This window comes from Maribacter litoralis (assembly GCF_003075045.1).
GTDB lineage: Bacteria > Bacteroidota > Bacteroidia > Flavobacteriales > Flavobacteriaceae > Maribacter > Maribacter litoralis.
This window is the reverse complement of record NZ_QCZD01000001.1, coordinates 1,453,381-1,631,545: the sequence shown is the minus strand read 5'-3', so window position 1 is coordinate 1,631,545 and position 178,165 is coordinate 1,453,381. Positions and strand designations below refer to the sequence as shown.

General features: G+C 36.4%; 154 protein-coding genes and 1 tRNA gene (1 of these 155 cut by a window edge). 75 read left to right on the top strand and 80 right to left on the bottom strand.

Annotated features, from left to right (window positions below; genetic code table 11):
- Positions 1-218: 218 nt before the first annotated feature.
- Positions 219-1,337, bottom strand: a complete 1,119-nt coding sequence (locus DCS95_RS07305) for an FRG domain-containing protein (RefSeq protein ID WP_116770091.1) — start codon at positions 1,335-1,337, stop codon at positions 219-221.
- A gap of 195 nt (positions 1,338-1,532) precedes the next feature.
- Between DCS95_RS07305 and DCS95_RS07300 the strand changes: the two genes are divergently transcribed.
- A complete protein-coding gene (locus tag DCS95_RS07300; protein WP_116770090.1) occupies positions 1,533-1,910 on the top strand; it encodes a GTPase in 378 nt (125 codons plus the stop codon).
- 697 nt (positions 1,911-2,607) lie between these two features.
- Here DCS95_RS07300 and yihA read toward each other — a convergent pair.
- Entirely contained in the window at positions 2,608-3,228 is a 621-nt protein-coding gene (yihA, locus tag DCS95_RS07295; RefSeq protein WP_116770089.1) for a ribosome biogenesis GTP-binding protein YihA/YsxC, read from the bottom strand.
- A gap of 11 nt (positions 3,229-3,239) precedes the next feature.
- On the bottom strand, positions 3,240-4,004 hold the full coding sequence (locus DCS95_RS07290; RefSeq protein WP_116770088.1) for an alpha/beta fold hydrolase: 765 nt from the start codon (positions 4,002-4,004) through the stop codon (positions 3,240-3,242).
- 262 nt (positions 4,005-4,266) lie between these two features.
- Here DCS95_RS07290 and DCS95_RS07285 point away from each other — a divergent pair, with 262 nt between their 5' ends.
- The 15 genes from DCS95_RS07285 to DCS95_RS07215 all read left to right on the top strand — a co-directional run bounded on the left by DCS95_RS07285 (position 4,267) and on the right by DCS95_RS07215 (position 20,310).
- Entirely contained in the window at positions 4,267-4,740 is a 474-nt protein-coding gene (locus DCS95_RS07285; protein WP_116770087.1) for a division/cell wall cluster transcriptional repressor MraZ, read from the top strand.
- Positions 4,730-5,632, top strand: a complete 903-nt coding sequence (gene rsmH / locus DCS95_RS07280; RefSeq protein WP_116770086.1) for a 16S rRNA (cytosine(1402)-N(4))-methyltransferase RsmH — start codon at positions 4,730-4,732, stop codon at positions 5,630-5,632. The genes DCS95_RS07285 and rsmH overlap by 11 nt, the downstream gene beginning before the upstream one ends.
- Positions 5,619-5,960: an FtsL-like putative cell division protein gene (locus tag DCS95_RS07275; RefSeq protein ID WP_407658169.1), complete on the top strand. Its 342-nt coding sequence runs from the start codon at positions 5,619-5,621 to the stop codon at positions 5,958-5,960. The genes rsmH and DCS95_RS07275 overlap by 14 nt, the downstream gene beginning before the upstream one ends.
- A complete protein-coding gene (locus DCS95_RS07270; RefSeq protein ID WP_116770085.1) occupies positions 5,960-7,966 on the top strand; it encodes a penicillin-binding protein in 2,007 nt (668 codons plus the stop codon). Before DCS95_RS07275 ends, DCS95_RS07270 begins: the two co-directional genes overlap by 1 nt.
- Positions 7,963-9,426 carry a UDP-N-acetylmuramoyl-L-alanyl-D-glutamate--2,6-diaminopimelate ligase gene (locus tag DCS95_RS07265; protein ID WP_116770084.1) on the top strand — a complete coding sequence of 488 codons (1,464 nt, stop codon included), beginning with the start codon at positions 7,963-7,965 and terminating at the stop codon, positions 9,424-9,426. The genes DCS95_RS07270 and DCS95_RS07265 overlap by 4 nt, the downstream gene beginning before the upstream one ends.
- A gap of 30 nt (positions 9,427-9,456) precedes the next feature.
- Positions 9,457-10,677, top strand: a complete 1,221-nt coding sequence (gene mraY, locus DCS95_RS07260) for a phospho-N-acetylmuramoyl-pentapeptide-transferase (protein WP_116770083.1) — start codon at positions 9,457-9,459, stop codon at positions 10,675-10,677.
- On the top strand, positions 10,677-12,011 hold the full coding sequence (murD, locus tag DCS95_RS07255) for a UDP-N-acetylmuramoyl-L-alanine--D-glutamate ligase (protein WP_116770082.1): 1,335 nt from the start codon (positions 10,677-10,679) through the stop codon (positions 12,009-12,011). The genes mraY and murD overlap by 1 nt, the downstream gene beginning before the upstream one ends.
- A gap of 1 nt (position 12,012) precedes the next feature.
- Positions 12,013-13,221, top strand: coding sequence for an FtsW/RodA/SpoVE family cell cycle protein (locus tag DCS95_RS07250; protein ID WP_116770081.1), 1,209 nt, complete (start codon positions 12,013-12,015; stop codon positions 13,219-13,221).
- Positions 13,208-14,296: an undecaprenyldiphospho-muramoylpentapeptide beta-N-acetylglucosaminyltransferase gene (gene murG, locus DCS95_RS07245; protein ID WP_116770080.1), complete on the top strand. Its 1,089-nt coding sequence runs from the start codon at positions 13,208-13,210 to the stop codon at positions 14,294-14,296. Before DCS95_RS07250 ends, murG begins: the two co-directional genes overlap by 14 nt.
- 1 nt (position 14,297) lies before the next feature.
- Positions 14,298-15,653: a UDP-N-acetylmuramate--L-alanine ligase gene (gene murC / locus DCS95_RS07240; RefSeq protein WP_116770079.1), complete on the top strand. Its 1,356-nt coding sequence runs from the start codon at positions 14,298-14,300 to the stop codon at positions 15,651-15,653.
- A 1-nt stretch (position 15,654) separates the two neighbouring features.
- The gene (locus DCS95_RS07235) at positions 15,655-16,362 is read left to right on the top strand and encodes a cell division protein FtsQ/DivIB (protein WP_317164566.1); all 708 of its coding nucleotides are present in this window, start codon (positions 15,655-15,657) and stop codon (positions 16,360-16,362) included.
- Positions 16,363-16,367: 5 nt separating this feature from the next.
- Positions 16,368-17,699 (top strand): cell division protein FtsA, encoded by a 1,332-nt coding sequence (gene ftsA / locus DCS95_RS07230; protein ID WP_116770077.1) that lies wholly within the window; start codon positions 16,368-16,370, stop codon positions 17,697-17,699.
- Between the two features lie 43 nt (positions 17,700-17,742).
- Positions 17,743-19,656, top strand: coding sequence for a cell division protein FtsZ (gene ftsZ / locus DCS95_RS07225; RefSeq protein WP_116770076.1), 1,914 nt, complete (start codon positions 17,743-17,745; stop codon positions 19,654-19,656).
- Between the two features lie 89 nt (positions 19,657-19,745).
- Positions 19,746-20,189, top strand: coding sequence for a GatB/YqeY domain-containing protein (locus DCS95_RS07220; protein ID WP_058106033.1), 444 nt, complete (start codon positions 19,746-19,748; stop codon positions 20,187-20,189).
- A 47-nt stretch (positions 20,190-20,236) separates the two neighbouring features.
- Positions 20,237-20,310 (top strand) — tRNA-Arg (locus DCS95_RS07215).
- Between the two features lie 478 nt (positions 20,311-20,788).
- On the opposite strand, the gene DCS95_RS20410 is transcribed toward DCS95_RS07215, so the two are convergent.
- Positions 20,789-21,223 (bottom strand): hypothetical protein, encoded by a 435-nt coding sequence (locus DCS95_RS20410; protein WP_208630737.1) that lies wholly within the window; start codon positions 21,221-21,223, stop codon positions 20,789-20,791.
- A 481-nt stretch (positions 21,224-21,704) separates the two neighbouring features.
- On the opposite strand from DCS95_RS20410, the gene DCS95_RS07205 reads away from it, so the two are divergent.
- The 17 genes from DCS95_RS07205 (at position 21,705) to DCS95_RS20685 (ending at position 34,708) form a co-directional block, all read left to right on the top strand.
- Complete coding sequence (locus DCS95_RS07205; RefSeq protein WP_116770075.1) at positions 21,705-22,265, top strand: TetR/AcrR family transcriptional regulator; 561 nt, start codon at positions 21,705-21,707, stop codon at positions 22,263-22,265.
- Between the two features lie 38 nt (positions 22,266-22,303).
- A complete protein-coding gene (locus tag DCS95_RS07200; RefSeq protein ID WP_116770074.1) occupies positions 22,304-22,717 on the top strand; it encodes a nuclear transport factor 2 family protein in 414 nt (137 codons plus the stop codon).
- Positions 22,718-22,943: 226 nt separating this feature from the next.
- A complete protein-coding gene (locus DCS95_RS07195; protein ID WP_116770073.1) occupies positions 22,944-23,498 on the top strand; it encodes a carboxymuconolactone decarboxylase family protein in 555 nt (184 codons plus the stop codon).
- 30 nt (positions 23,499-23,528) lie between these two features.
- Positions 23,529-24,515: an alpha/beta fold hydrolase gene (locus tag DCS95_RS07190; RefSeq protein WP_116770072.1), complete on the top strand. Its 987-nt coding sequence runs from the start codon at positions 23,529-23,531 to the stop codon at positions 24,513-24,515.
- Positions 24,516-24,618: 103 nt separating this feature from the next.
- A complete protein-coding gene (locus tag DCS95_RS07185) occupies positions 24,619-25,047 on the top strand; it encodes a hypothetical protein (RefSeq protein ID WP_116770071.1) in 429 nt (142 codons plus the stop codon).
- 57 nt (positions 25,048-25,104) lie between these two features.
- Positions 25,105-26,604 carry a serine hydrolase domain-containing protein gene (locus DCS95_RS07180; RefSeq protein ID WP_116770070.1) on the top strand — a complete coding sequence of 500 codons (1,500 nt, stop codon included), beginning with the start codon at positions 25,105-25,107 and terminating at the stop codon, positions 26,602-26,604.
- Between the two features lie 47 nt (positions 26,605-26,651).
- A complete protein-coding gene (locus DCS95_RS07175) occupies positions 26,652-27,533 on the top strand; it encodes a PhzF family phenazine biosynthesis protein (protein ID WP_116770069.1) in 882 nt (293 codons plus the stop codon).
- Positions 27,534-27,571: 38 nt separating this feature from the next.
- Complete coding sequence (locus tag DCS95_RS07170; protein WP_116770068.1) at positions 27,572-28,690, top strand: serine hydrolase domain-containing protein; 1,119 nt, start codon at positions 27,572-27,574, stop codon at positions 28,688-28,690.
- A 6-nt stretch (positions 28,691-28,696) separates the two neighbouring features.
- The gene (locus DCS95_RS07165) at positions 28,697-29,299 is read left to right on the top strand and encodes a nitroreductase family protein (protein ID WP_116770067.1); all 603 of its coding nucleotides are present in this window, start codon (positions 28,697-28,699) and stop codon (positions 29,297-29,299) included.
- Positions 29,300-29,315: 16 nt separating this feature from the next.
- Positions 29,316-29,696, top strand: a complete 381-nt coding sequence (locus DCS95_RS07160) for a VOC family protein (RefSeq protein WP_116770066.1) — start codon at positions 29,316-29,318, stop codon at positions 29,694-29,696.
- A 31-nt stretch (positions 29,697-29,727) separates the two neighbouring features.
- Entirely contained in the window at positions 29,728-30,330 is a 603-nt protein-coding gene (locus DCS95_RS07155; RefSeq protein WP_116770065.1) for a pyridoxamine 5'-phosphate oxidase family protein, read from the top strand.
- Positions 30,331-30,334: 4 nt separating this feature from the next.
- Entirely contained in the window at positions 30,335-31,333 is a 999-nt protein-coding gene (gene gap, locus DCS95_RS07150) for a type I glyceraldehyde-3-phosphate dehydrogenase (RefSeq protein ID WP_116770064.1), read from the top strand.
- Between the two features lie 11 nt (positions 31,334-31,344).
- Entirely contained in the window at positions 31,345-32,808 is a 1,464-nt protein-coding gene (locus DCS95_RS07145; protein WP_116770063.1) for an amidohydrolase family protein, read from the top strand.
- 20 nt (positions 32,809-32,828) lie between these two features.
- Positions 32,829-33,545, top strand: a complete 717-nt coding sequence (gene bshB1, locus DCS95_RS07140; protein WP_341865181.1) for a bacillithiol biosynthesis deacetylase BshB1 — start codon at positions 32,829-32,831, stop codon at positions 33,543-33,545.
- A 116-nt stretch (positions 33,546-33,661) separates the two neighbouring features.
- Positions 33,662-34,033, top strand: a complete 372-nt coding sequence (locus tag DCS95_RS07135) for a DUF983 domain-containing protein (protein ID WP_116770062.1) — start codon at positions 33,662-33,664, stop codon at positions 34,031-34,033.
- 106 nt (positions 34,034-34,139) lie between these two features.
- Positions 34,140-34,274 carry a hypothetical protein gene (locus tag DCS95_RS20590; RefSeq protein WP_279629378.1) on the top strand — a complete coding sequence of 45 codons (135 nt, stop codon included), beginning with the start codon at positions 34,140-34,142 and terminating at the stop codon, positions 34,272-34,274.
- Complete coding sequence (locus tag DCS95_RS20685; RefSeq protein WP_116770061.1) at positions 34,265-34,708, top strand: GNAT family N-acetyltransferase; 444 nt, start codon at positions 34,265-34,267, stop codon at positions 34,706-34,708. The genes DCS95_RS20590 and DCS95_RS20685 overlap by 10 nt, the downstream gene beginning before the upstream one ends.
- Positions 34,709-34,756: 48 nt before the next feature.
- On the opposite strand, the gene DCS95_RS07125 is transcribed toward DCS95_RS20685, so the two are convergent.
- The 18 genes from DCS95_RS07125 to tamL form a co-directional block, all read right to left on the bottom strand.
- Entirely contained in the window at positions 34,757-35,458 is a 702-nt protein-coding gene (locus tag DCS95_RS07125; RefSeq protein WP_116770060.1) for a DJ-1/PfpI family protein, read from the bottom strand.
- Between the two features lie 144 nt (positions 35,459-35,602).
- Complete coding sequence (locus tag DCS95_RS07120) at positions 35,603-35,911, bottom strand: hypothetical protein (protein ID WP_164674141.1); 309 nt, start codon at positions 35,909-35,911, stop codon at positions 35,603-35,605.
- A gap of 121 nt (positions 35,912-36,032) precedes the next feature.
- The gene (locus DCS95_RS07115) at positions 36,033-36,710 is read right to left on the bottom strand and encodes a helix-turn-helix transcriptional regulator (RefSeq protein ID WP_116770058.1); all 678 of its coding nucleotides are present in this window, start codon (positions 36,708-36,710) and stop codon (positions 36,033-36,035) included.
- An 8-nt stretch (positions 36,711-36,718) separates the two neighbouring features.
- Positions 36,719-37,018 carry a DUF1905 domain-containing protein gene (locus DCS95_RS07110; RefSeq protein WP_116770057.1) on the bottom strand — a complete coding sequence of 100 codons (300 nt, stop codon included), beginning with the start codon at positions 37,016-37,018 and terminating at the stop codon, positions 36,719-36,721.
- Between the two features lie 922 nt (positions 37,019-37,940).
- On the bottom strand, positions 37,941-38,546 hold the full coding sequence (locus DCS95_RS07105; protein WP_116770056.1) for a hypothetical protein: 606 nt from the start codon (positions 38,544-38,546) through the stop codon (positions 37,941-37,943).
- An 89-nt stretch (positions 38,547-38,635) separates the two neighbouring features.
- Entirely contained in the window at positions 38,636-39,613 is a 978-nt protein-coding gene (locus DCS95_RS07100; protein ID WP_116770055.1) for a YpdA family putative bacillithiol disulfide reductase, read from the bottom strand.
- The gene (rpe, locus tag DCS95_RS07095) at positions 39,610-40,260 is read right to left on the bottom strand and encodes a ribulose-phosphate 3-epimerase (protein WP_116770054.1); all 651 of its coding nucleotides are present in this window, start codon (positions 40,258-40,260) and stop codon (positions 39,610-39,612) included. Before rpe ends, DCS95_RS07100 begins: the two co-directional genes overlap by 4 nt.
- A gap of 80 nt (positions 40,261-40,340) precedes the next feature.
- A complete protein-coding gene (locus DCS95_RS07090; RefSeq protein WP_244178401.1) occupies positions 40,341-43,457 on the bottom strand; it encodes a WD40/YVTN/BNR-like repeat-containing protein in 3,117 nt (1,038 codons plus the stop codon).
- Between the two features lie 266 nt (positions 43,458-43,723).
- Positions 43,724-44,176 carry a tRNA (cytidine(34)-2'-O)-methyltransferase gene (locus tag DCS95_RS07085; RefSeq protein ID WP_116770052.1) on the bottom strand — a complete coding sequence of 151 codons (453 nt, stop codon included), beginning with the start codon at positions 44,174-44,176 and terminating at the stop codon, positions 43,724-43,726.
- Complete coding sequence (locus DCS95_RS07080; RefSeq protein ID WP_068482283.1) at positions 44,176-44,400, bottom strand: VF530 family protein; 225 nt, start codon at positions 44,398-44,400, stop codon at positions 44,176-44,178. Before DCS95_RS07080 ends, DCS95_RS07085 begins: the two co-directional genes overlap by 1 nt.
- Before the next feature lie 29 nt (positions 44,401-44,429).
- The gene (gene pulA, locus DCS95_RS07075; protein ID WP_164674140.1) at positions 44,430-46,415 is read right to left on the bottom strand and encodes a type I pullulanase; all 1,986 of its coding nucleotides are present in this window, start codon (positions 46,413-46,415) and stop codon (positions 44,430-44,432) included.
- Positions 46,416-46,668: 253 nt separating this feature from the next.
- Entirely contained in the window at positions 46,669-47,532 is an 864-nt protein-coding gene (locus DCS95_RS07070) for a sigma-70 family RNA polymerase sigma factor (RefSeq protein ID WP_058106041.1), read from the bottom strand.
- 159 nt (positions 47,533-47,691) lie between these two features.
- Positions 47,692-49,908, bottom strand: coding sequence for a polyribonucleotide nucleotidyltransferase (locus DCS95_RS07065; protein WP_116770050.1), 2,217 nt, complete (start codon positions 49,906-49,908; stop codon positions 47,692-47,694).
- A gap of 210 nt (positions 49,909-50,118) precedes the next feature.
- A complete protein-coding gene (gene rpsO / locus DCS95_RS07060; protein WP_116770049.1) occupies positions 50,119-50,388 on the bottom strand; it encodes a 30S ribosomal protein S15 in 270 nt (89 codons plus the stop codon).
- Between the two features lie 96 nt (positions 50,389-50,484).
- The gene (locus tag DCS95_RS07055) at positions 50,485-50,970 is read right to left on the bottom strand and encodes a hypothetical protein (protein WP_164674139.1); all 486 of its coding nucleotides are present in this window, start codon (positions 50,968-50,970) and stop codon (positions 50,485-50,487) included.
- Complete coding sequence (gene accD, locus DCS95_RS07050; RefSeq protein WP_116770192.1) at positions 50,967-51,842, bottom strand: acetyl-CoA carboxylase, carboxyltransferase subunit beta; 876 nt, start codon at positions 51,840-51,842, stop codon at positions 50,967-50,969. The genes DCS95_RS07055 and accD overlap by 4 nt, the downstream gene beginning before the upstream one ends.
- A 28-nt stretch (positions 51,843-51,870) precedes the next feature.
- Positions 51,871-52,938 (bottom strand): class II fructose-bisphosphate aldolase, encoded by a 1,068-nt coding sequence (gene fbaA, locus DCS95_RS07045; RefSeq protein ID WP_116770047.1) that lies wholly within the window; start codon positions 52,936-52,938, stop codon positions 51,871-51,873.
- Between the two features lie 61 nt (positions 52,939-52,999).
- Positions 53,000-55,564: a translocation and assembly module lipoprotein TamL gene (gene tamL / locus DCS95_RS07040; RefSeq protein ID WP_244178400.1), complete on the bottom strand. Its 2,565-nt coding sequence runs from the start codon at positions 55,562-55,564 to the stop codon at positions 53,000-53,002.
- A 54-nt stretch (positions 55,565-55,618) separates the two neighbouring features.
- On the opposite strand from tamL, the gene DCS95_RS07035 reads away from it, so the two are divergent.
- Positions 55,619-56,338 (top strand): TrmH family RNA methyltransferase, encoded by a 720-nt coding sequence (locus tag DCS95_RS07035; protein ID WP_116770045.1) that lies wholly within the window; start codon positions 55,619-55,621, stop codon positions 56,336-56,338.
- Positions 56,339-56,620: 282 nt separating this feature from the next.
- On the opposite strand, the gene porT is transcribed toward DCS95_RS07035, so the two are convergent.
- Complete coding sequence (porT, locus tag DCS95_RS07030) at positions 56,621-57,313, bottom strand: type IX secretion/gliding motility protein PorT/SprT (protein ID WP_116770191.1); 693 nt, start codon at positions 57,311-57,313, stop codon at positions 56,621-56,623.
- A 55-nt stretch (positions 57,314-57,368) separates the two neighbouring features.
- On the bottom strand, positions 57,369-58,106 hold the full coding sequence (ubiE, locus tag DCS95_RS07025) for a bifunctional demethylmenaquinone methyltransferase/2-methoxy-6-polyprenyl-1,4-benzoquinol methylase UbiE (RefSeq protein WP_116770044.1): 738 nt from the start codon (positions 58,104-58,106) through the stop codon (positions 57,369-57,371).
- 229 nt (positions 58,107-58,335) lie between these two features.
- On the opposite strand from ubiE, the gene trkA reads away from it, so the two are divergent.
- Entirely contained in the window at positions 58,336-59,685 is a 1,350-nt protein-coding gene (gene trkA, locus DCS95_RS07020) for a Trk system potassium transporter TrkA (protein WP_058106049.1), read from the top strand.
- 1 nt (position 59,686) lies between these two features.
- Positions 59,687-61,180 carry a TrkH family potassium uptake protein gene (locus DCS95_RS07015; protein ID WP_116770043.1) on the top strand — a complete coding sequence of 498 codons (1,494 nt, stop codon included), beginning with the start codon at positions 59,687-59,689 and terminating at the stop codon, positions 61,178-61,180.
- A gap of 75 nt (positions 61,181-61,255) precedes the next feature.
- On the opposite strand, the gene egtD is transcribed toward DCS95_RS07015, so the two are convergent.
- The 7 genes from egtD to DCS95_RS06980 all read right to left on the bottom strand — a co-directional run bounded on the left by egtD (position 61,256) and on the right by DCS95_RS06980 (position 68,402).
- Positions 61,256-62,224, bottom strand: coding sequence for an L-histidine N(alpha)-methyltransferase (egtD, locus tag DCS95_RS07010; RefSeq protein ID WP_116770042.1), 969 nt, complete (start codon positions 62,222-62,224; stop codon positions 61,256-61,258).
- Positions 62,225-62,240: 16 nt separating this feature from the next.
- Positions 62,241-63,401 (bottom strand): ergothioneine biosynthesis protein EgtB, encoded by a 1,161-nt coding sequence (gene egtB / locus DCS95_RS07005; RefSeq protein ID WP_116770041.1) that lies wholly within the window; start codon positions 63,399-63,401, stop codon positions 62,241-62,243.
- Between the two features lie 72 nt (positions 63,402-63,473).
- Entirely contained in the window at positions 63,474-64,298 is an 825-nt protein-coding gene (locus DCS95_RS07000; protein WP_116770040.1) for a thymidylate synthase, read from the bottom strand.
- A 165-nt stretch (positions 64,299-64,463) separates the two neighbouring features.
- Entirely contained in the window at positions 64,464-65,780 is a 1,317-nt protein-coding gene (locus DCS95_RS06995; RefSeq protein WP_244178412.1) for a NupC/NupG family nucleoside CNT transporter, read from the bottom strand.
- Positions 65,781-65,941: 161 nt separating this feature from the next.
- A complete protein-coding gene (locus DCS95_RS06990; RefSeq protein ID WP_058105291.1) occupies positions 65,942-66,571 on the bottom strand; it encodes a bifunctional nuclease family protein in 630 nt (209 codons plus the stop codon).
- A gap of 84 nt (positions 66,572-66,655) precedes the next feature.
- Positions 66,656-67,624 (bottom strand): electron transfer flavoprotein subunit alpha/FixB family protein, encoded by a 969-nt coding sequence (locus DCS95_RS06985; protein WP_116770038.1) that lies wholly within the window; start codon positions 67,622-67,624, stop codon positions 66,656-66,658.
- Positions 67,625-67,661: 37 nt separating this feature from the next.
- Complete coding sequence (locus DCS95_RS06980) at positions 67,662-68,402, bottom strand: electron transfer flavoprotein subunit beta/FixA family protein (RefSeq protein WP_116770037.1); 741 nt, start codon at positions 68,400-68,402, stop codon at positions 67,662-67,664.
- Between the two features lie 173 nt (positions 68,403-68,575).
- Here DCS95_RS06980 and DCS95_RS06975 point away from each other — a divergent pair, with 173 nt between their 5' ends.
- The 4 genes from DCS95_RS06975 to DCS95_RS06960 all read left to right on the top strand — a co-directional run bounded on the left by DCS95_RS06975 (position 68,576) and on the right by DCS95_RS06960 (position 75,296).
- Entirely contained in the window at positions 68,576-69,553 is a 978-nt protein-coding gene (locus DCS95_RS06975; RefSeq protein WP_116770036.1) for a pyruvate dehydrogenase complex E1 component subunit beta, read from the top strand.
- A 102-nt stretch (positions 69,554-69,655) separates the two neighbouring features.
- Entirely contained in the window at positions 69,656-72,157 is a 2,502-nt protein-coding gene (locus DCS95_RS06970; protein ID WP_116770035.1) for a DUF5686 family protein, read from the top strand.
- Between the two features lie 74 nt (positions 72,158-72,231).
- Complete coding sequence (locus tag DCS95_RS06965) at positions 72,232-72,759, top strand: inorganic diphosphatase (RefSeq protein ID WP_116770034.1); 528 nt, start codon at positions 72,232-72,234, stop codon at positions 72,757-72,759.
- Positions 72,760-72,872: 113 nt separating this feature from the next.
- Entirely contained in the window at positions 72,873-75,296 is a 2,424-nt protein-coding gene (locus tag DCS95_RS06960; RefSeq protein ID WP_116770033.1) for a sodium-translocating pyrophosphatase, read from the top strand.
- Positions 75,297-75,350: 54 nt separating this feature from the next.
- On the opposite strand, the gene DCS95_RS06955 is transcribed toward DCS95_RS06960, so the two are convergent.
- A complete protein-coding gene (locus DCS95_RS06955; RefSeq protein ID WP_116770032.1) occupies positions 75,351-76,055 on the bottom strand; it encodes an energy transducer TonB in 705 nt (234 codons plus the stop codon).
- A gap of 206 nt (positions 76,056-76,261) precedes the next feature.
- On the opposite strand from DCS95_RS06955, the gene DCS95_RS06950 reads away from it, so the two are divergent.
- Positions 76,262-77,290, top strand: coding sequence for an App1 family protein (locus DCS95_RS06950; RefSeq protein ID WP_341865180.1), 1,029 nt, complete (start codon positions 76,262-76,264; stop codon positions 77,288-77,290).
- Between the two features lie 2 nt (positions 77,291-77,292).
- On the opposite strand, the gene DCS95_RS06945 is transcribed toward DCS95_RS06950, so the two are convergent.
- From DCS95_RS06945 to DCS95_RS06935, 3 genes are read right to left on the bottom strand one after another with little or no spacing between them, the layout of a single operon-like run.
- A complete protein-coding gene (locus DCS95_RS06945; RefSeq protein WP_116770030.1) occupies positions 77,293-77,892 on the bottom strand; it encodes an aminotransferase class IV in 600 nt (199 codons plus the stop codon).
- Positions 77,876-78,850: an aminodeoxychorismate synthase component I gene (locus DCS95_RS06940; protein ID WP_116770029.1), complete on the bottom strand. Its 975-nt coding sequence runs from the start codon at positions 78,848-78,850 to the stop codon at positions 77,876-77,878. Before DCS95_RS06940 ends, DCS95_RS06945 begins: the two co-directional genes overlap by 17 nt.
- Before the next feature lie 26 nt (positions 78,851-78,876).
- Positions 78,877-79,491, bottom strand: coding sequence for a deoxynucleoside kinase (locus DCS95_RS06935; RefSeq protein ID WP_116770028.1), 615 nt, complete (start codon positions 79,489-79,491; stop codon positions 78,877-78,879).
- 193 nt (positions 79,492-79,684) lie between these two features.
- Between DCS95_RS06935 and DCS95_RS06930 the strand changes: the two genes are divergently transcribed.
- The 3 genes from DCS95_RS06930 (at position 79,685) to metK (ending at position 84,775) form a co-directional block, all read left to right on the top strand.
- Entirely contained in the window at positions 79,685-80,539 is an 855-nt protein-coding gene (locus DCS95_RS06930) for a GLPGLI family protein (RefSeq protein WP_116770027.1), read from the top strand.
- A gap of 38 nt (positions 80,540-80,577) precedes the next feature.
- The gene (locus DCS95_RS06925; protein WP_116770026.1) at positions 80,578-83,259 is read left to right on the top strand and encodes a TonB-dependent receptor; all 2,682 of its coding nucleotides are present in this window, start codon (positions 80,578-80,580) and stop codon (positions 83,257-83,259) included.
- Positions 83,260-83,518: 259 nt separating this feature from the next.
- Positions 83,519-84,775, top strand: coding sequence for a methionine adenosyltransferase (metK, locus tag DCS95_RS06920; RefSeq protein WP_116770025.1), 1,257 nt, complete (start codon positions 83,519-83,521; stop codon positions 84,773-84,775).
- A 98-nt stretch (positions 84,776-84,873) separates the two neighbouring features.
- Here metK and DCS95_RS06915 read toward each other — a convergent pair whose 3' ends face one another.
- Positions 84,874-86,064, bottom strand: a complete 1,191-nt coding sequence (locus DCS95_RS06915) for a pyridoxal phosphate-dependent aminotransferase (protein WP_116770024.1) — start codon at positions 86,062-86,064, stop codon at positions 84,874-84,876.
- Positions 86,065-86,079: 15 nt separating this feature from the next.
- On the bottom strand, positions 86,080-87,180 hold the full coding sequence (locus tag DCS95_RS06910) for a fatty acid desaturase family protein (protein WP_116770023.1): 1,101 nt from the start codon (positions 87,178-87,180) through the stop codon (positions 86,080-86,082).
- 120 nt (positions 87,181-87,300) lie between these two features.
- Here DCS95_RS06910 and rsmG point away from each other — a divergent pair, with 120 nt between their 5' ends.
- Positions 87,301-87,936 carry a 16S rRNA (guanine(527)-N(7))-methyltransferase RsmG gene (rsmG, locus tag DCS95_RS06905; RefSeq protein ID WP_116770022.1) on the top strand — a complete coding sequence of 212 codons (636 nt, stop codon included), beginning with the start codon at positions 87,301-87,303 and terminating at the stop codon, positions 87,934-87,936.
- Positions 87,937-88,240: 304 nt separating this feature from the next.
- Here rsmG and DCS95_RS06900 read toward each other — a convergent pair whose 3' ends face one another.
- From DCS95_RS06900 to DCS95_RS06880, 5 genes are all read right to left on the bottom strand, one after another.
- Positions 88,241-88,750 (bottom strand): DinB family protein, encoded by a 510-nt coding sequence (locus DCS95_RS06900; RefSeq protein ID WP_116770021.1) that lies wholly within the window; start codon positions 88,748-88,750, stop codon positions 88,241-88,243.
- Between the two features lie 104 nt (positions 88,751-88,854).
- On the bottom strand, positions 88,855-90,483 hold the full coding sequence (pruA, locus tag DCS95_RS06895; protein ID WP_116770020.1) for an L-glutamate gamma-semialdehyde dehydrogenase: 1,629 nt from the start codon (positions 90,481-90,483) through the stop codon (positions 88,855-88,857).
- A gap of 81 nt (positions 90,484-90,564) precedes the next feature.
- Positions 90,565-90,951: a Co2+/Mg2+ efflux protein ApaG gene (apaG, locus tag DCS95_RS06890; RefSeq protein WP_036158586.1), complete on the bottom strand. Its 387-nt coding sequence runs from the start codon at positions 90,949-90,951 to the stop codon at positions 90,565-90,567.
- Between the two features lie 5 nt (positions 90,952-90,956).
- Positions 90,957-92,084, bottom strand: coding sequence for a DUF3667 domain-containing protein (locus DCS95_RS06885; RefSeq protein ID WP_116770019.1), 1,128 nt, complete (start codon positions 92,082-92,084; stop codon positions 90,957-90,959).
- Between the two features lie 26 nt (positions 92,085-92,110).
- Positions 92,111-93,352 (bottom strand): type IX secretion system plug protein, encoded by a 1,242-nt coding sequence (locus DCS95_RS06880; protein ID WP_116770018.1) that lies wholly within the window; start codon positions 93,350-93,352, stop codon positions 92,111-92,113.
- A 153-nt stretch (positions 93,353-93,505) separates the two neighbouring features.
- On the opposite strand from DCS95_RS06880, the gene DCS95_RS06875 reads away from it, so the two are divergent.
- The 8 genes from DCS95_RS06875 (at position 93,506) to DCS95_RS06840 (ending at position 101,082) form a co-directional block, all read left to right on the top strand.
- Complete coding sequence (locus DCS95_RS06875) at positions 93,506-94,855, top strand: Na(+)-translocating NADH-quinone reductase subunit A (RefSeq protein WP_116770017.1); 1,350 nt, start codon at positions 93,506-93,508, stop codon at positions 94,853-94,855.
- Between the two features lie 3 nt (positions 94,856-94,858).
- Positions 94,859-96,142 carry an NADH:ubiquinone reductase (Na(+)-transporting) subunit B gene (locus tag DCS95_RS06870; RefSeq protein WP_116770016.1) on the top strand — a complete coding sequence of 428 codons (1,284 nt, stop codon included), beginning with the start codon at positions 94,859-94,861 and terminating at the stop codon, positions 96,140-96,142.
- Between the two features lie 2 nt (positions 96,143-96,144).
- Positions 96,145-96,897, top strand: a complete 753-nt coding sequence (locus tag DCS95_RS06865; protein WP_116770015.1) for a Na(+)-translocating NADH-quinone reductase subunit C — start codon at positions 96,145-96,147, stop codon at positions 96,895-96,897.
- 1 nt (position 96,898) lies between these two features.
- The gene (locus DCS95_RS06860; RefSeq protein ID WP_116770014.1) at positions 96,899-97,546 is read left to right on the top strand and encodes an NADH:ubiquinone reductase (Na(+)-transporting) subunit D; all 648 of its coding nucleotides are present in this window, start codon (positions 96,899-96,901) and stop codon (positions 97,544-97,546) included.
- 20 nt (positions 97,547-97,566) lie between these two features.
- A complete protein-coding gene (gene nqrE / locus DCS95_RS06855) occupies positions 97,567-98,331 on the top strand; it encodes an NADH:ubiquinone reductase (Na(+)-transporting) subunit E (protein ID WP_116770013.1) in 765 nt (254 codons plus the stop codon).
- 2 nt (positions 98,332-98,333) lie between these two features.
- Positions 98,334-99,641, top strand: coding sequence for an NADH:ubiquinone reductase (Na(+)-transporting) subunit F (nqrF, locus tag DCS95_RS06850; RefSeq protein ID WP_116770012.1), 1,308 nt, complete (start codon positions 98,334-98,336; stop codon positions 99,639-99,641).
- 74 nt (positions 99,642-99,715) lie between these two features.
- Positions 99,716-100,078 (top strand): Na(+)-translocating NADH-quinone reductase subunit F, encoded by a 363-nt coding sequence (locus DCS95_RS06845; RefSeq protein WP_116770011.1) that lies wholly within the window; start codon positions 99,716-99,718, stop codon positions 100,076-100,078.
- Positions 100,075-101,082: an FAD:protein FMN transferase gene (locus DCS95_RS06840; protein WP_116770010.1), complete on the top strand. Its 1,008-nt coding sequence runs from the start codon at positions 100,075-100,077 to the stop codon at positions 101,080-101,082. The genes DCS95_RS06845 and DCS95_RS06840 overlap by 4 nt, the downstream gene beginning before the upstream one ends.
- Here DCS95_RS06840 and DCS95_RS06835 read toward each other — a convergent pair whose 3' ends face one another.
- The 3 genes from DCS95_RS06835 to gpmI are packed head-to-tail and all read right to left on the bottom strand — an operon-like array spanning position 101,083 to position 104,213.
- Positions 101,083-101,847, bottom strand: coding sequence for a class I SAM-dependent methyltransferase (locus tag DCS95_RS06835; RefSeq protein WP_116770009.1), 765 nt, complete (start codon positions 101,845-101,847; stop codon positions 101,083-101,085).
- A gap of 9 nt (positions 101,848-101,856) precedes the next feature.
- Positions 101,857-102,675: a type I methionyl aminopeptidase gene (gene map / locus DCS95_RS06830; protein WP_116770008.1), complete on the bottom strand. Its 819-nt coding sequence runs from the start codon at positions 102,673-102,675 to the stop codon at positions 101,857-101,859.
- A gap of 20 nt (positions 102,676-102,695) precedes the next feature.
- A complete protein-coding gene (gpmI, locus tag DCS95_RS06825) occupies positions 102,696-104,213 on the bottom strand; it encodes a 2,3-bisphosphoglycerate-independent phosphoglycerate mutase (RefSeq protein WP_116770007.1) in 1,518 nt (505 codons plus the stop codon).
- A 224-nt stretch (positions 104,214-104,437) separates the two neighbouring features.
- On the opposite strand from gpmI, the gene DCS95_RS06820 reads away from it, so the two are divergent.
- Both DCS95_RS06820 and DCS95_RS06815 read left to right on the top strand, forming a co-directional pair.
- Positions 104,438-104,833: an ankyrin repeat domain-containing protein gene (locus DCS95_RS06820; RefSeq protein WP_116770190.1), complete on the top strand. Its 396-nt coding sequence runs from the start codon at positions 104,438-104,440 to the stop codon at positions 104,831-104,833.
- A gap of 183 nt (positions 104,834-105,016) precedes the next feature.
- Positions 105,017-105,403, top strand: a complete 387-nt coding sequence (locus DCS95_RS06815) for an ankyrin repeat domain-containing protein (RefSeq protein ID WP_116770006.1) — start codon at positions 105,017-105,019, stop codon at positions 105,401-105,403.
- 109 nt (positions 105,404-105,512) lie between these two features.
- Here DCS95_RS06815 and DCS95_RS20640 read toward each other — a convergent pair whose 3' ends face one another.
- The 8 genes from DCS95_RS20640 to DCS95_RS06780 form a co-directional block, all read right to left on the bottom strand.
- Entirely contained in the window at positions 105,513-105,680 is a 168-nt protein-coding gene (locus tag DCS95_RS20640) for a DUF6747 family protein (protein WP_164674138.1), read from the bottom strand.
- 136 nt (positions 105,681-105,816) lie between these two features.
- Positions 105,817-106,587, bottom strand: coding sequence for a M48 family metalloprotease (locus tag DCS95_RS06810; RefSeq protein WP_116770005.1), 771 nt, complete (start codon positions 106,585-106,587; stop codon positions 105,817-105,819).
- A gap of 39 nt (positions 106,588-106,626) precedes the next feature.
- Positions 106,627-107,361 carry a M15 family metallopeptidase gene (locus DCS95_RS06805; RefSeq protein WP_116770004.1) on the bottom strand — a complete coding sequence of 245 codons (735 nt, stop codon included), beginning with the start codon at positions 107,359-107,361 and terminating at the stop codon, positions 106,627-106,629.
- A 129-nt stretch (positions 107,362-107,490) separates the two neighbouring features.
- The gene (locus DCS95_RS06800; protein ID WP_116770003.1) at positions 107,491-108,672 is read right to left on the bottom strand and encodes a T9SS type B sorting domain-containing protein; all 1,182 of its coding nucleotides are present in this window, start codon (positions 108,670-108,672) and stop codon (positions 107,491-107,493) included.
- Positions 108,673-108,676: 4 nt separating this feature from the next.
- The gene (locus tag DCS95_RS06795; RefSeq protein WP_116770002.1) at positions 108,677-109,330 is read right to left on the bottom strand and encodes a hypothetical protein; all 654 of its coding nucleotides are present in this window, start codon (positions 109,328-109,330) and stop codon (positions 108,677-108,679) included.
- Between the two features lie 2 nt (positions 109,331-109,332).
- Entirely contained in the window at positions 109,333-115,635 is a 6,303-nt protein-coding gene (locus DCS95_RS06790; RefSeq protein WP_116770001.1) for an autotransporter outer membrane beta-barrel domain-containing protein, read from the bottom strand.
- Positions 115,636-115,871: 236 nt separating this feature from the next.
- Positions 115,872-117,035 carry a T9SS type B sorting domain-containing protein gene (locus DCS95_RS06785; RefSeq protein WP_116770000.1) on the bottom strand — a complete coding sequence of 388 codons (1,164 nt, stop codon included), beginning with the start codon at positions 117,033-117,035 and terminating at the stop codon, positions 115,872-115,874.
- 1 nt (position 117,036) lies between these two features.
- Complete coding sequence (locus tag DCS95_RS06780) at positions 117,037-120,540, bottom strand: beta strand repeat-containing protein (RefSeq protein WP_116769999.1); 3,504 nt, start codon at positions 120,538-120,540, stop codon at positions 117,037-117,039.
- A 280-nt stretch (positions 120,541-120,820) separates the two neighbouring features.
- On the opposite strand from DCS95_RS06780, the gene DCS95_RS06775 reads away from it, so the two are divergent.
- From DCS95_RS06775 to DCS95_RS06750, 6 genes are all read left to right on the top strand, one after another.
- Complete coding sequence (locus tag DCS95_RS06775) at positions 120,821-121,564, top strand: peptidase associated/transthyretin-like domain-containing protein (protein ID WP_116769998.1); 744 nt, start codon at positions 120,821-120,823, stop codon at positions 121,562-121,564.
- Positions 121,554-122,327 carry a peptidase associated/transthyretin-like domain-containing protein gene (locus tag DCS95_RS06770; RefSeq protein WP_164674137.1) on the top strand — a complete coding sequence of 258 codons (774 nt, stop codon included), beginning with the start codon at positions 121,554-121,556 and terminating at the stop codon, positions 122,325-122,327. The genes DCS95_RS06775 and DCS95_RS06770 overlap by 11 nt, the downstream gene beginning before the upstream one ends.
- Positions 122,328-122,378: 51 nt before the next feature.
- Positions 122,379-122,885: a DUF6702 family protein gene (locus tag DCS95_RS06765; RefSeq protein WP_116770188.1), complete on the top strand. Its 507-nt coding sequence runs from the start codon at positions 122,379-122,381 to the stop codon at positions 122,883-122,885.
- A 58-nt stretch (positions 122,886-122,943) separates the two neighbouring features.
- Complete coding sequence (locus DCS95_RS06760) at positions 122,944-125,256, top strand: M1 family metallopeptidase (RefSeq protein ID WP_116769997.1); 2,313 nt, start codon at positions 122,944-122,946, stop codon at positions 125,254-125,256.
- A gap of 92 nt (positions 125,257-125,348) precedes the next feature.
- Positions 125,349-125,678 (top strand): Sec-independent protein translocase subunit TatA/TatB, encoded by a 330-nt coding sequence (locus tag DCS95_RS06755; RefSeq protein ID WP_236564419.1) that lies wholly within the window; start codon positions 125,349-125,351, stop codon positions 125,676-125,678.
- A gap of 6 nt (positions 125,679-125,684) precedes the next feature.
- Positions 125,685-126,260 carry a phosphatase PAP2 family protein gene (locus DCS95_RS06750; protein WP_116769995.1) on the top strand — a complete coding sequence of 192 codons (576 nt, stop codon included), beginning with the start codon at positions 125,685-125,687 and terminating at the stop codon, positions 126,258-126,260.
- Here DCS95_RS06750 and DCS95_RS06745 read toward each other — a convergent pair.
- Positions 126,223-126,864 carry an O-methyltransferase gene (locus tag DCS95_RS06745; RefSeq protein ID WP_116769994.1) on the bottom strand — a complete coding sequence of 214 codons (642 nt, stop codon included), beginning with the start codon at positions 126,862-126,864 and terminating at the stop codon, positions 126,223-126,225. The genes DCS95_RS06750 and DCS95_RS06745 overlap by 38 nt on opposite strands.
- 62 nt (positions 126,865-126,926) lie before the next feature.
- On the opposite strand from DCS95_RS06745, the gene DCS95_RS06740 reads away from it, so the two are divergent.
- The 3 genes from DCS95_RS06740 (at position 126,927) to DCS95_RS06730 (ending at position 129,965) form a co-directional block, all read left to right on the top strand.
- A complete protein-coding gene (locus DCS95_RS06740; RefSeq protein WP_116769993.1) occupies positions 126,927-127,394 on the top strand; it encodes a GNAT family N-acetyltransferase in 468 nt (155 codons plus the stop codon).
- 67 nt (positions 127,395-127,461) lie between these two features.
- Positions 127,462-128,730 (top strand): kynureninase, encoded by a 1,269-nt coding sequence (kynU, locus tag DCS95_RS06735; protein WP_116769992.1) that lies wholly within the window; start codon positions 127,462-127,464, stop codon positions 128,728-128,730.
- Between the two features lie 86 nt (positions 128,731-128,816).
- Positions 128,817-129,965 carry an MFS transporter gene (locus DCS95_RS06730; protein ID WP_116769991.1) on the top strand — a complete coding sequence of 383 codons (1,149 nt, stop codon included), beginning with the start codon at positions 128,817-128,819 and terminating at the stop codon, positions 129,963-129,965.
- A 1-nt stretch (position 129,966) separates the two neighbouring features.
- Here the strand turns inward: DCS95_RS06730 and DCS95_RS06725 are convergent, their stop codons facing one another.
- A complete protein-coding gene (locus DCS95_RS06725) occupies positions 129,967-131,133 on the bottom strand; it encodes a peptidase associated/transthyretin-like domain-containing protein (protein ID WP_116769990.1) in 1,167 nt (388 codons plus the stop codon).
- Between the two features lie 43 nt (positions 131,134-131,176).
- On the bottom strand, positions 131,177-131,857 hold the full coding sequence (locus tag DCS95_RS06720; protein WP_116769989.1) for a hypothetical protein: 681 nt from the start codon (positions 131,855-131,857) through the stop codon (positions 131,177-131,179).
- 80 nt (positions 131,858-131,937) lie between these two features.
- On the opposite strand from DCS95_RS06720, the gene DCS95_RS06715 reads away from it, so the two are divergent.
- From DCS95_RS06715 to DCS95_RS06700, 4 genes are all read left to right on the top strand, one after another.
- On the top strand, positions 131,938-132,564 hold the full coding sequence (locus DCS95_RS06715) for an RNA polymerase sigma factor (RefSeq protein WP_116769988.1): 627 nt from the start codon (positions 131,938-131,940) through the stop codon (positions 132,562-132,564).
- Positions 132,564-132,761: a hypothetical protein gene (locus DCS95_RS06710; protein WP_116769987.1), complete on the top strand. Its 198-nt coding sequence runs from the start codon at positions 132,564-132,566 to the stop codon at positions 132,759-132,761. The genes DCS95_RS06715 and DCS95_RS06710 overlap by 1 nt, the downstream gene beginning before the upstream one ends.
- Positions 132,762-132,777: 16 nt before the next feature.
- Complete coding sequence (locus tag DCS95_RS06705) at positions 132,778-133,629, top strand: mechanosensitive ion channel family protein (RefSeq protein ID WP_116769986.1); 852 nt, start codon at positions 132,778-132,780, stop codon at positions 133,627-133,629.
- 106 nt (positions 133,630-133,735) lie between these two features.
- Complete coding sequence (locus DCS95_RS06700) at positions 133,736-134,284, top strand: ClpP family protease (RefSeq protein WP_058105935.1); 549 nt, start codon at positions 133,736-133,738, stop codon at positions 134,282-134,284.
- Between the two features lie 93 nt (positions 134,285-134,377).
- On the opposite strand, the gene DCS95_RS06695 is transcribed toward DCS95_RS06700, so the two are convergent.
- The 8 genes from DCS95_RS06695 to DCS95_RS06665 all read right to left on the bottom strand — a co-directional run bounded on the left by DCS95_RS06695 (position 134,378) and on the right by DCS95_RS06665 (position 156,017).
- A complete protein-coding gene (locus DCS95_RS06695; RefSeq protein WP_116769985.1) occupies positions 134,378-136,324 on the bottom strand; it encodes an OmpA family protein in 1,947 nt (648 codons plus the stop codon).
- An 18-nt stretch (positions 136,325-136,342) separates the two neighbouring features.
- Entirely contained in the window at positions 136,343-137,245 is a 903-nt protein-coding gene (locus DCS95_RS06690; RefSeq protein ID WP_116769984.1) for a PorP/SprF family type IX secretion system membrane protein, read from the bottom strand.
- A gap of 294 nt (positions 137,246-137,539) precedes the next feature.
- Complete coding sequence (locus DCS95_RS06685; protein WP_116769983.1) at positions 137,540-151,387, bottom strand: Calx-beta domain-containing protein; 13,848 nt, start codon at positions 151,385-151,387, stop codon at positions 137,540-137,542.
- The gene (locus DCS95_RS20220; protein WP_164674136.1) at positions 151,387-151,665 is read right to left on the bottom strand and encodes a hypothetical protein; all 279 of its coding nucleotides are present in this window, start codon (positions 151,663-151,665) and stop codon (positions 151,387-151,389) included. The genes DCS95_RS06685 and DCS95_RS20220 overlap by 1 nt, the downstream gene beginning before the upstream one ends.
- A 713-nt stretch (positions 151,666-152,378) precedes the next feature.
- Entirely contained in the window at positions 152,379-153,926 is a 1,548-nt protein-coding gene (locus tag DCS95_RS06680) for a cryptochrome/photolyase family protein (RefSeq protein WP_116769982.1), read from the bottom strand.
- 12 nt (positions 153,927-153,938) lie between these two features.
- A complete protein-coding gene (locus tag DCS95_RS06675) occupies positions 153,939-155,234 on the bottom strand; it encodes a DASH family cryptochrome (RefSeq protein ID WP_116769981.1) in 1,296 nt (431 codons plus the stop codon).
- Positions 155,227-155,382 (bottom strand): DUF2256 domain-containing protein, encoded by a 156-nt coding sequence (locus tag DCS95_RS06670; RefSeq protein WP_116769980.1) that lies wholly within the window; start codon positions 155,380-155,382, stop codon positions 155,227-155,229. The genes DCS95_RS06675 and DCS95_RS06670 overlap by 8 nt, the downstream gene beginning before the upstream one ends.
- Positions 155,382-156,017, bottom strand: coding sequence for a flavin reductase family protein (locus tag DCS95_RS06665; protein WP_116769979.1), 636 nt, complete (start codon positions 156,015-156,017; stop codon positions 155,382-155,384). Before DCS95_RS06665 ends, DCS95_RS06670 begins: the two co-directional genes overlap by 1 nt.
- Positions 156,018-156,172: 155 nt before the next feature.
- Between DCS95_RS06665 and DCS95_RS06660 the strand changes: the two genes are divergently transcribed.
- Entirely contained in the window at positions 156,173-157,516 is a 1,344-nt protein-coding gene (locus DCS95_RS06660) for an FAD-dependent oxidoreductase (protein WP_116769978.1), read from the top strand.
- Here DCS95_RS06660 and DCS95_RS06655 read toward each other — a convergent pair whose 3' ends face one another.
- From DCS95_RS06655 to DCS95_RS06645, 3 genes are all read right to left on the bottom strand, one after another.
- Entirely contained in the window at positions 157,517-157,930 is a 414-nt protein-coding gene (locus DCS95_RS06655) for a DUF4174 domain-containing protein (RefSeq protein ID WP_164674135.1), read from the bottom strand. It lies immediately after the preceding gene.
- A gap of 65 nt (positions 157,931-157,995) precedes the next feature.
- Positions 157,996-158,775 (bottom strand): zinc ribbon domain-containing protein, encoded by a 780-nt coding sequence (locus tag DCS95_RS06650; protein ID WP_116769976.1) that lies wholly within the window; start codon positions 158,773-158,775, stop codon positions 157,996-157,998.
- A gap of 1 nt (position 158,776) precedes the next feature.
- Complete coding sequence (locus DCS95_RS06645) at positions 158,777-159,871, bottom strand: Nif3-like dinuclear metal center hexameric protein (protein WP_116770187.1); 1,095 nt, start codon at positions 159,869-159,871, stop codon at positions 158,777-158,779.
- A gap of 104 nt (positions 159,872-159,975) precedes the next feature.
- Between DCS95_RS06645 and lpxK the strand changes: the two genes are divergently transcribed.
- The gene (lpxK, locus tag DCS95_RS06640) at positions 159,976-160,923 is read left to right on the top strand and encodes a tetraacyldisaccharide 4'-kinase (protein WP_341865179.1); all 948 of its coding nucleotides are present in this window, start codon (positions 159,976-159,978) and stop codon (positions 160,921-160,923) included.
- Here lpxK and DCS95_RS06635 read toward each other — a convergent pair.
- The 9 genes from DCS95_RS06635 to DCS95_RS06595 all read right to left on the bottom strand — a co-directional run bounded on the left by DCS95_RS06635 (position 160,904) and on the right by DCS95_RS06595 (position 169,817).
- Complete coding sequence (locus DCS95_RS06635; RefSeq protein WP_341865178.1) at positions 160,904-163,123, bottom strand: hybrid sensor histidine kinase/response regulator; 2,220 nt, start codon at positions 163,121-163,123, stop codon at positions 160,904-160,906. The genes lpxK and DCS95_RS06635 overlap by 20 nt on opposite strands.
- On the bottom strand, positions 163,120-164,130 hold the full coding sequence (gene gap / locus DCS95_RS06630) for a type I glyceraldehyde-3-phosphate dehydrogenase (protein WP_116769974.1): 1,011 nt from the start codon (positions 164,128-164,130) through the stop codon (positions 163,120-163,122). Before gap (DCS95_RS06630) ends, DCS95_RS06635 begins: the two co-directional genes overlap by 4 nt.
- A 95-nt stretch (positions 164,131-164,225) precedes the next feature.
- Positions 164,226-165,101 carry a lipoyl synthase gene (lipA, locus tag DCS95_RS06625; protein WP_116769973.1) on the bottom strand — a complete coding sequence of 292 codons (876 nt, stop codon included), beginning with the start codon at positions 165,099-165,101 and terminating at the stop codon, positions 164,226-164,228.
- A 101-nt stretch (positions 165,102-165,202) separates the two neighbouring features.
- Positions 165,203-165,763, bottom strand: a complete 561-nt coding sequence (locus DCS95_RS06620; protein ID WP_116769972.1) for an RNA polymerase sigma factor — start codon at positions 165,761-165,763, stop codon at positions 165,203-165,205.
- Between the two features lie 43 nt (positions 165,764-165,806).
- Positions 165,807-166,010, bottom strand: coding sequence for a membrane or secreted protein (locus DCS95_RS06615; RefSeq protein ID WP_116769971.1), 204 nt, complete (start codon positions 166,008-166,010; stop codon positions 165,807-165,809).
- A gap of 74 nt (positions 166,011-166,084) precedes the next feature.
- Positions 166,085-166,843, bottom strand: coding sequence for an anti-sigma factor (locus DCS95_RS06610; protein WP_116769970.1), 759 nt, complete (start codon positions 166,841-166,843; stop codon positions 166,085-166,087).
- A complete protein-coding gene (locus DCS95_RS06605) occupies positions 166,840-167,403 on the bottom strand; it encodes an RNA polymerase sigma factor (RefSeq protein WP_116769969.1) in 564 nt (187 codons plus the stop codon). Before DCS95_RS06605 ends, DCS95_RS06610 begins: the two co-directional genes overlap by 4 nt.
- A gap of 207 nt (positions 167,404-167,610) precedes the next feature.
- A complete protein-coding gene (gene murB, locus DCS95_RS06600; protein WP_116769968.1) occupies positions 167,611-168,627 on the bottom strand; it encodes a UDP-N-acetylmuramate dehydrogenase in 1,017 nt (338 codons plus the stop codon).
- Positions 168,627-169,817 (bottom strand): pyridoxal phosphate-dependent aminotransferase, encoded by a 1,191-nt coding sequence (locus DCS95_RS06595; RefSeq protein ID WP_116769967.1) that lies wholly within the window; start codon positions 169,815-169,817, stop codon positions 168,627-168,629. Before DCS95_RS06595 ends, murB begins: the two co-directional genes overlap by 1 nt.
- A 279-nt stretch (positions 169,818-170,096) precedes the next feature.
- Here DCS95_RS06595 and DCS95_RS06590 point away from each other — a divergent pair, with 279 nt between their 5' ends.
- Positions 170,097-171,302 carry an aspartyl protease family protein gene (locus DCS95_RS06590; protein WP_244178399.1) on the top strand — a complete coding sequence of 402 codons (1,206 nt, stop codon included), beginning with the start codon at positions 170,097-170,099 and terminating at the stop codon, positions 171,300-171,302.
- 57 nt (positions 171,303-171,359) lie between these two features.
- On the opposite strand, the gene DCS95_RS06585 is transcribed toward DCS95_RS06590, so the two are convergent.
- Complete coding sequence (locus DCS95_RS06585) at positions 171,360-171,752, bottom strand: DUF1573 domain-containing protein (RefSeq protein WP_116769965.1); 393 nt, start codon at positions 171,750-171,752, stop codon at positions 171,360-171,362.
- Between the two features lie 194 nt (positions 171,753-171,946).
- Here DCS95_RS06585 and DCS95_RS06580 point away from each other — a divergent pair, with 194 nt between their 5' ends.
- The 4 genes from DCS95_RS06580 to DCS95_RS06565 all read left to right on the top strand — a co-directional run bounded on the left by DCS95_RS06580 (position 171,947) and on the right by DCS95_RS06565 (position 176,749).
- Complete coding sequence (locus DCS95_RS06580) at positions 171,947-174,577, top strand: valine--tRNA ligase (RefSeq protein ID WP_116769964.1); 2,631 nt, start codon at positions 171,947-171,949, stop codon at positions 174,575-174,577.
- A 127-nt stretch (positions 174,578-174,704) separates the two neighbouring features.
- Positions 174,705-175,589, top strand: a complete 885-nt coding sequence (locus DCS95_RS06575; protein ID WP_116769963.1) for a dienelactone hydrolase family protein — start codon at positions 174,705-174,707, stop codon at positions 175,587-175,589.
- A 138-nt stretch (positions 175,590-175,727) separates the two neighbouring features.
- Entirely contained in the window at positions 175,728-175,895 is a 168-nt protein-coding gene (locus DCS95_RS06570; RefSeq protein ID WP_027067903.1) for a lmo0937 family membrane protein, read from the top strand.
- Between the two features lie 89 nt (positions 175,896-175,984).
- Positions 175,985-176,749: a creatininase family protein gene (locus DCS95_RS06565; protein WP_208630736.1), complete on the top strand. Its 765-nt coding sequence runs from the start codon at positions 175,985-175,987 to the stop codon at positions 176,747-176,749.
- Here the strand turns inward: DCS95_RS06565 and DCS95_RS06560 are convergent.
- The 3 genes from DCS95_RS06560 to DCS95_RS06550 form a co-directional block, all read right to left on the bottom strand.
- Positions 176,743-177,210 (bottom strand): hypothetical protein, encoded by a 468-nt coding sequence (locus tag DCS95_RS06560; protein WP_116769962.1) that lies wholly within the window; start codon positions 177,208-177,210, stop codon positions 176,743-176,745. The two genes, DCS95_RS06565 and DCS95_RS06560, sit on opposite strands and share 7 nt — an antisense overlap.
- 89 nt (positions 177,211-177,299) lie before the next feature.
- Positions 177,300-177,557 (bottom strand): acyl-CoA-binding protein, encoded by a 258-nt coding sequence (locus DCS95_RS06555; RefSeq protein WP_116769961.1) that lies wholly within the window; start codon positions 177,555-177,557, stop codon positions 177,300-177,302.
- Positions 177,532-178,165, bottom strand: the 3' portion of a protein-coding gene (locus tag DCS95_RS06550) for a phosphatidylserine decarboxylase family protein (RefSeq protein ID WP_116769960.1). It continues 50 nt past the right edge of the window; 634 of the gene's 684 nt are visible here — the last part of the coding sequence; its start codon lies off the right edge, out of view; the stop codon is at positions 177,532-177,534. Before DCS95_RS06550 ends, DCS95_RS06555 begins: the two co-directional genes overlap by 26 nt.

The window sequence follows — 178,165 nt, the reverse complement described above, 5'->3', positions numbered from 1 at the left end:
TGATGCTGAATTTGAAATAAAAAAGCAGCAAAAGCATGAAGCCCTTGCTGCGCGGGATAACAGTTTGATAAATCAATCTGTTTCCTAAATTATTAAAGAAAAAACTTGTTTTTTGACACAGTACCTATGAGTAGTTGCGTGGTTTAGCACTTAACTTTGCAAGTACACACCAAACTGAAAATCCGCGAGGATTTTCAGAAGTAGGCGAGAACAAGCAATTACTTATAGCCATTGTTGGCGGTAGTTTTTATTTCTTCATTTAGCCGTTCTAATTCAACTATAAACTCTTGAACCATTCCGGGTTTTACTTTTTTCGGTGTATGTACAAGTTGATTTCTGAATTTACGCAATCTGTCAATTTCATAAAGCAACTCTTTTGTTATTTGTCCTTGGTCATAAAGAAGTCTGATTGCTTCTCTAACTGACATAAATCTATCAGTTCTTCGTTTAACTTTATTAACTACTGTTTCTTCTAATTCAGACCATAGTTTTAAGAATTCTCCTAAATCACCTGCTTTTAGTTCCCTGTCAGCAAGGTCTTTTATTTCTTTTGTTAATTCCCAAATTGGGTCATTATCAGGATACAAACTGTCTTTTGGAATTTGGTCAAATGATTCGCCCCAAAAGTCATCAGAGTTCGGAATCTCAAACTTTGCAATCAGTCTATTATTAAAGTCTAATTCCGATTTTGAGTCGTAAGTAGTTGTTATGTCTTCTGTACCTACTAAATAACCTTCTTGAAAATATGGACGAAGTGCGTGTGGTGGACAAATACTTAAAAGACGAATATTTACTAAATCGTGTTCCGAGTTTACAGAAATTCTATTGGTAATGTATGGTAAGCCAAAAACAAAAATATAAGCATTATCGCTATTATTATCTTGTAAAGCGAAAGAACAAGCTACTCTTAATGAATGAGTAAAGTCAAGAAGTGGCGTTGCACAAACCTCATAATGCTGTAAAACGCTCCATTGAATATATTTTTTTCTTTTCAGTTCTTTATACCCTTCTACTTTTTGATTAACGAATAAGTCAGTCAAACTTTTACAAGCTCCATTAAGAATATCAAATCGGTTATTTACTTCTCTTTGTTGTAAATAGTCTCCTCGGTAAATTGAAGGATAAAAAGTTGAACTTCCTCCACGATTTCTATAATCAGAATTCTGTCCTCTGTAAAAAAGAAGATGGTCTTTATTCAAATATGCTAATTGTGCGGTCTTTTCAACTAATTCACGAAATGTCTTGATTGGAAAAGCATTACTGGAAGCAACCGTTCTTGGGTCTCCACCAATAAAATCTAAAATTTCTTGAGTTAATTTTCCTTCTATGCTTCTCATTTGTTCAAATTACCGCCAACTATTGTATATGTGCACAATTACGCATATTCCCCTATATTCAGAAATATGTGTAATTACACTTCTAATATACCACTAAAGAATAAACTTACAATTTTGAAATGACACTCCTTTACGGGAAACCATAACTGGTCAAAAAAATATGTATGGTTTGGGTATTTTTACGACCAAATGGTCATGCCAAAGAAAATTCTTTTTATCTATAATGCCAATAGCGATACGGGTAGTAAAATGCTAGATTTCGCCCATAAAATCATTAACCCAGCTACCTATAACTGCAATCTCTGCAGTTTAACTTATGGTAGTTTTACCGAGAACAAACAGTGGAAAGGGTTTAGGGAAAGTTTGTTAGCCAAAGGCTACGAGTTAGAATTCTTTCATAAAGATGAATTCCAAGAAAACTATAAAAGCAAATTTGGGCATGCATTTACCTATCCTATTATATTAGAAGAAACGGATCATGACCTAGAGGTGTTGGTGTCTGCCGAGAAGTTGAACGTTATGGAGACGGTGGAGAATCTTATTGGTGAAGTAGGCAGTTTCAGTGTTCAGTAAGCAGTTTCGGTTTTCAATTGTTTTCGTTATAAGACTCCACTGTCAGTTCGAGTGAATTACGAGGAACGAGGAATTTGTATCGAGAACAGGTTCGGTACACGCGAGGGTTCTCGATACAAATTTTTTACTTCCGCTCTGCTACAGTATAAAATCCACTCGAACTGACAATACGTTTTGTCTGTTGTTAAACGTAGTCTTAGAGATACGTGTTCCAAATAAGCAGATAGCTGCGCTTTACTCGCTATGACGATGATTTGCAAACGTCTTTGCGAGGAGCTTTTCGCGTCGTGGCAATCTGTTGAATGTGTGTTATGTATTTGGTTGTCGGTTGGTCGCTGAGCGTAGCCGAAGTGATTCATGTTCCAAAGTTCTCGACTGCGCTCGAAGTGATATTTCGGTTTTAGAAGAGTAAAAAGTACAGCGTATTAAGTCGTAAGTAATTAAAGAGTACAAAGTATTAAGTATTAAGTAGTGGATGTGCAGTGTAAAGCGAATAGCATAAAGCGAACAGCTCTGAGTACGAAGCACGAAGAACTAACACAAACAGCTATGTACTTTGTACTTAATACTTAATACAAAAAACGCGCAGCGTTAAAAAAAAACTGCCAACTGTCACTGCCAACTGAATACTAGAACAAGTACTTAATACAAAAAACGCGCAGCGTTAAAAAAACGAACAATCATTAACGAACAACCATCAACCATTCTTCGTTGCCTCAAAAAACTGCCCGTTTATCTCGTCTATGTATGCTAATACTTCATCGCGGCCGCTGCGGTGGCTAGAGCTGGTGATAAAGTGCGGTGGAGCTTCTTCCCACATGTCCGTGGTGAGTTTGTTCAAGTATTGGTTTACTTGTCGCTCAATGGCTTTTGGCTTTAATTTATCGGCCTTTGTAAAAATTATGGCAAAGGGTACTCCGTTTTCACCCATCCACTGCATGAATTCCATATCTATAGGTTGTGGATCATGGCGAATATCTACGAGCACAAAAGAACAAACCAATTGCTCTCGTTGTAAAAAGTAATTGGTAATATATTTTTGAAAGGTGTTTTTGTCTTTTTTGGAAACACGAGCGTAACCATAACCCGGTAAATCGACCAAAAACCAATTCTCGTTGATCTTAAAGTGGTTGATGAGTTGGGTTTTTCCGGGGCGACCAGAGGTTTTTGCCAAGCTTTTACGCTCGGTCAACATGTTGATCAAAGAAGACTTACCTACGTTAGAACGACCAATAAAGGCATACTCGGGCAATGGCTCCTTTGGGCATTTGGTAACATCGGAATTGCTCATTACAAAGTCGGCCGACTTTATTTTCATCCGTAGGGTATTTAAAAATTATTTTTGGTCAACCATTCATCTAAAATGGTATTGAACTGGTCTGGGTGCTCCATCATAGGTGCGTGTCCACATTTATCCAACCAAAAAAGATCGGAATTGGGTAGCAGCTCGTCAAAAAGCTCTGCAACATCTGGCGGAGTAACCGTATCATCTTTACCCCAAATAATACAAGTAGGGGTTTGCATGCTTGGTAGATCTTGTGCCATATTATGGCGAATGGCACTTTTGGCGATCGCCAAGGTTTTTACCAATTTAACACGATCGTTGACCGTGGCAAAAACTTCATCTACAATTTCTTTGGTAGCAACTTCTGGATCATAGAAAACATCTTGAGCCTTCTTTTTAATGAACTCATAATCACCACGTTTAGGGTAACCGTCGCCCATGGCGCTTTCGTAGAGCCCAGAACTACCGGTAATGACCAATGCCTTAACCTTGGCTGGGTAAAGTTTGGTATGTAAAAGACCAATATGGCCACCTAAAGAGTTGCCTAAAAGAATAACATCTTCAAGCCCTTTATGATCTATAAATTTTTTAAGATATTTTGCAAAATTCTTTACCGTTGTCTTCAACATTGGCATAGAATATAGCGGAAGTTCAGGTATAAGTACTTTGTATCCTTTTGGAGGAAAATAAGAGGTTACCCCTTCAAAATTACTAAGTCCGCCCATAAGTCCGTGAAGAATAATTATGGGTTTTCCTTCACCTTTCTCTATATACTTAAAGCCACCTTCGTTAATCAATTCGTTTTCCATGCGCACTACTCATCATAATTGCCCAAATATAGGTAATTACAGAGAATAGCAAACAACTCTTTTCGATAAGGTGGTTTTATGATTACATCAACTTTCGATTTTCCCCAGAATAAAGGTGAAGTGGTAAAATCTGATCAAAAAAATCCGATGAGTGGCAAAAACGGTTCACAAAAGGGGTAATTTATTAACAAAGTGGTTTTTAGTGGTAAAATGTGGTAATAATATTTATATATTTGAGTTATATAAATAAAACCTATCCATTTTGGACATTTATTTCTTTGGGACATTTAACTGCAAGGCCGATGCCAAGGGGCGTATCATGCTTCCTGTTGCGCTGCGCAATCAAATGACTCCGATCTTAAATGAAGGTTTTTTTATTAAAAAGTCGTACTACAACGAATGCCTAGAATTATATCCTGCTCAAGAATGGTATAAAATCATGGCGGAAATGGACCAGAATAATCGATTTGATGAAGAAAGCCAACTTTTTCAAAGAATTTTTATGGATGGGCTAAGACCTGTAGAGGTAGATGGTACCGGTAGGCTTTTATTGGCAAAAGACGTGATTTCTTTAGCTGGAATTACAAAAGAGGTGAAGATAGTGCCAATGCGCAAGCATTTGGAGATATGGGATGTGAAAGAGTACGAAGCTACCATATCTATATCTAAGGAAGAGAAGAAGAATTTGGTGAAGCGTGTAATGCTGAACAAAAAAGAAGATAAAGATGTATCATAATCCGGTATTGCTGACAGAGACAGTAGATGGGTTGGACATCAAAGAAGACGGTATATATGTAGACGTGACATTTGGTGGTGGCGGTCACTCTAAAGAAATATTGAAAAGATTGGGTAAAGAAGGCAAGTTATATGCCTTTGATCAAGACGAAGATGCGCAGGCAAACGCGTTAGGTGATCCAAGATTTACGCTAATTGCGGAAAATTTTAGATACATCACCCAGTTTTTAAAGTTCTATGGCATTAGAAAAGTAGATGGAATCTTGGCAGATTTTGGAGTTTCATCGCATCAGTTCGATCAAGCGGAACGTGGTTTTTCAACCCGTTTCGATGCGGATCTGGATATGCGAATGAGCAAGCGTAATACGCTGTCTGCTTTTGAGGTGGTCAACAAGTATTCGTATGACGACTTGAGAAAGGTGTTGTTCGAATATGGCGATATCAGAAATGCCAACGCTATGGCAAAGGTGATCGTTGCCAGTAGGGAAGAAGAGCCAATACAGACTACCGATGCCTTAAAGGTGGTGTTGAAGCAGTTTTTGCCAGAGCATAGGCAACATAAAATATTGGCGCAGATATATCAGGCGATTCGCATAGAGGTGAATCAAGAGATCGCGGTGATCAAAGAGTTTTTGGAGCAGGTGCCAGGGTTGTTGAAAGAGAAGGGAAGACTAAGTGTTATAAGTTACCATTCATTAGAAGATAGGTTGGTAAAAAGATTTATAAGGGCCGGTCAATTTGAAGGAGAGCCAGAAAAGGATTTTTACGGGAATATAGATGTACCGTTAAAAAAGGTTGGAGGATTGATAGTTCCGACCAGAGAAGAGATAAAAGTTAATAACAGAGCACGTAGTGCCAAATTGAGAATAGCAGAACGCAATGGCGAAAAGTAAAGTGAAAACAGGTGTATTTGACCTATTGAAGGGAAAATTTTTGGTGAGCGGTGACGCCCCTAAAAATTGGCTGTTCATTATTTTCATTTCTTTTTTGGCAACGGTAATGATCAGTAGCTCACACAGCGCCGATCAAAAAGTACACCGTATTGCATTGTTGAACGAAGAGGTGAAAGAATTGCGTAACGAATTTGTCGATATGCGATCAGATGTGCAGCAATTAAAGCTAGAATCGAACATTACCGGTAAAATATCGGCAAAAGGATTATTTCCTTCAGAAACTCCCCCGCAAAAAATTAAAGTGAAATCTTTAAATGAAGAGGAGTAATGGCGGTAACGGATAAAAGCATATTAAAAAGACTCTACATAGTGGCGGGTTGCATGGTGCTCTTTGCGGGCGCGGTGTTGTTCAAGCTGGTTTCTATTCAAATTGTAGATGGCGAAAAATACCAGGCATTGGCAGATACGCGAACAGAGCGTATGTTCACCATTGAGCCCAACAGGGGTAATTTGTATTCTGACGATGGTAGCCTTTTGGCGACTTCGGTATCTAAATACACCATCCGTTTTGATGCCGTAACGGTTAGTGCCGAAGATTTTAAGGAAAATGTAAAGCCGTTGGCAGATGCCTTGGCAAAGCAGTTTGGGAAAACATCTTCTCATTATCAGCAAATATTAAGAAAGGCAAGAGAGAATAAAAATAGATACGCATTGATCGTGCGTAATTTGGATTATTCAGATTATATGGCGGTTAAAAAGATGCCGCTATTTAATAAAGGTGCCTATAAAGGAGGTTTGATCATTGAGCAGAAAACCAAAAGAGAGCATCCGCTAGGTAAAATAGCCGAGCGTAGTGTTGGTTATGAGCGTGTAGATGAAAACGGTTATTACACCCGTGTGGGAATGGAAGGTGCCTTTGGAGAATATTTAAGGGGAATTTCTGGTAAGCGTTTAAAGCAAAAAATCGCCAAAGGACAGTGGAAGCCAATCGGTAACGATAATATCATTGAGCCAAAAGATGGTTATGATGTGTATTCTACCATTGACATCAATATACAAGATATAGCGCACCATGCACTTTTGGGGCAATTGGAAAAATACCAGGCAGACCACGGTACGGTAATCGTAATGGAGGTGAAGACCGGTGAGGTAAAAGCGATTTCCAATTTAGGGCAGACTTCAGAGGGTAAATATTATGAGCGTTTAAACTATGCCATAGGTGAATCTCACGAGCCTGGGTCAACATTTAAGTTGGTGAACTTGGTAGCTGCTTTAGAAGATAAGATAATAGATACCAGTACTGTAATAGATACCGAAAAAGGGTCATGGAAATTATATAGACATAGAATAAAGGATACCAAGCGTGGTGGTCATGGAAAAATTACCATGTCAAAGGCATTTGAAGTGTCGTCTAACGTTGCATTTGCAAAAATGGTGCATGAAGGCTACAAGAACGATCCCGAGAAATATGTAAACAGGTTAATGGAAATGGGCATTCATAAAGAACTGGGCTTGCCGGTTGTTGGTGAAGGCAAACCGGTTTTACGTTACCCTGGTGATAAAGGTTGGTCTGGGTTGTCATTGGCGCAAATGGCTTATGGGTACGAGGTGTCTATGACTCCGTTACAGACTTTGGCTTTTTATAATGCTATCGCCAATGATGGTGAAATGGTAAAGCCAAGATTATTGAAAGAAGTAAAAGAATGGGATAAGACCATTGAGAAGTTCGATAAAAAAGTATTGAACCCTGCTATTTGTTCGCAGTCCACCGTGAAGAAAGTACAGCAGATACTTAAAAATGTGGTAGAGAAAGAGCATGGTACCGGTCATGGTATGTATTCCAAGAATTTTTCCATGGCAGGAAAAACAGGAACTACCCAGACAAACTATGTGTCTAAGGATAGGTCTAAGTACGAATACATTTCATCTTTTGCGGGTTATTTTCCGGCAGACGATCCAAAGTACTCGTGTATTGTGGTTATCCATAAGCCAGATAAGGGTGTGGGATATTACGGTGCCGATGTTTCAGGGCCGGTATTTAAATCGGTTGCACAGAAAGTATATGCTACATCTCCTTTAACAAGTGAGGTGGATGTAAAAGATGTATTGGTGGCAGATAATGAAGATTCTCATAGTGGCTATTATAAAAAGGCGCAGCAAAAATATGCAGCGGTACCAAATGTAAAAGGTATGTGCGGTATGGATGCCGTAGCAATTTTAGAAAATTTAGGTATTGAGGTAGAAGTAAAAGGGAACGGAAAGGTTAAACGCCAATCGATTTCTACGGGTACGGATTTAAAAGCGGTGAAAAAAATAGTATTGGAGTTGATATGATGCAATTGAAAGACATATTATATGGAGTGCGTATTACTGCTGTTAGCGGTACTACTACTTGTGATATAGCTTCAGTGCAGTTCGATTCTCGTGAAGTACAAAAATTTGATGCCTTTGTTGCAATTAAAGGTACGGTTACAGATGGCCATAAATATATTGATGCGGTTGTAAAAGCTGGTGCAAGGGCGATTGTTTGTGAAGAGCTGCCAAAAGAAATGGTAGATGATGTAACCTATGTACAAGTAGAAAGTGGTAATCAAGCATTGGCATTGATGGCTTCAAACTACTACGATACGCCGTCTAAAAATTTAAAATTGGTGGGTGTTACCGGTACCAATGGTAAAACCACAGTATCTAGTTTGTTGTATCAATTGTTCAAAAAAGCAGGGTATAAAGTAGGGTTGTTGTCCACCATAAAAATAATGGTAGACGATACCGAATTTCCTACCAAACATACCACACCAGATGCATTGGTGATCAATAAGCATTTAAAATTGATGAACGATGCCGGTGTAGAGTTTTGTTTTATGGAGGTAAGCTCTCATGGAATTCATCAAAAAAGAACGGAAGGTTTAGCTTTTGCAGGTGCAATTTTCACCAATCTTTCCCATGATCACCTAGACTATCATAAAACCTTCGCAGAATATCGCGATACCAAAAAGATATTGTTCGATCAATTGCCTAAAACGGCTTTTGCGCTGACCAATATTGACGATAAGAATGGCTTGGTCATGTTGCAGAATACCAAAGCTAAAAAAGCAACGTATGCGCTAAAGAACTATGCTGATTATAGAGCGCAGATTTTAGAGAACCAGTTCGATGGTCAATTGTTGAAAATCAATGACAACGAGTTGTGGTCAAAACTAATAGGTTATTTCAATGCTTATAATATGCTGGCGATTTACGCTACTGCAGATTTATTAGGATTGGATCAATTAGAAACCCTGCGCCTTATAAGCGAGTTGGAAAATGTAGACGGCAGGTTTCAATATTATATATCAAAAAATAGAATTACGGCAATAGTTGATTATGCCCATACGCCGGACGCCCTAAAAAATGTGCTTGAGACAATCAACACGTTGAGAACTGGAAATGAAAACGTCATCACCGTTGTGGGGTGTGGTGGCGATAGAGACAGATCAAAGCGTCCGGTAATGGGTAATATCGCCTCTGAGATGAGTAACAAAGTGATTTTTACATCCGATAACCCTAGAACGGAATCGCCCACGGAAATCATCACCGAAATGGAAGCGGGGGTCGAGCCGCAGAACGTCAAAAAAATGCTGTCCATTGAAAATAGGGAACAGGCGATAAAAACGGCCTGTCAATTGGCAGATGCCAACGATATCATATTGGTAGCCGGTAAAGGTCACGAAACCTATCAAGAGACCAATGGTAAGCGTGTAGATTTCGACGATTTTAAAATAGTAAAAGAGCTGTTGAACAGCCTAGATAAATAACCAAAGCTTAGAAGCAAGAATAAAGAATATATGTTAACCTACCTGTTTGAATATTTAGAAAAACAATACCAGTTGCCCGGTGCTACGCTGTTTCAGTTTAGTACGTTTCGTGCTGCAATGGCTATTCTTTTTTCGTTGATGATTGCAACAGTATACGGTAAGCGTGTTATTCTGTTTTTGCAAAAACAACAGGTGGGCGAGACCATTCGAGATTTAGGTCTTGACGGTCAAAAGCAAAAAGCGGGTACCCCGACAATGGGCGGATTGATCATTATTATGTCTACCCTAATCCCAGTACTGTTATTTGCAAGATTGGAAAATATCTACATAATACTATTGATTTTCACCATGCTTTGGATGGGGGCAATTGGCTTTTTAGATGATTACATCAAAGTATTTAAAAAGAACAAAGAAGGTTTAAAAGGTAGGTTCAAGGTTTTGGGTCAGGTAACATTGGGGCTTATAGTTGGTGCGGTACTATACTTTCATCCAGAAGTGACCATGCGTGATCATGATAAAACAATAATTACGCAAGAATACACGGTAGAGCAAGTTAAGGGAGAGGAAATCAAATCGACCATGACAACAGTACCGTTCTTTAAAAATAACGAGTTTGACTACGGTAGTTTAATTTCTTGGGCAGGCGAAAGTGCAAAGGAGTATGCTTGGTTGTTGTTTATACCGATAATCATATTAATAGTTACGGCAGTATCTAATGGAGCTAATTTAACTGATGGTATAGATGGTCTCGCTGCGGGTACTTCGGCTATTATCGTATTTACGCTGGGTATTTTTGCGCTGGTATCGGGTAATATTATTTTCTCTGATTACTTGGATATCATGTACATACCAAGAGTAGGAGAACTATTGATTTTCATTACTGCTTTTGTTGGTGCATTGATCGGATTTTTATGGTATAACGCCTTTCCGGCACAAGTATTCATGGGCGATACGGGTAGTTTGACCATTGGTGGGGTAATTGCCGTAATCGCGATTATAGTACGTAAAGAATTATTGATTCCCGTGTTGTGCGGAATCTTCTTTGCCGAATCACTTTCCGTGATGATGCAAGTAGGATATTTTAAGTACACAAAAAAGAAACTTGGTGAAGGTAGACGCATTTTTTTAATGTCTCCCTTACATCATCACTATCAGAAAAAAGGATATCACGAGAGTAAGATCGTAACCCGTTTTTGGATCGTGGGCATTTTATTGGCCATTGTGACCATAGTGACCTTAAAAATTAGATAATGGCACTGCTAGTAGTACTTGGAGGAGGAGAAAGTGGAGTAGGTACGGCCATTTTAGGATTAAAGAAAGGATACGATGTATTTGTATCGGATAAAGGAAAAATAAAAGAGAAGTATAAAAACGTTCTTGAACATTTTGAGATTGATTGGGAAGAAGAACAGCATTCTGAAGACCGCATACTAAAAGCCGATTTGGTAATGAAGAGTCCGGGTATTCCGGATAAAGTACCCTTGGTAAAACAGTTGGTGGAGATGGGCGTTCCGGTGATATCAGAGATAGAATTTGCAACAAAGTATACAGATGCAAAAATCATTGGTATAACGGGAAGCAACGGTAAAACAACGACTACCATGCTCACGAACCACATATTGGCTGCAGCCGATTTAAAAGTGGGTATGGCAGGTAATATTGGCGATAGTTATGCGAAAATGGTTGCGGAGAACGATTTTGAGTATTACGTACTTGAAATCAGCAGTTTTCAATTAGACGGCATTAAAGATTTTAAACCACACATTGCCGTGATTACGAATATTACACCAGATCATTTAGATCGGTATGAGTATGAGTTTGAAAACTATATAGCATCAAAGTTCAGAATTGCAGAAAACCAAGACGAAAACGATTATTTGATTTATGACGCAGATGATTCGGTTTTGGTGGATTGGCTGAGCAAGCACCCTGTCAAATCAAAATTAATGCCCTTTTCATTGAATAAAGTATTTGAGCAAGGCGCATTTATAGAACAAAACGAGATAATAATAAAAACAACAACAGACACTATTAGCATGACGAAGAACACTTTGGCCTTAGAAGGTCAGCACAATGTAAAGAACACAATGGCAGCGGCAACAATTGCAAAATTGGTTGGTATACGCAAAGAGACCATAAGAGCCTGTGTTTCTAATTTTCAAGGGGCTCCCCACCGTTTGGAAAAGGTGTTGAAAATACATCATGTGGAGTATATAAACGACTCAAAGGCAACAAATGTAAATGCTGCCTATTACGCATTAGATAGTATGAAATCACCTACTGTGTGGATTGTAGGTGGGGTGGACAAAGGAAATGAGTATATGGAACTAATGCCTTTGGTACGAGAAAAAGTAAAGGCAATTATTTGCTTGGGCGAGAATAATGAAAAGATCAAGCATGTATTTGGTAAAGCCGTAGACTTATTGGTTGAAACGTATGCTATGGAAGAGGCCGTAAAAGTAGCCTATAAAATTGCAGAACGTGGTGATACGGTATTGTTGTCGCCGGCTTGTGCAAGTTTTGATCTGTTTAAAAACTATGAAGATCGCGGAGATCAATTTAAAAACTGTGTAAAAAACCTATAAGTTGTTGAATATATTTCAAAATATAAAAGGAGATAAAGCCATTTGGGCCATTGCGGCACTCTTGGCCCTATTCTCGTTTTTACCTGTATATAGCGCCAGTAGTAATTTGGTGTATGTAGTGGGTAACGGTACGCCTGTGGGTCACTTGGTGAAACATGCCATACTGTTGTTTTTAGGTTTTGGAATTATTTACGGTGTGCATAAAATACCTACGCATTTCTTTAAAGGTCTTTCTATGATCGCCCTACCCATTGTTTTGGTGTTGCTCATATTTGTTTTGGCACAAGGTACTTCTAGTGGTGGTACCAATGATAGTCGTTGGATCCGTTTGCCTTTGGTAGGTTTCGGTTTTCAGCCCTCTAATTTGGCAGCGGTAGTGTTGATGATTTATGTAGCGCGCTATTTTTCAAAAGTTAGGGATATTAAAATAACCTTTAAAGAAAGTATTCTCCCATTATGGTTACCTGTTTTCTTGGTAGTGGCATTAATATTACCAGCTAACTTTTCAACCGCGGCGATAGTTTTCTCCATGGTAATGGTATTATGCTTTTTAGGTGGTTATCCTATGAAATACCTATTGGGGATCGTTGGTACGGGAATACTGTTTTTGTCCATATTCATATTAACGGCAAAAGCTTTTCCAGATTTATTCCCGAATAGGGTAGATACTTGGATGAGCCGTATTGATAGTTTCTCTAATGCTGAAGATACTGAAGGAAACTATCAGATAGAACGTGCAAAAATAGCCATTGCAACAGGAGGTATTGTAGGTAAAGGAGCGGGAAAAAGTGTGCAGAAGAACTTCTTGCCACAGAGTTCATCAGATTTTATCTATGCAATTATTGTAGAAGAATATGGCCTGGTAGGCGGATTCATTTTAATGCTTTTTTACATGTTCTTGTTATTTAGAATAGTAGTGGTTGCCAACGGTTGTGCTACCATATTCAGTAAGTTGTTGGTATTAGGAGTAGGGCTGCCAATAGTATTTCAGGCATTGATAAATATGGCGGTAGCGGTAGAATTGTTTCCGGTAACGGGGCAGAATTTACCACTGATCAGTAGTGGTGGTACCTCAAGTTGGATGACCTGTTTGGCTATAGGGATCATTTTGAGTGCGAGTAATAAAAGTATAGTTCAGGAAAGTGCTTCTGGCAACGATGTAGATATGGACGAGACTAACCCTTTAGAGATATTAAGTGGGCAGTTATAAGTTTATTTTGTCGGGAGGAGGTACTGGCGGACATATTTATCCGGCGATAGCTATAGCGAACGAATTGAAAAGGAGATATCCTGATGCAGAGTTTTTGTTCGTTGGGGCAAAGGATAGAATGGAAATGGAAAAAGTGCCACAAGCAGGGTACAAAATAGAGGGATTGTGGATTACGGGAATTCAGCGCAAACTGACCCTTAAAAATCTGCTTTTTCCAATAAAATTGATAAGTAGTTTAATGAGAGCAAATAGCATCGTATCGAAGTTTAAACCACATGCCGTAATTGGCACGGGTGGTTTTGCTAGTGGTCCGTTGTTAAAAATGGCAACCACAAAAAGGATTCCTTGTGTTTTACAAGAACAGAATTCTTTTGCGGGTATTACAAATAAACTATTGAAGGATAAGGTGGAAAGAATCTGTGTAGCCTATGAAGGTATGGAGAAGTTTTTTCCAAAGGATAAAATAGTATTGACAGGTAACCCTGTTCGGTCAGATTTGGTGGAGTTAAAAGCCTCCAAAGAAGAAGCATTAAGCTATTTTGAATTGAGTGCCGCTAAAAAAGTCTTGTTGGTGTTGGGTGGCAGTTTAGGTGCCAGACGCATTAATCAGCTAATTGCGGATCATTTAGAATATTTTGAAGCATTGGGCTTACAGGTAATATGGCAATGTGGTAAAGGGTATTATGAGACGTATAAAGTCCATCAGTCAGAAAACATAAAGGTACATGCCTTTTTGAATTCTATGGATAAAGCCTATGTAGCGGCAGATTTCATTATTTCAAGGGCAGGTGCAGGTGCGGTGTCAGAACTGTGTTTGGTAGGAAAGCCTACATTTTTTATACCGTCACCGGTGGTGGCAGAAGATCATCAGACCATGAATGCATTGGCATTGGTAAAACAGCATGCGGCAGTAATGATCAGGGAAAAAGAGCTTGATGAGCAATTTAAGTCAGAATTTGAATCGGTCTTTAATTCATCTGAAAAGCAACAAGAACTATCAAAGAATATCAAAGCATTGGCATTACCGAATGCTACGACTGATATTTGTGATGAGATAGAAAAATTAATACAATAAAATGAACGTAGCGCAAATACATAGAGTGTATTTTATTGGCATAGGAGGCATTGGTATGTCTGCTTTGGCCCGTTATTTTGCGTTCATAGATAAAACGGTTGCCGGATACGATAAGACCGAGAGTCCGTTGACCCAAGAACTGGCAGCTTCCGGTATGGATATTCACTATAAGGACAGTGTTGATCTAGTGGCAGAAGTGTATAAGAATGACCCGGAACATACCTTGGTGGTGTATACGCCTGCGGTATCATCAAACCATACGGAATATCAGTTCTTTTTACAGAATGGATTTACCATTAAAAAACGATCAGAAGTATTGGGTCTAATTACCAAAGATTCTTTTTGTTTGGCAGTTGCAGGTACACATGGTAAAACGACCACCTCTAGTATTCTGGCGCATTTGTTAAAAGAAACAGGTGTAAAAATAACCGCTTTCTTAGGTGGCATATCAGAAGATTTCAATAGTAATTTCTTGTTGGAAGGAACGGAATATTCTGTTGTTGAGGCAGATGAATTTGATCGTTCATTTATGCAATTAACACCAAATGTAGCCTGTGTGACCTCTATGGATGCAGATCATTTGGATATTTATGGAGATGCCCAGGAGCTGGAAAAAACATTTAAGGATTTTACCGAGCGGTTGAAGCCGGGCGGCACCTTATTTGTGCGTAACGGGTTGCCTTTAAAAGGGTTGACCTATGGTATAGAAGACGATTCGGATTATTGCATCCGGAACATAAAAATAGAACATGGCACCTACATATTCGATTTGGAGACCCCCGACCTCAAACTAGAAGGGGTTGAATTTAACAAGCCAGGAAGGCATAATCTGCTCAATGGTTTAGTGGCTTTTGCGATGGCGATGCAAGCAGGTCCCCCGGCGCATCGCCTTGCACAGGCACTGTCTACCTTTAAGGGAGTACAAAGAAGATTCTCATATCAGATCAAAAATGATGATTTCATTTATATTGACGATTATGCGCATCATCCTACAGAGATCAATGCGGTTTATGAAGCCGTATCGGAAATGCATCCCAATAAAAAAGTATTGGCCATTTTTCAACCGCACCTGTTTTCAAGAACACGTGATTTTGCGAACGAGTTTGCAAAAAGTTTATCTCGTTTTGAAAATGTGCTGTTGTTAGATATATACCCGGCTAGGGAAGAGCCTATTACGGGAGTAGATTCAGAATGGTTGTTGGGCAAAATGACAAACGGTAATAGAAAATTAATTTCAAAGGAGCAAATACTATCTGAGATTAAAAACCAAAATCCAGAAATATTAATAACAATGGGAGCCGGAGATATAGGCTTGGAAGTAGTGAAAATAAAAAAAGAAATGTCATATGCGGGTTAATTTGAGCATAATAAAATTAGCGGCGTTACTACTGGTAATCACTGGGCTGTATGCTTTTTCTAATGAAAGAAATAGCTCAAAACAGGTGACCGGTATGAGGGTAGAATTCATTGGCGATCAAAATTTGTACCTCACAGAAGGGACGGTTAATAAATTGTTAATACAAAATTGCGGAGGTCTCAAAAATGTGCCTAAAGAAAATATAGTTTTGAATACTGTAGAAAAGGCCCTTGAGGCCAATGAAATGGTGAAAAGTGCACAGGTCTATCTTACAATAGATGGCGAGCTTACGTCGAAAATAGTTCAACGGAAACCAATCGGGCGCATAGAAGGGGATAAAAAGTTCTATTTAGATGATGAAGGAAAGAGAATGCCACTTTCCAAAAATCATTCAGCTAGAGTCCCCATTATAACAGGCAATATCAGTGGTAAAAGCCTTGAGGATGTCTATGTCATATTGGAACACATAAATAAGGACGATTTTTTTCGAAAATCGGTAATAGGTATTCATATTCAAGATGATAGCGAATATCAATTGCGGTTAAGGCTTAATAATTTTGTTGTAAACATAGGCGGTATTGAAGATTTAGAGGCCAAGTTCAGCAATTTCAAGGCATTTTATGCCAAAGCGAACAAGGATGAAACCTTGGAGGATTATGCGGTAGTAAGTTTAGAATTCAATAACCAGGTGGTGTGCACTAAAATATAATTAAAATGGAACAAACTAAATATTCAGTCGGGTTAGACATAGGAACAACGAAAATCGTTGCCATAATCGGTAAGCAAAACGAATATGGTAAAATTGAGATTTTGGGTATAGGTAAGTCCAAAAGTTTAGGTGTACACAGAGGTGTGGTAAATAACATTACCCAGACTATAAAATCTATTCAGCAAGCAGTTGAAGAAGCAGAGGCTAATTCTGGACTTAAAATTGGGTCTGTTGTCGTTGGTATTGCCGGGCAGCACATAAGAAGTTTACAGCACAGCGATTACATTACCAGAAAAGATTCTGAGGAGGTAATCGGCGAAGAAGATGTTGACACACTATGTAATCAAGTGCACAAATTGATTATGCTACCGGGCGAGGAGATTATTCATGTATTGCCACAAGAGTATAAAGTAGATGGACAAGCGGAAATTCGTGAGCCTATTGGTATGTACGGTGGTAGATTAGAGGCTAATTTTCATGTAGTGGTCGGTCAAGTAGTTTCCATCAAAAACGTTGGTCGTTGCATTAAGAGTGCCGGTTTAGATCTAGGAAACATTACGCTAGAGCCATTGGCATCATCTGATGCGGTATTGAGTCAAGAAGAAAAAGAAGCAGGTGTAGCACTGATCGATATAGGTGGCGGTACAACAGATTTGGCAATTTTCAAAGATGGCATTATTAGACATACGGCTGTAATACCATTTGGTGGTGGTGTCATTACCGAAGATATAAAAGAAGGTTGTTCAATTATAGAGAAGCAGGCCGAATTATTGAAAACAAGATTTGGTTCAGCTTGGCCAGGTGAGAACAGGGACAATGAAATTGTTTCTATACCAGGTTTACGTGGTAGAGAGCCAAAGGAAATTTCTTTGAAGAACCTGTCTAAGATCATTCACGCGCGTGTGGTTGAAATTATTGAGCAGGTGTACGTAGAGATCAAAAACTACGGTCACGAAGAGCAAAAGAAAAAATTAATTGCCGGTATAGTGCTTACAGGTGGTGGAAGCCAGTTAAAGCATTTAAAGCAGTTGGTAGAATATATAACAGGTATGGATACTCGTATTGGGTACCCTAACGAACATCTAGCGGGTGATTCTGACGAAGAAGTTGCTAGTCCCCTATACGCAACCGCTGTTGGTCTTTTAATGAATGCCATTAAAAACCAAGAGAAGTTGAAATTAACACAAGAAGAAATCGTACAAGAGCAGGAAGAAGAATTGGTATATGCAGAACGCAATGCCGAAACCGTTGCGCGCCCAAGCATACACAAGGAGCGTAAATCTGTTTTTGATAAGTGGTCTGAAAAGTTGAAAGAATTTTTGGATAACGCAGAGTAATAAGTTTAGCATTAGAGAATACATAACCAGTAATAATTAGAATATGAGTAAGAACAGCGAATTTGATAATATCTCCTTTGATCTACCAAAGAATCAAAGCAACGTTATAAAAGTCATTGGTGTAGGTGGCGGTGGTAGTAATGCCATAAACCATATGTTCCAGGCAGGTATCAACGGAGTTGATTTTGTAATCTGTAATACTGATTCACAGGCCTTGGATAATAGTCCGGTGCCTAACAAAATACAGTTAGGTGTATCATTGACAGAAGGTTTGGGTGCTGGTGCCAACCCTGAAGTAGGTGAACAAGCTGCCATGGAAAGCATGGAAGATATCAAAACTATGTTGGATGCTACAACAAAGATGATTTTCATTACTGCCGGTATGGGCGGGGGAACAGGAACTGGTGCTGCTCCCGTAATTGCCAAGTTTGCAAAGGAAATGGATGTTCTTACTGTAGGTATCGTTACAATGCCGTTTCAATTCGAAGGTAAAATGCGAGTTGAACAGGCACAATTGGGTATTGAAAAATTACGTAAAAATGTAGATTCGCTAATCGTAATTAACAATAACAAATTAAGGGAAGTGTATGGTAACCTAGGTTTTAAGGCCGGGTTCTCAAAAGCTGATGAAGTATTGGCAACTGCAGCTAGAGGTATAGCAGAGGTTATTACACATCACTACACTCAAAACATAGATTTACGTGATGCTAAAACGGTATTGTCCAATAGTGGTACCGCAATCATGGGATCGGCAATTTCATCTGGTTCTGCAAGAGCTAATGAAGCTATTATGAAAGCATTGGATTCACCGTTATTGAACGATAATAAGATCCAAGGAGCTAAGAATGTATTGTTATTGATCGTTTCCGGTGCACAGGAAATTACTATTGATGAGATTGGTGAAATCAACGATCATATTCAAATAGAAGCTGGCTACGGAGCAAACATTATTATGGGTGTAGGTGAAGATGAAAGCTTAGGAGAAGCTATAGCTGTAACCGTAATTGCAACGGGGTTTAACATTGAACAGCAAGATGATATTGTAAATACAGAATCAAAGAAAATTATTCATACGTTAGAAGACGGCCAACGTGCAGAGGCAATGTTGTTATCTAACCAAAAAACAGTTCATACTTTAGAGATGGACGATGAGGAAGAGGAGGTAAAAGAAGTCAAACCCGTAAAAAAGTATGAGTTCGTTGAGGAAGATGATTTTGATTTGATTCCTACAACGAACTACATCAGAAATTTTAATGTTTTTTACGAAGAAGTGTTGGCAGAGAACGTATCTGAAGAAGACTTTGTAATAGTAGACGCTCCAACTTCATTGAGAGATATAGAAGTTGTGGACCCACAGGAATTAAAAGTTGAGGATGAAGATGATAGATTTGCTACCAACTTTCAATATTCTAAGAGAGAGGAAGAGGAGAAGGAAAACGTAATCATGTTTGACCTTCATGATGAAGTTAAGGATATTGATGTCAATGATAGCATTGAAATTGTTCCTGTGTTGGAGTATAATAAGAACGGGGAAAAAAGATATAGTTTAGATGACTATATGAAATTGGAAAGTAAGCTTACCGGGGCAAAATCCAAAGCTGAAGAATTTGAGCCAAAAGTAGTAGAGGACGAGCTAGTCTTTGAAAAAAAGACGGTAGCTCCAAGAAGAGAGGTGCAACCGGAAGAGGAGTTGGATCCTTTAGATACCCCTATTGAAGAATTATTGAGGGAAAGAGCTGATGAACGTAGACGTAAGTTGAAGGATTTCAATTATAAGTTCAAGAACAACGCACCAACAAGTTATGATGAGAAAAAACCTGCTTATCAAAGACAAGGTGTTAATTTAGAGGATAGTCCGCGCGAAAAAAAAATCTCTAGAACCTCGTTAAGTGGAGATAGTAACGATAATATTCAATTAAGATCTAATAACTCTTTTTTACATGATAATGTAGACTAACACTGCATTTGTAGTAATGTATTAAACCCGAAAACTAAGTCAGTTTTCGGGTTTTATTTTTTATCTTCGCAGACCAAAATATAGAAGAAATGGGTTTACAGCAAAGAGTAATGGAGCAGTTGAAATTAGCTATGAAAGCAAAGGATTCAGTAGCGCTAGAATCGCTTAGAGCTATTAAATCTGCGTTATTGGTAGCGAGTACTAGTGGCGGATCAGAAGTAACTGAAGAAGATGAAATACAGATTGTTCAGAAACTGGTAAAACAGAGAAAGGACAGTGCTGCAATTTTTATAGAGCAGGGTAGACAAGACCTTGCGGATCCTGAGTTGGCACAGATTGCTGTAATTGAGCAATTTTTACCAGAACAACTTTCTGAAGAAGAAGTTGAGAAAGTAGTTGTACAGACAATTGATGCTATTGGCGCTTCTGGAATGAAGGATATGGGTAAGGTTATGGGAATTGTTTCAAAAGAACTTGCCGGTCAAGCAGATGGTAAATTAATTTCTACGATTGTAAAGAAGAAATTGGCATAATATAGAATTAGCAGAATTTTAGTTTTGCTAATTATAAATGTATAATGGGCCTCGTGGCGCAACTGAATAGCGCATCAGATTTCGGCTCTGAGGGTTGGGGGTTTGAATCCCTCCGGGGTCACTAAACGGGATTTTTCAAAATTATTTTGAAAAGTCCCGTTTTTATTTGCTCCTAACTTATCTGAAATAGAGGCGATTGCACTGAAAATTGAGTTCACTCTAAAAGTTCGAAGTCGGTCGTTTTTAAAGTCATACCCTATTCCTTCTGGAAACAGCATAAATTGAAGTGAGCGTTTAACTTCAATATTGCCAGATTGCCACAATGACGGTAGATTCAAGGCAAAATTCAAAGCCTTGTCAATCGATTTTTTAAGGTTCGAACTATTAAATGCTGAGTTTGAAACTAACTCCGTTATTTTGTTCTTTTCGGACTCAAGTTTTGATTTGAATTTGTCGTATTGAACCTTCGATATTTCTTCAAATACGAAACGTTCTTCTAGTCTATCTAGTTTAATATCTAGTTCTGCAGCTTTAGTATTCAATACCTTTGCTTCATCTATCTGCTCTTTGTTCAAATCGATAAAAGTCTTCTCGATAATCTATTTAAGAGGTTCTATGTACTTTGCATCATTTAGTGTGTAATTTTCTAAAAGTGTCATAAATGAACTATGAAGCTTTTTTGCGCTTCTGTTTTCTCTACTTCCAGATCTTCTATTCTTGTAATAATACAAACCTTTCTTCTTTACCACATATCCAGTATAAGGTGTTCCACATTCAGTTGATTTGACGAACATTTTTAAGGGTAGATTTTCATCATCAAGATTGTATTTTCTGCCTTCTTCTCTCGAGTTAAGAAGACTGTGAATCTTAGGGAACATTTCACGAGTAATCATTGGTTCGTGGTTCCCTTGAATTACTTCTCCTGGTATTAATTTGTTTACCATTAATCCGCAATAGATTGGAAGTATAAAAGAAAAACTTGGGACTTCTCTGAAAAACCAATTTATTTGGATTTTGGAAATGCTATTTTTCATATTCAAAATAGTTCTACACTTAAAAAAATAACTTACGAGGATTTTATTAATTCAGTAAAGTCTAATTTTGATTAAAAAGAATATTGTATTGTGGTTCACAGTAGCAACCTCCCAAACTATATCCACTTTTTCACGCTTGAAAATATCTGAACTTGTTCTTAGAAGTTGAGTGCTACCTTAGTGATATCGTTTTCAAAACTCACTCTATTACCGTGCAATGGCACTTATGCTTTTTTGTTTAGTGAACATTTTCATAACCTTAGTTTAAAAGGTAAGATCATTTGGAGAGATTTTTTCAATAATTTTATTATAAAAATATTTTTTCCGAATTTGTACCATTTTTCTTGAAACACCAGTGAATAGGATAGGAGTACTTTGTGTATCCAGTTATACTAATTAGTTTAAAACAAAAAAATGCTAATAAAATGTTAAAAACAGACAAGTCTGTATGATTTCTTAATATTAGATATATATTTGTCGTATGAAAAGACAGGGAGTTAGAGAACGAGTTATTGAAACTGCTTCGGAATTATTTTATAATCAAGGTTATAATCAAACAGGGATTAATCAAATTATTGAGGAAGCCGGAGTTGCTAAAGCAAGTTTGTATGCTCATTTTAAATCTAAAGAAGATATAGCTGTGGCCTATTTGACGGAACGACATACGATGTGGATGGGAAAATTGGAGGCTTGTACGTCTAAATCTGAAAACTTAAAGAATAAAATATTAGGCTGTTTCAATTATTTAATTGAATGGCTTACAGAGGTAGATTTTAGGGGATGTGGATGGCAAAATATTATAACGGATTTACCATGTGGTCATGATAAAATAAAAGCACAAGCACTGTATCATAAAAATGAACTTCGATTGTGGGTAAAGCGAAAGCTGAAAGAAACAGGACAATATGATGAAAATAATATTGAGGATTTGGGAGATCAAATATTGATACTTATTGAGGGAGCCATTATTTTATCTCAGATCCAAAAAAATGATTGGCCAATAAAATCGGCTACAAAAGCATGTAATAAATTATTAGAATAATTTTTTTAACTATAAAAGACAGACTTGTCTGTGCAATAATGAAGGAAGTATTATCGCCACCATTCAATATAGAAACGGCAAAACAAAAAGTTCAATTAGCAGAAGATGCTTGGAACAGCAAAAATCCAGAGCGTGTCTCCATGGCATACACCATAGACTCAAAATGGAGAAACAGAGACAAGTTTTTTGTCGGAAGAGCAGCTATTGTAGAATTTCTGACTGACAAGTGGAATAAGGAACTGCATTATAAGCTAAAAAAGTATTTATGGTCATTTACAGAGAATAGGATTTCGGTTCGCTTCGAGTACGAATGGCAAGATGCGACTTCTGGTCAATGGAAACGTACTCATGGTAATGAGCACTGGGAATTTGACAAAGAAGGCCTTATGCAACTAAGAGACATGAGCGCTAACGATATCAATATCAACGAAAACGAACGAAAATTTAAATAACAATTAAAAATCAATTCAAATGAAAACAAATGAATCAAATAGTTCTATATGGAACGGAAAACGACGTTATAGATAGGAAGGACCTGTCGCTACAAAAATTAAATTCATTATCAAGAAAATGAGACTGAACGAAAACACAAAAGTAGCATTAGATGTAATAGGTTTACTCCTTGCGCTACCAATAATAACCGGGATTTTATTATTAATCCTTTTAAATTAAATAATTATGAAAATACTAAAACCGTTAGGCCTAGAAGAGGCAAACGAAAACACGCAAGTAATTTTTACTGCTGTAAAAGGCAAAATAGGCATGGTGCCAAACCTCTATGCCGCTATGGGCGTATCTGACAAATTACTAGGAGGCTTTTTAAGTTTTACAGAAACATTAAAAAGTGGAGAGCTTTCTAGTAAAGAGTATGAAGCTGTTGCTTTAGCAACATCTCAAGTAAATGACTGTGCGTACTGTTTATCAGCACATACTGCTTTAGGAAAAATGAATGGCTTTACTGAAGAAGAAACAATTGAATTAAGAGACAATTCCATTGTCGATTCAAAATTGAATGCCTTAGTAACATTGACAAGTGAGTTGGTGAATATGAAAGGGCATCCAAAAAAAGTGACAATTGAACGTTTTTTTGAAGCAGGCTACAATAGAGCTGCCTTTGCAGAAGTAATTGCCATTACTGCACTAACCATTATTACAAACAATGTGTATCACAATGGAGGTTTTGAAATTGATTTTCCGAAAGCTCAGAATATTAACGAATTACAAGAAATCTAAAATTATTAATAAACTTTAAATAAATATAAAATGAACGCAAGAATTTTAAAATCAGTAGTAGGTATTGCAGCAGTGACTGTATTATCCTTAGGGTTATTTTCTTTTGAAAGCCCTGAAAACGACGAAACACTGGTCAATGTTACAGAAGTAGCTCCGGCGACACTTCATAAAACGGTAAAAGTTAATGGCTTGAACATTTTTTATCGTGAAGCAGGGGACACAAACAAACCAACAATTTTATTATTACATGGTTATCCGACGTCTTCTCATATGTTTCGAAATTTAATAACAGACTTGTCTGTCCGTTATCATGTTTTAGCACCCGATTATCCTGGGTTTGGTAGAAGTGATCAGCCTTTAATGAAAGACTTTGAATATTCTTTCGATAATATGGCTAACATTGTTGAAGGTTTCTTAAAAAAGTTAAAGGTAAAGAAGTACAGTATTTATCTGATGGATTATGGCGCTCCTATTGGGTTTAGAATTGCGTCTAAATATCCAAAAAGAGTAGAATCTTTAATAATTCAAAATGGTAATGCCTATGATGAAGGATTAAAAGATTTCTGGATTCCTATTAAAAAATACTGGAATGATTATACCATTGAAAATGGGAAGCCTCTGGAAGGGTTTCATTCACCAGAAGGATTAAAATGGCAATATACGCATGGCGTTCAAGATGTGTCAAAAATTAGTCCTGATAATTGGAGTATAGATTTGCAACATCTTACCAGACCAGAAAACAATGAAATACAATTAGCTATGTTTTATAGCTATAGAACAAATGTTCCATTATATCCTAAATGGCAACAATATTTTAGAGAGCACCAACCACCAACACTAATTGTTTGGGGGAAAAACGACTATATATTTCCAGCTGATGGCGCTTATCCATATAAAAGAGATCTTAAAAATTTAGACTTCCATTTATTGGATACAGGTCATTTTGCTTTGGAAGAAAAAGGGGATGAAATAGCCAGCCGTATTTTAAGTTTTTTAAAGAAAAATAACATCAAATAATTTGTGATAGTTGTTTGATTAATAGCAGGTCGGTTTGGTTAATCGTTAGTTATAATTGTTGCCAAACCGACTATCACAAATCGTAATTAATATATATATAAATATGAAAACAATAAATTGGAAAAACGCAGTAATAGCAGGTTTCTTAGGAACAGTTCTATTTGACTTAATTGGATTATTATTAACTGGTAATTGGTGGGATATTCCTGGGATATTAGGAGCTAAGACAGGATTAGGCCTAACATATGGAGTGCTTGGTCATTATGGGAACGGAATATTACTCGCCATATTATTTGCAGGGATAGCACCTTCGCTTTGGGGACCAAAATGGTTTACGCCAATCCTATTTGTAGTAGCTGAAACTATTGCCTTGGTATGGCTTTTTATGCTCCCACTATTAGGTGCAGGAGTAGCAGGAATGGAGATGTCACCGATGATGCCGGTAATTACTTTATTACGTCATTTAGTTTATGCTATTCCTTTAATATTATTTATTCAGTATGACTATAAATCCGTTCTCAAAGTTAAATAAGGGTATAAATTAAAGTAAATAGAAAACGAGTTTCTAATAAACACTAAAATTAAAGCTATGTCAAAATCAATTATCAATTATCAAATCAAGATTCTACATGTTTTTGTAGTAGCTTTAATTTTTACTAGTTGTAAGTCGTTTACTGAAGTAAAAAAAGAGTCTAAAGAAAATTTTCAAACTTTTAGTCAAAATTTTGAAAAACAAATCAATAAAGTTTACAAGCATAACAATTTCAAAGGAGACTTTATATTTGCAATAGTAAATGAAGAAGGGTTAGTCTATTCTTATACCAATAACAAAGAAAGTTTATCCCATGAAAATGTAGTCAACAATGACTCTCCATTTTACATAGCATCACATACCAAGTCATTTACTGGTACTTTGCTAAAGATGTTAGAAGAAAGTACTGATTTTGATTTAAATAAGCCAATAGCTTCTTTCATACCAGAACTTGATTTTAATGACGAAATTGATATTAGTGAAATAACTGTAACCAAGCTTTTGACACATACGCATGGTATATCTTGTGATTTACTAAATTGGAAGACCGCATATGTAGGCTATTCAGGCAATAATTCAGAGCTTATAGAAAACTTAAACAATTATGTTGTTTATAATACCTCATCTAATTACAAATACTCAAATATTGGTCCGATAATCGCATCGATGGCCATCGATGAAAAAATGAATACTTCTTGGAAACAAGAATTAAGTGCCAATATATTTCAACCCTTAGAAATGACAAACACAAGTACTAAGGTTTCTGATTATAACACTTCATTAATTATTCCATCATTAATTACTTCTGGAGATGGAGAAATTGTTGAAAGTGGTTTCTATAAAAAAGATATTACAATGCACGCCTCAGGCGGCATAATTTCAACAGTTAATGATTTATCAAAATGGTTAAGTGTAAACATTAGAAGAGATAATAAATTGATGAGTAGTGAATCGTGGGATGCACTTCACAATTTAATAGTAAAACAGGACAAAAAATATTTCACCTATGATAGAGTTGGGTATAGTTTAGGTTGGGATGTAGCTAAATATTACGATAATAAAATATTGACAAGATTTGGTGGATTTGGTGGGACCAGTTTTCATATTTCATTCATGCCTGAGAAGAGAATTGGTGTGATTGCTCTTTCTACTGATAGCAGAGCTTACCTTTTACCACATTTGATGGCAAACTATGCTTATAATAAATTGGTATTATCTTCAGCCCAGACACGTTTCGATTTTGAAAATGAAATTTTTAGAGAGGAATTAGAAAATAATTCAAATATAGTATATCCACAAAGTACGGATTTATTAAAACCGTGTCTAGAAAATGATAGAATGTTGGGAGTCTATAAAACATCTATAGAATTACCATCAATTAGAATTTTTAGGAAAGAACGATTCTATTATATCAAAATAGGGGTGTTAGAAGGTAAGATCTATAAAATAGCTGGAGACAATTATTTTAGTTTTTTGGGTCCTTTGAAAATAGGCTTCAAGACTGATAAGGGGTCTGTATTTATAAACGGACTTACATATAAAAAGAGTGTGAGTTGATTTAGTAATAAAAATCACACTACTTAATAACATTAAATATAAATACCATGAAAGATAAAAATATAAAAGTTCAAATTATAAATGCTTTCGTTGATAATGATAATGGTGGTAATCCTGCTGGCTTAGTTTTAAATTCGGATAAGTTGACAATTGAGGATAAGCTAAAGATTGCTAAAAAAGTTGGATTATCAGAAACAGCATTCGTGTCAAAATCAACTAGTGCAGATTTTAAATTAGATTTTTTTACTCCAATTAAGCAAATCGCTCATTGTGGACATGCTACGGTGGCAACTTTCTCTTATTTAAAGCAAAATGCATATGTTACAGGGTCTACGTCTTCAAAGGAGACTATTGATGGAAGCAGAGCAATAAAATTTGATGGTGAACTTGCATTTATGCAACAAAAATCACCAAAATTTCAAAGCATAAATGATGATCAAGGTTTAATTCTTAAGTCACTAAATTTAGAGAAATCAGACCTGTTACCAAATTCACCAATAGAAATAGTAAATACCGGAAATTCATTCATTATAGTACCAGTTAAGAGTCCTAAAGTTTTAAAGTACATAAAACCGAATTTTGATTTGATTAATGAAATAAGTGAAAAATATGACCTAATTGGATATTATGTATTTACACCAAATATGAAATCATCAACAAGAGATGCTAGTGCGAGAATGTTTGGTCCTAGATACGGGATTACTGAAGAGGCTGGTACTGGTATGGCTGCTGGGCCATTGGCGTGTTACATCTTTGATAAATTGAAAATCAAAAAAAAACGATTTTTGATACAACAAGGCCAATTTATGAATCCACCTTCTCCAAGTTTGATTTATGTTGATATAGAGACTAGGGATAATAATATCATTACAGGCTTAATGGCCGGAGGAAAAGGAATTGTTAAATCTGAAATGAAATTTGAAATTTAGTAGATTTCTAATTTTTAATCAAATAAAAAAAGTAAATAATGAAATACAAAACTTTATTAAGAAAGAAGACAATACAACTGTTATTAATTTTTGGACTTTTCTCAATGTTAGCTAAAGGACAAATAATTAAGCAAATTGATAGTATAGCTATGTTGCATAGAACAGATGGTTTTAATGGAAACATACTCTATTCTTTGAACGATTCTATAGTTTTTACTGGCAACTATGGGTTTAGTGATTTCTCTATTAAAAAGCCACTCAATGATTCTACAGTTTTTGAATTGGCTTCTGTTTCTAAACAGTTTACTGCTCTAGCGATAGTGCAATTGAGAGAAAAGAAGTTATTAGACTATAAGACTAAAGTAAATCAAATAATTAAAAATTTCCCTTACGCTGACATTACTATTGAACATCTTCTGAGACATCAATCGGGACTTCCAGACTACCAGGATATTTTCTATAAGAAAAAACACTGGAATAGACGTAAAATGGCGACGAATCAGGATGTTATTGATGTATTAGAAAGACTCAAATTAGATCTGTTATATAAACCAGGAAGTAAATATGAATATAATAACACAGGCTACGCAATTTTAGCTTCAATAATAGAAAAAGTTAGCGGTCAATCCTATAAAGAATATATTACCGAAAATATATTTATACCATCGGGTATGGTAACATCGAAAGTATATGACATTGGCAAAAAAAATGAATCATATTATAATTTGGCAAACGGATATACTTACAACGATAAGAAAGGTAAATACCAAAAAGTAGAAAACGATAAAAAGCATAAACATATCCACTGGATGAATGGTATTGTTGGAGATAGAGGAATATTTTCTTCAATTCTTGACCTTGAGAAGTGGAAGAGAGCTTTGAGATACAATATATTAATTACCGAAGAAAGTAAACATGAAATGTTCTCAGTAGATGATGTATCAAAAAAATATGGTTTCGGATTTGCCATATACCAAACCAAGGACAAAGGGAGATGGGTGTACCATAATGGAAGTTGGTCAGGATATAAAACCTCGGCTATTTACTTACCAGATAGTAATGAGTATATACTCATATTAAGTAATAACAGGTATAAAAAGACATATAATAAATTGGAAGAAGATATTTACAAACTCATTAAGAATAAATCAAAATAAATTAGCATGAATACAATAGAAACCATTCAAAGAAGAAGATCTATAAGACATTTCGACAAAGATTTTAAAATACCCAAAGAAGATATTGATCAATTAATCAAATTAGCAATGCTTTCACCAACATCATACAATATACAGCATTGGAAATTTGTGGTTGTGGATGACATTGAGAAAAAACAGCAATTACAAGATGCGGCCATTGGGCAAGTTCAAGTAACAGAGGCTTCACATTTAATTTTGGTTACAACGGATATTAAGGCCTGGGAGAAAGATATGTCTGATAAATGGAAAAATGTTCCAAAAGAAGTAGGAGATTTTATGTCTAGTTCTGCACGAGAGTTCTACAAAGAAAAAAATCAATTACAGCGTGATGAGGCCATTCGTTCTGCATCCTTTGCAACACAGACAATATTGTTGGCAGCAACAGCAATGGGTTATCAAACTGGCACAATGATAGGATTTGATTTTGATAAGGCAGCAGAAATAATAAGCTTACCAGAGCATCATATCATTTCTAATTTTGTAGTTGTTGGTAAAGGTTTAAAAGAGGCTATGCCAAGAGGTGGTCAATTACCATTGGAAAAAGTTTTAATAACCGATTCGTTTTAATTAGTCTACTTTAATTATGAACTTAAATCAAGTCACAGTCCAATCTTTAGATTTAAATAAGTCCATTCCATTTTATGAAATGCTTGGATTAAAATTAATCGTAAAGAGTTTGCCTCATTATGCACGTTTTGAGTGCCCAGATGGAGACTCCACCTTTTCTATAAGTAAAGTAGATAAATTGGCATTAAAAAATAATATCTCTATTTATTTTGAGTGTGAAAATTTAGATAAGTATGTAGATGAACTTAAGACTAAAGGTATCATTTTTAGCGAACTTCCAAATAATAAAACTTGGCTTTGGAGAGAGGCACGATTAAATGATTTAGATGGCAATAAACTGATTTTGTATTACGCAGGGAAAAACAGGAAGTCTCCGCCCTGGAGAATTAATGATTAAGTAAAAAAACTTATAAATTATTAAAGACTAAATGAAATATCCAAGCGACATAGTATTCACATCTTCTGTAAAAAAAGTTCAAGAAGAAAATGGATCGCGTAAGAGTTACTCCAGAATGGAACAATATAGAGGTTGGAACACAAAAGTAACCCCAGATCTTGTTGATTTTTTAAGCTCAATTGACTCCTTTTATTTTGGAACTTCTAATATTAAGGGACAGCCATACATTCAACATCGTGGAGGTCAAAAAGGGTTTTTAAAAGTGATTGACGATAAGCACTTGGGTTTTGTAGATTTTTCTGGAAACAGACAATATATTTCAATAGGTAACCTTAATGAAAATAATAAAGCGACCATTTTTTTGATGCATTACCCAAGTCAAACCAGAATAAAACTTTGGGGTACTGCTACAATTTCAAATGACGAAGAATTTATAGAGTCGATTAAAGATGATTCTTATAATGCTAAAATAGAAAGAGCTATTGTTTTCAATGTAAAAGCCTGGGATATTAATTGCAGACAACATATAAAACAACGTTTTACGGCTGAAGAGATTGAAAATATCACTAAACCATTAAAGGAAAAAATAAAAGAATTAGAACTGAAATTACAGAATAATAATCTAAAGAAATAGAACTATGAGAATTGCAATAAATGGAATGGGCCGAATCGGAAGAGCCGCCCTTAAAATAATATTAGACCACCAAGAATTAGAATTGGTAGCTGTAAACGATGTGGTGCCTATAGAAAATACTGCATATTTATTGAAATATGACTCAGTCTATGGTATATATGACAAGAAAGTAACTCATACCGAGACCAACTTGATTGTTGATGAGAGATCAATTAAGTACCATTCAATACGAAATCCAGAAGAACTTCCTTGGAAAGATAGTGATGTAGACTTAGTAATTGAAAGTACAGGCTTGTTTACGACCATGGATGGTGCACAAAAACATATTGCGGCAGGCGCTAACACTGTTGTTATTTCTGCACCGACCAGTAGTGGTGATGTACCGACAGTAGTTCACGGAGTCAATTCAAATGACGGAAGATCTACTATATTCTCCTGTGCTAGTTGTACAACCAATAATATAAGCCCTGTAGTAGAAATATTAGGACGTCGAATTGGAATTAAAAAAGCCATTATGACTACAGTTCATGCCTATACAGCTTCACAGAGTACGGTCGATGGTCCTTCGTCCAAAAACTATAGAATGGGTCGAGCAGGAGCCGCCAACATTGTTCCCACTTCAACTGGTGCTGCAATTGCAACAACTAAGGCGATGCCAGAATATGAAGGAAAGTTTGATGGAGTAGCCTTACGTGTCCCAATTCCAGTTGGATCAATTTCTGATTTGACCTTTGTTACAGAACGCAAGGTAACTCCAGAAGAAATTAATTCAATATTTAAAGAAGAAGCTGAATTAGAGCGCTATGCTAGTATTTTGTCGACCACTAGCGAACCTCTTGTCTCGTCGGACATTGTTAAAAATCCGTACGCCTCTATTGTAGACTTGAGTATGACCAGAGTCGTAGATGGCGACCTACTCAAAGTAATGACTTGGTATGATAACGAATGGGGATTTACAAACCAAATGATAAGACAAATACTTCAAATTAAAAACGCCCATTGAATCTGAAAGATATGAAAAGACTAATTTTTATAATAGCCATTCTGTTTTTTTCAAATGCTTTTGCACAAAATTCTAAAAAAGTAAATAGCTTATTGCTTGAAGAAGTTACCATAATAAGTCCTGAAAAAAACGATGGATATATAGGATATATTCTTATTAATGATAATCGAATAAAAAAAGTAAGTAAAAAGAAACCTCGAATTAAAGAAGGTACAAAAATCATTAACCTTAAGGGAAGATACATTATTCCAGGCCTTATTGATAATCATGTACATTTAAGTGGCATGAATGGTCTCACAGATGACGATATTAAAGATAATCCTGAAATAGTAAAAGCATTTAAGGAGCAACTTCCCAAGAGTTATTTGTATTTCGGTTATACAACACTTATTGACTTAGCAACTCCAAATATAAAAGAGCTCGAAGATTTTAAAAAAGCATCAATAAGGCCTGATTTATATCATGTTGGCTCTGGTGCTGTTATAGGTAAAGGTTATGGTATCACTAATTGGAGTGATACTAAACCAAATTTTATCTACGTAGATGATAATAATCAAGAGATACCTAATAAATACAACCCAGAAGATCATAGTGTTAAGGCTGTGGTTTCTCGAATAAAAGAGTCTGGAGCTATAGGAGTTAAAACATATTACGAGCCAGGTTTTGATCCTAATGTTGCAAGAATGCCAGTGCCAACAACAGAGATAATGATAGAACTTTATAAAGAAAGTCAGAGTAGAGATTTAGTACTTATGGTTCATGCTAATTCTATTGAGAGTCATGGTTTTTTGGCAAAGCATAAAATCGATGTTATATCCCATGGTTTATGGCGTTGGGGAAATATTGTTTTAGAACAGGGTAATGAAGTCCCTAAAGAGATTACAAATATTCTTGATTTAGAAATCAAAAACAAAATAGCATACACACCAACATTACAAGTTATTAATGGACTTAAGGCTATGGCTCAAGCAAATTATCTAGAAAATCCAGAATTAAAAAAAGTGCTGCCTAGTACAGTTTTAGACTGGTATAAAATTAATAAAGACAAAATGTATAAAGAGATATTTGGAGATGCACCAAAAGATATCATTTTAAATAGTTTTGATAGGATAAATAGTCAAGGAAAGGCATCCTTAAAATATATTTCAAGAAATGGAGGGGTAATTGTATTTGGTACCGATACACCATCCTCATTAACATACGGTAATCCACCAGGCTATAATGGTTATTTAGAAATGAAGACTATGTACAAGGCTGGTATTTCTCTCAAGGAAATTTTAAAAAGTGCCACAATAAATAACGCAAGAACTTTTAAGCTAGATTCAGACTACGGTACAATAGAAAATGGTAAAATCGCAAATCTAGTAGTTCTAAAACAGAACCCTTTGAAATCTATTAAAGCATATAACAATATAGAATATGTTATTGTTAGGGGAAAGGTAGTTAAAAGAGAAATTCTCAGTTCAAAACTTTAGATATTTAAAGCATATTACGAATGATGGTAAATAAAGTTGATATTTTAGCGTTTGGAGCTCATCCTGATGATGTTGAATGTGCTGTATCAGGGACATTACTTAAGCATATTGCGATGGGAAAGACAGTAGCTATAATTGATTTAACTGCTGGTGAAAATGGTAGCTTTGGAAACCGAGAAACAAGATTAAAAGAGTCTAAAAAAGCATCAGAGACGTTAGGAGTTTCTTATAGAGAATGTTTAGGAATTAGAGATGGTGCTATAGAAAATAATGAGCTTAACCGGTTATTGGTGATTAATTCTATAAGAAGATATCAACCTGAGATTGTATTAGCAAATGCTTTGGACGATAATCATCCAGATCATGCAGTAGCAGCTAATCTGGTATCTAATTCAGTGTTTTTATCTGGATTAGAAAAAATACAAACATTTCACAATAATGAATTACAAAATAAATGGCGTCCAAGAGTAGTATATCACTATATCCAGGACATGTTAATTAAGCCTGATTTTGTGATTGATATTAGTGAATATATGTCAAAAAAAATGGATGCTATATTAGCATATAAATCACAATTCATTTCTCCCAAGAATAATGCACCTAATTCAATAATTGGTTTATTGGAACAAATCAAAAGTACCAATGCCATTTTTGGACGACCTATAAACTCAAATTATGCAGAAGGGTTTAATGTAAATAGATATATAGGTGTTAAAAATCTTTTCTCTCTTGAATAAAATTAAAACAATTTAACTTATTAGGTGGTTATAAATATTTAGTATTTGACCATTTATCAATATTAGTAAATACCATAAATAATTGAAAATCTAAATTTCTCTATAAATAAATAATCATGAGTATAAGAGATAACAAATTGATAAAAATATTAGCTTACAAATGCCCTAGGTGTGGACTAGAAAGTGCTTTTGAAAAACAAACAGGAATATCAATATTTGCAATACCTAGAATGAAAAAGCAATGCTCAAATTGTCAATTTAGATTTATAAAAGAGCCAGGTTTTTATTATGGTGCTATGTACGTAAGTTATGCTCTTACTATTTCTGAGGCTATTATAACTTTTTTAATCGCTCAACAGTTTTATGAGACAACTTTTGACCCTCGAATAATTGGTGTAATTTCTATAGTAATTGTTATACTCATGTGGTACAATTATAAGCTGTCTAGGATGGTTTGGTTGAATCTATTTAAAAATCATCAATTTTGAGTTAAAATAAAGAGTGTTTATATAATCTCATCATTTGAAATAATTACATTGTTGAGTATATGAAGCATAGCCTGCCGCTGTAAGCCATTAGAAATAACCTGTTAAAATGAAATTAAGTGTTCGAGAATTACAGTCTTCTGATATAGAAAATATTGTTGATTATTTTCTCAATGCTGATGCTGGTTACCTCAAAAGTATGGGTGCTGAAAAAGTAAATTACCTGCAAAGAAAATATGGGTAGAGAAATTAAAATTAGAATATAGAAAGACTTATTTACAAAAAGAATTCTATTATATAATATGGTTACTCGATAATCAACCTATTGGACATTCAAATGTAAACAATATTAAATTCGGAAAATCTGCCACTCTGCATTTACATTTATGGAATAATGACAAACGGAAAAGTGGACTAGGATTGGAGTTTTTAAGACTAACAATCCCATATTTCTTTAAAAATCTATGTCTTAGGAAATTGATTTGTGAACCGTATTCTAAAAACATCGCACCCAACAGGACTTTCAAAAAACTTGGCTTCAAATTAGTCAGAACTTATGAAACCATTCCTGGTTGGATTAATTTCAAACAAATTGTGAATAGATACGAACTGACAAATACAGAATTTGAAAATATAAAAACGGTACACAACAAGGTGTATAGTCAATTCCCTTCGTGATAAGCACCATACACAGACCGATTGACTCTTATTTCATAAAAAGTATTATCAACTTTTTTTAATTTTCATAATCGTTCTACCTGATTTTATCAAGTCTAATAATCTAACTTCTTTTTTTGCATCTTTCTCAAGCTTAATTTCAGCCATTTTTATAACTTCCTTATCCGCATTGGTAAAATTACCAGATTTGTATTTTGGACTTGGGTCATATTCTATAACAAGCTGAATAGCTTTGGTTTCTAATTCACCAACAATTTTATCAGCAAGATATAATGCCATATCAATCCCTGCTGATACTCCTGCAGCTGTGATATATTTTCCTTGTTCTACTATTCTTTCTCTTTTTGGTATAACCTTAAACTCTTTTAATAATTTAATTGGTTTCCAATGTGAAGTTGCTTTTTTTCCTTTAAGAACTCCCGTTGATGCCAATATCAGAGAACCAGAACAAACAGATGTAGTCCATTTTGTTGTTTTGTCAATCATTTTTATCCAGTTAAGGACTCTTTTATTTTTCATTTCCCTTATAAATGTAATTGTCGAACCGGGTATCAATAAAACATCTGCATCTTTAATATCGTCAATATCATATTTAGCGTTAATATGCACGAAATTGGAATCTGCTTTAATCTCACCTTTTTTTTCAGCAACAAAATAAATTTCTGCACCTTCAATGTTTCTTAGAACTTCGTATGGTCCAATTGCATCAAGCATTGTTAATCCATTATATATGTATATTACGACCTTCATCTGTTTTGACTTAGCGATTTAATGTTTAAGTAGTAGCAAATTTAGCGCTACTGCTTTTTCGAAATATAATATACCTTTTTAAAATGAAAAAGCAGTTCAGGAAAACACCTAAACTGCTTTTGCGTAAATATGTATTGTGATTAGTTATTCAAAACTATTGAACATTTCAAAATGAAGAAAAGTCATTTCCTTTTCATCAATTGTGCTGAAAGCAAGTTTGCAATTCTCACTTTCCATAGCCTTTTCAGAAGCTATTTTAGCAGAGGTAATGTCTGTCCAATACACAATGTCTAAAAATCTTCCGTCGTCAGAAATAGCAGTATTTCTTGCTATAAAGCCAGGCTGTTCTTTCACAAAATCATTTAGTTTTGTGATAGCCTTTTTAGCATCTTCCTTGCTTATTCCTTCTTTTGATTTCCATAATACCATTTCGATAATTTTTGCTTGCTCCATTTTACTTTTTTTAGTGCCTGACTGTTTACAACTGAATACAGTTATGACGATTAAACCAATGATTATATTTTTCATATGTCAAAGGTAAAATGAGAAAGTGACAGCCCTATGTCAACTATGTTTATAAATTTTCAATGTATTCTTGAAAATTGAAACTATGCATTTTCTCAAAAGATATCATAGTAGTGTTTAGCTTTAAGATTCTATCTAACCTAAATTCTCTTAATTCATCCCGAAGATGGCAGAAAGCAATAACAATCCAAGTGTTATTGGTATAATATATAGCCTGTGGTTCAATTTTACGTAAGGTCAATTCTTCTTTGTAGAGAGATCTATAATTAATCTCAAGTTGAATTTTATTGGAAATAGATTTTTGAATATCTGAGAGCCAATTACTTTCATTGATTTTGTCTTTAGTAAAGTTTAAAGTTCTGGTAGATAGTAATGCTAAATTTTCCTTTTGAAAGTTTTTAAGTGTTGCTTTTATTTTTATTATCAACGAATCATAGTTTTTTGCTAGTGATTTGTCTCCTTGTTTTTTAATAAATGTTTCTGAAATAATCAAACTGTTTGCTTCCTCTTCTGTTAAGGAAATAGGTGGTAAACGAAAACCGTCAACAATAAAATAGCCAACTCCATTCTCTGAACCAATAGGCACTCCAGAATCTTGTAATGTTTTAATGTCCCGATATACAGTTCGTAGACTTATTTCAAACCGTTCGGCAATTTCTTTTGCTGTTACTATTCTTTTTGATTGAAGTTGAATTAAGACAGCTGTTATTCTTGTAAGCCTTTTCATATTTTTAATTAAATCGAAATATTTACTATAATTTCATCATCCGACTTAAGACAAGCTTTTTTTCTTATTTCAGACTTTACTGGCAGTAGGTAAGTGTTCATTTTAGTATCAAACCAAATTGCTGTATCCCATTTTATTTCTTTGACAGAGGCAGAAGCTTTCATTCTTCCCCAACCTTCTTCCTGCCATTGAAGGTTTTCTCTAATTTCTTTTGAGATGTTTTTAGGGATGGAAATAAAAAACCATCCAGCTGATGATTGGTCTTCCCATAATTTACCTAAAAATTTGTATTTAATTTTGGCTTGCAATTGTAGTTTGATTTTTATTCAGTTTGTAAATTAACTTAAATGAGAAATACAGTCTAGTATAAACGTCAGTTATGGGTTTAAGTAGCGATTATTTTATCCATTGTAATTATTATATAGTTTTTATCTTTTGAAATCTCTACATCAAATATATTATTTATAGAAAGTATAGATGTTTTAACTTTGGATTCACAGCTTACGCAAGTCACAACAGTAAGACGATATTCATGTGTCATAATTATATTTTGTTAATACTAAAAAGGTAGTAGGATTGTTGCAATTTATCTAGCAGATTAATTTTTGAATGTTTGAAAACATAAAGTCGAAATGCAATATTTTAACTTACAATATAAGTTTAGAATTTCTTTATTTTCATCGTAGTTATATAGTTTTTATACCATAAATTATCAAGCCTTCTGCATATCACATGTTATACTTTTTGTATCGGAAAGTGACAGAGAATAAGTTGTAAACAAAATTAGCCGAAGCAAATTTCAAAAAGTAGTATACCAATGATCATATAAATAAAGGAGTATGCAATTTGGTATAAATTGATCCAAGTTAAGGCGTATTTTCAAGCCCCTAATTTTCGATAAGGTTTTTTAGTTATAAAATATCCTTGAAATTTTGATTTTACTTATTTGAGGCAACTACATTTACGATGACCTAGCGGTACTTAATTAAATATTGTTATAACCAGTTTCTTGGGAATTTTTTATGACATTATCGATGATTAGCATCAAGAGCTCTGCTATAAAAAACATAAAACCGCCTAGTATATAAACAGTGGTTAAAAATGAAATGATTTATTGACAATAACTTCAATATCTTCTTTTAAAAAGTTCGAACTTTGTCCCTTCGCGGTCACAAGTAAAAAGCCACATCTGAAAAGATGTGGCTTTTAAATTATATATATTTAATAGATTTAATCTCTATTAATATCGAAAACAATGCCTTCTTTGTGCATTTGAATCATTTCACTTTTAGAGTATCCATAAGTGATTTCAGAATAATTTTCGTCCTTATCAATTTTATAGATTCTGGACTTTTTTGATATTTCAAAATCGTTCAAGGAAAGAAATATACTATCTGTTGTTACTTTTTCAAGTCGCATGGTAGAATAACTACCGTTATTTGCTTTATACTCATAAATATCACCAACAGCGGGCTGAGTTAGGTATAATTGTGTATCCTCTTTATTCTTGCCGCTAGAGTAAATAGTAAATACTATTAACAGTGCAAAAACTAATAGACCCGAGAACTGCCAAATTGGACCTTTAGCCTCTCCTTTAATATTTTTATACTGCATTTTAAGAGTTTCGGGCATCTGTTTAGGACTTAAAGTCTCTTTGCAATGTGTGCAGTAAGAACTACCACTTTTACCCAATGGGAAAACAGGGATCCAAAAAACATGTGCGTGCCTTCTGTAAATATTAATGTAAATAGTATCTTGATTGTTACAATGTTGACAAGTAATGTTTCTTGTTTTTACGGAATCAAGACTAGCTGATCCAGTGCCAAAAAATATCATAATGGAAGGTTTAGTGTTTAGTTCAATACATAACGTCGTTATATATCGTCTATTGCTCTAACAGCTATTACCTTCAATAAATCAATTGATTACGTAGTAACGGAACTTGAAATAATATTCTTTACAATCATTTTGGCATGAACTCTAGAGTTCTCGATAAACCACTTATGGGTTTCCATTCCGCCACAGATAACACCTGCTAAATATAATCCTTCAACGTTGGTTTCCATGGTTTCTGGATTGTATTCGGGGAGTTTTTTATCATCTTCACTAATGTTTACGCCTAATTTTTCTAAGAAACTAAAATTGGGTCTATATCCGGTAAGTGCTAAAACAAAATCATTTTCAATTTCTTCCTCGCCCGTATCAGTGTTCAAAAGGATACTGTCATTGGTAATGGCTTTAACCGTTGTGTTGAAATAGGCCTTAATACTTCCTTCCTCTATACGGTTAATGATATCTGGTCTTACCCAATATTTTACACGTTGACCAACTTCTGGACCTCTAATGATCAGTGTAACTTCTGCACCTTTTCTGTAACATTCCAAGGCAGCATCAATTGCAGAATTGCTTGCTCCTATAACTGCAACTTTTTGCCCGGCATAGTAATGTGGATTATCGTAATAGTGAACAACCTTTTTTAAGTCTTCTCCCGGTACGTTCAGTAAGTTGGGTAAGTCATAGAAACCGGTTGCTACCACAATTTGCTTTGAAGTGTATGTGTTTTTGTTGGATTTGATAGTGAATGTTTCTCCTTTTTTTTGAACGTTCTCTACCTTTTCGAACAAATTTATATGCAATTTATTTGAAGTAACAATTCGCCTGTAATATTCTAATGCCTCGTCTCTTTTAGGTTTGGCTTCTTTACTGATAAATGGTATTTCATCTATCTCCAATTTTTCCGATGAAGAGAAAAATTGCATATTGCTAGGGTAGTGGAAAAGGGAATTTACAATAGGTCCTTTTTCAATGATCAGATAAGAAAGTCCGTTTTTTTTAGCCTCTAATCCGCATGCTATACCAATCGGTCCTCCGCCAACGATGACAATATCAAATTCAGTTTTCATCCCTTTAAATCTTTAATAGTAGTTGTTGGGTCTTCACTTTTAAAAACAAAGCTGCCAGCAACCAATACATCGGCACCGGCATCAATTAATTTTTGAGAATTGGCAGTAGTAACACCACCGTCAACTTCAATTAAGGCCGATGAATTTTTTCTGGTAATCAATTCTTTTGCAGCCTTTATTTTATCATAGGTATTTTCAATAAACGACTGACCTCCAAAACCAGGATTAACGCTCATGATCAAAACAAGGTCTACATCTTGTATAATATCCTCTAAGAGCATTATGTTGGTATGCGGATTAAGGGCAACGCCCGCCTTCATGCCCAAAGCTTTAATGGCCTGTATGGTTCTGTGCAAATGGGTACAGGCTTCATAATGTACGGTTAGAATATGTGCTCCAAGATTTGCGAATTCTTCCAAATACCTATCTGGATCTACAATCATTAAATGCACATCTAAAGGAATGGTGGCATGTTTTTGAATAGCTTTTACTACTGGCATTCCGTACGAGATATTGGGTACAAAAACACCGTCCATGACATCAATATGGTGGTAAGTAGCCTCACTGGCATTTACCATTTCTACATCACGTTGTAAATTACCAAAATCTGCTGCTAACAGCGATGGGGCTATGCTTGCCTTTTTCATACTAAAAACCTTTTAGTTCCTTGCAAAAATACGGATTTGTAATTCGTTCTACGGTTGTTTTAGATTTGCTTTAACTTCATTTAGTCAATTGCTATGCTACCATTTTTAGTTAGGATAGGATTTACTTTTGACTTGTATTCGTCGAGAATTCCGTTCAATTTGTTCAACTCTACAGCTAGTTCGGCAGAAAGTTCATCGTATACTTTGTATGCACCGTTGGTTGGCTTGGCATCGCCAGATTCTACGCTTCTTCTTAATGAAGCCAATCTGTTGTTGAGCTTTATAGGAAAGTTCAATGGGTCTTGCCCACTTTGGTTCTTAACTTGGTAAAGAGCTTCTTCAACCTCCGTCAACTTACCTATGAACGGTGTAACGATTGTTTTATAGTCACTCTCGCTAATATTAGGCTTAATGGTATCTAACGTACTTTTTATTTCACGGATTTTAATGACAGCTTCGTTAGCGGCAGAAGTTTTGCCCATTATCTTATTTGATAATTTGAACTGTTCATCTAAATCTTCTTTGGTTATCCCTTTTAAGTTGGGATCCATTTTAATGTCGAAGGCATACGTTTGTTCGTAATTTCCTGATTTCATCTTGATTTTATAGGTGCCTAAAGGTGCTTTCGGACCTCTGGCGGGGCGAGCACTCCAAATAATCATTCCTTCAAAGGTTGTAGCGCCCGGATAGCGCATATCCCATGTAAAATTGTTAATACCTTTTGCTGTAGTTGGTTTTGATGAGCCTCCTTTTAACCAATAGGGTAGGTTGGGGTCTTCTTTATACTCGGGCTTACTACCGGTAAATGTGTTGATCAGTTTGTCGTTGGCATCATAAATTTCAAACGTAATCGTATCTTTTTCTTCTTTTAGATAGTACTGAATAGAAGCATCGGTTAAACCTCTATAGGCATCAACAGGTTTAAAAAGAATTGCGTCTTGCTTTTCCATTGCTGGAGTATACTGTCGTAATGGTTGTATATCGTCTAAAATCCAAAATCCTCTACCATGCGTACCCAGTACTACATCATTGTCCTTAACGACTAAATCCCTTACCGGTGTATCGGGTAGTTTTAGTTGTAGGCTTTGCCAAAGTTCACCATCGTTCATAGAGAAATATACACCATGTTCAGTTGCTAAGAATAAAAGTCCTTCTCTTACGGGATCCTCGCGAACAGCCCTTGCAAAATGACCGTCTTCAATTCCGTTGATAATTTTTGTCCAAGTTTTACCGTAATCATGGGTTTTGAAAACATAAGGTTGTCTGTCATCTACTTGGTATCTATTGGCGGCTACGTAGAGTGTACCAGGGTTGTGTAGAGATTCATCTATAATACTTACCCTAGAAAATTTGGGCAACTCTTTAGGGGTGATGTCTTCCCAATTTTTACCGCCATCTCTGGTAATATGTATTTTACCATCGTCTGAGCCTGCCCAAATAGTGTTGATATCATGATTAGATGGCGCTAGGGCAAATACGGTAGCGTATATTTCAGGTCCGTTCATGTCCATGGTAATTACACCACCTGTTTTACCTAAGGTAGATGGGTCGGCATAGGTAAGATCCGGACTAATTTTTTCCCAAGATTGACCATCGTCGGTAGTTTTCCATACATGTTGTGAGCATGTGTACATTACATTATCATCTTGTGGGGCGAACATAATGGGGAATGTCCATTGCCAACGTTCTGGCAATGCACTGGCTGGTTCACCCGAGAAAAATCGTGGATATACTTGTATGTCCCTTTTTTGACCGTTACTTCTGTCATAACGGGTTAAAAGGGCGCCTTGACTACCAGCATAAAAAATATCAAGATTGGTTGGGTGCTGTGTAATCCAACCACTTTCTCCACCACCAACAGCATACGCCCAGCCGTCGCCTTGACCGCGAGCTTGCATATGGTCCCATCCGTCACTTGGTACAGCAATAGTGCTGTTATCCTGTTGTGCACCGGCAACATGATACGGTACATCGTTCGTGGTCATTACATGGTAGAGTTGAGTAGTGGTGTAATCTTCTTCTGTCCAAGTTTTACCGCCATTTATACTCACTACACCCCCACCATCGTTAGAGGAAATCATACGTTCGGGGTTATTAGGGTCTATCCATAAATCGTGATTATCACCATGTGGTACTTTTATTTCAGTATCAAAAGTGACCCCGCCATCGGTAGATTTCCAAAAATCAACATTGAGTCCGTAAACGGTTTCTTTATCTATAGGGTCTGCATAAATTCTGGAATAGTAAAAAGCCCGCTGTCTAAGCTTACGCTCATCATTCGTTTTGGTCCATGTTTTACCAGCATCATCTGATCTAAAAACACCACCTTCATTAGCTTCTACAATAGCCCAAACACGATTGGAGTCTGCCGGAGAAACCGTCACTCCAATTTTTCCTAACGGACCTTCAGGCATACCTGGGTTTTTAGATAGATCTGTCCAAGTTTCTCCGGCATCGGTAGATTTCCAGAGTTTGCAATCTGGTCCGCCTCCCCACATTTTCCAAGCTTTTCTTTGCACTTGCCAAGTGCTGGCGTATAAAACATTTGGGTTGTTACGGTCTATAATTAAATCTACTGCACCTGCCTTATCGCTAACATATAATGTTTTTTTCCATGTTGTACCGCCATCAATACTTTTAAAAACTCCCCTTTCTTCATTGTCGCCATAAGGGTGACCTAATGCGGCGACGTATACAATATCAGGATTTGTGGGATGAATTCTTATTCTAGAAACGGCTTGGGTTTCTTCAAGTCCTAAATGCTCCCAGGTTTTACCGGCATCTGTTGATTTGTACACCCCGTCACCTTGGGTAATGCTACCACGTAATTGAACTTCTCCCATACCGATATATACGATGTCGGGATTTGTTTCTGCTACGGCAACGGCACCAACGGAAGAACTGGTTATATGACCATCGGTAACTGGTTTCCATTCATTACCGCCATCGGTGGTTTTCCATAATCCGCCACCCGTTGCTCCAAAATAATATTCATTAGGTCTACTTGGGCTACCTGCAGAACCTAAAGACCTACCACCACGTATAGGACCTATATTTCGCCATTCTAAATTTTCATAGAATGCTTTGTCGATTACTGAATTTGGAGTTTTACTTTTTGATTTTTTTCGTTGCGCAACCATAGTGCCGGTTGAACATAAAAATAGAAAAGCAAAAACGAACGATAATTTCGAGTTCATAGTAGTTGTTGTTTGGTGGATAATTTGAATAATTGGTTGCTTGAAAATAAGAATTTAATCTGCTAATACTAAGGGATAAGAAAATTTTAACGACTTAGGAAGCCTTCAAATATGGTAAGTATTTTAATTGCGGTTTTGCGTTATGTTAATCTTAAAAACAAGTGCTATTTTTGTCAATTATTTATTCGGGATAAATAAACGCATGCCTAAAATTACTCGGATGAAATAAAGCGGAAGTAAATTGAAGTAGTAATATTAAGTGTGATTTACTGAATTTGTCGTAAACCTTCATAAATGGAAATAGCAACAGCATTTGCTAAATTAAGACTTCTAATATGCTCACTGTACAAAGGGATTTTTACAGCGTTTTCCATATTATTTTTTAATAAAGATTTTGGAAGCCCCACAGATTCTTTTCCAAATACCAAAAACATTTCATCTTCGAAGTCGATTTCCCAGTGATTTTTTGTGGCAGCAGCAGAAAAGAAGATCATTTTTTTGTTTTGATGTTCTTTAAAAAAAGCATCCACATTTTCATACATAATTACATTTAGATGTTGCCAATAATCTAAACCAGCTCTTTTTAAACGTTTATCGGTAAGTTCAAAGCCAAAGGGTTTAACCAAGTGTAATGTGGAACCTGTACCAAGTGCCAACCTGCCAATGTTACCGGTGTTATTTGGAATTTCCGGTTCAATAAGTACAATGTTGAAGCCCATTATTTTTTAAAAGATTGTAAGTATAAGTGTTCTACTTTTTCTCTTGCCCAGGGCGTTCTGCGTAAAAACTTTAAACTAGATTTTATTGAAGGGTTGCTTTTAAAACAATTGATATTAACCTGCCCGGCTAAATCTTCCCATGAATATTTTTCGGTAAGCTCTTCTAAAATGGTCACAAGTTTTACACCGTGAAGCGGATTGTTAGGTTGAGAATCTGAACTCATTAGAATTGATTGTTTTTTAAGAACTAGTTTTATTTCTGAAAAGCAATGTACATGGACAGTGCCGGTACTTCAATAGTATCTTTTAATGTTTGTAAGCCTTCAAAGTCAAAGGTACTACCAGAAACCGCTTTATACCAAATACCTTCAATGTTATAATCAATATTTTGGTTCGATGCATTGTAGATTACTAGAATGTTTTTCCAATGATCATTGTTGGCATGATCTTCAATGGTAAAGGAGACAAGGCTATCATTATTTTGTTGAAATTTTAGATGTTTTCTAACTTCATTGGCGCTGCTCATATAAAATGCTGGGTGTTCTTTTCTTAACCGTATGAGGTTTTTGTAATAGTCGAATACCTGTTTATGATTATTTTTCCACTCCCAATTTATTTGGTTAATGCTATCTGGTAAGTTGTATGAATTATGTTCACCGTACTTGGTGCGAAGTAGTTCTGAACCGGCATGTAGAAATGGCGTACCTTGGGAAGTCAATACTATGGCGTTTGCCAATTTATCCATAGCTATCAAGGATTCCATATTCGCATTTGGTCTTGATATTTGTAATTTATCAAAAAGGGTGTGGTTGTCGTGGCAAGACACATAGTTTATAGACTGCCAAGGCTCTAAAGTCCAAGCGGCATCAGAATAATTAACACTATCGTAATGTATTTGTGGATGTTGAATAGCACCAACAATTCCGAATTTAATGGATTCTGTTGTGTTCATAGCTCCACTTACGAAACCTATGCTTTTGTCCTCAAAGACAGAGCCTTTTAAACCGTCTCGCAAATCATCATTAAAAGCCGCAATTTTTGGTAGTTGTTGCATGTGCTTTTTCAAGGCTCTTTTCTTTTCGGGTAACGGAGAATCTTTTGCCGTCCATCCTTCTCCGTATAGCAAAGCATCAGGATTTATGTTTAATACGGCATCTGCAATTTCGTTCATGGTTTCTATGTCATGAATGCCCATGAGGTCGAATCGAAATCCGTCGATATGGTATTCTTTGGTCCAATAGGTAACCGATTCGATTATAAATTTACGCATCATATTACGTTCTGATGCAGTTTCATTACCGCAGGCAGCAGCATCGGAATACGAACCATCTTCCCAATGTCTGTAGTAGTAACCGGGTACTTCAAGATTAAAATTAGAAGTATCTGTTTTCCCTGTATGGTTATAAACAACATCCATAATAACACCAATACCATTATTATGAAACGCTTTGATCATTTGTTTGAATTCTTTAATACGGGCTTCAGCATTAAAAGGATCTGTTGAAAATGAACCTTCAGGAACATTATAATTATTAGGGTCATATCCCCAATTAAATTGTGGGGTATCTAAATTTGTTTCATCAATGGAATAGTGGTCAAAAGTGGGTAAAAGATGCACATGTGTAATACCCAATTGTTTTAAGTGATCAATACCTGTGGATGCATTATTATTTCCAATGGTACCTTTTTCAGTTAAGCCTAAATATTTACCCGGATAGTATGAACCGGATTGAGGGTGAATTGTCATATCACGAACATGCAATTCATAGATAATAGCTTCATTTGGATGATTGAGATGTGGCGACTTATCTTTTTGCCATCCAATAGGGTTAGTGCTATTCATGTCTAAAACCATGGCTCTTTTGCCATTGACCCCAACCGCTTTTGCATAAATTCCTGGTGTTTGATCTAACCATTTATTGGACTCCTTTACTTGAAAGGTGTAATAAATTCCGTTTAAATCTTCATTTATGACAATTTGCCAAACACCGTTATTTTCTTTGGTAAGGGTATAGTTCGCATATGGTTCTGAGTTATTGCCGGTTTTGAAAAGTCTTAAAACAACTTCTTCGGCATTTGGCGACCACAGCTTAAATGATGTAGAGGCTTTGCTGTACTTAAGCCATAGGTTTTCATTTACGGGCGTAGGATAATTATTGTAGTCTGTAATTGACTTATTGTCGGTATTGCATGAATTGAACAACATAAAACCTAGTAGCGTTAGTACTATATTTTTCATAGAAAGCATAGTGATGCTCTAAGATAAGCAAAGAATATTTGGAAGTAGCCAAGGTTTGTTCGTAGCTAAGTAAATAATAATGAAACTATTATAAATGAAAAAACTCCGGTAATCAGCCGGAGTTTATTCATCAATCAAAAAACGAACAGTCATGATAAACTGTTGTTACCGTTAAAATTACAACTAATATGCCAATATTGCCAATTTAAGGAAAAATTAACGTGTAATTTTATTGCTTTATCGCATTTAATTTTTAACCCAAATACGTTTTTAATATTTTACTTCTAGAAGTATGCTTTAATCTTCTGATCGCTTTTTCTTTAATTTGACGAACTCTTTCTCTTGTAAGATCAAAAGTTTCACCAATTTCTTCAAGTGTCATTGAATGTTGACCTGCAAGACCAAAGTATAAACGAATAACATCTGCCTCACGAGGAGTAAGAGTTTCTAAAGCACGCTCAATTTCTGTACGAAGAGACTCATGTAATAGTTCTCTATCTGGATTTGGAGACTCACCACTACGAAGTACATCATAAAGGTTAGAATCTTCACCGTCAATAAGAGGCGCATCCATAGATACGTGTCTACCTGAGTTTTTCAAGGATTGTTTTACATCATCAACGGTCATATCCAACTCTTTTGCAATTTCTTCTGGAGAAGGCATTCTTTCGTGCGCTTGCTCTAAGAAGGCAAAAGTTTTGTTGATCTTGTTTATAGAACCAATTTTGTTCAGTGGCAAACGAACAATACGAGATTGCTCTGCCAAAGCTTGTAATATAGATTGACGGATCCACCATACGGCGTATGATATAAATTTAAAACCTCGCGTTTCGTCAAAACGCTGTGCAGCTTTGATAAGACCAAGGTTTCCCTCGTTAATCAAATCCGGTAAAGTAAGTCCCTGGTTTTGGTACTGCTTGGCAACTGACACCACGAATCTGAGGTTGGCTTTGGTAAGTTTTTCAAGAGCGATCTGGTCGCCTGCCTTGATGCGTTGTGCCAACTCTACTTCTTCATCAGCGGTAATCAAGTCTACTTTTCCAATTTCTTGTAAGTACTTGTCCAAAGATGCGGTCTCTCTATTGGTGACCTGTTTTGTAATCTTAAGCTGTCTCATTAAAATAAATTAAGTTCAATTTGCATAGACTGCATATACTTATACGTAAAAATCTTCCGAATGTTACAATTCAATAGAAAAAAGTTCATTTTTCCGTTGAATAGCATAAAAAAAGCCTCAACTGATTAGTCGAGGCTTTAAGAATATACTTACAAAGAGTTAGTCTCTTCTTGGTTTTCTATCGCGATTACGATCGTTTCCACGACGGTCATCTCTACGTTTGTCATCACGTGGTGGTCTTTCAACAAAACCTTCTGGTTTTGGTAAAAGTGCTTTACGAGAAACTTTTTCTTTACGTGTACGTTTGTCAATACCAAAGTATTTCACATCGAATACATCGCCCATATTAACTACATCAGAAACATTTTCAGTACGTTCCCAAGCCAATTCTGATACGTGAAGTAATACTTCGTTTCCTGGCGCATCCATATATTCTACAACGGCACCGAAATCAAGCATTTTGATAACCTTTACTTCGTAAACGCTACCAACTTCTGGCTTAAACAATAAAGAATCAATTTTTGCCATTACAGCATCAATACCTTTGCTACCAACACCTAGTACTTCAACAATACCTTCTTCGGTAACTGGATCTTCATTAATTACGATAGTCGTCTCGGTTTCTTTTTGCAATTCTTGAATTACTTTTCCACCAGGACCGATCAATGCACCAATAAATTCGTTTGGTATACGTCTCGTAACCATAGTAGGAGCGTGATCTTTAACATCTGTATTAGGAGTAGAAATAGTTTCAGTTATTTTACCTAAGATGTGTAAACGACCTTCGCGAGCTTGTTTTAAAGCATTTACCAAGATTTCATAAGACAAACCTTTTACTTTAATATCCATTTGGCAAGCAGTAATACCATCGGCAGTACCGGTTACTTTAAAGTCCATATCACCTAAGTGATCTTCATCACCTAAGATATCGGAAAGAACAGCATATTTACCTGACTCAGTATCTGTAATCAATCCCATTGCAATACCGGAAACAGGTTTTTTCAATTGAACACCGGCATCCATCATTGCCATAGTACCAGCACAAACAGTAGCCATTGAAGAAGAACCGTTAGATTCTAAAATCTCAGAAACCACACGTACGGTGTAAGGACAATCTTCAGGAACCATTCCTTTCAATGCACGTTGAGCCAAGTTACCGTGACCAACTTCTCTACGAGATGTTCCACGAATAGGTCTTGCTTCACCTGTTGAAAAAGGAGGGAAGTTATAGTGTAAATAGAAACGCTCTTCACCTTCAAAAGATGGCATGTCTATTTGGTTTGCTTCTCTACTTGTACCTAAGGTAACTGTAGCTAAAGCTTGAGTTTCTCCACGAGTAAAGATAGAAGAACCGTGTGTAGATGGTAGGTAGTCAACCTCACACCAAATAGGTCTGATCTCGTCAGTCTTACGACCGTCTAATCTTAAACCTTCATTTAATGTTAAGTCACGTACAGCGGCTTTTTCTGCTTTACTGTAGTATTTAGAAATTAATCCGCCATAATCAGCTTGCTCTTCTTCAGAAAAAGAAGCGATAATTTCTTCCTTGATTTCACCAAATGCAGCACTACGCTCATGTTTTGCAGAACCTGCTTGAGCAACCGCATATACTTTATCATACGCCATGTCGTGAATTTTCTTAGCTAAGTCAGCATCTTCACGTTCTGGCTCGTACTCACGTACTTCTTTTTTACCGAAAGCTTCAGCTAACTTTACTTGAGCAGCACATTGAACCTTAATAGCTTCATGGGCAAACTTAATAGCTTCGGTCATTTCTTCTTCAGAAATCTCATCCATTTCACCTTCAACCATCATTACAGAATCAGCAGAAGCACCGATCATCATATCAATGTCAGATTCTAATAATTGAGCTCTAGTTGGGTTAATAATGAATTCACCGTTTACACGACCAACTCTAGCTTCAGAGATAGCGCATTCAAAAGGGAAATCTGATAATTGAATAGCTGCAGAAGCTGCTAAACCTGCCATAGCATCTGGCATAACGTCTTCGTCATGAGACATTAATTGAATCATCACCTGAGTTTCAGAGTGATAATCTTTTGGGAATAATGGACGTAATACACGATCCACTAAACGCATGGTTAAAACTTCACCGTCACTTGGTCTTGCTTCTCTTTTAAAGAAACCACCAGGGTAACGACCAGCAGCAGCAAATTTTTCACGGTAATCTACCGTTAGTGGAAGAAAGTCCACATCACTTTGTTTGTAATTGGAAACAACTGTACATAATAACATACATTTTCCTGATTGTACAACAACAGAACCGTGTGCCTGTTTTGCCAATTTTCCGGTTTCGATAGAGATTTCTCTACCATCACCAAGGTCAATGACCTCTTTAAATACTTTTGGAATCATAAAATTCGATTAAAACCTGCTCGTGCAGATTTGTTAAACAATGGTCTTTCCGACTGAAATTTTCTCTGGTCGGAGTTGTTGTGTTGTTGTGTTGACCAATGAAAAACCGTGTGTAGCTTTTTGTTCGCCTTTACCAAAATTCATGGCTTCAACTCCTAAGGCATGGAGTACTTAAAAAAAGGGGATAGTTAACTATCCCCTTTTTAAAAATTATTTTCTAATACCTAGTTCTTTAATAAGCTCTCTGTATTTTACAATATCATTTTTAATCATGTAATCTAAAAGACTTCTTCTTTTACCCACCAATTTTACAAGTGAACGCTCAGTGTTGTAATCTTTGTGATTTTTTTTCAAGTGACCGGTCAAGTGGTTGATTCTGTGTGTGAACAAAGCAATTTGTCCTTCTGTAGAGCCAGTGTTTTCTGCACTACCGCCGTATTTTTTAAAAATTTCGGCTTTTACTTCTTTTGTTAAATACATTCCAATATTATTTTAAATGATTTTTATGTATGTGATTGTTTTTCAATCAGGGCGCAAAGGTAGTGATTTTTTTGAAATGTTTATTCTATATTTTATTTAAAAAGTGCACCCAGTAGGTAACGGTTGTTGGTTCTCTAAATCATTGGCAAATGCAGCGCTTAATTCTGCTGCAGAAAATCCTGTTTCAATAGTTCCTTTTTGCACGGCAGATGAATAACCTGTAGTGTTCATGTGAACACGAATATATACCTCGGTACTACTAGCTAGGGTGATTTTGTTACCTGATCTTGTAAAGGGTTGTTCCTCAACATGACTGTGAGTGAGAATTCTTCGGTAAATTAAGTTACCCTCCAAATCTAAAATTTCCCACCAATCGGCATATTGATCACATCCTGTATCAGGGCTCGAAATTGTTGTGCTGATGGTATAGATATTAGGTTCTCCAGAAAAACTGACATCGGTAATCTTTGCTTCAAAATTAAAAATGCTCGCCGAATCTGATTCATCGGCGAGCATTTTTTCCTTATCTGTAGAACAGCATAAAAACCAAAACGAAAGTATGGTAAATACTAATGGTTTCACGCTGTTGCTTTTTCTGCTCTAACGGGGTTGTTCTGAATTAAGTCAATATATAAGTTCACTTTTTTCTTTAGATCCCTTCTATGTGAAATAAAATCTAAAAAGCCGTGTTCCAATAAAAATTCTGAAGACTGAAAACCTTCCGGTAAATCTTTACCAGTGGTGTCTTTTACAATTCTTGGTCCAGCAAAACCTATTAACGCTCCTGGTTCAGCAATATTGATATCGCCTAACATGGCATATGATGCAGTGGTACCACCGGTTGTTGGATCTGTACAAAGCGATATATAAGGTAAACCAGCCTCTGATAATTGAGCTAATTTAGCCGACGTTTTAGCCAATTGCATTAATGAAAGTGCAGCTTCCATCATACGAGCACCACCAGATTTTGAAATCATCATAAATGGAACTTTCTTTTTAATGGCATAATCTATACCGCGAGAAATCTTTTCGCCGACTACACTACCCATTGATCCACCAATGAATTTAAAATCCATACAGCAGATTACTATGTTTTTACCATATGACTTGCCAAAACCAGTTCTAACAGCATCTTTCAATCCTGTTTTTTTCTGTGCGGCTTTTAAACGCTCACCATATTTTTTGGTATCCTCAAATTTTAATGGGTCTTTAGAAGAAAGCTTTTCGTCAAGTTCGGTGAATTTATTGTCATCGAACAAAATTTCAAAGTATTCTTTACTACCAATTCTTACATGGTAATCATCTTCGGGGCTAACATAAAAGTTTTTTGCAAGATCGTCTGACTCAACAATTTTGCCAGTGGGCGATTTGTACCACAAGCCTTTAGGTGTGTCTTTCTTTTCCTCGGTAGAGGTTTGAATACCTTTTTCTTTTCTTTTAAACCAAGCCGTCATTTCATCCATTTTTTGGTTATCCTAAATGTTATAACGTATTAACGTTATTTAAATCTTCAAATGCTTTTTTCAAACGCTCAATAAAAGAGATTTCCCCTTTTCTCAACCAAACTCTTGGGTCGTAGAATTTTTTGTTAGGCTCATCGGCACCTTTTGGGTTACCAATTTGAGCTTGTAAATAATCTTTGTTGTCTTGAACATAATCACGAACACCTGCTAAAAAGGCGTACTGTAAATCTGTATCAATATTCATTTTTATAACTCCGTAGCTAATGCCCTCTCTGATTTCTTCTACTGTAGAACCAGATCCACCGTGAAAAACGAAATCAATATGATTGTTTTTTACACCATATTTTTTAGAAATATACTCTTGAGAGTTTAAAAGGATTTTCGGGGTCAATTTTACGTTACCTGGCTTGTATACACCATGAACATTTCCAAATGCAGCGGCAATTGTAAATCTAGGGCTTACTTTAGAAAGCTCTTCGTATGCGTAGGCTACCTCTTCTGGTTGTGTATATAATTTAGAATCATCTACATCAGAATTGTCAACACCATCTTCTTCACCACCTGTAATACCTAATTCGATTTCTAACGTCATGTTCATTTTGCTCATGCGCTTTAAATATCCTTTACAGATTTCAATGTTTTCTTCTAAAGGCTCTTCAGAAAGATCGATCATATGAGAGCTGAACAAAGATTTGCCCGTTTCCTTAAAATGTTTTTCACTGGCATCTAAAAGACCATCGATCCAAGGTAAAAGTTTTTTAGCGCAGTGGTCTGTATGTAAAATTACCGTAGCTCCATAAGCTTCCGCTAATTGGTGTACATGTTTTGCACCGGCAACAGCACCTAAAATAGCAGCTTGTTGACCGTCGTTAGAAAGACCTTTACCAGCATTGAACTGAGCCCCACCATTAGAGAATTGTATAATAACAGGAGCGTTTAAACTTGCAGCGGTTTCTAGAACACCATTGATAGTGTCAGACCCTATAACGTTAACTGCAGGTAGTGCAAATCCTTTTTCTTTTGCGTAGTTGAAAATTGCTTGAACTTCATCTCCGGTAGCAACTCCCGGTTTTATGTTGTGAGCCATAATTATGTGGTATGTTAGTTTCTTTAAAAAATGAAAAACAAAAGTAATAAAACAATTATACTTAAAAAGGATAGTTGATGCCAATTTGCAAAACAGAGTTTGCGAAATTATAATCTCTAAACCATCGTTTAGACTGAATTTCAGCAGGGTTGTAGGTTTTAAAACCTAAATCTAATCGAAATAAGAAGTAGGTGAAATCATATCTGAGTCCAACGCCCGTACCCAAGGCAATATCTTTTAATGATTTAAGACCGTCAAAAGTAGCATCTGGATCTTCTACATTATCTAGTACATTCCATATGTTTCCTGCATCGGCAAAAATAGCTCCGTTGATATCGCCTGCAATGGGGAATCTATATTCTAGGTTTAAAGCAATTTTTAAGTTGGCCTCGTTAAAATCGTTAACTGCCGATGTGCTTCCGGGTCCCAATGAATATGGAAACCATGCCCGGTTATCATTTGATCCCCCACCAAAATAACTACGAACAAAGGGAATGTTGTCAGAATTTCCATAAGGAATGGCAATACCAAAAAATGTCCTTGCCGCTAGTACGTTTGATCGAGAAAGGTCCCAGTATTTAATATATTCAAACTCATTTTTTATATACTGGGAAAAGGGTACACCGAAAACCAACAGTTGATCATCATCATTTTTGTTGAACGGAATAAATGTGGAGAATGCGGAAAGTACATTACCGGCTCCTTCGATTTTCCAGCGAAATTGATAAAAAGTATTATCAAGAATACCTGTTCTATTGGTTTTATTGAAAGTGTAGTTAGAAGCGAAAATTAAATTGTTTTCGGTAAGCCTAATTCTTCTTTCTTCAATTGTGTTTACATCGTCGTAATCATCGGTTGTAGCGCTAACCTCCTCATTGAGTACGGCATTCGTAAACCCTGTAGTACCAGAGGGTATAATTAAGTTTAATTCATCGTCGCTATCACCGGTTTCAAAATATTCTGCAAGTTCTGGGTAGAGTGTGGCATCTTCGTAAGAATCTGCAATATCATCTAAAAGCTCATAGGTGTTGGTATAAACATTATAAAAGCGATTACTGTTTACGTTTCTAACAAACTGAATGTTCAATAATTCAACTTCGTGGTTTACAAAATCACTAGGCACCCAATTGTAGCCTAATACGGTATTAAAGGTCTGCTTGTCTAAACCAATATTGTTTTGAAAATTAGTACCAATGGCGATTCTGGTTTTTGGCAAGGTATAATTAGGTATAATTTTAGAGGTATTGATAAAAGGAAACCATATTCTGGGAAAATCTAAAGATATGTCTCCGCCAAATTCCGAGAAATAATTTGCTTCAAAAGTATTACTGCTTAGCAAACCGTATGAACCATTTGCAGAAATACTTAAATTTTCAGCTCCTTTAAATATATTTCTAATTAAAAGGGTGGTACCCAGACCAATACCTAATCGGCGTAAATTAGAGCGGCTTACTTCAAAATTTGTACCCAATGAATATTTAGTTTTTGGAGCTAAATAAATATTGGTGTTTACCTCATTGCCCAAGCTATCTGTCTCAAAAATAATGTTTGGATACTTAAAAACGTTTAAAGCATTCAATTGTCTAGAGGTTCTTATTTTGTCTACATCCCTGTAAATACTATCCTTTTTAAAAAATATGGCATTTGCCAATGTCTTGGGCTTAATGTCAAAATTTTTGGAGTAGTGAATAGTGTAGTCTTGGTAATCTATGGTGTAGAGTGAATCTTGTGTATTGGTAGAAAGGTAATCGGTATAAATATTGATTTTATTGATTTTTTCAACCTTATATTCAGATGTGGTTACTTCGTTTTCTCCCCTGGTCTTTAGGTCACCGATATTGAGGGTAATGTTCATTTTTTGATCGTCGGATGCCCTTGTGGTATCTCTTAAAATGTCGAATGTAATTGAGCTTTCTTGAAAATTTCTAATTCCGTTATTTCTGAAGATTCCCGTTAGTCGTTCGCGTTCTCCATTAAAATTAGATAGGTCAAATTGTTGCCCTTCTTTAATTAATGAGTTTTCCGCATTTAAAAAGTATAATGAATCTATAGCCTTAGATGAAATGTTGTTTCTAAGGGAGTCTATCATAAATGGGTCGCCCAATTCTATATGATAGTTGACTTTGGCTTTTTTGTGTCGAGCACTATCAATTTCATAGGTAGTGTTGTTGGTAAAATACCCTTTACTTTGGTAATAAGCACTAAGTTTTGCTAAGCTTAATCGTGTTTTGGTAGTGTCTAAAATAGTGGGTTTTTCTCCTATATCCTTTAACCAATTACTAAGTCCTTTTACCAAAAATGATTCACCTAAGCGTTCAACTTGTTTTTCAGAAAGTAGTTTGTCAAGTCTCTTTTTTCTATTCTCTTTTCTATAAAGCCAAGCGTTGTATGAAGAATCTGGATTCTCTTTGGCAAGATTGTATAGGTTTAATCTTAAAGGGAATCCGAGTACGGTAGAATTGGGTTTTTGATAAACAAGACTTTCCAATTCTTCGTTGTTTACTTTGATGGAATCGGCATATATCGCATTTTTAATCACCAAGAGTTCATCATCCTCAACCTTCTTTAGCGAGTTACAGGATAACAAGACTATTGCCAGTAGGGATAATAAGCTTATTTTAGCCATGATGTTTTTGGAGCAAAGTGCCATCCTCATAGAAATCAAAAATACATTATTTGAATGGTTGTCAAAAGTGAATTGAAACTTATCAAAAGTCTACAGCAAAAAAAGTGCCGAAATGAGCACGGACTATTTGTGGTTGAAGGAAAAAAGACGGTGGAAGAAGTAGTGAATTCCAACATGAAACAATACAAATTGTTTGCCGTTGATCCTGATGGTTTAGAGGTTGAAGGAACTCAGGTTATAAAAATAACATCGAGAGAATTGAGTCAAATGAGCGGACTTAAGAATCCTAACGGATACCTTGGGGTGTTTTATATTCCTAAACAAACAGGAAATATTACTTCTGATTGGGTATTGGCGCTTGACGGAGTTCAGGATCCGGGCAATTTAGGAACTATTATTAGATTATGCGATTGGTTCGGTATAAGTGATATTATTTGTTCTACGGATACGGTAGATTGCTATAACCCGAAAGTATTGCAAGCGACTATGGGGTCTATCACACGGGTAAACATTCAATATACGCCTCTTGATGCATTTTTAGGTTCATCCCAATTACCAATTTACGGGACTTTTATGGATGGTGATAATGTGAATACGACCAAGTTGCCAGAAAAGGGAATTATGGTAATGGGAAACGAGGGTAAAGGAGTCTCAGATGCTATTGCAGAACTCTGTACAGATAGATTGACAATACCGCAATTTGGTGGAGAAACTACAGAAAGTTTAAACGTAGCCTCTGCTACGGCAATCTTACTTCATGAAATTAGAAGGTAGCTGAACGAAATATTTTCCAAAAGGTTTTAGGAACACTTTTCCATTATTGAAAATATTGAGTTAAAAACCACCAGAGCTGATAACAGCAAAGCATTTCGCTTGTGATTAGAAATTAACTAGGTATTGTGAATAGAAAAATTTATCTTTTGCTAATTGCTAATTGCTAATTGCTAATTGCTAATTGCTAATTGCTAATTGCTAATTGCTAATTGCTAATTGCTAATTGCTAATTGCTAATTGCTAATTGCTAATTGCTAATTGCTAATTGCTAATTGCTAATTGCTATTCAAAAGTAAAGTTGATAAAAATACCTCGGGTTTTCAGAGATTCAATATTACCGGTCCATGGGCTATTGGGATCTTGATCAGGCACTAGTTCGTCTGTAAGAGCAAAAACACCACGTATAGAAGGGGTGAATTTAAAATACTCTAAATAGAAATCTATACCAAAGCCAAGTTCATAGTTGTACACCCATTTTTTCATTCTAAAAGTTCCAGAGCTATTGTCGTCTAGACTTTCTTCGTTACTGCCCAGGTTTAAACTTCGTGAGCCGCCTGCCAACAAAAAGGGTTTGAAGTTTCCAAATCTGCGTGTGCTTGCTTTGATAAGGACAGGAAAGTTAATATAGGTAGACTTGATTTCTCTTATGGCATCTCGTTCATCATCAAAACCAGGAAACCCCATTAATCTTGTTCCGTAATGCAAACCCGGTTCAAAACGGACATCAAAAAATTCGTTTAGGCGCAATTCTCCTATCAATCCTACATTAAAACCAAAACTTTTGCTTACCAATATATCCCTAGCGTTTTCCTTGTATTCAATTTTAAAATCATATTGGTTTAAACCCAAGAAATAACCCCAGTTTAAGAGTTTTTTATCTTCGTTTTGTTTATTCAAAATAGGGCTCTCATTAAATTGAGCGCTCATTAAATTCGTTATCAACAACGTTAGGGGCACTAAAAACCACTTTTTCATAAATGCTGGTTTACGATTGTAAAACGTCAAATAAATATTGAAAGACCGGCGAATCTTATAGATTGCCTTTTTTTGCAACATAAATTGATGCAACCCCAAATGTTTGAGGTTTATTCGTTACATCTATAAACCCAATTTCGCGTAAAATATTGTTGAAGTTTTCTCCATGAGGAAAAACTGAAGCAGATTCACTCAAATAGCCATAAGCTGAATCATCTTTAGAGAATATTTTTCCAATTAAAGGAAGAATGTTTTTCGTGTAAAAGCTATAGCCTTGTTTGTAGGGTGTCTTGGTAGGTACAGAAGTTTCTAGAACAACTAAAGTGCCGTTTGGTTTTAAAACTCTAAGAATTTCGGCCATACCGGTTTCTAGGGTTTCAAAATTTCGTACTCCAAAAGATACGGTTACGGCATCGAAAGTATTGTTTTCAAAAACCAGGTTTTCACTATCGCCAACGACCATTTCAATGGTGCTGTCCAAATTTTTGTTAGTTACCTTTTCCTTTCCAACTTCTAGCATACCAGGTGAGATGTCTAAACCGACGATTTTTTTGGCGCCTGTTTTTGTTAGGGCAATGGCTAAGTCTCCTGTACCGGTAGCAATATCTAAAATAGAGTTAGGTTGTTCTTTTTTTAAAATTTCAACCACTTTTTTTCGCCATTTAATATCGATGCCAAAAGAAATTACACGATTTAATCCGTCGTAATTTTTAGATATGGTGTCGAACATTTTAGTAACCTGTTCTTTTTTACCTAGGTTAGAATCTTTGTATGGCGTAACTTTTTGGGGCATTTTATTGCTATTTTTTTGGCAAATATACGATATAGTGAATGCTTAACTCCTTTTTAACCACCAAGGTTGACCATTGATAGGTTAAAGAATTGAAAATAAAGAATAAACTAATTTAATTATGTAATTTTGCCCCATAATAATTGCTATTGATTTCAAGACTACTTTTAAGTATTTATAATGTTTAAGAGTAGAAATTTTGCGCTTGATATTTAGCGGTCTAATAAGATAAATGAAGATTATAATTGCTGGTGCTGGGGAAGTAGGCTTTCATTTGGCCAAATTGCTATCCTATGAATCACAGGATATTACTTTAATCGATTCTAAAAAAGAGAGTCTTGCCTACGCAGATAACCACTTAGATATTCGTGTGCTAAAAGGTGATGCCACATCTATAGCTGTACTTAACGATGCGCAAGTGCAAAACTCAGATCTTGTTATTGCGGTAACTTCATCTGAAACTACCAATTTAACGTTATGTATGTTAGCGAAGCAATTGGGTTGTAAACGAACAATAGCAAGAATCTCGAACACCGAGTTTATAAAGAACAAAGATTTGCTTAGGTTTTCAGATTTGGGTATCGATGAATTGATATCGCCAGAAGCTTTGGCAGCTACTGAAATTCAAATGTTGTTGAATAAATCTGCATTTAACGATACTTATGAGTTTGAAGAGGGCGAATTGATAATGGTTGGGGTTTCTTTATTGAAATCAGCTCCATTTGTAGGTAAGATGGTAAAAGAAGCGGCAAAGATTTTTCCCGAATTACACTTCATGCCAATAGCTCTACAGCGTACTGGAACCCAATATACGGTTATACCACGTGGTGATACCGTTTTTAAAGAAGGTGACCAAGTATACTTTATTACGGTAAAGGAAGGTGTAGATGAGTTGTATAAACTAACCGGTAAGAAAAAAGCGGAAATTAAGAATGTAATGATTCTTGGTGGAAGTAAAGTAGGGTATAAGACTGCTAGGGATCTTTGTGCCAATAAGTTCAACGTCAAGTTGATAGAAAAGAATAAGGAAAAAGCTTTTGATCTTGCCGATGAGTTGCCAAATGCACTTGTTATTAATGGTGACGGAAGAAATGTAGAATTGCTAGATGAAGAAAGTTTAGAGTCTATGGATGCATTTATTGCAGTTACCGGAAACTCGGAAACCAATATTATGTCATGTTTGGTGGCAAAGTCAAAGTATATTAAGAAGACCATCGCCTTAGTCGAAAATATGGATTATTTTCAGCTATCACATTCCATTGGTATAGATACTTTGATCAATAAGAAGCTTTTAGCGGCCAACAATATTTTTAGGCACATTCGTAAAGGTGAGGTAGTGGCATTAATGCGTTTGAATAATTTAAACGCGGAGATATTGGAGTTCATCGTAAAAAGAAACTCTAAAGTTACCGGTGCTACTATTCGTGAGTTAGACTTTCCTAAAGCCGCAACTATCGGTGGTGTGGTAAGAGACGGAGTAGGGCATATTGCGCTGGGTGGATTTAACATACAAGAAGGCGATAGGGTAGTGGTTTGTTGTTTACCTTCCGAAATTCCGAAAATAGAACGAATGTTCCTTTAAGATGAGGCTTAACTTAAGAATCATATTTCATATCATGGGGCTGCTGTTACTTTGTAATGGTGGATTCATGCTTTTGGCAGCAGTAGTCAGTGGCTTGTATAAAGATGGGGCTACACTAAGTATTGCTTTGGCTTCGATCTGTACAATGTTTGTTGGTGTTTTTATGATGTACTACACAAGGGGTCATAAAAAAGAAGTAAAGCAAAAAGAAGGATATATAATTGTAACTTTTGGATGGATAGTCATGTCCATTTCTGGTATGTTACCTTATCTATTTTCTGGAGCTTTACCTACGGTCACCAATGCTTTTTTTGAAACGATATCCGGATATACCACAACAGGTGCATCAATTATGGATGATATTGAGGCAATGCCAGAAGGAATACTTTTTTGGCGTAGCTTAACCCATTGGATTGGCGGAATGGGAATTATTGTTTTGGCAATTGCCATATTACCGTTGTTAGGTATAGGTGGTATGCAACTATTTTCGGCAGAAGCCCCCGGACCCACAGGTGATAAATTACACCCAAGGATTACGGATACTGCAAAAAGACTTTGGCTTATTTATTTTGGTTATACTGTAGCAGAAACCATTCTTCTACAGTTGGCAGGTATGTCTTTCTTCGATGCTATAAACCATGCAATGGCAACCTTGTCTACAGGTGGTTTTTCAACTAAAAATGCAAGTGTAGCCCATTGGAACGATCAGCCAATGATTCAGTATATCATCATTTTCTTTATGTTTTTGGCAGGTAGCAATTTTGTATTAAGTTATTTTGCTTTTAAAGGGAAGGTTCAGAAAGTAATAAAGGACGAGGAGTTTAGGTATTACACAGGCTTTGTAATTGTATTTACTATCATTGTTGCATTGGTGGTATATTTTAAAGCTAATATAACGGAACTCACTCCGGGTTATCCTATGGTGTTGGGTAAAGCTGAAAGTGCAATAAGACATTCCTTGTTCCAAATTATCTCCGTAATAACTACTACAGGATTTGTTAGTGCCGATTTTACACAATGGACACCATTTTTGACCGTATTTTTCTTCGGACTTTTCTTTTTAGGTGGTTCGGCAGGTTCTACGGCTGGTGGTATAAAGGTAATGAGGCACTTGTTGATTATTAAAAATGGGGTATTGGAGTTTAAGCGAACCTTACATACCAATGCAATAATCCCCGTTCGTTATAATGATAAAACGGTAAAAGAGAAAATTGTCTATAATATAATTGGCTTTTTCGTACTCTATATGTTATTGTTTATAATTGGAGCTCTAATTTTAGGTTTCTTGGGCTTAGATTTTGAAACAGCAATTGGCGGGGCGGCATCTTCATTAGGTAATGTTGGTCCGGCTTTAGGTAGTTTAAACCCGGTTAGTAATTTTAATAGTTTGCCAGACCTGGCAAAATGGTGGTGCGGATTTTTAATGCTTGCAGGTAGGTTAGAATTGTTTACAGTACTAATTTTATTGACACCGTATTTCTGGAAAAGTACCTAGATTAGAAAATTATACGAATAAAAAAGTCCCTTTATTTAAAGGGACTTTTTTTTATTTTGGAATTGTTTCTTTTGACTAAACTTTTTTGAAAACACAATTTTTGTATCCATATTCTTTAGATTGATAATCAGTGGTCATTTTTAAACCTGATTCTTTAGCGAGCCAGTTGATAATTTGGTCGTCATATTTTTGAGATATTTCTGTGTGTATGGTTTCCCATTGCTTAAATTGAACCGTTAGGTCTAGGGCTTCAATTCTGATGTTTTGCTCAATTTTAGAAACCAAATAGCTTTTTGCCGATCCGGTTTCTGGATTATAAACTTCCCAGTGTAAAAACTGATCTAAATCAAAATTACCATCTAATTCTGTATTTATTCTAGCAAGAATATTTTTGTTGAATGCTGCGGTTACCCCTTCTTGATCGCTATAAGCATCTAGTATGGTTTTTGGATTTTTCTTTTGGTCGAAGCCTATTAAGAGCAAGTCATTCGGTTGCATGAGCTGTTGAATTTTTTTCATGAAAACTACGGCTTGATCGTGTTCAAGATTACCAATGTTTGAACCTAAGAATAAAATAACCTTTCTGTTCTTTCTGTGTTTTATTTCTTTTAAAGCCTCAAAATAAGTTCCTTGAATGGGTAGAACGTTTACTTTGGGTATTTCTTTTTCACAAGAATTGTGAAGTTGATTAAGGGCGTTTTCACTGATGTCAATAGGTACGTATGTAAAATCAATATTTTTATCACTAAATTCTTTCAGTAATATTTTTGTTTTTTTACCGTCACCCGCACCTAACTCTATTAAATCGAATGTACCTGAATTAGCGAACAATTCTGTAATTTTCTCTTTGTTGTTTTCAAGAATCTCATATTCACAATCGGTTAGGTAATATGTTGGCATTGCCATAATATCTTGAAAAAGTTTATCACCCTTTTTATCGTAAAAATATTTTGATGATAGATGTTTTGGGTAGTCGGTTAAACCGGCGTGCACCTCTTTTTCAAATTCAGTTGTAACAACTGGTGCTATGTTAGTGTTTTGCATAATAAGTATGTCGTTATTATTTGGCTAACCTTATCCCGGTAAACTGCCATTTTAAATCTGTCTGAAAGAAATTGCGATATGTGTGTCTCGCATGCCTGTTAGGTGTTGCTACAGAGCTACCTCTAAGTACTTTTTGATTCACCATAAATTTGCCATTGTATTCGCCCAAGGCTCCGTCAACTTTTTTATAATTGGGGTAGGGTAAATAGGCGCTTTCTGTCCATTCCCAACGTTGTCCCCAGTTAAATGAATTCTGTGCTGTTTCCCATTCAAATTCAGTTGGTAGGCGGCAATTTTTAAATTGTGCAAAAGCAAAGGCTTCAAAGTACGAAATGTGGGTTACTGGAGCATCTACATCGATCTTTGTTAACCCATTAAGGCTGTAGTAATGCCAGGTGTCATCTATTAGGTGCCAATATAAAGGTGAGTTTATTTTTTTTTGCTGCACCCAATCCCATCCAGCGGCGTGCCAAAGGTCAAATCGTTTATAGCCATCTGCTTTTATAAATTCCAAATATTCTCCATTGGTAACAAGTTTATTGGATATTTGATAGTCGTGTAAGTACACCTTGTGTCTGCCTAATTCATTGTCAAAACAAAAGTCTGTAGAATTATGGCCAATTTCATATATGCCTTCGCTCATCGATATCCACTGTTGTGTGCCTTTCTCAACGGTAAATTCTTTAAAAGTATCGGAATACTTGGGTAATAGCGGATTGTTGCCTAAAATATATTTAATGTCCGTAAGTAATAATTCTTGATGCTGTTTTTCGTGATGAATCCCTATTTCAAGAACTTCTAATAGCTTTTGATCATTATTTGATTCTAGCAATTTGTTCATTGCTTGAGTCACGTAGGTACGGTATTCATAAACCTTTTTTACGGAAGGTCTAGAAAGGTTGCCTCGGTCAGCGCGAACAACACGTTTACCTACGGTTTCATAGTAACTGTTGAATACGAACGAGAAGTCTTCATCGAATATTTGATAAGATGCATCATAAGATTTAAGTATGAATTCTTCAAAGAACCAAGTGGTATGGCCTAAGTGCCATTTTGGTGGAGATACATCAATTATTGGTTGTACCACATAATCTTCAATTTCTAGGGGCTCGCAAATAGCCTCGGTATGCTCTCTAGTTTCTATAAAGAAATCTAAGAGCGTATCAGTACTAACCATGGTTAACAATTTTATTGTAAGTTAAATAAAATTGACCAATGCGTATTAATCTGATAAATTAAGAAATTGATACTAAACGGCTACTATCCCTTTTATATGAGGATACGGATTATAATCTTCTAATGTGAAGTCCTCGAATTTGAAATCGAAAATATCTTTCACATCAGGATTTATTTTCATTTTAGGCAAAGGTCTGGGCTCTCTGCTTAATTGTAATTCAACCTGCTCCATATGATTATTATATATATGGGCATCGCCAAAAGTATGGATAAAATCCCCAGCTTCATATCCACAAACTTGCGCCATCATCATGGTAAACAAGGCATAAGATGCAATATTGAAAGGCACTCCTAAAAAAATATCTGCACTACGTTGGTATAACTGGCAAGATAATTTGCCGTCCGCAACATAAAATTGAAAGAATGCATGACAAGGTGGTAAAGCTGCTTTGCCGTTAGCTACATTCTCAGAGAAAGACTTAGAGGTATCTGGCAAAACACTAGGGTTCCAAGCGGAAACTAACATTCTTCTGCTATTTGGGTTTGTTTTTAAAGAATGTACAACTTCTTTGATTTGGTCAATTTCATCATCGTTCCAATTTCGCCATTGGTGACCATAAACCGGACCAAGATCTCCATTTTCATCTGCCCACTCGTTCCAAATACGAACTCCGTTCTCCTGTAAATACTTAATATTTGTATCACCTTTTAAAAACCAAAGTAGTTCATATACTATAGATTTTAAATGTAATTTTTTGGTGGTTACCATGGGGAAACCTTCGCTGAGGTCAAAACGCATTTGATACCCAAAAACACTTTTGGTTCCTGTTCCTGTTCGGTCGCCTTTTTGGTTTCCTGCAGCTAATACGTGATTAAGTAAGTCGTGGTATTGTTTCATAAGAATAGAGCTCCTTGAGTTCTATGCATAGAACTCAAGGAGTAATGATTTTTGTTGTATCAAAAATAAAGAAAGAAAATATGTAAAACAGAGGAATAACTTTTCAGTTATCAATAATTATCAACGAAATAATAAGTGTTCCCCTTTTGGGGGCTAGGGGTCTTTTTATCCTAAAATCATACCAGCGATAGTGGCAGAAAGTAACGAAGCTAAAGAACCACCTAAAACAGCCTTCATTCCGAATTCGGATAACGTTTTTCTTTGTCCAGGTGCCAGTGAGCCAATACCGCCAATTTGAATTCCTATAGACGCAAAGTTGGCAAAACCACATAGCATATAAGTAGCCATTATTACAGACTTATTGTACGTTAAGTTAGCGTCTGTAGAAAGGTCTTTCAGTTCTGCTAATTGAATGTATCCAACAAATTCACTAGCTACTAATTTAATGCCCAATAATTGACCCATAAGCATAATGTCTTCGTTGGCAACGCCGATAAGCCACATCAAAGGGGCGAAAATTGTACCTAAAATAGCTTCTAAAGAAAATTTTGAATAAGAAGTATTATCAGCTATCCAGCCATTTAGGTGTGTTAAATCACCTGTCCATTCTAAAATACCGTTCACCATGGCTATGATGGCGACGAACACTAGCAACATTGCCCCTACGTTTACGGCAAGCTTTAATCCTTCGGTTGTACCATTGGCAATAGCATCCAATACATTGGCTCCTATTTTTTCGGAGGAAACGTGTACATCACTGTTTACCTCTTCGGTTTGTGGATAAAGCATTTTTGAGATTACAATGGCACCGGGAGCAGCCATTACGGATGCTGCCAATAAATGCTTAGCGAATACCAATTGAAGTACCTCGTCCTCACCACCTAAAAACCCTATATACGCAGCTAATACAGCGCCTGCAACAGTAGCCATACCACCGATCATGACCAACAGAATTTCTGAACGTGTCATCTTTTCTAGGTAAGCTTTTATTAATAAAGGAGCTTCGGTTTGTCCTAAAAAGATGTTTCCTGCTACAGACAAACTTTCAGGTCCCGATATTCCTAAAGTTTTGGAAAGTGCCCAGGCCAACCATTTTACCACCTTTTGTATCAGTCCTAAGTAAAACAATAACGAAGTAAGTGCTGAGAAAAATATAATGGTAGGCAATACCTGAAAGGCAAAAATATAGCCAAAAGTACCTGTGTCTACAACAAGACCTTCAAAAAGGAATTTACTTCCTGCGCGTGTAAATTCTAAAATACTAACGAATACTTTACCTATTTGCTCGAAAACCAATTGAACGAATGGTACTTTTAATACGCCAATAGCAATTACCAATTGAAGCGCCAAACCTATACCAACTGTTTTCCAGTTTATAGCCCTTCTATTAGAGCTGAATAAGAATGCTAAAAGTAGTAGCACCGCCATACCTAAAACACCTCTGCCCAGGCTGTTGATGGAAAACCCCTCGTTTATGGACATATTTATTTCGCCGGCATTTGCTACATCTTCAACTAAAGTAGTGTCTGTAGTGTTTTCTAATGGTACGGTTACGTCTACGTCTTGAGCAAATGTAATTGTGGTAAGAATTAGTGCAAAAAATAGCAGCCATTTGCCCTTTTTCATAAACTATAATTTAATATTTAATTGCGTTTAGAGATTTCATCTCTCAATTTTGCCGCCTTTTCGTAGTCTTCGTTGGTGACTGCCTTTTTTAATTCTGCTTCAAGCTCTTCAATGGTAAGTTCAGTGTAACCATCTGTAGCACCAGAATCTATTTCTACTGTTTCGCCTTCCTGTAAAATTTCATCGACCATTATACTATCATCGCTTTCTTTCTGATCTTTCTCTTTAGAGGAGAATTTCAAGAATATTCCAGCTTTGTCCAATATAGTCTTATATGTGAAAATGGGGGCGTTAAAGCGTAATGCCAAGGCAATGGCATCACTTGTTCTTGCATCGATAATTTCTTCTATGCCATCTCTTTCGCAAATAATGCTAGAATAAAATACGCCGTCTACCAATTTGTGAATAATAACCTGCTTAATAACGATGTCAAACCTGTCTGAAAAGTTTTTGAACAGATCATGGGTAAGCGGTCTTGGTGGCTTTATTTCTTTTTCTAGGGCAATAGCAATTGATTGGGCCTCAAAAGCACCAATAACAATGGGTAGTTTTCTGTCGCCCTCAACCTCGTTCAAAATAAGTGCATAGGCACCATTCTGAGTTTGGCTGTAAGAGATTCCTTTTATTTTTAATCGTACTAGACTCATAGATTTTAAACTAAAAAAGGCTGTTCGAATACTTGGGCTCCAACTATCCGAACAGCCCTTTAAGGGGCACAAAATAACAAAAATTTAGCCGTTTTGTGCTTTAAAATCTTTTAATTTTTCAATCAATTGAGGAACAACTTCAAAGGCATCGCCAACAATTCCGTAATCAGCAGCTTTGAAGAAAGGTGCTTCGGGGTCATTATTGATGACAACTTTGGTTTTAGAGGCACTTACACCTGCTAAATGTTGAATGGCTCCAGATATACCAATGGCAATGTAAAGGTTACTTGCAACTGGCTTTCCGGTTTGTCCTACGTGTTCACCGTGTGGTCTCCAGCCTAAATCTGAAACTGGTTTGGAGCAAGCGGTAGCAGCGCCTAAAACATCGGCAAGCTCTTCGATCATTCCCCAGTTTTCAGGACCTTTTAATCCTCTACCTGCAGAAACGACTATATCTGCATCTGCTATAGTTGCTTTACCGACTACTTTATCAACTTCAACAGATTTTGTGATGTTGGTAACACCGTCTGTGGCAGCAGCTATTTCTTCAACAGATACATCTGTCTTATTTTCATGTGCTCCAAATGCATTGTTTGATACCCCTACAATTTTAATATCGGTATCTATTTGCGTGTGGGCAAAACCTTTATTACTGAAAGCGGATCTTTTAACCATAAAAGGCGAAGTGCTTTCAGGAGCTTGAACAACATTAGGTGCGTAACCTGCAGATAATTTGGCAGATAACAATGGTGCTAAATATTTGGTGTCTGTGCTAGAACTTAAAATAACCACTTTGGCATCGGTGCTTTTTACGGCTTCGGCAATGGTTGTAGCGTAAGCCCCTGCATTGAAAGTTGAAAGCGCATCATCTTTAACGTTAAGAACTTTTGATACACCGTAATCTCCTAGGGTATCGTTTTCGTCACTGTTAAAAGAAATTGCGGTAACTGTAGTGCCCATCATTTTGGCAACTTCCGCAGCATAAGAAGCAACTTCGAACGCGTTCTTTTTAAATTTTCCTTTTTCTGATTCTGTATATACTAAAACTGACATCTTTTTTGTTTTTAATGTTTACCTAAATAATAGGTTATTAAATGACTTTTGCTTCGTTGTGCAATAAATCTACCAACTGATCAACGCTGTCGGCTAATTTAACCGGACCTTTTGGAGCTGGTTTGTCGAATTTTTTATCCTCAGTAGCTTTAAGGGCATCAACAGGTTCAACTACCGTAAGGGTCTTTTTTCTGGCCATCATAATACCTCTCATGTTAGGTATGCGTAGGTCGCTCTCCTCAACAAGTCCTTTTTGACCACCAACAACTAAAGGTAAGCTGCTTGTCAATTTTTCTTTTCCGCCGTCAATTTCTCTTACTGCGGTAACATCGTTACCTTCAATTTCAAGACTTATACAAGAATTGATGAAATTCATATTGGTCAACGAGGCCAAAATTCCTGGTACCATACCACCATTATAGTCTATAGATTCTCTACCGCCAATAACAAGGTCGTAACCACCGTTCTTAACAACTTCGGCTAATTGCTGTGCAACGGAAAAACCATCGGTAGGTTCTGTGTTTATTCTAAAAGCCTCGTCTGCGCCTATGGCTAAAGCTTTGCGCATTGTAGGTTCAACTGTAGGTCCGCCTACTGTGGCAATATGAACTGAAGCGCCTTGTTTTTCTTTGAACCACATGGCTCTTGTTAATCCAAATTCGTCGTTAGGGTTAATTACGAACTGTACACCATTGGTGTCAAATTTAGTGTCGCCATCTGTAAAATTAATTTTAGATGTCGTATCTGGAACGTTACTTATGCAAACTAATATCTTCATGTGTAAAAAACTTTATATCAATGGTGACGAAGATAGCTAATAAAATCCAAATTTACTATGCATGCATAGTAAATTTTATAACTTTTTTTAAATCTGGCATTCTATTTTTTGATATTATATTTCCTATTTTTGCTTGCTTTCTAGCATATAACAAAGAATAATTTTAACCATACATGAAAACACTACAATTTAGGCAAGCAATCGCCGAGGCCATGTCCGAAGAAATGAGGAGGGATGAATCTATCTATTTGATGGGTGAAGAAGTAGCGGAATATAATGGCGCATATAAGGCTTCCAAAGGTATGTTGGATGAGTTTGGCCCTAAAAGGGTTATTGATACTCCAATTTCCGAGCTTGGTTTTGCAGGTATAGGGGTTGGTTCTACCATGACGGGGAACAGACCTATTATAGAGTTCATGACCTTCAATTTTGCATTGGTAGGTATTGACCAGATAATCAACAATGCTGCTAAGATCAGACAAATGTCAGGTGGACAATTTCCTTGTCCTATCGTATTTAGAGGTCCTACTGCTTCTGCAGGGCAATTGGCGGCAACGCATTCACAGGCTTTTGAGAGTTGGTATGCCAACTGTCCGGGGTTAAAGGTGGTAGTGCCATCTAACCCGGCCGATGCTAAAGGGTTATTAAAAGCTGCAATTAGAGATGACGATCCGGTTATTTTTATGGAGTCTGAACAAATGTACGGTGATAAGGGAGAGGTTCCGGAAGGAGAATATACCATTCCATTAGGTGTTGCTGACATTCGTAGAGAAGGAAAAGATGTGACCATAGTTTCATTTGGTAAGATCATTAAAGAAGCCGATAAAGCTGCAGATGAATTGGAAAAAGATGGTATTAGCTGTGAGATTATAGATTTACGTACCGTTAAGCCATTGGATTATGAAGCTATCTTAAAATCTGTAAAAAAGACCAATAGATTGGTGATTTTAGAAGAAGCTTGGCCATTTGGTAATGTAGCTACAGAGGTTACTTATCATGTGCAGGCACATGCATTTGATTATTTAGATGCTCCTATCGTTAAGATAAACACCGCAGATACACCTGCACCTTATTCTCCTGTATTGTTAGAGGAGTGGTTGCCAAACCATAAAGATGTAGTCAACGCTGTTAAAAAAGTTTTATACAAATAAGATACAGATATTGTAAAGTACCTTAGCTTCTCCGACCAAGTCTGGAGAAGCTTTTTTTATTGGTATGCTATTTGCTGAAAAAATAATTGAACGACCTATTTAATGAGAGGGATATTTTTTATAATCTTAAGTCTATGCTTTTTCCTAGTTCAGGGCCAGACCAAAATTGGTGGTATGGTTATAGACGAACAAGGTGAGCCTGTATCCTTTGCCAACGTATTCTTTAAAAATTCAACAGAAGGTACCATTACCAATGATGATGGTAGGTTTTACCTTGAGTCTGATAATGACTATAGTACGGTAATTTTTTCCTTTATCGGTTATACGGAATATGAACTTCAATTAGATTCTAAAGTTGTTTACGATCTAAAAATCACCATGGTGGAGGCTGCTGAGCAGTTGAATGAGGTGGTACTAATTTCGGGGAAACAATCTAAAAAGAATAATCCGGCAGTAGATATCTTAAGAAAAATTTGGGCTAAAAAGCGCGAAAATGGAGTTAGACAGTTTGATCAATATGCTTTTGATAAATATGAAAAGGTAGAGTTCGACCTAAATACCATTGATAGCTCCTTAATAAAAAGCAAAGTATTTAAGGGACTAGAATTCGTTTTTCAAGACTTAGATACATCACGTATAACCGGTAAAACCTATTTGCCTATTTTCTTGAACGAAACATTTTCAAAAGTTTATGGAGATAATATAATCAATGAAGAAAAAGAAGATGTTTTAGGAAATAAGAACTCAGGTTTTGAGAACAATCAGGCAATTATTGCTTTTGTAAAAGATTTGTACCAAGAATATGATGTCTATAATAACTATTTAAAATTCTTTGATAAAAGTTTCACTAGTCCATTGTCTCGAACAGGGGTAGATGTTTATAATTATGCGTTGCGCGATAGCGCTTTTATAGATAATAAGTGGTGCTATAATATTGTTTATTACCCTCGTCGTAAAAATGAATTGACCTTTAAGGGAGACTTTTGGGTAAATGATTCTACATGGGCGGTTAAAAATATCAACTTACAGGTTACTAAAAGTGCCAATATCAATTGGGTCAAAGAAATTTATATAGAACAAGATTTCGATGTGGTCAATGACTCTGTTTTTCTTTTGAAAAGAGATTATATGTTGAGCGATTTTAGTTTCAACAAAAAAGAAGAGTCTAGAGGGCTTTATGGCAAAAGAACCACGGTTTATGATAATTATGAATTCGATAAGCCAAGACCAAGGGAGGTCTACAGAAAAGATAGAAATCCGTTAGATGTAACCCAAATTATCAAAGATGATGAGTTCTGGCAAAAAAATAGGCTAGAGAGCCTGAACAAAGATGAGCAGGGAATTTACAAATTGCTCGATACTTTAAAGACCGTACCAAAGTTTAAGTCTTACTATAACCTGATCAGTATATTGGGTTCAGGTTATGTTGAGGTCGATAAATGGAATTTGGATCTTGGTTCGGTATACGATTTCTTTGGGTATAATAATGCCGAAGGCGCAAGAATTAGATTAGGTGCCAGAACCTATTTTGGTCAAAATGACCTATGGCGTATAGAAGGGTATACGGCATACGGATTCAAGGATAATAAGTTTAAACATGGGTTGGCTGGGAAAATGCTGTTGGATAAAAATAGCAGGCTAATTGTTTCTGGTGGCAATAGGCGAGATATTGAACAATTAGGAGTGAGTTTAACGGCAACTAATGATGTTTTAGGGCGCAGCATAGCTTCGTCATCATTGTTAACGGTAGGGGCTAATAATAGGTTGACCAATATTAATCTTAGTGCATTAAGTTTTGAAATAGAACCATTGACAAATTTAAAGTTTTCTGTTGGTGGTACATTTAGAACCCTAAGTTCTGCTTTGCCAAATGATTTTAGCTTAGATTATGTTGATCCAGAGTCACCAACTGGGGTCTCATCCGAGATTCGTCAGCTCGATTTCAATGCACTTTTGTTATATACCCCTGGCAAAAAGACCATTGGTTTTGGTGTAGAACGTAGAGATGTCAATGATACCTATAGTACTATCCTGTTAAATTACACCAAAGGATCAAAGGGTATTATGGATAGTGATTTTGACTACAGTAAACTTCAGTTTTCATACAGTCAGCCATGGCAATTGGGTGGGTTCGGTAGGTTGCTAAGTACCGTAGAGTTAGGTAAAACTTTTGGAGAAGTACCTTTAGGTCTGTTGAGTGTGGTGCCGGGTAACCAAACTTTTTTCTCAAATTACGGTACATTTCCAAATTTAGATTTCTATGAATTTGTGACCGATACCTATGCTGCAGTACATTTGCAACATAATTTTAATGGTAGGTTCTTTTCAAGAATTCCTTTTTTAAGAAAATTTAATTTAAGGGAATTAGTTGCCGTTCGTGGAGTTTGGGGAGATTTGTCTGATGAGAATATAGCATTGAGTGCACCGGCTACGATGAATACACCGTTAAGGGCGCCTTCAGAAAAAATATATTATGAGTATTCCTTTGGAATTGGAAACATTTTCAAGGTATTTAGATTAGATTTCAATTTTAGGGGAAACTATTTAGAAAATCCAGATGCTAGAAAGTTTGGGGTAACAGGAACTTTTGGATTTGTCTTTTAATTCAATTAATTTTTACAATTATAACAACTAAGCAGCGTTTCAATACAAACAAATAAATTAAACAACTTTTAAATATGGCTACAGAAAAAGGACTAACCTTTGATGTTTTAATAGAAATTCCGAAAGGAAGTAGAAATAAATACGAATACGATTTTGATTTACATAAAATTCGTTTTGATCGTATGTTATTTTCTTCAATGATGTATCCTGGAGATTATGGTTTTATACCAGAAACCTTGGCATTAGATAAAGATCCGTTAGATGTTTTGGTAATGGGTACAGAGCCTGTTTACCCTATGACGGTTATGGAGGTAAAACCAATAGGTGTTTTCCATATGACAGATGAAAAAGGACCGGATGAAAAAATTATTTGTGTGCCGGTTTCTGATCCAATTTGGAGTAATAATAACGATATCAGTGACTTAAATCCACATAGATTAAAAGAAATAGAGCATTTCTTTCAGGTTTATAAAGATTTAGAGGAGAAAAAAGTGGACACTGGTGGATGGAGTAATGCTGAAAAAGCAATTGAAATTTACCACGAATGTGTTGAACGATATGATAAAAGCGAGCACAAGGCAAAGCGAACTTTTATGATATAAATAAAAATTCACTCCGTTTAAGCCACTTTTCTTAAAGAAAAGTGGCTTTTTTTATTCTATTCTAATTTACTACATTAGTCGGATAAATTTTCTAACAACTAACAACAGATTAAATGGAGTCAACAATGATTTACATGCCAATTCTTATGGCAGTATTAGGCCTAATTTACATGGGCATTAAAAGATCTTGGGTATTGAAACAACATGCCGGAGATGGAAAAATGAAAGAAATATCGGATTATATTTATGAAGGCGCTCTTGCTTTTTTAAGTGCAGAGTATAAGCTTTTGTCAATATTCGTAGTCGTAGTAAGTGTTTTACTTGCCATCGTTTCTTTTATAGTGCCTACCACACATTGGCTAATTGTGATTTCCTTTATTTTTGGAGCTATATTTTCTGCTTATGCAGGAAATATCGGAATGAAAATAGCAACAAAAACCAATGTACGAACCACTCAAGCAGCGCGCACAAGCTTGCCTAATGCCTTAAAAATATCTTTTGGAGGTGGTACGGTTATGGGTCTTGGTGTTGCAGGTTTGGCCGTATTGGGGCTCACAATTTTCTTTATCGCATTTTTTCAGTTCTTTATGGGAGGCGTCTGGACGTCAACAATGGATATGACCATTGTATTGGAGACATTGGCAGGCTTTTCATTAGGTGCGGAATCTATCGCTCTTTTTGCCCGTGTAGGCGGTGGTATTTATACCAAGGCTGCCGACGTAGGTGCAGATTTGGTAGGTAAGGTAGAAGCCGGTATACCTGAAGATGATCCTCGTAATCCTGCTACAATTGCAGATAATGTGGGTGATAATGTAGGTGATGTTGCAGGTATGGGAGCCGATTTGTTCGGGTCTTATGTTGCTACGGTTCTAGCGGCAATGGTTCTGGGGAATTATGTGATTAAAGATATGGGCGGAAGTATTTCTGATGCCTTTGGTGGAATTGGTCCTATTCTCTTGCCTATGGCAATCGCTGGTGCTGGTATAATTATATCTATTATAGGTACAATGCTTGTTAAAATTAAAAATAACGAAGCAAAAGAAGCCCAAGTAATGGGGGCTTTGAATATTGGAAATTGGACATCCATTGTGCTAGTTGCCATTTCTTGTTTTGTTTTGGTTACATGGATGTTGCCCGAAACTATGAAAATGGAATTCTTTGGTGAAGGGTTAATGGAAATATCATCAATGCGCGTATTCTATGCTACCTTGGTAGGTTTGGTTGTAGGTGCGGTAATTTCATCGGTAACGGAGTATTACACAGGTTTAGGTAAATCACCGATCTTAAAAATAGTACAACAGTCAAGTACCGGTGCCGGTACGAATATTATTGCTGGTTTGGCTACCGGAATGATATCTACTTTTCCTTCTGTTCTTTTGTTCGCAGGTGCCATTTGGGCATCTTATGCCTTTGCGGGATTTTACGGTGTAGCTTTGGCTGCCTCAGCTATGATGGCTACTACAGCTATGCAGTTGGCAATTGATGCCTTTGGGCCAATATCCGATAATGCAGGTGGTATTGCTGAAATGAGTGAGCAGGAACCTATTGTAAGGGAAAGAACCGATATTTTAGATTCAGTGGGTAATACTACTGCGGCAACAGGTAAAGGTTTTGCTATTGCATCTGCTGCATTGACATCTTTGGCTCTTTTTGCGGCTTACGTGACCTTTACGGGAATTGATGGGATAAATATCTTTAAAGCACCTGTATTGGCAATGCTTTTTGTTGGTGGCATGGTACCGGTAGTATTTTCTGCCTTGGCTATGAATGCTGTGGGCAAAGCGGCTATGGAAATGGTTCATGAGGTTAGAAGGCAGTTTAAGGCTATTCCAGGTATTATGGAAGGTACGGGTAAACCAGAGTATGATAAATGTGTAGCGATTTCTACACAAGCCTCTCTTAAAGAAATGATGTTGCCAGGTTTATTGACCATTGGTTTTCCTTTGGTTATAGCTTTCGCTCCATTATTGTTCGGTATGAATAAATTGGCTATTGCAGAAATGTTAGGTGGTTATATGGCCGGTGTAACAGTATCTGGTGTGTTATGGGCAATTTTTCAGAACAATGCCGGTGGCGCTTGGGATAATGCCAAAAAATCATTCGAAGCGGGCGTGGAAATTAATGGTGAAATGACCTATAAAGGCTCAGAGGCACACAAAGCTGCTGTAACCGGTGATACTGTTGGAGATCCATTTAAAGATACTTCAGGACCTTCGATGAATATTCTAATTAAACTGACTTGTTTGATCGGCTTGGTAATTGCACCAATTTTAGGTGGTCATGCTGAAGAAGGTGTTGCATCGTTGAATGATACAAAAGAAGTTACCATAGAAATGAATATGGAAAACGAAGATATGGCGGAAGCTATAGTTACCTATTCTACTACTGTCAACGGAACGTCTGTGACGGAAGAGAAGGTTTATAAAGGAACAAAGGCAGAGGTTGAAGCACAGCTGAAAGAGTTTGAAAAAGCTACTATTGAAAAGAATGGTACCGCATCTGAAATTACGATAGAAAAAGTGGAGATTAATAAATAAAATGGTAATGCTTTGAATAAAACCATCAGCCAAGCTGATGGTTTTTTTTAATATCTATTGTAATTTAAATGTAATAGGTATTGCGAAAGATACTTTTACCGGCGTACCTCTTTGTTTGCCAGGAGTCATTTTTGGCAGTTTAGATAAGATTCTTACTGCTTCTTTTTCCAGTACATCGTGCGGACCTCTTTTTTGAATGGTGCCGATGCTACCATCGTTGTTAATCATGAACTGAGTATTTACTCTGCCTTGAATGTTCATTTCTTGAGCTAATTCTGGGTAACGAAAGTTTTTACGAATGTGTTTTTGCATCATTTCGTTAAAGCAGGCACGTTTGTCTTCTGCATTTTCACAGCCAGGAAATATAGGAACCTCTTCAATGCTTATCCAATTTACTTTTACTTCTTCTGGTTCTTCAATAACTTCAAAATCAGAGGGGTCTACAATTTCCGTGTCGGTATCAACTTCACTTGCAATAACCTCAGTTTCGATTATGGGTTCATCATCTTCTATAATTTCTATTTCAACAGGTAATACCTTTGGTTTTGGTGGTGGGGTTGCCTTTAATTCAATAATAGGTGCTTCTTCAATAATAGAATCGTCAACCTTATTTAAAACTACATCTATAGTGTTGGTAGGATCAAGTGTTCTCCATTCTAAGGCGGTGTATACCATTGCTAGCACTAATAAGAGTCCTATTACGAAGAATGTTCCGCTTTTTTTGTTCAGGTCTTTCTGTGGATTTTTTTTTGGTGTCATACTGTTTTAATTTAGACTTGCATACACAAGTTGGGTTATTATTCTTTTGTCTATCTAAAACTATGGTAAGAGCGACAGGTATAAAAAGAGTAATGAGTCAACCCTGGTTTTGAGTGAGTGAAGCGCTCTTGAGTTTGTAATACAAACAGAGAATTGTAGTTTATAATTCGTGCATATGATAATTCTTTAAATAAATATTTTAAAGATTGTTGAAAGACCGTAATTTTAACGACATGGGTATTTTTAAGAAAGATAAACTTCAAATCATCAATTTTCAGTCGTACGGTAGTGCTACACGTTTGTATGTAAGGGGTAGGGCAATTGAAGATGAAAATATCGATTTGGACCAAAAAGGTATTTTTAATTTAATGAAGAATACCTGGAAACGTTTTGAGACTGATGAAATTAAAAATGCTCCTATAAAAATCACTTTTTCTAATGGTGAAACCGTAGAAGGTGTAACCGATAATGACGGGTATTATTTAATAGACGAAAACATAGCCGGACTCCAAAATTTGGCAAACGAAGAGGGTTGGGTCAAGTTTGAGCTATCTTTTGGCAATACAAAATTAAAAAGGGAAATTCTTTTGCAGAACAGATTTCTGGGTGAAATGCTGATACCCGGTGATAATGCTAAGTTCGGAGTAATTAGTGATATAGATGATACAATTTTGCATACAGGTGTGGTTTCCTCTTTAAAGTGGAAGGTTATTATAAACACCATGTTTAAAAGGGCTACAAAGCGTTCTCAATTAGAAGGGGCATCAGATTTTTATACAAAGCTTCATATGGGTAAATCTGGTGATGAGGCCAATCCTATATTTTATGTTAGTCATAGCCCTTGGAACTTGTACAGGTATTTGGAACTCTTTTTAAAAACCAACAATTTTCCTAAAGGTCCAGTATTGTTACGAAGCATGGCGAGTTTTAAAATGCGAAAAAAGAGTGATGAAAAACCGCAGAAACAGAAAGAGATAAGTAATTTATTAACGGCTTATCCAGAGTTGCCGTTTATTTTAATTGGCGATAGCGGTGAAAAAGACGGCGATATCTATCAAGAAATTTCGACTTTGTTTCCAGGAAGAATAAAGGCAATTTATTTACGAAGTGTAAATCACTCCAAACGTATGGCTCGTATAGAAAACCTTTTTGCCGATTTTAAGGATATACCTTTTTTAATGGTCAATAAAACAGAGGAAGCTATACAGCACGCCAAGAAAAACGGATTTATATAACCCTAGCGTTGTATATTCTTAATTGAAATCCACCTGGTATCGTCAAAATCATTTAAGGCGTTAATCAATTGAAAGCTTTCGAATTGTTGCAGGTCGGCTTCGGTTATTCTTTTTTCGGTAACCTTATTTTCATCTAATAATCTAGCTCTGCACGTACCTTCTAGTAATGGGGTAGAAGGTGTTACAATATGCTTGCCATCAGTAAGCAGTATGTTAGAATAAGTGGCGTCGGTTATAAATCCGTTCTTAACGATCAGTACATCGTCGCAATGGCCGCGTTGTTTAAAGAGGTTGTTTAATTTTTTGCGATTGTTTCTTTTAACCGCATACGAAATGGTATCGTCGTTAACCAATTGCAGTGAGGTCGGTATACTATTTTCGTATTCAGAAATAGAGAAGCGGGTACCATGTTGTTTGTAGCCAATTCGCAATTTGTATTTTAATGCCTTGTCTAGATTGGTAAGGTGTATACCGTCAAATAAGGAATAGGTAGGGTGGGTTTTATATTGTTGCATGTAAGAAGCTCTAAATCTAGCTTCGTGATATTGTTCGTTTTTAATTTGACTATTTTCTATACAAACAGATTCAAATAATGGGTACATATATTTTTTCTAAAAGTTCTTGATATTCCTCTTCCATCTCGCTGAGGTGGGTAATGCCACCACCACTTTTGTAAAAAAGCGTATCGTTAATTTTTTCAATAAACCGAATGCTAACTGCACTGTCTATTTGTTGTCCATCAAAAACACCAAAAATACCTGTGTAAAAACCACGTGGTGCAATCTCTGCCTTTGAAATAATTTCCAAAGTTTTCTTTTTAGGAGCTCCGCTTATGGATCCTGCGGGTAATGTTTTTAATAGTAATGAGGCAAATTCGTTCTTCCAGTTTTCTGGAAGTTCTCCTTGTATTTCAGTACTGGTCTGTAGTAGTTCTTGATCTCCTTTTTTAATTTTATCTACGTATCTAAATTTATTTACTCTAACCTTTTTTGCAATCATAGAAAGATCATTTCGAATAAGGTCTACAATGGTATTATGTTCATACAATTCTTTTTTATTGGAAAGTAATAACTCCTCCGCATTGGGTACATTACTATTGATCGTACCCTTCATTGGGTAAGAAAAAATGTTTCCGTCCTTTATCTTAAGGTAGCATTCCGGTGAAAAAATAACAAATTTATCTTTATATAAAAGCTTGTATGGGGCATATGCTTTTTTGTAAATCTCATTTAATTTCACGGTTGTGTCTAGTGCCGTAGGAAATGTAAGGTTTAACAAAAAACTATTACCTGTGTTTAGTTCATGCTTTACCGCTGAAAACGCTTGCTTGTAAATTTCTTTGGAAACCAACGTTGGTCTCAGGTCAAAATCTGAGTTATTAAATGATGCCGAAGGTAGTTCTTTATCATTGCCATTACCCTTTATATTGAAAAAGATATTTTCTCTTGCGGCTTCATCAAATGTAAAAACCTGTTTTGTTGTGGCATCAAAATCAATAATAAACAAAAAGGGAACTCCATCTTGAAGAAAGCGTGTAACTTTATTTTCAAAATCTTCCAATGGTTTCGGGCTTTGCGAAAGTGAACCTAAAATAAACCGTTAATTTGGGCGTCAATTTTATTGAGAATAGTACCAAGATCTTCGGGGTTGTCCACAAAATCTAAATCGTCAACATCAATAATCAACAAGTTGCCTTTATTGTAACCATGTATCCAAGCTTCATAACGTTCGTTCAATCTGCTTAAATAATCTATTGAAATTGTGTTTTCATATTCCCTACCTCTTTTATGAATTTGCTTCACTAAGTTAGGTATAGAGCTACGTAAGTAAATAAGTAGGTCTGGCGGGTCGACCAAGCTCTCCATCAAATCAAATAAACTAGTGTAGTTTTGAAAATCCCTATTCGTCATAAGACCCATGGCGTGTAGGTTGGGAGCGAATATATGAGCATCTTCATAAATAGTTCTATCCTGTATAATTTCTTTCCCGCTTTCTTTTATCTGAAGAATTTGGCGGTACCTGCTATTTAAAAAGTATATCTGAAGATTAAAACTCCAGCGTTCCATCTGATTGTAAAAGTCATCTAAATATGGGTTCTCCACTACATCTTCAAAATGCGCTTCCCAATTATAATGTTTTGCAAGTAATCTGGTTAGGGTCGTTTTTCCTGCACCGATATTTCCGGCAACTGCTATGTGCATAGAATTAAATTGATTAATGGTTGTGTTCTTGTTTCCAAGAAGAATTCGATGGTACAAGATACGAGATAACAACAGGAAGTAAAAACATATTTGTTGTATGGCATAAAAAAAATACAAGCAATGTATTTATTAACATTTTTCAATTAAACCAAAAGCGAATAATGATGTCATACAAACATTCTAATACGTACACATGAAGATATATAAGTGGTTTTTAAGTTTTATAGTCGTTTGCACGGTCGCTAATCTGCAAGCACAAGATTTTCAAGGTAAGGCAACATACCAGAGTAAAACTCAGGTCAATTTCGATTTTGGCAATAGAAATATTCCCGAAGATCGAAAAAAGGAAATGATGGAACGTATTAAAAAAGCAAACGAAAAGACGTTCGTTCTTAATTTCAATCAAACTGCATCTTTATATAAAGAGGAAGAAAAGTTAGAACAGCCGGGTGAAAGAGGTGGTGGCCGTGGTCCAAGATTTGGAACTATGACGGGTACAGATGGCGATTTGTATAAAAATATAAAAGACCAGAGATATTTGGTAAAAACCGAGCTTTTAGGAAAAATTTTCTTGATCGATGATGCGTTGGAAACCTTAGAATGGAAAATGGGTAGCGAGTCTAAACAAATAGGAAATTATACTGCATTTAAGGCGACGGCAACAAAGACTATTAAGAGACCGAACATGAGTGCTGTTTTCAGAAGACCTGGTAGAGGGGAAGAAAATAAAGAAGAGGAAAAAGCAGAAGAATTCACTGTTAAAGAGGTAGGGATTGTGGCATGGTACACGCCTGAGATCCCTATAAATCAAGGTCCTGGTCTGTATTGGGGTTTGCCGGGTTTAATATTGGCGGTAAACGATGATGTTACCACGATTGTGTGTTCTGAAATAACGATGAATCCTTCCGAGAAAATGGAAATAAAAGCACCAAGTAAAGGCAAGAAGGTAACACAGGCGGAGTATGATGAAATCTCTCAAGAGAAGATGAAAGAAATGAGAGAGAATTTTAGGAATAGAGGTGGCCGTGGAGGCGGTAGACCAAATTAAAAAAGTGCTTTTAATACATAACTATTTACAGCTATTACATGAGAAATAAAGTGCTTTTAACATTATTGTGTGTGGTAACTACAACAGTTGTCTTTGCACAGGAAATTACATTATCTGGTACAGTGAAGGACAGTTTAGGGGTCGGTGTAGACATGGCTAACGTAATTGCCATTAACACTGCTACACAAGGTTTGGAATCTTACGGGATTACGAACCATGCCGGGTTATTTAAATTGAAGTTGAAAACAGGTGAGCAATACACGGTAAAAGTTAGCTATCTGGGCTTTAAGCCAGAGTCTTTTACTTTTACGGCGGGTGATAATAATGCGGTAAAAGATATTTTAATGTATGAGCAGGCGGCACAATTAGATGAGGTGGATGTTACGTACGAAATGCCGGTTTCTGTAAAGGGGGATACTATAGTGTACGATACCGATGCCTTTGTGTCGGGTACCGAAAAAAAGTTAAAAGATGTGTTGGAAAATCTTCCTGGAATTGAAATTAACGATGACGGACAAATAGAGGTCGAAGGTAAAACGGTTACCAAGGTTATGGTCGAGGGAAAAGATTTTTTCGACGGCGATAGTAAGCTGGCGGTAGAGAATATACCGGCAAATGCATTAAGTAAAGTGGAGGTGTTACGAAATTTCAATGAGGTGTCGCAAATGAAAGGACTTACCAATGATGAAGATAATGTGGCTTTGAATATTAAGCTGAAAGAAGGAAAAAAGAATTTTTGGTTTGGAGAGTTAACGGCAGGTTATGGACCTGATGATAGATATTTGGCACACCCAAAACTATTTTATTACAGTCCTAAGTACAGCATAAATATCATTACCGACCTAAATAACATAGGTGAAGTGCCCTTTACCCGTAATGATTACAGAAATTTCACAGGTGGTTTTAGAAACTTAAATTCTAGGGGAGGCAGTTCTATTTCTACGGTAGCAGATGGTTTAGGGCTATCCTCTTCGCAGAATAATAGGGCAAACGATATCGACACCAAGTTTGCCGCGGCTAATTTTAGTTATGCCCCTATGGAAGGGCTGGATCTAAGTGGCTTTGGTATTTATTCATATACCGGAACAATTTTAAAATCTGAAGGCATAACATCTTACATTGCCAGTAACGATGTAGAAAGTACTACCTCGAATACAGACCAAACAATACATTTAGGTCTCGCTAAATTAAGTGCCAAATACCAACCTAACGATAATTTTCAATTAGATTATGATGCCCTTTTAAAGCAATCTGACGATAATGAAGAAGTGAACGTACTTTCTATTTCTTCTATTACAGATGAGATCGCAGAGGTTAAAAAACAGAAACCATTATCCGTAAATCAAAACCTGAACATATATTATACGTTAAATGATAAGAATATTTTTGCGGTTGAGGCACAATACTTATATCAAGATGAAGATCCATTTTACGAAGCGATAAGAAATGAGTTTGCCTTTATCGATATTTTTCCGGTAGATGAGGGTCAAGATTTGTACAATATTAACCAGGCAAAGAAAGTAGTGACCAATAAGGTAGATGCAAAAGTCGATTATTACAGGGTACTTGGTGATAAAAGTAATATAAACTTGACTTTGGGTACAACACAGAGCAACCAAAACTTCAATTCTAATATATTTCAGATTTTAGATAATGAAGATGTTTTAAATATGAGTGGAGATGAATTTGGTAACGACGTTGCCTTTCATGTTTCAGATGTTTATGCAGGGCTGCATTATAAAGTTATATCTGGAATTTTTACATTTAATCCTGGGGTAACCTTACATCAGTTCAATGTTAAGAATGAGCAATTGGGTTCGGTAGTTGAAGATAATTTAACATCGTTGTTGCCAGATGTCTATATAAATGCACAGCTTAAAAAATCTGAAAACCTTCGCTTTAACTATCAGGTAACACGTTCCTTTACAGATGTCAGCAATTTTGCACAAGGTTATGTACTTAATAATTATAACTCGCTTTATAATGGAAACCGTGATTTAGAAAGTGCCTTGAACCATAATGTATCTTTGAATTTTTTCAGCTTTAACATGTTCAACTTCACCAATATTTTTGCCAACGTCGCATACACTAAAAGAATAGACGCCTTAAAAAGCGGTGTAAATATTGTTGGTATTAATAGGGTGAGTAGTACCATCAATTCTGATTTTGATGATGAGTCTTTAACGGCAAACGGAAAATACGAGCGTACTTTCGGTAAGATCAAGGCATCGGTACAAGGTAATTTAAGCTGGTCTACGACCAATAACCTAGTAGATGATGAGCAAAGCACATCGAATTCATTAACGCAAAATTACACGGGGGCACTTTCCACGAATTTTAAAAATGCACCTAATTTAGAATTGGGGTATAGGTATACGGTGAACAATTATGAAAATGGAGGTTTAGAAACTACATTTTACACTAGCCGACCCTACGCTCGTTTTGATGCGAGTTTTTTAAAGAATTTTATTTTTACGGTAGATTATGATTATTATAATTACACTGATAAGGAAGAGACCATAACCAATACCTATAGTTTTTTGGAGTCTAATTTAACCTACCAAAAGAAAGATAGCCGGTGGGAATATGGTATAAAGGGAACGAATTTATTGAATACGACGACCTTAAATAGAGATAGTACCAACGAACTCTATTTTAGTACCCAAGCCTATTTTGTGCAACCCAGATACGTGTTATTGTCGGTGAAATATGATCTTTAATCTAGAAAATACATATAGATAATTATAAATTCTTTTATTTACGCTAATAAATAACTGGTTATAAGATATTGAACAGAACATTTTTCATATTTTTGGGGTTATATTAAATAAAGAGGAGGGATTTGACTGATTGCAACCTCTGTTTTAACCTTTAGGTATAAAACGAAAAAAATGCTAAAGCAGTTGATGTTGGTACCATATCGCATCACACTTCTTTTCGGCATTCATTCAAATCCTTCTACAGAATAAAAAGTTTGTTATGCCATATTTATTTACATCAGAATCTGTTAGTGAAGGACATCCGGATAAAGTTGCCGATCAGATCAGTGATGCCCTTTTAGATCATTTTCTAGCCTTTGACCCAGAAAGTAAAGTTGCTTGTGAGACCTTGGTCACTACAGGTCAGGTTGTTTTAGCGGGAGAAGTAAAAAGTGATACCTATTTAGACGTACAGAACATTGCCCGTGAAGTCATCAATAAAATAGGATATACCAAAGGAGAATATCAGTTCAGTGGAGATTCTTGTGGAGTAATCTCGTTGATTCACGAGCAGTCTCAAGATATTAATCAAGGTGTTGACCGCGGTGCCAAAGAAGAGCAAGGTGCAGGTGATCAAGGTATGATGTTCGGTTATGCGACCAGCGAGACCGAGAACTACATGCCGTTGGCTTTAGATATATCGCACAAAATTTTGCATACTTTGGCAGAGCTGCGTCGCGAAGGAAAAGAAATTTCTTATTTAAGGCCAGACGCCAAAGCACAGGTGACTTTAGAATATTCAGATGCCAATGAGCCACAGCGTATAGATACGATAGTAGTTTCTACACAGCATGATGCTTTTGACGAAGATGATGATAAAATGTTGGCAAAGATCAAGTCGGACATTATTTCCATTCTAATCCCTAGGGTAAAGGCACAATTGCCTGCTGAGACCCAAAAATTGTTCGATGATCAAATCAAGTACCATATCAATCCAACGGGAAAATTCGTTATTGGAGGACCTCATGGAGATACCGGATTAACGGGGCGAAAAATAATTGTTGATACTTACGGAGGTAAAGGGGCCCACGGTGGAGGTGCTTTTAGTGGTAAAGATCCAAGCAAGGTAGACCGTAGTGCTGCATACGCGGCACGTCATGCGGCAAAAAATTTAGTGGCTGCAGGTGTAGCAGATGAAATTTTGGTACAAGTAAGTTACGCGATTGGTGTAGTAGAGCCAACTTCTATTTATGTAGATACTTACGGTACCTCTAAAGTAGGGTTGAGTGATGGCGAAATTGCCAGAAAAGTGGCTGAGCTTTTCGATATGAGACCTTTTGCAATAGAAGATAGGCTTAAGTTAAGAAACCCAATTTATTTGGAAACCGCTGCATATGGCCATATGGGTAAACAGCCTAAAACAATTACCAAAGTTTTTGAATCTCCGTACAACGGCCGTATCGAAAAAGAAGTGGAATTATTTACTTGGGAAAAGTTAGATAAGGTAGCAGAGATAAAGTCGGCCTTTAATTTATAATGGTATTGCTAATAATGTTAAAGCATTGTTTCTGTTTTTAAAATAAAAAAAGTCCCTTTATTTAAAGGGACTTTTTTTATTTAGTTATGTGCTGAGGTTTATTTCAGCGCTTCCTTAATTCTTGAAATTGCTTCTTTAATTTCTTTAACTGAAGCTGCATAAGATATACGAATGCAATTTCCGTTTCCAAAGGCATCACCTGTTACAGTGGCTACATTTGCTTCTTCTAAAATATACATTGAGAAATCAGATGCATTGTTGATTTTTTTACCGTTCAAAGTTTTTCCAAAGTAAGCGGTAACATCTGGGTAAACATAAAATGCACCTTCAGGTTCATTACATTTAAATCCGTCGATTTCATTTAATAGACTTAAAATAAGCTTACGTCTTTCTTTAAATTCATCTACCATGTATTTAATACGATCCGGTGATTCTTCTAAAGCTGTAATTACCGCACGTTGAGCTATGCAATTGGCTCCACTGGTAACTTGACCTTGTAATTTGTTTGTTGCACGTGCAATATAAGCCGGTGCGCCAATGTAGCCTATACGCCACCCTGTCATTGCAAATGCTTTTGCAACTCCGTTTACGGTAACTGTACGGTCGTACATATCTTCAAATTCTGCCATTGAAGCATGTTCTGTAACACCATAATTTATATGCTCGTAAATTTCATCACTAACCACAATAATGTTAGGATGATTTTTTAAGACATCAGCAAGAGCGCGTAATTCTTCCTTGCTGTAAATAGATCCACTTGGGTTACATGGTGAGCTATACCATAACATTCTTGTTTTTGGTGTAATGGCTGCTTCTAACTGCTCGGCAGTCATCTTAAAATCATTTTCCAAGCTAGTCGGTACTTCTACCGGCACCCCATCTGCTAGTTTTACAATGTCGCTGTAACTAACCCAGTAAGGGCAAGGTAAGATCACTTCGTCACCTTTGTTCAAAATTACTTGGGCTACATTGTACAATGCTTGCTTTGCACCTGTAGACACAACGATCTGGGCAGGCTCATAACTTAAATTGTTATCTCTCTTGAATTTGGTGATGATAGCCTTTTTTAAGTCTACATAACCATCAACAGGTGTATAGGAGTTATAGTCTTCATTAACCGCTTTAATAGCAGCTTCCTTAATGTAATCTGGTGTGTTGAAATCTGGCTCGCCTAAGCTAAGACCAATAATATCTTTACCTTCAGCCCTTAATTCACGGGCTTTTGCAGCCATTTCTAAAGTAGCTGACGGTGTAACACTGTTGATTCTGTCCGAAAGTTGATTGCTCATGGGTACTCTTAATTTCTAGTATTGTAAAGTTGGCTCTTTGCCTAACTCTTTTAAATGTTTAAAGTGCGAAATTATAGCTTTTCTGGTAGTTTTATACTCGTGATAAGGTAAATTAAATTCTTGTGCCGTCTGTTTCACAATTTTTGAAATTTTTGTGTAATGTACATGGCTGATGTTGGGGAAAATATGGTGTTCAACTTGATGATTTAGTCCCCCTGTAAACCAGTTTACTATTTTGTTTTTAGTGCCAAAATTCACAGTCGTAAATAGTTGATGAATAGCCCAAGTGTTTTTCATTGTACCTGAGTCATCTGGCAAAGGCGTGTCCGCGTCATCTACAATATGAGCCAGTTGGAAAACAACACTAAGTATTACCCCTGCGACGTAGTGCATCAAAAAGAATCCTATGAGTATTTTCCACCAAGCAATATCCAAAATAAGCATCGGTAATACAATCCAAATAGTGATGTACAGTATTTTTGTGATAATAAGCGTACTCCAGTTCATAGTGGCGCTCGGTAGTTTACCATAAGATAGTTTACGCTTCATATAGCGGTACATTTGCTGAAAATCTGTAGTAATTGCCCAGTTAAATGTTAGTAGACCGTAAAGGAATACAGAGTAAAAATGTTGAAATTTATGGTGTTTCTTCCATTCGGCATGTTTAGAAAAACGTAATATTCTACCAGCTTCCATATCCTCATCATGTTCATGAATATTGGTGTAAGTATGGTGAAGTACATTGTGTTGTACTTGCCAGTTATAAACATTGCCGGCAAGAATGTATATACTGCTTCCCATTAACTTGTTTACCCATTTTTTGTTAGAGTATGCGCCATGATTTCCGTCATGCATAACGTTCATACCAACACCCGCCATACCAATACCCATAACTATGGTTAAAAGTACATTGGCCCAATTTGGTAGACCCAAGGTTAATATCAAAAAATAAGGAGCAAGAAATAGGGCGAACATAATTACCGTTTTAAGGTGTAGTTTCCAGTTTCCTGTTTTTTTAAGTTTATTTGTTTTAAAATATTCGTTAACTCTGCTATTTAAAGTTTTAAAAAACTTGGCAGAATCTGTTCTTGGAAAACGAATGGTGTTTTGTTCCATAATTCGGTAATCTTTTACTTAATATAATGTAATTGAATCTATAATAGTTTGATAGCTTAATTAAAAGCCAAATCTTTGCACGAGTGAATATACTAATTAAATCTATTTACAAATATACGGATGACTGCTGAAATCATATTTGAAAATTTTCCCAATTTATCTGAAGATCAGAAAAGAAGGTTTGAGAAACTAGAAGAACTATATAAAGACTGGAACCAGAAAATTAATGTGGTTTCACGAAAAGATATAGATGAGCTTTACTTAAGGCATGTGTTACATTCATTGGGAATTGCAAAATTTATACAGTTTAAAGATGGTTCTACAATCTTAGATGTAGGTACCGGTGGTGGTTTTCCGGGCATACCTTTAGCTATCTTTTTTCCTGAAGTACAATTTACATTGGTTGACTCCATAGGAAAAAAGATAAAGGTGGTGAACGAAGTTGTTGAAGGTTTAGAATTAACCAATGTAACAACTATAAATGCTCGTGTTGAAGAAATACCGGGTCAATTCGATTTTATCGTCAGTAGGGCAGTGGCAGCTATGCCAACCTTTGTGCACTGGATAAAAGGTAAAATTAAAAAGGAATCAAAACACGATATTCGAAACGGAATACTATACTTAAAAGGCGGTGATCTGCATGAGGAGCTGAAAAACTACAGAACTGCAGAAATCTTTGATTTGACCAATTATTTTAAAGAGGACTTTTTTGAAACGAAGAAAATGGTCTATTTACCGCTGAAGTATAAAGGGTAGGCTATACTCAACTATAAAAGGAAAGAACTGTAGTATGCCTTTTTATACTTTCTGGCAAACTCTTTTAAATAATTCCAAATATGTATCTGAATACAAGTGATATGTAATCTTAATCTGTTAATAATCATAAGCAATTGATTTTAAATGAGCTACAAAGTTCGGTAAATCACATTGAGTTTACAATTAATTAACGTTAAATTTACATTGATATTGTATTAGAGGTATGTTAAAGTTTTTCTTCGTTAAAGTAAAATGCCCAACGATTTATTAGTCATTGGGCATTTAATTCTTGTCTTATAAGCTATCATTTGCTCCATGGTGGTACTATACCATTGGTTCTAGCGTAGGCAATAAGTTGACCTTTATGTTCACCGTTATGCTCCATTATGGCTAATAATCCTCCTAGTTTATTTGACTTCATAAATCCGAAATCCACTTCTTCACTTAATGTGCCATCTTCTACTTTTGTAATGTTTTCAAGTACGAAGTCATTTGATTTTTTAAGGGCGGCAATAATATTTTCCTTACCGGTAATTTTGCTCAAACCCATTACATCTACGTCCGCAGGTGGGGCAAAACCCAGTTTTGATGCAAGAAAATAATTCCCACCGGCAACATGTAATAGTGCTTCGCCAACTGAGCTTATTCCTTCTGCTGGTCTCCAATCATACTTGTCTTCAGGGAAGGCTTCGGCAAGTTGAATTACTTGTAATTGGTTGCCTGTCAGTACTGCTTTTATACTGTTTTGTGTTAAGCCTTCTTGGGCATAAGAAAAGCAGCTTGCCAGTAAAAATGTAAATAGTAACTTTTTCATAATTAGTGTGTTAAGGTTGATGAAAGAAAATGTAATTTACTTTAAAATTTAGGTAAAGCCCAAAAAAAAGGCTGAATATTAATTCAGCCTTTTTAGTTTTTGTCTTATCCTAAGAACGGATACCTGTAATCTACAGGGGTAACAAATGTTTCCTTTATTAAACGAGGAGATACCCAGCGTAGCAAGTTTTGTGCTGATCCAGCCTTATCATTTGTACCAGAAGCTCTGGCTCCGCCAAATGGTTGTTGACCTACTACTGCACCTGTTGGCTTATCGTTAATGTAGAAATTACCGGCACAGTTCTGTAATGCCTTCGTCGCTTCATCAATAGCGTATCTGTCTTGAGAAAGTACAGCACCTGTTAGTGCATATTCAGAAGTTCCGTCGATTAACTGCAACGTTTCGCTCCAATCTTTATCTTCATAAACGTATACAGTAACTACAGGACCGAATAATTCCGTTTCCATGGTTGTATACTTAGGGTCTGTTGTTAAAATTACCGTAGGCTCTATAAAGTAACCTTTAGATTTGTCAAAACCGCCTCCGGCATAAATCTCGGCATTTTCATCTTCCTTAGCTTGGTTAATATATTTTGCCAACTTGTCGAATGAGCCTTCATGAATTACAGCGGTAATAAAGTTGCTCATATCTTCTGGAGAACCAGGTTTGTTGAATGATTCTATATCTGCCTTTACATATTCTAATATCTCATTTGCGGTAGATTTGGGTATATATACTCTTGAAGCGGCACTACACTTTTGCCCTTGGAACTCAAATGCACCTCTAGAGATAGCTGTAGCTACTTGTTTTGTATTAGCGGTAGGGTGAGCAAGAATAAAATCTTTACCACCGGTTTCACCAACTATTCTAGGGTATGTTTTATATGTATGAATGTTATTGCCTATTTGTTTCCAAAGTTCTTTGAAAACATGTGTTGAACCTGTAAAGTGTAGTCCGGCAAAGTCAGGGCTGCTTAGTACAGTATCGGTAATCATAACCGGATCGCCGTAGATTACATTGATCACTCCGTCAGGTAAACCGGCTTCTTTGAAAATGTCAACAATAACCTTTGCTGAAAATATTTGACTATCACTTGGCTTCCATATTACAACATTGCCCATCATTGCTGCACTTGCGGGAAGGTTACCAGCAATGGCTGTAAAGTTGAATGGGGTTATGGCATACACGAAACCTTCTAACGGTCTGTATTCAACTCTATTCCAAATACCCTCGGCAGAATCTGGTTGCTCTTCATAAATTTGAGACATGTATTCTACGTTGAATCGTAAGAAATCAATTAATTCACATGCAGAGTCTATTTCCGCTTGGTGAATGTTCTTTGATTGTGCGATCATTGTAGCCGCGTTGATTTTTGCGCGGTATGGTCCAGCAATTAATTCTGCAGCTTTCAAGAAAATGGCGGCACGTTGTTCCCAAGTTAAATTCGCCCAAGCATTTCTTGATTCAAGACAATTGTCAATAGCGGCTTGTACGTTCTTTTTTTCGGCTGTGTGGTAAGTGCCAACAATATGTTTGTGGTCGTGTGGAGGAGACATAGGCTTGGTGTTGCCTGTACGTACCTCTTCTGATCCAATGTACATAGGTACATCTACTTGACCGTTAAAATATGTTTTGTATTGTTCCAAAACCGCTTCTCTTTCTGGTGAACCAGGAGCATAGCTTTTAATTGGTTCATTAATAGCTGTAGGAACTTGAAAAAATCCTTTACCCATTGTCAAAATTTTTAAATTAAATTGTTGACCAAAGGTACTAAAAGGGTGTAGGACTAAAAACTAATAAAAGATTAAAAGGAATTAATTAAGTGCGAAGGGTGCGCTAAATTTAAAGGTAGGTATGTATACCCTAAATTTTTGGGCATTGTTCATAATTACCATGTTGTAATGACCTTTCATGGCACCAATAGGAGAAGTAAGTAAACAACCGGAATTATAGGTGTGTGATTCACCTGGCTGAATAACCGGCTTTTTGCCAATAACCCCTTCACCATCTAAAGTTTCCATGTCATTTAAAGAGTCGTATATTTTCCAATGACGAGAAGTTAATTGAACGGCATCTTTACTCTGGTTTTCAATAGTAATGGTATACCCAAACGCATAATGCATTTTGTAGTTTTTAAAGAACGTGCCTTCAAAAGTTGTTTGTACTGATATTTTTATGCCTTTAGTAACCTGTGTTATCATCATATTTAATATGTAAATACGCTCTGTGCTATTAATATGGTTATAGCTATAATCCCTAAGATAAAAAATATTGTGTTTAAGAAAAAATACTTTATAACCGTTTTAACTCTTCCTTGTTGATAGAAATTGCGCATTGCTTTATAAAGGTAGATGGCGAAAATTAAAATAAATAATCCTTCACTGCCAAAATTGAACACTGCGTTGATCAAATTGCTAACAATGAGCAAGATAAATAATAATGACTGATTGTGAAAGCTAAAGATTAAATGATCGGTATAAGTGTATTTTTTTCTGATATAGACCAACCAAATGAAAAAAGAAAAGAACGGAAGAAAGAAAAATGTGGTAAATGGTAATTTAGAAATTAAGGAGTTTAAAAACGAACCTGGTCTTTTTTCGATTTCTACAAAGCTGTTGGCTAAATTAAAAGCCATTTCATTTTCTTTATTTTCAGGTATATTAAATTTAGTAACACCTTGTTCAAAATAATAAATGGTGTCATATTTAATTATGGAATTAAAAAAGTCAATTTTTCCAAAAAATCGACTAGTAAGTTCTTTTGTGTTTATTTCCTTAAAATATGACTTGGGGTCTTTTAAAATGGTAGAATCTTTGTCGCTAATTTGGTTTTTGAAAAATCCATTAATTTTAAGAGAGTCCATTTGGGCTAAGGCTAGGGCTCTTTCTTCTTCGTTTTCAAATTCTATTTTGTCAAACTCTTCGTGCATTAAGTTAAATATCGGTTTACGATTTTCGTACCCAAACTTATTGAAGGATTCAAATTCACTATTGAAGCTTAAAATCAAAAAGTAAATTATAGATAAGCTCAGCAGAAACCTAAAAGGGTTGGTGTAAGAGAGTCGTCTGCCAGAAATATATTCTTTAGTGATTTTACCTGGTTTTAATAAAAGAGCTGCCAGTGTTCGCCATAGCTTAGAATCGTAGGAAAGGTAATTGGCAAGAAACTCTTCAAAGAAATCTAAAAGAGTTAGTTTCTTGGTGCTATTGGCTTGAGAGCAATTTGGGCAATATTTATCGCTTAATTCCAGCGGATGCCCGCAATTAAGACAGTCTACACCTCTGTATCTTAGTTCGTATCTGCCCTTTGGTTGAGTGGTTGGTTTGTTTTCCATAAATGATGAAAAACGTAAATATACAGTTAGTTCGTGATATTTCTAGAATTGGCAGAACCTATACCTATAATACTATCGTACATGTCTCCAAAATTTCTGTAATATACCAATACTAAATAGGTGTTTTCGGTAAAATGAAAATTACCGCCAACTTCGTTCAGTTTTATTTTATCGTCACTTTTTACGGCATATTTATAATTATAAAAACCTTGTTTCATTTTTAAGGTAGCTTCTAACATTCCATTTTTTTCATTGTAGACCATTTTGTTTTCATCCGTAAGTGCATAGTTATTGAATTTGCCGAAAACATACACATCGTCCAAGGCAATGAATTCGGTATACGGAAGGCTAAAATGAACATTGGTGTATTCCGCTTCTCTAGAAGCATTGTCCCCTTGTAGCGTTCTTACCACAAAATCTCCGTTTATATCAGGAAAGTAGGTGTATGCTTTATCATTTCTAAAGTCGTCAGAAAAAAGATAATGGTTGTAAAGGTCGGTAAGGTCGATGCTAGATATCTGTGAACTTGGAGCTCTAAGGTCACTTGTGTCAAATAGTAAAAATTCATTACCGCCATAAAAGGCCGTTTCTTGGTCATATTTATAAACTAATTCGCTGCCCATGGTATATTGTGGGGCAATATTGGTAATCACTGTGGGCCAATAATGATTTTGAAGAATGGCAACTTTCACTTCTTTTTTAGGGTTGATCAATCTCGTAGATCCAGAATTGATGCTGAATTGTACAACCTGTTTCTCATTTATATAATTGAAATCTCTTGATCGTTTTATTTCGGTAGCGACGGTAACGACATCCTTATAAACAACAAACCTTCGTGAAAACTGTATTTCATTATAGCTATTGTACACTTCAATAAGGTAATTACCGCTCACTTTTAAACGAACATAATCGTTGGGTATGGTTAATTGGTAGTTAGAATAAGATTGTAAAGTACTATAACTATTCTCGTAATCTGTTATGCGTTGATTGTCGACGCCATCTATATATTGAGATTTTAATAGGGACGATGGGGTCCAGTCGTAGTCGCAATGAACAACCTTATAGTAATAATCTTGTTCGTTGGCAAGTATGTCGTCAAATTCCAAATAAAGTGGTTCTCCTATTTTTATGACCGGAAACTGATCTTCTGTAGGTCCCTTAAAAACTATCGATTTAATGTTCTCGGGCGGGTTGACCTCTACTTGAACCTGGGCAATCAAATTTTGTAAAAATAGAAGACAAATAATATGTTTGATGAAAATGCGCATTATACCCCGTTTTTTTTGAGTAAAGGTAAACAAAAAGGATGCCTAAAAAATATAGCTCGTTCTATTGTCTAATTTATGGGACAATAATTATGAAAACGAACTTTTTGTACTTAAATTTGCTCAAATTTTGATAACCTAAAGGTCTACACGCACATGTCAAAAGACATTCGAATTAAGAAAGGGCTCAACATTAATCTGGTGGGCGCCGCAGAACAGACTACTTCAAAAGCTGTTTTAAGTAATGTTTACGCAATACAGTTAAGTGATTTTCACGGAATTATCCCTAAAATGATGGTAAAGCAAGGCGCCGAGGTAAAAGCGGGCGAGCCTTTGTTCTATAACAAAAGCATAGAGAGTATGGTTTTTGTTTCGCCGGTAAGTGGTGAGCTCATCGAAATTGAAAGAGGGGATAGAAGACGTATTTTGACCTTAAAGATATTAGCCGATAAAACACAAGAGGTAATTTCAGGTGCTGTTACAGATGTTGAAAATGCATCTAAAGAAGAACTGAAAGCAACGTTGCTGAAAAGTGGCTGTTGGCCATTTATCAAGCAAAGGCCGTATGACGTAATTGCAAATCCGGATACAACGCCTAAGGCTATTTTTATTTCTGGGTATTCTAGTGCTCCTTTACAGGCAGATTTAAATTATGTGCTTCAAGGCAAGGAGAAAGAGTTGCAAACTGCAATTACTGCATTGGGTAAATTAACGCCAGGTAAAGTTCATGTTTCGGTTGGTGCTGGTGCTTCGCCGTTGTCTTCTATGGAAGGTGTAGAATTGCATACAGTATCTGGGCCGCATCCTGCTGGTTTGGTAGGTACTCAGATAAATAGAATTGATCCTATTAATAAAGGAGAATTGGTTTGGACTGTATCTCCTCAAGATTTAATTATAATAGGTGAATATTTGCTTACAGGAAAGTTCAATGCAGAGCGTGTTATTGCTCTTGCTGGTTCTTCTGTAAAAGCCCCTAAATATTATACTACGAAAATTGGTTCTGAGATTTCTACCTTCTTATATGCAAGTGGTGTAAACGAAGAAAATTTTAGAGTAATCAATGGAGACGTACTTACAGGTTCTAAGAGTAAACCAGATGGTTTTTTAGGTTACTATAATAATACGGTATCGGTTATTCCTGAAGGAGACGATTATGAGTTGTTTGGATGGAACAAGCCGGTTTTCGATAAAATTTCTGCAACTAGGGCTTTAACGTTCTCTTGGATGCAGCCCAACAAGAAATATGATTTAGATACCAATACCAATGGTGAGCATAGAGCTTTTGTAGTAACGGGACAATATGAGAAAGTTTTTCCAATGGATATTTTTCCAATGCAACTACTAAAAGCTTGTATGGTTAAAGATTTGGATGAAATGGAGCAATTAGGTTTGTACGAAGTGGCTCCAGAAGATTTTTCGTTAACTGAGTTTATATGTATTTCTAAACAACCACACCAAAAAATTATTCGTGAGGGGTTAGATTTATTGCAAAAAGAAATAGGATAAGAAATGAGTTTAAAAAGCAAATTACACGAACTTAAACTGAAGTATCAGGGTAAGAAAATGGCTCCTGCCTTTAATGCCTTTCATACTTTTTTGTTTTCGCCAGATGAGACTACCCATGCAGGTGGTACACATGTAAAGGCGGCCGATGATTTAAAGCGTACCATGAACACGGTAATTATGGCACTAGTACCAGTGTTGATATTTTCTATGTTCAACGCGGGTTATCAGTACTATTCTGCAATCAATGGTTTTCCTGCAGAATTTTCTTTAATGAACGATTTTCTTACCTGGGATAATTTTTGGATCGGTATTATTAAGGTGTTGCCATTAGTGGTGGTTTCTTATGCTGTAGGTCTAATAGTGGAATTTATTTTTGCCGTTATCAAAGGTCATGAAGTAGAAGAGGGTTATTTGGTTACCGGTATGTTGGTGCCATTGATCGTACCAATAGATACTCCGCTTTGGATGTTGGCGGTTGCCGTAGTATTCGGTGTTGTTATCGGTAAAGAAGTATTTGGTGGTACCGGTATGAATATTCTTAATCCAGCCTTAACTATTAGAGCATTTTTATTCTTCGCGTACCCTACTTGGATGAGTGGTGATAAAGTTTGGGTTTACGGTGCAAGGGAGCGCTCAGAAGAAATTCTAGCAGGTGCTACAAATGTAGATGCCTACTCTGGTGAAACTATACTTGGGTTTTTAGCGCAAAACAAAGGGGCCGAGATGTCATATTCTGTTTCAGATATGTTCTTCGGGTTTATTCCTGGTTCTGTTGGTGAAACATCGGCGTTCTTAATTCTTTTAGGAGGGTTGTTCTTGATATTCACTAAAATCGCTAGTTGGAGAATTATGTTAAGCGCTGTGATCGGTTCATTGGTAATGGGCTTAATATTCAATCAAGTAGTTGATTTTGGTTGGATAGGAGAATCAAGTAAATTTTACGGATTAATGAGTTTTGATTTCTGGAAACATTTAATCGTAGGTGGTTTGGCATTCGGTATTGTTTACATGGCTACCGATCCTGTAACAGGGTCTCAAACCAATAAAGGTAAGTGGTACTATGGTTTCTTTATAGGTTTCATTTCTGTAATGATTCGTGTATTTAACCCAGCGTATCCAGAAGGTGTATTCTTAGCGATTTTGTTAATGAACGTATTTGCGCCTACTATCGATCATTATGTGGTTAGGGGTAATATTAAGAGAAGAATGAACAGATTAAAAAATGCTACTATCTATCCAAAAGATTCAGATGGTAAAGCAGAAGAACTTAAAGCTGAAACAGTTTAATTATGGCTAATAAAACAGATAGTAACGTTTATACAGTAGTTTTTGCTGCTGTTATGGTTGTGGTAGTTGGTTCAATACTAGCATTTTTGGCTTCTGCATTACGTCCTAACATTAAAGAGAATGAGCGTTTTGAAAAACAGCAGAACATTCTTTATGCAATGGGGGTTAATGAAAATGGTGATGATGCCGGTAGCGTAAACTTCGTGCCGACAGATGTAGTTGAAGATGAGTTTGCAAATTATATTAAAGAGCAGTTGGTTATACAAGGTGACAAGATCACTGAAGATGATGAAGCGTATTTAATTGATTTGAAAAAGCAATTGGCTAACATTAAAAAAGGTGAAGATTATAAATTACCTGTGTTCATTGGTGAGAAAGATGGTGAGAAATTTTACATCATTCCTATGTACGGTAAAGGACTTTGGGATGCTATTTGGGGTTTCATCGCCTTAGATGATACCATGACTGTTCAAGGTGTATATTTTGACCATAAAGGAGAAACTCCTGGCTTAGGTGCCAACATTAAAATGCGTTATTTCATGGACGATTTTAAAGGGGAGACTATTTTAAATGGTACTCAATATGCTGGTATATCGGTAGCGAAGGGTAATAATGACCCATTGAACAAAACAAAAGATGACAATGAAGTAGATGCCTTGGCAGGTGCTACAATTACCGGTAACGGTGTTTCAGCTATGATCAGCGAAACTGTCAAATTATATAAACCTTATTTAGAAACAATTAGAGCAAAGTAATATGGCACTACTATCAAAGAAAGATACAAATCTTATTACGGATCCCTTAGCGGATAACAACCCTATTACGATACAAGTACTAGGCATCTGTTCAGCATTGGCAATTACGGCAGAATTAAAGGCATCATTGGTGATGGCAATTTCTGTAATGTTCGTACTGGGTGCAGGTAATGTGGTTATCTCGTTAATGAGGAATATTATTCCATCAAAAATTAGAATTATTGTACAGCTAATTGTGGTTGCTACATTGGTAATTATAGTGGATCAAGTGCTAAAGGCCTTTGCTTATGAATTGAGTAAAACATTAGCGGTATTCGTTGGTTTAATTATTACAAACTGTATAATTATGGGTCGTTTCGAAGCTTTTGCTTTGGCAAACGGACCATGGCGTTCATTCTTGGACGGAATAGGAAACTCATTAGGTTACGGTGTAATCTTAATAATCGTTGGGTTTTTTAGAGAATTATTAGGTTCTGGTACGTTGTTCGGTATTCCGGTTTTAGGAGATCCAATAGCAAAAACTGGTTTATATGCTACAGGTTATGAGAATAATGGTTTTATGATTATTCCGCCAGCGGCATTAATCGTAGTTGGTATAATAATTTGGGTACAACGCTCAAGAAACCCTGCGCTTGTAGAAGAAAATTAAACGACATTTAAGTAGAAATTATGTTAGAACATGTAGAATTATTTTTTAAGTCCATCTTTATCGATAACATGGTATTTGCCGTGTTCTTGGGGATGTGTTCTTATTTGGCGGTATCCAAAAAAGTGGCTACTGCGGTTGGTTTAGGTGCTGCCGTAATATTCGTATTAGCGGTAACCGTGCCAATGAACTGGTTGTTAGATAAGTATTTGCTACAAGATGGTGCCTTGGTTTGGTTAGGTCCTGAGTATGCCGATTATAACCTTAGCTTTTTATCTTTTATTTTATTTATTGCAACTATTGCCACAATGGTACAGTTGGTAGAGATAGTGGTTGAGAAATTTTCACCTTCTTTATATAACTCACTGGGTATATTCTTGCCTTTGATTGCAGTAAACTGTGCAATTCTTGGGGGGTCGTTATTCATGCAAGCAAGAGAAATCGAAACTTTTGGTTTAGCATTTAATTACGGTGTAAGTTCTGGTATTGGCTGGTTCTTGGCAATTTTGGCTATTGCGGCCATTCGTGAGAAAATTAGATACAGTAATGTTCCTGCTCCTTTAAGAGGTTTGGGTATTACCTTTATTATTACTGGTTTAATGGGTATTGGTTTTCAAAGTTTTGGAGGAATGTTGACCGGTGGAGGTGATGAAGCTGAAGAAACTTCAGAGCAAGTGAACCAAATAAGCAAACCAGAAATGGTAACTCCTGTAGAGGAAGAAGTAGTAGTAGATAAGAACGAAGAAATTGACGAAAAGGTGATTTCTTATAACGACGTAAACAAATAAATATGATTTTAGCTGCAAGTACTGGCGGAACAATACTGATAACTGTTGTCGCATTTCTAATACTATTGATGGTGTTAGTAGCATTGCTTCTGTTTACCAAACAAAAACTTTCTCCATCTGGTCCTGTAACCATTACCATTAACGGAGAAAAGAAAATTGAAGTTGATTCAGGTGGATCTTTGTTATCTACATTAGGTAACCAAAAAGTATTTTTACCATCTGCCTGTGGTGGAGGTGGAACATGTATTCAATGTGAGTGTCATGTGCTTTCTGGTGGAGGTGAAGCATTACCTACCGAAACACCTCATTTTTCTAAAAAAGAATTGAACCATGGTGCTCGTTTGGCTTGTCAGGTTAAGGTAAAGCAAGACATGGAAATTACGATACCAGAAGAAGTATTCGGTATTAAGAAATGGCCTGCTAAAGTAGTGCGTAATTATAATGTTGCTTCTTTTATTAAAGAGTTTGTAGTTGAGATTCCAGAAGATATGGGCTACAAGGCAGGAGGCTATATTCAAATTGAAATTCCTGAGTGTGAGGTTAAGTATGCCGATATAGACATTACGGCACACCCAGAAGAGCATGAAACTCCGGATAAATTTCAAGCTGAATGGGATAAATTCAACCTTTGGCCTTTAGTGATGAAAAATCCTGAAACGGTTGAAAGAGCGTATTCAATGGCTTCTTTCCCTGCAGAAGGTAGAGAGATTATGTTGAACGTACGTATCGCTACTCCGCCATGGGATCGTTCAAAGAACGGTTGGATGGATGTAAACCCTGGTGTTGCATCATCTTATATATTTAACCTTAAGCCTGGTGATGAGTGTACAATTTCTGGTCCTTACGGTGAATTCTTTATCAACGAATCAGATTCTGAAATGTTATACGTAGGTGGTGGTGCAGGTATGGCGCCAATGCGTTCTCATTTATATCACTTATTCAAAACGTTGAAGACCGATAGAAAGGTGACTTACTGGTACGGTGGTCGTTCAAAAAGAGAGCTTTTCTATTTAGATCACTTCTATAAATTAGAAGAAGAGTTTCCTAATTTTAAATTCTATTTGGCATTATCTGAGCCATTAGAAGAAGATAACTGGAAAGTAAAAGAAAATATAGATGCACCTGGCGATGGTTTCGTAGGGTTCATACACAATTGTGTAATTGATAACTACTTAAGCCTTCATGAGTCTCCAGAAGATATAGAACTTTATTTCTGTGGACCTCCATTAATGAACAAAGCTGTTCAGAAGATGGGTGAAGATTTCGGTATCCCAGATGAACATATACGTTTCGATGACTTTGGCGGATAAGCTGTAAGTTGTTGATTTTAAATAATTTAACCGATATGTAATGTATCGGTTTTTTTTTATAATTTTATTTACATATGCACGTATTAACAGAACAAGAGCTTCATAATTTAGCAATGAATATTGTTGGCAAACAGTTAGAAGAGGCAGGGTTTGAATTTTTGGCGGTAAATAGTGAGTTGCGAAAAAATCCGCAGTTTGTTTGCACCAAGGATAAGCATATGCGTTTTGTAGTAGTTAAGGCAATAGAGTATCCTGGTGATCCAAAAGATCTTGAGTTTTTTATGTCAGACCTAAAGAAGATGAAAGAACATGCTCTTAAATTTGAGGCAACAACTTTCTATGCCGGTGTAGGATTGGTAAATGCTACTGATCATAATTTACCAGTGTATTTAAATGAGGAGTATATTGTGGATTATGATGGTTTGGTAGAGATATGAGAAAATGTATTTTAATATTGATGGTTTTTGCAGGGTTGATTCAATCTTGTACAAATAAGGATGCGGTTCGAAATCAAAATGTAGGTGGAGCTTTAGGTACTTCTTATAGTATAATTTCCATCACCGCAGAAGAAATGGATATGCAGGAGGAGATTGATTCGGTATTTACTGTCATCAACCAATCTTTATCCACTTATATACCAGAATCTGATATTTCTAGGGTAAATAGTGGTGATAGTACTGTAGTAGTGGATGCTATGTTTAAAGAGGTGCTGCAACTTTCAAAATTGATACATCAAGAGACAAATGGTTTTTTTGACCCTACTGTAGGTACTTTGGTTAACGCTTGGGGCTTTGGTCCGGAAAGACAAATAACAATGGATAGTCTAAAAGTGGATAGTCTTTTAAACTATGTAGGTCTTAACAAGGTATCGCTGAATCAAAATGATCAAGTGGTCAAGTCTAATGCAAATATTTATTTAGACTTTAATTCAATTGCCAAGGGTTATGCAATAGACCGATTAGCTGCAATGTTAGATGCTAAGGGAGTTCAAAATTATTTAATAGAAGTTGGTGGTGAGCTTGTAGCTAAGGGAAGAAATGTTATTAAGGAAAAATCTTGGGTAGTAGGTATAGATGATCCTGAAATGAAAATAAACAGGTCCACTAGAATTTTAATAAACTTAAATAATAGGGCTCTGGCTTCATCTGGTAATTACCGTAAATATAGGGTAGATGAAGCAAGTGGGAAAAAATATGTACATACGGTTAATCCCAAAACGGGTTATACACAATTGTCGAATACCCTTGGGGTAACCATATTGGCAGATAATTGTGCAACTGCAGATGGTTATGCCACGGCTTTTATGGCAATGGATTTAGATGATGCGTTTAAGGTAATCAATGAAAATGACAGATTAGAAGCCTATATCGTTTATATCGATGAAAATGGCGATACACAAGAATTCTTGACAGCAGGGTTTAAAGCTGTAGTTGTAGAGTAATTATTTCTTTACGAAAGGAATTATTTCCCCTTGTGCTAAGCGGTACCTATCGATTTCTTCTTGGCTCAAAAGCTTGGTAAAATCTATTTCGTTAACGGTGAAACCTATTTCTCTTAGTTTATCGAAATAATCCCTGCCGTAAATACGTACATGGTCATACTGTCCAAAAATTTTAGCCCGTTCTACTTTATCTGTTATGGTGTTGTCTTCATAGGTAATTTCTCTATTCAAGTCTTGCGGAATCTGAAAAATGCCCCACCCACCTGGTTTTAGAATTCTATATAATTCAGACATGGCCTTGGTATCATCTGGTATATGTTCTAATACGTGATTACACAGAATAACATCGAAGGTATTATCTTCAAAAGGTAAGTTACAGATATCTGCCTTCACGTCTGCTAACGGAGAATTTAAGTCCGTAGTAACATAATTGAGGTTTTTTAACTTTTTAAACCTTTTATAAAACGCCTGTTCTGGTGCAAAATGTAATACGTGTAAATGAGCCGTAAAAAAATCTGTTTCCTCTTTTAAGAACATCCATAATAAACGGTGCCTTTCTAATGATAGGGTAGAAGGCGAAAGTACATTTTCTCTTGGGTTTTCATATCCGTACGGAAGAAAACTTCTAAAGGTATTGCCATCAATAGGATCTTCATAAGTGTTGCCACGGTAATACGCCTTAAAAAAGGGTTTTACCAAATAACTAAGGGAAATTAATACTGGTCTAGGAACAAGGTTAAGAAAAAATTTAAAAATTTTCTTCATCAGTATTTCTTAGCTTTTCACGGTAGAAGAGGTAAATTCATCTTCTTCATCACTTTCTATGCCCAGTGCTTCGTAAATGTATTTAAAAGTTGATAATAGCTCTGGTTTACCATTCACAATGGCCACATCGTGTTCAAAGTGAGCACTAGGCTTACCATCTGCAGTAAGTATTGTCCATCCGTCCTTTAGTTGCTTGATGCTCTTAGTGCCCATATTGGTCATGGGTTCAATCGCAACTGTCATCCCTTCAACAAACTTTTTGCCTCTTCCGCGACGACCGTAGTTAGGCATTTCAGGACCTTCATGCATTTTTCTGCCTAGTCCATGCCCTACCAATTCTCGAACAACACCGTAACCATGCTCTTCTGTAAATTTTTGAATGGCATAGCCAACGTCGCCTACACGGTTGCCGACCCTAAATTCACGAATACCGATGTATAACGATTGCTTGGTAACCTCTAATAGCTTTTTAACTTCAGGACTCACTTCTCCTACTTCAAAAGTATAAGCGTGATCACCATAGAAATCATTTTTTAGAGCACCACAATCAATGGAGATAATATCTCCCTCTTGCAATGGTGTGTCATTTGGAATGCCATGTACTACCTGAGCATTGGGGCTCATACATAATGAATTTGGAAAATCATATAATCCTAAAAAACCAGGTACCGCACCGTGGTCACGAATGAAAGTTTCGGCCATGGCATCAAGCTGAAGAGTTGTTACTCCCGGTTTGACTTCTGCAGCGATCATTCCCAATGTTTTAGAAACAATTAATGCGCTTTCACGCATTAATTCAATTTCCTCAGCTGTTTTTAATTTTATCATTCTAATTGTATACTAATGGTTTATACCAATGAATTTTGGGTCATATATTTAGACTTTTCCACACCCATTAGTTTTAAAATAGTTGGTGCAATATCACCTAATACACCATCATTAATATGATTAATTTCTTTATCGACCAATATTAATGGTACAGGATTGGTCGTATGTGCCGTGTTTGGAGAACCATCTTCGTTAAGCATGGTTTCACAATTTCCGTGGTCAGCGATTACGATTACAGAAAAATCTTTTTCGATAGCTGCAGTAATAACGTCTTTTGCACATTCGTCAACTGTTTCACAAGCCTTAATTGCTGCTTCCATAACACCGGTATGACCAACCATATCAGGATTTGCGAAGTTCAAACAGATAAAGTCAACATCTCCTTTATTGATTTCTGGTATAATTTTATCCCTAATTTCAAAAGCGCTCATTTCTGGTTGCAAGTCATAAGTTGCCACTTTTGGTGAAGGACATAGAATTCGAGATTCACCTTCAAAAGGAACCTCTCTACCTCCATTGAAAAAGAAAGTAACATGAGGGTACTTCTCGGTTTCCGCTATTCTAATTTGTTTTTTACCGGCATTGGATAAAACTTCACCTAGCGTGTCAACGATATTATCTTTGTTATATACAACGTGTACGTTATTGTATGATTCGTCGTAATTGGTCAAAGTAACATAGTACAGTGCAAGTTTGTGCATGTTTTGTTCATGCATATCTACCTGACTTAATACTTGAGTTAGTTCTCTTCCTCTATCTGTTCTAAAATTGAAGAAAATAACTACATCGCCTTCTTTTACAGATGCAACTGGTGTCCCATCTGTATTGGTCATTACAATTGGTTTAATAAATTCATCGGTAACATCGGCATCGTAACTTTTCTGAATTGTTTTACCGATATCTGTAGATTTTTCACCTTCTGCATTTACGATAACATCATAAGCTTCTTTAACACGTTCCCACCTTTTGTCGCGGTCCATTGCGTAGTATCTACCAATAACAGTGGCTAATTTTGTGTTTTTATCTGCGCCGTATTGAACGATATCTTCTAAAAATCCTTTTCCAGATTTTGGATCAACATCTCTACCATCGGTAAAAGCATGTAAATACATATTGTCGACGCCAGATTCTTTACCGGCAGCAATTAACCCTTTAATATGGTTGGTATGACTATGTACACCACCATCACTTAATAAGCCTAAAAAATGAACATCTTTGTTGTTTTCCTTTGCGTAATCAAAAGCACTTTTTAGTACTGGTTCAGAACTTAAAGTGTTCTCGTTGACCGCCTTGTTTATTTTAGCTAAATCTTGATAAACAATTCTACCGGCACCCAAATTCATATGACCAACTTCGCTATTACCCATTTGACCTTCAGGCAAACCTACGTTCATTCCGTCGGTTAGCAAATTGGAGTTTGCGTATTTGGTATATAAACTATCTATAAAAGGCGTATTGGCTTTATCTACTGCAGATACTTCAGGATTTGGAGATTTGCCCCAACCGTCTAATATCATTAAGATTACTTTTTTGTTCATCTTTTCAAGGTTTTAAGAATACAAAAATACTATGTTCTGTTAAGTTTAGCTACTAGATTAAGGGCCTTTTTTAAATAGGTACAGTAACACAACATAATTGAACATGAAAATAGTTTTGTTTGTTAAAGTTTAGTTATAACAGTGTTAAAGAATGAAACATTTTAAGTTTTAAATAGTCTATTAAAATGTACGCTATTGTACTTCATCAATTAAAATCAATCATCATGAAAAAAGTAATTCTTACATTAGCTATGGTAGCATTTACCATGGGATCAACTGTTATGGCAGCTGAAAACACTAACCGAATTGCATCATCAACTACATCAGAACTTATAAAAAGAGCAGATGTTAGTTCTTTTTGTAAGGCAGTAATAAAGGGAGATGTACAAACAGTAAAGCGCTTAATTGATTTGGGCGAAGATGTAAATCAAAAATCTATGGGTATGACCCCTGCAATGTTTGCAGCCCGTTACAATAAAGTGGATATTTTAGAAGTATTGATTAGCAATGGTGCGGACCTAGATATGAAAAGTAACCAAGGGTATACTGCAAAACGTTATGCAGAATTATCAAATGCAACCGAGGCCCTAGAACTTATCGAAACAGCGACCGGTAGCTAATTTTCTATAGTATTTTTTCTCTTTATTAAGATTAAAAGATCTAGTTCACGAAGCTCAATTTTTTAGCCATATGTTCGATTGTTAAATATTTATTATTTAATTCTTAAAACTATTATTTTCATAATAAAATATATGTAAATTTATGTTATTGATAATTTTTACAAAAATTTAAATATAAATATTATGAAAAAAGTAATTGCATTTTTATTCTGTTTAGGAATGTTCTCAATAGTAAATGCCAACGTTGACAATATTCAGAAATCTAACTCTTATACTATAAATTCTATTTCTGCCAATGATGAAATCAGTTCATTGTGTAAAGCAGTTATTAAAGGAGATGTAGATGAAGTTAGAAGTTTGTTAGCTACTGGGGCGGAATTAAACGAAAAGTCATTAGGGTTAACACCTGCAATGTATGCTGCGCGTTACAATAAGGCAGAGGTAATGAAGGTTTTGCTTTTAAACGGGGCGAATTTAAATATTAAAAGCGACCAAGGGTATACCGCAAAAGATTATGCTAAACAATCGAACGCGAAGGATGTGTTGGATGTAATTAAACAAGATTCTTAATAAACAGCATTCTGAAATTTAAAAAGGCCCATTGAATTTTCAATGGGCCTTTTTTTAATTAATACAAAATCCTACTCCAAATAGTGTTCAGGTAAAAGAGTAAAACGCGTTAAAAATCAAATCCGTTTACGGCTCTAACAACGAAGGCGTACATTGCCATAAATATCATTAGGGCGCAAAATACTGAGTAAACTTTTAAAAACGCAACCAAAATTTCTGGTTTGCAGTTTTCAAAAGCTTGCACGTACAAGTTTCTGAAATGTGTAATTGTTCCCATTATAGTGTTCTTCTATGATTAAATCATAGCTATAAAGGCAATAAATAAATGGTAAAATAAGCTTGGGACTTACCCAAAGTTACAAAAAATATACAACCGCGTAGATAGCCCTAGATAAAGTGTACAATAAATCGGATTAACCTTGATTTTTATACTTTGCTATGGCCTCCTTAATTTTTTCAATTCTATTTTCGGGATCTGGGTGGGTACTTTGAAATTCAGGGGTACGGTTTGGTCCGCCAGCTGCTTTTAAAATTTCCATTACCGTTACCATTTCATAAGGGTCATAACCAGATTGAATCATAAAAAGAACACCTAGCTCATCACTTTCCAATTCGTCGCCTCTACCGTTTTTCAATAAAGTGCTCTGTCCTATACTGCCTACAATGCTGCCCATATCTCCTGCACCTACAGTTGCACCCATGGTAGCGGTTTGCCAAGTTTGGCTATCGGCAATTCTTTCAGCGGAATGCCTACCGATAACATGACCTATCTCATGTCCTAAAACTCCGGCTAATTGCGCTTCATTAAGTTGGGAAAATAGTGCATATGTGATAAAACATTGCCCCCCGGGCAACGCAAAAGCATTTATAGTTTGGTCGTCTGCCAATAAATGAAAGTCATATTCATAAGGTGTTTCCCTAGCAATACTGTTTTGAACCAATTTGTTTCCAACAGACGCAACGAACGACTGCAAACGTTGATCGGGATAAAGTCCGCCGTGCTGCTGTGCCATCTCTGGGGCACTTTGTAAGCCTATAGCAATTTCTTGATCAGGGGTCATGGTAATATGCTGAGAACGACCGGTGTAAGGGTTCTCTTCGGTGTTGCTGCATTTTTGTATAAATGCAAAGGCAACAATGGCCAATCCTATGAATATTCTAATTTTCCAACTTCCTCTTCTCATGGTAAAGTGTTATAGTACAGGCTCTAATGTACAAAATGCTTATAAAAGCTTTCTATTGATATCTAAAATATTATTTTGTATGTAAGACTTCAAAAAGTTCATTGTAAAATGCTCGGCACCATAATAATCTTCGCGAATTATAATGGATGCCACGTTTTTACTTCTGTACTGTTCAAGCATTGGTATAGACAATGGTGCGTAGCTATAATGCCAAGGCTCATATTTAAAACCTCTTCTTTTTGGCTCATTGGTATAAACTAAATAAAAACCATAGGTTTCGGAGTTTTCATCCATCCATTTTTTAAAATCCACGTAAGGGCCATCACCTTCATATTTGTGAGGAACCAAAACATCACCTTCCACTTTTCTGTAGCCGTCCACAACATCAATATCGGTACCCCAATGATGTCTGCTGGTACCAGGTATGGTAGAATACTCAATAATTTTATCAATGGCGTCGGTAGGGTTCATGCCATCATCATCTGTATATTGCAAAAATTTGCGCTCAAAAATTGCTTCTTGTCTATCGTAGCTTCTATAACTAGATACTATTTTTAAATCAATACCGTCTTTATATGCTGCTTTTTTCATTTCTATAAAGGCATCATGAGCTTCTTTTCTTAAGTTGATACCCTTACCGAATAGCTCTATATCTTCTTTGCCCATTAATTCAAGAATGCCATATTCCTTTTCTTCTTGAATAAATATTGTTGGAGCAAGAGCAAGAGCAAGTGCTGCGGAACTACTTCTATTAATAAACGTTCTTCTTTGCATATCTAAATATTGATGTTAATGGAGCAATTTATTTGCCAAACTCGATCAAAAGATAAAATACTTTTGAATGTGGTAAAATCTGTATTATTAAAGTAAAAATAGTGATTATTGATCTTATGGTATGTAAGATTAATTTTCTTCTCTTGTTGAAAGGTATAAATATCCTTGGTGTTTGATATTTAAGTCGTTTAAGGTAATTATGTAAAAATAAATACCAGATGGTAAACCTATATTTTTTGCAATTACACCATTTACATTAGAAATGCCGTTAAATTCGTTACTGTAGTTCTTTTTTGAGAATACCATTCTACCATATCTATTGAAGATTTGTAAGGTGTTGTTCGGTGACCCTTCTATTCCTTCAATTTCTAAATAATCGTTTATGCCATCACCATTAGGCGTCATATAATAGTTGTCTAATGTAATATTGGATACGGTTTCTAAAAGGTCGGAGTTTCCGCCAATAGTTATTATTTCATAGTCACTTGGTACAAAGTCTTCTGAGGTTATTGAGCCACTGTTAAAATCTCCCTCTACATTAGAATTTCCAAGATTTACCCAAACTTTATCAATAATACTCCAACCTACCACTTTTAGGTCGGTAATAAAATCACCGTAAAGATTGGCGTTGCTATCTTGGTCCCAGGTTAAGGTTACTTTCGATGGAATACTACCTTCTAAATGCCAAAATTCATATTCGCTAACCGATAAAAATTGGTTTTCGGTTAAACTGGTATCGAAACTTGTTTCTATAATACTTGGGGTGTTGGGGTCTTCATAATAATAGGCTGCTTTGGTATAATCATTAGAACTTTCGGATACAATCGTCAATGGACGCAATTTATCGAATTGGCCAATTGGGTAGGTAAATTCAGATTTATTGCTCATTGCTGCATAGCCATCTACTTTTGTGGTATTGCCTTCGCCTATATAGAATGAATCGTTTAGAAAATTTATATTGACTTCGGATACCACTCTATTGGTAACAATATCACCTGTTATAAAACTGGCGTTATTTGAAATCCCAACAGTATTATCTATATAAAGATCGTTATCAACGGCAACTTCAAAATCATAAAAAATAGGATTTGACCCACCGGATATTGTTAGCGCCTTATCCATGGAATAAAAACCTACCAATCCTTTATTTTGATTAAATGCACCATTATTGATGACATCCATATGAAAACCAACAAGACCGTCATCGTGAATTTGAATATTTCCATAGTTATGCACGGCATCTTGACTGTAGCTGTTTAAGGCACAGAGTAAAGTACAGACGATATATATAAAAGTTGATGTGTTTCTCATATTCTTATCGATGTGCTTCGAAAATTACTACAATCCCATCCGCATAATTGTCTGTATTTAAGGTAAACCCATTGCTTGTGAAAGCAGTAACCGTTGCGGTGGTTAACCCTAAATTATCTCCATTTTGATTTGCATAACGTAACCCGATACTGTGAGCGCTAGAAGCGTATCTAGATATATCGTTAATTGAATTACCACTACCTCCGTTGAAGATTACTTGTTCGGTAATAGTGCCATTGTCATCTCTGGCAAATCCTTTCATACTACCATAAGCATTTGGTAATCCATTTTCATTATTTCTAGTCCCGTTGTCAGCATTAATATCGAAATCTTCAATATTGGCATAGGCTACAAACGACACTGATGAAGGTTGAAAAGGAATTCCGGATACGGAAACCGCACCTGTTCCCGAAATTCTAAACGTACCGGTATAGGTAGTTTTTTGACCCATTTGGCTCCAAGACGTACCATCAAAAACATATACTTGATTTGTATCCGTATTAAAGACCAAAGATCCTGTGGCAGCATCTGTTGTAGCATTTATATCTGCGGTTGTGGCATTGGTTAAGCCAAGTAGTAAACCACTTTCCAATTGGGCGTTGGCAATAACACCTGTTAGAAGAATGATTGTAAATAGTATGTAATTTTTTAATCTCATTTTTATAGGTCTAAAACAGTGAACATAAATTCAGAATCAAATCTTGATCGGTCGGTGCCGCCGTTGTCATTATCACCGATGATAACCTCAAAACTAGTCGCGGTTTGGTTGGAGTAGGAGATACCAGGATCGTCGTTACCGGCACCACCTCTACCAGGTTGTGTTAATTGAATGATATAATCAGCATCAGATACCGCACCCGTAGGCAATGTAACTCTGTAATAACCTACACTGATTCTAGTGACGGTAACTCCAGCTGTTGCTTTGGTAACTGCACCTGTAGAACTAATCTTGCCTATTGCTTTTATCGGGCTCATAGAATTTACCCACTCAGTACCAGTGGCTGTTGAAGTTAATACTTGACCAGCTGTTCCTGGGGAATCATTTTCATCTAATACGGCACCTTCCAATTCTAAAGTTTCGTTTATTATTACTGAAGTATTGCCCGAAGTTTCTTCAACTTTTAATGCTTCAATTTCACCAACAACTAAACCTATTTCATCGGCTGCAGGACTGTAAATACCGGTATCGGAATCATCAGAAAATCTATAAGATGGCAGGGTTGTACTACCATCAGAGTTGTTTAATCCACTAGTTCTTGTTGTTCCATTTACGGTAAGTTTATTTGTTCCTAGTAATGGATTTCCTATACTTAACCTATTGTTGGTTGCGTCCCAGAATAATTGGCTGTTATTTTCAGTTGGAGTACCATCGGCTCCTGCAAAAAACACAGAACCTGTAGTACCTGTATGTGATAAATCAGATAAAGGAACATCTAAGTCTCCATTAGAATCAGATATTCTTAAGTAGTCAACCCCTGCCACATCAACAGTGGAAAAACTAGTGTTGGTTTCATTGGTAATACTCCCATCAACTTCCGTAAAATCGTTAATGATGTTGTATGGTAATGTACTCGACCCGTCTCCAGTTATACTTATTCCGGCACCTGCTGTAATTTCTGTTTCAGTTCCGTCTGCATATAGAGAGGATAAATTCGCTACCTGAGTTGTAGGGTCATCTTCAATTTTAAGTAAAAGTTCAAATGTTGAACCGTTGAATGCGAACATTTCAACTGTTTGATCATCTGTTGAAATTGTACTAAGATCAACTTGATTGGATCCAGTTAATGGATTCGTTAATGTAAGAATATTGGTAGCGCTTAAACTTAAATCAGAAAGTTCATTGGTTACCGAGTTGTCCAGGTTATCCGGAACTGCAATGGTGTAAGGACTGGCCACAGTACCTGCACCTGCAATAGTAGTATTCGTACCGTCATTGAGAACCGTTTCCGATCCATCGGCAACAGGAAGTGTTATAGGAGTTGAAGCCACACCATTGATGGTAGAGGTAATCTCTCCAGCGGTGATATCCAGTTCGTTCGAGTTTACGATGGTAGCATCCAAAGCGCCATTGCTATCCGTGATCGTCATTGTGTTGGTAGCAGAAGTAAAAGCGGTATTTATTTCATTCGTTACGCTATCATCTATTTCAGTAAACGTATTTGCAACCACATAAGGGTCACCAGTTACACCTGTACCTGAAACACTGATGTCCGTTCCCGCGGTAACCAAAGTTTCCGATCCATCGGCAACAGGAAGTGCGATGGGAGTTGAAGCCACGCCGTTGATGGTAGAGGTGATTTCTCCAGCGGTGATATCCAGTTCGTTCGAGTTTACGATGGTAGCATCCAAAGCGCCATTGCTGTCCGTGATCGTCATTGTGTTCGTCGCAGAGGTGAAAGCGGTGTTCGTTTCATTGGTTACCGAGTTGTCCAGGTTATCCGGAACAGCTATAGTGTACGGACTGGCCGCAGTACCTGCACCTGCAATAGTAGTATTCGTACCGTCATTGAGAACCGTTTCCGATCCATCGGCAACAGGAAGTGTTATAGGAGTTGAAGCCACACCATTGATGGTAGAGGTAATCTCTCCAGCAGTGATATCCAGTTCGTTCGAGTTTACGATCGGAGCGGTCAAAGCACCATTACTGTCCGTAATCGTTAATGTGTTGGTAGCAGAAGCAAAAGCTGTGTTTGTTTCGTTCGTTACGCTATCGTCTATTTCTGTAAAAGTATTTGCAACCACATAAGGGTCCCCGGTAACACCTGTACCTGAGACACTGATATCCGTTCCCGCGGTAACCAAAGTTTCCGATCCATCGGCAACAGGTAGGGTTATAGGAGTTGAAGCCACACCATTGATGGTAGAAGTGATTTCTCCAGCGGTAATATCCAATTCGTTCGAGTTTACGATCGGAGCGGTCAATGCGCCATTGCTGTCCGTGATCGTCAATGTGTTGGTAGCAGAAGTAAAAGCGGTATTTATTTCGTTCGTTACGCTATCGTCTATTTCAGTAAACGTATTTGCAACCACATAAGGGTCACCGGTAACACCTGTACCTGAGACACTGATGTCCGATCCTGCGGTTACCAAAGTTTCCGATCCATCGGCAACAGGAAGTGTTATAGGAGTTGAAGCCACACCATTGATGGTAGAGGTAATCTCTCCAGCAGTGATATCCAGTTCGTTCGAGTTTACGATCGGAGCGGTCAAAGCACCATTACTGTCCGTAATCGTTAATGTGTTGGTAGCAGAAGCAAAAGCTGTGTTTGTTTCGTTCGTTACGCTATCGTCTATTTCTGTAAAAGTATTTGCAACCACATAAGGGTCACCGGTAACACCTGTACCTGAGACACTGATGTCCGTTCCCGCGATAACCAAAGTTTCCGATCCATCGGCAACAGGAAGTGTTATAGGAGTTGAAGCCACGCCGTTGATGGTAGAGGTAATCTCTCCAGCGGTGATATCCAGTTCGTTCGAGTTTACGATCGGAGCGGTCAAAGCACCATTACTGTCCGTAATCGTCATTGTGTTGGTAGCAGAAGCAAAAGCTGTGTTTGTTTCGTTCGTTACGCTATCGTCTATTTCTGTAAAAGTATTTGCAACCACATAAGGGTCACCGGTAACACCTGTACCTGAGACACTGATGTCCGTTCCCGCGGTAACCAAAGTTTCCGATCCATCGGCAACAGGTAGGGTTATAGGAGTGGAAGCGACACCGTTGATGGTAGAGGTAATCTCTCCAGCGGTGATATCCAGTTCGTTCGAGTTTACGATGGTAGCATCCAAAGCGCCATTGCTGTCCGTGATCGTCATTGTGTTGGTTGCAGAAGTAAAAGCGGTATTTATTTCGTTCGTTACGCTATCATCAATCTCAGTAAATGTATTTTCTACCACATAAGGGTCACCGGTAACACCTGTACCTGAGACACTGATGTCCGTTCCCGCGGTAACCAAAGTTTCCGATCCATCGGCAACAGGTAGGGTTATAGGAGTTGAAGCCACGCCGTTGATAGTAGAAGTGATTTCTCCAGCGGTAATATCCAGTTCGTTCGAGTTTACGATCGGGGCATCCAAAGCGCCATTGCTGTCCGTGATCGTCATTGTGTTGGTTGCAGAAGTAAAAGCCGTATTTGTTTCATTGGTTACCGAGTTGTCCAGGTTATCCGGAACAGCTATAGTGTACGGACTGGCCGCAGTACCTGCACCTGCAATAGTAGTATTCGTACCGTCATTGAGAACCGTTTCCGATCCATCGGCAACAGGAAGAGCGATGGGAGTTGAAGTCACGCCGTTGATGGTAGAGGTAATCTCTCCAGCGGTGATATCCAGTTCGTTCGAGTTTACGATGGTAGCATCCAAAGCGCCATTGCTGTCCGTGATCGTCAATGTGTTCGTCGCAGAAGTAAAAGCTGTGTTCGTTTCGTTTGTTACCGAGTTGTCCAGGTTATCCGGAACTGCAATGGTATAAGGACTGGCCGCAGTACCTGCACCTGCAATAGTAGTATTCGTACCGTCATTGAGAACCGTTTCCGATCCATCGGCAACAGGAAGAGCGATGGGAGTTGAAGCCACACCGTTGATGGTAGAGGTAATCTCTCCAGCGGTGATATCCAGTTCGTTCGTATTTACGATGGTAGCATCCAAAGCGCCATTGCTGTCCGTGATCGTCAATGTATTGGTTGCAGAAGCAAAAGCGGTATTTATTTCATTCGTTACGCTATCATCAATCTCCGTAAATGTATTTGCAACCACATAAGGGTCACCGGAAACACCTGTGCCTGAAACACTGATGTCCGTTCCTGCGGTTACCAAAGTTTCCGATCCATCTGCAACAGGAAGTGCGATGGGAGTTGAAGCCACGCCGTTGATGGTAGAGGTAATCTCTCCAGCAGTGATATCCAGTTCGTTCGAGTTTACGATCGGAGCGGTCAAAGCACCATTACTGTCCGTAATCGTTAATGTGTTGGTAGCAGAAGCAAAAGCTGTGTTTGTTTCGTTCGTTACGCTATCGTCTATTTCTGTAAAAGTATTTGCAACCACATAAGGGTCCCCGGTAACACCTGTACCTGAGACACTGATATCCGTTCCCGCGGTAACCAAAGTTTCCGATCCATCGGCAACAGGTAGGGTTATAGGAGTTGAAGCCACACCGTTGATGGTAGAGGTAATCTCTCCAGCGGTAATATCCAGTTCGTTCGAGTTTACGATGGTAGCATCCAAAGCGCCATTGCTGTCCGTGATCGTCATTGTGTTGGTTGCAGAAGTAAAAGCGGTATTTATTTCGTTCGTTACGCTATCATCTATTTCAGTAAACGTATTTGCAACCACATAAGGGTCACCGGTAACACCTGTACCTGAGACGCTGATGTCCGATCCTGCGGTTACCAAAGTTTCCGATCCATCGGCAACAGGAAGTGTTATAGGAGTTGAAGCCACGCCGTTGATGGTAGAGGTAATCTCTCCAGCGGTAATATCCAGTTCGTTCGAGTTTACGATCGGGGCATCCAAAGCGCCATTGCTGTCCGTGATCGTCATTGTGTTGGTTGCAGAAGTAAAAGCCGTATTTGTTTCATTGGTTACCGAGTTGTCCAGGTTATCCGGAACAGCTATAGTGTACGGACTGGCCGCAGTACCTGCACCTGCAATAGTAGTATTCGTACCGTCATTGAGAACCGTTTCCGATCCATCGGCAACAGGAAGTGTTATAGGAGTTGAAGCCACACCGTTGATGGTAGAGGTAATCTCTCCAGCGGTAATATCCAGTTCGTTCGTATTTACGATCGGGGCATCCAAAGCGCCATTGCTGTCCGTAATCGTCATTGTGTTCGTCGAAGAAGTGAAAGCGGTGTTCGTTTCGTTATTGGCATCTTTATCTAGATCCAATGCTTCAGAAGCGGTGATTGCATCCGCAAGTTCGGTATCCGTAGCGAAAGTATTTCCTAAATCGACACCGGTAGCACCGGCAGCAGGATTCGTCAGGTTTACTGTCGTACCTGTGATGGAAATATCTGAAAGTTCATTCGTTGCAGAGGTATCCTCATCAGCTAAAATATGATTGTCTATTTTGGTATCTACCGCTGCTATTGCATTATCGGCATCCAATTCGTTTTGGTCCACATCCGCTCTAATAGCAGTATCGTCATATGCCAATCCGCTAATATCGGTACTTACATCGCCACCGGCATCCGATACGGTTAAATTTGTTCCATCAAAAGAAATTCCTGTATTGTAATCATCGGTTGCATCTATATCTAAATTTGCAGGTAGGTCGCTTAAATCATTAAAGCTCCCAGAGAAATCATCTGCAGCGTTTTGATCAAATGCAGATAAATCTACCATTGTTGCATTTGGATCGTTTGATAAGGTAAGTACTCCCGAAGTATAATCTAAGGTCTGTATTTCGTTCTGGGCGTCTGCATCTGCATCGTCTACATTGATTGCAATAGTATTACCGTTGTCAATACTTATATTCCCCGGTGTATTGTCGGTCTGTAAATTTTGGTTATCGGTAACTGCGATAGAAATAATGGTTTCTATTCCGTTTTCATTGGTGTAAGTGTAGGTGCCATCACCATTATCGTTAAGTGTAGAAATAGTTTGTGCCGCTCCGTTAAAAGTAACCGTATTACCATTTCCATCATCTAGGGTAATAGTGCCATCCCCATTATCGGCAAATGAAAAATCACTAGTGTTGTTGCCGTCACAAAGGTTTGTCCAAATTGATCCATTGAAGTAGTGAACACATTGGGTATCTGTGTTATAGACCACAGCACCATTCAATGGTGTAATTGCTTGCATTTGTGCAGTAGAAAGTCTTGTAAGTACAAAAGCTTTATTTGTACTTTCCAATTCAACAATAGAAGCGGAATGTATGGTGTTGGGATTCTGACCTATTTTCACCTGTGCGGATACACAGAAGGAAATTAGTGAGAAAAATAGAAAGAATTTAATTTTTGTAGACATTGACGTATTGGGGGATATGTTAACATGTATAAAAATAAGGGGTGATTTGTAAGAAAAATAGAATATGTTGTGTAGCTAGACAATTATGTTGAGAAAACCAATACCTGTTCTATTACACCCAATAAATATGTATTTTATCTAGTGTTTGTTAGGTTTCATGTTGTAAGAATTATCAAAAGATAACAGAACAATTTTTGGAAGATTGAAGGGGAAACGATTAAAAAAACTTTAAAAGGTTACCGCGTTAAATACAAAAATCCTTGATAATTTAAATCTTCTTCAGGTATGTAAATGGTATAAAAATAGACTCCGGTAGGTAAGCCTTCTTCAGCTCTAAAAGGCACGTTGTCCAAATTTGAAAAACCTACAAACTCATTAGTGTAATCGGTTTTCTCAAATACCTTTAATCCGTAGCGATCATATATTTGAACAAAATTACTGGAGAACTCCTCTAACTCTTCAACATAGAAACTATCGTTGATGCCATCACCATTTACCGATACAAAGAAATTGTCTATAAAAAGAACTTCTTTAGAAAGAGGTTCATAGGGTTCTTTAGAAGCCCCAAAGGTAATGACCTCGTAGTCATCTGGTATGAATGCCGTTGTAGTGATAAAGCCTTCACTTAATGTGCCTACAGGTGCGCTCCTAGAGAGGTTTACCCATCTTTGAGAAGCCTTGCTCCACCCAACTGGTATAATCAAAGAGACATCATCGGTTAGTGTGCTTAATTGGCTTCTAAGGTTCCAACTTAAAGAGACTGTCGATGATATGGTGCCTTCCAATCTCCAAAATTCTATATTGCTAACGGTTTCAACATCTATGGCGGTTGAAGTCGTGTTGAAAGTATTTGCAAATGAAGCCGGACTATTAGGATTTTCAAAGAAATAGGCACTTTTAGCGAAAAGGTTAACACTTTCTGAGACTAAAATTAGAGGTCTTAAGTATTCGTTGTCTCCAATAGGAAAGCCAAATTCTTGTTGGTTGGTAATTGCCGCATAGCCTTCAATTTTACTAAAGTCATTTTCACCATTATAAAACGAATTGTCTACAAAGTTGTAAAAAATGCTAGGTTGTGATCGGTTGGTGATGATGTCACCAAAAATAAAGTTGGTATTGTTTACATTATCCATGCCCAGGTCTAACTGCATATGGTTTTCTAGGGCAATTTCCATATCATAGAATTGCGGTGTAATGTTCCCCGAAACCGTAATTAGCTCCGACCCATAAAAACCAGCTAACCCAAGGTTGTTGTCCATGGGAGATTCATTGATAAGATTGGTGTGAAAACCAATTTGCCCACCTTCGTGAATACGTAAGTTGCCGTTGTTATACAGTGCTGTTTGGGCAGAAATAGTTGCTGCAAAAAGAAAGAACAGTATGTATATGTATTTTTTCATTTTAGAAATCAGATATTGTGAAGAACCAATTTGAGTCACTTTCGTTAATAACAATTTCAGATGATGTTATTGGTAATGAATTTGCAGTATGGTCATGCTCTGCTACACCAGCCGCTGTACTATTGTTTATAAATATTGTTGGTTCTGCTGAAGTTGTAAATACGAACATTTCTGTTATGGATACCGTAAAATCATTAACTGTTTGATCTAGTAATTGAATTTTAAAATTAGGTGATGTATTGGCAATTGTTAATTGTACTATGTAATTGGCGTCAGGACGAGGGGTGTCAAAAGTTACCGTGTAATTACCCGCAGAGTTTCTTACTACGGTTGAATTAAGAATTTTAGCAGGAGTGCCATCGGCGTTTACTTTACCCATTGGCAAAGTGGCTACATTTGATGGATTTGCCCAAGTAACATCACCAGCTGCGTTAGTTGTAAGTACTTGGCCGTTTGTACCTGCTAATAATTTATCCGGAGTTACATTATCATCAAGGATTTTTGTGGTTGTAACAGCATTTTCAGCTAATTCAGCAGTATTTACACCTAATGGCGTTATGCCAATTTCATCTGCCGCTGAAATAGTAATGCCATTTCCTGCCGTATAAGTAGTGCCGGCTGTAGGTGCATTTATCCAATCGGTTTGCGTTCCGGTAGAAGATAATATTTGACCGGCAGTGCCTGATTCACCATCCTTGTCTAATAGCAAATTACTTACTTGAAGACTTTGATTAACTATAACATTCGTATTCCCTAATGTTGGTTCATCAATCCTCAAAGCCTGAACTGCACCTACATCAAAAGCAATTTCATCCGCTGCAGACCTATACATTCCAGTGTCTGGGTCACTGGCGAAACGATATGTAACGACACCATCTCCAGCAGAAAACGAAGCTGCTCTTACTTGTCCACCAGAAACATGTAATTTAGTTGCTGGTGTATCTGTCCCTATTCCAATATTTCCAACTCCATCAAAACTTAAGTCAAACCCTGCTAATTGGTGAACTCTATCCTCTGTTAAGGTTAAGTTGGCGTTAGATAAATTATCTCCAGCATTCAAACCATCAATTTCAGTCTGAATTTCTACGATGGCCGCCTGAACGTCATTACTAGTAGTGTTACCAGCTGGTGTGAAGGGAACGGCTGCTGCGTTTTGGTTATCAGTATTGATGGTGTGGGTTAAGTCCGAAATTTGACTTTCTGTTATCGTAAGGTTTGTCTCATTGATATCAACCAAAATTTCATTGTTGACTGCATCTTCGGAAACGGCAACTTTATTCGAACCTGAATTTATACTTCTGAATTCAAGGTCGACACCATTCTTTTGAATAAAAGTCGGGACACCCGCTACACCTTGGTTAGAGGCAGTGTTTGTTTCACCTGTAATAGTAATCCCATCAATTTCAGTCTGAATTTCTACGATGGCCGCCTGAACATCAGTGCTTGTGGTGTTACCCGCTGGCGTAAAGGGAACGGCCGCTGCGTTTTGGTTATCAGTATTGATGGTGTGGGTTAAGTCTGAAATTTGACTTTCTGTTATCGTAAGGTTTGCCTCATTGATATCAACCAAAATTTCATTGTTGACTGCATCTTCGGAAACGGCAACTTTATTCGAACCTGAATTTATACTTCTGAATTCAAGGTCGACACCATTCTTTTGAATAAAAGTCGGGACACCCGCTACACCTTGGTTAGAGGCAGTGTTTGTTTCACCTGTAATAGTAATCCCATCAATTTCGGTCTGAATTTCTACGATAGCTGCCTGAACGTCAGTGCTTGTGGTGTTGCCCTCTGGCGTAAAGGGAACAGCCGCTGCGTTTTGGTTATCTGTATTGACAAAACCACTATCAGCCAATTCATCAATAGCTGCTTGTGTGTTAGTTGCTGTTAAGCCTGAAGCTGCAGGGTCATAGGGTACTTCGCTAGCATTTTGATCATCATCTCCGGCCCCTCCACCAGGTGGGAAATCTGCCCATTCTACATTTCCAGTAATATTATTTGTAATTAAAACTTGATCTTCGGTCAATGTTCCAGGTGCAGGCTCAATTTTCGCAGGCGTTACTGCTTCATCTTCTATCGTAAATTGCCCAATATTATTCATGGTGACATCACCACCTACATCAACTCCAGTAGGTATATTTGTGGCATTGCCAACAAAAATTTGTCCGTTATTTAAGTTTGGGGCATCGGCTAAACTGCTTAGATTAACCTCGTTACCTGTGGTTAAAGGAGTGGAGATTGTAAGTATATTGGTTGTTTCGTTAAAAACTATATCTTGTAGTTCATTTTGATTATCGCCATCCCCATCATTATAAAAAGCACCTCCATCGTTAATACTTGGGGAAATTGAATTATTTGCGTCGGCACTAACAATGGTTTGCGCAGAACCGCCAACTGTATTGTCTACATAGATTTTAACAGCATTTTGCGTAGGGTATAAATTTGTAGAATTTCCCAAGGTAACATCATTAGATTTATTGGCTACATCTTCCTTAAGAGCCAAACCAGCTGTAACTACGGCATCAGTAGCTAAAGGTGATAGGTCTGCAGTGGTAGCATCACCATTTTCAATGTTTATGGTAAGAATTTCATTTGCCAAAGTAGCATTACCTAAGTTTTGTTCATCTGTATCAATTGTTGGGTTAGGCAATGTAATCGTTCCGCCATTGGTCAAACTAATTTCAGTGCCCGCCGGGTTTATACTTAACTGCTGTAAATACGTTGATAAATCATACGTATTTGGATCATTCTCAATACTAAGAACATTTCCTGTAAGATCTAGCCGCTGGTCATCTGAGCCAATTAAAGCACCTAAACTGATAGTGGATACTCCTGCTATTGTAGACCTTTCGAGTGTAAGCGTTGTGTCTAATTTATTAAAGGTTAGATCATAAAAATCATTGGAATCTTCCCATTGTACAATACCATTTTCATCGGTGGTCAAAAGTTGATCTGGTACCGTATTGGCGATATCTTCAGGGGCAATACTTCCATCTCTAATTTCTACCGATCCAACGGCATTCTCACTTATTTCGCTAGAACCTACAGATGCCGCAGCCAGTTTATCTTGGGTAATGGAGTTGTCTTGTATGTCATCGGGGCCAATGCCGCCATCAATAATATTGTCTCCCAATATGCTGTTTTTGGCTACTTCTAAATTGTAACCGGCTGCAGATTCGGTAATCTCAATAGTACTTCTACCATTAATTATAGGGTCGTTGGTGATGCTAAAGTCTACGGCGTCGCAAAGGTTGACCCATTGGGTACCGTCGTAATAATTAATACATTCGGTATCGGTATTGTATACCATACCCCCACGTTGCGGGGTAATGGCTTCCATTTCTGCCGTGGTAACTCGGGTAATGACCAAAACTTTAGAGGAGCTTTCCAACTCTAAAACAGATGAAGCATCTATATTTTGGGGGTTGTCTCCTATTTTAATTTGTCCGAATACGGGGGGTATAGCCAGTAAAATAAAAAAAATAAAGAAAATTATTGCTTTCATACTTAGTGTCTTATGACGAGAAAATAGTGTAAACAAAAATAGAATTATCTAGACAATACCATTTATTTATAAGTTGAAATAATGTTGTATTGGGTTAAAGAACATGTATTGTCGTTGTACCGCCTTAGTTTTGCTTAAAGTTGCTGCCTTTTTAATTCTTGTTGATAAAGAAATTAACAAAAGTTTATTGACGGCTTTTTTTTTATAATGGTTACAAATCTTTTCTTTATCTTTTCAATGCCTCTATGAGTGGGGCGTTATCCCTTTTAATATACACTAAATGACCAGAAAATTACTTTTTTTATTAGTATTATTTACCGCTATATCGGGCTTTGCCCAAGATGATACCAGACGACCATTATTTGGTTCTGTAATCTATATGAACATTGGCGTACCCAATGAAAATGTCATCAACTCAACTTCTGAGCATGCCACTATTACCAATGATCAAGGGCAGTTTAAGATCAACGTAAAAGTGGGCGATCAACTGGTTTTTACTGCGGTAAACTACAATATAAAGGTAGTGACCATTACCGAAGAGATCTTGGCGAACAACCGCTTGGTGGTAGAGGTAAACGAAAAAGTGACAGAGCTTGATGAAGTGGTGATTACACCAGAGCAGCAAGAACGCTTCTTGCAAATGAGAAACGAGGAGTTTAAACAGCATGAGTATGAAATAGATCGTAGTACAGAGGTGGAGAATATAGCCATGTCTGAAGTTGATAGGGGGATGCAAAATGGCCTTAATTTTGCGAATATATTTAGGGCTATGTTTAAATCTCAAGATGAAGTTGCCGAAGAAAGGCCTAAGTTAAAGGTAAGTGAGGTGTTGCGTCAGGTTTATGACGATTCTTTCTTTGTGGTAGATTTACAGATACCTCAAGATAAGATCAATGAATTTTTGTATTACTGTGATGCCCGTATGCCGGCACAGTCTTTACTTAAAAAGGAAAATGAATTTCAGTTGATCGATGCTTTAGTGAATAATAGTAAAACGTTTCTTAAAGATTTAAATGAGGAGTAGACTCCTTATATTTTTTCTGTTTTCTGGCGTTTTTGCTTTTGCGCAAATTGGCGAGTATAAGAAAATAGAGGGTAGGGTGTATAGTGATGACGGTGATGTTGCCGCAACACACGTAATCAATCTAACTTCTAAAAGAGCCAGTATAACAGATCAAAATGGGTATTTTGCTATTGCGGCAAAGCTATTTGATACTTTAGAATTCTCTGCCGTTCAATACAAAAAGAAAATTGTAGTGGTCAGTTCGGCAATTTTTGAAAGCAAGCTCATTTCAGTTGGTTTAGAAGATGCTTTAACAGAATTGGATGAAGTAACGGTAACCCCCTATAATCTTAGTGGTAATTTGTTGGCAGATTTACCTACGTTGGATCTAGATCCAATAGTAACCGCATCTACCTTGGGGCTACCGAACGCCTACGTGAAAATACCCACAAAGGCAGAACGAGAGTTGTCTGCGGCAACCGCAAACCCCATAATGAGTTTTGATCCTTTGATCAATGCCATTACCGGGCGTACCAAAATGTTGAAAAAAAGGGTAGAGCGCAATAATCTTTATGACAGAACAGAGCGAGTTCGTAAATTTTATGCGGATAGTATTTATCAAAAACAGTTATTGATACCTGTTGATAGAATAGACGATTTTCTCTACTATTGCGAGGTTGATCCACGTTTTCAAAAAACAGTTGATACCCATGATGAAATAGCCATTTGGGAGTATCTACGACAAAAAAGTATACTTTACAGAGAGAATAATGCTTTGGATTAAGGGTGTTATATTTGGCATGTGCTTTGCTAATATGATATGAAACCATACAATATGAAAATTTTTAAACCAGTATTGGTGTTATTGATACTTCCCCTTTTTGCATTTGCCGGGGCACATAAATTCTACATTAGTGTTACCAATGTGAACTACTCGGAAAAAGATGAGGCCATACAGATCATTACCCGTGTTTTTATTGATGATATGAACGCGGTGCTAAAAGAGCGATATGGGTATACTGCAAATCTGGGCACCGAAAAGGAAAATGATGTAGATAAAGATTTTCTAGTAAAATACCTGAGAACAAAATTTTTGGTAGAGGTCAATTCAGAAAACGTAACCTACGATTTTATAGGCCATAAGTATGATAGCGATATGGTTATCTGTTACCTAGAGGTACCCAATGTACCACTTGCCACATTAAAACAAATTGGTATTACCAATGAAGTGCTGACAGATATTTATGATGATCAGCAAAATGTGCTACATATGAAAGTAAAAGGCAAGAAAAAAAGCCATGTTCTTGTAAAATCTCGTCCTAAAGGAATGTTAAATTTGTAACATATATTAAGATATCCCTATAAAAACTTTAATTTTCGGACACTAAAAAAACCAAGTAATGATAAGAATAAAGTACGCATTCGCGTCTATTTTATTCCTTTTCGCCGGTGTAACCTTTGCACAAGAGACGGTAACTAAAGAAAAGGAACCTGGGCACTACAACCAGAGTAAGTTTAAGCAGTTATACGAAGAGTTTTCTACTCCCAACACCTACAGGTCTGCATCTGGTGCGCCAGGGCCCGATTACTACCAGCAACAGGCAGATTATGTAATGGACATTCGTTTAGATGATAAGAATGCCAAATTATTTGGAGAAGAAACTATTACATATACAAACAATTCACCAGATGATCTAGAGTATTTATGGGTGCAATTAGATCAAAATGTGAGAGAAAAAGATTCTAAGGCAGCATTAAAGAACGGTAGCGGAATTTCTTTAGGTGATTCACCAGAAAAGTTTGTAGGTAACTTTATGACCGAGGCTTTTGATGGCGGATTCAATATCGATTATGTAAAAGATGATTCTGGTAAAGCATTGCCTTATACCATTAACTTTACCATGATGCGTGTAGATTTACCTACTCCGCTAAAAAGTGGCGATAAGTTTTCTTTTGATATTAAGTGGAACTATAACATACCTGATCATACGATAAATAGAGCTAGATCGGGTTATGAGTTTTTTGAAGAAGATGGTAACAGAGCCTATGTAATTGCACAGTTCTTTCCAAGAATGGCGGTTTATAATGATGTAGAAGGATGGCAGAACCACCAATTTTGGGGTAATGGGGAATTCGCACTTCCTTTTGGAAACTACGAAGTGAACATTACGGTACCGGCAGATCATATTTTAGATGGTACCGGTGTACTTCAAAACAGAAAAGAGGTATATACCAAAGAAATGATGCGTCGTTACGAGTTAGCTAAAAAGTCGTACGACAAACCTGTTATCATTGTAACCCAAGCAGAAGCAGAAGCAGCTGAAAAAGGATTCTCAGATAAAACAAAAACGTGGAAACTAAAAGCGGAGAATGTTCGCGATTTTGGTTTTGCAACATCTAGAAAGTTCATTTGGGACATGCAAGCGGTAAAATTAGGTAACAGAGATGTTATGGCCGTATCGATGTACCCAAAAGAAGGTAACCCGTTATGGGAAGAGTATTCTACAAAAGCTGTAGCGCATACGTTGAAATCTTATTCTTCGCATACGTTTGACTACCCTTATCCAAAAGCGATATCTGTACACGCTAAGCGTCAAGGTATGGAGTACCCAATGATCTGCTGGAACTACGGTAGACCAAATAAAGATGGTAGCTACTCAGACAGAACTAAATATGGTATGATCAGTGTAATTATTCACGAAGTTGGACATAACTTTTTCCCAATGATCGTAAACTCAGATGAGCGTCAATGGGGATGGATGGACGAAGGTTTGGATACCTTTATGCAATACATGGCAGAGCAAGAATTTGGTGAAGCGTATCCAGAAGCTATTGCACCAAATGCAAAATACCCATCTAGAAGAGGAGACCCTGCGAAGATTGTACCGTACATGAGTGGTGATCAAAGTACCATTTCTCCAATTATGTCAAACCCAGAAAATGTTTTTCAACTAGGGCCAAACGCATACGGAAAACCTGCAACGGCATTGAATATTTTAAGAGAGACCGTTATGGGCCGTGAGTTGTTCGACCATGCTTTTAAAACGTATTCTCAACGTTGGAAATTTAAACACCCAACACCAGAAGATTTCTTTAGAACAATGGAAGATGCATCTGCCGTTGATTTAGATTGGTACTGGAGAGGATGGTTCTATACTACCGATTATGTAGATATGGCCGTTAAGGATATTAAGAAATACTATGTTAGCGATAAGCCTAACAAAAAAATGAAAGCTTATTTAGCAGAGCGTGGTATACCAGAATCTAACTTGCCACCAATGGTATATTTAGAAGAGTATGGTGACACCGATATTGTTGCGCCAGAATTGAAGGATAACTTACCTTCGGAAACTTCTAAAACTCTAAAGGAGTTTATGATGGATAATATGACCGCAGCTGAAAGAGCGGCAATTAAAGAACCTAAGTATTTTTACGAAGTAACGTATAATAGCCCAGGTGGCCTACCAATGCCATTGATCGTTGAATATACGTATGCAGATGGTTCTGTAAAGAATGTAACCTACCCGCCAGAAATCTGGAGAAAGAATAGTAAAGAGGTAAGCATGGTTATTTCTTCTACATCAGAGTTAAAAGGGATACAGATAGATCCTAAAATGGAGACTGCCGACATTGACACTACTAACAATAGCTGGCCAAAGAAAGAGCAGGATAGTGATTTCGATAAAATGAAAGAAGGAATCAAAGGAAAATAATTAACAAAACATTTATTGAAAAAAGCCTCGTATAACTACGGGGCTTTTTTAATTTCGATACTAAACTTGTTTATATTTGTAGTATGATTGCTATGTATTCATTATTTATTAGTGGCGCAGAAATTTTCTTCATTATGTTTATCGTAGTGATGGTTTTTGGTGCCGACAAAATTCCTGGAATTGCAAAGGGCTTGGGCAAAGGTATGCGCCAATTGAAAGATGCAACCGAGGATATTAAACAGGAGATTCAAAAAAGTGCCGACAAACAAGGCATAGACACTAGTTTTGTGACCGATATTAAAAAAGATATTGATGACATGAAACAAGATATTAGTTCTGGCTTAGGAACCGACGTCAAAAAACAAATTAATGACGTTAGTAAAAATATCAATGAAGTAACCGGCACGATCAAGAGAAAATAATCTACTATGTTAGATGAGATTTTACAATGGGATCGAGATGCCTTTGTCTATCTCAACAGTCTTGGTATAGAACAGTACGATGCTTTTTGGTCTACCGTTACCAAATTTCCTCCTTGGATTCCACTATTTGCACTTATTATCATACTTTTCTTTATAAAATTCCCGAAGAAAGATGCTTTGGCAATGATTTTGACCATATTGATTATGGCATATTTTGTAGCTACGGTAACAGATTTAACAAAGCATGTAGTAGCACGTTTAAGACCTAATAACGATGAAGAGTTAAATACACTGATCCGTATTTTAAGGAGTCCGTCTGGGTTTAGCTTTTTTTCTGGTCACGCTTCATCTTCTTTTTCTATAATAACGTTGACCGTATTATTTTTAAGACGGCATTTTAAATGGGTGTACCTATTTTATATATGGCCTATTTTATTTGCTATGAGTAGGGTGTACGTAGGTGTTCACTTTCCAATAGACCTTATGGTAGGTGCTTTGGTAGGTATATTTTCAGCTTGGCTGTTTTATAAATTATATGGCTTGATTATTTCACCCTACTTAAAGTCAGTCCGTCACGTATAGGCAAAAGAACCGTATCCAATAGTGGATGATCGCTCAATTTCTTATTGTAATCTAACAATACCTTTGTGGTAACATCTTTTGGGTTTAAGGGCTCTACCACTTTGCCCGACCATAATACATTGTCGGAAAGTATTACAGAGCCGGGTTTGGTTTTAGGTAATACGGCTTCAAGATATTTATCGTACTGTTTCTTTTCGGCATCGATAAAAATAAGGTCAAAGGTGATATCCATTTTAGGAATAATATCTAGGGCATTGCCCACATGTTGTACAATCTGTTCGCCATAACCGCTTCGGTCAAAAAAAGTACGCTGAATTTGTTCCAGTTCTGCATTGACATCAATGGTGTGCAGTTGGCCATTTTTCTGTAATCCTTCCGCAAGGCATAAGGCAGAATAACCTGTATACGTGCCAATTTCAAGTATAGTAGCAGGGTTTATCAATTTAGAAAGCAAACTTAGAACACGACCTTGAAAATGCCCGGTAAGCATACGTGGCTGTATTACTTTTAAATGGGTTTCTCGTGTAAGCTCCTGTAATAATTTAGGTTCTGGTTGAGAGTGGTCCGCTAAGTAGTTTTCTAAAAGTGGCGATAAAAAATGCATGCGTTTCTTTTTGCAAAAATAGGGTTTTAAGCCTTAATTTAAGGGTCTGAAATAAGAGAGCGATGAATAATGTAATAGAGATAAGGGAAGCCGTAAAAAGCGATTTGCCCGTATTACGACTGCATGAACAAGAAGTTGTCAATGCAGAACGCCCCATGAACCCTACCATTAAGGGAAGAGGAGTTATTTATTATGATTTAGAAGCGCTTTTAGAAAACCCAAGAGCTACTGTTTTGGTGGCGTGCCACGACGATAAAATAGTGGCCACAGGGTATGCTTTGGAAAAACCTGCTAGAGATTATCTTGACCATGAAACTTTTGCGTATTTAGGCTTTATGTACACAGATCCAAATTATAGGGGTAGAGGTTTGAACGGTAAAATTATTGATGCATTAATAGATTGGGCAACAAATGCGGGCTTAACCGAAATTAAGTTAGATGTATACAGCGACAATGATTCTGCCATACGTGCCTATGAGAAAAAAGGGTTTAAAAGACATATGATAGAAATGCGATTAAGAACCGAATAACATAAAGGATTGTTGGTAGTACTATCCATAATACTGGGCATATGTTTACTTTTATATAAAATTAGCTATGGAGTTTAAAAATACGTTGGAATTTGCACAATCGTTAGATGCACAAGACCACTTAAGTACATATAGAGATGAGTTCATTTTTCCTAAGATAAACGGAAAAGAGGTTATTTATTTTACAGGAAACTCGCTAGGTCTTCAGCCAAAACGTACGAAGGCTTTTGTTGATGAAGTGATGAAAGATTGGGCAGAATTAGCCGTAGAAGGTCATTTTTATGCAGAAAAACCTTGGTGGGACTATCATGAGCGGTTAGCTGAGCCATTGGCCAAAGTGGTAGGTGCTTTACCCGAAGAGGTGTCTGTTATGAATACCCTAACGGTCAACCTACATTTTTTGATGGTTTCATTTTACAATCCCACAAAAAAACGTATTAAGATCCTATGCGAGGAAAAAGCATTTCCTAGCGATCAATACATGTTTCAAAGTCAAGTTCGTTTTCATGGTTTAGATCCCGACGAGACTATTGTGGAGCTAAAAAAACGTGAAGGAGAACATCACTGGAGAACAGAAGATATACTTGCAAAAATTGAGGAGTTAGGCGATGAACTGGCACTTGTTTTAATTGGCGGAGTAAATTATTACAATGGTCAGGTAATGGATATGGAAGCCATTACCAAAGCGGGTAAAGCTGTTGGTGCCAATGTGGGTTGGGATCTGGCACATGCCGTTGGTAATGTTGAGCTAAAACTGCATAAGTGGGATGCCGATTTTGCTTCGTGGTGTAGTTACAAATACATGAATAGCGGACCAGGAAATGCCTCTGGAATTTTTGTAAACCAGAAACACTTGAACAAAAAAGACATTCAACGTTTTGAAGGATGGTGGGGAACAAAAAAAGAAACCCGCTTTCTTATGAAACCCGAATTTGAACCTATGGAAAATGCCGATGCTTGGCAAATAAGTAATGTGCCCGTATTATCGGTGGCACCGTATTTGGCATCGCTGACCATGTTCGAAGAAGTGGGTATGGAGAAGTTGATTGCAAAAAGAAATTTGATCGTTTCGTATCTGGAATATATTTTACATGAAATCGATAAGGAAGTAGATAGTTCTTTTGAAATAATCACCCCTAAAGATAGAGGTTGTCAATTGTCGGTATTCTTACACGGACAGGGAAAATCTTTATTCAATTATCTAATGGAAAATGGTGTGGTGACCGACTGGCGTGAGCCTAACGTAATTCGTTTGGCACCGGCACCTTTTTATTCTACCTATGAAGATATGTATCGTTTTGGGCAGATTCTAAAAGCGGGAGTATTGGCAAATTAGATTTTAAAGAAAATAGAAAATAGAGGATAGAATATAGAGAATAGAAATGTATTCTTTTATTTCCAACAACCAACAACCAATACTAAATGAAATCATTACGATTAATTTTAGGGAATGCTAGATACTTCGGTCCTTCATGGGTTTTCGCAAGTATTAATATTCTTTTTGGTACCTGGGCAATTTATATACCTACGGTTAAAGAGTCGTTGAATATCAGTAAATCTGAGTTGGGTATTGCCATATTCTTTTTGGCTTTGGGTGTGTTTACGGTTTTTCCATTTGCTTCTGGTATTGTCAATAGGTATGGAGTAGGTAAGGTTACCTTCAGTGGCGTTATGATGAGCTGTATGGCTGCTATGTTGCCATTATTGGCACCAAATTACTATGTGCTCATGGTAGCTTTATTTCTTTTTGGGGCATCTAACGGTATCACCGATATAGCAATGAATACCCTTGTGACCGAAATAGAGAAAAAAGACAAGGTAAAGTTTATGGCAGCCTCTCATGGTTTTTTCAGTCTAGGTGGAGTATTGGCAGGGTTGGGTAGTTTTTTAATTGGACCGTTGTCAAATCCCGTGCTACATATGTTCTTGGCTGTTTTGTTGGTTGTATTGGTCAATGTAAAATTTAGAAGTCAGTATTTTTCTGAAGTAGCGGAAGAGGTAGAAAATGAACCCTTTAGTTTCGGACTCCTTAAGCCTTTGTTGTTACTGGGGCTTATTTCATTTGTTGCTATGGGCAGCGAAGGTGCTATTGTAGATTGGAGCGGACTATATTTAAAGGAAATTGCATTGGCACCAGAGGCATTATGGGGATTAGGCTTTTTAGGCTTTCAGATAACCATGACCTTAGGGAGGTTTTTAGGTGATGGTATCAGCGATAAAATAGGGTCCGTCAAAATTGTTGCCTTAGGGGCAATTTTGGCAATAATAGGTTATTTTTTGGTGCTTACGGCAAACGTTACGTTGAGTATTATCGGTTTTACTATTAATGGATTGGGTTTTTCTGTCATGGTGCCCGAAGTCTTTAGAATAGGAGGTAATGTAAAGGGGATAGATTCCTCTAAAGGAATTGCTTTTATTGCCGGTACCGGTTATGCCGGCTTTTTGTGTGCGCCTCCAATACTGGGGTTCTTGGCGGAAAATTATAGCCTTACCAGAAGTTTTGTAGTACTATTGGCCTGCGGATTCTTAATTTTGCTCTTTACATTGTTATTAAAGAAAAAGCGAGCATAAATTAGTTCTTGATATTGTTTCTTACCTTAAACTCATTAGAGGGGTCTTGCACTTTTTCAATGAAATCTAACATCTCATTTGTAAGTAGTAATTGATTTTGGGCATTCCAGTAACGCTGGTCGTAAGGGTATTTTATTTTGAACAAGTCTTTTGAGGTGCTCACGTTTTTCTTTACATCAAAATCACCTTCGTTATCTGATGTAGTGAGAATAAAGGATACATCGTAGTAGGAGGTATATGAATTTTTATCATCCGTCACCTCGACTTTTACATCATATTTTGCAGAAGCTATGTAATATCTATTTGTAATTAATGACTTGGATAGTGAAATTTCTTTTTCTACTGCAACTGTTCTAAACCTAATATTGCCATCTTTTTTATATGGACTATTTTTTGAGTTTATTACCATATACATTCTTTCAATTGCATTGTCGTCATTGTTAATGATGTAATGACCATTTATGATTTCATTATTAAATTCTGGTTTGGTATGAAAACTTAGATTGGTTTTACTGCCATTATTAAAAGTAGATTCGGTCAAATCAAAAGCGTCTCCAGTAGCGTTCATAGGAGTAAAATTCATAAATAGTTGGTAAAAGGTTTCAAAAATGAAATATACTTTCTTTTCATCTTTAACTAAACCTACTTTACGCATATTGGTCAACTCAACCTTAAAGTCTTTTTTGTCGGGATTTATTTTTCCTGTATATAGAAGTGTTTTCCTTTCCAATTTTCCTTGAAGATCTTGAATGCGTGTAATTTCTCCATTATACCGTAGAACGCCTCTCAACAAAAATTTCTCTTTATAAGGGTAGATAGGGTAGTTAGATCGAATAGAATCCCTTACTTTTTGCCAAAGCGTTTTTTCGTTGGTAACGGTGACTTCATTTAATTCTAATACACTTTTGTTGAGGTAGATGGTGTCATTAATTTTTTGAAATACGGTGTGTAGTTTATCATACCCAACTCGGTAGATTGTAATGGAATCTAATGATGATGAAAATTGAAAGCGCCCATCTTCATTGGTAATGGTATGGTCTTTACTATTGTAAACGCCAACAAATTCTAAAGGGGAATTATCGGCACTATCTATCACAATAGCATTAATAGTCTGTTGAGAATAGCCTATATATGAAAATAGCAATAATACTAAAAGAAGTGGTTTCATGGTATGGTAGATGAATAAAGAGAGCTTCAAACTTTATACCACATTATTTCACCACGACCCCAGAAAAGTATAAAGAGAAATCGGCATCCGGTCTTTTGTGCATCATACTGATGTTCAATCCGTTTAATTCCTTGTAATCTTCCCAAGTGGTCGTCATATTTGGTTCAGACTGGTTTTCTTTTCTGTATACCCATTCCTTAATAATATAATCATCACCAAAATAATAATCATACGCATCGCCAGGGGTATAACCACCATCATTGTCATACACTGTGGTCAGTTTGTGCATAACAGATTTGCTTATGGGAGCTTCAACCCCTTCTGTGTGTTTGAAGGTGAAACTTTTTTGGTCCCACACCAGTTGGTAAGGAGCCAAAAGCCAAAATTTATCATTTACGAAACCTCCATCGGTAGCCGTCATAGTGCTGTCTACAGATTTTCTGTTGTATGATATAGTATCTTGTCTCGTCATCTTGGTCACATCATTGGAAGCAGTTTCCCATAACCAAGTACGTTCAAAATGCTCATCTTCTCGATCTACATTGAAAGTGAATTTAATGCTTTCAACATCTTTCCAGTTTTGAAATCCGTTTGCATTGGCAATTTTTTCAAGAACGGTCAATTCCTTATCTTCGGCAACAGCAACTTTAGGTTTTTTTTGGTCGGTTTTACATCCTGTAAATACGCTTGAGATAAGTACGGAAAGAAGAATTAATTTTTTCATTTTCAGCAGATTTTCAAGTAAATATATCAATTACAGTATCTTTAACCTACTTTTATTTATTTGTAAACTCAATTATCAAGGTGACATTTCTTAAAAAGCTATGTTTTATAATCATTGGAAACCAGTTTGGTAATAAATCGGTTTCTAAAGGTGCACATGAAAAATTAACTGATAATGAGTTAATTGAGAGAATTGTCGCTAAAAACGATTCTTTATTGTTTGGCGAATTGTATGATAGATATTCTCAATTGGTTTACAATAAATGTTTAGGATTTTCAAAGTCTAACAAAGAAGCGGAAGACTTAACCCAAGATATTTTTTTAATGTTATTTGTTAAGCTGGGTTCATTTAAAGGGAATTCAAAATTCTCTACTTGGCTGTATTCTTTCACTTATAATTTCTGTGTTAATTATGTGAACAGAAATAAGGAAAGAAAAATTAACGACAACTCCATTAAATATGATACCCAAGAAGATATACCTGTTGAAGTAACAGATGATCTTTTGCTACAGATGCAAGTAGATAAGCTTAAACAAGCTCTAGAATTAATTGGTCCGGAAGATAAATCTTTATTGTTATTGAAATATCAAGATGGAGCATCTATCAAAGAATTGGAAAATATCTTAGATTTAAAACCAAGTGCTATTAAAATGAGGCTCAAAAGAGCAAAAGCGAAAGTAACGGAAATGTATAAAACCCTACCTTAATGCTAGAACAGGACAATAATCCATTTAAAAATTTACAAGGGGATCTTAAAGATGTTCCACCAGAACTGCGTAAAAAAGTTATGGATGATGTTGCTGCGGCTAAATTGGTTATGGAGTTGACCAATCTTTTTACGGGTAATTTCGCCTCAATTATTGAGAGCATGTTGAAAACAAATTCAAAACCTAACCAGAAATAATAGTAGTAGACCAGATATGGAAACAGTAGATAAGTGGAAAGACCTAACATTTGAATCTTTAAGTAATATTTTTAAAGATATTGCAGCGGCATTACCTGGTATTTTCGGTGCCTTTATAGTAATTGTCTTTGGGTGGATCATTATAAAAATAACCACTTTGGTTCTCAGAAAAATATTCAAGATCATAAAGTTGAGTAGCATATCCGAGAAAATCAATGAGGCAAAACTTTTTGGAGATGCCGATATAAAAATAGACTTGTCCAAGGTCATTGTAACCTTTGTAAAAGTATTGTTGTGGTTGGTCTTTATAATTGTGGCTTCAGATATTATGGGCTTGACCATTATATCTACGGAGATAGCCAACCTATTGCGCTATCTGCCAATTTTACTGTCTGCAATGGTCATCTTTATGTTAGGCCTGTTTTTGGCAAAGACAATAAAGGAGGCCATTATAAAAGTCTTTGATTCCATTGGTCTAAGCGGCGGTAAGCTTTTAGGTAATGTTTTATTTTACCTGATCATAATTTTTGTAAGTATAACAGCGTTAAACCAAGCAGGTATTGATACGCAGATTATTACCAATAATTTCACTATTGTGCTAGGTGCCTTCTTACTGGCGATTTCTTTGGCATTAGGTTTGGGGTCTAGAGAAATTGTTGGTGATCTTTTAAGAACTTTTTATTCTAGAAAGATTTACGAAGTAGGAGATAAGGTAAAAATCGGCGATTTGCAAGGTACCGTTATCGGTATAGATAATATTGCAATGGTATTAAAGACCAAAACGGGTAAAGTGGTTATACCAATTAAGAAGGTGGTAGAAAAAACGGTTGAAGTAGAAGAACAGCCCGAACCAAAACCAAAAGATTAGTTATTTAATAAAATTGAAATAGAATTGATGGTAATTAGGTGAACGATCGCCACATCTGTTTATATTTTAATTCATTAATTTTGTTAGAGATAAATAAACTTAAAATATGAGTTCTAAAAAAGGAAAAATTCAGGAAGCCATAGATGAGAAATTGCTGGAGGAAAGAAAAGTCTTCTTATGGGGTATGGTTGATGACGATTCTGCAAAACATGTAATTGATAGGTTGTTGTACCTAGATATGCAGAACAATAAAGAAATTCAATTATATATTAATAGTCCTGGTGGTTATGTAACTTCTGGTTTTGCAATGTACGACACCATAAAATCATTAAAGAGTCCGGTTTCTACAATCTGTAGCGGTCTTGCAGCTTCTATGGGTTCTATTTTATTATCGGTAGGTAAAAAAGGTAGAAGATTTATTCAGCCACATGCACAAGTAATGATTCACCAGCCAAGTGGTGGAGCGAGAGGGCAGGCTTCGAATATTGAAATACAGGCTAGAGAAATTATAAAGACCAAAGAATTAAGTGCCCAGATTTTGGCGGATAACTGTGGTCAAGATTTTGATAAGGTTTTAAAAGATTTTGATAGAGATTATTGGATGAATGCAGAAGAGTCTATTAAATACGGAATAGTTGACGGTATTTTAGAGTAGGCTATTATAACTTATAAAAATCAAAAAGTCCTTTACAATTTGTAAAGGACTTTTTTTGTGGTTAATCATCGTTTGGTGAAAAAATGTTGAATTTTATTTTGAGGCTACAATACCTTTTTTAATCTGTAGAATAGGGAATTCGGTTCTTCTGTTCAGCTCCAATTCTTCTGGGGTACAATCTTGTTTACTTGTACAGTGATTAATTGGTACTCGTTTTCCAAACCCTTTGTATGAAACTATCCTATCTTTAGATACACCGTTTTCAATGAGGTATTCGTAGGTAGATTTTGCCCTTCTTTCAGAAAGATTATCATTGTATGCATGGCTACCCACTGGATCTGTGTGCGCCTCTAATTTAATGATCATATCTGGGTAGGTAATGTTCATAACCTTTATTACCTTATTCAGCTCTGCGGCAGCATCGGGTCTTATATCACTTTTGTTAAAGTCAAAGTATATTTTATTGAGTCCCGCTAATACTTTTAGATCCAAAACTGGTTCAAGAACAATATCTTGTCGCATTATTTTTTGAGCCTTTGGAGTAGATGCCGTGTTGAAGAAAACATTTTTATGTGGGTGGGTTTTTCTAACCGCCTCTATCATATAAGTAGTTTTTCTATTCACCGGAAATCTATAATAACCATTTTCATCTGTTGTGGTCTGTGCCACCAAGGTATTGGTGATTTGATCAAATAATTTAACGGTAACACTATCTAGCATTTGATTGTTTACCCCGTCAACAACGTAACCTTCAACATCTAAAGCAGGGGTAAATTTAAATTTATAAATATCGTCACTACCAACACCGCCTTCTCTGTTCGAACTTACATAACCGTCTAATCCATTTGGTAACCCATAATAGGCAAAATCATCACTAGAACTGTTTATAGGTGTACCCAAATTTATAATATCTATTACCTCACCATCTTCATTTGAAATGGTTGAAAAAACATCTAATTGACCAAAGCCAACATGACCATCTGAACTAAAGAATAATTTACCTTCTTCGTTAATGAACGGAAACATTTCATTTCCTTCGGTATTAACAATAGGACCTGCATTTATTGGGGTTTGTATACCTCCACGTTCATGAATTTCTGCATAGTAAATATCAGTACCGCCGTATCCACCAGGTCTGTCGGAAGCAAAATAAATACGCGTTCTGGCTTGGTTTACAGATGGGTGACCTGTAGAATAATAATCACTGTTCATTCTTAGGTTGCTGTTCTCTACCCACTCGCCATCTACAAATTTGGCACTATATATTTTAAGGTTGATTTCATTTGATGCCCCATAACCTTCTTTTTTGTCATAGAAATTGTTTCGGGTAAAATACATGATAGTGTCGTTCTTATAATCTGTAGAAAAAGCGACCGAACTTTCATGGAATTTGGTATTGATATCTCCTTTTAAACGAATAGGTTCCGACATTGGGTTATCTTCTTGTACAGCAAAAAGATCTAGCCAAGGTTCATCGTTCCAGCCGTAAGTTTCACCGGTTACTACATCTCTTCGTGATGAAGCAAAGTATATATTCCCTAAAAACCTAAACGCTCCAAAATCACTATCGGCAGAATTAAAAGATACAGGTTCTACCTCATATCGTTGTCTACTGTTAAAGACAACCGAAGCCAAATTACCATCCTTTAAAAATCGTTTTACACGAGAATCGTTCTTGTTATATTTTTTATATTTTTTCAACCAAACTTCAGACTCCTCTAAATCGCCATTGGCATATAGAGCCATGGCATATTTAAAATAGTAATCTGTAGGTAAGGTGGCATTGTTGATGACTGCCTTAAAATGCGGAATCGATTTTTTATAATCGCGAATCAACAAATAGCATTCTGCCAATTGCTGGTGTGCATACTCTGTATTGAAATCGGTTTCGACCATTCTTTCATACTCTGGTATTGCCAAAGAATAGGAGAATTTACTAAAATAGTAATCAGCTTTTTTTTGTGATGCAATTTGTGCAACTGTAAATTGCCCTACTAGAAAAAGTAGCGTTAAAAGCACCAAATTTTTATAATTTTTCATCGTATCGATTTTAAATTATTAGAAATATCTTGGGGATTTTACAGGACCTAATACCTTTTTGGTAAGTTCGAAAATTAAAATAATTTCATGCGTACCACCAGTATATGGCCTTACAGATGATGTTGGTAGATCATATGCATAACCAATTCTAAAATCTCTAGAGACTTGGTAGTCCATCATAGCACCAAAATTAGATGCGTCGTTCACTCTGTAAGAAGTACCGATCCAAAATTTTTCATTGAACAAAAAGTTAATGGTAAAATCATAGGTTGCCGGTGCACCATTGGTAAATTTCGTAATAATGGTAGGCTTAAAAATAGTAGTTTCTGATAGATCAAAAACCAAACCACCAATGGCGTAGTAGCTATTACGTTCTATGGCCTCAAACTCGCCCTCGTTCAAATCTGTATTTAATATTCTTGGAGATGAAATACCGGCATACCATCTGTTGGAGCCAATATAAAAACCAGCGCCAAAATTAGGATTGATACTATTAAAGTTAGCGTTGAAAAATTGATCGTTGGGATCAGGATTTTCTAGGTTATAGCTTGTGAAACCTCCTTTAAGTCCAAAACGCATTTTTACTTGCTGACTTACTGGAACGGTATATGAGAAATCCCCATAAAAATAATTAGTGCTTTCGAAACCTAAACGGTCATTGATGTACGATACGCCAATACCGATCTTTTCATTTTTTAAGGGAGAATGTACAGATAATGTACTGGTTCTAGGGTTTCCTTCTAAACCTGCCCACTGGTTTCTATGTAGTATTGTTGCATTTAAGGTTTCTCTACTACCCGCATACGCAGGATTAACAGAAATGGTATTATACATGTACTGTGTAAACTGAGGTAATTGTTGTGCACTTACAAAGGCACCGGTACATAGTAATATGGCTAAAAAGAAATTAGCTTTTTTCATGGTTATGTTTGGGTTTAGCTTTTTAGGGCTATATGTTAATTAATAAGTAGGTTAATCTTATATAAACAAATTTAAACGCTCTTCTTATTTATTGAAAAATTAACGGTTGACGCTCCTAATTATTCGTTCTGATACTGCATTTTCGTTCAATTGATGTATTTATTAGATAAAAGCAAAGTGTGTTGTAAAGAACTTAAAAAGAGTATTTTAGGGTTGTTTTTTTTGGTGGGGGAAAGGGTGAAAAAGCACCTCATCTGTTTTAAGATGAGGTACATTGTTATATGTGTTTAATTATTAGTTTGTACCTAGGTAAATGTATCCGTTGAACGGTTCTAGAATTGTACCTGTTTCAATATCGGTTGCTGTAATGATATAGTAATAGGTACCTGTTGGTAACATACCAGATTGTCCGAAAGAACCATTTGGAGATTCACCGCCCCAATCATTTTGATAATCTTTAACCTCGGCAACTTTAGTACCCCATCGGTTAAATATTATAACATCAAAACTAAAGGCACAGTACTCAACCCCTGTTATTTCAAAGAAATCGTTTACACCATCACCATTAGCGGTAACCGCCTTTGAGATAATGATATCACCTCTGCCACATGGTACACATTCTGTATCTACGATTACCGTAAAGTCAACATAGTATTTACAAGTGCCTTCAGTAGAACTGTAGGCAATTTTATATTCACCTGGCTCATGGTTCATTGGGTCAAAAATGTTTTCCTCAAGAACAACATCACCTTCAAGTATCATAAACGTACCGTTACGGTCAAAATCTGCCGGAAGGTAATTTAATAGGTCAATTGGCTCTTCTTCAATACAAATATTGATTGTAATCTCTTGTAGTTGAGGTTGTAGCACAAATATAATCTGCTCAAAAGATGCAGTGTTGCCACAAGAGTCGGTTACGTTCCAAGTTCTAATGATCATATAGTCATCAGAATCATCTGCTTGCTGAATTTCTTCATTGAAGACCACATCAAAATTATCACAACCACCCGTAAATACCATTTCTGGAGCTTCAGGAATTTCATCACCACAAATAATGGTGATTTCTTCTTCATAAGGCTGACTCATAATTGGACCTGTAGGTTCTACGGTAATTACTTGCGTATGTTCTGTTTCATTACCGGCACAATCAGTAGCGGTCCACATTCTTGTAACTGTATAACCTACAGCACAGTTTTCATCATTTGTGATTGTCTCTTCAAAGACCACATCAATATTAGGGTCACAAGAATCTGTAGCTGTCAATATAGATGCTTCTGGCACCATGTTACATTCTACCGTCATATCTTGAGGCAGCGCTTCATTAAATGTAGGAGCTACTGTATCTTCAATAGTTATTACTTGTGTGTGTGTACGAATATTACCAACACAATCAGTAATTGTCCATGTTCTGGTAATTGTATATTCCGTTGCACACTCATCATCTTGACCTTCCACTGATTCATCATAATCTACAGTGATGGCACAAGTGCTATCTGAAGTGATTACAAATGCATCTGGAATAGTTTCACAAGCCTCAATAGTTTCATCAGTTGGCCAACCTTCATCACCATCATTATCAATAATAGTTACCGTAGCAATATTATCCGAAAGGATACCTACGATCGGACTAGATATATTCTCAAGAATTACATTGAAAGTCTCCGGGTCTTCAATAATTATGTCATCTATAATAGGGATAACTATTGGTTGCGTATTTGGGTTTGTACCACCAAATGTCAATGTCTGTGTATTACGAGGTACACCGTTATAATCCATACTATCATTGGCAGAACCATCAACAGTGTAGTATTCAACCGTAAACTCATCTTGTACATCCGCATTTAGAACTACATTTAAAGTAACCGTACCGGCATCTTCATTTACCTCAACAGAAGTAGTATCAAACTGAACGCCATATAATGATGGGTCTGCATCGTTATCAATGATATTTACCGTAGCGGTATCATTGGCAAGAATACCCACTATAGGCGAAGATATATCTTCAAGAATAACATTTAAATTTTCAGTGAATTCAATTAATGTATCGTCAATAATAGGAATTACAATAGTTTGCGTATTCGCATTTGTACCACCAAACGTTAGTGTCTGTGTATCTTGAGGTACACCGGTATAATCACTACCATCAATAGTAGTACCGTCTTCCGTATAATACTCAACCGTAAACTCATCTTGAACATCGGCATTAAGCACCACGTCTAGAGAGACCGTACCGGCACCTTCGTTCACGTCTATCGAAGTAACATCGAATTGAACTCCGTATATAGAAGGATCGGCATCGTTATCGATGATATTCACCGTAGCCGTATCATTGGCAAGTATACCCACGATAGGCGAAGAAATATCTTCAAGAATCACATTGAAGTTTTCGGTGAATTCAATTAATGTATCATCAATAATAGGAATTACAATAGTTTGCGTATTCGCATTTGTACCACCAAACGTTAGTGTCTGTGTATCTTGAGGTACACCGGTATAATCACTACCATCAATAGTAGTACCGTCTACCGTATAGTACTCAACCGTAAACTCATCTTGAACATCCGCATTAAGCACTACGTCTAGAGAGACCGTACCGGCACCTTCGTTCACGTCAACCGAAGTAACATCGAATTGAACACCATACAATGATGGGTCAGCATCGTTATCGATGATATTTACCGTAGCCGTATCATTGGCAAGAATACCAACAATAGGAGAGGAGATGTTTTCAAGGATTACATTGAAATTTTCAGTGAATTCAATTAATGTATCATCAATAATAGGAATTACAATAGTTTGCGTATTCGCGTTTGTACCACCAAACGTTAGTGTCTCTGTATTACGAGGTACACCGGTATAATCGCTACCATCAATAGTAGAGCCGTCTACCGTATAATACTCAACCGTAAACTCATCTTGAACATCTGCATTTAGCACCACATCAAGAGAGACCGTACCGGCACCTTCGTTCACGTCTATCGAAGTAACATCGAATTGAACTCCGTATAGCGAAGGGTCAGCATCATTATCAGTAATATTGATAACACCTTGATCATCATTTATAGCTATCAATGTGGTAGATAGGTTAGAGAGATCAACAAATAAACTTTCGGTAAATTCAATTAGCGTATCATCTATAATGCTAACCGTTATAGGATGAACTTCACCATCTGTACCTGCAAAATTCAGTTGACCACTGTCTGCAGTGTAATCTCCAGGTTCAACCGCAGAATCATTATTTGTTGTGTAATCTACCGTAAATCCACCTTGCACATTACCAGTTAACAACACATTTATAGTTGCAGTACCAGCAGCTTCATCAACTGTAATATTATCATTTTCAAAAGAGATACCAGTTACACCAGGTATGTTATCATTATCCGTAATATTGATATTTCCTTGACTATCATTAATAACAATTAATGTTGTTGAAAGGTTAGATAAATCAACAAATAACCTTTCTGTCGCCTCAATGATATTATCATCGATAATGGTAACCGTTACCGGGTGAATTTCACCATCTGTACCAGCGAAGGTAAGTTGCCCTGCATCAGTCGTGTAATCCCCAGGTTCTACAGCAGTATCGTTATTGGTTGTGTAATCTACCGTAAATCCGCCTTGTACATTACCGGTCAACAATACATTGATCGTTGCAGTACCTGCAGCTTCGTCAACGGTGATATCATCATTCTCAAATGAAATGCCGGTTGTGCCAGGTATGTTGTCGTTATCGGTAATGTTGATGTTACCTTGATTATCGTTGATGCCTATTAAATTAGTTGATAGGTTAGATAAATTAACTAAAAGTGTTTCTGTAGCTTCAATGAAATTATCGTCAATAATGGTGACAACAATAGGTTGTAATTCTCCATCCGTACCGGCAAAGGTCAATTGACCAGAGATACTAGTATAGTCACCAGGTGCAATAGCGGAACCATCTGCAGTTGCATAGTCAATGGTGAATCCGCCAGGAACATTTCCTGTCAGTTGTACGTTTATGGTTGCCGTACCAGCCGCTTCATCAACTGTAATGTTATCGTTTTCAAAATCAATACCTGTAGTGCCCGGAATATTGTCATTATCGGTAATACTGATATTGCCTTGAGCGTCATTTATTGGGATTAAGGTAGTTGACAAGTTAGAAAGGTCAACAAACAGTCTTTCTGTTGTCTCAATTAAATTATCATCAATAATGGTAACTGTAATGGGTTGTGTTTCACCGTCTGTACCGGCAAAAGTCAACTGACCACTATTGGTTGTATAATCACCGGGTTCTACTGCAGAATCATTATTTGTAGTATAATCTAAGGTAAATCCACCTTGAACATTTCCAGTCAACAATACATTGATTGTTGCGGTACCAGCAGCTTCGTCTACAATGATATTGTCATTGTCAAAAGAAATACCAGAGCCAGGAGTGTTATCATTATCCGTGATATTGATATTCCCTTGGCTGTCATTAATAGCAATTAATGTCGTAGACAAGTTAGACAGATCAACAAATAATCCTTCTGTCGCTTCAATAAAACTGTCATCTATAATGGATACGGTCACAGGATGAGTTTCTCCATCTGTACCAGCAAAAATCAACTGACCACTAGTTGCGGTATAGTCATCAGGTTCTACTGCAGAATCATTATTGGTTGTATAATCTAAAGTGAATCCGCCTTGAACATTACCAGTCAATAAAACATTAATTGTAGCGGTACCTGCATCTTCATCTACGGTAATATCATCATTTTGGAAAGATATACCGGTAGTACCAGGTGTGTTATCATTATCCGTAATATTGATATTCCCTTGGTTGTCATTGATTATTATTAATGAGGTAGATAAATTCGATAGGTCTACGAACAATCTTTCAGTTGCCTCAATAATATTATCATCAATTATGGTAACGGTTATAGGTTGAATTTCACCATCTGTACCTGTAAAGGTCAATTGACCGTTAATAGGGGTGTAATCTCCCGGTTGTATAGCCGTATCATTGTTGGTGGTATAGTCAACTGTAAATCCACCAGGAACGTTTCCTGTTAATTGAACATTGATCGTTGCGGTACCTGCAGCTTCATCAACCGTGATATCATCGTTTTCAAAAGCAATACCCGTAGTACCCGGTATATTATCGTTATCGGTAATATTGATGTTAGCTTGATTGTCATTGATAGTAATCAAGGTAGTTGACAAGTTAGTAAGGTTTACGAACAATCTTTCTAACGTCTCAATAGCACTATCATCGATAATGGCAACCGTAATAGGTTGTAATTCCCCATCGGTACCAACGAAAGTCAGTTGGCCAGAACTGGTTGTATAATCATTAGGTTGGGTTGCAGAATCATCTGCCGTAGTATAGTCTAAAGTGAACCCGCCTTGCACATTACCTGTTAATAATACATTTACCGTAACCGTGCCAACAGCCTCATCTACCGTAATATCATCATTTTGGAACGAGATACCTGTAGTACCAGGGTTGTTGTCATTATCGGCAATATTGATATTTCCTTGGCTGTCATTAATAGCGATCAAGGAAGTAGAAAGGTTAGATAAGTCTACGAACAATCTTTCTGTAGCTTCAATAATGTTATCATCGATTATTGTAACGGTAACTGGGTGAGTTTCTCCGTTTGTGCCAGTAAAAGTCAATTGACCAGAAGTTGCCGTATAATCACCAGGTTCTACCGCAGAATCATTGTTTGTGGTATAATCCACTGTAAATCCGCCTTGCACATTACCCGTCAACAGCACATTTATGGTCGCTGTGCCTGCATCTTCATCTACGGTAATGTCATCATTTTCAAATGATATACCAGTGGTTCCAGGTATGTTGTCATTATCTGTAATATTGATATTCCCTTGGTTGTCATTGATAGTAATCAAAGAGGTAGATAAATTAGATAGGTCAACGAACAGCCTTTCTGTCGCCTCTATAATGCTATCATCGTTTATTGTCACCGTAATAGGTTGTACTTCCCCGTCATTACCAGTAAAGGTCAATTGACCGCTATTGCTGGTATAATCACCAGGTTCTACTGCAGAATCATTGTTTGTGGTATAATCTACCGTAAATCCGCCTTGAACGTTTCCAGTTAAAAGAACATTTATAGTAGCCGTACCATCAGCTTCATTAACGGTGATATCATCATTTTGGAATGATATTCCCGTACCTGCACCACCATCGTTATCGGTAATATTAATTACACCTTTGTCTTCATTTATTGCAATTAACGTGGTTGAAAGGTTTGAAAGATCAACGAATAAACCTTCTGTAACCTCAATTATACTGTCGTCGTTAATAACAACAGTTATGGGTTGCAATTCTCCGTCCGTTCCTGCAAAAGTTAACTGTCCTGAGTTGGTAATGTAATCAGTAGGCTGTGTAGCAGTATCGTCATTGGTGGTAAAATTTAATGTAAATCCGCCTTGAACATTACCTGTTAACAATACATTGATCGTTACGGTACCTGCAGCTTCATCTACGGTAATATTATCATTTTGAAAAGATATACCGGTAGTGCCTGGTATATTATCATTGTCATTTATGGTACCAATAGCTGAATTTGTAGATTGTTGATCTAAGAACCCAACATTGATATTAGATTGAATATTTGATAATGTAATTGTAAAATCTTCTGAAGGTTCAATAATATTATCATCTATGATCGGTACATCGATATTCACCGAATAGGTTGTGCTGTTGAATGTTACCGTACCTGTCGAAGAAGTATAATCTTCAGATTCAAGCGCTGTATCATCGCTAGTAGCGTAATCAACAGTTACGGTTTCGCCAGGAGCAATGCTACCTGTAAAAGTAGCTGTAAATCTTGCAAAGGTATCGGTGCCTTCTGTAACGATTACATTATTATTGGCGAAAGAAACCCCTGTACTGCCAGGTACATTATCATTGTCGGTTATTTCGATAATACCTTCGCTATCATTTATTGTTGGTGTGTTTGTACCGTTGGTAAGTTGAACTAATAACTGTTCGGTAGTTTCTATAATCGAATCATCATTTATGGATATGGTTACCAGTTTTATTTCATTATTGGTACCATTAAACGATATTTCATTTGATGAAGAAACATAATCACTAGCTTGTACTGCGGTATCGTCTGCAGTATTGTAGTTTACCGTAAATCCGCCTGAAACAGTACCTGTATGGGTAATTTCAAGAACAGCGGTACCGGCATCTTCATTTACAACTACATCATTAATGCTCAAACCTATTGGGTCTCCATTCTCACTTACATAAATGTATTGTGTATGGCTGGTTGAGTTACCTGCGCAATCATCTGTTGACCAGGTTCTAATAATGGTGTAATTTGTACTTGTATTATCACCATCATATGTTTCATTGAACACCACTGTAGAGTTGGAGTCACAATTATCATTGGCAGAAAGAATCGGTGCCGTTGGTATATTATCATGAGCGGCATATGAATCTTGTGGTAAAGACTCATTAAAAGTAGGCGCCTCGTTATCTTCAATGGTTATTACTTGTGTAAATGTATCACTTACTCTTCCACAGGCATCTGTAAATGTCCACGTATTGGTATACGTACCTTCTGTTGGGCAAGAACCAGATTGTACAAAGCTACCTGCTGTTTTATGTAAGGTAAAATTACAAGAAGCCGTTGCAGGTACTAATGAATTGGCATTGTTCAGTGCGGCAATATTATCACAGTCAATAGTTCTGTCCAATGCATTTGGTGCAGTAGACCAATTTACCTGTGGCGGTTGTTGCACATCTATAATGGTTGGGGTATGTGTACCAATACCACAAGCATCTGTAGAAGAAGAACTATTTGTTGTAATTGGGTCTCCACTAATTACACCACTATACGTAGCGGTAGCTTGTAATTCAAAACTAGCAACACAAGCAGTTTCTAAAAAGTAACAGGCCTCTATTATTTCTATATCGAAATCAAGGTCGTAATTATCGCCCATATTAGTGAATCCATCTTGAGCTGTAAAAGTCAATGTCTTTGTAGATGGGTCGTACGAATGGGATACTCCGGCAGGTAAAGTGCCTGCTCCAGAGAATTCCGCCTCCATTGGTAATACAGTTGTAATTACAAGATCTTGAATATCGTCATTACCAATATTACTTACGTTTAATGTCAATGGTACAATATCACCAGCGTTAAACGGACCGGCGGTATTTGTATTTAAACTTAAAGCACCTAAACTTGGTTTGTAAACATCAACGCTTAATCCCATTAAGTATAGACCATAAGACTCTTGATCTGTAGTTATCTTAAATCGGGCAAAGGTTTGGTCATTATCTATATATCTGTTTCCGGTATTTGTTAATGGAAATACGGTAGCATCAAAACCTAAAGTATTGGTACTAGCAGCATTTCTGTCCACATAATTTAAACCATCAATGGTGATACGACTATTAAAGAAGTTATCCTCATCTCTTAATGTGGTCGATAATTTAGACCAGTTGTTAGTAGTATCATAGATCAATAATTGGTCACCAGAAAGATCACGGTCACCTTCTAAGGCACCTAACATTACATTGGCATTGATATTACCGTTAGGTATGGTTTCAAAACCACTAAAGTTAAATTCAGTTTCACCAGCACCATCAGAAGCAAAGGTATGAACGTAACCATCATAAAGAGTAATGTTTTTAGGGTCTAAAGAAACATTTTCATACACAAAAACTATTTGCCATCCACCAGAAGTACCGGTAATATTAGCGATACCATGAGAACGTAAATCCATTTCTGTAGCCTTAACATTACCTACTTGGTATGTTCCAAAAGGAGAGGCAAGTGCATTGATATCATCGGTTATATCTTTGATACAAACATATGGGTCGTTTTGGAAATGATCATCGCGACCTCTATAGATAACTTCATCGGCAGAAACGGTAGTGTACGATGATTGGCCGGGCAACATTAATTTTACTTGGTTGTAGTTCCAAGATGGTTCTGTAGCTCCGCCACCAGTTGTGCCATCATATTCTTTATCTGCAGCAGCCCAGTATAAGTATGCTTTCTTTATGTTCAAACAACTTAATGTAGGCTCTGGATTCGCCAAATTGGCATTGGTAGAATTAAAGGTAGATGGGTCAGAATCAATATCCACAAAAACGTTATTATTGAAATCATGGTTACCATCTTCGCCATTGTAATTACCAGTTGAATTTCTTGAAAGAACGTTATTGGCAATCATGGTAAAGTCTCCATTGATACTACCGGAATAACGAATTTCAAAATCTTTTTTAAGGTTGGTGTCGTTTACAAAAATGTTTACTACAGCTTCATCTTCTGAACCGTTAGAATCCACAATTTTATATCTGAATGAATCGTTACCGTTGAATGACGGACTAGGCTGATATTCAAAATAATCATCTGTAGCATCACTAGGTGTGCCATTGTCCATAAGTGTCACGGTACCGTTAATAGGAGCGTTGACTACTTGTAGAGGGTTTACGGCTGCAGGACCGTCAAATCCATAATCATCATTGTCAAGCACCGTAATATTTGCAGAAGCTTGATTTTGAAATACTACGAACGAATCATCTACTGCACTTGGTAAGTGGTTGACATCGGTTATCGTACCAATAGCGGTAGGATTGGATGCTGTAATCAAGCTTGGTGAAATTGAAGTAATCGTCAATCTTAAGGTTTCATCGCCTTCAATTAATGCATCTTGTATGATATCTACAGGTACTTGTAGAACTTCATCTGAAGTCCCGGAAAAGTTTAAAGTTCCTGTTTGCGTAGCGGTATAGTCAATACCATAAGTGGTAGTGTTATCCGTAATTTCATACGCTGCAGTAAAACCACCATTAATAGGATTACCTGTATAGGTGACCTCAAAATTAGCGGTAACATTAAATTCGTCTACGGTAAATCCAGTTGCTGCAACTGTACCGGTATCATCATTAGTTATAGTGCCAATTGCATCTGCATTGGCTATGGTGATTTTGCTGGAGGACGGATTGGAAATAGTGATTCTTAAATCTTCGTTATTCTCAATAAAATCATCACCAACAACATTAATTTGAACCGAACGTACTTCATTGTCAACACCGGTAAAAGTTAAGGTACCCGTTGTTGATGGGGCTGTAGTAAGCGTGTAATCAACACCTGTTGTAGTACTGATGTCTGTTATTTCATAATTTAAAGTAAAACCACCGTTTAATCTATCTCCCGAATAGGTAACATCAAAATTAATACCATTTGTTTGCTCCACAATGCTAAAACCATCTACCGAAACAGCCCCTCCATCATCATCAATGATAACTCCTCTGGCTTGGTTGTTCAATAGGTTGATACCAACATTTGAGCGTATGGCCACCAAATCAACAAAGAAATCTTCTTCGCCCTCAATAGTATTGTCACTTATAATTGGTACGGTAATATCTTGAGTTTTTTGTGTATTGGTGAAAATTAATGTTTCTATTGTCGCATTAGGATTGAAATCTGTAGCATTAGCTGCACTACCGTTATTTACAAAATAGTCTACTTCGATAGTTTCACCAGTATCTATAGCACCAATAAATTCAACAACAAATGTTGCATTTACGGTGTCTGACGGATCACCTTCTGTTACAGTTACCGTTAAGTTTTCAAAATCTATTCCGCTTGTGGCAGTATTGTCATTATCGCTAATTGCACCCGTACCTGTTGGGTCTACAATGTTGATTAGAGTAGTGGACAGGTTAGAAAGCTGAATGTTCAAATCTTCAGTAGCTTCTATAAAAGAATCTTCTAAAATATCAACTGATACGGATTGCGTATCACCAGTTGAAGTACCTGCTGGGAAAGCTAGTTGCCCCGATGCCAAAACGGTATCATAATCTTTAGCACTAGTGGCGGTACCATCAGTAATACTATAATCTACGGTAAAGGTATCTTGTACGGTATTACCATTATAGGTAACAATGAAGTTAGTGCTTCCTGCGGATTCGTTTACTGAAAAGTCAGAAGCACTTAAACCTGTGGTTGCCGTTTTAACGTCATTATCGGTAATGGTACCAATAGCATTGGCATCAACTAGGTTAATTAGTGTAGTAGATAAATTAGTTAATTGAAAATTGATGGTTTCATCAGATTCAATTATAGTATCGTCGTTGATATTAATACTTACATTTTGAATGTCTCCATCTTCTGTACCCGTTGGAAATATCAATTGACCGGTTAAGGAAGGATTTCCACTATAATCTGAACCAGCTATGGCCGATCCATCTGTTATTGCATAATCTACAGTAAATGAATTTTGAAGTTCACTACCATTGTAGGTAACCACAAAATTGACAGTGCCAGCATCCTCATCTATATTGATATCAGCTACCGTTAACCCTGTAGTTGGTGTTTTTGTATCATTATCTTCTATAGTACCTATCGCATTTGGGTCTACTAGGTTGATAAGGTTGGTAGATAAGTTTGATAATTCTATGTTTAATGTTTCGTCCCCTTCTATAAGGTCATCATTGATTATGGTAACACTTACCAATTGTGTAGCGCCATCTGTAGTGTTGTTTGGAAAAGAAACCTGTCCTGTTAATGTAGCCGTATAGTCGTCTCCTTCAAAAGCAGAACCATTAGTAATGGTGTAATCTACTGTAAAGCCGTTTTTGACATTACCGCCTTTATAAGTTACTACAAAATTTGCCGATGCCGTTGCCTCATTGAAATTTACATCAGCAATAGACAAACCTGTGGTCGGGTCGGTATCGTTATCTACAATTGTACCCGTAGCATCTGCATTTATAATAGTCAAAAGACTATTTGAGATATTTGATATTTGAATACTTAGACTTTCGTCACCTTCTATTACGGTGTCATCTGTAATTGCTACTAAAAGTGTTTGCGTATTTCCATCGGCAGTACCGGCAGGGAAAGTAACCTGACCAGTTAGATTTACATTATAATCTGATCCAGCAGTGGTACTATTATCAATAATAACGTAGTCTACGGTAAAAGAGTCTTGAACGGTGGGTCCGGTATAAGTCAATATAAAATCTACGGTTCCAACGTCTTCATTTATTGAAAAATCAGCAATAGAAACACCTTCGCCAGAAGCAGGGGTATTTATATTGGTTATGGTCCCAAGAGCAGTATCTGTGATATCCCCTACATTGGTAGAACCATTGGTCATACTTAATGTGAAGGTTTCGTCACCTTCAACTACTGCATCATCGATGGCAGGGATAAGAATATTCGTATTTAAGGTGTTACTTGGTACTGAAAAAGAAGATAAAGCGGTATAGTCTGATGCTAAGGTAGTAATGTCTGAATATGTAAGATCAAACGTAACCAATTCGTTTACCGCATGAGATAGGTTAACTACAAAATCTAGGTTAGTGCCTTCGGCAGAGGTAGCATCGGCAATTTCTACGTTAGGTCTAATAAATAGATCAACAGCATTAGAATAGGTGTACGGCGTACATAGATTTTCACTGTCAAAAGCACTGAAACGATATTGGTTTCCACTTTCGGTACTGGAGATATTGGTTAAGGTCAATGCCGTTGTAGTGGCACCGGAATACACACCCCCATTGGAAACAGGATTCCATGTAGTTCCATTATCCGTACTTAATTCCCATTGGTAAGTAAGTCCGGTTCCGTTAACTCCCGTTGTATAAGTAATCGTATCACCAAGATTGGCAACTCTATCGCTAGGTTGCATTGTAATATTTACGGTTTGGAATGCTGAAGTAACTTTGCCATCTGTACCAGTATAACCACCTTGCCCTAAAACACGACCGGTAGATGGATCGACTGTACCATTGCTTACCGTTAATGGCCCAGTACCTAAATAGCCATCTCCATCAGGGTCGGTATGTCCTGCTTCAATAGCATCGGGGCAACCGTCGTTATCAGAATCATTATCTAAGCTATCAATAATTGTGTCGCCATCGGCGTCACCATTACCTTCGTTAATATCTGTTATTCCATCATTGTCATCATCCTCATCCACTAAATCATTAACTCCGTCAAAATCACTGTCCAAATCATCATCGGTAATTGTAATTTCACCTTCACCGGTTACAAATACAATGTTTTGTGGTACATAATTAGTAATTAGTCCGGTTGCAGGGCTATAAGAGGGTACTACGGTAAAGTATTCGGTAGGTTCAATTACAGCATCATCGTTTACCTTAAAGTTTCTCTTAAAATTTTGACCGCTCGATCCATTAAAATTAAAAAAACCAGTGGTTTCGTCATAATCTGATGGTTCTGTAGCCGTATTGTCAGAAGTAGTGTAATCTATTCTAAAGTTATCCTGAACATCCCCGTTTAAAGTAAAATCAATGCTTGCATTACCTACAGATTCCAGTTCGGTGATACTACTTAAATTAACGGTAGCGGTATCATTATCATGAATTCGAAGTGCAGAACGTTCTGTATTAATACTTACTCTTGAAGGGGCAATACCAAATTTGGTTTCCTCTGCCACATTTCTAGATTTAACACCGTTAAACTCTTCAGATGGTTCAACTATTGCATTTTCTATAGTAGGTATTGGTATAATTATTTCAGTACCGGCAATTGAACCAGCTGGAAACGTAGCGGTAGTGTTGAAAGAATTGAAATCTGTACCATCGCTAGCCGGACTCGCTGAACTAGGATCCGTTTCAACAGAGAAATCAATACTGTAGGCATCTTCAATACCTACGTATTGTTGACCGCCTGAGTTGGTGCCATTTGATAATCGTAAAATATACTGTATTTCTCCACCTTCGGTAATATCATAGTTTCCGCCGGTTACATAGGCAACATCGGTATCTATGATTGTACCGGTACCTGTAGCATCTGAAAAAGAATAGGAACCAGAAGGGTCACTTAAGGTTAGTGTAAATTCTTGTTGTGTGGTTTCTACCCAATCATCGTTTAAGGCAGCTACCGTAAAAGTTGAGGTTGAACTTAAAAAGAAACCTAAAGTTACCGAAGTATTTCCGTTATAATCCGCAGGTGTAGTGGTTCCATCTGTATAAGTTACATCAAAAGTATAGTCTCCTAGTAATGGACTGTCGGAAGTTACCGTAAAAGTCATATTAGATCCTTCATCGGCACTAGCATCCGATACTGAAAAGGTTTGAGCTAAGCCATTAACAGATCCTATAAAGAACCATATGACAAATAGCAACAATGTCGATGTTATGAACGTTGAATTTTTCATTATTGATTCTTATTATAGGTTATTATAATACCGTTTGAGCGTTTACTGCTATCAACCGGCTTATCGGTAGTAGAATTTCTATTGTCTAGAGTGTAGATTATTTCTGTATGACAATTAGCGTTTACATTATAAACATCTGTACTACTATCAATTGAATTGAATAGATAGATGCTCCTTGAAAAAGGCGTAGAGAGATGTTGTATTTCTCTTTTTGGAAATACAAATGTTTCAGAACAACATTGGGGGGAGATGATGTTAGAAGTGTAAATAGACTTCATATTAATGGTTAAGTTTAATTCTTTATTGATTACTTAACCAACATCAAAATCGATTGAAATAAATTACAATCAATTGCTTAATAGAAGGTTAAGAATTTTTTTAGAACAGATTTGGGATCTAATTCTTTTTCAAAATTAGTACCTAACTGTCTAATAACTCAATTTTATAGTTCACACGATGTTATTCGTCGATGAATCTACGTTGGCGAATTAACGGTGATAGTTTTGGGATATTTAAATGTTGTTGTGAATCGCTTAAAATGTGTGGTAAATAATTTGTAGTCCTTTTCTTATTTTTGTTAAAACTTAAAATTGAATTTTTTTTAAAATAAAACATAACAAATTGAAATTCAGTTGATTGAATAAGATTTTTGGTTAAAGGTGAAAATTACAATTCTGTAGGAATTTATTGGAAATGTTAATTTTATTTGTTGTAGACTGTTAAAATTGATGTTAAAGAGGAAGGGAATTTAGATGGGCACTTTATCGGTAAATTCAATATGTTCAACGAAATAGGGTGATTATGATAGTATGTAAGGTGTATAATTAATCAAAGTATATTCTAGATATTTTTGGTAAAACAAAAACACCTTTTCATATTAATGAAAAGGTGTTTTCTATATATAGACGCTCTCGCGGAAAGTTAAATTGTACTACATATCAAAATTAAAATTTAGTTAAGTTCTATAGGTTAAATTCATATTAATTAATCATTAAAGGGTATCTAAATTATTTAGTATATCGTTGGCTTTCAATTGTATGTCGGCTATAGTATTTCCATCCATTTTATTTAGAAGGGCAAGCATCATATTCATACGTTGATTGTCTTTAAAATGTTCTTTCTTATCCGCCAGAAAATTCCAGTAAAGAGAATTAAATGGGCACGCTTTTTCTCCTAATTTTTTTGTGTGGCTATAAGAACAGTTAGTACAGTAATTGCTCATTTTATTAATATAATTAGCACTGCTTACATATGGTTTGGTAGCCACAATACCACCATCGGCAAATTGGCTCATGCCCCTAGTATTTGTAATCTCCACCCATTCTATAGCGTCAATATAAACACCTAAATACCATTGGTCGACTTCATCTGGATCCATCTGAGTTAGTAAGGCAAAATTTCCTATAATCATTAGGCGTTGAATATGATGGGCGTATGAGTTGTTTAAACTTTGACCAATTGCATGTTTTAAACAGTTCATATTTGTTTTTCCGGTCCAAAAGAAATCTGGTAGTTTGTTTTTATTTTCAAGGGAATTTAAATACTTATAATCGGGCATTTCTTTCCAGTAAATTCCTCTCATATATTCTCTCCATCCTAAAATTTGACGTACAAATCCTTCTACTTGAGATATTTGAATAGTGCTATTATTATTATTATTATTATTATTATTGAAGTGTACTATAACAGTATTAATTACCTCCTTGGGAGACAGAATCTTACTGTTCATAGCAAATGATAATCTAGAATGAAATAAAAACTTTTGATCTTCATGCATGGCATCTTGATAATCGCCAAAATGGGGAAGTAGATGATTGCAAAAATAGGTCAAGGTCTCCAAACATTCTTTTCTGGTTACCGGCCATATAAATAATTTAGCCTCAACTTGCCCAAAGGTTTTTACATTGGCTTTGGTTAGCTCTTCAATAATTTCTTCAACATCTTTTTTAAACTCTGTTTCTTTAGGTATGCTTGGCTGACCTTTCCATTTATTTCGGTTACTATGGTCAAAGTTCCATTTTCCACCTACGGGTTGATCGTTAGACATTAATATTTGGTGCTTTTTTCGCATCATGCGATAAAAACTCTCCATGACCATTTGTTTTTTGTCTTTGTAGAAATCTTGGAGCTCAAATCTTGTAGTGTAGAAATGTTCTGTATCTGCAAATAAAGTAGCTATAGCTAATGAGTTACATATATCTCGAAGTTGTTCATCTAACCTATACTCATCTGGCAACTGATATTCAAATTTATCGGCATTTGAATCATTGACTACCATTGAAATAATGTTCTTTAAATTTTGAGGATTATTACTATCGTTTAGTTTAAGGTAGATGAAGTTATGACCCTTGGCACTAAGGTCTTCTTTAAAACTTCGCATGGCTAAAAAGAAAGCTATTACTTTTTGTATGTGATGTTTAACATAGTCTGTTTCTTGGCGCATTTCGGCCATAATGTAAGTAATATCGTCATCTACATTTTTGAACCAAGAATGGTTTTGATTTAATTGATCACCTAATATTAAGCGTACTATTTTCATTCTTATCTTTCTTTAAAACAACGTTTCTTGTAACCACAGCCGTTGATAGCTACCAGCACTGTCATAACGTTCAGCCTGACTTTTAATATTGAATTTTCTATTTCTAGGGTCGTTTCCTACTCCGCTATTGTACATCCAATTTCCCCAATTACTGTGTGCATCGTAATCGATTAACATACTTTCAAAATATGCTGCACCCATTCGCCAATCTTGTTCTAACTCTTTAGACCAAAAGCTGGCAACATTTTGTCTACCTCTGTTACTCATCCATCCGGTTTCCGATAACTCCCGCATATTGGCATTAATAAAGGGTTCTTTTGTATTGCCGTTTGTCCATTTTTTTAGCGATTGCTTATCAGTTTTCCAGTCATAGGGTTTTTGAAGAATGCCAGATAGATGGAATATCTTATCGCCATGTTTTAATGATATGTACTTAAAATAATCACGCCAAATAAGTTCAAAAATCAGCCAATAGGTACTCTGGTTCTTGATAATTTCTTTTTCAAATCTTACAACTTCCCAATAGACGGTTCTTGGAGAAATACTTCCATTTGCCAACCAAGCAGATAGCTTTGAACTATAATTTACCCCTATTAATCCATTTCTAGTTTTTTTATAAAAGACGAGTTTTTGTGAATCCCAAAAGTAATTTTGAATTCGCTTTTTAGCTTCTTGTTCTCCGCCCTTAAAAGGAAATGCCGTAGAGTTATGTGTTTTAAAATCTTCAAAACCTAATTCTTCTAATTGGGGTAATTTTGTATTAGTATTTATTAAATTAGATTCGGGCATTATTTTATAAGCTGATGTGGAGATTCGAACTTGGCAATTAGCTTCACACTTTTTTCTGAAGTTGGTGAATATTTCAGGAATTGAATTGAAATCTGCGTAGGGTATATCGGTAGGATGAAATAAAAATTGATCATACTCTTCATTAAATTGAACGGTAGATGATACTTTGCTCTTAACCTTGGTGAGTACCAACTCTTCGTCTCTTGTCCATTCTTTTTGTAGAAAAACATTGTTTATGTTGTGGTGTTCAATAAGTTTTGGCAAATAGTCTTCAGACCTACCAACATATATGAATAAAGGAATGTTTAATTTTTTAAGTTCTTCTTTCAGTTGGCTAATCGTTTCGAGTAAGAACTTAGCCCTGTATTTTTCAGTTCTTTTAAATCCGTATTCGTCATATTCAAAAAAAGTAGATTCAAAACAATAGAATGCAATAACTGTTTGACCTTTAATAGCATTGTTTAACGAGGAGTTGTCTGCTACCCTTAGGTCGTTTCTAAACCACATTAAATTATTCATGTATTATCTTTTTTGGTTTATGGCGTTTGCATTTTTCACTACAGTATTTTACGTTGTTCCAGTTGCGTTCCCATTTTTTTCGCCAAGAAAATGGTTTTTTACAAGTAATGCAGGTCTTTACAGGAAGGTGTAACTTTTTATGAGCCATTAGAGTGAGGAGTGTAATGGCTGATCTGGTTTGGCATATGATAACCGTTGAATTAGTTTGGGTAAAGCATAACCATCTAGTCCATTTGTGACCATAGTGTTGATTTTATCCAGTTGCAACCATCCATCATCGTGTAAAATGTCATTCGGTAAATAAATATGCTCAATAGCCCCTATGATCATTAAACAACCATTCTCCTTAATTTCATATTCATTTATATATCTACAGCCTAATTTTACGATACTCTCACCAACATAGGGTGCCTTAAAATCATCTAAGTATGTTTCTGTTAAATTGGTTTCTGTAAATTCTGAAATTTGCTCTTCATATTTTGCAGACGTTTTATGTGACTCTTCTATTATTTTAGTGTTAACGTGGTTAACTGTGAAAAATCCCGTTTCCTTAAAGTTTTTGTAAGTGTGTCTCTTTACCGTTAAAGGTCTTAGAATAAAGCCCAACATTGGCGGACTACTACCAATATGAACTACAGAATTGAAAATGGCTAAATTGCTACAGCCCGATAAAGATTTTGTGCCAAGAAGATTGGCAGATTTATAGCCAGTGCAACTATTGATCAAGTGAGCCCTATACCGACTCGACATTTTTTTCATGTCGTTAGAATTGAAATGTTTCAAAGTGTTTCTTTTTTGTTTAATAAAAATACTAAATAATTAAACAAAAATTAACTTTATCGGATAAATGATTGTTTACTTTATTACCGTAAAGCTTATAATTAAGGCATAATTTCATATTTTTAACATTCACTTAATGTAGGCTTAAAGCCCAATACATGACCCAAGAAAAAAAGAATATTGCCATTATAGGCTCTGGACTAGTAGGATCATTACTAGCAATTTATTTGAAGAGATACGGACATAAAATTACTGTTTTTGATAGAAGACCAGATATTAGGAATATTGAATTTTCTGGCAGGTCCATTAACCTGGCTATGAGCAATAGAGGTTGGAATGCTTTGAAAACAGTGGGCATCGAAGATGAGATCAGAAAAATTGCCATACCCTTAGATAAACGTGCCATGCATGTAATAGGCAAGGAACAATATTTTCAAAAGTATGGTAAAGATGGTGAGGCAATTTGGTCCATATCAAGGGGAGTGTTGAATAAACGCATGATTGACTTAGCTGAAGAAAATGGAGTTGATTTTCGTTTTGAAGAAAAAGTTTGGGATATTGATTTGCCCGAAGCAATAGTCTATACAGGTGAAACAGAAAAAGGTGAATGGAAAGAGTATCCATTTGATCTGGTTTTTGGCTGTGATGGTGCTTTTTCGAGAGTACGACATAAAATGCAGCGTCGTAGTAGGTTCGACTATTCTCAAGATTTTATTGATGTAGGCTATAAAGAATTGACCATACCTGCCAATGCCGATGGTACACATAAATTAGATAAGCACTCTTTTCATATTTGGCCACGTGGCAAGTTTATGTTCATAGCAATGCCCAATTTAGATGGTAGCTTTACCTGTACGCTTTTTATGCCTTTTGAGGGTGATATTTCTTTTGAGAGTTTAAAAACAAAAAAAGATGCCGTCCATTTTTTCAATACTTATTTTCCTAATGTTAAGGATGAAATAGAAAATTTGACCGAAGATTTCTTTAGAAACCCAACTAGTGCCATGGTAACCATGAAATGTTATCCTTGGACCTATTGGGATAAAGTTGCTCTGGTAGGTGATTCCGCTCATGCAGTGGTGCCATTTTACGGACAAGGAATGAATGCCGGGTTCGAAGATATTTTTGTTTTAGATCAATTGATTCAGGAATTTGGAGATGATTGGGGGCATATCTTTTCTACATATCAAGAAAAACGAAAGCCTAATGCAGATGCTATAGCTGAATTGAGTTATAGAAACTTTATGGAAATGAGTAGTAAAACGGCTGACACAAATTTTTTACTTCAAAAGAAAATAGAAAAACACTTTTCTACAAAACATCCAGAGAAATGGATACCCGCATATAGTAGGGTTACATTTTCAAACAGACCGTATTCAGAAGCACTAGCCGAAGGCGATGCACAGGAGGAAATAATGAAAGAGGTTATGAAAATCCCAGGTATCGCTGAAAAGTGGGATAGCGAAGAAATTGAGAACTTGATGTTGGAACTAATAAAATAATTACCGGTTAGACCTCATTTCACTTTTACGCATTGGCATACTATCAATTAGCTCAAATATCTTGTTTAAGTTAAAAGGATATGATTTTTTAGATTTTATACCGCCATCTTTACCCACCAAAATATAACCATTATAAACTTTAGGTAAAGTATTTGAATTTGTAATTTCAAGAGCTTGTCCATTGCTGCTATAGAATACATTGTTTTTAAAAACGAAAACTCGAACGTCTCTTTCAATTAAACCAGCAGAATTTTTTGCAATTATTTCTACCGCAGAATTTACTTCGGCAACATTGTTATTGTTTTCATATAGAATTATTAATCTATTGTTCCATTTAAAGTTGGTTATATCTTGAGCTTTAGTAATGGAACTGAACATCATTATTAAAATGGAGACAATTTTTAATGTATTCATAGATATGAATGTAAACAAAAAAGCCATCTTTTAAAGATGGCTTTTTAAATGTATAAAGTTTGCTTTTATAATTTAGCGAACATTTTTTGCATTTTTTCACTTTCTTCTTCAGCAAGCGTAGGATCAACTAAAATACGACCACTGTGCTCATCTGTAATGATTTTCTTTCTAGAAGCAATTTCAACTTGTACCTGTGGTGGTATCGTAAAGAAAGAACCACCAGAAGCACCTCTTTCAATTGGAACGACCGCTAAACCGTTCTTTACGTTGTTACGGATACGAGCATAGGCCTTAACCAAACGCTCCTCAATTTTATCTTGGAACTTGATAGATTCTTCTAATAACGCTTTTTCTTCCTTCTCTGTTTCTGCAAGAATAGCGTTTAGCTCACCTTTTTTGTGCTTTAAGTGTGCTTCGCGTTCAGATAAACGTTCTTTAGTTTCAGAAATCACAGCTTTCTTTTGCTCTATTTGAGCTTTGAACTCCTTAATGTTCTTTTCTGCCAATTGAATTTCCAATTCTTGGAACTCCAATTCTTTACTAATAGAATTGAATTCTCTACTGTTACGAACATTTTTTTGCTGCTCGCCGTATTTTTTTATTAAAGCCTTTGCTTCTTCAATCAGGTTCTTCTTAGCTCCAATTTCAAAGTTTATATTCTCTAAATCGGTTTTAAGCTTATCCATTCTCGTTTTTAGGCCAAGGACTTCATCTTCCAAATCTTCTACTTCTAAAGGTAGTTCACCACGAACATTCCTTATTTCATCAACCCTAGAATCAATTAATTGCAGATCATATAATGCTCTTAACTTTGCTTCTACAGACGAATCTTCTTTTTTTGCCATATTAAAAATAATTGATGGGATTTGTTATACTTTCCGATAAATGGATTGCAAAATTAGGAATTTTTTTTGTAAGATAATCAACTAAAAGGTTTTTTGTAAACTGCTCAGTTTCAAAGTGTCCAATATCTGCCAAAATTATTTGATTTTCAGCCTCGTAAAATTGATGATATTTAAGGTCGGCGGTAACGAATACGTCTGCTTTAGCCGCTTTGGCTGCTCCAATAGCAAACGACCCACTTCCACCAAGTACAGCTACTTTTTTAATCGGCTTTTTTAATAAAGCGGAATGGCGCACCAATTTAGCGTTCATTTTTAGCTTAAGTTCATTAAGAAATTCCAGTTCTGAAACTTCTTCGTCCAATTCACCGATCATTCCCATACCAATATGTTGGTTCGTATTTTCTATAGTCTGTATGTCATAGGCAACCTCCTCATATGGGTGGGAAGCTAATAAAGCTTTGGTTATGGCAGATTCTCTGTCCTTCCCAAAAACACAAGTAATCATTATTTCATTTTCAATGTGCGTAGTTCCTATTTCTCCAATTGTCGGATTTGCCTCTTCATTTGCTTTATAGCTGCCGTTACCCTCAACTGTAAAGCTGCAATTGGAATAGTTGCCAATATTACCTGCACCTGTTTTAAAAAGCGCGTTTTTAACTTCCTCTATATTATTTTTAGGTACGTAAGTAGTTAATTTTTTGATAGTATTCTTTTGCGGAAGAAGCACTTTTGTATTTGAAAGGCCAAGTACATCACAAATTTTAGCATTTACGCCATATCTGGCATTATCGAGTGCGGTATGATTGGAATAAATAGAAATATCATTTTTAATGGCCTTAATAACTACCCGTTCCACATAATTTTTACCGGTAATCTTTTTTAATCCTCCAAAAATAATAGGATGAAAACTAACAATAAGGTTACAATTTTTGGCTACGGCCTCATCAACCACATTTTCTAAGGTATCTAAGGTAACCAGTATGCCGCTTACTTCGTTAGTTGCATCTCCTACTAATAAACCAACATTGTCAAAGTCTTCGGCATATGGTAGAGGAGCAAATTCTTCTAATATCTGGGTAATATCTTTTACGGTCATTTTATTAAAAAATAAGTTATTCAAAGATAAATTATTATAATTTCGTTGCGATGCAGGTGTTACGAAAACTTCTTTTTCCCATATCATTAATTTACGGAATAATCGTGTTTCTAAGAAACCGCTTGTATGATGTGGGTATTTTCTCTTCAATATCTTTTACAACAAAGACTATTTGTGTAGGTAACCTAAGCGTAGGGGGAACGGGTAAAACACCTATGATCGAGTTATTGGTTCGTACACTTTCTGATAATTATGATGTTGCTATTTTAAGCAGGGGGTATAAAAGAAAATCTCAAGGTTTTTTGCTTTCAGATGATAAAACGAGTGTTGAAAATTTAGGCGATGAGCCATTTCAGCTAAAAAGTAAATTTCCAAAAGTAGCTGTTGCCGTTGATGCTGACAGAAAAAATGGTATTCATCAACTTGAGAAAATGGTTGATCCAGATGTTATTTTGCTTGATGATGCTTTTCAACATAGAAAAGTAAAACCCGAATTTTCAATTCTATTGACAGCTTATGATAGTTTATTCACTAAAGACTGGTATTTGCCTACAGGAGATTTAAGGGATTCTAAAAGGGAAGCAAATAGGGCAGAGGTTATTGTGGTAACTAAATGTCCGTCAAATCTATCGCAATCGGAAAAATCAAAAGTTCTTTTGAGCATAAAGCCAAAATCGCATCAAAAAGTATTCTTTAGTTATTTGGTCTATAATACAGATTTAAAAGGAGCTGAAATATCGCTTGAAAGTTTTAAAGATAAAAAGGTGACATTGGTAACGGGTATAGCAAATCCGGCGCCATTAGAGAACTTTTTAAAATCATACGGTATTGTATTCGATCATTTAAGATTTAATGATCATCACTTTTTTAAACCAACGGAAATAGAAAATTTAAAAAGGAAAGATACCATTCTAACCACCGAAAAAGATTATGTGCGCCTGAAATCAAAAATACCAAACCTACATTATATAGAGGTGAAGCACGAATTTTTGTTTGGGAAAAATGAGTTGTTCAAAGAAGAATTGAAACAGTTTATGTCAAAGAATTCTTAGCTTTTTTATCAAAAATGTTTTCTCCGATTTTCTGATAGAAAATATCTGGTTTAAATGGTTTGGTTACGACATCGTTACAACCGGCAGCATAAAAACTCTCTAAACTGTCATCCAACGAAATTGCCGTAAGTGCAATAATCGGAGTCTCTTGGTTGAATTTTCTAATTTCAATGGTAGCTTCTTCACCACTAATTCCGGGCATATGAATATCCATTAAGATGGCATCGTAAACATTTTCTTTGGCCAAATCAACCGCCTCATGCCCATTATTGGCAATATCACTGGTCATATCCCTTTTGGTCAGCATCTTTTTAGTAATGACCTGGTTTATTTTATTATCCTCAACTATCAATAAATGAAGACCTTTAAAGTCATAATCTTTCGGAGTAATTTCAAAGGAAACATCTTCAGTAAGGTCATCAATACTCTTCATCTTTATTTCAAAAAAGAATGAACTACCTTGGCCTAAATTACTCTCAAGTTCAATTTGACTGTTGAACAGCCCTAAAAGACTTTTTACAATAGTTAAGCCAAGTCCGGTACCGCCATATTCCCTATTAATTTGAATAGAACCTTGTTCAAATCCCTCAAAAATACTTTTCTGCTTTTCTTTCGAAATACCTATTCCGTTATCCTTTACCTCAAAATAGATGGTGACTTCGTCTTGATTCTTATTCAATAATTTAGATATCACCTTTACTTCACCTCCTTTGGTAAATTTGATGGCGTTACCGATTAAATTCATGAAAATCTGCGATAATTTTAAAGGGTCGCTCAGTAAATGGCTTGGGATATCTTGATCATACTCTAGAATAAGAGTGGTATTGTTAGATTTGGCACTTTGTCCTAAAGAATTGATTACCTCGTTAATTACCTTTTTAAGGTTGAACTCCATATTTAAAGGTTCAAGCTTATTGGCGTCAATTTTATTGATATGAAGAATATCGTTTATAAAATTAAGAAGATAATCTCCTGAGAATTTTAAAGCTTTTAAATGTTCTTTTTGGTGTTCTTCAGGATTTTCCTCGAGCAATAAATGGGTAAGCCCGGTAACTGCGTAAAGCGGTGTTCTTAACTCATGACTAACCGTTGAAAGAAAATTTGTTTTTGCTTCCATAGCTTGTACCGCACCATCTCTAGCTATTTGTAATTCTTTGTTTTTTGTTTGTAAAAGATCGTTGGTCTTTAATTTTATTTGATTGTTTCTGTATAAGGTTACTGCCAATAATGATATGATAATCAAAAATGCGGAAGTTAAAATAGCCGTTAACTCAGACCTGTTTTGAGATTCTGTAAGTTCTTCGATTTTCTGTTCTTGACGTGCAATTTCTTCCGTTTTGTAATTGTCCCTTATTTTATCTGCCGTTTTTGCCTCTATTTTGCTCTTTTCGATATTGAAAATAGAATCTTTTAATTGAACCAGATTTTGACTATTACTAAGCGATTTTTGATATAATCCTAATTTCTCATATACGGTTGTTAGTAGGATATTGGCATCTTTAAAATCTTCTAAAAAACCATTGTCTTCTGCAACGGCCAATGCATTTTCGCCATTTTTGGCAGCTTCTGCGTAGTTTTCAAGTCCTAGGTTTAGCTCGGCAAGAGTAAGATATGCCTGGCTGGTCAAATATTCCTTCTCATATAAATCAGTATTTACGATAAGGGAATTTAAATTTTTAGTGGCACTGTCATATTTTTCAAGGCTTAAATAAACTTTCGCCTCGGTCAGTAGTAAGTTGTTGTAGAAATTGCGATCGTTATTAAGTTGTTTGGCCTCGTTCAGCATAAATAATGACTGAAAATTTCTATTACTCCTATGTAATAGAATAGCTTCAATATATTTGTGCATACCATCTCCGTAAGGATAAGAAATATCCTTAAGCAATACACTGGCACGATCCCAATAGAATTCTGTGTCGCCTTCCTTATCTATTCTTAGGTATAAAAGCGCAAGTTCATGTAGACTATCTATTAAGCCTTTAATGTCTTCACGTTTTTCGGCCTCGTTAGCAGCTGTGTTCAATGTTTCTAAAGCCAGGTCGATCTTATCCTGGTTTTTGAACTTTCTTGCTTGGTCAAAATAAGGTTGAATATCTTTTTTGGAAATCGGGTCTTGAGAAAATACGGCAGTAGTAGTCGCCAATATTACAATGGGGACTAGTAAAATTTTAAATACTTTATTTAAAAATAAAATTCTCAAATATATTTTTTAATAGTAATGAAATTAATTAAATCTATAATTCTACTGCTATAACCTGTTTCGTTGTCATACCAACCAATAATTTTTACCATTTTGCCTATGACAGAGGTCATTAAAGAATCAAACGTACAAGAATAACAACTATTGTTTATGTCTATAGAAACTATTGGATCTTTAGTATAGTTTATGATATTCTTAAATTCATTTTGAGCAGCCTTTTCAAAAGTATCATTTATTTCTTCGATACTTGTCTCTCTTTTTACATTTAAAGTAATGTCAGTCAAAGATCCATTAGGCACAGGTACCCTAATACCGCACCCTCCGATGGTATCTGCCAATTCTGGAAATATTCTTGTTAAGGCCTTTGCAGCCCCCGTGGTTGTAGGAACAATGGATTGAGAGGCGGCGCGTGCTCTTCTTAAATCTCTATGGGGTTGATCGTGTAAACTTTGATCGGTAGTATATGAATGTATGGTCGTAATATAAGCTTGTTCAATACCACATAAATCGTTGACCACCTTGATCATAGGCGCTGCGTTGTTGGTGGTACAAGATGCATTCGATATTATGTCATCTGATGCCATCAACGTATTTTCGTTAATGCCAAAGACAATCATTTTAATATCATCTTCCGTTGGTGGAACGGATAGAATAACCTTTTTAGCACCATTTTTAATATGGTGAGATAAGGTATCCCTATCCTTGAACTTACCGGTACATTCCACTACTAAATCTACATTTGAACCAGCCCAGTTAATCTTGGAAGGGTGAGGTTCGTTATGCAAAATTATACGCGATTCATTAACAATAATATGAGTATCATCGCATGTGATATCTAATGGAGAAGTACCGTGTATGCTGTCATACTTTAATAAGTGTGAAAGCGTTCGGGTATCTGCCAAATCATTTATTGCAACCACGTTCAAATTAGGGTGTGCTTGCAAAAGGCGAAATAGGGTTCTTCCTATTCTTCCGAAACCATTGATGCCAATATTTAATTTTTGCATTGGTTACCGTAAATATTTATACTAGTGACTACAGAAGTTTAAAAGCATCTATGTTGCTTAATTAAACTTTGAAATCTTAAAATGTTTTACAAAATCTAAAGTATGTGTTTATGTGCCTTGTAAGAAGATCTAACCAAAGCACCACTTTCTACATGTCTAAAGCCCATTTCAAGACCTATATCCTCATATTTTTTAAACTGCTCTGGAGTAATAAATTCTTTAACAGGAAGGTGTTTTTTAGATGGTTGTAGATACTGGCCAATGGTTACCACATCTACATCAGCCTTACGTAAATCTGCCAAGGTTGTAATAACTTCATCTTCATGTTCTCCCAAACCTAGCATAATACCAGATTTTGTTCTATTTATACCTTGCTTTTTTAAATAATTCAAAGCTTCAAGACTACGCTCATACTTTGCCTGTATACGAACTTCTCTGGTAAGTCTTTTAACGGTTTCCATATTGTGAGATACAACCTCTGGTGAAACGGCTACTATTCTATCCAAATGCTTTTCTATACCCTGAAAATCAGGTATCAAAGTTTCTAAAGTGGTTGTTGGGTTCATTCGGCGTATGGCCTTTACGGTTTCTGCCCAAATTATGGAGCCCATATCCTTAAGGTCATCCCTATCCACAGAAGTAATTACGGCATGCTTAATACCCATAATTTTTATAGATCTAGCTACCTTTTCCGGTTCGGCCCAATCTACATTTTCAGGTCTACCTGTTTTTACACCACAGAATCCACATGACCTCGTGCAAACATTTCCCAAAATCATAAAGGTAGCGGTACCTTCTCCCCAACATTCGCCCATATTAGGGCAACTACCACTTGTGCAAATAGTGTGAAGATCGTACTTATCTACCAAACCTCTAAGCTGGGTGTATTTCTTACCTGTAGGTAATTTGACCCTTAACCATTTTGGTTTTCCTTTTGGTGGAGCAACATTTTCTTTAACAACTGTAGACATGCTATAATTTTAATACAAATATACGAACTATAAAAATGAGGATAAAGCGGAATTATATACTACACAAATGAGTGTGAAAATATGAAGTTAAATAGAATTCGTTATTTTTTTCTTGCTTCGATAATTTCTGACAGGAGCTTTTTTGCCCTAAGCAATTTTACCTTAACACTGTTAATAGGCTCGTTTAGCTGGGTTGCGATATCGGCATAACTTAACTCGTTGAAATATCTTAAATTGATTACCGCTTGATAATGAGGTTTTAATTTTTTAATATCCCTTAATAAATCGGCTAAATTCTGTTCCTGTATGAGTTGGTCTTCCATTGATGGAGATGCATCTAAAGCACTGGTAATAGCTTCGGAGTTACTACGCGAATCCAACAAACTTTTTTTACGCTTTCTAACCAGGTCGATATGAATATTTTTTGAAATAGTGATCAACCATGTTTTGAATACATAGGCGTCGTTATAAGTATGAATTTTATCGAACGCTTTTGAGAAGGTCTGAATAGTAATGTCTTCAGAATCGTTTTCGTTTTCAGTACGTTTTAATTGAAATCCGTACACATCGTTCCAAAACATATCTAATAAACGGCTGAACGCAATTTGATTGCCTTGTTTAGCTTTGGATATTGTTTCTTTTAATGTGTCTGCCTTATTCAAATATAAATTTTGTAAAACCCCTGTTTTGAGAATGAAGAGTTGCTTATTCCGAAATTAAATCTTTTTTACAATCTTGTTCATCTGGCATTTTGCCGCACATACCACAAGCTTGCCCATCTTGATTTAAAAACGGACTTTGGCTGGCACATGTACCTGCAAACTTACCATCTTTTTTAGACCATATTTTAATAGCTATTCCTGCGAAAGCCAATCCTAATAACCCTATGGTCAATAATACTAGTTTCATATGCTGAATTTTATACAAAGATAAAAAATAAAGCCCCAAAAATGGGGCTTTAAGAATACTTTATGTGAGATAGCTTAATATGCTATATTGGCAACTATATTTTCTACATTCGGTGCATGGTTGCCACCTTTCTGTTCTATAGTGATATAACCTACTGCATTTTCTGCATAAGGTAAAGCCAATAATTTTTGTTGGTCTCCAGCTTCTTCAATAATACCAAGGTTGATCATTTTACCGTTAACTTCTGCCCACATTTGAAAGCATTGGCTTTCTGGAATATTAGGTAGTTTACTTACATTGATATATGACAACTTTTTAACAGGGTTAATATAAGCTACAGCTTTAAGTTCTTTTGCCTTTTGATTTCCTTTAACGTTGTACTTTTTGGTTTGAGGGTTGTTAAGAACAATAAATTGGTTACGTACATCTTCCAACTGCTCTTTCATATTCTCTTCAAGCAATTTTATTTTATTGCTAACAACACTGTTCTCTTCTTGTAGGCTTTGATTTTGATTCCAAAAGAATGTTGAAATACCAATAAATAAAATCGCGGTAATACTTGCCGCTATTGCATAGCTATAGAATCGTTTTCTGCCTTTACGCTCGGCTTTAATTCTTGCATTAATTTTATCTTTTAGTCCTTGTGGTGCTTCAATGGCATGAAGTTTTGCAAAAATCTCAAGATTTTCCTGTAACTCTTCATACGTTTTCCTCACTTCTGGGTACATGGCAATATAACGCTCCACTTGCAAGCTTTCCAACTCGGTAGTAGTTCCTAAAAGGTACTTTTCCAATAAATCGGAATCAAGGAAAATTTTTATTTTGTCTTTCATAATACAATATTTAAAATCATGGCAATTAAGGCAGGACCATATATTTTGCCTAATTCACGTAATCCTATCTTTAGTCTAGATTTAATAGTGCCCAATGGGATGTCCAACTCATCACTTGCTTCTTGTTGGGTCATTCCTTGAAAGAAAAGAGCTTCTAGAACAATTTGATATTTTTCTTCAATTTTGCCTAGATGTTCTTGTACATCCATTAATTCGGGTCTTGTACTTTCTACACCTAAGGTATATACGTCTGAAACGTCTATTTGGATTTCTTTATCAGTTTTAGTGTTGACACTTCTTAATTTGTCAATAGCGGTATTGCGAGTTATTCTGAAAAGCCATGTAAAAAGTTTTGCTTTTTTAGGGTCGTAAGAATCTGCTTTTTTCCAAATTTTGACAAAAGATTCTTGAACTACATCTTGGGCAAGTTCAGGGTCGCGAACTACTTTGTTGGCAACACCTAGTAGGGTGTCAGCATAGTTATCGTACAAAAGTGAAATCGCTTTTTCGTTTCGCTCTTGTAATAATTCAACAATATGATTTTCTAATAGAGTACTCATAATTTAAAAAGATGCACATATTTTTTTTAGAATGGACATCCAAATGCTAACATTGAACCGTATATGCTTAAACGCTAAATTATAAAATTGATTGTTAATGATGCGTTTTCTAAAAATATATATTGAATAAGTGGTCGGCTGGTAACTGCCCACTTTGTTTTTGGTTGGTTTGGTTTGGTAATAACCCTTGTAATTTTATTACAGGGGTTATTTTATTAAATTAACCTCTGGGCTAATTTCTATATTGAATTTTGATTTGACCTCTGCAATAATTTTTGCCGCCAGATCCAATATATCCTTACCGGTTGCATTATCATAATTGACCAATACCAACGCTTGATTTGTATGAACCCCTGCATCACCAAAACGTTTTCCTTTAAAACCACATTGTTCTATTAGCCAACCTGCAGGTATCTTATAAAGTTCATCTGAAACCTTATAAAAAGGTGCCTCAGGGTACTTTAAATTAAATTCCTTAAAAATTTCTTTGTTAACGATCGGGTTTTTAAAAAAACTACCACTATTACCTAATTCTTTTGGGTCTGGCAGTTTACTTTGGCGAATTGCAATGACTGCATTGGAAATATCTTTAATGGTAGGGTTTAATATATTTTCTTTTTCCAATTGATTTTCAATGGCACCGTAACCAGAATTTATTTTATGATTGTTTTTGGTGAAAGAAAAAGTAACCGAGGTTATTACATATTTGTCTTTCCCCTCATTTTTAAAATATGAATCTCTATAGCCAAACTTGCATTCTTCTTTTGATAGTGTTACTAACTGCTGATCTTCTATTCTCACCGCCTCGCAACTTACAAAACAGTCTTTTAGTTCTACGCCATAGGCACCAATATTCTGAATTGGGGCAGTACCGGTATTTCCCGGAATTAATGACATGTTCTCAAGTCCGCCAAAATCATTTTCAAGTGTCCACATCACCATGTCGTGCCAATTTTCTCCGGCCATGACCTTAACTATTGCAGTGTCGTTATCTTCTGATAATAGTTGTTTGCCTTTTAAATTAACATGAATAAAAAGGGCATCAATATAATCTGTAAGCAACATATTACTACCGCCACCGATAAGAATTTTCCTTGGATACTCTTTATTGTTTAGAATGTCCTGTAATTCTTCAATGGTTGTAACTTCTACAAAGTGCCTCGCGGTAGCATCAATGCCAAAAGTATTATAGTTTTTTAAAGAAAAATGGTCATATATAATCATTAACCCTTGTAGTTTTTAAGTGCCTCGCTTAAAATATAAACCGCACGTTTTAGGCTCTCTTTATCAAGAACGTAGGCAATCCTAATTTGTTTTTTACCCAAACCGTCAGTTGCATAAAAACCTGCAGCGGGTGCAACCATTACGGTTTCGTTAACTAAGCTAAAGTCCTCTAACAACCATTGCGCAAAGTGATCTGCGTCTTTAATAGGTAATTCGGCAATACAATAGAAAGCTCCTTGCGGCTTGGCAATTTTAATACCGTCTATTTTTTCTAGCTCTGTAATAAGTAGATTTCTTCTGGCTACATACTCTTCCTTTACTTCGGCGAAGTAGCTATCGGGAGTATCCAAGGCGGCCTCACTGGCAATTTGTGCATAAGTTGGCGGCGATAGTCGTGCTTGTGCAAATTTAAGTGCAGTAGCAATAAAATCCTTGTTTTTAGAGACTAGGTAGCCAATTCTGGCTCCGCACATACTATATCTTTTAGAGACCGAATCAATAACAATCGCATTCTCTTCTAAACCTTCTTCCTTTAAAATAGAAGTATGTGTTTTATTGTCATAGGTAAATTCTCTGTATACCTCGTCGGCAACCAGAAAGATGTTATGCTTTTTAACCAAAGTGGCTAATTTTTGTACCTCTTCTTTGCTATATAAATATCCTGTTGGGTTACCTGGGTTACATATTAAAATAGCCCTGGTTCTTTTCGTAATTAATTTTTCAAACTCTTCAATAGGGGGTAAGGCAAAATTATCTTCTAGTTTAGATACCACCGGTACAACGGTTACACCACATGCAGTAGCAAAGCCATTATAATTGGCATAAAACGGTTCTGGAATAATTATTTCATCATCTGTATCCGCAATGGTATTCATGGCAAATGACAAAGCCTCAGATCCACCTGTGGTTACAATAATATCGTCTGCAGTAACCGGAATATCATTTTTAATATAATACTTGGCAATTTTGCTCCTAAATTCTTCAGATCCTTCGGTGCGGCTATACTCCAACACATTAATGTTATTGTTCTTTACGGCATCGAGTGCTTGTTGGGGAGTTTTTATATCTGGTTGTCCAATATTCAAATGAATGACGTGCACTCCTTTCTTTTTAGCGCTTTCTGCGAAAGGAACTAATTTTCTAATGGGCGATTGGGGCATTGTAAGCCCTTTATTCGAAACAGATGGCATATAAATTAAATTTTACGCAAAAGTGATAAATGATAATGGCACTTACAATTTAATTGTGGTTTATTTAAATTTCATGCTGTTGTTAAAATTGACGGTTATGTTAAAAAAATGCGTATCTTAAAAAGGCTTAACTAATTCATAAAGATTATGTTACGTATACGCTTCTTTTTTTCATTACTTTTCATTTGTAGTATTGGGTGCGCTGTTAATGCACAAACGTATCAATTGCCAAAGGGCAAGAAATTTCATAAAGTGAAATTTCAGCTCATAAATAATCTAATGATTATTCCTGTAGAGGTAAATGGTACAGAATTATCTTTTGTTCTAGATTCTGGGGTAGGTACGCCCATTTTGTTCAATTTGGCAGATCAAGACTCTATTCAACTGAATAATGTTACGGAGATAACTATTAATGGGCTGGGAGAGGGTGATCCCATTAATGCCCTTAAGTCTACTGGTAATAAGGTGCAACTGGGTAGTGTCAAGAATACTTCTCAAAATATTTACGTGGTGATGGATGCTGGTATTAATTTCTCGCCAAGCCTAGGTATTCCTGTACATGGTATTATTGGTTACGACCTATTTCGCGATTTTGTGGTCGATGTAAATTATGTAAAGAAAACGATCAAATTTTATGATCAGGAGCAGTATAGGTATAGGTCAACCAAGAATACTAGAGCTGTGGATATGACGGTCATTAGAAAAAAAGCTTATTTAGACGCTTTTGTGATGATAAATAAAACCGAGGAAATACCTGTTAAAATGTTGTTGGATACAGGTAGTAGTGATGCGGTTTGGTTATTTGAAGATGAACGAATTCAATTGCCTAAAAAGCATTATCAAGATTTTCTTGGTAAGGGCTTGGCCGGTGATATTTTTGGGAAAAGAACAAAAATCGATCATATAAAAATTTCAGATTTTGTATTGAGTGATGCAAAGGCTGCATTTCCAGATATGGAAACCTTTAATACCATTGCAGATTTTGGCGGTAGAAATGGAAGTTTAGGTGGTGAGGTAATAAAAAGATTTAATGTCGCGTTCGATTATGCCAATGAAAAACTCATACTTACCAAAAATTCTAATTTCGGTAAAATATTTCAGTATAATATAAGCGGTATAGATTTACAACATGCGGGTATGAGATATGTATCAGAAAGAATAGCCGATGCCAACGGTGTAGTACATAGTAATGCAAAGTCTTATGGAAATGTGCAGATTATACTTCAAGGAGCAACTAGGCTGAGTCTGGTTCCAGAGATAATTGTTTCGGGAATTCGTCAAGGGAGTCCGGCTCATTCTGCAGGATTACGTGAGGGCGATGTAATTTTAGCTGTAAATGGTAAGCGCATCCATAGATATAAATTACAGGAGATCATGCATATGCTCAACGTAAAGAAAGATAAAAAGATAAAGGTTTTAGTAGAACGGTATGACAATGATTTACTGTTCAGTTTTGAATTGAAACCCTTGTTCGATGAACAATAGCGCATAAAAAAAAGCCCAACTGAAAAGTTGGGCTTTTAAATTTATAAAAAGATTTTTTTATTTGGTACCGGTAGATGCTTTTACCTCACCTTTTATCTTTAGAACCTTTGTAGGTGTATCAGCGTTTGATATCACCGTAATTGCCTTACGGATAGGACCAACTCTGTTAGTATCATACTTTACCTGAATTTCACCGGTTTTACCTGGTAAAATAGGGTCTTCTGGTTTTTTAGGAATTGTACATCCACAACTAGAACTTACTTTGCTCACAATAAGTGGAGCATTACCAGTGTTGGTAAATTCAAAAACTCTAACTCCGTCAGATCCTTTTGCGATTTCACCATAATCAACGGTTTCTGATTTAAACTCTATTTTGGCCGCAGTGTCTTGAGCGGTCAAGCTAAATCCTAGTAAGCCTACAAATAATACAAGTACTATTTTTTTCATCATATTTAATTTTGGGTGGACTTCAAAATTAAATCTTTTCAGATCAACCTCAAAATCCTTTTGTTATACTCTAACGTTACTTATTTTTGTTTCGTATTTAATTTTAGGTAAAATTTAGCTGAAGTGACCGTTAGAATGTCAATTCGGCTTTATTTTTAATAACCCACATTTATATTTATTCAAAAACTGTTCCAAATATGGAAATTCCTTCAAAATATAATCCGCAATCCACGGAATCTCATTGGTATGAGTATTGGATGAAAAACGGATATTTTCATTCAGTTCCCGATGAAAGGGAGCCCTATAGTATAGTAATACCGCCACCAAACGTAACGGGTATATTACATATGGGTCATATGCTGAACAATACCATACAAGATGTATTGATTAGAAGAGCCCGTTTATTAGGTAAAAATGCCTGTTGGGTACCTGGTACCGATCACGCATCAATTGCCACCGAAGCTAAGGTCGTAGCTAAATTAAAAGAGCAGGGTATTAATAAAAATGACCTTACAAGAGATGAGTTTTTAAAACATGCTTGGGATTGGACAAATGAATATGGCGGAATAATTTTAGAACAGTTAAAGAAACTGGGCTGTTCTTGTGATTGGGACCGTACAGCGTTCACTATGGACAAAGAACGGTATGATAGCGTCATCAAAGTATTTATAGACCTTTATAACAAAGGTTTAATTTACCGTGGATATCGTATGGTAAATTGGGATCCAGAGGCACAGACAACCTTGTCTGATGAAGAGGTGGTTTATGAAGAAAAGCAAGGGCTGTTATACTATTTGTCATATGCTATTGAAGGTTCAGACGAAAAAGTGACGATTGCAACCACAAGGCCAGAGACAATTTTAGGTGATACCGCTATTTGTATTAACCCTAATGATGAGCGATTTACCCATTTAAAAGGTAAAAAGGTCATTGTGCCAATTTGTAACAGGGTAATACCTATCATTGAAGACGAATACGTTGATATGGAATTTGGTACAGGTTGTTTAAAAGTTACACCTGCGCATGACATAAATGACAAAGCCCTAGGTGAAAAACATAATCTTGAAACCATCGACATCTTTAATGACAATGCTACCCTAAACAGTTTTGGTATGCATTATGAGGGTAAGGATCGTTTTGTGGTAAGAAAAGAAATCTCAAAAGAACTAGAAGAAAAAGGCTTTCTGGTAAAAACGGAAACCCATATTAATAAAGTGGGTACATCTGAAAGAACCAAAGCTGTTATTGAACCTAAATTATCTGATCAGTGGTTTCTTAAAATGGAAGATTTGGCAAAACCTGCCCTAGAAGCTGTATTGGAAAGTGGTGATGTAAAACTTCATCCGAAGAAATTTGAAAATACCTACCGTCACTGGATGGAGAACGTTCGCGATTGGAACATCTCTAGGCAACTGTGGTGGGGACAGCAGATACCGGCATTCTATTTTGGTGACGGACAAGAAGATTTTGTTGTAGCGGCCAATGTAGAAGATGCCTTGGAACTTGCCAAAGAGAAATCTGGCAATGCTGGTTTACAGATAAGTGATTTAAGACAAGATGCCGATGTGCTCGATACTTGGTTTTCATCATGGTTATGGCCAATGAGTGTATTTGGTGGTATTATGGATCCAGATAACGAAGAGGTAAATTATTATTACCCAACAAATGATTTGGTTACCGGTCCGGATATTTTATTCTTTTGGGTAGCTAGAATGATAGTTGCCGGGTATGAGTTTAGAGGAAAAAAACCTTTTGAGAATGTTTATTTCACCGGTTTGGTTAGAGATAAGCAGCGTAGAAAGATGTCAAAATCTTTAGGGAATTCTCCAGATGCATTGAAACTGATAGAAGATTATGGAGCCGATGGCGTTCGTGTAGGCTTATTGTTAAGTTCTGCCGCTGGTAACGATCTTATGTTCGATGAAGATTTATGTCAGCAAGGAAAAAACTTTGCTAATAAAATTTGGAACGGATTCCGATTGCTAAAAGGATGGGAAGTTGCAGATATTCCGCAGCCTGAAGCTTCTAAGCTTGCTTTGGCATGGTACGAGTCTAAGTTGAACAAAACCTTGGTAGAAATTGAAGATCATTTTAGCAAGTTCCGTATTTCAGATGCTTTAATGTCAATTTATAAATTGGTTTGGGACGATTATAGTTCTTCTTTATTGGAGATTATTAAGCCTGTCTACCAACAGCCAATTGATAAAACAACTTTTGATCAAGTGATTGGGTTGTTTGAACAGAACTTGAAATTATTGCACCCTTTTATGCCTTTCTTGACCGAAGAGGTTTGGCAACATATTTCCAAAAGAAGCGAGAGCGAAGCTCTGGTAGTTGCAAAATGGCCAACAGTAGGTAAAATTGATGAGCAATTATTAGAAGATTTCGACTTTGCGGCTGAGGTTATTGCAGGCGTAAGAACCATTAGAAAAAACAAGAATATTCCAATGAAAGAAGCATTGGAGTTATCTGTTTTAAATACTGAAAAGGTTAGTAACCGTTTTGATGTGGTCATATCTAAATTGACCAATGTATCTGACATTAGTTATGTAAAAGAACAGTTAGAAGGTGCTTTGACGTTTCGTGTTAAGAGTAATGAATACTTTGTGCCTATGGAAGGCGCTATCGATATTGAAGCGGAAATCGTTAAAATTAACGAAGAGTTGACCTATACCAAAGGATTTTTAAAATCTGTGCAGAAGAAACTTTCCAATGAGCGTTTTGTGAACAATGCTCCAGAAAAGGTTATAGCGATTGAGCGTCAAAAATTAGCCGATGCTGAAGCTAAAATTGAAACATTAGAGAAAAGTTTAGCTAGTTTAAGCTAAAATTTTAGTTGATAAATTAAGTAAGCCTCATTTCTATTTCATTAGAAATGAGGCTTTTTCTATTGTTAAAATTTAGTAAGTGCTTTAGTGGTTTTGTATTTTTAATTAGAACTAAAAAGCTTCGAAAATGAAATCACTACGAAAAGAAGATATTAAACAAGAAGTATTTGATCTTTACGATGCCTATGCGCATAATAAACTAGAACGCCGAGACTTTGTTCAAAAGTTGTCAATGTATGCCGTAGGTGGTATAACTGTGCCTTCGTTAATGAGTTTTCTTATGCCAGATTATGAAACAACATTGTTGATTGATAAAAACGATCCGGATCTTGACTCTGAATTTATTACCTATAATTCACCTAAAGGCGGTGGTGAGATCAAGGCGTTGCTTTCAAAGCCAAAATCTGCTAAAGAAAAATTACCTGGTATAGTGGTAGTGCATGAGAATAGAGGGTTGAACCCGTATATAGAAGATACGGCAAGAAGGGCAGCCTTGGCAGGTTTCATTACAATAGCGCCAGATGCGCTGAGCCCGTTGGGCGGTTATCCTGGTAATGATGATGAAGGAAGGGAGATGCAACGCAAAAGAGAGAGAAATGAAATGCTTGAGGATTTTATTGCTGCGTTTGATTATTTAAAGAATCATGAGGATTGTAACGGAAAAATAGGTGTTGTAGGTTTTTGTTTCGGAGGATGGATTTCTAACATGATGGCGGTTAAAGTACCAGATTTGGCAGCTGCCGTTCCGTTTTACGGAGGTCAGCCCAAAGAAGATATAGAGCGTATAAACGCGCCTTTATTACTACAATATGCCGGTTTAGATGAGCGTGTAAACGCCGGATGGCCAGAATATGAAAAAAGATTAAATGAATTAGGTAAAGAGAATACTGCATATTTCTATCCAAATGTAAATCATGGTTTTCATAATACATCTACCCCAAGATATGATGAAGAAGCCGCAGAATTGGCATGGTCAAGAACTATTGAGTTTTTCAAAGAGAAATTGATGTAAGTCGTTGATTTTAAATGCTTATAATAGCGTGTTTACGGTATAGTTCTGATTTTGAGCTAGTAATCGTTTGATTTGAGTTAAGCTAACAGGGGTAATCCCTTTAAATTTACCATATAAACAATCTAAAAAACACACATTATGAGAAGTCTATTATGGTTAGTAGCAGTTATTTGTATAATTATATGGTTATTGGGAATGTTAGGAATTGTTCCTGGCCTTGCAACTGGTAGTTTAGTACATATCCTATTGGTAATTGCAGTTATTGTAATCCTTTATAATATCATATCAGGTAAAAAGGTCTTGTAAAGCAAATATTTACAAACCATTTTTCAAAAAATATACGAACCCTTGTTGATAGCAAGGGTTTTTTATGCTTTAATGTTATCTTTAATACTATGATAAGACCATATGTATTAGCAGAAACCAATTGGGAGCATTTAAAAAATGAACAATTTGATTTAGCCATTTTACCGTGGGGTGCAACCGAGGCACATAACTTTCATTTACCCTATGGTACAGATAATTATCAAGCGGAACATATGGTAACCTCTTCTGCAGGTATGACTTGGGAGAAAGGAAAAAAGGTCATTGTTCTGCCAACAATACCTTATGGTGTCAATACCGGACAGAAAGATATCTATTTGGATATGAATCTGAACCCGTCTACGCAATTGGCTATTTTAAAAGATTTGGTTACAGTTTTGGATAGGCAAGGGATTAAAAAGCTCTTATTGTTTAACGGTCATGGTGGAAATAATTTTAAACCACTGGTAAGAGAATTGGGTTTAATGTTTCCAGAAATGTTCATTAGCTTTTGCTTTTTTCCTCCAATGCTAGATAAAACTGAATATTTTAAGGAAAAAGGAGATCATGCTGATGAAATGGAAACAAGCTTAATGCTTTATCTCAGGCCAGATTTGGTTTTGCAAAAAGAAAAATGGGGTAGTGGTAGTGCTAAAAAGTTTAAGATCAAAGCTTATAATGAGGGCTGGGCTTGGGCAGAAAGACAATGGTCTAAAGTAAGTAGTGATACAGGAATTGGAAATCCGGAGTATGCCACCTCTGAAAAAGGCGAACGTTTTTTTAATGATGTATGCACAAAGCTAGATGAGCTTTTTTGTTCTCTATGTGATGCCGATTTAGAAGATTTGTATCATTGATTCTTAACACCTACCCATTTGGTCGTAGAAGGTTCTTCAATTGTTTTAAGATTGATGTTTAGATCAATTTTTAAGGACCATAAAGCACTTAAAATAATTATGTTTTTAAATATGTATTGTCCCGCTAGAGTGAAAATCAATTCGCCTTTGCCAAAAATTTCTTCAGGTAGTAAAAATAAAGGGGTGAAGGTAAAAAGTATATGAATTATTGCAATAGAGATGATTATACGAGGTTTCCAATTTATGATAAGAAAGCAACCAATTAAAGTTTCGGCAGCTGCCAAAATAGTTAAACCCAAATGTTGGGGTAAAATGCCTAAAGTTAAAATACCAATGGTATTAGTTGCTAAATCTTCTGCCGGACTTAGATTAGGAATAAATTTAATGAAACCAAATATTAAATAGACAAGCCCTATCGAAATACGAAGTATGTTGAATTTCAATTTTTGTAGTTGTTTCATCTAGTAAATTTCACTGGTTTACATATACTATAAACTCAATAGCAACAACCTAGTACTTAATATGATTATTTGAAGGTAATTAATTGTGGTTACTTCAATTCTTTGGTGGCCAATTCAATGTAAGATTGCATTGCTTTCTTCTTGCTCATATTCTTGGCTTGAAATAATGCATTTGCTTTAAATGCATTGATCAATGGTGTTTTACTACCTGGATTATCAAAATTGGCATTTGCAATTTTGTAATAGGCATAAAGTTTTAAAAGAACATCTGCAGGTATTGGCTCTGTATAGTTATTAACCAAATCAACCGTCTTCTCAAATTCAATATGTAAGTTCGTCTTTTTCATTTGGGTCGATAAAAGTGGCAATACATGTGCCGGCACCTTTTACTTTTTGGTTAAGTTTTACGTTAATCTGGCAGTCCAATGGCAAGAATAAATCTACTCTAGAGCCAAATTTAATAAAACCGGCATCATCACCTTGTTGAACACTTTCTCCTACCTCGGCATAATTTACAATACGTCTTGCTAATGCACCTGCAATTTGTCTATATAGAATTTCGCCAAACTTAGGTGTTTTGATCACTACCGTTGTTCTTTCGTTTTCTTCGCTAGATTTTGGGTGCCAAGCTACGAGATATTTACCTGGGTGGTATTTTGAAAAGGTTATGCTACCGCTTGCAGGGTATCTGGTAACGTGTACGTTTACCGGAGACATAAATATAGATACCTGCTTTCTCTTGTCCTTAAAATATTCTTTTTCCTCCACTTCTTCAATGACCACAACTTTACCGTCAACGGGCGACAAGATTTCATTAAAATCTTTTATGGCCAGTCTTTTAGGGTTTCTAAAAAACTGTAGAATAATGATCAGTAGAATTAAGCCAAGTATTTGAACCGTTAATTTCAGCCATGCTATATCTATGAAAAAATGAGCCAGTATAATACTAACCCCT

Bases quoted from the DNA above. Each gene is read 5' to 3' on its own strand.
- DCS95_RS06560 (WP_116769962.1), bottom strand. From the start codon at position 177,210: ATGAAACAACTACAAAAATTGAAATTCAACATACTTCGTATTTCGATA.
- DCS95_RS06935 (WP_116770028.1), bottom strand. From the start codon at position 79,491: ATGCACATAGCAGTTGCCGGAAATATCGGTGCAGGAAAAACGACCCTA.
- DCS95_RS06930 (WP_116770027.1), top strand. From the start codon at position 79,685: ATGAAGATATATAAGTGGTTTTTAAGTTTTATAGTCGTTTGCACGGTC.
- DCS95_RS20220 (WP_164674136.1), bottom strand. From the start codon at position 151,665: ATGAAGTCTATTTACACTTCTAACATCATCTCCCCCCAATGTTGTTCT.
- fbaA (WP_116770047.1), bottom strand. From the start codon at position 52,938: ATGGCTCACAACATAAAACCGGGAGTTGCTACCGGAGATGAAGTTCAA.
- DCS95_RS06965 (WP_116770034.1), top strand. From the start codon at position 72,232: ATGGCTACAGAAAAAGGACTAACCTTTGATGTTTTAATAGAAATTCCG.
- DCS95_RS07000 (WP_116770040.1), bottom strand. From the start codon at position 64,298: ATGAAACAATACCACGACTTACTTAATCACGTATTAGCTGCAGGAAAC.
- DCS95_RS06835 (WP_116770009.1), bottom strand. From the start codon at position 101,847: ATGAAGAAAATTTTTAAATTTTTTCTTAACCTTGTTCCTAGACCAGTA.
- rpe (WP_116770054.1), bottom strand. From the start codon at position 40,260: ATGAAAAAGGCAAGCATAGCCCCATCGCTGTTAGCAGCAGATTTTGGT.
- DCS95_RS06910 (WP_116770023.1), bottom strand. From the start codon at position 87,180: ATGGAACAAAACACCATTCGTTTTCCAAGAACAGATTCTGCCAAGTTT.
- DCS95_RS06705 (WP_116769986.1), top strand. From the start codon at position 132,778: ATGGAAACAGTAGATAAGTGGAAAGACCTAACATTTGAATCTTTAAGT.
- kynU (WP_116769992.1), top strand. From the start codon at position 127,462: ATGGAGTTTAAAAATACGTTGGAATTTGCACAATCGTTAGATGCACAA.
- DCS95_RS07145 (WP_116770063.1), top strand. From the start codon at position 31,345: ATGAAAAGACTAATTTTTATAATAGCCATTCTGTTTTTTTCAAATGCT.
- DCS95_RS06945 (WP_116770030.1), bottom strand. From the start codon at position 77,892: ATGTACCCATTATTTGAATCTGTTTGTATAGAAAATAGTCAAATTAAA.
- DCS95_RS07275 (WP_407658169.1), top strand. From the start codon at position 5,619: ATGGCGAAAAGTAAAGTGAAAACAGGTGTATTTGACCTATTGAAGGGA.
- DCS95_RS07070 (WP_058106041.1), bottom strand. From the start codon at position 47,532: ATGAGACAGCTTAAGATTACAAAACAGGTCACCAATAGAGAGACCGCA.
- DCS95_RS07080 (WP_068482283.1), bottom strand. From the start codon at position 44,400: ATGAGTTCAGATTCTCAACCTAACAATCCGCTTCACGGTGTAAAACTT.
- DCS95_RS06780 (WP_116769999.1), bottom strand. From the start codon at position 120,540: ATGAAAGCAATAATTTTCTTTATTTTTTTTATTTTACTGGCTATACCC.
- DCS95_RS06980 (WP_116770037.1), bottom strand. From the start codon at position 68,402: ATGAAGATATTAGTTTGCATAAGTAACGTTCCAGATACGACATCTAAA.
- nqrF (WP_116770012.1), top strand. From the start codon at position 98,334: ATGATTTTAGCTGCAAGTACTGGCGGAACAATACTGATAACTGTTGTC.
- DCS95_RS06615 (WP_116769971.1), bottom strand. From the start codon at position 166,010: ATGAAACTAGTATTATTGACCATAGGGTTATTAGGATTGGCTTTCGCA.
- DCS95_RS07270 (WP_116770085.1), top strand. From the start codon at position 5,960: ATGGCGGTAACGGATAAAAGCATATTAAAAAGACTCTACATAGTGGCG.
- mraY (WP_116770083.1), top strand. From the start codon at position 9,457: ATGTTAACCTACCTGTTTGAATATTTAGAAAAACAATACCAGTTGCCC.
- DCS95_RS06680 (WP_116769982.1), bottom strand. From the start codon at position 153,926: ATGAAAATAGTACGCTTAATATTAGGTGATCAATTAAATCAAAACCAT.
- DCS95_RS06880 (WP_116770018.1), bottom strand. From the start codon at position 93,352: ATGCGCATTTTCATCAAACATATTATTTGTCTTCTATTTTTACAAAAT.
- gap (WP_116769974.1), bottom strand. From the start codon at position 164,130: ATGCAAAAATTAAATATTGGCATCAATGGTTTCGGAAGAATAGGAAGA.
- DCS95_RS06960 (WP_116770033.1), top strand. From the start codon at position 72,873: ATGGAGTCAACAATGATTTACATGCCAATTCTTATGGCAGTATTAGGC.
- DCS95_RS07115 (WP_116770058.1), bottom strand. From the start codon at position 36,710: ATGAAAAGGCTTACAAGAATAACAGCTGTCTTAATTCAACTTCAATCA.
- murC (WP_116770079.1), top strand. From the start codon at position 14,298: ATGAACGTAGCGCAAATACATAGAGTGTATTTTATTGGCATAGGAGGC.
- DCS95_RS07190 (WP_116770072.1), top strand. From the start codon at position 23,529: ATGAACGCAAGAATTTTAAAATCAGTAGTAGGTATTGCAGCAGTGACT.
- accD (WP_116770192.1), bottom strand. From the start codon at position 51,842: ATGACGGCTTGGTTTAAAAGAAAAGAAAAAGGTATTCAAACCTCTACC.
- DCS95_RS06755 (WP_236564419.1), top strand. From the start codon at position 125,349: ATGTATTCATTATTTATTAGTGGCGCAGAAATTTTCTTCATTATGTTT.
- DCS95_RS06555 (WP_116769961.1), bottom strand. From the start codon at position 177,557: ATGAAAAAGACGAACTTACATATTGAATTTGAGAAGACGGTTGATTTG.
- DCS95_RS07205 (WP_116770075.1), top strand. From the start codon at position 21,705: ATGAAAAGACAGGGAGTTAGAGAACGAGTTATTGAAACTGCTTCGGAA.
- ubiE (WP_116770044.1), bottom strand. From the start codon at position 58,106: ATGCCCCAAAAAGTTACGCCATACAAAGATTCTAACCTAGGTAAAAAA.
- DCS95_RS07185 (WP_116770071.1), top strand. From the start codon at position 24,619: ATGAAAACAATAAATTGGAAAAACGCAGTAATAGCAGGTTTCTTAGGA.
- DCS95_RS06775 (WP_116769998.1), top strand. From the start codon at position 120,821: ATGACCAGAAAATTACTTTTTTTATTAGTATTATTTACCGCTATATCG.
- DCS95_RS06885 (WP_116770019.1), bottom strand. From the start codon at position 92,084: ATGGAAAACAAACCAACCACTCAACCAAAGGGCAGATACGAACTAAGA.
- DCS95_RS06815 (WP_116770006.1), top strand. From the start codon at position 105,017: ATGAAAAAAGTAATTGCATTTTTATTCTGTTTAGGAATGTTCTCAATA.
- lipA (WP_116769973.1), bottom strand. From the start codon at position 165,101: ATGTCTACAGTTGTTAAAGAAAATGTTGCTCCACCAAAAGGAAAACCA.
- DCS95_RS06690 (WP_116769984.1), bottom strand. From the start codon at position 137,245: ATGAAAAAAGCTAATTTCTTTTTAGCCATATTACTATGTACCGGTGCC.
- DCS95_RS06745 (WP_116769994.1), bottom strand. From the start codon at position 126,864: ATGCATTTTTTATCGCCACTTTTAGAAAACTACTTAGCGGACCACTCT.
- DCS95_RS07305 (WP_116770091.1), bottom strand. From the start codon at position 1,337: ATGAGAAGCATAGAAGGAAAATTAACTCAAGAAATTTTAGATTTTATT.
- DCS95_RS07170 (WP_116770068.1), top strand. From the start codon at position 27,572: ATGAAATACAAAACTTTATTAAGAAAGAAGACAATACAACTGTTATTA.
- DCS95_RS06570 (WP_027067903.1), top strand. From the start codon at position 175,728: ATGAGAAGTCTATTATGGTTAGTAGCAGTTATTTGTATAATTATATGG.
- rpsO (WP_116770049.1), bottom strand. From the start codon at position 50,388: ATGTATTTAACAAAAGAAGTAAAAGCCGAAATTTTTAAAAAATACGGC.
- DCS95_RS06710 (WP_116769987.1), top strand. From the start codon at position 132,564: ATGCTAGAACAGGACAATAATCCATTTAAAAATTTACAAGGGGATCTT.
- DCS95_RS06785 (WP_116770000.1), bottom strand. From the start codon at position 117,035: ATGAAAAAATACATATACATACTGTTCTTTCTTTTTGCAGCAACTATT.
- DCS95_RS07105 (WP_116770056.1), bottom strand. From the start codon at position 38,546: ATGATATTTTTTGGCACTGGATCAGCTAGTCTTGATTCCGTAAAAACA.
- DCS95_RS06770 (WP_164674137.1), top strand. From the start codon at position 121,554: ATGAGGAGTAGACTCCTTATATTTTTTCTGTTTTCTGGCGTTTTTGCT.
- ftsZ (WP_116770076.1), top strand. From the start codon at position 17,743: ATGAGTAAGAACAGCGAATTTGATAATATCTCCTTTGATCTACCAAAG.
- nqrE (WP_116770013.1), top strand. From the start codon at position 97,567: ATGTTAGAACATGTAGAATTATTTTTTAAGTCCATCTTTATCGATAAC.
- DCS95_RS07195 (WP_116770073.1), top strand. From the start codon at position 22,944: ATGAAAATACTAAAACCGTTAGGCCTAGAAGAGGCAAACGAAAACACG.
- DCS95_RS06900 (WP_116770021.1), bottom strand. From the start codon at position 88,750: ATGAAAAAGTTACTATTTACATTTTTACTGGCAAGCTGCTTTTCTTAT.
- DCS95_RS07090 (WP_244178401.1), bottom strand. From the start codon at position 43,457: ATGAACTCGAAATTATCGTTCGTTTTTGCTTTTCTATTTTTATGTTCA.
- DCS95_RS06875 (WP_116770017.1), top strand. From the start codon at position 93,506: ATGTCAAAAGACATTCGAATTAAGAAAGGGCTCAACATTAATCTGGTG.
- metK (WP_116770025.1), top strand. From the start codon at position 83,519: ATGCCATATTTATTTACATCAGAATCTGTTAGTGAAGGACATCCGGAT.
- DCS95_RS07220 (WP_058106033.1), top strand. From the start codon at position 19,746: ATGGGTTTACAGCAAAGAGTAATGGAGCAGTTGAAATTAGCTATGAAA.
- DCS95_RS06660 (WP_116769978.1), top strand. From the start codon at position 156,173: ATGACCCAAGAAAAAAAGAATATTGCCATTATAGGCTCTGGACTAGTA.
- tamL (WP_244178400.1), bottom strand. From the start codon at position 55,564: ATGGCTAAAATAAGCTTATTATCCCTACTGGCAATAGTCTTGTTATCC.
- rsmH (WP_116770086.1), top strand. From the start codon at position 4,730: ATGTATCATAATCCGGTATTGCTGACAGAGACAGTAGATGGGTTGGAC.
- DCS95_RS07015 (WP_116770043.1), top strand. From the start codon at position 59,687: ATGAGGCTTAACTTAAGAATCATATTTCATATCATGGGGCTGCTGTTA.
- DCS95_RS20410 (WP_208630737.1), bottom strand. From the start codon at position 21,223: ATGAAAAATAGCATTTCCAAAATCCAAATAAATTGGTTTTTCAGAGAA.
- DCS95_RS06800 (WP_116770003.1), bottom strand. From the start codon at position 108,672: ATGAGAAACACATCAACTTTTATATATATCGTCTGTACTTTACTCTGT.
- DCS95_RS07290 (WP_116770088.1), bottom strand. From the start codon at position 4,004: ATGGAAAACGAATTGATTAACGAAGGTGGCTTTAAGTATATAGAGAAA.
- DCS95_RS06695 (WP_116769985.1), bottom strand. From the start codon at position 136,324: ATGAAAAATTATAAAAATTTGGTGCTTTTAACGCTACTTTTTCTAGTA.
- DCS95_RS06725 (WP_116769990.1), bottom strand. From the start codon at position 131,133: ATGAAACCACTTCTTTTAGTATTATTGCTATTTTCATATATAGGCTAT.
- egtD (WP_116770042.1), bottom strand. From the start codon at position 62,224: ATGCAAAACACTAACATAGCACCAGTTGTTACAACTGAATTTGAAAAA.
- DCS95_RS07065 (WP_116770050.1), bottom strand. From the start codon at position 49,908: ATGATTCCAAAAGTATTTAAAGAGGTCATTGACCTTGGTGATGGTAGA.
- DCS95_RS06730 (WP_116769991.1), top strand. From the start codon at position 128,817: ATGAAATCATTACGATTAATTTTAGGGAATGCTAGATACTTCGGTCCT.
- DCS95_RS06860 (WP_116770014.1), top strand. From the start codon at position 96,899: ATGGCACTACTATCAAAGAAAGATACAAATCTTATTACGGATCCCTTA.
- DCS95_RS06720 (WP_116769989.1), bottom strand. From the start codon at position 131,857: ATGAAAAAATTAATTCTTCTTTCCGTACTTATCTCAAGCGTATTTACA.
- trkA (WP_058106049.1), top strand. From the start codon at position 58,336: ATGAAGATTATAATTGCTGGTGCTGGGGAAGTAGGCTTTCATTTGGCC.
- DCS95_RS06845 (WP_116770011.1), top strand. From the start codon at position 99,716: ATGCACGTATTAACAGAACAAGAGCTTCATAATTTAGCAATGAATATT.
- porT (WP_116770191.1), bottom strand. From the start codon at position 57,313: ATGAAAAAGTGGTTTTTAGTGCCCCTAACGTTGTTGATAACGAATTTA.
- DCS95_RS06585 (WP_116769965.1), bottom strand. From the start codon at position 171,752: ATGATGAAAAAAATAGTACTTGTATTATTTGTAGGCTTACTAGGATTT.
- DCS95_RS06870 (WP_116770016.1), top strand. From the start codon at position 94,859: ATGAGTTTAAAAAGCAAATTACACGAACTTAAACTGAAGTATCAGGGT.
- DCS95_RS06740 (WP_116769993.1), top strand. From the start codon at position 126,927: ATGAATAATGTAATAGAGATAAGGGAAGCCGTAAAAAGCGATTTGCCC.
- DCS95_RS06655 (WP_164674135.1), bottom strand. From the start codon at position 157,930: ATGAATACATTAAAAATTGTCTCCATTTTAATAATGATGTTCAGTTCC.
- DCS95_RS06750 (WP_116769995.1), top strand. From the start codon at position 125,685: ATGTTAGATGAGATTTTACAATGGGATCGAGATGCCTTTGTCTATCTC.
- rsmG (WP_116770022.1), top strand. From the start codon at position 87,301: ATGACTGCTGAAATCATATTTGAAAATTTTCCCAATTTATCTGAAGAT.
- DCS95_RS06820 (WP_116770190.1), top strand. From the start codon at position 104,438: ATGAAAAAAGTAATTCTTACATTAGCTATGGTAGCATTTACCATGGGA.
- DCS95_RS06610 (WP_116769970.1), bottom strand. From the start codon at position 166,843: ATGAAAGACAAAATAAAAATTTTCCTTGATTCCGATTTATTGGAAAAG.
- map (WP_116770008.1), bottom strand. From the start codon at position 102,675: ATGATAAAATTAAAAACAGCTGAGGAAATTGAATTAATGCGTGAAAGC.
- DCS95_RS07165 (WP_116770067.1), top strand. From the start codon at position 28,697: ATGAATACAATAGAAACCATTCAAAGAAGAAGATCTATAAGACATTTC.
- pulA (WP_164674140.1), bottom strand. From the start codon at position 46,415: ATGAAAAATATAGTACTAACGCTACTAGGTTTTATGTTGTTCAATTCA.
- DCS95_RS06765 (WP_116770188.1), top strand. From the start codon at position 122,379: ATGAAAATTTTTAAACCAGTATTGGTGTTATTGATACTTCCCCTTTTT.
- DCS95_RS06805 (WP_116770004.1), bottom strand. From the start codon at position 107,361: ATGCAAAGAAGAACGTTTATTAATAGAAGTAGTTCCGCAGCACTTGCT.
- DCS95_RS06675 (WP_116769981.1), bottom strand. From the start codon at position 155,234: ATGAATAATTTAATGTGGTTTAGAAACGACCTAAGGGTAGCAGACAAC.
- yihA (WP_116770089.1), bottom strand. From the start codon at position 3,228: ATGAAAATAAAGTCGGCCGACTTTGTAATGAGCAATTCCGATGTTACC.
- DCS95_RS06925 (WP_116770026.1), top strand. From the start codon at position 80,578: ATGAGAAATAAAGTGCTTTTAACATTATTGTGTGTGGTAACTACAACA.
- egtB (WP_116770041.1), bottom strand. From the start codon at position 63,401: ATGGTTAGTACTGATACGCTCTTAGATTTCTTTATAGAAACTAGAGAG.
- DCS95_RS06985 (WP_116770038.1), bottom strand. From the start codon at position 67,624: ATGTCAGTTTTAGTATATACAGAATCAGAAAAAGGAAAATTTAAAAAG.
- DCS95_RS06575 (WP_116769963.1), top strand. From the start codon at position 174,705: ATGAAATCACTACGAAAAGAAGATATTAAACAAGAAGTATTTGATCTT.
- DCS95_RS06790 (WP_116770001.1), bottom strand. From the start codon at position 115,635: ATGTCTACAAAAATTAAATTCTTTCTATTTTTCTCACTAATTTCCTTC.
- DCS95_RS06995 (WP_244178412.1), bottom strand. From the start codon at position 65,780: ATGTCCATAAACGAGGGGTTTTCCATCAACAGCCTGGGCAGAGGTGTT.
- DCS95_RS06580 (WP_116769964.1), top strand. From the start codon at position 171,947: ATGGAAATTCCTTCAAAATATAATCCGCAATCCACGGAATCTCATTGG.
- DCS95_RS07180 (WP_116770070.1), top strand. From the start codon at position 25,105: ATGTCAAAATCAATTATCAATTATCAAATCAAGATTCTACATGTTTTT.
- gpmI (WP_116770007.1), bottom strand. From the start codon at position 104,213: ATGAACAAAAAAGTAATCTTAATGATATTAGACGGTTGGGGCAAATCT.
- ftsA (WP_116770077.1), top strand. From the start codon at position 16,368: ATGGAACAAACTAAATATTCAGTCGGGTTAGACATAGGAACAACGAAA.
- DCS95_RS07135 (WP_116770062.1), top strand. From the start codon at position 33,662: ATGAGTATAAGAGATAACAAATTGATAAAAATATTAGCTTACAAATGC.
- DCS95_RS06955 (WP_116770032.1), bottom strand. From the start codon at position 76,055: ATGACACCAAAAAAAAATCCACAGAAAGACCTGAACAAAAAAAGCGGA.
- DCS95_RS06975 (WP_116770036.1), top strand. From the start codon at position 68,576: ATGAAAACACTACAATTTAGGCAAGCAATCGCCGAGGCCATGTCCGAA.
- DCS95_RS07265 (WP_116770084.1), top strand. From the start codon at position 7,963: ATGATGCAATTGAAAGACATATTATATGGAGTGCGTATTACTGCTGTT.
- apaG (WP_036158586.1), bottom strand. From the start codon at position 90,951: ATGATAACACAGGTTACTAAAGGCATAAAAATATCAGTACAAACAACT.
- DCS95_RS06760 (WP_116769997.1), top strand. From the start codon at position 122,944: ATGATAAGAATAAAGTACGCATTCGCGTCTATTTTATTCCTTTTCGCC.
- DCS95_RS06915 (WP_116770024.1), bottom strand. From the start codon at position 86,064: ATGAGCAATCAACTTTCGGACAGAATCAACAGTGTTACACCGTCAGCT.
- DCS95_RS07125 (WP_116770060.1), bottom strand. From the start codon at position 35,458: ATGAAGGTCGTAATATACATATATAATGGATTAACAATGCTTGATGCA.
- bshB1 (WP_341865181.1), top strand. From the start codon at position 32,829: ATGATGGTAAATAAAGTTGATATTTTAGCGTTTGGAGCTCATCCTGAT.
- DCS95_RS06810 (WP_116770005.1), bottom strand. From the start codon at position 106,587: ATGAGAAGAGGAAGTTGGAAAATTAGAATATTCATAGGATTGGCCATT.
- DCS95_RS06970 (WP_116770035.1), top strand. From the start codon at position 69,656: ATGAGAGGGATATTTTTTATAATCTTAAGTCTATGCTTTTTCCTAGTT.
- pruA (WP_116770020.1), bottom strand. From the start codon at position 90,483: ATGGGTAAAGGATTTTTTCAAGTTCCTACAGCTATTAATGAACCAATT.
- DCS95_RS06590 (WP_244178399.1), top strand. From the start codon at position 170,097: ATGATTATTCCTGTAGAGGTAAATGGTACAGAATTATCTTTTGTTCTA.
- DCS95_RS06605 (WP_116769969.1), bottom strand. From the start codon at position 167,403: ATGAGTACTCTATTAGAAAATCATATTGTTGAATTATTACAAGAGCGA.
- DCS95_RS06685 (WP_116769983.1), bottom strand. From the start codon at position 151,387: ATGAAAAATTCAACGTTCATAACATCGACATTGTTGCTATTTGTCATA.
- DCS95_RS07120 (WP_164674141.1), bottom strand. From the start codon at position 35,911: ATGGAGCAAGCAAAAATTATCGAAATGGTATTATGGAAATCAAAAGAA.
- DCS95_RS07175 (WP_116770069.1), top strand. From the start codon at position 26,652: ATGAAAGATAAAAATATAAAAGTTCAAATTATAAATGCTTTCGTTGAT.
- DCS95_RS07035 (WP_116770045.1), top strand. From the start codon at position 55,619: ATGGTTGTCAAAAGTGAATTGAAACTTATCAAAAGTCTACAGCAAAAA.
- DCS95_RS07300 (WP_116770090.1), top strand. From the start codon at position 1,533: ATGCCAAAGAAAATTCTTTTTATCTATAATGCCAATAGCGATACGGGT.
- DCS95_RS07085 (WP_116770052.1), bottom strand. From the start codon at position 44,176: ATGGGCTTCAACATTGTACTTATTGAACCGGAAATTCCAAATAACACC.
- DCS95_RS07155 (WP_116770065.1), top strand. From the start codon at position 29,728: ATGAAATATCCAAGCGACATAGTATTCACATCTTCTGTAAAAAAAGTT.
- DCS95_RS06840 (WP_116770010.1), top strand. From the start codon at position 100,075: ATGAGAAAATGTATTTTAATATTGATGGTTTTTGCAGGGTTGATTCAA.
- DCS95_RS06865 (WP_116770015.1), top strand. From the start codon at position 96,145: ATGGCTAATAAAACAGATAGTAACGTTTATACAGTAGTTTTTGCTGCT.
- DCS95_RS06565 (WP_208630736.1), top strand. From the start codon at position 175,985: ATGATAAGACCATATGTATTAGCAGAAACCAATTGGGAGCATTTAAAA.
- DCS95_RS06670 (WP_116769980.1), bottom strand. From the start codon at position 155,382: ATGGCTCATAAAAAGTTACACCTTCCTGTAAAGACCTGCATTACTTGT.
- DCS95_RS06700 (WP_058105935.1), top strand. From the start codon at position 133,736: ATGAGTTCTAAAAAAGGAAAAATTCAGGAAGCCATAGATGAGAAATTG.
- DCS95_RS07100 (WP_116770055.1), bottom strand. From the start codon at position 39,613: ATGAAAACTGAATTTGATATTGTCATCGTTGGCGGAGGACCGATTGGT.
- DCS95_RS06645 (WP_116770187.1), bottom strand. From the start codon at position 159,871: ATGACCGTAAAAGATATTACCCAGATATTAGAAGAATTTGCTCCTCTA.
- DCS95_RS20640 (WP_164674138.1), bottom strand. From the start codon at position 105,680: ATGGGAACAATTACACATTTCAGAAACTTGTACGTGCAAGCTTTTGAA.
- DCS95_RS06990 (WP_058105291.1), bottom strand. From the start codon at position 66,571: ATGAGTCTAGTACGATTAAAAATAAAAGGAATCTCTTACAGCCAAACT.
- DCS95_RS20590 (WP_279629378.1), top strand. From the start codon at position 34,140: ATGAAATTAAGTGTTCGAGAATTACAGTCTTCTGATATAGAAAATATT.
- gap (WP_116770064.1), top strand. From the start codon at position 30,335: ATGAGAATTGCAATAAATGGAATGGGCCGAATCGGAAGAGCCGCCCTT.
- murD (WP_116770082.1), top strand. From the start codon at position 10,677: ATGGCACTGCTAGTAGTACTTGGAGGAGGAGAAAGTGGAGTAGGTACG.
- DCS95_RS06795 (WP_116770002.1), bottom strand. From the start codon at position 109,330: ATGAGATTAAAAAATTACATACTATTTACAATCATTCTTCTAACAGGT.
- DCS95_RS07200 (WP_116770074.1), top strand. From the start codon at position 22,304: ATGAAGGAAGTATTATCGCCACCATTCAATATAGAAACGGCAAAACAA.
- DCS95_RS06595 (WP_116769967.1), bottom strand. From the start codon at position 169,817: ATGCCATCTGTTTCGAATAAAGGGCTTACAATGCCCCAATCGCCCATT.
- murB (WP_116769968.1), bottom strand. From the start codon at position 168,627: ATGATTATATATGACCATTTTTCTTTAAAAAACTATAATACTTTTGGC.
- DCS95_RS06650 (WP_116769976.1), bottom strand. From the start codon at position 158,775: ATGGCAAAAAAAGAAGATTCGTCTGTAGAAGCAAAGTTAAGAGCATTA.
- DCS95_RS07160 (WP_116770066.1), top strand. From the start codon at position 29,316: ATGAACTTAAATCAAGTCACAGTCCAATCTTTAGATTTAAATAAGTCC.